Origin of the sequence: Streptomyces noursei, assembly GCF_001646665.1 — a bacterium.
In the GTDB taxonomy this organism is placed as follows: Bacteria; Actinomycetota; Actinomycetes; order Streptomycetales; family Streptomycetaceae; genus Streptomyces; species Streptomyces lavendulocolor.
In genome coordinates this window covers 111,231-290,884 of the sequence record NZ_LWBU01000373.1, presented here as the reverse complement: position 1 = coordinate 290,884, position 179,654 = coordinate 111,231, and the positions used below count along the sequence as shown (strand labels likewise).

Here is a 179,654-nt window from a genome sequence, read left to right as displayed (position 1 = left end):
GGCGCCGGGGCGGGGGGGGGGGGGCGGGGGGGGGGGGGGGGGGGGGGGCGGGGGGGGGGTCGCGCGGCGCGGGGCGGTCGTGGTCAGGACGCCCTCCCTGGTGTGGTCGGTGGGGTGCCGGCGGTGAGGACGCCGCCGGCCCGGGTCGCGGGCGCGAGGGCGAAGTACGCGTGGGTGTCGTGGCGCGCCGGCGCGCGCGGCTCGCCGTGACCGAGGCCGTGGTCGAGACCGGACCCGTGTCCGGCTCGTGCTCGTGCGGGGCGGGCATGCCGGGTGTACGCCCGCCCCGGACGGCTCCGCTACCGTCCCCGGCATGACGGGTGACGCGATCGTGGTGGGCGGCGGGGTCATCGGGCTGACGACGGCCGTCGCCCTGGCCGGGCGCGGGCTGCGGGTACGCGTGTGGACGCGTGACGCGCCGGGCGACACCACCTCCGCGGTGGCGGGGGCCCTGTGGTGGCCGTACCGCATCGAACCGGCCGAGCGCGTCGGCTCCTGGGCACTGGCGTCGCTGCGCGTGTACGAGCGGCTCGCGGCCGACCCCGGGGCGACCGGGGTGCGGATGGTGGCGGGGGTCCACGCGGACACGGACCTGGGCTCGCTGGGCGCGTGGGCGGGCGAGGTGCCCGGGATGCGGCAGCTGGCGTCGGGGGGCCTGGCGGCCCGGCTGCCGCTGGTCGACATGCCGGTCCACCTGGCGTGGCTGCGGTCCCGGCTGGAGGCGGCGGGCGGGGTCGTGGAGAGGCGGACGGTGTCGTCCCTCGCGGAGGCGGTGGCCCCGGTGGTGGTCAACTGCACCGGGCTGGGCGCCCGGGACCTCGTACCGGATCCGGGGGTGCGGCCGGTGCGCGGGCAGCTGGTCCTGGTGGAGAACCCGGGCGTCGAGGAGTGGTACACGGCCGCGGACTCCTCGGCGGCCACGACGTACTTCTTCCCCCAGCCGGGCCGGCTGGTCCTGGGCGGCACGGCGGAGGAGGACGACTGGCGCACCGGGCCGGACGCGGGGACGGCGGCCGCGATCGTCGCCCGGTGCGCGCGGATCCGCCCCGAGATCGGCGGGGCGCGGGTGCTGGGGCACCGGGTGGGTCTGCGGCCGGTGCGCCGGGACGGGGTGCGCCTGGCGGCGGAGCCGTCGCCGGGCGGCCGTGGGGTGCTGTTCCACAACTACGGTCACGGCGGCGCGGGGGTGACCGTCGCGTGGGGCTGCGCCGAGGAGGTGGCGGGCGTGGTCGCCGGGTGATCCGGCGACCCGGCTCAGCCCTGGTACTCGGTGAGGTCGATGGCGTGGACGTGCAGCGGGACGCCGTGCACCGGGTGGGTCGTCTCGCGCTCGGGCACCATGCCGAGCTTGCGCATGACGTTCTCGGCGGCGTCGTTCCCGAGCCGGGCGATGCTCACGACCCGGTCGAGGCCGCGGTCCTGGAGCGCGAACTCCAGCACGGCGTGGGCGGCCTCGGAGGCGTATCCCTGGCCCCAGAACGGACGGCCCAGGCGCCAGACGATCTCGACGGCCGGCAGCACCTCGGGCAGGTACTCGGGTACGGACAGTCCCGCGAAGCCGATCAGCTCGCCCGAGGCGAGGAGCTCGACGGCGAAGAGCCCGAAGCCCTCCTCGTCCCACTCCTCCTCCCACCGCTCGATGTCCTCCGCCGTCCCCTCCAGGTCGCGGACCGACCCGTCGCCGATCCAGCGCATCACCTCGGGGTCCGCGTCGATGTCGGCCATGGGGACGAGGTCGTCGTCGTGCCAGCGGCGCAGGAGGAGTCGGGGGGTGAGGATCTCGGTCATGGCGCCATCCTCGCCGATGACCGCCCGCCGGCGTGAATCGGCCCGTGGCAACGGGCCGGCCGCCGCCCCAGTGGGGGGTGGGGCGGCCGGTCAGCCTCTGTGGGGCGGGGCGGCCGGTGAGCCCCGGTGCGGCGGGGCGGTCGGCCGGCCCCGGTGGAGGTGGGGCGGTCGGTCAGCGGTCGGAGCCGGGGTCCCGGCCGGCGTCGGGGCCGGGCGCGGTGCCCGAGGGGCCTCCGGGGGCCTCGTCGTGGCTCGGGCCGATGCGGATCTCGAAGTCACCCGCGTACTTCTCGTGGCCCGCGATCACGGCCTCCTCCACGGCTTCCTCGGCGAGTTCGCCGCGCACGATCAGCGGGTCCTGGCGCAGGTCCCGCATGAGGGACCAGCACATGCCGATCATCACCAGGACGAAGGGCGCGGCGACGAGGATCGTCAGGTGCTGGAGGCCGGCGAGCGCGTCGCCCTTCCCCTCGCCGACGAGGAGCATCACGGCCGCCACGCCACCGGTGACCACGCCCCAGAAGACGACCACGAACCGGGCGGGTTCGAAGGTGCCCTTCTGGGAGAGCGTGCCCATCACGATCGAGGCCGCGTCGGCGCCCGAGATGAAGAAGATGCCGACCAGGATCATCACCAGCAGGCTCATCACGCCGGCGATCGGGAACTCCTGGAGCACTCCGAAGAGCTGGGCCTCGGGCGTGGTCGCGGCTCCCAGGTCGCCGCGCTCCTTCAGGTGCATGGCCGTGCCGCCGAAGACCGCGAACCAGATGAGGCTCACGGTGCTGGGGACCAGGATGACGCCCCCGACGAACTGCCGGATCGTCCGGCCCCGGCTGATGCGGGCGATGAACATGCCGACGAACGGCGTCCAGGAGATCCACCAGGCCCAGTAGAAGACCGTCCAGCTGCTCAGCCAGTCGGCGACGTCCCCGCCGCCGGTGGCGGCCTCGGTGCGGCCGGCCAGCTGCGGCAGTTCGTCGAGGTAGGAGGCGAGGGAGGTGGGGATCAGGTCGAGGACCAGGATGGTGGGGCCGGCGACGAAGACGAAGAGGGCGAGCACGAGGGCCAGCACCATGTTGGTGTTGGAGAGCCACTGGATGCCCCTCTCCACCCCGGACACGGCGGAGAACACGAAGCACACCGTCAGGACGCCGATGATGGTGACGAGCAGCCCGGTCCCGGCCTCGTCCAGCCATCCGACCTCGTTCATGCCGCTGCCGATCTGGAGCGCTCCGAGCCCGAGGGAGGTGGCGGAGCCGAACAGCGTGGCGAAGATCGCCAGGATGTCGATCACCCGTCCGGGTGCTCCGTCCGCGCGCTTCCCGCCGATGAGCGGGACGAAGACGGCACTGATCGTCTGCCGCCTGCGGCGCCGGAAGGTGCTGTACGCGATGGCCAGGCCGACCACCGCGTAGATGGCCCAGGGGTGGAGGGTCCAGTGGAAGAGGGTGGTGGCGAGTGCCGTCTGCATGGCGTCCGCCGAGTCGGCGGGGTCGGTGCCGGGCGGCGGGGTGGTGTAGTGGGCGAGGGGTTCGCTGACGCCGTAGAACATCAGACCGATGCCCATGCCGGCGCTGAACATCATGGCGACCCAGGAGACGGTGCTGAACTCGGGCTTCTCGTGCTCCTGGCCCAGCTGGATCCGGCCGTACCGGCTGACGGCGAGCCAGAGCGCGAAGACGACGAAGCCCGAGGCGGCCAGGACGAACGCCCAGCCGCCGTTGTGCATCAGGCCGTTCAGCATGGTGTCGGAGATGCTCTCCAGCGACTCCGTCGCGGTGGCGCCCCAGACCACGAAGGCCAGAGTGAGCACGGCCGTCACGCCGAAGACCACCCGGTCGGTGACGGGTGCCTTGTCCTCGTGCGGGTGACGGCCCGGCAGAGCGGCCTTCACCGGCAGCCGCATCCGTTGCCCCGGTTTGCGTTGCTCCTGAGACACGGGCGGCACCTTTCGCGATCATGGCCTGATTTCGCTCTTGATACCCCCTACCACGCGGTGCACACCTGTCCCGGTATCAACAGCCCTCGACCGGCCTCCCCTCGGCGAGGCGGTAGGCCGCCCGGGTGTCGAGGAGAAGCGGGACCAGGGCCCGCAGCGACTGGCGCAGCGGTACGAAGGCGCCGTCGGCGCCCGGCCGGGCGGCCACCCCGTGCAGCGCCAGCTCGTCCTTGACGTCCGCGTACTGGGCGGCGTCGAGGTGGTAGCCGCAGGGCGGGTCCTGGAGCGTCTCGGCGGGCTCCGGCGGGTCGTTGTCGGCGCCGCCCAGGTGCACCGGGCCCCGGTCGCGCAGCCCGGCGAGCCGGGCCCTGGCGGTGGCCGCCCCGATCGCCGCGCGCCGGTCGTCGACGTACCCGAACAGGCCGTCGAGGGCGGCCAGCTGGCTGTCGACGCGGCGCCGGTTGTTGAGGGCGGGGTCGGACTTCTCCTCGTCGGTGAGCGGGTCGACGCGGGTCTCGACGAGCAGGCCGACGGAGTGCTTGATGCCCGCGGTGTTGCGCAGGATGCGCTCCTGGCCGTCGCCCGCGACCTGCTTGACGGGCTCTCCGGTGACGGGGTCGGTCCAGATGCCGTAGACGCCGCTGTCGAAGCCGGCGCGCTCGGCCGCGGGCCGTACGTACGACTCGGAGAGGGTGTGCGCCTCGTCGTGGACGCGGGCGTATGTGTTCGGGTTGCGGGGCCAGAGCGCGAGGAGGTCCTTGTCGTAGTAGGGCGGCGTGGCGCCGTACTCGTGCAGGTCGTACACGACGTCGGGCCGGTGGTCGCGGATCACGGCGGCGAGGGCGCGTGCCTCGGCGGTGGCGAGGGTGAGGTGGTCGCGGTTGACGTCGACGCCGTCGGCGTTGCCGCGGGTGTCGGCGGCGCGGCCGTCGGGGTTGGCGGTCGGCACGACGAGGACGGTCGTGCGGGCCAGGAAGCGGAGGGTGTCGCGGTCCTTGGCGTACGCGAGGTCGCGGACGGTGGTCAGGCAGGCCTCGCGGCCGGACGGTTCGTCACCGTGCTGGCTGCAGATGAGGAGCACGGTGGTGGCGCCGGGCGCGGTGGAGATCCGCACCAGGTTCAGCGGGCGGCCCTGGCGGGTGGTGCCCGCCCGGGTCATGGAGACGCGGTCGCTCGCCCGGTCGACGGCGGCGAGGAAACGTTGCTCCTCGGCCTGACCGGTCCAGCGGGCCCCGCCACTGGCCTCGAAGCCCGTGCGGGGCGGTGCCCCGCCAGGCGACACCTGGGCGGACGCGGCCTGGGCGGGTGTGGCCTGGGCGGGTGTGGCCTGGGCGGGTGCGGTGATCAGCGGGAGGGCGAGCGCGGTGGCGGTGGTGACGGTCACCGCGAGGGCGTGGCCGCGGGCACGTCGGGCGCGGGCACGGCGGGCGCGGGGGGTCATCGGGCGCTGCCTCCGGGGATCGGCGGGATCTGGCGGGGGGCGGGGGGCGGTGCGGCCTGCTGCGGCGCCGCCGGGTGCGCGGGGCGCGGGGCGGGCGGGTGCGCGGCGCCGGTGGTGGCGCGGAGGAAGGCGGCGGTGCCGCCGACGAGGGGCAGCCGGGCCGAGGTGCGGGACAGGTCGAGGGTGAGGGTCGGCCTGGCCGCCGGGGGGTCGATGAGGTCGCGGTCGGTGCCGCCGATGATCAGGGCGAGGCGGTGGCCGGCCGGGACGACGTGGTCGGCCGAGGCGAGGTCGAGGGTGATGGTGTGGGGCTCGCCGGGGGTGAGGGGGCGGCCCCGGTGTTCGTCGGCCCAGTTGCCGAGGTCGGCCCAGCCGCGGCTGACGACGGTGAACCCGACGTCGGTGGTCTTCGCCCTCGTCTCCTTGAAGCAGGCGCTGTCGCCGGCGGTGCTCGCGCCCCAGCAGGTGCGTTCTGCGAGCGTGGTGATGCCCTCACCGGCCGACCCGTAGTCGCGGATGGTGCCGGGGCCGAGGTCGACCAGCACGGCGGAGAGGTGGGCGCTGGTGGTGTCCGGGGTGGCGGTCACGGTGACCCTGGAGGCGCCTGCGAGCCGCAGGTCCCGGGTGAGCGGGCGGGAGACGAAGCCCGCCTTGGCGGGAGTGGGGGCGTCGATGTGCGCCGCCCAGTCGAGTTCGCCGAGCGCCGGGTCGTCGGTGAACGTCTCGGTCGCGCCCGGCCGTGCCGGGGCGAGCCCGAGGGTGCCCACGCCGGGTGCCGTGCCGGTGCCGGGGCGGAGCGTGGTGGTGGCGGTGGCGCGCGGCGGCCAGACCCGGTCGGTGGTCCACCGGTCGGGGGCGCGCTCGATGTCGGCCATCGGCTCCCGGTCGATGCCGTTGTCGTAGCCGAGCAGGTGGTGGTCGAACCAGCGGTGCAGGGTGCGGACCCAGTCGGCGCGGCGGAAGTCGAAGGGGTCGACGTGGCCGGTCTGCGAGAGCCAGATCTTGCGTTCGACGCCGTGCTCGGCGAGCGCGTCCCACCACTGGCCGAAGTGCTTGGCGCGGACGTTGAGGTCCTGCTGCCCGTGCACGACGAACACGCTGGCCCTCACCTTGTGCGCGTCCTTGACGTGGTCGCGCGCGTCCCACAGCGGGGTGCGGTCGCCGGTGCGGGGTGCCCCGTCGACCAGGCGCTGCTGTACGTGGGCGCAGCGGGTGCGGGCGTCGGGGCTGTTGACGTAGTGCGAGAGCCAGTCGGGGCCGGAGTCGTACAGCGGGGCGCCCTTGGCGAAGTAGTAGTCGTACCAGGAGGAGATGGCGCCGATCGGGACGATGGTCCGCAGCCCCTCGACGCCGGTCGCGGCGACGCCGTTGGCGATCGTGCCGTCCCAGCTCTTGCCGATCATGCCGGTGTCGCCGGTGGACCAGCCGGTGGCGCGGGCGCGTTCGGAGCCGGTGCGGGTGGTGTAGCCGCGGGCGCGACCGTTGAGCCAGTCGACGACGGCCTTGGCGGACTGCACGTCGGAGCGGCCGCCGACGTCGTCGCAACCGTCCGAGCGGTTGGTTCCGGCCAGATCGACGGCTGCGAAGGCGTAGCCGCGCGGGACGAAGTAGTTGTCGTAGTACAGCGGGAACTGCACCGGGGCGCCCTGGGCGTCGTACGTCTTCTTCTGGCTCTCGTTGCCGCGTCCGCAGCAGGAGTAGTAGGGACTGGCGTCCATGATCACGGGAACCTTGCGGCCCCGCTGGGCCGCCTCGCGGGGCCGGACGATGTCGACGGCCACGCGGTCGGTCCTGCCGTCGCGGTCGCCGTCGAGGCCGGTGTCGACCCAGAGGGACTCGCGGATCGCGTCGGCGTACGAGTGGACGGGGCGCGACTCCTGGACGGGCGCGGCGGGCGCGCCGGTGGCCCCGGCGGCGCCTGGGGGCGCGGCCGGTGCGGTCACGGGACGTGGAGCGACGGGAGGTGCGGTGACGGCGGCGGCGCTCACCGGGGGTGCGGAGGCCGCCATCAGGGCGGCTGTGGCCGCCAACGCCAGGGCTCCGCTCGACAGGGGGGTTCTCCGCGCACGTATCGGCATGGGCGGAAGGTACACGGGCCGACTGCCGGAGGACAGGGGGCACTACGGGGAGGAAGGGGACACGGGGGACGGTGCGGGTGAGGGGCGTTCATGTCGGCCGAATGGCGATCGCGTGACACGTGGGGCCATGGACATGACTGAGCCGGGAGGGGCTGAATAGCCTTCAAGAGATCTTCCGTCCACACGACTTGGAGAGCTTGACGTGCACCGCAGACTGATCGTCCCGAGCGCACTCGCGGCCTCGCTGTTGCTGGCGATCCCGGCATCCGCGGCCGACTACGCCCCGGGCGCACCGGGTATCGGCGACCCCTACTACCCGGCCAGCGGCAACGGCGGGTACGACGTGTCGCACTACGACCTGCGCCTGAAGTACCAGCCGAAGACGGACCTGCTGGAGGGGACGGCGACGATCCTCGCCACCACCACGCAGAACCTGTCCCGCTTCAACCTCGACCTCGGTCTGAAGGTGAGCGAGGTGCGGGTCAACGGCAAGAAGGCACGCTTCACGGCCACCGGCGACCACGAGCTGGAGATCACCCCGGCCACGCCGCTGGAGAAGAACCGGTCGATATCGGTCGTCGTGCGGTACGCGGGCAAGCCGTCCCAGCTGAAGATCGGCGGCTGGACCGCCTGGCACCGCACCCCCGACGGCGGTGTGGCGGCGCAGGAGCCGGACTCGGCCGTCTGGTGGTTCCCGTCGAACGACCACCCGCTGGACAAGGCGACGTACGACGTCTCGGTCTCGGTGCCGGACGGGACGCAGGCCATCAGCAACGGCGTCCTGCAGTCGCAGTCGTCGCGCCTCGGCTGGACGCGGTTCAACTGGCGCTCCGACAAGCCGCAGGCCAGCTACCTCGCCACGCTGGCCGTCGGCAAGTTCGACATCACCACGGACAAGACCGACAAGGGCCTGCCCGTCCTGAACGCGTACAGCAAGGACCTCGGCGCCAACGCGGGCGCGGCGCGCGCCAGCATCGAGCGCACGGCGGAGGTCGCGGAGTGGCTGGAGGAGGTCTTCGGGCCGTACCCCTTCAACGCCCTCGGCGGTTACGTCCCCAACGTGACCAGCGGGTACGCGCTGGAGACCCAGACGCGGCCGTTCTACAGCCCCCGCCAGTTCGCCAACGGGGCCAACGTGTCGGTGGTCGTGCACGAGCTGGCGCACCAGTGGTACGGCGACAGCGTGTCCGTCGACGGGTGGAAGGACATCTGGGTCAACGAGGGCTTCGCCCGCTACAGCCAGTGGCTGTGGTCGGAGAAGGAGGGTGAGGGGACGGCGCAGGAGCTGGCGGACTACGTGTACGCGCAGCACCCGGCCGACGACCCGTTCTGGACGGTCAAGCCCGGCGACCCGGGCCCGGACAAGCAGTTCGACCTCGCCGTGTACGACCGTGGGGCGCTCGCCCTCCAGGCGCTGCGCAACGAGATCGGCGACGAGGACTTCTTCGCCGTCCTGAAGGGCTGGCCCACCGCGTACGCGTACGGCAACGCCAAGGTGGGCGACTTCGTGCGGTACGCCGAGCGCGTCTCGGGCAAGCCGCTGGCCGGGCTGTTCGACACCTGGCTGTACCAGCCGACCAGGCCGGCGGCCCCCGCCGCCGCCGCATCGCGGATCGCGCGCTCCTCGGCGGCCACGGCGAAGCCGGTGCAGCCGAAGTCGTGGCAGAAGATCGCCGCGACCAACACGATCCACGACCACGGTCACGACCACGACCACGGTCACGACCACTGATCACTGATCACTGACCACCTGTCGACCGTCCCGCCACTGGTCGTGTCGCCGTCACCGCCCGCGGCCCGGCGCCGCGGGCGGGGCCGCGGGCGCAGCGGCCGGCGGGCGGGGCGGCGGGCGGGGCGCCGCCGCTCGCCGTGCCGCCCTCCTGGCGGGCCCTACCGGCGGACCGCCGCCACCGCCACGACCAGCGAGAGCAGGCAGAGCACGAGGCACAGCGGGGAGTAGAGCAGCGCGTTCCAGCGCCGGAACTCCGGCGGGGCGCCCGAGTTCATGAGGTAGCCGGCCGTCCCCCGGACGAACATGACCAGCGCGAATCCGAACATGCCGGTGAGCCGCAGCCATTCCGGACCGACTCCCGGGACGGTGCCGTTCACCATGAGGGTCAGCACACCGGCGCCGATCAGGGCCGTACCGACCGCCATGCACTCCAGGACGCCCGGCATCCGGCCGTCGTGCGTGCCGCCGATCGTCCTGGTGAAGGTCGCCGGGTCCTTCCACGGCCAGGGGGAGAAGGCCCAGACGAAGTGCAGGAGGCCGATGGCCACCACGACGAGGCTGAGCAGGCCGGGGACCAGGGTGCGGATCATTCGTCCGCCTTTCGCTCCGGAGGGACGGTGCCGCTGTCGGGCCGAGCGTCGTTCTCACCCATATACGATGGCGTATACATCGGGTCGGCCCCATCGTACGGCCGCCCCCGAGGAGTTGAGGGGCCGGGGGTGCGGGATCGCCGCCGGCACACGGGGAGGCAGCATGAGCAGGGACACCGACTTCGTCTTCACGTTCGCACGGCCGGTCGGCGTCAGCGATGTCCTCGACGCCCTCGGTGCGGCCGGCTGGGTCCCCGACGACATGGGGAGCATCACCTACCACGTCGACCTGGAGGACGGGGACGCCCAGCAGCGGCCGATGGACGAGTTCCCGGCCGCCGTCGCGGAACTGGAGCAGGGTGTCGCCGCCGGGCACATCTCGACCATCATGCTCACCTGGAGGGACACCGGGACGGGTGGGAGCTTCTTCTTCTACCCTTCGGGTGACCGCCTGATGCTCGCCCCCATCCTGAACACCAGGACGCGTGCCGACCACCCGGACTTCCTCGACCTGGAGTGGTACATGAGCCGGCTGCTCGGCCCCCTGGCGGGAATCGGGCTGACCGGGGTGGAGACGACGGACCTGGCCTGAGTCTCCGGGCCCCCGGGCTCCCGAGGAGAACCGCGGGCCACCGGTCGACCCGGAGGCCAGAGAGCGCTCTCAAAGGGGTGGATGACGGGATACCCTGCTGGTGTACACCGCATTCCCGCGCGCCGAGGAGCTTCCCCTTGTCCCCCATGCCCGAACCGGCCCCCGGCTCCCGCCCCACCCTGGAAGCCGTCGCGGCCCGCGCCGGGGTGTCGCGGGCGACGGTGTCCCGTGTCGTGAACGGCGGCGCCGGGGTGCGGCAGGCACTGGTGGAGAAGGTGCGGGAGGCGGTGGAGGAGCTCGGCTACGTCCCGAACCACGCGGCCCGCACCCTGGTGACGCGGCGCAACGGCGCGGTGGCGGTGATCATCGCCGAGCCGGAGTTCCGGGTGTTCTCCGACCCCTTCTTCGAGCAGCAGGTGCGGGGCATCAGCCGCGAGCTGACCGCGCACGACTCGCAGCTCGTGCTGCTGTGGGTGGAGGGGCCGGGTGACTACGACCGGATCGGGCGGTATCTGGGCGGGGGGCACGTGGACGGTGCCCTCGCCTTCTCCGTGCACGACGACGACGAGCTGCCCTCCATCATCCGGCGGGCGCAGGTCCCCGCGGTGTTCGGCGGGCGGCCGGGGTGGCCGGGCGCGACGGCGGGCCCGGCCGTGCCGTACGTCGACTGCGACAACCGGGGCGGCGCCCGGGAGGCGGTGCGGCACCTGTTGTCGCTGGGGCGCGAGCGCGTGGCGCACATCGCCGGTCCGCGCGACCAGACGTCGGCGATGGACCGGATGGACGGCTACCAGGACGTCCTGCTGGACGCCGGCCCCGGACTGATCGCCCAGGGCGACTTCACCGAGGAGAGCGGTGCCCGGGCGATGGCCGAGCTGCTGGAGCAGCGCCCGGACCTGGACGCCGTGTTCGCGGCCAATGACCTGATGGCGTCCGGCGCGCTGCGGGTGCTGCGGGAGCGCGGCCTGCGCGTGCCCGAGGACGTGGCGCTGGTCGGTTTCGACGACATGACGTCCATCGCGGAGGCCACCGACCCCCCGCTGACGACGGTCCGCCAGGACATCGAGGGCATGGGGCGGCTGATGGTGCGGCTGCTGATGCGGGTCCTGAACGCGGACGAGGCCGAGCCCGGGGCGGGCAGCGCCCCGGGCTCGGTGATCACTCCTACGGAACTGGTGCGGCGGGCGTCCGCCTAGATCGTGTCCGGTCAGCCGTACGGGATGACCAGGACCGACCGGTCGGTGCCGGTCTGGAGCCGGGCCGTGCCGTTGCCGATGGCGGGCCACACCTCCAGGCGTACCGTGCCGCCCTTGAGGTCGCCCAGGGTGCCGGTCGCCGACTTCAGGCCCCGCGTCTGGGCGTACTCCTCCCAGCCGGTCACCGGGTCGGTCGCGAAGTAGTGGTACGTCTCCGTCCGCTCGAAGGTGCCGTCGCCGGTGAGGTCGTAGCTGACGCGCGCCTGCTGGCCCAGGCCGACCGTGGTGCCCGCGTCGACCTGGAGCCGGAAGGCGGTGGCGACGCCCGGCTTCAGCGTGCCGTTCACGCCCTTCGCCTCGTACACCAGCGGCTGGTACGGGGTGCCGTCGTGGTTCGCGCCGCCCGCCGAGGCGATGGTGTCGCTGCCCGCCGTCGCGCCGGTCGCCGTGGTGAGCGTCCCGCCGGTGCGGAGCTGGAAGGTGTCGCCGGTGGACGGGCCCGGGTCGCCCGGATCGCCGGGGTCGCCGCCGCTGCCGGTGCCGGTGGCCGTGGAGCGGGCGGGGACGGTGAGCCTGGCGCCGTCGGAGAACGTCACGGTGCGGGCGGTGGAGCCGTGGTTGTGGGCCGCGTAGGTCCGTACGGTGCCCTTGGTGAAGACCGCCGAGGCGGGGATGTCTCCGGTCACGGTCGCGTCGGGGGCGCCGAGCGCGTCCAGGGTGCCGATCCAGTGGTAGGTGTGCGCCTTGGACTCCCCCGCCTCGGGGGTGTACGCGGCGTGGCCGGCGTCCCACTTGGCCTTCGCGGCGGCGGGGTCGGCCAGGGACTGGAACTCCCAGAGGATGTCGCGCCATTCGACGGCCGGTCCGCCGTTCTCGCGTTCCATCTCGGCGATGTTGCGCCGGATGGCCGCCTTCTCGCCGCCCAGGTGGAGCGAACCGCCGGTCACGGGCAGGACGTTGATGCCGTGGATCTCCTCCGGGTTGGCCGTCCACCAGGTGGCGTAGGCGGCGCCGCTGCCCCACACCATGCCGGCGGTGTCGTGCCCGAAGGACGACGGGAAGACCTGCTGGTCCGCGTCGAACCAGTACTGGGCGATGGCCTCCGCCTCGGTCGTCAGCAGGTAGACCCCGAGGTCCCGCAGCGCGGTGTCCCCGGTGGCCGAGCCCCACAGGACCAGGCCGGCGCTCAGGTTCGTCGACTCGGAGGACGACTCCTGGTTGTTGCCGGCGGCGAAGCCCTGGTGGCCGGAGGCCCAGCTGTGGCCGGCGTACACGTCGAAGCCGCGCAGGAAGGGGAAGGACGTGTCGGTGCGGCTGGGGTTGGCGGCGTCCCGTACCAGGGTCTTGACCATGGTGCCCCACGCCGAGTCGGCGGCCCAGGCGGGGTCGTACTGGGCGACGATCGCGGCCGCGTAGACGTAGTACGAGTAGTGGAAGTGGTGGTCGTTGAGCTCGGTGTCGCTGCCGTACGAGGCGGGGTAGCCGGTGAGGGTCTTCCAGCTGCGGTCGTAGGAGAACTCGTTCGCCCCGCCCGCCGTGAACCAGTCCTGGAGCCGTCCCTTGAGCAGGCCGATCAGCTTGTCGCGGGTGGCGGTCTCGCCGATCTGCTCGGCGACGGGCACGAGCTGGGCGAGGCGGCCGAGGGCCTTGCCGGTCCAGTAGGTGTCCGTGGCGCCGGAGAACGGGTCGGCGGCGTTCGCGGCCTCGTTCAGGTAGCCGCGCAGCCGGGCGGCGTCGACGCCGGACGACTTCGGCAGCCCGGGCAGCACCGCGGCGGCCTTCTGGCTCGTGGTGAAGGTGGTGGCGGCGCGGACCTTCATGGTGCCGCGTGGCGAGACGTACGTGTACGGGGTCAGCGCGTCGGTGGTGTGGAGCCACTGGTGCCGGTAGAGGGCCTGGAGGGTGCCGGTCTGGGTGCCCTCCTGCGGCTGGGTGGTGAGGGTGTAGGTGGCCCTCACCGTCCCGCCGCCGTAGCTCCAGTCGACCTTGGAGCCGGTCACGAAGCTGTAGGCGTACGTACGGTAGGTGGCCAGCGCGTCCGGTGAGGGCAGCACGGCCACCGAGAAGTAGTCCTTGCCGCCGAGCCCGGCCGTCAGCGTGGAGCCGGACACCGTCCAGTCGGTGCCGGTCGGGGCGAACAGCGCGTAGTGGTGGCCGGCGACCGTGACGCCCAGGACGTTGCCCTGGTCGGCGAAGACGGTCGGCGCGGTGGCGGTGGTGACGCGCGCGTCGCCGCCGGTGCCCTTGGCGTACACGAACGGCGAGCCGTGGCCGATGGTCGTGCGCAGGGTGCGGGCCCCGTCCGACCAGTAGGGGGTGACGGTCCAGTCGGACCAGGCGTCGGCCTTGGTGTCGGGCGAGTTCAGGCCGGTGAGCCCGAGGGTGAGGTCGCGCTTGTGGGCGTACTCGTACTGTCTGCCGTCGCCCACGATCGTGGGGGCCGTCGGATAGCCGATGTCGAGGCCGGCGGCGGTCGCCTGGTAGGTGAGCGGGTGCCCGTACATGGGCGTCGACCAGGGGTTGTCGCCGTACCGCTGGAAGGCGAGGGACGACCACCAGTCGTTGGTGGGCACCGGCTTGCCCGCGGCGGCCGGGGTGACCTTGGGGGTGACGGGGGCGCCGGTGTTGGTGGTGGGGCCGGAGGTTCCGGGCGGGCGGGTGTCGGAGTAGCTGCCCGCTCCGGCGGGGACCGTGGCGGCCGCGGCGGGACCGGCGGTGGTCGCGGTGAGGCCGAGCGCGGCCATAGCGGTGGCCAGGAGCAGGGCGGCCGGGCGGGCGGCGGACCGGGGCGACGACCGGGCCGACCGGCGGAGGCGGGGGCCGCGGGTGGGGACCGCGGCGGGGTCGGAGGCGGGACGGGGGCTGGGGTCGGGGCCGGAGTGGGGGGAAGGGCGGGTGCTGGGGGATGGCATGTCGGCACCTCGGGTCGGTGGCGGGAGAGCGCTCCGAGAGCGCTCTCAGGTGCCCTGGAACGTAAAACTCCTGAAACATGGCTGTCAATACAGGTGACGCCCAGGGAAGTTGGGCGCACCCGCGGCCGTTATGCGTTCGAGTCTTGACGGGGGCGGGGTGCTCGGGGCACGCTCCAAGGCATCTTCCTGAGAGCGCTCTCAACCTCCGGTTCCCGTGTTCCGCTCTCCCCAGCACCTCGCTCCGCACCCCGCCGAAGCCAAGGGAGGCTTCCCATGACCATCGACCGAGCCGCCACCGTCCGCAGAACGACGGGCAGGAGGGCCACGGCCCGCAGGGCAGCCGTACGGCTCGGCGCGGTGGCGCTCACCGGGGCGCTCCTCGCCGCCTGCGGTTCCGGCGCCTCGGACGAGGCGTCCGACGGCACGGTCACGCTCACCGTGGACCTCTTCGGCTCCTTCGGCTACAAGGAGGCGGGGCTCTACGCCGAGTACGAGAAGCTGCACCCCGGCATCAAGATCAAGCAGACGGACACGGAGGACGAGCAGGACTACTGGAAGTCGCTCCAGACCCGGCTCGCCGGCGGCGGCGGGCTCGCCGACGTCCAGGCGATCGAGGTCGGCCGCATCGCCTCGGTGACGCAGCAGCAGGCGGACCGGTTCGAGGATCTGAAGAAGTACGGCGCTGACAAGCTGAAGGGTGAGTTCGCCGAGGCCAAGTGGTCGGCGGCGACGACGAAGGACGGCCGGGTGCTGGGCCTCGGCACGGACGTCGGGCCCGAGGCCATGTGTTACCGGACGGACCTCTTCAAGAAGGCCGGACTGCCCACCGACCGCGCCGTGCTGGCGCAGAAGTGGGCCACCTGGGACGGCTACCTGGACCTCGGCAAGCAGTACAAGGCCAAGGCGCCGGCCAAGAGCGCCTGGCTGGACAGCGTCGGCAGCCTGTACACGATCATGATCGGGCAGGAGGAGGAGCGCTACTACGACGCCTCCGGCAAGCTGATCTACGAGTCGAACCCGGCCGTCAAGACCGCCTGGGACACCGCCACCGAGGCCGCCGCCGCGGGCCTGAGCGCCAAGCTGGACCAGTGGTCGCCGCAGTGGAACCAGGCCTTCGCCGCCGGTTCGTTCGCCACCATCCCCTGCCCCGCCTGGATGCTCGGCTACATCAAGGGCCAGGCCGGTGAGACCGGCAAGGGCAAGTGGGACATCGCCAAGCTGCCCGGCGGCGCCGGCAACTGGGGCGGTTCGTACCTGAGCGTGCCCCGGGCGGCGAAGCACAAGAAGGAGGCGTACGACCTGATCCAGTGGCTCACCGCGCCGGAGCAGCAGGCCAGGCTCTTCGAGAAGCAGGGCAACTTCCCCTCCTCCACGGGAGCCATCGCCAAGGTCGCGGACGCCACGGACCCGTACTTCTCCGGCGCCCCCATCGGCAGGATCTTCGGCGACGCCGCCAAGGCCGCCCCGGTACAGGTGCTCGGCGTCCACGACAAGAACGTCGCCGACCAGATCACGAACGCGCTGAGCGAGGTCGAGCGGAAGGGGACGTCGCCGGAGAAGGCGTGGTCGAACGCGAAGAAGGGCGTCGACAACATCACCGGCTGACCGGCCCGCCCCCGCCGGCCCTCGGGGCCTCCGGCAGGCCGTTCCGGGCCGGTCGGGGCCCCGCACCGGGCCCGTCGAGGACCTCCGGGGGCCCGCGTCCTCCGCCTCCGCCTTCCTTCTTCGCCCGCCTTTTTCCTTCCTCGCCCGTCCACGCCCGTCCCGAACACCATGAAGGGCCGCACCGTGACCCTCACCGCACCGGCAGGAACGGCGGCCGCACGGCGGCGGCGCCCGTCCGCGGCGCGCCGCGCATGGCAGACCGTCTCGCCGTACGCGTACCTCGCACCGTTCTTCACGCTCTTCGCCGCCTTCGGCCTCTTCCCCCTGCTCTACACAGCGTTCGTCTCGCTCTACCGGGTCGAGCTCCAGACGCCCGGTGACATGGAGTGGCGCGGTCTCGGCAACTACGCGGCCCTCTTCACCGACGAGTTCTTCTGGATCTCGCTGCGCAACACCTTCACCATCGGTGTGCTGTCCACGGTCCCGCAGCTGGTGATGGCCCTGGGCCTGGCCCACCTGCTCAACTACAAGCTGCGGGGGCGGACGTTCTTCCGGACGGCGATGCTGCTCCCGTACGCCACGTCCGTGGCCGCCGCGACCCTGGTCTTCGCGCAGCTCTTCGGCCGTGACTTCGGGCTCGTCAACTACGCGCTGGGGCTGGTCGGCATCGACCCGGTCGACTGGCAGACGAACACGGTGGCCTCCCAGATCGCCGTGTCGACGATCGTCATCTGGCGCTGGACCGGCTACAACGCACTGATCTACCTCGCGGGCATGCAGTCCATCCCGAGCGAGCTGTACGAGGCCGCCGAGATGGACGGGGCGTCGCGCTGGCGGCAGTTCTTCCACGTCACGCTGCCGGGGCTGCGCCCGACGATCGTCTTCACCGCCGTCGTGTCGACGATCGGCGCCACCCAGCTGTTCGGTGAGCCGCTGCTGTTCGAGGGCTCGGTGTCGGGTGGTATCTCGCACCAGTACCAGACACTCGGGCTCTATATGTACGAGCAGGGCTGGGGCTTCTTCCACCTGGGGCGCGCCGCCGCCATCGCCTGGGTGATGTTCCTGCTGATCCTGGTGCTCGTCGGGGTCAACGCCCTGATCGTGCGCCGCCGTTCCCGCAAGGAGGCCGGCCGATGACCGTGCGCCGCGCCGGGCGCACCCTGCACGGCGGCCGGGTCGCGTACGCGATCCTCGTCCTGGCCGTGCTGGTGTCCGCCTTCCCGTTCTACTGGACCATCGTCGCCGCCAGCCGCTCCAACGCGGACCTGGCGAAGGTCCCGCCGTCCCTCCTCCCCGGCCCCAACCTGATGCGGAACTTCGAGGCCGTGATGGAGGAGGCGGACATCGGCAAGGCCCTGCTCAACTCCCTGATCGTCTCGGGCTCCATCACGGTCGGCACGGTCCTGTGCTGCACCCTGGCCGGGTTCGCCTTCGCCAAACTGCGCTTCCGCGGGCGGGGCGCCCTGCTCGCGATCACCGTGGGCACCATGATGATCCCGCCGCAGCTGGGCGTGATCCCGCTGTTCATGCTGATCGCGGAGCTGGAGTGGGTGAACCAGCTGCAATCGGTGATCCTGCCGGGTCTGGTGTCGGCCTTCGGCGTGTTCTTCATGCGGCAGTTCCTGGTGCAGGCGCTGCCGGACGAGCTCATCGAGGCGGCTCGGGTGGACGGCGCCTCGTCCGCGAGGATCTTCTGGTCGATCGTGGTGCCGATCGCCCGGCCGGGCATGGCCGTGCTGGGCCTGCTGACGTTCATGGCGGCCTGGAACGACTTCTTCTGGCCGATCGTCGCCCTGTCCTCGCAGAACCCGACCGTGCAGGTCGCGCTGCGCCAGCTGGGCGGCGGCTACGTCAACGACCAGTCCGTGATCATGGCGGGCACGCTGCTGGGGACGCTCCCCGTCCTGCTGGTCTTCGGCCTGCTGGGCCGACAGATCGTCGGCGGCATCATGCAGGGCGCGGTGAAGGGCTGACCGCCCGCGGCGGGCCCGGCCCCGGCATGGGGGCGGCCCGCCGCGGGCCGGCACCGGTGCGGGCGGACCCGTACCGCCGGCCGGGGCGTGGGCGTGGTCACCGCCGCTCCGCACCCGTCCCCCGCCGCCGTCCGTCCCGCCCCTCCCCGGCCTGTCCCGTCCTGTCCCGTGCCGTCTCCTCACCCGTACCTCCCTGTCCTCTCCCCCGTTCCCTGTCCCGCCCACTTCGTGTGGGTCCACTTCGTGTTGGGAGTCTCCCGCTCATGACCGAGCTCACCTTCCCGGCCCGCTTCCGCTGGGGTACGGCCACGGCCGCGTACCAGATCGAGGGCGCCGCCGACGAGGACGGCCGCACGCCGTCCATCTGGGACACCTTCAGCCGTACGCCGGGCAAGGTCCGCAACGGCGACACCGGTGACATCGCCGCCGACCACTACCACCGGATGGCCGAGGACGTCGCCCTGATGAAGGACTTGGGCGTGACCGACTACCGGTTCTCCGTCGCCTGGCCGCGCGTGCAGCCGACCGGACGGGGGCCGGCGGTGCAGAAGGGCCTCGACTTCTACCGGCGGCTCACGGACGAGCTGCTGAGCGCCGACATCCGGCCGGTTCTCACCCTGTACCACTGGGACCTGCCGCAGGAGCTGGAGGACGCGGGCGGCTGGCCGCACCGGGAGACGGCCGAACGCTTCGCGGAGTACGCCGGGCTCGTGGCGGACGCCCTGGGCGACCGGGTGCCGACCTGGACGACGCTGAACGAGCCGTGGTGCGCGGCGTTCCTGGGGTACGCCTCGGGCGTGCACGCCCCGGGGCGCACCGACGCCGCCGCGTCCCTGCGCGCCGCGCACCACCTCAACCTGGCGCACGGGCGCGCGGTCCAGGTGCTGCGCGCCGCCCTCCCCGCGTCGGCGGAGGTCTCGCTGACGCTGAACCTGCACGCGGTGCGGCCCCTCTCCGACTCGGCCGGGGACCGCGAGGCCGCCCGGCGGATCGACGCGCTGGGCAACCGGCTCTTCCTCGACCCGGTCTTCCACGGGCGCCTCCCGGCGGACCTGGTGGAGGACACGGTCGCGCTGACGGACTGGTCGTTCGTGCGCGACGGGGACCTGGAGGTGACCTCCGCCCCGGTGGACTCGCTCGGCATCAACTACTACTCCCCCACGGTCGTCGCGGCGGGCACCTCCGAGACGCCCTCCCCGTGGCCGGGCGCCGAGCGGCACGTCCGGTTCGTACCGGCGCCGGGTCCGCGCACCGCGATGGACTGGCCGGTGGACCCGGAGGGCCTGTACGGGCTGCTGACCCGGCTGCGGGACGAGCTGCCCGGAACGCCGCTGATGGTGACGGAGAACGGCGCGGCCTACGACGACTACGCCGACCCCTCGGGCGAGGTGCACGACCCGGAGCGCGTCGCCTACCTGGACGGCCACCTCGCGGCGGTGCACCGGGCCCTCGCGGACGGGGTGGACGTGCGGGGCTACTTCCTGTGGTCGCTGCTGGACAACTTCGAGTGGGCGTACGGCTACGGCAAGCGGTTCGGCATCGTGCACGTGGACTTCGCGTCGCAGCGCCGGACGCCGAAGGACAGCGCCCGCTGGTACGCGGACGTCATCGCGCGGGGCGGGTTGCGCGGCTGAGCCGCCGCTGCCGCGCCCGGTGCTCCCGGCGGGCCTCCCGCGCGAGCGGGAGGTAGCGCAGGCGCTCCGGGAGCGCGGGGACGACGGCGCGGACGACCAGGCCGAGGCGGCGCAGGGCCCGTTCCTGGTCCTCGGTCCACTCGAGGCCGATCGCCTCGCGGGCGTCGGGCGGCATCAGCCCGATGGTGAGGAAGCGGCGGAAGCGGGCGAGCGGCGGGAGGAGCACCGGCCACAGGGCGCGCAGGAGGAGCCGCAGGGGCAGTGGACCCCGGTCGGGCGGGGGCACCGGGCTGTCGGTGGCGACGAGTTCGCGTACGACGGCGGTGGCCTCGATCTCGTCGGCGAGGACCTTGCGGTAGTACGGCCAGAACTCCTCGATCGTCGCGGGCATGTCGCGGTCGCGCAGGCCGAGGATGCGGCCCACCCGCAGCCACTCGGCGTACAGCCGGCGTTCCTGCGCCTCGGTCATCGGCCGGACGAGGTAGCGGTAGGCGTGGTGGAAGACGGGGAAGCCGGTGGCGTGGACCCAGGCGTAGTTCGCGGGGGTGAGGGCGTGGTAGCCGCGCCCCCGGGTGTCGGTGCCGCGGATCGTGGCGTGGAGCCGGCGCAGCCGCCGTCCTTCCTCGGCTGCCGCCTCGCCCCCGTAGACCCAGAGCTGGAGCGAGCGCAGGGAGCGCTCGCCGCGGCCCCACGGGTCGGTGCGGAAGACGGAGTGCTCGTCGACGCCGGCGCCGACGGCGGGGTGGGCGACCTGGAGGGTGAGGGCCGCGGGCAGCATCAGCAGGCCGCGGATGTCGCCCGCGAGGGTCCAGAGCACTCCGCCGGGCGGGGGTGGCGCGGGATCGGCGGAAGGGGACGACGTGCTCATGGTCCCAGTATCCGCCGCCGACGAATTGGTGTGGTGGACGGGGGTCCGCAAGATTCCCGGCACACGATGGCTACCGGAAAGTAACCGTGGCTGATTTGATGTGCCGCGCGACCTCCGACCCCCCACTTACTCCGGGAGTTTCCGTGCCGCGATCCCCGAAGCGCGCCGCGCTGTCCGCGACCCTGTGCACCGCCCTGTCCACCGTGCTCGCCGCCGGTGCGGTGGCGGTGACCGCTCCGTCCGCCTCGGCTTCGTCCGCGGTGGCCGGGACGCCGGCGCTCAAGGTGCTGTCGTACAACGCGTTCCTCTTCAGCAAGACGCTCTACCCGAACTGGGGACAGGACCACCGGGCGAAGGAGATACCGGCGGCGTCCTTCTTCCGCGGTCAGGACGTGGTGGTGCTTCAGGAGGCGTTCGACAACTCCTCCTCCGACGCGCTCATGCGCAACGCCGCCGCCCAGTACCCGCACCAGACACCGGTGATGGGCCGGGGGAAGACCGGGTGGGACGCCACGAGCGGCGCGTACTCGGCCACGACGCCGGAGGACGGCGGTGTCACGATCCTCAGCAAGTGGCCGATCGTCCGCAAGGAGCAGTACGTCTACAAGGACGCCTGCGGTGCCGACTGGTACTCCAACAAGGGCTTCGTCTACGCCGTGCTGGACGTCGGCGGCGCGCGCGTCCATGTCGTCGGCACCCACGCCCAGTCGACGGATCCGGGCTGTGGCAGCGGCGAGGCGGCGCAGATGCGCAGCCGCCAGTTCAAGGCGATGGACGCCTTCCTCGACGCCAAGAACATCCCGGCCTCCGAGCAGGTGCTGGTGGCCGGCGACTTCAATGTGGACTCGCACACCGGTGAGTACGCCACGATGCTGGCCGACGCGGGCCTGGCGGGGGCGGACGCGCGCACCGGGCACCCGTACTCCTTCGACACCGAGCTGAACTCGATCGCCGCGGAGCGCTACCCCGACGACCCCCGTGAGGACCTGGACCACGTCCTGCACCGCGCCGGTCACGCGAGGCCGGCCGGCTGGACCAACGAGGTGATCAAGGAGCAGAGCGCGCCCTGGACGGTCTCCAGCTGGGGCAGGCAGTACACCTACACGAACCTGTCGGACCACTACCCGGTCGTCGCGTCCGCGAGGTAGTCGCAAGCCTTTCGCAGCTGGTCAGGGGCCGCTTTTCGAGAGTGGCCGCAGGGCGGTCCGGCTGTCATGGTGGTGTCCATGACGGGTCGTGGACACCACCATCACCATCATCATCACCACCACGGTGAGCGGATCGACACCGCCCTGGAGGGCTCGGCGGCGGGGCTGCGGACGCTGTGGTTCTCGTTCGCGGTGCTCGCCGCGACGACCGTCGTGCAGGCGGTCATCGCCGCGCTGTCGGGCTCGGTCGCCCTGCTCGGCGACACGGTGCACAACGCCACGGACGCCCTGACGGCGCTGCCGCTGGCGCTCGCGTTCCTGCTGGGCAGGCGGGCCGCCACGCGCCGCTACACCTATGGATACGGCCGGGCCGAGGACCTGGCGGGCGTGTTCGTGGTCCTCGTCATCGCCGCGTCGGCCGCCTTCGCGGGGTACGAGGCGGTGCGCCGGCTGCTGGACCCGCAGGAGGTGAGCCACCTGCCGGCCGTCGCGGCGGCGGGCCTGGTGGGCTTCCTGGGCAACGAGTGGGTGGCCAGGGCCCGGATCCGCACCGGCCGGGCGATCGGCTCCGCCGCGCTGGTCGCCGACGGGCTGCACGCCCGCACCGACGGCTTCACCTCACTGGCGGTCCTGCTGGGCGCGGGCGGCGCGGCGCTCGGCTGGCGGTGGGCCGACCCGCTGGTGGGACTGGCCATCACGGGCGCCATCCTGCTGGTGCTGCGGGGCGCCGCCCGGGAGGTGTGGCACCGGCTGATGGACGCCGTCGACCCGGAGCTGGTGGACCGGGCGGAGCACGTCCTCGGCCACGTCGACGGGGTGCGGGGCGTGGGCGCCGTGCGGATGCGGTGGCTGGGCCACGCCCTGCGCGCGGAGACGTCCGTCGTGGTGGACCCCGCGCTGACGGTGGTCCAGGCCCACGCGGTGGCGGTCGCGGCGGAGCACGCCCTGCTGCACGAGGTGCCCCGGCTGGCGGGGGTCACCGTCCACGTCGACCACGCGCACCCGGCCGGCGGGGATCCGCACGAGGCGCTGGCCCACCACTTCCCGGCGGCGGCTCAGGGCTCGTAGACGTACGGCGTCGTGCTGGACAGCCGCGTGAACCCGAGCCGCCTAAGGACGGGGCGGCTCCGGTCGGAGGCGTCGACCTGGAGGTACCGGTAGCCGCGTGCGGCCGCGACCCGGGCGCGGTGGGCGACCAGGGCGCGGTAGACGCCCCGGCCCCGCCACTCCGGTACGGTGCCGCCGCCCCACAGGCCGGCGAAGACGGTACCGGGCGGCAGCTCCAGGCGCGCCGAGCCCACCGGCCGGTCGCCCGCCATGGCGACGAAGGCGGCCACGGTGTGGGGCCGCTCGGTCAGTTGCTCCAGCAGACGGCGCCGCAGGTGCGTCCCGTCGGCGCCGAACGCCCGCTCGTGGACCTCCGCCACCAGCTCCACCCCGGCCCCGTCCGTCACGGGCCGGACCCGGATGCCCTCGGGGACGCTGACGGCAGCCCTCCCACCGCCGCTTCCGCTCCCGCCGCTCCCGCCGCTCTCGCCGCCGCCGGCGGCCTGGAGGCCGGCCACCCCGGTGGCCCCGGCGACCATCAGGGCCTCCTCCGGCTCGGGCACGAAGCCGGCTCCGCGCAGCCGCTCGCCGAGGTCGGCGGGGCCGTCGTGGGCGTACAGCTTCCACTCGAAGGACCGTCCCAGCGCGGTGAAGTGGCGCACCTGCCGGGCGATCGCGTCCCCGGCCCGCGCCTCGTCGAGGTCCGACCACAGCACGCCGTTCCATCCGTGGGCGGGTCCGGTCTGCCGGACGACGTCCCCCACCCGCTCCACCTCGTATTCCGGCCCGTCGGGCCGGGCGTCGCGCCGCGTCTGCCGGTCGAACAGCGCCAGTAGCGTCCGGTGTTCCATCCCGCCACCCCACCAGCCCGGCACCCCGCCGGGCAACGGGTTTGCGCGGCCGGCGCGTCCTGCGGGTGGTCGGCCCGACGGCGGCCGTCCGCCGACCTTCCGCGGCGGTGGCTCGCCGTCCGTGGCTTTCACAGCGTTGGTGGTACAGCAATACTGTTGTACATAATCAGCACACCCGTCGGAAGTGAGGCCCGCATGGCGACCGAGGCGATCGGGACCGAGGAGTCGCAGGCGACGTTGACCGTCGACGAGCTGGCCGCCCGGGCGGGTGTGACCGTGCGTACGATCCGGTTCTACGGCACCCGCGGGCTGCTTCCGCCGCCGGTGATCGGGCCGCGGAGGGTGGGGCACTACGGGGCCGAGCACCTCGCCCGGCTGGCGCTCATCGAGGAGCTCCAGCACCAGGGCATGACGCTCGCCGCGATCGAACGGTACCTGGAGCAGCTGCCGCCCGACCTGAGTGCCCACGATCTGGCCATCCACCGGGCGCTGGTGGCGACCTGGGCGCCGGACGCGCCGGAGGAGATGTCCCGGGCGGAGCTGGAGCGGCGGGCCGGCCGTGCGCTGGGCGAGGAGGACCTCGACCGGCTGGCCGCGATGGACGTGCTGGCCCGCACGGACGCTGACGGCACCTTCCGGGTCGACCCGGGCCTGTTGCGGCTGGGGGTGCGGCTGCTGGACGTGCCGATCGCGCACGAGACCATCCTGGCGTCCCGCACGGTCCTGGTGGAGCACACCCGGTCGGCGGCACAGGAGCTCACCCGGCTGTTCCGGGACGAGGTGTGGGGGCCGTACCGGGAGCGCGAGTCGGACCCGGAGCACGTGGCCGCGATGAAGTCGCTGTCCGCCCATATGCAGCCGCTGGTGGTGCAGGCACTCGTCACCGCGTTCCAGCGGTCTTTGAAGGAGGAACTGGGGGCCGCCTTCCGGGCCGAGTGACCGGCTCGCGGGCGTGGGACACCGCGGGGTGGCACGATGCGGTCATGGCCATGCTGTTCGAGCACCAGGGGCACGCGCCCACCGTCGATCCGGACGCCTACGTGGCGCCCAACGCCACGCTCTGCGGTGACGTACGGGTCGGGCCCGGCTGCCGGGTCCTGTTCGGCGCGGTCCTGACCGCCGAGGGCGGCCCCGTGGAACTGGGCGAGGGCTGCGTCGTGATGGAGAACGCGGTGCTGCGCGGCACGCGGCAGGACCCGCTGCGGCTCGGGAGGCACGTCCTCGTGGGCCCGGGCGCGTACCTCGTCGGCTGCGAGGCGGCGGACGACGTCTTCCTCGCCACCGGCACGCGGGTCTTCAACGGCGCGCGCCTCGGCGCCCGGTCCGAGGTCCGGGTCAACGGCGTCGTCCACCTGAGGACGGTGCTGGCCGAGGACACGACGGTGCCGATCGGCTGGGTCGCCGTGGGCGACCCGGCACGGCTGTTCCCCCCGGAGGACCACGGGGAGATCTGGGCGGTGCAACGGGACCTGGACTTCCCCGGGTACGTGTTCGGCCTCGACCGCCCGGCGGAGGGCACCTCCCTGATGCCGGAGGTGTCCCGCCGCTACGGCCGGGCGCTGGGGCGGCACCGGGAGGACCGTCCGGTGGACCCGGACGGCCGCCCCGGCGGGGACGTCAGTCCCTGAACGTCTCGCCCCGCCCGGCCTTCTCCACCAGCAGCGCCGGGGGCAGGAACCGGTCCCCGTACCGCTCGGCCAGCTCGTGCGCGCGTGCCACGAAGCCGGGCAGCCCGCCCTCGTAGCCGTTGATGTACTGGAGCACACCCCCGGTCCAGGCGGGGAAGCCGATGCCCATGACCGACCCGAGGTTGGCGTCGGCCACGGAGGTCAGCACGCCCTCCTCCAGGCAGCGGACGGTGTCCAGCGCCTCCGAGAAGAGCATCCGCTCCTTCATGTCCTCGAAGGGGACGGCCGCGCCGCCGGCTCCGCCGAAGTGCTCGCGCAGCCCCGGCCACAGGCCCTGCCGCGTGCCGTTCTCGTCGTAGTCGTAGAAGCCGGCGCCACCGCTGCGGCCGGTACGGCCGAACTCGTCGACCAGCCGGTCGATCACCGCGTCCGCGGGGTGCTCCTGCCAGGAGCCGCCCGCCTCCTCGACGGCGCGCCGCGTCTCGTTGCGGATCTTGCGCGGGAGGGTGAGGGTCAGCTCGTCCATGAGCGACAGCACCTTCGCCGGGTAGCCGGCCTGTGCCGCCGCCTGCTCGACGGACGCGGGCTCGACGCCCTCGCCGACCATCGCCACGCCCTCGTTGATGAAGCGGCCGATGACGCGCGAGGTGAAGAAGCCGCGCGAGTCGTTGACGACGATCGGCGTCTTGTTGATCTGGCGTACCAGGTCGAAGGCGCGCGCGAGGGCCTCGTCGCCGGACCGCTCGCCCCTGATGATCTCCACGAGCGGCATCTTGTCGACCGGCGAGAAGAAGTGGAGGCCGACGAAGTCGGCCGGGCGCTCGACGCCCTCCGCCAGGAGGGTGATCGGCAGGGTGGAGGTGTTGGAGCACAGCAGCGCGTCGGGCTCGACGATCTCCTGGATCTCCTGGAACACCTTGTGCTTGAGTGCCGTGTCCTCGAAGACGGCCTCGATGACGGCGTCGCAGCCCGCCAGGTCCGCCGGGTCGGCGGTCGGGGTGATGCGGGCCAGCACCTCGTCGCGCTTCGCCTCCGTCGTCCGGCCCCGGGACAGCGCCTTGTCGAGGAGCTTGACGGAGTACTCCTTGCCCTTCAGGGCCGCCTCGGCCGACACGTCCTTCAGGACGACGTCGATGCCGGCCTTGGCACAGGAGTACGCGATGCCCGCGCCCATCATGCCGGCACCGAGGACCGCGACCTTGCGGACCTTGCGCGGTTCGACGCCCCGGGGGCGGCTGGCGCCGGAGTTGACCGCCTGGAGGTCGAAGAAGAACGCCTGGATCATGTTCTTGGCGGTCTGTCCGGTGACCAGCTCGGTGAAGTACCGCGACTCGATGGTGAGCGCGGTCTCGAAGTCGACCTGGGAGCCCTCGACGGCGGCCGCGAGGATGTTGCGGGGTGCCGGGTAGGGCGCGCCGTTGATCTGCTTCTTCAGGTTGGCCGGGAAGGCGGGCAGGTTCGCGGCGAACTTGGGGTGCGCCGGGGTGCCGCCGGGGATCTTGTGGCCGGGGGCGTCCCATGGCTGCCGGGACTCCGGGTGGGCGTCGATGAAGGCCCGCGCCTTGGCGATCATCTCGTCCCGGGACGTGGCCACTTCGTGGACCAGGCCGTTCTCCAGGGCCCGCCGCGGCGTGTACTGCGTGCCCTGGAGGAGCACCTTGAGCAGCGCGTCGGCGATGCCCATCAGGCGCACGGTGCGGACGACACCGCCGCCGCCGGGGAGGAGGCCGAGGGTCACCTCGGGAAGGCCGATCCTGGAGCCGGGCGCGTCGAGGGCGATCCGGTAGTGGGAGGCGAGGGCGATCTCGTAACCGCCGCCCAGTGCGGCGCCGTTGAGGGCGGCGACGACCGGCTTGCCGAGGGTCTCGATGCGGCGCAGGGCGCGCTTCATCTCCATGCCGGCCTCGAAGATGCGCCGGGCGTCGGACGGGCCGGCCTTCATCATGTCCTTGAGGTCGCCGCCGGCGAAGAAGGTCTTCTTGGCGGAGGTGTAGATGAAGCCGCGGATGGAGTCCTTCTCGGCCTCGGCGCGGTCGGCGACGGCCGCGATGGAGGTCCGGAAGGCCTGGTTCATGGTGTTCGCGGACTGGTCGGGATCGTCGAGGACGAGGGTGACGACGCCGGTCTCGTCCTGTTCCCAGCGGATGGTGGTGGACTCGCTCATGGTTCTGGCTGCTCCGTAAGGCCGTACGGGAAAGGACGGGGGTCAGACGCGCTCGACGACGGTGGCGATGCCCATGCCTCCGCCGACGCAGAGCGTGGCGAGGCCGTAGCGCTTGTCCTGGCGCTCCAGTTCGTCGACGAGGGTGCCGAGGATCATCGCGCCGGTGGCGCCCAGGGGGTGTCCCATGGCGATGGCGCCGCCGTTGACGTTGACCTTGTCCAGGGACAGGCCCATGTCCTTGACGAACCGCAGCACGACCGCCGCGAACGCCTCGTTGATCTCGACCAGGTCGATGTCGTCGATGGTCAGGCCGGCCTTGGCGAGGGCCTTCTTGGAGGCGGGAGCGGGACCGGTGAGCATGATGGTCGGCTCGGAGCCGGAGACGGCCGCGGAGACGATCCGGGCGCGGGGGGTGAGCCCGTACCTCTCGCCGACCTCCTTGCTGCCGATGGCGACGAGCGCGGCGCCGTCGACGATGCCGGAGGAGTTGCCGGCGTGGTGGACGTGGTCGATCCGCTCGACCCAGTGGTACTTCTGCAGCGCCACGGCGTCGAAGCCGCCCATCTCGCCGATGGCGGCGAACGAGGGCTTGAGCGAGGCGAGCGAGTCGGCGGTGGTGCCGGGCCGCATGTGCTCGTCGTGGTCGAGGACGACCACGCCCGCGCGGTCGCGGACGGGGACGACGGACCGCTCGAAGCGGCCGTCCTTCCACGCGGCGGCGGCCCGCTCCTGGGAGAGCGCGGCGTACTCGTCGACGTCGCGCCGGGTATGACCCTCGATGGTGGCGATCAGGTCGGCGCCGATGCCCTGCGGGACGAAGTTGGTGTCCCAGTTGGTCATCGGGTCGGCGAACCAGGCGCCGCCGTCGGAGGCCATCGGGACACGGGACATCGACTCGACGCCGCCGGCGAGGACCAGGTCCTCCCAGCCGGAGCGGACCTTCATCGCCGCCATGTTGACGGCTTCGAGGCCGGAGGCACAGAAGCGGTTCTCCTGTACGCCGGCGACGGTGTCGGGCAGTCCGGCGGCGATGGCGGCGATCCTCGCGATGTCGGAGCCTTGGTCCCCCACGGGGCCGACGACCCCGAGCACGATGTCGTCCACGGCGGCCGGGTCGAGGCCGGGGAAGCGGCCGCGCAGTTCGTGGATGAGGCCGACCACGAGGTCGATCGGCTTGGTGCCGTGGAGGGCGCCATTGGCCTTCCCGCGCCCGCGCGGGGTGCGGATCGCGTCGTACACGTACGCTTCGGTGCTCACTGGTCAAGCCTTTCGGGGGTGGGGTCAGCCGAGCAGGGAACGGCCGATGATTTCCTTCATGATTTCGGTCGTGCCGCCGTAGATGGTCTGGATCCGGCCGTCGGTGAACGCTTTGGCGACCGGGTATTCGGCCATGTAGCCGTAGCCGCCGTGGAGCTGCAGGCAGCGGTCGGCGACGCGCTTCTGCAGTTCGGTGGCCCACCACTTGGCCATGGAGGCGTGCACGGCGTCCAGCCCTCCGTCGGAGTGCTCGACGATGCAGCGGTCCACGAATTCGCGTGTGACCGCGCATTCGGTGGCCATCTCCGCGATTTCGAAGCGGATGTGCTGGAGCCGGGCGAGCGGCCGCCCGAACGCCTCGCGCTCCTTGACGTACGCCGTGGTGATCTCCAGCAGGTGCTCGGCGGCGGCGATGCCGGCGACGGCGATGTTCAGCCGCTCCTGGGCGAGGTTGGTCATCAGGTGGAGGAACGCGCCGTTCAGCTCGCCGAGCAGGTTCTCCTTGGGCACGCGCACGTCGTGGAAGAACAGCTCGGCGGTGTCCTGGGCCTTCTGGCCGATCTTGTCGAGGTTGCGGCCCCGCTCGAAGCCCTCCGCGCCGCGTTCGACGACCAGGAGGGAGAGGCCGTGGGCGCCGCCCTCCGGGGTGGTCTTCGCGACGACGATCACCAGGTCGGCCAGGATGCCGTTGGAGATGAACGTCTTGGAGCCGTTGAGCAGCCAGTGGTCGCCCCGGTCCTCGGCGGTGGTGCGGATGCCCTGGAGGTCGGAGCCGGCGCCGGGTTCGGTCATGGCGATGGCGGTGATGGTCTCTCCGGTGCAGAAGCCGGGGAGCCAGCGCCGCTTCTGCTCGTCGGTGGAGAGCGAGGTGAGGTAGGGGCCGATGATGTCGTTGTGGAGGCCGACCGCCAGCCCGGGTGCGCCGGCGCGGGTGAACTCCTCGGCGAGGACGGCGCTGTGGCGGAAGTCGTCGTCGCCCCCGCCCCCGTACTCCTCGGGGACGGCGATGCCGAGCAGGCCCTGGCGGCCGGCGGCACGCCAGGCCTCGCGCGGGACGATGCCGTCCTTCTCCCACTGCGCGTAGTGCGGTACGACCTCCTTGGCGAGGAAGGTGCGGACGGTCTCGCGGAAGGCGTCGTGCTCGGGCTCGAAGATCCGGCGCTTCACCGGGTCCCCCTGTCGTTGTCGGTGCGGACGTCGTCGGTCCGGAGGCTGGGCACGCCCCAGTCGTGGGCGACCTCGTCGGTGTCGGCGCCCGGCAGGGCCGGCGGGCGGGTCACCGAGCCGGGGGTCGCGGAGAAGCGGGGCGCGGGGGCCGGCTGGGTGATCCCGCCGTGGTCGGTGAAGGTGGAGCGGGTGGCGAGGTGCGGGTGCAGGGGCGCCTCGCGGAGGGACAGGACGGGGGCGACACAGGCGTCGGACCCTTCGAAGACGGCCGTCCACTCGGCGCGGGTGCGCTCCTTGAAGCGGGCGGCGACGACGTCGCGCAGCTCGCCCCAGCGGTCGGCGTCCTCGCGGGCGGGGGCGGTGTCCCGGATGCCGAGCAGGTCGGTGAACGTGTCGTAGAACCGCTCCTCCAGGGCGCCCACCGCCATGTGCCGGCCGTCGGCGGTCTCGTAGGTGCCGTAGAAGGGGCAGCCGCCGTCCAGGAGGTTGGCGCCGCGGCGGTCCTGCCAGCCGCCGGCGGCCATCATGCCGTGGATCATCGTGGAGAGGTGCGCGGCGCCGTCGGTGATCGCCGCGTCGACGACCTGCCCGCTGCCGCCCTCCTGGCGTGCGTGGTGCAGTGCCGCGAGGACGCCGACGACCAGGTAGAGCGAGCCGCCCGCGTAGTCGCCGAGGAGGTTGGCGGGCACGGCCGGCGGCTCGTCCGCCTTGCCGATCATGGAGAGGGTGCCGGTGACGGCGATGTACGCGATGTCGTGCCCGGCGCGCGGGGCGAGCGGGCCGTCCTGGCCCCAGCCGGTCATCCGTCCGTAGACGAGCTTCGGATTGCGGGCGAGGCAGGGTGCGGGGCCGATGCCGAGCCGCTCGGCGACTCCGGGGCGGTACCCCTCGATCAGGACGTCCGCGCGCTCGGCGAGGTCCAGCACCCGCTCGGGGCCGCCGTCCGCCTTGAGGTCCACGAGCACCGAGCGCTTGTTGCGGTTGGTGAGGTCGCGGGCGGGGTCGATGCCGAGTCCGGCGCCCCCGGGGCGGTCCACCCGGACGACGTCGGCGCCTAGGTCGCCCAGGAGCATGGCGGCGAAGGGGCCGGGCCCGATGCCCGCCAGCTCGACCACGCGAACGCCGGCGAGCGGGCCGTTGCCTGTTGCTGCCATTTGACCCCCAGCACTGTGACACAACTGCTGTAACAGCAATGATGCTAAGAACGTGTTCCACTCCGCACAAGCCCTGTGGACGAGCGAGCGCTCAGAGGCGCACCGGGGCGGAGCCCGCCCCCTCCCGCACGCTAGCCTCTGCCTCCGACAACGGTGCGGACGGCGGAGGGCTGGATGGACACACGGGACGGCACGGGACGGGCGTACGACGTGGTGCTCTTCGGGGCGACCGGGTTCGTCGGGGAGCTGACCGCCCGCTATCTCGCCGCGCACGCGCCCGACACCTGCCGGTGGGCGCTGGCCGGGCGCAGCCGGGAGAAGCTGGAGGCGCTGCGCGACCGGCTGGCCGCCGAGCACCCGCGCTGCGCCGACCTGCCGCTGGTGACGGCCGACGCGTCGGACGCGGGCTCCCTGCGCGAGCTCGCCGCGTCCGCGCGGGTCGTGGCGACCACGGTCGGGCCCTACGTCTGGTACGGCGAGCCACTGGTGGCCGCCTGCGCCGAGACGGGCACGGACTACGTGGACCTCACCGGCGAGCCGGAGTTCGTGGACCTGATGTACGTGCGGTACGACGCGCGGGCCCGGGAGACGGGGGCGCGGATCGTGCACGCCTGCGGTTTCGACTCCGTCCCGCACGACCTGGGCGTGTACTTCACCGTGGCGCAGCTGCCGGAGGGCGTACCGCTCACCGTGGACGGCTTCGTCCGGTCCAACGCCTTCTTCTCCGGCGGGACGTTCGCCTCCGCGCTGACCGCCATGGGGCGCGGCCCGCAGATGCTGCGGGCGGCCCGGGAGCGCCGGCTGCACGAGCCGCGCCTGATGGGGCGTCGGGCGCGCGCCCCGCTGGGGGCGCCGCGCTTCAGCCGGGAGACCGGGGCGTGGGCGCTCCCGCTGCCCACTCTGGACGCGGGCGTCGTCGCGCGCTCGGCGGCGGCCCTCCCGCGGTACGGGCCGGACTTCCGCTACCGCCACTACGCGGCCGTGAGGACCCTGCCGATGGCGGTCGGCGGGGCGGCCGCCGTGGGCGCGCTGGTCGCCCTGGCGCAGGTGCCGCCGGCCAGGCGGTGGCTGATGGACCGTTACGAGGCGGGGCAGGGCCCGGACGAGGCGCGCCGGGCGCGCAGCTGGTTCTCGGTGCGGTTCGTCGGCGAGGGCGGCGGCCGGCGGGTGTTCACCGAGGTGTCGGGCGGTGACCCGGGTTACGACGAGACGGCGAAGATGCTCGCCGAATCGGCGCTGTCCCTGGCCTTCGATGCACTGCCGCCGACCGCCGGCCAGGTCACCACGGCGGTCGCCATGGGGGACGCGCTCCTGGAGCGGCTGGGCCGGGCCGGGATCCGCTTCCGGGTCGCCGACGCGCGCTGAGCGGAGGGCGGCCTCAGTCGCGTACGAGGCGGAACGGGTGCCCCGCCGGGTCGGCCCGGACATGCCGGCCGCGGGCGGGGTCCCCGCCATCGAGCGGGACGGCGCCCGGGCCGAGCGGCAGGTACGGGTCCGCCCGCCGGAACGCCGGCTCCTGACCGCCGTCCGGGTGCAGGGTCGCCCGGTCCGCGTCGAGCGACCAGCGGGGGTCCGGGCGGTCGGTCTCTCCCCCGAGCGGGGCGCGGTGGAAGCGTGCCAGGGCGCGCGGGTCGGGGCGGTCCGGGACCGTGCGCCGGAGCCGTCCGATCAGGCCGTCGCCTCCTTCAGGGCGCGCCTGCACAGGGAGTCGGCGTGGCGGGTGGTCTCCGGGATGCGGTAGCGGGGCGCCAGGTGGAGGGTGTGGGCGCAGGCGTTGTCGAGGGACACCCGGTGGCCGACGGAGACGAACACCGGCTTGACGCCCTCCTGGGTGCGCAGCGCCCGGCCGACCTCCTCGTCGTCAGCCACCAGGGGAGCGGACGCCCCGCGCCCGGCGGCGGGCTGCTCGTAGGAGAAGGTGAACGGGTTCTTGGCGACGCCGATCACCGGAAGTCCGGTGAGGACGCCGAGGTGGGCGGCGAGGCCGAAGCAGCGCGGGTGGGCCCGGCCGTAGCCGTCGCACACCACCAGTCCGGGGCCGTTGCGCAGCCGGTCGAGCGCGGCGAGGACGGTCGGTATCTCGCGGAAGGCGAGGAGTCCGGGCACGTACGGGAAGGACACCCGGCCGACGGCGGTGGCCTCCTCGACGACGGCGAGCGTCCTGGCGTCCAGGACGACGGCCGCCGCGGCGACCAGGTCACGGTCGTCGTCGTAGGCCACGTCGACGCCCGTGACCAGTCCGGTGCCGGGCGGCGGGCCGGGCTCGTCGAGGATGACGCGGCCGCGCAGTCCGTCCTGGACGGCCAGGGCCGCCGCCTCGTCGGACGGCCAGTCGGCGGGCTTCTCGATGATCGTCATAGTGGTGTCACCCTACGTCCGCGGCGGTGAGGGGCGGGATGCCCGGGCGGCGGGCGACCGGGGCGGGCTGCTGCCGGTGGGGCCCGATAGCCTCGCGGTCATGTTCGTACTGGAATTGACCTACACCGGGCCCCTCGACCGGGTGGACGAGCTCCTCCCGGACCACGTCGCCTGGCTCGACACCCATTACGCGTCGGGGGCGTTCATCGCCTCCGGTCGCAAGAACCCGCGTGACGGCGGCATCATCCTGGCCGTCGGCGACGACCGCGCGCGGATCGAGGCCATCACCGCGACCGATCCGTTCGTCACCGCGGGGCTGTGCGCGTACCGCGTCACCGAGTTCGTCGCGACCAGGACGGCACCGGACCTCTCCGCGTACCGCCAGAAGCTTCCCGCCGAAGGGCGCTGAGCCGGGACCCGTCCGGAGCAGGAGCCGGAGCCGGCGGGCCGTTCGGCCGGCCCGGTCCGCCGCGCGCGGGGGCAGCCGGTGCACACACGCGCCTCCAGGTCGGCCCGCGGGCCGGTGGGTCCGGCCATGCGGGCGTCGATGCACCGGATCTTCACCTCCGGCGGCGCCGCACCGGGGCGGCGGTCGGTGCCGCCCGGCTGCTCCCCCGGGTGGCGGGGCGGGCCCACCTCACCGGGGCGCCGCGGCGCGGGGGCGGTGTCAGCGCGCCAGGCGGGCGACCCGGCCCTTCTCGCCCGCCGCCCAGCAGCCGCGGCCGGCGGCGCAGTCGACCGTGTCGTACGAGCCGGTGTCGACGGTCCGCCAGGTGCGGCCGCCGTCCGTCGTCAGGTCCGTCCCGGTGGGTCCGACCGCGAGGGCGGCCGACCGGCTGTGCGGGAGCCAGGCGACGCCCGAGCGGTACGCGGCCGGCGGGGTGTCCGCCTGCCGCCAGGTCCGTCCGCCGTCCCGGCTGACGGCCGCCGCCCGCGGGGACGGCTGCCCGGTGCGGTAGTCGCCCCCCACCGCGATGCCGTGCGCGCGGTCGCGGAAGGCCAGTGCGAAGACCCCGCGCGCCGGGTCGCCCGCCGGGATCGTCGATGCGGCGACCGTCCAGTTCAGGCCCCGGTCGGAGGAGTGCAGCACGCGCGCGGTGGCGCCGCCTCCGGTGGCCAGCCACACGTCCCTGGGGCCGGACGCGGCGAGGCACTGGCCGCTCGCCGCGAACGCGGCCTCTCCGGGCAGCGCGGCGGGCATGCCGGTGTCGGGCAGCACCTTCCAGGTCCGGCCGCCGTCCCCAGTGGACAGGATCCGGTACTTGCCGTCGACCGGGTCGCTCATCGCGAGGCCGTGGCGGCTGTCGAAGAAGGTGACGCAGTCGTAGAAGGCCCGGGGGTCGGGGTTGCGGAACGTCTCCGTCCAGCTCGCTCCGCCGTCGTCGGTGCGCAGGATGCGGGAGGCGTCCCCCTCGCCGATCGCCAGCACCACGGCGCGGCGGCCGTCGAACGCCTCCACGTCCCGGAACTCCAGCCCGCCCGCCCCGGGGGGCGAGACGTCCCGCCAGGTCCTCCCGCCGTCCCGGGTGCGCAGCACCGTGCCCTTCGAACCCGCCACCCAGGCGGTGGAACGGCTCACGGCGGCGAGGCCCCGGAAACGCGCGTCGCTCCCCGTCGGCCTCGGCTCCCAGACGGGTCCCCCGCCGGCCCCGGCGGACCCGGCCCCGGCGGACCCGGCCACGGCGGACCCGGCCACGGCGGACGCGGCCGGGCGGGAGCCGGCCGGCGCCGCGCCGGCCGGTGACGCGCCGAGGGCGGCCGCCAGCACCGCCCCGCAGAGCCCCGCAGACACCGTCCGTATCGTCTTCCCCATCGACGTCATGGCGCGGGAACGTAGCCCACCCCGACGGACCCGTCCAGACCGCCCGGGTGACACAGGTCACACCCTCCCCCAGTGCACGCACCCGCCGGATTCGTCGTCCTCCCTGGTGCAAGAGACGTACCGCCGCAGCCGCGTGTGAGGGAGCAGGCCTTGTCCACCGTCATCGAGCAGGCCGTACGGGCCCGCCTGGTCGCGTCCGCGCCCCGCACCGAATCCGTCGCCGCCACCCTGCGCTACGACCCCGGGAACCCCTTCGCCGTGCAGATGGGCTTCCCCGCGCGGGCCACGCTGGAGGGCGTCGACGTGTCCTGGGAGTTCGCCCGGGAGCTGCTCGCCGCGGGCCTCGACGGACCGGCCGGACTCGGCGACGTGCGCGTGCGTCCGTACGGCTACGACCGCACCGTCGTGGAGTTCCACGCCCAGGAGGGCGTCGCGATGGTGCACGTCCGCAGCTCCGAGGTGCGCCGCTTCCTCAGGCGGACCCAGCACCTGGTGCCGGCGGGCTGCGAGCACGAGTTCCTGGACCTGGACCAGGACCTGACGGAGCTGCTGCGCGACGCCCACTGACCCCCGGCGCCCCGCCCCGATTTAATCCGTTGCCGCCCGACCGGACCGGGCGTACCTTCGTTGGCGGCCCTTGTCGTCGCCGAACGGAGTAGGACGTTGCTCGTCTGAGGTCTCGAGACACCGTGTCGCACAGCCGCGTTCCGGCGCTGTGCGCCCCGCCGTGTGCGACCTCGGCCCCGAGCCGTCCCGGTGTCTCACCCGTTGCCCCTTTTCCTCACGCAACCGGGAGACCCGTATGTCTTCTACCTTCCCCACGTTCATCACCTGCACCGACCTGTCGTTCTCGTGGCCGGACGGCACCGAGGTGCTGGACGGCTTCCAGCTCGCGGTCGGTCCGGGCAGGACCGGTCTGATCGGCCTCAACGGCTCCGGCAAGTCCACCCTGCTGAAGCTGGTCGCGGGAGAACTCACCCCCACCGGGGGCACCGTCCGCACGGCGGGTGAACTGGGCTACCTGCCGCAGAACGCCACCCTCGACACCGCGCTCCGGGTGGAACAGGCCCTCGGCATCGCCGCCACCCGCGCCGCGCTGCACGCCATCGAGGGCGGTGACGCGAGCGAGGAGCACTTTACGGTGATCGGCGACGACTGGGACGTCGAGGAACGGGCACGCGCCACGCTCGACCAGCTCGGGCTCGGCCACATCGGCCTGGACCGCACCATCGGCGAGGTGTCGGGCGGCGAGTGCGTGCTGCTGCGGCTGGCCGCGCTGCTGCTGGCGAGGCCCGAGGTCCTGCTGCTCGACGAGCCGACCAACAACCTCGACCTGCACGCCCGCCGCCGGCTGTACGCGGCCGTCTCGGCGTGGTCCGGAGTCCTGGTGGTGGTCAGTCACGACCGCGAACTGCTGGAGCTGGTGGACCAGATCGCCGACCTCCGGGACGGCGAAGTCACCTGGTACGGCGGGGCCTACTCGGCGTACGAGGAGGCGCTCGCCGCCGAACAGGACGCGGCCGAGCGCATGGTGCGGGTCGCCGAGGCCGACGTGCAGCGGCAGAAGCGCGAACTGGCCGACGCCCAGGTGAAACTGGCGCGGCGCAAGCGGTACGGCCAGAAGATGTACGAGAGCAAACGCGAGCCGAAGATCGTGATGGGTGCGCGCAAACGGGCGGCGCAGGAGTCGGCCGGAAAGCACCGCACCATGCACGCCCAGAAGCTCGCCGAGGCGAGGGAGCGGCTCGACGAGGCGGTGGAGGCGGTGCGGGACGACGACGAGATCCGCGTCGAACTGCCGTACACGACCGTTCCGCCGGGCCGGGACGTACTGCTCCTGCGCGACCTGGAACTGCGGTACGGGGGACGGGTCGGCGGGGAGTGGGAGCTGCGCGGGCCGGAGCGGGTGGCGCTGGTCGGGCGCAACGGCGCCGGAAAGACGACGCTGCTGCGGACCGTCGCCGGTGAACTGCCGCCGGTGGCCGGGGTGGTGGAGGCGCACGTACCGCTGCGCTTCCTGCCGCAGCGGCTCGACGTCCTCGACGACGGGCTGAGCGTGGTGGAGAACGTCGCCCGGTACGCGCCCGAGGCCACGAACAACCGGATCCGGGCGCGGCTCGCCCGCTTCCTGTTCCGGGGCGCACGGGCCGACCAGCCGGCCGGGACCCTCTCGGGCGGCGAGCGGTTCCGGGCGGCGCTGGCCGCGCTGCTCCTCGCGGAGCCGGCACCGCAGCTGCTGATGCTGGACGAGCCGACCAACAACCTCGACATGGCGAGCGTGCGGAAGCTGGTCGCGGCGCTCGACGCGTACGAGGGGGCGCTGATCGTGGCCAGCCACGACCTGGCGTTCCTGGAGTCGATCGGCATCACCCGGTGGCTGCTGATGGAGGACGGCGAGCTGCGTCCCACGACGGCGGACGAGGTGCTGGCCGACCGGTGACGGCCCGGGGGGGGGGACGGCGGCCGGGGAGCGCGGCCGCCGACCCGCCCGGGGCCCGGCCCCCGAATGACGGGGGGCGGACGGGGTAGGGGTGGGCGGTCACCGACTTCCGGAGGTCGCCGTGCCCAGCAGGAAAGCCCTCGTCCGCCGCCCGGGTCCGCGCCTCGCCGAGGGCCTGGTCACCCACCTGGAGCGCACGCCCGTCGACCCCGCCCTGGCCCTCGCGCAATGGGAGCGGTACGTCGGCGCGCTGCGCGCCCACGGCTGGGAGACCGTGGAGGTGGAGCCGGCCGACGAGTGCCCGGACGGGGTGTTCGTCGAGGACACGGTGGTGATGTTCCGCAACGTGGCGCTGGTCTGCCGGCCCGGCGCCCCCTCGCGCCGCCCCGAGACGGCCGCGGTGGCGGAGGCGGTGGACCGGCTGGGCTGCCCGGTCGGCCGGGTGCGGGAGCCGGGCACGCTCGACGGGGGTGACGTGCTGAAGATCGGCGACACGGTGTACGTGGGGCGGGGCGGGCGCACGAACGCCGAGGGGGTGGCGCAGCTGCGGGCGGCCTTCGAGCCGCTGGGGGCGCGGGTCGTCGCCGTGCCGGTGAGCAGGGTGCTGCACTTGAAATCGGCGGTCACGGCGCTCCCGGACGGCACGGTCGTCGGGTACGGGCCGCTGGTGGAGACGCCCTCGCTGTTCGGGCGCTTCCTGCCGGTGCCCGAAGAGGCGGGTGCGCACGTGGTGCTGCTGGGCGGGGGAAAGCTGCTCATGGCGGCGAGCGCGCCGAGATCGGCGGAGCTGTTCGCGGACCTCGGGTACGAGCCCGTCGTCGTCGACATCGGCGAGTTCGAGAAGCTCGAGGGCTGCGTGACCTGCCTCTCGGTACGCCTCCGCCACCTGGGCACATAACGGAACGTAACCCTCCGTTCAGGGCCCCGGGGTTGGCTCTCGCTTACGGGGCCCTTAACCTACGGTCTCGTAACCTACGAAGCCGTAAGTATCTCCCGTCCCCAGGAGCACCCGTATGACCCTCACCTCTCCCCACCTCGGCAGTTCGGAAGCGTGGACCGACGCCCGGCTGCTGTACGCCTTGGAGGAGGTGGTCGAGAAGGAGCTCAACCGCCATCTCAAGGTCGTCAAGGACTGGATGCCCCACGAGTACGTCCCGTGGTCGGACGGCCGGAACTTCCCGGGCCTCTTCGACGACGGTGAGGCCTGGGAGCCGCAGCAGTCCAAGGTCACCGACATCGGCAGGATCGCGCTCGTCGTGAACCTGCTGACCGAGGACAACCTGCCCAGCTACCACCACGAGATCGCCAGCCTCTTCGGGCGGGACGGCGCGTGGGGCACCTGGGTGCACCGCTGGACGGCCGAGGAGGGCCGTCACGGCATCGTGATGCGCGACTACCTGCTCGCCTCCCGCGCGGTGGACCCGGACAAGCTGGAGCAGTTCCGGATGTCCCACATGAGCGAGGGCTTCGAATCGGACAACCGCCACTCGATGCTGCACTCGGTGGCGTACGTCGCCTTCCAGGAGCTGGCGACCCGCATCTCGCACCGGAACACCGGCCACCAGTCGGGCGACCCGGTCTGCGACCGGATGCTGGCGCGCATCGCGACCGACGAGAACCTGCACATGGTCTTCTACCGGAACCTGCTGGGTGCGGCCTTCGAGCTGGCCCCGGACCTGACGATGCAGGCGGTGCGCGACGTCGTCGTGAACTTCCGCATGCCGGGTCACGGCATGCCGGGCTTCGAGCGGGCGGCCGCGCAGATGGCGATCGGCGAGATCTACAACCTGCGCATCCACCACGACGACGTGCTGCAGCCGGTGCTCCGCTTCCTGAAGGTCCTGGAGATCGAGGGCCTGGGCCCGGAGGGCCTGAAGGCGCAGGAGGAGCTGGGCCTGTACATGGGCGGGCTGGACTCGGAGGCGAGCAAGTTCGACGAGAAGCTCGCCGCACGCAAGGCCCGCATGGCGGCCCGCGGCCGCTGACCCGCACCGCCGGGCCGGCGGGCCGCGGCGGGCTGGTGGGCCGGTGGGCCGGCACCCGCGGTACGCGCAGGCCCCGCCGTGCCGGTGGGCCGCGGCGGGCCGGTGGCCCGTGGCCGCGCCGCTGGCCCCGCCGGCCCCCTTGGACGGTGAACCGGCACCCGCGGCCCGTGCCGTCCCCTTCTGGCCGTTGAGCCGGAAAGGGCCCCACCGGCCGCCGGGCCGGTGACCTCGGCGGCCCGCACCGGACCGGTGAACCGTCGCCGCGCGGGCGGGCCCGCACCGGGTCCCCGCCCCGCCGGTGGCCCGCACTCGGCCGGTGAGCCGGCACCCGCGGTACGCACCGAGCCGCCGCCGGGCCGGTCGCGCCCCGGCGGCGGGGGCGCAGGGCGCTCACGGGTGGCCGGCGGCAGCGTCGTACGCTGGGCCGCGTGAAGCCTGTGACCCGCTTTTTCCTGATCGGCGCTCCGATAGCCGTCGCCGCCGCCGTCGTGTTCGGCGGAGGCGGCGGTTCCGTACGCCCTGCCGACGCCGTCGACGCCAGCCCCGCCCCGCAGGCGTCCGCCTCGGGGAACCCGCTCAAGGCGGGCACGCCGGACGAGCAGAAGGCCCTGGAGGCGCGCATCGCCAAGATGCCGCCCGGCCTCGCCGCGCCCGGCAAGAAGGAGATCGCCGCCCGGCTGGTGGCCAGCGCGGACAACTCCACCCTCGACTGGCGCGGCGCGTACGACGACATCGAGGACATCGGCGACGGGAACGGCTACACCGCCGGTGTCATCGGCTTCTGCTCCGGCACCAACGACATGCTCCAGCTCGTCGAGCACTACACGAAGAAGAACCCCGGCAACCCGCTGGCCGCCTACCTCCCGGCGCTGCGCGCGGTCGACGGCACCGATTCGCACGAGGGCCTCGACCCCGGCTTCCCCGCCGCGTGGAAGAAGGCCGCCGAGGACCCGGCCTTCCGCAAGGCCCAGGACGAGACGCGCGACCGCATCTACTTCGACCCGGCCGTGCGGCTGGCCAAGATGGACGGGCTGTCCACGCTCGGCCAGTTCGTCTACTACGACGCGATGGTGCTGCACGGGCCGGGCCTGGACCCGGAGGGCTTCTACGGCATCCGCGCCGCGGCGATGAAGAAGGCCGAGACCGCGGCCGAGGGCGGCGACGAGAAGGCGTACCTCAACGCCTTCCTCGACGCGCGCCGGGCCGTGATGCAGGCGCAGAAGACCCAGCGGGAGCGCGACACGTCCCGCATCGACACCGCCCAGCGGGTGTTCCTGCGGGACGGGAACATGGACCTCGCGGTGCCGCTGACCTGGCAGACGTACGGGGAGACCTTCCGGATCACCACGCAGCCGGCCGGTAGTCCTTGAGGAACACCCCGGTGACCGGTGCGCCCGCCTCGCCCCGCACGATCGGGTCGTAGACGCGGGCCGCGCCGTCCACGACGTCCAGCGGCGTACGGGTGCCGGCGGCGGCGATCCTCGCCTTGCGGGGCGCCGGGTTCTCGTCGGTGATCCAGCCGGTGTCGACGCTGCACATGTGGACGCCCTGCCGGGCGAGCTCCTCGGCGCTGGTGCGGGTCAGCATGTTGAGGGCGGCCTTGGCCATGTTGGTGTGCGGGTGGCCGGCCGTCTTGTTGCGCACGGCGAACCGCCCCTCCACCGCGCTGACGTTCACGATGTAGCGGCGCGGCCGCGGGGACGCCAGCAGCAGCGGCAGCAGCCGGTCGCACAGCAGCGCGGGGGCGACGGCGTTGACGAGCTGGGCCTCCAGCAGGTCGGCGGGGTCGAGCCGGCCGAGACGGGCGGACCAGGAGTTGTCCGGCGCGGGGTCGGGCAGCAGCCCGGCCTCGTCCGTCGTGACGCCGGCGTCGCCGTCCCCGTCGAGTACGAGGGCGAGGGCTCCGGCGCCGCCGCCCGCGGCGGGGAGGGCCGGGGCGTACCCCGGGGCCGCGACGACCCCGCGCGGCAGCTCGCCGCGCTCCCCCGCCGCCAGCGCCGCGTACGACTCGGGCGGGCGGCGTATCGTCTGGGCGGCGTTGTTGACCAGGACGTCGAGGGGCCGGCCGTCGGCGAGGAGCCGTTCGCACAGGCCGAGCACCTGGCGCGGGTCGCGCAGGTCGATGGCGAGGACGGTCAGCCGGTCCAGCCACTCCCCGCTGCCTTCGGCGGCGCGGAAGCGGCGCAGGGTGTCGTGCGGGAAGCGGCTGGTGACGAGGAGTTCGGCGCCGTCGCGCAGCATCATGAGCGCCAGCTGGAACCCTATCTTCACGCGCCCTCCGGTGAGCAGCACGCGGCGCCCGCCGAGGTCGGTGGAGAGGGCGCGGCGCGCGGTGTTGTCGGCGGCGCAGCCGGGGCACAGACGGTGGTAGAACGCGTCGGCCCGACGGTAGAGCCCTTTGCAGACGTAGCAGTGGCGGGGCTTGAGGAACTCCCCCACGCTGCCCCGCCGCGCCGGCAGCGGCGCGTCCTCACGGCGGTCGAGCGCCCCGGTGGCGGTCGCGGCGCTGAGCCGGGCGTCCGCCTCGGACACGGCCCGGCGGCGGGCCTTGCGGCGCTTGTTGCGGCTCTCGCGGGCGAAGGAGGCGGCCAGTTCCTCGCCCCTCATCCGCAGGGGGTCCTCCAGCGGCATGGCCCGTAGCCGCCCCATCGTGCGGCCGAACTCGGCCAACTCGTCTTCCGTCACCGCGCTGAACTGCTGCTCCATGCGCATGTGATCCTACGTGGCGGCCGGGCGGGCGAGCACCGGGATATTCCGGCGGCTCAGCGCCCCTGCCGCCGCAGCGCGTACCGTTCCTTCTCGGACAGCCCGCCCCAGACGCCGAAGCGCTCGTCATGGGTGAGGGCGTACTCGAGGCAGGCCTCGCGACCGTCGCAGGCGGCGCAGAGGCGCTTGGCCTCACGGGTGGAGGAGCCCGGGTCCGGGAAGAAGAAGTCCGGGCCCGTCTGGGCGCACAGGGCGCTTTCCTGCCATGCGAGTTCGGCGGTGGAAGAGGTGTGGTTGATCGGCATGCCGCACACGCTGCCCCGCCGCGATAAACGGCGCGTCAATGAACGATCAACGGCACGGTGTTCGGGGGCCGTTCCGTTCGCTCCGTAAGCATGGGCTTCCTCGGCGTGATCGGCAAGGGGTTGCGCCGGCCCGGGGTGTCACCGTGCCGGCCCGTACCCGGCCGGGGTCAGGGCTGTTCCGCCGGGGTGCTGGTGACGACGGCGAAACGGGCGCCGTAGGGGTCGGTGAGCCGGGCGAAGCGGCCCACGCCGCCCATCTCGGTCGGCGCCAGGCGGACGGTGCCGCCGAGCCGCTCGGCCCGGGCGGCCGTCGTGTCGGTGTCGGGCACCTCGAAGCAGGGCATCCAGTACGGCCCTTCGTCCGCCTCGGCCGGTTCGGCGGCGAGCGGCACCACACCGCCGAACGTCGAGTCGTCACCGCCGCCCGCCGGGTTGAGGAGGATGTAGGTGCCGGTTCCGTCGGGCCAGGGGACGGCGGACGACTCCATGCCGAGCACCGCGCCGTAGAAGGCCATGGAGGCGGCCGGGTCGTGCGTGTACAGCTCGGTCCAGCAGAGGGAGTGGGGGTCGTTGACCACTTCCAGGCCCTGGAGGGTGCCGGGCTGCCAGACGGCGAAGCCGGCTCCGCCCGGGTCGGTGAAGACCGCCATGCGGCCGAGGTCGAAGACGTCCATCGGTTCGAACAGCACGGTTCCGCCGCTCTCCCGCACCGCTGCCGCCGTGGCGTCGGCGTCGGGCGTCCGGAAGTAGACCATCCAGCCCGGCGGCGCCTGGTCGGGAGGAACGGTCATGCCGCCGGCGACGGTCCTGTCGTCGAGCCGGAACATGCCGTAGCCGCCCGCCTCCGGGCCGGCGGACCGGAAGCGCCAGCCGAACAGGGTGCCGTAGAAGGACTCGGCACCCGGGAGGTCGGGTGTGCCCAGGTCGAGCCAGTTCGGGGCGCCGGTGACGTACCGGGTTGTCAGCATGGTGCCGAGTCTGGTGCCGTCCCCGGCGCGCCGCATCATGAGGGCGCCCGCCCGTATGACCGACGCGGGGTCCCGCCGCGCCGCGCCCTCGTGCGCCCGCCCCCCCCGGCCCCGCGCCGCCGGGCGCTCAGTGGGCGTGCGTACCGCCGGGGGGCGCCACCGGGTGGTGCGGGTCGTGGCCGGGGACCGTTCCGTCGGGCTTGGCCACGAGGAGGAGCCCGGCCATGCCCATGTCGGAGTGGCTCTGCACATGGCAGTGGTACATCCACGCCCCGGCGCCCACGTGCTCGCCCGCGATGATCTGGAACCCGAAGGAGTCGGCGGGGCCGGTGATCTTGTTGTCGACGACCCTGCTGGGGTCGTCGGGGCCGGTGAGCAGACCGGTGCGGTTGTCCGCCCACCGGTGACCGTGGATGTGGAACGTGTGGTAGTACTCGCCGTGCGTGATCATGATGATCTCCACCCGGTCCCCCACGGTGGCACGGAAGTCGGGGCTCCGGTGTCCGGGCATGTTGTTGATCGTCATGTCGTTGAAGACGATGGTGAACTGCTTGTCGGGCAGGATGTCGCCCTTGCGGCGCACCACGACCGGACCGTAGAGCCCCTTGCGGATGCCGCCCGTGCCGTGGTCGGTGCCCACGACGTGGTCGTGGTAGTGCCAGTAGCCCGCGCTGCCGGGGCGCCAGGTGCCGTCCTTGCGGCGGCCGGGGGCATGGGTGCGCCAGGTGTAGGTGCGGGTGGCGCCGGGCTCCACGTGGCTGCGGTTCATCCTCGTGCCGTCGCTCGCCACGTCGTAGTCCACGCCGTGGACGTGCAGGCTGGCGGGTACGTCCATGGTGTTCTCGAACTCGATGTGGAGGGTGTCCCCTTCGTTCAGTTCGATGAGCGGGCCGGGGACGGTCGCCCTGCCCTTCTCCAGGCCGTATCCCATCCGACCGTCCGCCAGCTTCTCGGCGTACAGCCTGAGATGGCGCACCTGCCCACCCGCCGGGGCGGTGGGCGGTGGGGTCTCGGCCGACACGGCGTCGGGCGCGGAGGCCACGGACAACGATGTCACGCCGGTCGCGGCGGCCGCTCCCCCCACGAGGAGCCGCCGGTTGAAGCTCCGTCTGTCCATGCCCAACTTCCCGGTGCGGTACGGAGGATGACGGGGCGAGCCGCCCCCGGACGGGCACACCGTAACCGGGTGGACCACGGTTCATCCACAGCCAGGACAAAGTTCGCCGGATTGGTACCGCGCTATTGGCGTGCCACGGAAAGAGGTCTAGCTTCGTCGTCGTTCGCTGTGACCACAGAGGGGTGGGTGAACACATGCACCGTGCACCACATCACCGGTCGAGAACCCGCCGCGGAGCGGCGGCAGCGCTCGCCGCCGGCGCCCTGGCGGCCTCCCTGCTCAGCGCTACGGCGGCCACGGCCGGACCCAACCCCGGGGAGCCGGGCCCCCGGTTACGGACGACGGCCCCCCATGCACGGACAACGTTGTCAGTCCCGTCCCCGCCCGGTGGGGCCGATGTGCGGGTGCTGGTCTTCCACGCCTCGGCGACGGCCGAGTCGCCGACGGTCGACGCCGGGATCGCGGCGGTCGAGTCGATCGGCGGGTCGGGCCCGGCCGCCCAGCGGTTCCGCACCGAGGCCACCGACGACGCCTCGGTCTTCACCGACGGCCGCCGGCTGGGCCGGTACAACGCGGTCGTGTTCCTGACCGGCGGCGGTGACGTGCTCGACCCGGAGCAGGAGGCGGGCCTGGAGGCGTACATGGAGGCCGGCGGCGGCTTCCTCGGCATCCACGACGCGGCGCGCACCGAGCCGTACTCGGACTGGTTCACCGGTCTGGTCGGCGCCCGGCCCGCCGCGAACAGCCCCACCGCCGTGCAGCGCGCGACCGTCGAGGTCGGGGACCGGCTCCATCCGGCCACCCAGCGGCTCCCGCTGAACTGGAAGCGCCCGGACAGATGGCTCAACTGGACGGTCAACCCGTCGGGCACCGTGCACACGGTCGCACGCGTCAGGGAGAGCACGTACGCGCCGGGCCCGAGCGCCAACGGCTGGGACCACCCGGTGTCCTGGTGCCGTGACTACGACGGTGGCCGCTCCTTCTACACGGGCATGGGCGGCACGGTCGACTCCTTCGCCGAGACCGACTTCCGCGACCACCTGCGCGGCGCCCTGCTCTGGACGACCCGGCTCTCCCGCGCCGACTGCAAGGCCACGATCGACGCCCACTACACCGCGGAGCGCGTGACCCGGCCCAACCAGCCGGGGCGCAACGACCAGATCGGCGAGCCGCACGGCCTGGTGGCCGCGCCCGACGGCCGCGTCCTCTACATCGGGCGCGGCGGCGCGGACTCCTCGAAGCCCGTCGTGACGGACTGGAACAGCCCGGACATCGGCAAGGGCAGGGGCGAGATCCACGTCTACGACCCGAGGACGGGGAAGGTGCAGCTCGCCGGCGAGCTGACGGTCTTCGGCAACAAGGGCGGCGGCGACGAGCTGACGAAGAACGAGGAGGGCCTCCTCGGCATCGAGCTGGACCCGGACTTCCTCACCAACGGATGGGTGTACCTGCACTACACGCCCCATGCGCGGATCGACCGGGACAGGCACACGGCGGAGCGGTACGTCTCCCGCTTCACCCTCGATCCCGCGACGAACACGCTCGACCTGGCGAGCGAGAAGGTCCTGCTCAAATGGCCGGTGCAGATCCACAGCTGCTGCCACGCGGGCGGCGGCATGGCCTGGGACTCCAAGGAGAACCTGTACATCGCCACCGGTGACAACAACTCCAGCGGCTTCAGCTCGGGGTACTCGGGCAACAACCCGGAGCCCGCCTTCAAGGGCCTGTCGTTCGCCGACGCCCGCCGCACCTCGGGCAACACCAACAACCTCAACGGCAAGATCCTCCGCATCCACCCGGAGGACGACGGGACGTACACCGTCCCGGAGGGCAACCTCTTCACCGGCAGGGAGCCGGACGAGGGGGGCGGCAAGACCCGGGGCGAGATCTACGTCATGGGCGTGCGCAACCCCGCCCGGATCTTCGTCGACCCGCGGACCGACATCCTCTACGCGGGGTGGGTGGGGCCCGACGCCGGCGCCCCGTCCACCACCTGGGGCCCGGCGAAGTACGACACGTTCGCCGCCATCACCGGACCGGGCAACCACGGCTGGCCGTACTGCATGGGCAACAACCAGCCCTACCGGGACCGCAATCTGCCCGACCCGAGCCGGCCGCTCGGCTGGTACGACTGCGCCCGGCCGAAGAACGAGTCGCCGAACAACGACGGTCTGGTGAACCTGCCGCCGGTCACGCCGAACTCGATCTGGTACTCGCCGCAGGGCGGCGGCGTCGACTACCCGCGCGACGCGAACGGCGTGCCCAGCTACCGCACGGAGGAACAGAAGCTGCTGCTGCCCTGGCTCAAGGGCGGCGGCCAGGCGACCATGAACGGGCCGGTCTACCGGTACGACGCGTCCTCCGGCAGCACGGTCAAGTGGCCGGCGTACTGGGACGGCAAGTGGTTCGTCGGCGACTTCTACGACGGGGACCAGCCGCGGCACGCCGTGCTGATGGATCCGAGGACGGTCGGCAAGGGCGGCCTGCCCGTGCACGCCGAGTCCCTGAAGAAGATCATCCCCGTGGGGGCGAACGGCATCCGGAATCTCATGGACTGGAAGTTCGCGCCGGACGGTTCGCTGTACGTCCTGGACTACGGGCGCGGTTTCTTCACCTCCGACTCCAGGTCCGCGCTGTGGCGCGTGACGTACAAGGGCGGCGGGCCGACACCCGCCGCCGACGGTCTCGCGAGGAAGGCGGGCGCGCGGTGAGACACCACTCCGCACGGCTGTGGACGGCCCTGATCGCCTCCCTGCTGATGACCCTCGGCCTGACGTCGACCGCCGCGTACGGCCGGCCCGACGACGGACCGCGGGCCCCGGCGGAGCAGGTGCTCACCTGGACGGCCGGCGACCCCATCGACCGCTACCTGACCTTCCCGTCCACCGCCGTGGCGGGTGCGACGACGATCGTCTTCGAGAACAGCGCGGCCACCGGGAACACCACCGGGATGCCCCACACCCTGACGTTCGACGTCTCGGACCCGGAGTACAACAACGACGTCCCGCTGAACATCCTCGCCAACCCCAACGACGACCGGGGCGGCCGGCACACCGCCCAGGTCACCCTCACACCCGGCCGCTACCGCTTCTACTGCACCATCCCCGGTCACGGCGCGATGCAGGGCATCCTCACCGTGACGGACGAGGGCGGCGGCGAGGACACCACCGCGCCGGAGACCGCCGCGAAGGTCGAGGGCGAGCGGAACGCCGACGGCGCGTACATCGGCCACGCCGCCGTCACGGTGTCGGCGACCGACACCGGCGGCTCGGGCGTGGACCGGATCGAGTACGCGGTGGGCCCCACCGGGGCCTGGCAGGCGTACACGGCCCCGGTCATGGTCCACCAGGTGGGCAGCCACACCGTCCGCCACCGGGCGACCGACAAGGCGGGCAACACCTCCGCCGTGAAGACGGTGGACTTCACCGTCGTGGCCCCGCCCACCGACGACAGGACCCCGCCGGACACCTCGGCGACCGTCAGCGGCGAGAAGAACGGGCAGGGCGAGTACCTGGACATGGCGACGGTCACCGTCACGGCCTCCGACACCGGCTCGGGCGTCAACACCATCGAGTACGCGATCGGCACCGGCGGCGCCTGGCAGACCTACACCGCACCGGTGATGGTCCACCAGGTGGGCACGCACACCGTCCGCTACCGCGCCACCGACCGGGCCGGGAACGTGGCGGCGGAGAAGTCGGTGCAGTTCACGGTCGTCACCCCGCCCGCCCAGGACACCACCCCGCCGGTGACGACGGCCACGGTGACCGGCAGCAAGAACTCCGACGGCGCGTTCATCACCAGCGCCACCGTGACGGTCACGGCGACCGACACCGGCGGCTCGGGCGTGGAGAAGGTGGAGTACTCCCTGGACGGCGGGCCGTACCTGGCGTACACCGCGCCGGTCGTCGTGGACCGGGTGGGTCACCACACGGTGCTGCACCGGGCCACCGACAAGGCGGGCAACACCTCGGCCGCCGGGCGGGTGGGCTTCGACGTCGCGGAGAGCGGGGGCGTGCCGGCGCCGAACTGCCCCGAGTACGACGAGCGGCTCACCGTCATCGTCGGCACGGTGGACACCGGCGTACCGAACCGGATGACACGCGGCCGGTGCACCGTCAACGAGCTGATCGAGGACGAGAAGGACTGGTCGTCGCACGCGCTGTTCCTCAAGCACGTGGACGCGGTCCTCGACCGGCTGCTCGCCGACGGGGTCGTCGACGCCCGTGAACACCGGACGATCCACCGGGCCGCCAGGGAGTCCGGCATCGGCAGGCCCGGGCAGACCACCGGCTACCGCACGCTGTTCGACGGTACGGCGGAGACCTTCGCCAAGTGGCAGCACGTCGGCGGCGGGAAGTTCTCCCTGAACGGCGACGGCTCGATGACCAGCAGCACCACAGTGCCGGGCATGGGCATGCTGTGGTTCCCGCAGCGGCGGTACGGGGACTTCTCGCTGAAGCTCCAGTGGCGCGACGACGCCCCGGGCACCGGCAACGCCAACTCCGGTGTGTTCGTCCGCTTCCCGAACGTCCACGACCATCCGGAGGAGCCGCGGCCGGAGTGGGTCGCCATCAGGTTCGGCCACGAGGTCCAGGTCCTGGACCGGCCGGACGGGGACATGTACAAGACGGGCTCGGTCTACGGGTTCGACCGGGTGGGCCTCGGCGGCGCCGGGGTGACGCCGAAGGGCACCTGGAACGACTACGAGATCCGGGTGGAGGGCCAGCACTACACGGTGTTCCGCAACGGGGTGCTGATCAACGAGTTCGACAACGACGGCGGCCAGGAGTTCTCCCCGCCGCGCGCCGGCGACCCCGGCACGGACGGGCGGCGGTACGCCACCGGTCACATCGGGCTCCAGGTCCACGGCACGACGGACGTCATCTCCTACCGCGACATCCGGATCAAGGAGCTGTGACCGGCTAGCCGGTCTTCCTGGCGCGGCTCGGCTGTACCCGCTTGGGCTCCCCCGGCATCTTCGGGTAGTCCGGCGGGTACGGCAGGTCCGCCAGGCCGTGGTCGCGCTCGTCCTTGGCGGCCAGCTCCAGCAGGCCGTCCAGCGAGAAGGCGTGGTCGTCCATGTCCGCGTGGACGTCGCCGTGGTCGGCGTAGCGCACGGGCATGGTCGCCAGGTCGAAGTCACGGGGGTCGACGTCGTCCAGCTCGTCCCACCGCAGCGGGGCGGAGACCGGGGCGTGCGGCTTGGGGCGGATGGAGTAGGCGGAGGCGATGGTCCGGTCGCGGGCCGTCTGGTTGTAGTCGACGAAGATCTTCTCGCCTCGCTCCTCCTTCCACCAGGCGGTGGTGACCCGGCCCTCCATGCGCCGCTCCAGCTCGCGGCCGACCGCGATGGCGGCGCGCCGGACGCGGGTGAAGTCCCAGCGGGGCTCGATGGGCACGAACACGTGCAGGCCCCGGCCGCCGGAGGTCTTGGGCCAGCCCCGCAGCCCCTGCTCGTCGAGGAGGGCGTGCAGCTCGTGCGCGGCGGTGACCGCCTCGGCGAAACCGGTGCCGGGCTGCGGGTCGAGGTCGATGCGCAGCTCGTCGGGGTGGTCGGTGTCGCCGCCGCGAACGGGCCAGGGGTGGAAGGTGAGCGTGCCGAGATTGGCGGCCCAGATGACGGCGCCGATCTCGGTGGGGCGGATCTCGTCGGCGAAACGGCCGCTGGGGAAGGTGATGTGGGCGGTGGGGATCCAGTCGGGGAGGTTCTTGGGCGCGCGCTTCTGGAAGAAGGACTCGCCGTCGACTCCGTCGACGAAGCGCTCCAGTGTCGTCGGACGGTCGCGCAGCGCGCGGGTGATGCCCTCGCCCACGGCGAGGAAGTAGCGCGCCACGTCCAGCTTCGTGAAGCCGCGCTCGGGGAAGTAGATCTTGTCGGGGTTGGACAGACGTACCGTCCGCCCGCCGGCCTCCAGCTCCACCGCGTTTCCCATAGGCGTCACAGTAGGGCGCCCGGATAGACCTCGCATATCGGGCATACCGCACGGCGGTCGGGCAGAATCGAGCCATGGACCTGCCGGTGATGCCCCCCGTGAAGCCGATGCTGGCCAAGTCCGTGAAGAAGATCCCGCCCGGCATGCACTACGAGGCCAAATGGGACGGCTTCCGCGCCGTCGTCCACCGGGACGGCCCCGAGCTGGTGATCGGCAGCCGCACCGGCAAGCCGCTGACCCGCTACTTCCCCGAACTGGTCGCCGGCCTGCCGCCACGGCTCCCGGAGCGCTGCGTCGTCGACGGCGAGATCGTGATCGCCCACGAGGGGCGGCTGGACTTCGACCGGCTCACCGAACGCATCCACCCCGCCGCCTCCCGCGTCACGATGCTCTCCGAACGCACCCCCGCCCGCTTCATCGCCTTCGACGTGCTGGCCCTCGGCGACCGGTCCCTGATGGACACGCCCCTCGTCGAGCGCAGGGCGGCGCTGGAGGACGCCCTGCGCGGCGCCGACGCCCCCGTCCACCTGGCGCCGTCCACCACCGACATCGACCTGGCGCACCACTGGTTCGAGCAGTACGAGGGCGCCGGGCTCGACGGCGTGATCGCCAAGCCGCTGGACCTGCCCTACCGGCCCGACGCCCGGCTGATGTACAAGATCAAGCACGAGCGGACGGCCGACGTCGTGGTGGCCGGCTACCGCTTCCACAAGAGCGGCCCCGTCGTCGGATCGCTGCTCCTCGGCCTCTACGACGACCGGGGCGCCCTCCAGCACGTCGGTGTCTGCGCCGCGTTCACCGCCAAGCGGCGCGCGGAACTCGTCGAGGAGCTGGAACCGCTGCGGCTGGAGTCGCCGGGCGACCACCCGTGGGCCGCCTGGACGGACGAGACCGCGCACGAGACCGCCCGGCTGCCCGGTGCTCCCAGCCGCTGGACCGGCAAGAAGGACCTGTCGTGGGTGGCCCTGCGGCCGGAGCTGGTGTGCGAGGTCGGGTACGACCACATGGAGGGCACCCGCTTCCGGCACACCGCCCAGTTCCGCCGGTGGCGGCCGGACCGTGCGCCGGAGAGCTGCGGCTACGGGCAGTTGGAGGAGCCCGTCACGTACGACCTCGGTGAGGTGCTGTCAGGCGGCGGGGGCGGGGTCTGAGCAGCCTCCGCCCGCGGAGACCCCGGTGGGCGCCGGAGCGGTGCCCTGCCCGGGGGACGTGCCGGGGTCGGGGGACGGGTCCGGGGAGGGCGTGCCGGCCGGGTCGGGGGACGGCGACGGGCAGGTCGGGTCCGGGGACGGGTCCGTCGGCGAAGGGGTGGGGGTGGGCGTGGGCGAAGGGGTGGGGGACGGCGACGGAGTGGGTTTCGGGGTGGGAGTCGGGGTGGGTGCCGGTGCAGGGGAGGGCGTCGGTGTGACGGGGGGCCTGGTCGGGTGCGTCGGCGGACCGGGGACGACGGGCGGACGGGCGGAGGGCTGGGGGCCCACCACGATCCCGCCGCCCCCGCCCTGGCCCCCCGGGCCGGGACGCGGGCCCGGCTCCGTTCCCCTGCCGCCGCCGCTGCCGCCACCCGCGCCGGGGGTCACCGGGAGCACGCCCGTGGTGTCCGGCACGGCGTGCGCGCCGCGCTGGTAGAAGGCCAGCCAGGCGAGGACGGTCCGCAGGTAGGCGCCCGAATGGTTGTAGGCGAGGATCGCCCGGTCCAGGTCCGCCTTGACGGTGAGGGTCCTGTCCCCCGCGCAGAGGTAGTGACCGGCGGCCAGGGCGGCGTCGTGGACGTTGCCGGGGTCCCGGCGCCCGTCGCCGTTGCCGTCCGCTCCCCAGCGGGCCCACGTCGAGGGGATGAACTGCATGGGGCCCACCGCCCGGTCGAACACCGCGTCACCGTCGTACGCGCCGCCGTCGGTGTCCGTGATGCGGGCGAACCCCCGGCCGTCGAGCACCGGGCCGAGGATCGGCTCCAGCGTGGTGCCGCGCGCGTCGACGCGCCCCCCGCGCGCCTGGCCCGACTCGACCCTGCCGATGGCGGCGAGCAGCTGCCACGGCAGCCGGCACCCCGGATCCGTACGGGCCACGGCCGCCTCGGCGCGCCGGTAGGCCACGAGGACCGTGGCGGGTATGCCGGCGTGGGCGGTGACCGGGTCGGCCGCCAGCACCCCGCCGGGCGGGGGCACGCCGGGCTTTCCGGGCGGCCGGGCGGGCGCGGTCGACGCGAGCGGGGGCAGTTCCGTGTGGTAGACGCCGTCGTCCGGCGGCCGGGGCACGGCCGTCCCGGCGCTGCCGCCCGCCGCCGGTTCCCGCGCGGCCGGCGCCGGCGGCGGTACCGAGCCCGGCCCCTGCGAGGCGGTCAGCGCGGCCATCGCGGCGAGTGCCGCCGCGGTCCCGGTGACCCCGCGGCGCGCCCTCGGCCGTTCTCGTGACCTCATGAACCCGCTCCCAGGGTGTCGATGACCGCGATGCGCCACGCGCCGTCCTTGCGTACCGCCTCGACCGCGAACATCGCGGCGCCGTACGTCGTCTCCGCCTTCTTGGCCGCGGTACGGGTGTTGCTCTGGTCCGCGTAGACCAGCACCCGTGCCCGGTCGCCGTCGATCAGTTCGACGCCGCTGTGGGTGACGGTGGTGGTGAGGACGAGTTTCTGCTGCGCCGCCCGGGACCGGACCGGGGCGAGCATCGTGCGGTGCTGCTCGACGGCCTTGCCGGTGAGGTGGGTGCGGACGGCCCGGTCGGCCGGCGCGGCGGCGGCGTAGTCGTACGAGAACAGCTCGTTGACCGCCTTGGTGACCTGGCCCTTCACCTCGCTGGTGCGGGCCATGTCGGTGAGCGCGGCGTTGCGGGCGGACGGTGTGTCGCGCAGGGCGGCCGCCTCCCCGGTGGCCCACGCGGCGAAACCGCCCAGGAGGACGGTGAGGACGCCCAGAGCGGCGGGCAGCCCGCGGCGCGGGCGGGTCCGCGGCGGTGACGTGGCACCGGTGCTGGTGGGTCCGGTGCGGTCCTCCGTGCCGGTGGTGTTGGTGGTGTCGGTGGTCTTGGGAGTGCCGGTGCGCTTTTTCGTGCCGGTGCGCTTTGTGGTGCTGGTGGTTTTGGTGGTGCTGGTGTCTTCGGCTCTGTCGGTGCCGGTGGTGCGGGCGGGGCCGTCGGGTGGTCCGGCGTGCCGGGGCGGTGCGGTGGTGCGGGGTGCCTGCGCGGTCGCCAGGCGGCGCCTGCGATTGATGAGGTGACGGGTCGTCGACATGGTGCCGGTCCTCCGGGGTCCTTCAGTCGGCGGCGGCAGCGGTGTCGCCGACCGGTGCCTGGCCGAGGGCGCTGAGCTTCCAGCCCCCGGGGGTGCGGGTGAGTTCGCCGAGCATCCGGCTCTCCTTGGCGGCCGGTCTCCCCTCGGGCGGGGTCACCGTGATCCGGAGCGCGACCATCACGCTCGCGCGTCCCGCCCTGGTGTCCAGCTCGGTGACCGCGCCGGACAGCACCTTCGCCGAGGTCACCGTCCGCGCCTGCCGGATCTGCCGCTCGAACTGCGGGCGCCCGTCGTCGAGCTGGGCCAGCAGCTCGCCCGTGGCGGAGGACCGCCAGGTGTCCAGGCCGCGGCGCAGGTCGCGGTGGTCGAGCGTGTTCATGTTCTGCACGGCCTGCTCGCCCGCGGCGAGCACCTCGTCGCGGGCGGTGGCGTACGCCGCGGACTCGTCGTGCGCCGCCGCGTACCAGGACCAGCCGCCCCAGCCGGCGCCTCCGGCGGCGAGGAGGGCCAGCGCGGCCGCGGCCGTCAGCAGCGGGTTGCCTCTCGTCGTGCGGGCCATCGGTGCGGGTGCCCCCTATCGCGATCGGATGTCGACGATCCGCCAGCGGCCCTCGTGCAGCTCGGCGGTGACCGAGAGCTGCGCGGCGACCGTGGTGGCGGGCTTGCCGGCGCGCTGCGCGACCTGGTCGAGGAAGACCAGGAGCTGCGCGCCGCGGTCGTCGAGCCGGGTCACCCCGGCGCGTACGACGTGCGTGGTGAGCGTGAGCCTCTGCTGCGCCGCCCGTTGCCCGACCTGGCCGAACAGCGCCTCGTACTGGCGGGCCGCCCGGCCCGCGAGCAGTCGTCGCGCCGCCTGGCGGGTCGTGGCGGTGTCCCCGGGGCCGTACGAGAACACCCGGGCGAGCGCCCCGCCGACCTCGTCGACGACCCGGGAGGTGGCCTCGGTGTCGGTCAGCGCCCGGTTGTGCAGGGCGGGCGCCCCGGTCAGCTGCTGGGCGCGGACCAGGAGCCCGGCCCCGCAGCCGAGCAGTGCCAGGACCAGCACCAGCGCGACGGCCGTCCGGGGCCGGGAGGTCCGGCGGCGCCCGGACGGGGCGTCGGACGCGGGCGGGGCGTCGGGCACGGCGGCGGAGGCCGGCGCGGCGTCGTCGCCGGTGGCGGGGTGGCGCGGTGCGGGAAGCGGGATCCTCACCCGGTCGGCTCCCTTCATGGTCCGGCCACCGGTACGGCGGTCAGGGCGGTGACCTTCCAGCCGTCGCCGGTGCGGGCGAGTGCGGCTTCCAGGCGTTTGCGGTCCGTGCCGCCGGGCCGGCCTCCGGCGGGCGTGGTCGTCACGCTCACGGTCGCGATGAGTCCGGCCGTGCCGGCCCGGTCGTTCAGGGCGGTGAGGGCCGCGTCGGTGACCGTGGCGCGGGTGGAGGCCCCGCCCGTGCCCTTGCGCGGGTCGGTGCCCTTCAGCCGCGTGTGGAGGTCTCCGGTGGTCGCGTCCAGCCATCCGGCCCGTACCGCGTCGGGGCGTGCGGCGTCCACGCTGCTCAGCCGGGCGACGTGTGCGCGGCCCGCCGCCAGTGCGTCGTCCCGCGCCTCGGCGTACGCCCGTGTCCCGTCGCCCGCCGCGCCGGCGTACGACCAGCCGGCCAGGCCGCAGAGCAGCGCCGCGACCGCCACCGCCACCGCGGTCCACGCGCCGGACCGGTCCCACCCGACCGGCCGGCCGGTCACCGGCCGTCCCCCAGCCCGAGCAGGTCACCCATGCCGTCGGCTGACCGTGCCACGCCGGGCGCGGCGGCCGGGGGCGGCAGCGGGCCGCCCCGGGGGGCGTTGCCGGAGCCGCGGACGTTGATGCCGCTCGACGGCGGGGAGGCGCAGCGGGCCCCGGTGTTGAGGGCGGGCGGCGCCGACAGGTCCAGGCCGTTGCGGTAGGTGGTGCCCCCGTACCCGGCCGTGCAGGGCAGCGGCGCGAAGAAGGTGACCGACATGCCGAGGTTGACGCCCCGGGGGGTCACGGCGGTCGCCCCGGCGGCGGCGACGGCGGGCATCCGCACCAGGAACTCCCGCATCCCCCGCTGCCTGGTGACCGCCACCTCCGAGGTGGTGAGCAGGTTGGCCAGCACCGCGCCGAGGGCCGGGTCGAGGTCCCGCAGCAGCCCGCCGACCTGGCCGGCCGCGTCCGGAGCCGCGGCGATCAGGGCGCGCAGGTCGGTGTCGGAGTCCTTGAGCCGCTCGGCCAGTTCCCTGGCGCCGGTGGCGAAGGAGGCGAGTGCCTCCGCCTCCTCGGCCTGGGTGCGCAGCACCGTCTCGCCGTCGGTGATGAGGCGGGAGGTGGCGGGCAGTGCCTCGTCGGCGGCGAGCACGACGTCGTTCCCGCTGTCGATGAGCGCCTGGAGGTCGTCGCCGCGTCCGCTCAGCGCCGTACCGAACTCGTCGACGACCGTGCGCAGCGACTCCAGGTCGATGGAGGCGGCCAGGTCGCCCACCCCGTCCAGGACGGAGGTCACGGGTGCGGGGATGCGGGTGTCGGAGCGTGCGATGACCGAACCGTCGCGCAGGTGGGGGCCGGTGTCGGAGGCCGGGCGGAGGTCGATGTACTGCTCGCCGACGGCGGAGAGGTTGGCGACGACGGCTTCGAGGTCGGCGGGGATGGCGGGGGCCGACTTCCTGATCCGCAGTTCGGCCTCCACCCCGTCGTCGGTGAGCCGGATGGGGCCGACGCGGCCGACGGAGACGCCCCGGTAGGTGACGTCGGAGTGGGTGAACAGCCCGCCCGTGGAGTCGAGTCGGACCCGTACGGTGTAGTGGTCGCGCAGGCCGACGAGGTGGCCGACGTCCGCGTACCGCACGCCGACGATCCCGAGGACGAGCGCGCCGATGAGGAGGAAGGCGAGGTTCTTCAGCCGGGTGGCGCGGGTGAGCATCAGTTCCTCCCGGCGGACGGCAGGGGCAGGGGCAGGGGCGGCCCGGTGCGCGGCGGGGGCCCGGTGCGGGCGGACGGCCCCGTGGCGGTGGCGGGCGGGGTGCCGTCCCCTGGTGCGCCGGGTGTGAGCGCCGGGACGATCTGCGTTCCGGGGGCGGCGGTGAGGTCCAGGTAGACGTTGAGGTAGTCGCCCTTGACGCCGCGCAGCACCTCGTCGGTGAACGGGTAGGTCAGCAGCACTTCGAGCGAGTCGGGGAGGGCCTTTCCGGAGTCGGCGAGGGCCTGGAGGGTGGGCCCGAGGGCCTTCAGGTCGGCGATCAGGTCGGCCTTGCCGCGGTCGACGGTGTCGACGGCGACGCCGGAGAGGGTGTCGAGGGCTCTGAGCATGGTGAGGAGCGAACCGCGTTGTCGCTCCAGGACCTTGAGGCCGGGACTGAGGCCGGTGAGGACCTTGTCGACGTCCCGTTCGCGGGTGGCGAGCGTGGCGGAGAGCCGGTTGACGCCGTCGAGCGCCGCGGTGATGGCGCTCTTGTTGCCGTCGAGGCTCGCGACGAGGGTGTTGAGCCGTTCGAGCAGGGAGCGGACCCGGGGTTCGTTGCCGCGCAGCGCGGTGCCCAGTTCGGTGGTGATGGTGCGCAGTTGCTGGATGCCGCCGCCGTTGAGGAGCATCGACAGGGCGCCGAAGACCTCCTCGACCTCGGGGTTGCGGTTGGTGCGGTCCAGGGGGATGCGGGCACCGTCGCCGAGGGTGCCGCGTGCCGTGCGGGGTGCGGTGAGCTGGATGTACTTCTCGCCCAGGAGGCTGGACTGTTCGAGGTGGGCGTAGGCGTTGGCGGGGAGCCGGACGTCGCCGTCGACCTTCATGGTGACGGTGGCGGTCCAGTCGCTCCGGTCGAGGGCGATGCGGGTCACGCGCCCCACGGCGACGTCGTTCACCTTGACGGCGGACTGCGGGGCGAGGCTGAGGACGTCGGCGAACTCGGCGGTGATCTCGTACGGGTGGTCGCCGAGGTCGGCGCCGCCGGGCAGCGGCAACTGTTCGATGCCGGACAGCTCCAGATCTCCGCCGGGGAGGTCGCAGCCGGCGACGGTCGCGGAGATGCCGACGACGAGGGCGAGGGCGGCCGCGAGGCCGGCGGCGGTGGTGCGGGAGGGCCGGTTCACCGCGCGCCCCCCTTCCCCGGGGTGCCGTACACGGTGCCGACCGCGGGCAGCGGGAGTGCGGGCAGGGCCTCGCGCCGCCCGGGGGTGAGGGGCACGAGGCCGCTCGGGCCGCCGGCCGCGTCCACCGCGCCCGGGACTCCGGCCGTGCCGGGGCCGTTCGCCGCCGGGGGCCCGTCCGCCGCGGCGCGGGTGCCCGCCCCGCCCGGGAGGCCGGGGCCGAAGCCGATCTCGTTGATGTTGGCGCGGCCGTTGAGGGTGCGGTGGACCGGGTCGTACGCCCTGAGGGCGTTGCCGGCGGCGAGCGGCGCGGTGTCCAGGGCCTCGGCGAGCGAGGCGCGCTGGTCGACGAGCGTGCGGGTGAGCGGGACCAGGAGGTCGACGTTCTTCTTCAGGCTCGCGCGGTTGTCCTCGATGAAGGTCTTGACCTGGGCGAGCGCGGTGCCGAGTTCCTTGAGTGCGGCCCCCAGGTTCTCCTTGTCCTCGGCGAGGAAACCGGTGACGGCGGCGAGCCGTTGTTCGGCCGTGCGGACGTCGCCGTCGTTGTCCTTCAGCATCGTGGTGAAGGACTGGAGGTGGGTGAGGGTGGCGAAGAGGTCGCCGCTGCTCCGGTCCAGGGTCTTGGCGGCCTTGCCGAACTGCTCGATGGAGTCGCCGATCGCCTTGCCGTTGCCCTTCAGGTTGGCGGCGCCGGTGTCGAGGAGCCCGGCCAGGGCGCCGTCGGCGTTGGCGCCCTTCGGCCCGAGGGCCCGGCTCAGTTCGGTGATGGACGCGTACAGCTGGTCGACCTCCAGGGGTGTGGCGTTGCGGGCGGCCGGCAGGACGGCGCCGTCCCGGATCTCCGGTCCGCCCGTGTAGGCGGGGGCGAGCTGGACGTAGCGGTCGGCGACGACGCTGGGGGCGACGATCACGGCGTGGGCGTCGGCGGGGACGCGGACGCCCTCGTCGATCAGCAGGGTCACCTCGACCTCCTTGCCCTTGGGCCGCACGGAGCCGACGGTGCCGACCCTGACCCCGAGGACGCGGAGGTCGGAGCCCTCGTACACGCCGGTGGCCCGGTCGAAGCGGGCGGTGACGCGGGTGGCCGCGGACTCGTCCAGCGCGATGACGCCGGAGACGCCGGCGAAGGCCACGACAGCGAGTCCGGTGGTGATGCCGATGGCGCGTCGGAGGTTCACCGGGCACCGCCTCCTGCCGGCTCGGGGGGCATGCACCCGGTGGCCGGGGGCGTGCCGGGGGCCAGGTAGTTCCTGGGGACGAGGCCGCAGACGTACGTGTCGAACCAGCGGCCGTTGCCGAGGGTGTTGCCGACGAGCCGGTAGTACGGTCCGGCCAGGGCGAGCGTCCGGTCGAGGCTGTCGCGGTTCTTCACCAGGACGCCGGTGACGCGGCCGAGCGCGGTCAGCGTGGGCCCGAGCTGCCGGTTGTTGTCCTGGACCAGGCCGGTGAGCTGGGTGCCGAGGTTCCTGGCGCCGGTGAGCAGCTGGTGGATGGCGTCGCGGCGGGCCTGGAGTTCGCCGAGGAGCAGGCCGCCGTCCTCCAGGAGCGTGGCGAAGCTGCTCTTCCTGCCCTCCAGGGTCCGGGTGAGCTGCCTGCTGCCCTTGAGCAGTTCGGCGAGCCGGGCGTCGCGCGAGGAGACCGACCGGGACAGCGCGGACAGGCCGGTCGCGGCGCTGCGCACGTCGGGTGGCGAGTCGGCGAAGGTGGCGGAGATGGCCCGGAAGCTCTCCGCGAGCGTCTTGGTGTCGATGGCGTCGAGGGTGTCGCCGAGCCCGGTGAGGGCCTGGGTGACGTCGTAGGGGGAGGTGGTGCGGGAGGCGGGGATGCGTTCGGCGGGGTTCTGGGCACGGCCGCCGAGGGGGTCGACGGCCAGGTACTTCTCGCCGAGCAGGGTCTTGATGGCGATGGCGGCGGTGCTGGAGTCGCCGATCCACGTGGTGTCGTCGACCTCGAAGCGGACCGTGACCCTCGCCCCGTCGAGTCCGATGGCGGTGACCTCGCCGACCTTGACCCCGGCGATGCGCACCTCGTCGCCCTCGTCGAGGCCGGCGGCCTCGGTGAACTCCGCGGTGTAGCCGGTGGTGCCGCCCGCCAGGGCGTCCACCTGGTACGCGCCGAGGGCGATCAGCACCAGGAGCAGCAGGCCCACGACGCCGACGGCGACGGGGTCGCGCTCCCGTACCGGGGTGAACGCCGGCCGCCGGGCGCCGGGGCGCCGGGTGGCGTTCCGCCCGGGAGCCGGGCGGGCGGTCCGGGGCCCGGGTGTCCGGAGCCCGGACGGCGGGAGGAGCGGGCGCGGGAGTCTCATGAGCGGCACCTCGGCTCGGTGAGCGCGATGCCGGTGGGCGGCTTCGAGCCGTCGTCGGTGGTGACGCCGGTGACCGTGGCCTCGCAGAGGTAGAGGTTGAGCCACGATCCGTACGACGCGAGGCGCCCGATGGCCTGCATCTTCGCGGGCGTGGTGCGCAGGAAGTCCTCGATCCGGTCGGTGCTGTCCGCCAGTTGCCCGGACAGGCGGCCGAGTTCGCGGATGTCGGTCTTGAGCGGGGCGCGGCCGTCCGCCAGCAGACCGGCGGTGACGCTGGTGAGCGATCCCATGGCGGTGAGGGCCTCGCCGAGGGGTTCGCGGTCGCCGGCGAATCCGGTGACGAGCTTCTGGAGGGTGACGACGAGGTCGTTGAAGCCGGCTTCGCGGTCGTTGACCGTCTTCAGCACCGTGTTGAGGTTCTTGATCACTTCTCCGATGACCTTGTCCTTGCCGGCGACGGTGGTGGTGAGCGATCCGACGTGCCGGAGCAGGGCGTCGACGGTGCCGCCCTCTCCCTGGAGGACCCGCACGATCGATCCGGCCAGGTCGTTGACCTCGTTCGGCGCCAGGCCCCGGAAGAGGGGCCGGAACCCGTTGAAGAGCTGGGTGAGGTCGAGCGCGGGAGTGGTCCGTTCGAGCGGGATGACCGCGCCGGCGGGCAGGGTCCGCCCGACGGGCCCCGTGCCCCGGTCGAGGTCCACGTAGCGCCGGCCGACCATGTTGAGGTACTTGATGGACGCGGTGGCCGAGGCGGGCAGGGCGCGGTTCCGGCGGACGGCGAAGGCGACTTCGGCGACCCGGCGGTCAGCCACCCTGACCGACTCCACCTGCCCGACCTTCACCCCGGCGATGCGGACGCTGTCGCCCTCGACGAGACCGGTGGCGTCGGTGAAGCGGGCCCGGTAGGTGACGGTGTCGCCGACGCCCTTGTCGGCCACGGAGAACGCGAGGACCGTGGTGGCGAGGACGGTCACGACGACGAAGACGAGCGACTTGACGAGCGGCCCGGCGAGGGAGCGGCGCTTCATCCGAGGGTCACCTCCGCTCCGCGGAAGACGGGTCCGGTCAGGACGGTGCTCCAGTCGGGGAGGGCCTGCGGGGCGGTTCCGAGGCCGGGGGCGAGCAGTTCGTTGACGAGCCGGTTCTCCTGCGGCGAGTTGGGCAGGCCGAGGCCGCGGTCGCCCGCGCGGGATTCGGGGGCGGGGGCGCCGGTGTACGGGACGGCGTAGCAGTGGGGGCCGCCGGTCGCGTCGTACACGGGCCGGTCCTCGCCGGGGACGTACCGGCCGAGGGAGGGGACGGTCCGGACGTCGACGTGGAGGCCCGGCTCGTCGGTGCCCTTGCCGAGCGCCTTGTCCATCGCGGGGACGAAGCCCGCGAGGGTGCGCAGGGTGCAGGGGAACGAGGAGGAGTGGCGGGCGAGGAGTTCCAGGGTGGGGCGGGAGGCGGCGGAGAGCCGGATGATGTTGCTCCGGTTGTCGCGGAGGAAGGTCGTCAGCTCCCGGGCGGAGGCGGTGGTGGAGCCGTAGAGGTCCGCCAGCCCCGCCTGCTGGTCGGCGAGGGTGCCGCTGGTGGTGGTGAAGTCGGTGAGGGCGTCGAGTACGTCGGGGGCGGCGTCGGCGTACACCCGGCTGACCTCGACGAGGTGGGCGATGTCGCGGTTGAGGGCGGGCAGGTGGGGATTGAGGCGCTCGAGGTGCGCGTCGAGGGTGACCAGGGTGTCGCCGAGCTGCCTGCCCCGCCCTTCGAGTGCCTGGGCGACGGCGGTGAGCGTCGCGGACAGCTTCTCCGGTTTGACGGCGGTGAGCAGCGGGAGCAGCCGGTCGAGGACCTGTTCCAGTTCGACGGCGTTGGACGACCGGTCCTGCGGGATGGTGTCGCCTGCGCTCAGGGAGCGGGGGGACGGGTTCTTCCCGGGCGGCACGAGGGCGACGAACCGCTCGCCGAAGAGGGTGGTGGGGAGCATCTGGGCGGTGACGTCGGCCGGGACCCGGTCGAGGTGGCGGGGGTCGAGGGCGAGGGTGAGCCGGGCGCCGGTGCCGTCGGAGCGGATGTCGCGCACCTCGCCGACGACCACGCCGCGCATCTTCACCTCCGCGCCGCGGTGCATCTCGTTGCCGGCGCTGCCGGTGAGGACGGTGACCGTGGCGTCCCGGGTGAACTCCTTGTCGTACACCGCCAGCGACAGCCGGACGAGGAGGACGGGCACGAGCAGGAACACGACACCGGCGAGGCGTCTGCGGACGGTCGTCGTTGTGGTCATCCGGCCACCTTCACGGTCGTGGTCGCGCCCCAGAGCGCGAGCGAGAGGAAGAAGTCGGTCACGCTGATCAGGACGATGGCGTTGCGTACGGAGCGGCCGACGGCGACGCCCACGCCCGCGGGGCCACCGGTGGCTCGGAAGCCGTAGTAGCAGTGGGCCAGGATCACCAGGACGCTGAAGATCAGCACCTTGAGGATGGAGAGCAGCACGTCGTCCGGTGAGAGGAACAGGGTGAAGTAGTGGTCGTAGGTGCCCGCCGACTGGCCGTTGAACAGGACGGTGACCGTGCGGGACGCCAGGTAGGAGGAGAGCAGCCCGATCGCGTAGAGCGGGACGATCGCGACGACGCCGGCGATGATGCGGGTGGTGACGAGGTAGGGCATGGACCGCACGCCCATCGCTTCGAGGGCGTCGACCTCCTCGTTGATGCGCATGGCGCCGAGTTGTGCGGTGAAGCCGGCGCCGACGGTGGCGGAGAGGGCGAGGCCGGCGACGAGGGGGGCTATCTCGCGGGTGTTGAAGTAGGCGGAGATGAAGCCGGTGAAGGCGGACGTGCCGATCTGGTTGAGCGCCGCGTGGCCCTGGAGGCCGACGACGGTGCCGGTGAACAGGGTCATGGCGATCATCACGCCGATGGTGCCGCCGATGACGCCGAGGCCGCCGCTGCCGAAGGCGACCTCGGCGAGCAGGCGTTGCACCTCCCGGGAGTAGCGGCGCAGCGTGCGCGGGATCCAGGCGATGGCCTTGGCGTAGAAGACGAGGTGGTCGCCGGAGCGGTCGAGCCAGGCGAGCGGGGAGGCCATCGTCAGGCCCCCTTCGCCGGGACGACCTGGAGGTAGATCGCGGTGAGGACCATGTTGACGAAGAAGAGGAGGAGGAAGGTGATGACGACGGACTGGTTGACCGCGTCGCCGACCCCCTTCGGACCGCCGCGCGGGTTGAGGCCCCGGTGGGCGGCGACGATGCCGGCGAGGAACCCGAAGATCAGCGCCTTGATCTCGCTGATCCACAGGTCGGGGAGCTGGGCGAGGGCGGAGAAGCTGGCGAGGTACGCGCCGGGGGTGCCGTCCTGCATGATCACGTTGAAGAAGTAGCCGCCCAGGGTGCCGACGACGGAGACCATGCCGTTGAGCAGGACGGCGACGAGCATGGTGGCGAGGACGCGCGGGACGACCAGGCGCTGGACGGGTGAGACACCCATGACCTCCATGGCGTCCAGTTCCTCCCGGATCTTGCGGGAGCCGAGGTCGGCGCAGATGGCGGAGCCGCCGGCCCCGGCGATCAGCAGGGCGACGATCAGCGGGCTGGCCTGCTGGATGACGGCGAGGACGCTGGCCCCGCCGGTGAACGACTGGGCGCCGAGCTGCTGGGTGAGCGAGCCGACCTGGAGGGCGATGACCGCGCCGAACGGGACGGAGACCAGCGCGGCGGGCAGGATGGTGACGCTCGCGACGAACCAGAACTGTTCGACGAACTCGCGGAACTGGAACGGCCGCCGGAACATGTCGCGTGCCACGGTGGCGGCGAGCGCGAACAGCCGGCCCGTCTCCCGCAGCGGCGCGAGCGCCCGCGTGGGGGGCCGGTACGGGGCGGACCCGACGCCGGCGCCCGCGTCCGCGTCGGTCCGTGTCGCCGGGCCGCGGCGCCGCCGGGCCCCCGGGTGGGCGCGGTGTGCGTCCGCGGCCGCCGGGGGGCCGCTGTGGTGCGGGGGCGGTTCCGGGTGGGGGCGGGCGTCGGTGGGTGCCTGGGCGAGGGGGTGTGCGGCGGGTTCGTGCGGGTGGCCGCCGGTGGCTCCGCGCGGGAGCGGCACGGTGGGGGCCGGGTCGGCGGCGGGCGGGAGGGTGTGTGGCGTCTGCGTGGCCGGCCCCGGGGCGGGGCCGCCGCCCGGCGCGGGCACCGGGGGCGGCGAGGGCGGCGGGGTGGTGTCCGGGCCGGTTTCCGGTGACGGGGTGGTGGTTTGCCCGGGGACGCCCGGTGACGGGGTGGGGGACGCTCCGGGACGGCCGGCGCGCGGGTGCTCGGCGGTCATGAGACGGCACCGCCGGCCGTCCCCGCCGGGGCGTAGCTCCGCAGGATCGCGTCCCTCGCGGGCTCCGGCAGGTGGGGCAGCATCGCGAGCACCCGTTCCCGGCGGCGCAGCACGGCGGCACGGGGCGGCAGGCCGGGCGACGGCTCCAGTTGGGGGGCGAGGACCCGGGGGGCGTACGAGGTGGACGTGCGCTGCTCGCGCGCCAGCGTCGCGGCGTCCTTCTCCTCCGACATGCCGATGGGGCCTTCGCGCCGGCCGCCGAGGAACTGCGCCACGACCGGCTCGTCGCTGGTGAGCAGGACCTCGCGCGGACCGAAGGTGACGAGGTTGCGCCGGAAGAGCATGCCCATGTTGTCCGGGACGGTCGCCGCGATGTCGAGGTTGTGGGTGACGATGAGCATCGTCGCGTCGATCTGCGCGTTGAGGTCGATCAGCAGTTGCGAGAGGTAGGCCGTACGGACGGGATCCAGCCCGGAATCGGGCTCGTCGCAGAGGATGATCTGCGGGTCGAGGACGAGGGCGCGCGCCAGGCCGGCGCGTTTGCGCATGCCGCCGGATATCTCCCCGGGCAGTTTCCCCTCGGCGCCGAGGAGTCCGACCATCTCCATCCGCTCCATGACGACGCGGCGGATTTCGGTCTCCTTCTTGCGGGTGTGCTCGCGCAGCGGGAAGGCGATGTTGTCGAACAGCGACATCGAGCCGAAGAGCGCCCCGTCCTGGAACATCAGGCCGAACAGTTTGCGTGTCTCGTAGATGTCGCGCTCGGGGCTGTTCACCATGTCGACGCCGTCGATGAGGACGCGTCCTCGCTCCGGTTTCAGCAGTCCGATGAGGGACTTGAGGAACACGGTCTTTCCGGTGCCCGAGGGCCCGAGCATCACACTGACCTCGCCGGCGGGCAGGGTCAGGGTGACGTCCTGCCAGACATTCTGTTTGCCGAAGGATTTGGTGAGTCCTTCGACGACCACTTCTGTTCCCACCACAACTCCCAGGTCCCGCTCTTGCTGAGGAAGTGACAAAAGTGCGCCGGGGGCCGCACGTTACGGTCACTCCGAGGACTACGACAAGCGCCGCGCACGACGTGTTCGGAGTGACCGAATGGTTTGTCACCGCATGACAAAGCGGCTCCGTCCATTTGTCGCCGTGTGCGCAGGGGCGCCCGGCCGGCTCACCTCTCGGGTTTCGGCTTCGGCGGGTCGGGGCAGAATTCCGGCTGGCCCGGGGAGCACAGCACGCCCTGGGTCATCTTCACGTGGTTCCCGCCCCCGGACAGGGCGGCCGTGAACAGCCGGTCGAGGTCCTCCGTGACCCCGCAGCCGCTGAATTCCGGAATGGTGGCCGTGCCGGTCAGCGGGCCGCCGGTGACCACGGTGTACCCGTGCGGCCGGCCCTCGGCGTCGTACCAGCCGCGGCCGGTGAGGGACAGGTCCATGGGGCGGGCGGTGCGGCATGCGGGTCCGACGTCGAGCGGGGTCCCGTTCACCTTCACGTCGCGCAGCCGCACCCACAGTTTCGCGGTTCCCTTCGTCACCTCGGAGAACTGGCCGTCGGGCGAGAAATAGCTTCCGGTGGCGATCTCCATGGGCGCGTCCAGGGTGAGTTCCGCGGTGGCGGTCGTCGGCATGAATCCGAAGGTGAGGAACGTCGAGGGCACCGGCGGCAATTGGGGTTTTCCTCCGTAGGAGAACGTGGCGTCGCTGTACATGGTGAAGACGAGTCCGTCGTCGCGGGGGCACTGGTAGGTCTGGGTGGCCTTGGCCATGCCGACCTTCATCAGCCCCGGGTCCTTGATGTACATGGCCGAGCCGAGTTTCAGGACGTTGGCGAAGCCGGCGATCCAGCCGTGGCTCGGGACCGGGTCCTGGGTGGTGGGGGGCAGTTCCACGCACTCGTCGGCCGGACCGGCCCGGCGGCCCGGGTCCTCTCCGGCGGCCGGCGGGCGCGCCGGTCCCGGGGGCGTGGCGCCGCCCCGGCCGCCCGGCGGCGCGGGTTCGTCCACGCCCGGCGGCGGTTCGTCAACGGCCGGCGGCCGCTCGTCCGCGCCGGGCACCGCGAGGACCGCGACTCGGCCGATGGCCAGGTCCTGGCCGGTCTCCGGCTCGCAGGTGACGGAGAGGCCGGGCGGTGCGGTCGGGGTGTTGTCGGCCCTGCGCAGGAGCAGGTCCAGGGTGACGGGGCCGGTGGAGAAGGTGAGGTCGCCGCCCGACGAGGCGGTCACCGCGGGCACGGCGCCCGCGCCCTCGACGGTGTGCGGCCCGGTGGCCGGCAGGGCCCGGTCCGGGGCGGTCAGCTGGGTCCACGGCAGGTCCGCGGAGTCGGTGCCCTGCGTCACCCGCCCGGCGAGGCGCACCGCTCCGTGCGCCGTCGTCGCGCCGGTGGCGGCGAGCCGGGCGACCGCCTCCGCGGGCAGTTCGACGGCGACCCGCACGTCCGCGGGCCGCACCGGCCGGCCGGCCGCGACCTGCCGCGGCAGGGCTGCCGCGACCCTCACGCGCGCCGGGTGCGTGCCGCCCGGCAGGGCGCACCGGTAGCCGAAGTCCGCCCGCACGGGCCGTACGCCCTCGTCCACCGCGATCACGGCGCCGGTCCCGGTGCCGGGGACGAGCCCCGCCACGAGGACCACGGCCCCGATCGACGCGGTCCGCGCCCAGGTCCGCCGGGCCCGGTTCCCGCCACTCGCGCTGCTGCCCATCGCTCCCCCCACGTCGCCCGCTGCTGTCGGTCCGGCGCCGGCGCGGGACCGCCGCGTGGCCGTGCGGCCGGTGTCCGCCGGCCGCACGACCCGCTTCCGGTGCGCCCGCGCGGTGCTTACGGGCTGGTGACCGTGATGATCGGCGTCACCTGGTACTTGGCGCCGAACTTGGCCTTGTCACCGGTCTTGATCAGTCCGGCGCACGAGCCGGAGGCGCTGGTCACCGTGAGCGCGGGGGTGGCGTCGGGCACGATCTCCAGCACACCGGAGGCGTTGGTGTAGGTGCCGGTGTTGGCGGACCCTTCGATGGTCGCGTTGCAGGTGCCCAGGAGGCTGGTGCCGGTGAGGGTGACCTTGATCCCGGTGAGCGTGCCCTTGGTGACACCGGAGCCGTAGGACACCCCGTTGAGCTTCATCGGCTGGACGGACTGCGAGACCCACTTCGATCCCAGCGGGCCGTTGCACTTGGTGGTGGAGGTGCCGAACGTGGCGCTGCCGATGGTGGCCAGACCGGCGCCGCTCGCGTACACGCCGTCGACGGCCGTCCCGCTCGCGGCGTAGACGGAACAGGTGATGGTGGCGCCGGTGGTGACGTTGGTGAGGACGGCGTTGGCGGCGGCGACGTTCGTGGCGGTGAAGGCGTCGTTGGCGGCCGGGTTGCTGACGGTCCACTGGGCCTGGGGGGCGGCCGAGGCGGTCGTCGCGGAGACTCCCGCGGCGGCCAGTAATGCGGCGGCGGAAATGGCGGAGATTCTGGTAATGCGTCGCACGGGCTGTTCCCTCCTGAGGGATGGGGCGTACCTGATGACCGCTTCTCCACCTCGTGTATGCGGCTCGTACACGCGGGGAAATGCGGTGGCGGCTCAATTCACGGAACGCGGGGCCTGATAAGGAAGGCCACCAGGTCGAGCACCTTGCGCGAATGACGCTACGAGCGAGTAACCGGCCGCGCAATACTCGCCCGTAAGTTTTCCCCGACACTCTTACCGGCGGGTATTTTCTTGTCGCCGGGGCAACAGATCACGGGGGTTTCTTGTCCGGGAGTGAGCACTCCCGCCCCTTCGCCGCCGCCCCGGCCGTCCCGGCGGCGGGCCGACGGTCGGGCTTCGGCCAGATACGCGCGGCGCGCCCGCGGCCATGGTCGCAACTGATGCGCGGTGCACGGGGCTTGGTCTATGTTCAGCACCCACGAAGTGCTCAACCCCGTCCTGTGGGAGCGCTTCCCCCCACGCGCCCCCGCACCACCTCCCCACCGGCCCGCCGGAGAAGGAGGGGCAACCGCCATGCCCCGGTCCACCACCCAGCCGTCGGACGCGGGCGAGCCACTGGGGCCGCTCCCCCAGGAGTTCGCCGCCATCATCCGGCCCGAACTGCCCAGTCTCATCCAGGAGATCGGCATCGAGGTCACGCGCGCCTACCCCGAGTACGCCCGTCTCCTCAACGGCCCCTACGGCCAGGCGATCCGCCTCGGCGTGGAGCAGAACATCTCCGCCTTCGTCGAGCAGGTCGCCTCTCCCTCGGCCCCCACGACGCTGCGGGACGAGATGTGCCGACGGTTCGGCCGGTTCGAGGCGTACGAGGGGCGCAGCATGGAGACCTTGCAGGGCGCCTACCGCCTGGGCGCCCGGGTGGCGCTGCGCCGCGCGAAGAAGGTGGGCCGGCGCTACAACCTCTCCCCCTCCCTGATGCTCAGCTTCGCCGACGCCCTCTTCGCGTACGTCGACGAGCTGGAGTCCCTGTCCCGCGAGGGCTACGTGCAGGTGCGGGCGGAGACGGTGGAGGAGACCGAGGCGTTACGCAGGCGGCTGCTGCACCTCGTCCTCGCCGGGCCGCCCGTGCCGCGCGCGGCCGTCGCCGAGCTGGCCGAGCAGACCGGCTGGCCGCTGCCCGACCGCGTCACGCTCGTCGCCCTGCGCCCGCCGGCCCGGCTCTCACGGTCGGGGAAACTCGACAACGATGTCCTGGTCGACCTGAGCGATCCCCAGCCGCACCTGCTCCTTCCCGGGCCGCTGGACGAGGCGCGAAGACGGGATCTCGAAGCGGCGCTGCCCTCGACCCGCGGCGCGGTCGGCCTGACCGTCCCGACCGCCTCCGCCGCCGACTCGCTCCGCTGGGCCCGGCGCGTGCTGGAGCTGATCGACGCGGGGGTCGTCGAGGACGCCCCGCTCACCCTGGCGACGGACCATCTGATCACCCTCTGGCTGCTGGCCGACCCCGCCCTGGTGGACCAGCTCGCCGAGCGGGAGCTCGCCCCGCTCGCCGGGCTCACCCCCACCCGCCGCGACCGGCTCATCGAGACCCTGCGCATCTGGCTGGACACCCGGGGCACCGCCGCCCAGATGGGCGAGCTGCTCGACGTCCACCCGCAGACCGTGCGCTACCGGATGCGGAACCTGGAGGCGCGTTTCGGCGGACGGCTCGCCGACCCCCGTTCGCGCTTCGCCACCGAGGCGGTGCTGCGGGCGCTGCACCTGCGCGCCGCGGAGACGGGCGGCCGGCGCGGCGGCAGCTGAACTCCCGCGGCGGAACCGGGCTTTCCGTTCCTGATCATCCGGCGCGCCGAGAGGACCGGCTCCGCTCCCCCAACCGAAAAAGTACGGTCCGCGGGGCAAACGGTTGCAGCACAGATACAAACCCTTGGGGAAAACGCGAACCTCATGCTGTACCCATGGAGGGAGCACAGCAAACAGACGACTGCCACAAGCAGGCTTGAGCACTGAAGGACTCCACGTGACCGCGTCGCCCCTCGTCCCCGTCCCGATCCCCGACCGGGTCGCCGCCCTCATCGGGTCGTGCATGCCGATCGGCATCCTTCAGGCGGAGGTCGACGCCGAGTGCGCCGCCCGCGAGGTGTACCGGTTCCGTGCGCCGCTGTGTGCCGAGGACCAGGCGGACCGGGAGCACGCGCTGGCGGCGCTGGCCCGGGCGAACAAGGTGCTGGGCGCGTACAACCCGGGCCTGCTGCTGCGGCCGGGGGCGTCCTGGCGCTGACGGGGCCGGTCCAGGGGCGTCCCGCCGGTCCGGCCCGGGCCGGCGGGGCGCCCCTCTCATGTGCCGGCCCGCGCGAGGGTCTGAGGGGTGAGGCCGGCGCGGGCGCCGACGACCTCGACGCCCAGCAGCCGGCCCGCCGCGTCGAAGTCCAGGATCAGGTCGGTCTCCCCGCCGGGGCCGGGCACGGTGACCTGCCGGACGGCGGAGCCGGCCTCGACGTGTGCGACGAGCCGCACGTAGGCGGTGTCGTTCTCCGGGTCGTGCGTGATGTGCACGGTGCGGTCCTCCCTCACGCCCGGTCCGGCGTGTCGTCGTCCCCGTCCACGTACACCCACGCACCGCCGGCCTTCTCGAAGCGGCTGTGCTCGCGCATCGTGCCGGCCTCGCCCCGGTGGGTGTAGTGGGCGGCGAAGGTGACCGTGCCGGCGGTGTGGAAGAAGGTGCCGTCCGTGGCGCCGAGGATCTCCAGGCCGGTCCAGCGCATGTCGGGGTCGAAGTCGACGCCGCCGGGGCGGGTGGCGGGCGCCCAGGTGCGCAGCAGGTAGGGCTCGTCGTGGACGGCGAAGGCGCTGTAGCGGGAGCGCATCAGCAGTTCCGCAGTCGGGGCGAGGGCTTCACCGGTGTGAAACCGGCCACAACAGGCCGCATAGGAAGCGGGCAGTCCGCATGGGCAGGGGTCCTCGGCACGGACCCCGGGCGCGGACCGCGGACGGCCCGCGGGGCGTGCGTCGCGGGAGGTGGGACGGGGGGTGGGGCGGCGGGCGGAGGTGCGTCGGGACATGCGTCCCATTCTGCCGGTCGGCTCCGGGTGCGTGCGGTGGTGTCCGGACGGTGACGGACGGTAGTGAGATCAGGGCACTTCGACCGCGTACCGTCACATGTACCGAGGTTGACGAGTGATGGAGGGGATCATGCAGCCGTTCGCGTGCAGCTACGCGCGTCCGCAGAAGGCTTCGGAGGACGTCGGCACTCTCTATGTGTACGACCCGGCGCTCCAGCTGAACGTCCTGCCCGACGGGCGCCCGGCGATCAGCGACCGCGCGGTACTGCTGGCCGCCGGCACGACGACGTCCACCGCCGGTTCCCAGACGCACTTCGACGACTGAGCGACCCGGTCGGCACGCGCTGATGACCGTTCTGATCCTGACGTGCCCTCAGGACGTCACGGCGGACCTGGTGGTGGCCGAGCTGCACGAGCGGGGAGTGCCGCTGGTGCGCCTGGACCCCGCCGATCTGCCCGGTGGGGCCGACCTGTCGGCCGAGTACGTCCACGGGGACTTCCACTGCTACCTGTCCGCGCAGGGGCGCATGGTCAGCTCCCGGGCCCTGCGCTCCGTCTGGGTGCGCAGGCCCGGCGAGCCGGCGGCCCACGCGCCGGACACGTCGGCGTGGTTGAGCGCCGAGACGGCGCAGGCGCTGTACGGGATGCTGTACTCCACGACCGCGCGGTGGATGAACCACCCGCGGCAGGCGGCGCAGGCCCGGTACAAGCCCTGGCAGCTGCGGGTCGCGCACCACAGCGGGTTCGCGGTGCCGCCCACGCTCGTCACCACCTTCCCGCGGGTGGCGGAGGAGTTCACGGCGCGGTACGGCCGGGTCGTCGTCAAGTCCCTGTCGGGGCCGCCGCGTACCGACCCGCCGGTCGCCCTGCCCACCACCCTGGTGGAGCCGGGCACGGACTTCGCCGGGGTGGCGGCCGGGCCGACGCTGTTCCAGAGTTACGTGGCCAAGCGGGCCGACGTCCGGCTCACCTGTGTCGGCGGGCGGCTGTTCGCCGCCCGCAAGACGTCCGCCGACGGGCAGGTCGACGGGCGCTACGGGGACACGGGGCACTCCTGGGAGCCGGTGGAAGTGCCCGACCGGATCGCCCGGCCGGTGCGGGAGTTCATGGACCTGGCGGGACTGGCGTACGCCGCGTTCGACTTCGCCGAGGACGCCGAGGGCGTGTGGTGGTTCCTGGAGTGCAATCAGGGCGGACAGTTCGGCTTCGTGGAGCTGGAGACGGGCCAGCCGATCGCGGGGGCGGTCGCCTCCTGGCTGGGGGCGGCGCCGGTGGGGCACGGCTGACCGGGGCGGGCTGGAACCGGCCATTTGTGCCCGGGAGGGGCGCACGGTGGTTCCGGGGCCGGTGGGGGCGGCCCTAAGCTCCTGCGTCCGACGGGACGTTACCGCGGGTAAGAGGTGGGTGGGGCATGCACCGTACGGGTACGACGCGACGCACCTTCATGGCGGGCGCCACCGCCGTCCCCGGAGCAGGGGGGGGGGGCGTCCTGCCGGCCGCCCCCGCCGCGGCGGCCCCCGCCGCGCCGGGTCCCTCCGTCGCGGTCCTCGGCGGCGGCGTCGCCGGGCTGACGGCCGCGCACGAGCTGGCCGAACGGGGTTTCCGGGTCACCGTCTACGAGCGCCGCGCGCTCGGCGGCAAGGCGCGCAGCATGGACGTGCCGGGCAGCGCGCGGGGCGGGCGCAGACCGCTGCCCGCCGAGCACGGGTTCCGCTTCATCCCGGGCATCTACCACAACCTGCCGGACACGATGCGGCGCATCCCCTTCCCCGGCAACGCGCGCGGGGTCTTCGACAACCTGGTCGCGCCCGGCGAGATGATGTTCGCCCGCACGGGCCGCGAGGACCTGCGGATGCCCATCCCGTGGCCGGGCCACCGGCCGGAGCGGCTCACGCTGGACGAGATCCGCCGGGCCCTCACCGCGCTCGTCGAGACGGCCACCGGACTGCCCCTCCACGAGGGCGCGTACTTCGTCAACCGCGCGCTCGTCTTCCTGACCAGCTGCGACGAGCGGCGGGACACGGTCTGGGAGCGCACGCCCTGGTGGGACTTCACCCGGGCGGCGCGGATGTCGGAGACGTACCAGCGGATCCTGGCCATCGGCGTCACCCGCAACATCGTGGCGACCAAGGCGGAGGAGGCGAGCACCCGGACGGTCGGCACGCTCGGCGAGGCGTTCGTCTTCAACGCGCTGGGCCGCGGCGCGGACGGCCCGCCGGACCGGATCCTCAACGCGCCCACCAACGAGGCGTGGATCGACCCATGGGAGGCCCATCTGCGCGCCCTGGGCGTCGAGTTCCGGATCGGCTGGACCCTGCGCGAGGTGCTGTACGGAGCCGGCCGGGTGACCGGCACGCTGGTCGAGGACCCCGCGGGGGCCCGTACCACCGTCACCGCCGACCACTACGTCTGCGCGCTCCCGGTCGAGCACGCGCGGCGCACCTGGGGCGCGGCGCTGCGGGCGGCGGACCCGCGGCTGGCCCGGTGCGACGGGCTGCGGACCGACTGGATGACGGGCATCCAGTTCTACCTCACCGAGCGGCCGCCGATGGTGCGCGGCCACGTCAACTGCATCGACTCGCCCTGGTCGTTGACGGCGATCGCGCAGGCCGGGCACTGGCCGGGGCGGGACTTCGCCGCCGAGTACGGCGACGGCGCGGCAGTGGAGTGCCTGTCGGTGGACATCTCGGAGTGGGACAGGCCGGGGATCCTGTACGGCAGGACCGCCAAGCAGTGCACCCGCGAGCAGGTGGCCCGCGAGGTGTGGGCGCAGCTCAAGGCGGCCCTCAACGACACGGGCCGCACCGTGCTCAAGGACGGCGCACTGCACTCGTGGTTCCTGGACCCGGGCGTCGACGGCCTCGGCACGCCGAACCCCACCAACGAGGACGAGCTGCTGATCCACCCGGCCGGCACGTTCCACCTCCGCCCGCCGGCGGCCACCGCGGTCCCGAACTTCTTCCTCGCGGGCGACTACGTGTCGGTCGACATCGACCTCGCGACGATGGAGGGCGCGAACGCCGCCGCCCGGCAGGCGGTCAACGCCCTGCTGGACCGCACCGGTTCGGCCGCGCCGCGCTGCACGGTGAAGCCGCTGTTCCGGGCCCCGGAGATCGAGGCGCTCAAGCGGCACGACCGCACGCGCCTGCGGCTGGGGCTGCCCAACGCCCTGGACGTCGGCTGAGACTCTCAGGGCCTCGCCGTACCCAAGTCCCCCACGACCCGGGCAAGCGCCCGGACGGGGGCGAACTCGGTGTCGCTGCGCCAGACCAGGCCCCAACGCAGGCCTGGCCAGTCGTGGATGGGCAGATAGACGATGTCGGGGCGGGCGTGGTACCGGGTGACGTGGGCGCCCAGGCTGTGGATGACGTCCCCGGCGCCGACCTGGGTGAACATGTCGTCCAGGCTCTTGATGACCGGGCTGTGGCGTTCGATCGGGCGGCCGCTGGGGGTGTGGAAGGGCGTGAAGGCGTCCGCCCAGTAATCGGGTCCGGCCGGGCCCTGCCAGATGCCGAAATCGCCGAAGACCTCGAGGGAGACCGATGGCCGCACGGCCAGTTCGTGGTCGTGGGCGACGAGTGCCACCGCGTGCTCGGTGTAGATGACCGGCCCCACCGTGAGGTCGGGCTCCTCCACGGGCAGCCAGGCGACCAGGACGTCGATTTCTCCCCGCCGCAGCGGGCCGAACGCGTCGACGAACGGGTTGTGCCGTATGCGCAGGGCCCATTGCGGGTGGCGGGCGCGGAACGCCTCCCAGTAGGGCCGTAGATCGTGGGCGTTGCTGGGCAGCATGCCCACGCGTACCACCTCGGTCGTGCCCCGCGCGGCGAGCCTCGCCCGCTCCACGCTCTCCCGCAACCCCCGGTAGACCGGCAGCAGGTCCACGCGCAGTTGCTCGCCCAGCGGAGTCAGTCGCACGTTTCGGCTGTTGCGCTCGAACAGCCGCGCCCCGACGCCTCGTTCCTGCTTCTTGAGGGCCTGGCTGACCCGGGCCTGCGACACGTGCAGCCGTTGGGCCGTCCTGCCGAAATGAAGCTCTTCCGCAAGCGTCAGGAAGATCTCGATGTCCCTCAGCTCCACCCGTCCCGTCCCGTCCCCCTCGGTGCCATGACGACGCACCACGATCCATAAGCGGCCGGTTATCCGGCCTTTCGTGATCTCCCGTTGATCCCCCTCCAGCCAGGCGAAATGCTGAAGCGCAGGCCGGACGACCACTCGGCGATCAAAGTAAACACAAGGGGGCGGCGACATGTCACAGGCCATCAGGCAGACCGTGAGCTGGGACGGGCGGGGGAACTGGGCTCTGAGCGGCGGCGCGGACGGTGGGCTTTCGCAAGCGGGGCTGCACCGGATGCGCGAGGTGCTTGCCGGTTACGTCGAGTCCGGGGCGGTTCCCGGACTGGTCGCCCTGGTCGGCAGGGGCGACCAGGTGCACGTCGAGGCGTTGGGCACCCTGCATGCGGCTCATCGATCGGCTCGTCGATCGGATGCTCGATCGGACGGCCCTTCGGGCGGCGGACCGGACGGCGCACTCCACGGTGCATCGGAGGGCGCTCCGGTTGGCGCGCCCATGCGTCGGGACACCCTCTTCCGTATGGCCTCACTGACCAAGCCGGTCACGGCCGCGGCGGTGATGATCCTGGTCGAGGAGTGCCGGCTGCGCCTGGACGACCCGGTCGAGACCTGGCTGCCCGAGCTCGCGAACCGGCGGGTGCTGACGCGGATCGACGCCTCGTTGGACGACACCGTGCCCGCCCGGCGCTCGATCACCGTGCGCGATCTGCTGACCCTGACCTTCGGTTTCGGTCTGGTGCCGGCTCCGCCGGACACGTACCCCATCCAGGTCGCCGTCCGGGAGCGGGGCGTCATCGGCGACGGGACCGCGAACTGGCCGACGGTCGGACCGGACGAGTGGATCGAGCAACTGGCCGCCCTTCCGCTGATGTACCAGCCCGGCGAACGGTGGCAGTACCACGTCGGCTCCGACGTGCTCGGGGTCCTGGTCTCGAGAGTGGCGGGCCGATCCTTCGGGGAGTTCCTGCGCGAGCGGCTGTTCGAGCCACTGGGGATGGTGGACACCGGGTTCCACGTGCCCGCCGACCGGATGCACCGGCTTTCCACCAGCTATGCCCACGACCCGGAGACCGGCGAGCTCACGATCTGGGACGAGGCCGCCGGCGGTAAGTACAGCCGGCCGCCGGTGTTCGAGGCCGGTGGTGACGGTCTGGTCTCCACCGTCGACGACTACCACGCGTTCCACCGGATGCTGCTGAACAAGGGGAGGCACGGAGGCGAGCGCGTCCTCTCCCGCGCCTCGGTCGAGCTGATGACCATGGACCACCTGACGCCGGAGCAGAAAGTCGAGAAGGACCGGTTCGGCGACCTCTTCGGACGGCACGGCGGTTACGGCTTCGGCATGGCGGTGCGCACTCATCGCCGTGACCTCGCGTCCGTGAACCAGTTCGGGTGGGACGGCGGCCTGGGCACGACGGCGTACACCGACCCGGCCGAACGGCTCACCGGGATTCTGCTGACGCAGACGGCCATGGACTGCGCGGACACCCCCCGACTCCACCAGGACTTCTGGACCACCGTCTACCGGACACTCGACGACTGACCACGGGCGGGTGCCGGTCGGTGAACGAATGTTCGTCATACTTTCCGGGAGGACGGCTCAGGGGCCGGCGGTGTACGACTCGGACGGTGTGCCGTCCGCTCGGGGTTCGCGCCGTCCCGCTCCGGCCGGACGCGCCGACTCGACCGGGCGGGAACACCGGATGTACTAGACGAGACGTATCGTCTCGTACGAACGGGTTGGTGGTCAACCGCTGCCGGGCCGCCCCCGCGCCGCCGAGTAGCGTGACGGCATGAAGCTGACGATTCTGGGTGGCGGCGGATTCCGGGTGCCACTGGTGTACCGGGCGCTGCTGGCCGACCACGCGGAGGGCCGGGTCACCCGGGTGACGCTGCACGACGTGGACGCGGACCGGCTGGCGGCGATCGGCGGGGTGCTGGCCGAGCAGGCCCGCGCCGTGCCGGCCGCGCCCGCGGTGAGCGCGACCACCGACCTGGACGAGGCCCTGCGCGGAGCGGACTTCGTCTTCTCGGCCGTCCGCGTCGGCGGACTGGCCGGGCGCGCCGCCGACGAGCGCGTGGCACTCGCCGAGGGCGTGCTCGGCCAGGAGACCGTCGGGGCCGGCGGCATCGCGTACGGGCTGCGCACCGTGCCCGTGGCACTGGACATCGCCCGCCGCGTCGCACGGGTCGCGCCGGACGCCTGGGTCATCAACTTCACCAACCCGGCCGGGCTCGTCACCGAGGCCATGTCCCGGGTCCTGGGCGACCGGGTGATCGGCATCTGCGACTCGCCGGTGGGCCTGGGCCGGCGCGTGGCGCGCGTGCTGGGCGCCGACCCCGGCGACGCCTGGTTCGACTACGTGGGCCTCAACCACCTCGGCTGGCTGCGCGGCGTGCGGGTCGCCGGACGGGACGAGCTGCCCCGGCTGCTCGCGGACACCGAGGCGCTCGGCTCCTTCGAGGAGGGCAGGCTCTTCGGCGCCGACTGGATCCGGTCCCTGGGCGCGATCCCCAACGAGTACCTGCACTACTACTACTTCAACCGCGAGGCGGTACGGGCCTACCGGGAGGCCGGGCGGACCCGCGGGGCGTACCTGCGCGACCAGCAGGCCGCGTTCTACGGCGCGCCGTCCCTCGACAGCTGGCACGCCACCCTCGCCGAGCGCGAGGCCACCTACATGGCGGCCAACCGGGAGGCGGCCGGCGCCGGCGACCGGGCCGAGCAGGACCTGGAGCCGGGCGGCTACGAGCAGGTCGCCCTGGCACTGATGCGGGCCGTCGCCCGCGACGAGCGCGCCACGCTCATCCTGAACGTCCGCAACCGCACCACCCTGTCCGTGCTGGACGCCGACGCGGTGGTCGAGGTGCCCTGCCTCGTCGACGCCAACGGCGCCCATCCGGTGTCGGTGGCACCGCTCCCCCACCACGCGGTCGGGCTGGTGGCGGCGGTCAAGGCGGCCGAGCGCGAGGTGCTGGCGGCGGCGGAGAGCGGGTCCCGCGAGACGGCCGTGAAGGCCTTCGCCCTGCACCCGCTGGTCGACTCGGTGTCGGTGGCGCGACGGCTCCTGGACGCGTACGCGCGAGAGCACCCGGAGCTCGGCCATCTGGCGTGACGATGGCCAACAGCGGTGTCTTTACGGTGCGTTGGGCACACCGTACGCTCCCGCCCCATGGTTGCCCAACGCCTTGCACGAGCCGCCGCGCTGATCGGCGCGGCCTGCCTACTCACCACCGCGCCGGTGGGCTCCGGACCGGCCACCGCCGGGGAACGCCCACCGGTCACCGAGTCCGCCACCGTCGTCCCCGTGCAGACCACGGGCCCCGCGGACAAGCGCTTCAACCTGGTCCTGCTCGGCGACGGCTACACCGCCGGCCAGCTGCCCGAGTTCCGCGCGGACGTCGAGGAGCACCTCAACGTGCTCTGGAGCATCGAGCCGTTCGCCTCCTACCGCTCGTACGTCAACGTGTGGGCCGTCGAGGTGCCCTCCCCCGAGTCCGGGGTGGACTGCGACCCCGGCCTGGACGCGCCGCGCCGGAACACCCCACTGGGGATGGGGTTCTGGGGCGGCTGCGACCCGGGCAGCGTGCAGCGGCTGCTCACCGTGGACAGCGGCGCGGCGAACGCACTCGCCGACCTCGTGCCCGGCTCGACGAGCGGCAACCGGCAGATCGTCGCCCTCGCCAACAGCGACACCTACGGCGGCGCGGGCGGCACGTACGCGACCGCGTCCGGGGGCAACGCCCTGTCGTCCCTGATCACCCCGCACGAGATCGGCCACTCGCTGGGCGGGCTCCAGGACGAGTACGACTACTACGGGCGCGGGGTGCCCGGCGGCACGTACGAGGGCGGCGAGCCGTCGTCGGCCCACCACACCGTGCTCACCGAGCGGCAGATGAGGGACCAGCGGGCCAAGTGGTGGCGCTGGCTCGGCGAGGAGAGCGAGGCGGGCGGCGTCATCGGACGCCACGAGGGCGGGCTGTACGGCACCAAGGGCGTGTGGCGGCCCAGCCGGCACTCGATCATGAAGACGCTCGGGTACGCCTTCGACCAGGTCGGCCGTGAGGTGATGGTCCGGGCGATCTCGTCGAAGGTGAACCTGGTGCAGGGGCACACCCCGCACACCGCGCCGATCGGCGCCGACCGGACGGTGTGGGTGGAGACCCTGCACCCGACGGGCGGCGCGCTGGACGTCACCTGGCGGCTCGACGGGCGCCCCGTGCGGTCGGCGGCCGGTGCTCGCACGGTCGACCTGCGGCGGCTGGACGTGGCCCCCGGCCGGCACACCCTGACCGCGACGGTCACCGACCCCACCCCGTTCGTGCGGGACCCGGCGGTGCGCGGGTCGGCGGCGCTGACCCGCACGGTCACCTGGACGGTGGACACCGCGGTCACCACCCGGCCGGTCCCGGTGGCCGCGGACTTCACCGGGCACACCCCCACCGCGGCGCCCGTCGGGGCCCGTTCCGTCGTGTACGCCGACACCACGCACCCGGACGACCGCACCCTCGCCGTCCAGTGGCGGCTGGACGGCCGCCGGGTGGACGGCGTGGGCGACGACCGCGACCTGGACCTGTCGGCGCTGCGGCTGCGCCCCGGCCGGCCGCACACGCTGACCGCCCGGATCGCGGGCACCGACCGCGAGCTGCGCTGGACGGTCGACGCGACGCCGGCCACCGCCGCGTACGAGCTGTCGCCGCCGCTGCGCACGGTCCACCGCCCGGGCCGCCCGGTGGAGTACGTCTACGACGGCCCGTTCACCATGCGGCTGACCGCCCGCGACGACCGGCCCGGGCACGTCGTCAGCCAGTTCCGGGTGAACGGCGACGGCTGGTACACCTACTACGGCTGGCCGACGGACGCCGGCGCGCCGTTCCGGTTCACCCCGGGCGGCACGGAGATCGACGGACTGGTGTACGGCAAGCTGGGCACCCCGCGCGTGGTGCCGTGGGACGACGCGACGCCCGAGTACGGCACGCACACGGTGGAGTACCGGACGGTCGACTCCGCGGGGAACACCGGCCCGGCGCGGAAGTTCCTCGTCACGCTGGTGCCCCCGGCGGCCCGTTAGGGCTTGCGGGCCACGCCGGCGTACCCGGGGATCGGGGCGTCACCGGCGACCGGTACGACCTCGCCGAGTTCCGGGTGCCAGTCCGCCGTGAGCGAGACCCCGGGCTCGGCGAGCTCCAGCCCCTCGAAGAAGCGGGCGAACTCCTCCCGGGTGCGCGGCCGCAGCGTGAGGCCGCGCCCCCGGTACATCGCCCGGGCCCTGGCGGCGCCCTCGGGGTCGAAGTCGCCGGTGACGTGCGACAGGACGAGGTAACTGCCGGACGGCAGCCGCTCCACGAGCCGCCGGAGCAACTCGTAGGCACCGTCCTCGTCGTCGACGAAGTGCAGCAGGGCGAGCAGGGACAGGGCGATGGGCCGGGTGAAGTCGAGCACCTTGCCCGCCCGTTCGAGGATGCTCTCCGGGTCGCGCGCGTCGGCCTGGATGTACTCGGTGGCGCCCTCGGGCGTGGAGCGCAGCAGCGCCTCGGCGTGGGCGAGGACGATGGGGTCGTTGTCGCAGTAGACGACCCGGGACTCCGGCGCGACCTGCTGGGCGATCTGGTGCAGGTTGGGCTCGGTGGGGATGCCGCTGCCGATGTCCAGGTACTGGCGGACGCCCTGGGCGCCGAGCCAGCGGGTGGCCCGGTGCATGAACGCGCGGTTGACCCGCGCCATGTCACGCCCGCGGGAGTCGATGGTCAGGAGCTGCTTGGCCATCTCCTCGTCGACCGGATAGTTGTCCTTGCCGCCCAGGAACCAGTCGTACATGCGGGCCGGGTGCGGCTTGCTGGTGTCGATCCGGGTCATCTGGCGCTCCCCCTGGTGGCGTGGACGGTGTGGACGGATGCGAGGCAACCGTAAACGTTTCGACGGGTGTTGACGGGTGTTCACGGATCCGGACGGGCGGACGGGTCAGGTCGCGGCCGGTCGATGGGCCGGTCGGGCGGTCCGGGCCGGGCGGGCGGTCGGTCGGGCGGTCCGGGCCGGGCGGGCGGTCGGGCGGTCCGGGCCGGGCGGGCGGTGGGCCGGTCGGGCGGGTGTGGCGTCAGGTGAGGAGGAAGTCCGCCTTGCCCGACTTCGCCCCCTGGATGAATGCGGCGATCTCCCCGTGCGTGTAGATGAGCGCGGGGCCGTCGGGGTCGGCGGACTGCCGGACCGCGACCCGGCCGTCGGCGAGCTTCATGGCCTCGACGCAGTTGCCGCCGTTGCCGCCGCTCCACGGCTTGTGCCACCCCTCGGCCCCGAGCTCGGCGGCGGGCATGCCGTTGTATATGCGCTCTGCGCTATCCATTCACAGCTCCTTGCGGAAATCCCGGAGGATTTCCTTCGTACGTTGTGCTGTGGCGGCCTGCGCCGCCATGCGGTCCATGACCTCGAGGTGCGAGGCCACCTCGGGGCGCGCGTCGAGGTACACCGCGCCGGTCAGGTACTCGCTGTAGACCATGTCCGGGAGTTCCGGCACGGCGAAGCGGAAGAGCACGAACGGCCCGTAGGTGCCGGGATGGTGGCCGGTGGCGAACTCGGCGACCTGGAGGGTGACGTTCGGCAGCTCGGCGGCCTCCAGCAGCCGGTCGATCTGCGCCCGCATCACGGCGGGGCCGCCGCCCACGGGACGGCGCAGCACCGTCTCATCCATGATCACCCAGAATTTCGGGGCGTCGGGGCGGGTGAGCAGGGCCTGCCGCTCCATCCGGAGGGCCACGTGGCGCTCGATGTCGTCGTCGCCGACCTGGCCGACGGCGCCGCCGCGCAGGATGGCCCGCGCGTAGTCCTCGGTCTGGAGGAGACCGGGCACGAACTGCGGCTCGTAGGCCCGGATGACGCTGGCGGCGCCCTCCAGGCTGACGTACATGCTGAACCAGCCCGGCAGGACGTCGTGGAAGCGCTGCCACCAGCCGGGCTTGTTGGCGTCCTCGGCCAGCCGGACGAAGCCCTCCGCCTCGCCGGCGGGCACCCCGTACGCCTGCAGCAGGAGCTGCACGTAAGGGATCTTCAGCGCGACTTCCGCGGTCTCCATCCTGCGGATCGTGGCCGGGGCCACGCGGAGCACCTTGGCGGCCTCCTCCCGCTTCAGGCCCGCCCGCTCCCGCAGATCCTGCAGACGCTTGCCGAGTACGACCTGTCCCACGGTGGGGGCGGACCGCGGCTCGCTCACTTAAGACCTCCCCACGCGCTTTTTTGATGAGTGTGCCATGCGCACGGCAGAGAGCACACCACACTCTGCATTTTTCAGAGTGCCACTTGCCAAGTGTGCGTGTCGGGAGGAAAGTATTCCGGTGAACCAGTTGGTGAACCAGTTCACGCGGCTGCCGCGCTCTGCCACGGGAGAGGCGATGTACGGCGCCGCTCCCCCATGTGAGGAATCGGTCGTGGCTCCTGGTAACGCGCTCACCCCCCCGCTCAGAGCCCCGCGCCCCGCGATCTCCGCCGACGTCCGCCGCTTCTCCTTCGAACTTCCCGCGCGCGCGGAATCCGTCGCCAGGGCCCGGCACCTCGTCGAGGAACGGCTGGTGCTGTGGGAGGTGGACGGCACCGTGTGCGACGCCGTGACACTGGTGGTCTCCGAACTCGTCACCAACGCCGTCGTGCACACCGTGAGCCACCGGGTGGTCTGCGAACTCCGCGACTGCGGCGAGCAGTTGCGCGTCTCCGTCCAGGACGAGGGCTGCCCGGCCGCCGCGCCCCGGCTGCGCCGCGGCTGCGCCGAGGAGGGCGGGCGCGGACTGCTCCTCGTGGACGCCGTCAGCAGCGCGTGGGGCGCGCACCACGCGCGGCACGGAGCCGGGCGTGTCGTCTGGGCCGAACTGGGGCACGGCGGCGCGGCGGGGCCGTGCTGAGGACGATGGCCACGCTGCTCTCGGCGCGTGGCCGGCGGCAGCCGGCGGCCCGGACCGCCGGACCCGGGGGCGAGATCCTGCTGGCACTGCCGCCGTCGCTGCCCGCCACCCTGGGCTGCGACGCCGTGGGCGTGCCCGCGCGGTACGGCTTCCGGCTGCTGTCCCGCCTGCCCGGCGACGGGTGCGTGTTCGCCGACACCGACTGGTGGTGGTGGATCGTCCCCGCCGGCTCGGACGCCGACCTGCGGTGGCCGCTGCCCGCCTGTTACGCGGCGGGCGGGTACGTCCCCGACCGGCGGCCCCGCCTGATCCACCGGCCCGGCACGACGTCGCCGTACACCCCGCCCATCCCGCTGTACCTCATGATCTGCCAGCTCACCGGGGTCGCCCCGGCGTGGAACGTCCCGGGCGTCGGCACCCGGCTCTGACCCCTCCGACCGCCGTGGCCCCGGCCACGGCGGCCGGCTCGCGCGGCCCCGGCTGGGGGGCGGGGCCGCGCGGGCCGCGGGTGCGCGGCGGGGCCCTTCGCGTGTCGCTTGCCCTTGCGGGCGCGTACGGCTCGTGACGGCGACGTCACCGGGGGTGCGCGCTGCGCGGGTGGGTGGGGGCGCGGCCCCTCCGGGCTCACCTCCTCGCGGTCGGCGGGGCACCCTGCCGCGATCCCTTGCCGCTCCTCGCCGCCGACCGCTGCGGGGGCGACCCTGCACGGCCGCGCCCGGCCGCCGGGCGGCTGCGGGACGCGAGCGAGGGCCGGGGGGCGTCGGCCGGCGGGTATCGCGGTGCTCCGACGGGGAGGCGCCCCTGGCCGGCTTCGGGTAGGTCAGGGACCCGGGTGAGGGATACACGCAGGTGGGGAGGGGGATCGCGGGGGTGGCCCGAGGGGTGCGCGGGGGTGACAAGGGTTTTCCCCGTATCGGGGCCGTCGCGGGTTTCCCTACTGTCTGCCGCACCGGCGGTTCCCCTCCACCTGGATGTCAGGTGCATGTAACACACGGGTTCCGCCGGTGACGGTCCCGCCCCAGGGGCCGTCGCGTCGGCGGCGGCGCAACGGGCGTACCCGGCCCGGGGACCACGGACTGCCACCCCCACGGCACGTCCGCGTTCCCCAAGCGCCCGCCGCCCGTCGCGCCCTGCACCGTCAGCCGCTCCGGGAGTCGCCGGAGCTGCCTTGAAAGGGAACACCTTGAACGGTTCCAGGCGGAGACTCATATCCGTCGTGGCGGCGAGCGCCACGATCCTCGGCGTGACCGCCACCTCCGCGGTGGCCCTCGCCACGGAGGCCACCCCCACCCCGAAGCCGGCTGCCCCGGCCTCGCAGGCCATGACCCCGGCCGCGCTGCCGAGCGCGCCGGTGGACAAGGTCATCGTCACCTACAAGTCCCGTACCGCCGAGGCCACGTCGAACGCCGCCGCCAAGAGCGACGCCGCGGCGAAGGCCACCGAGACGGGCGAGAAGCTCAGCTTCGAACGCCGCCTGGCGAGTGGTGCCGCGCTGGTCGACCTCGGCGCGGACACGACCAAGCAGGACGTCACGGAGGTCATGGACGCCTTCCGCGCCGACCCGCAGGTCGCCTCCGTCGAGGCCGACATCCGCGCCTACGCGATGGCCGTCACGCCCAACGACACCGAGTACGCCAAGCAGTGGGACCTCTTCGAGCCCACCGGCGGCATGAACGTGCCCGGCGCCTGGGACAAGACCACCGGCAGCGGCGTCACCGTCGCCGTCATCGACACCGGTGCCGCCGCCCACAGCGACCTGACCGGCAACACGGTCGCGGGCTACGACTTCATCTCCAGCTCGGCCGACGCCCGCGACGGCAACGGCCGTGACGCGGACCCCAAGGACGAGGGCGACTGGAACGCCACCGACGGCGAGTGCGGCACCGGCTCCCGGGCGAGCAACTCCTCGTGGCACGGCACCCACGTCGCCGGCACCATCGCGGCCACCACGCACAACGCCAAGGGCGTCGCGGGCATCGCGTACGGGGCGAAGGTCCAGCACGTCCGTGTGCTCGGCAAGTGCGGCGGCTCGTCCTCCGACATCGCCGACGCGATCACCTGGGCCTCCGGCGGCTCCGTCCCGGGCATCCCGGCGAACCCGAACCCGGCCAAGGTCATCAACATGAGCCTCGGCGGCGCCAGCTCGACCTGCCCGACCGTCTACAAGAACGCCATCGACGGGGCGGTCGCGCGGGGGGCGACCGTCGTCGTCGCGGCGGGCAACAGCAACGCCAACGCGTCCGGCTTCACGCCCGCCAACTGCGCCGGCGTCATCAACGTGGCGTCCACCAGCCGTGAGGGCAACCGTTCGTACTACTCGAACTACGGCTCCATCGTCGACGTCTCGGCCCCGGGCGGTGAGACCCGCCGCGCCACCGACACGCCCGGCACCGTCACCACCCCCGAGAACGGCATCCTCTCCACGCTGAACTCCGGCACGACCACCCAGTCGCTGGAGAACTACAAGCCGTACCAGGGCACTTCGATGGCCGCCCCGCACATCGCCGGGCTCGCCGCGCTGCTCAAGTCGGCCAAGTCGACCCTGACGCCCGCCGAGATCGAGTCCGCGATCAAGACGAACGCCCGTCCGCTGCCCGGCACCTGCACCGGCGGCTGCGGCACCGGCATCGCGGACGCCACCAAGACCGTGAACGCCGTGACCGGTACCACCACCCCCGGTACCGGAGCGGCGTTCACCAACGCGACGAACGTCACCATCTCGGACAACGCCACCGTGACGTCGTCCATCGCCGTCACCGGCCGCACCGGCAACGCCCCCGCCGCCCTCAAGGTCGACGTGGACATCAAGCACACCTGGCGCGGTGACCTGGTCGTCGACCTGGTCGCCCCGGACGGCACCGCGTACCGGCTGAAGAACTCCAGCAGCAACGATTCGGCCGACAACGTCCTCGCCTCGTACACCGTCGACGCCTCCGCCGAGACCGCGAACGGCACCTGGAAGCTGCAGGTCCGGGACGTGGCCTCGGGTGACACCGGCTACATCGACTCGTGGGGACTGACCTTCTGATCGACCGCTAGGACCCACGTCTTCACAGGTCAGGGGCGTGCTCGTGGCAATCCGCCACGAGCACGCCCGCTTGTGTGTTCGTCCACATACCGGACAGGACACCTGGACTCCCGTGGCCGAGTTCGTATGCTGCGCTCGCGAGACAGATCACGGGCAGGGGGTCCGTGGGGACGGTCCGCGCGCCGGAGGGTGGTGGTCGCAGGTGAGGTCGACGCCGTACGCCCCCGCGCCCTACGCCCCGACGCCGTACGCTCCCGGGCGGACCGGCCGGGCCGCGCCCGTCGGACGGGCCGAGCTGCTCGCCCGGCTCGAACACGTGCTGCTCGGCCGGGGCCGCGCCCTGCTCACCGGGCCGCCCGGGGTCGGCAAGACCGAGGTCGCCCAGGCCGCCGCCGACCAGGCCGCGGCACGCGGCGAGACCGTGGTGTGGCTCGCCCCGCAGCCCGCCGACCACGACATGCCCGGCGCCGCCGCGGCCGCGCTGATCGCCTCGGTGCCCGCCTTCGCCCTGGACGGTCTGCCCGGCCCCCAGCGGGACGCCGTGGCGGTGCTCTGCCGGGAGTCGGCCGCCCTGGAGAGCGGCTGGGACCCGATCGCGCTGCGGCTGGCCGTCGCGAGCGTCCTGCGCACCCTGGCCGAGCAGTCCCCCGTCCTGCTGGTCGTCGACGACGCCCAGCGGATCGACGCCGACAGCGCCGACCTGCTCCGCTTCGCGCTCCATCTGGCGCCGCCCACCCTGCGGGTCGTCGCCGTCGAGACGCCCGCCCCGTACGCGGGCGGCGGGGCCGACAGCGGCGGGGCGCCCATGCCGCTGTGGGTGGCCTCCGAGGCCGACGTCCTGCTCGTGCCGCCGCTCCAGGCCGACGAGATGGCCGAGTTGCTGGTGCACCACCGGCTGCCGTCCCGGCTCGCGGGGCGCATCCACCGGGCCAGCGGCGGCAACCCGCGCCTCGCGCTCGCCGTCGGCCGGTCGCTGGCCGACTCCCGCACCCCGGTCCACCACGCGGAGGCGCTGCCGCTGTCCGGCCGGGCCCGGGACGTGGCACGCAGGATGCTGGCGCCCGCCTCCGCACCCGTACGGGCCACCCTGCTGCTGGCCGCCCTGGCGCTGCGCCCCACCACCGCTCTGCTGCGCCGCGCGGGCCGCCCCACGGCGGAGGCCGAGCTGGCCGCCGCGGAGCGCGCCGGGCTGATATCGCTCACCGAGGACGGGACGGTCGCGTTCACGGCCGGGCTGCTGCCCTCCACGCTCGTGCACGACACCTGCTGGACCGAGCGCAGCCGCGGGCACGCCGCGCTCGCCGCCGTGGCCGACGACCCGGTGGAGGCGGTACGGCACCGGGCGCTGGCCAACGACGTCCCGGACGAGGACCTGGCCGCGGAGGTCGCCGAGGCGGCCGACACGGCGCGGCGGCGGGGCAACAGCGCGCTCGCCGCCGAACTGGCGCTGCTCGCCGCCGAGACCACCCCCGCGGGCCTCGGGCGCCGCCGGCTGGAGCGGCTGGTGGACGCCGCCGAGGAGGCCGCGCGGGCCGCCCGGGCGGACCTCGCGGTGCGCGCCGCCGCGGACCTGCTGGCCCGCGACGCGACACCCGCCGACCGGGTGCGGGCGCGGCTCGCGGTCCTGGACACGGCCGGGCAGGGCCTGACGGACCTGGACGAGATCTACGTGCACGCCATGGAGGACTCCGAGGGCGAACCGGCGCTGCGGGCCGCCGTGCAGCTGCGGCTGGCGGTGAAGTACGTCCTCGCGGACGGCGATCCGGTGCGGTCGCGGACCGCGGCGGTGGAGTCGGCGGCCCTCGCCATGTCGGTGGGCGACCGGCACACCGCCGCCCAGGCGCTGACCCAGCAGGCGCGGATGGACCGGGTGCTCGGCTCGCCGGACGCGGAGCGGACGCTGGCCGAGGCGCGGGCGCTGGAGATGACCGACCGGCCGCTGGGCGTGCGCAACACCGCCCAGATCCTGACGATCCGGCACGCCCTGTTCGACGACCGGCTCACCGAGGCCCGCGACCAGCTGTACGCGCTGCTCCCGCTGGTCGAGCGGCGCGGGCCGGTCGAGGACGCGATCGAGCTGTTCCGTACGCTCGCCGAGGTCGAGGCCCGGCGCGGCCAGTGCGCGGCCGCCCTGGCGCACGCCGGCCGGTCGCTCGCCCTGACGCTGGAGGCCGGCCTGTCCCCCGGCCCCGCCTGGTACGCGCTGGCGCTCGCCGAGACCGCGGGCGGCAGCTTCGCCCGGGCGGCCGGGTACGCGCGGCGCAGCGTCCGGGCGTCCGAGGAGGAGGGCGACCACGTCTTCCTGTCGCGCAGCCTCTACGCGCTGGGCAGGGTCCAGCTGGTCACCGGGGACGTGGCGGGCGCGCTGGAGACGCTGCGCCGGGTGCGGGACAACGAGGCGGCCCAGTGCGCGGTCGACCCCTCGATGCTGCGCTGGCAGGAGGAACTGGCGGAGGCGCTCCTCGCCGGTGACGCCCTGGAGGAGGCGCAGGCGCTCCTCGCCGACGTGGGCCCGGTCGCGGAACGGCTCGGCCGGACCACGGTCCTGCTGGGGTGCGACCGGGTGTACGCGCTGTGCCTGGCGGCGGGCGGGCGGACCGACGAGGCTGCCGACCTGCTGGTCGAGACGGCCGACCGGTTCGCCGGGCACGGGCTGGTCCTGGAGCAGGGCCGCTGCCTGATCGCGCTGGCGCGGGTGGAGCGGCGGCGGCGCAGACGGTCGGCCGCGCAGGCGGCGATGCAGGCGGCGGCGGCCGTCTTCGAGCGGGCGGGCGCGGAGCCGTGGCTCGGGCTGACGGCGGAGAGCCCGTCGCCGGCCGACGCCGCGGCGGCCCCCGCCGCCGGGAGCGCCCTGTCCCGGCTGACGGAGGCCGAGCTGCGGCTCGCCCGGCTCGTCGGGGAGGGCGCGAGCAACCAGGAGGCCGCCGCCCGGCTGTACCTGAGCGTGAAGACGGTGGAGGCGCGGCTGACCCGCATCTACCAGAAGCTCGACGTCCGCTCCCGCGCCCAGCTGGCGACCGCCCTCAACGGGCCGGCGGCGCCCTCGCGCTGATGTCGGGGGCGGGGCGGGGAGCCCCGAGGCGGTGGCCGCCTGCCGGGCCGGCCGGACCGGCATACGCTGTAAACAGCGCAGTCGTTTCCGATGTCGGGAGGCGTCATGACATTCGTACAGATCATCGACTGCAAGACGGACCGGGTCGAGGAGATGAACCGGCTCCTGGACAGCTGGGCCGAGGCCACCCGGGGCAGGCGGACGGCGACCCACGCCATGATGGGCCGGGACCGTTCGGACTCCTCGCACGTACTGGAGATCGTCGAGTTCCCGTCGTACGAGGAGGCGATGGAGAACTCGAAACTGCCCGAGACGGACCGCATCTTCCGTGAGATGACGGCCCTGTGCGACGGCGAACCCACGTTCACGGACCTCGACGTCCTCCGGGACGAGCAGCTCAACAAGCTGGTCGTGCGCAGGTTCGTCGACGAAGTGATCAACGGGGCCGACATCGCCGTCGTCGACGAGCTGTGCACCCCGGGTTACCGGGAGCACGACCCGTCCCAGCCGTCGTACGACATGGACCTGGAGGCCGCCAAGGCGGCGACCCGTGAGGTCATGGAGGCGTTCCGGCCGACGTGCACCGTCGAGGGGCTGGTCGCCGAGGGCGACACGGTCTGCCTGCGGATGTCGTTCAAGGGCCGGCACGTCGCCACCTATCAGGGCCTGGAGGCCACCGGCCGGGAGGTGTCCGGAACCGGTCAGGCGACCTTCCGCTGCGAGGGCGGCAGGATCGCGGAGAGCTGGTGGAACGTGGACGACATGGGCATGCTGCGGCAACTGGGCGTCGTACCGGAGCACTGACGCCGGACCCATGGACGGCCCCGCCGCGACGGGAGCCGGCCCGGCGGGCGCATGCGGTCACACGCCGGGGACGGGGACGGGGCCGTCGGCGACCGGTGTGCCGAAGTCGGGGGTGCCGTCCGGTTTCCAGCGCAGCGGCTGGACGCGGGTGTGGCGGTTGGGGTCGTCGAGCGGGTCGCCGGTGATGTCCTTGTAGGGGCGGGCGTGGTAGACGAGGACGTCGGTGCGGCCGTCCTCGGCGACGGTGAACGAGTTGTGCCCCGGCCCGTACTGTCCGGTGGTGTCGCTGCTGGTGAAGACCGGTCGGGGCGACTTGGTCCAGGAGCGGGGGTCGAGCAGGTCGCTGCCGGCGTCGGCGGTGAGCAGACCCAGGCAGTAGTTGCTGTCGGTGGCACTGGCCGAGTACGTCAGGAAGACGCGGCCACCGCGCCGGATGAAGGCGGCGCCCTCGTTCACCTTGAAGCCGGCGCACTCCCAGTCGTACTCGGGTGCGGTGAGCCGGACCTGCGGGCCGGTGAGCGTCAGGGGGCCGGCCATCCGGGACAGGAAGACCGCGGTGTTGGCGTCGGTGCCGGGCTCGTGCTGCGCCCAGGCCAGGTAGCGGGAACCGCGGTGGGTGAAGGTGGTGGCGTCGAGCGAGAAGGTGTCCCAGGCGGTGACGATCCGCCCCTTCTCGGTCCAGGTGCCCCGGAACGGGTCCCGGGCGGGGTTCTCCAGCACCCACATGCGGATCTTCCATATGTCGTCCGCGGGGGCGGCGGCGAAGTAGATGTACCAGCTGCCGTCGATGTGGTGGATCTCCGGCGCCCAGATGTGCGCGCCCATGTCGCCGCTGTCGTGCTTGCGCCACACGACCGCCTCCTCGGCGGTGGCCAGCCCGCGGAGGGTGCGGGAGCGGCGCAGGACGATCCGGTCGTACTCGGGGGCGGTGGCGGTGAAGTAGTAGGCGCGGTCGGTGTGGCGGAGGATGTGCGGGTCGGCGCGGTGGCGTACGAGGGGGTTGGCCGCGGCGGGCGGTGCGGCGGCGGCCGCCGGGGCGGATCCGGTCACCTGGGGCAGGGCGCCGAGCGCGCCCACGGCCAGGGCGCCCTGGAGGAGCAGCCGACGGGTGGGGGGTGTGGGGTCGTGACGCATACGGTGTGCCCTTTCCGTCCCGGTGCCGGACCCAACGGCCGCGCATGGCACGGCTGTTCGGGATTCCGAACGGCATCTGTGGTACCGAACGGCGAAACGGTAAGGGTGTGCTGCGGGAAGGTCAACGGGGCTGCGTGATCGCGTCCGCGCGGGCCGTGGCCGCCCGCGGGTTCGGCATCATGGACCCATGCGGACCCGACCTGTGCTCGTCTACGACGGTGACTGCGGCTTCTGCTCGGCCTGCGTGGCGTTCGTCGAGCGCCGGCTGCGCCCCGACTGCGTGGTCGTGCCGTGGCAGTCGGCGGACCTGCCCGCACTGGGGGTGACCCCGGAGCGGGCCGGCCACGAGGTGCTGTGGGTGACCCCGCCCGGCCGGGTGTACGGCGGTGCCGAGGCGGTGGCGAAGATCCTCCTGCGCACGGGCGGGGTCTGGGCCCCTCCGGGGGCGCTCCTCCTGCTGCCGCCGGTGCGGTGGGCCGCCCACGGGGTCTACCGGCTGGTGGCGGACAACCGCCACCGGCTGCCCGGCGGCACGGGGTCCTGCGCCGTCCCCGCGCGGCGCCCGCACGGCTCCTGACCACCGACGGGCCGGGCCCGGGCACACCGGCGACCCGCGCGGGACCGGACGTACCGGGCGGTCAGGAGGGACCGGACGGTCCGGCGGCCCGGGCGGGCACCGGCGGGCGTGGCGTCAGGACATCAGTACGGCGGCCGTCAGGAGGCCGCCGTCCGGACGTCGGGTCGTCAGGTGGTCAGCAGGGAGTCGTCCTCCGGGCGCGCGCCGGGGAGCCGGTGGCGGGCCGCGACCAGGGCGGTGTCCACGTCGTTGGTCCCGGTGGCGACGCACAGGGTGCGGGCGAGTTCGGCCATGCGTTCCCGCACCTCCGGGCTGCCCTCCTCGGCGTGCAGCAGTCGCAGGGTCTCGTACTGCTCGACCAGGTTGTTCAGGACGGCGGGGTGAGCCATCAGCACGGCCGGTCTCCCTTCTGACGCCAAGCGCCGGTTGTCCGCGTGGGGCCCTGTTACCCGGTGATCCGTTCCGCATGCCCGGTCGTCCTGGGCTAGCTTCACCTCCATGACCAGCGCCGCCGCCCCCGCCTTCGCCGACACGCTGACCTCGTCCGACTCCCCCGTCATCCTCGACGGCGGGCTCGCCGGCCGGCTGGAGGCCGCCGGGCACGACCTGGGCGACGAGCTCTGGTCGGCGCGGCTGCTCGCCGACCGGCCCGAGGCGGTCGTGGCGGCGCACCTCGCCTACTACGAGGCCGGGGCGAGCGTGGCGACGACGGCGAGCTACCAGGCGACGTTCGAGGGCTTCGCGCGCCGCGGCATCGGGCACGACCGGGCGGCCGGACTCCTCGCGCTCGCCGTGGAGCTGGCACGGGAGGCCGCCCGGCGGGCCGAGGCGAAGGCGCCCGGACGGCCGCTGTGGGTGGCCGCCTCCGCAGGCCCGTACGGCGCGATGCTCGCCGACGGGTCGGAGTACCGGGGCCGGTACGGGCTGGACGTCGCCGAACTGGAACGGTTCCATCGCCCGCGGCTGGAGGTGCTGGCCGCCGCCCGCCCGGACGCTCTCGCGCTGGAGACCGTGCCGGACGCGGACGAGGCCCGGGCGCTGGTGCGCGCCGTGCGCGGGCTCGGCGTCCCGGCGTGGCTGTCGTACGCCGTCGCCGGGGACAGGACGCGGGCCGGCGACCCGCTGGAGGAGGCCTTCGCCGTCGCCGCCGAGTCGGACGAGATCGTCGCCGTCGGGGTGAACTGCTGTGCGCCCGAGGACGTGGGCCACGCGGTCGAGGTGGCGGCGCGCGTCACGGGCAAGCCCGTGGTGGCGTACCCGAACAGCGGCGAGGTGTGGGACCCCGGGGCCCGGGCCTGGCGGGGCCGCCCGACGTTCTCGGCCGACCTGGCCGCCGGCTGGTGGCGGGCCGGCGCGCGGCTGATCGGCGGCTGCTGCCGCGTCGGCCCGGACGCGATCGCCGGACTGGCCGCCCGGACGCGCTGACCGCCGCCCGCCCGGCCGGGTCGCCGCCGGCCGGGGGCCGTGCCCGTGAACCCGGGGCCCGTCAGGCGGGGGCCCGGGTCAGGGCGCGGTCGGCGGCCTGGAAGGTGCGGCGGTAGGCCAGCGGGGAGACGCCGATCGCGGCGTGGAGGTGCTGGCGCAGGGAGGCTGCCGTCGCGAAGCCGACCTCGCCCGCGATGCGGTCCACCGGCAGGTCGGTGGACTCCAGCAGGTGCCGGGCCCGGGCGACGCGCTGCTGGATCAGCCACCGGCCGGGGCTCGTCCCCACCTCCTCGCCGAAGCGGCGCGCGAAGGTGCGCGCGCTCATCCGGGCGTGCTGGGCGAGGTCGGCGAGCGTGAGCGGCAGGTGCAGGTTCTCCAGCGCCCAGTGCCGGGTGGCGCCCGTCCCGTTCTCCGACGTCTCGGGCACGGGCTGCTCGATGTACTGGGCCTGGCCGCCCTCGCGCCAGGGCGGTACCACGCAGGCGCGGGCCACCTGGTTGGCCACCGCGCTGCCGTGGTCCTCGCGCACGAGGTGCAGGCAGACGTCCACGCCCGAGCCGGCCCCGGCCGAGGTGACGACGTCGCCGGTGTCGACGAACAGGACGTCGGGGTCGAGCGCCACGTGCGGGAAGAGCCGCCGGAAGAGCGGGACCAGCCCCCAGTGCGTGGTGGCGGTCCGGCCGTCGAGCAGGCCCGCCGCCGCCAGGACGAAGGCGCCCGTGCAGATGGACACGATCCGGGTGCCCGGGCGGATCAGGGCGAGCGCGTCGGCGACCGGCCGGGGCAGCTCCCGCGCGGTGGCGAGCGTCATGTCGAAGGGCGGGACGACCACGGTGCCGGCGGTGGCCAGCACCTCGGGGCCGTGCTCCACCGTGATCGAGAAGTCCGAGCCGGTGCGGACGGGCCCGCCGTCGGGAGAGCAGGTGAGCACCTCGTAGCGGCCGTCGGCGGAACCGAAGACCCGGTTGGGGATGCCGAGTTCGAAGGGATAGACGCCGTCGAGGGCGAGGACGACCACACGATGCATGGCACGATCTTATCGGATATTGGCAATCTTGCCATTTCTCCGGCGGTCCGGCCCCGGCAGGGTGGAGCACATGACGACGACGAAGACCATGCGCGCGATCAGCCAGGACGTCCACGGCGGACCCGAGGTGCTCAAGGAGGTGGAGCTGCCGCGCCCGGAGCCCGGGCCGTCCCAGGTGCTGGTGCGCGTCCGCGCGGCGGGGGTCAACCCGACCGACTGGAAGCACCGCGGCGGCCGGGGCTTCCTCGGCGACCCGCCGTACGTCCTGGGCTGGGACGTCTCCGGGGTGGTGGAGGCGGTCGGCATGGGCGTGACCCTGTTCCGGCCCGGCGACGAGGTGTTCGGGATGCTGCCCTACCCGCACGGCGCCGGCTCCCACGCCGAGTACGTCACCGGTCCCGCGCGGGCCTTCGCCCGCAAGCCGGCCGGCATCGACCACGTCCAGGCCGGCGCCCTGCCGCTGGCCGCGCTCACCGCCTACCAGGCCCTGGTCGACACGGCCCGGGTGGAGGCCGGGCAGCGGGTGCTCGTCCACGCGGCGGCCGGCGGCGTGGGACACCTGGCCGTGCAGATCGCCAAGGCGCGCGGGGCGTACGTCATCGGTACGGCCAGCGCGGGGAAGCACGCGTTCCTGCGGGACCTCGGGGCCGACGAGGTGATCGACTACCGGGAGGCGGACTTCGCCGAGGAGGTCGCCGACGTCGACGTCGTCCTCGACACCATCGGCGACGACGACTACCGGACGCGCTCGCTGCGCACCCTCCGCCGGGGCGGCCTGCTGGTGTCCATCCTGCCCATGGGCGGGGAGGAACTGGCCGCGCGGGCGCGCGAGCACGGCGTACGCACCGAGCTGCTGCTCGTCGAGGCCGACCACGCGGGCATGAACGCCATCGCCCGGCTCGTCGAGGAGGGCCGGCTCCGCGCGGCGGTCGAGGGCACCTTCCCGCTCGCGGACGCCGCCAGGGCGCACGAGCGGGGCGAGACGGGCCGGACGGCCGGGAAGCTGGTCCTCACCGTCGGTTGACGCCCTCGCCGCGGCGCCGCCGCGCGAACTCCCGGGGGACGAGGGGACGGCGGGACGGGCGTGACACCCGCCCCGCCGGCGGCGTTGTGAGGGGCATGGATCAGACGAACGGCGCAGGGAAGCGGAAGCCGCACCGGACGGGCCTGCCGGGGGCCCCGGCGGCCGGCGGGACCACGGACACACGAGCGGGCGGCACGAGGACCGCCGACGCACGGGCGGGAGCGGGACCGGCCGCGGGCACCCCGGCGGGCGGCACGAGGACCGCCGACACACGGGCGGGAGCGGGGCCGGCTTCGGGGGTCCCCACCGTGGGCGTGGTCGTCGCGCGGACGGGCCGGCTGGCGCGGCTGGGGGATCCGCTGGCGTACGTCATGGACCTGCTGGGGCCCGCACTGCGCGGGCGGTTGCGCCTGGTGGGCCGGGACAGCGGCTCCACCGGCGAGGGGGCGCGGCGGGCCGTGCGGGAGCTGGTGGAGGCGGAGCGGGCGCGGATCGTGGTGACGCTGGCGGGCACGGAGGTGCTGCCGGCCGTCGCCGACGCGTGCGAGGAGGCGGGCGTCCCGTGCCTGTCGAGCACCTTCCCCTGGCAGGTGTACTACTACGGCGGCGCGCGGCGGCGGTGGACGTACCACTTCTGCTGGGGGCTCGACGACATCGCGGAGACCTTCGCCGACCTGTGGGAGGCGGCCGGCGGCGCGGGGCGGACGGTCGGGTGTCTGTGGAACGACGGCCCGCAGGGCACCTGGTCGCGGCACGGGAGGCACGGCTTCCTGCCGGCGGCACGGGCGCGCGGCCACCGCCTGGTGGACCCGGCCGGGTACCGGGAGCCGGCCGCGGCCCTGGACGCCCACGCGGCGGCGTTCGCGGAGGCGGGCGTGGACGTCGTCACGAGCGCGGCGACCGGCGCGGACCTGGGCGTGTTCCGCCGGGCGGCCGCCGCGCGGGGCCTGCCGCTCCGGCTGATCACCTGCTCCCGCTGGCTGGCGTACCCGCCGGCCGTCACGGCCCCGGCCGAGGAGCCGCCCCAGGCGGACGTGGCGACGCTGGTCTACTGGACCCCGGACCACCCGTACCGCTCGTCCCTGGACGGTACGAGCGCCGCCGAGCTGGCCGAACGGTACGAGCGGGCCACCGGCGGCCAGTGGCTCCAGCCCCTGGGCCTGGCGTACGCCCTCGTCGAGGTGGCCGCGCACGCCCTGGACACCGCCGACGACCCGACGGTCCCCGAGTCGGTCGCGGCCGCGCTCGGGTCGACCCGCCTGGAGACGATGGCGGGCCCGCTGGACTGGACGTCCGGCCCCGAACCGCACATCGCCACGGTGCGGCTGGCCGGCGGGCAGTGGCAGCGCGGCCGGCGGCACCCCTACGAGCTGGTGGTCGTGGACGGCCGGGGCGTGGACGGCCTGCCGGTCGGCGGCGAACTCCGGTTGCCGGACGGGGCCTTGTAGCCGGCACGCCGCCGCGCCCACTTCCACTCCGTTGTCAACTTCGGGTTGACACGGCTCTTCATGTCAACCTACGGTTGACACATGACGAAACCAGTCGGCATGACGCATCCCGTCCGCCTCGACGACCTCATCGAGGCCATCAAGAAGGCCCACAGCGACGCGCTCGACCAGCTCTCCGACGCCGTGATCGCCGCGGACCACCTCGGCGAGCTGGCCGACCACCTGATCGGCCACTTCGTGGACCAGGCGAGGCGCTCCGGCGCCTCCTGGACCGACATCGGCAAGAGCATGGGCGTCACCCGGCAGGCGGCGCAGAAGCGCTTCGTACCGAAGGCCGGCGAGTCCTCCGACCTCGACCCCTCCCAGGGCTTCGGCCGCTTCACCCCGCGCGCCCGCAACGTCGTGATGGCCGCGCAGAACGAGGCCCGCGCGGCCGGGAACGACGAGATCGGCACCGAGCACCTGGTGCTGGGGCTGCTGCACGAGCCGGAGGGCATCGCGGCGAAGGCGGTCGTCGCGCAGGGGGTGCTCCTGGACACGGTCCGCCAGGAGGCCACCGCCGCCCTGCCGCCGGGCGTGGACACCGCCCCGGACCTCGTGCCCTTCGACGCCCGGGCGAAGAAGGTCCTGGAGCTGACCTTCCGCGAGGCCCTGCGGCTGGGCCACAACTACGTGGGGACGGAGCACCTCCTGCTCGCCCTGCTGGAGTTCGAGGACGGCGAGGGTCTCCTCACCGGCCTCGGCATCACCAAGGCGGCCACCGAGACCCAGGTGGCCCGCGCCCTGGCCGCGGCGGTCGCCGCACCGGCCGCACCGGCCGCACCGGCCGCACCGGCCGCGGGGGCGGCCGGGACCGACCGGACCGATCAGGAGTAGCAGGTCCGCACCGCCGACACCGTCCGCACGGCCGGCACCGTCCGCACCGCCGGCACCGTCCGCACCGCCGGCACCGTCCGCACCGCCGGCACCGTCCGCACCGCCGGCACCGTCCGCACCGCCGGCACCGTCCGCACCGCCGGCACGGTCAGCGCCGCCCACTACGGCACCGCGGCGCGCACCCGACCGGACCGGGCACAGGATGTCGGGTCCGGGAGGGTGGGCCCCTCCTAGCGTGAGTGACGAAAGGGAAGGGAGTCCGGAGTGCTGGAGGGGCTCAACCAGGCCATGGAGCACATCGAGCGCCATCTCGACCAGCGGATCGAGACGGCCGACCTGGCGCGGATCGCGGTGACGTCGGAGTACCACTTCCGGCGCCTGTTCTCCGCGCTGGCGGGGATGCCGCTGTCGGAGTACGTCCGGCGCAGGCGGCTGACGGTCGCCGGCGCCGAGGTGCTGGACGGGGAGCGGACCCTGCTGGAGGTGGCGGTGCGCTACGGGTACACCTCGGGAGAGGCGTTCGCCCGGGCGTTCCGCGCCATGCACGGCGTCGGTCCGGGAGAGGCCAGGCGCAACGGCGCGCCTCTGCGGTCCCAGCCACGGATGTCCTTCCGCCTCGTCGTCGAAGGGAGTGGCAGCATGCAGTACAAGGTCGTGGAGAAGGACGCGTTCCGGGTGGTGGGCAGGAAGGCGCGGGTCCCGCTCGTGCACGAGGGGATGAACCCGGCGATCGCCGCCTTCATCAGGGGGCTCGGCCGGGAGACCCTGGAGCGCATCGAGAGCCTGTCCGACCAGGAGCCCCGGGGCATCGTCTCGGTCAGTGACGACCTGCACGAGAGCCGGGCCGAGGGCACCGAACTGGACTACTACCACGGCGCGGTGAGCGGCGCCGAGGTGCCCGAGGACATGGACGCGCTCGCCGTGCCCGCCGGCACGTGGGCCGTCTTCGAGAGCTCCGGGCCGTTCCCGCAGACGCTCCAGCACCTGTGGCGGGACGTGTTCACGCAGTGGTTCCCGTCCAACCCCTACCGGAGCCGGCCGGGGCCCGAGATCCTGCGCACCCGGCTGTCGCCGGACGGGGCGCGGGCGGACGCGGAGCTGTGGATCCCGGTGGAGCGGACGGCGGTCTGACCGAGGACGCGCGGCCACCGCCGGCCGCCCCTCTCCCGCCGCCGGAGAGGGGCGGCGGGCCGGTGGCCCGGACTCCGCACGGGCGGCGGGCGGACCGGAGCCTATGCTCCTGCCATGGAGGCACTCGCCGTACGGTTGTCGGGACTTGACGCGCTCGCCGAGGGGGCGATCCGCGTCGTCGCGTTCTACGACACACTCATGCGCCGGCGGGTGGACCTGCCGGCGCTCGCCAGGGCCTCGGCGGGGCTGGCCGAGTGCGTGGCCGGGATCCGGCTGCACGGCACGGGCCGGACGATCCGCATGGCGCCCGACGGCAAGGACGCGGCCGTCCCGGCGTCCGCCGCGTCCACCACCGCGCCGGTCACCCTCGACGACGAGGAGATCGGCACCGTGTGGCTGGAGCGGTCCGGCCCGCCCGTGCCGCTCGACGAAGTGCTGCTGGAGCGGCTCGCCATCGCCGTCGCGGCCGCGGTCGAGCGGTACGCCCCCGCCGGCTCCACCATGGCCGACCCCGCCCTGGTCGAGCTGGCGGTCAGCGGCGACAGCGACGAGGCGGCCCGGGCCCGCGCGCTGCGGCTCCTGGGGTTCCCCGCCGACCGGCCGGTGCGCGTCGTGGCCGTGCGTTCGGCGCTCCCCCTCGACCGGGTGGGCGGTCTGCTCTGCCCGGCCCGTCCGGTGAAGGCGGCATTCGTCGGCGACGTGGGCGTCGTCCTCGCCGCCACCGTCGACTGCGCAGGGCTGCCGGCGGGCGTCCGCGCGGGCATCGGCGCCGCCGACGGCCCCGACCGGTCCTGGCGGCAGGCCCGTACCGCACTGCGCTTCACCACCTCGCGCCGGCCGGTCGTCCCCTACGACACGCTGGGCGCCCTGGCGCTGCTGGCACGGGTGCCCGACGACGCGCTGCGGGACAACGCCGACGTGGTCGCCGTCGCCCGGATCGCGCAGAGCCCGGAGGACCTCGACACCCTGGACGCCTACTGCGCCACCGGCTCACTGCGCCGGGCCGCCGACCTCCTGCACCTGCACCACAGCAGCGTGGCCCGCCGGCTGGAACAGATCGCGAAGGTCCTCGGAATCGACCTGACCGAGCCGGCGGGTCTGACCCGAGCCGCCCTCGCGCTCACCGCCTGGCGGCTCCTCGGCGACTGAACCGTGCGGCGGACCGCACGACGGAACGTTTCACCACTCCGGTACGGCCCGGTTGCGGCCGGAAGCCATGGGGGGCGCGGGGGCGCAGGCAGGGGGGCGCGTACGCAGGGCCGCGCTACCGCTCGACACGCGTACACGTGCGCCAATCCCCCCTCACTTTGCGTGACAGATATTCACTACGCGTGACGACGCCTGGCGGGGTCGCCCGCCCGTACGGACGGCCGCCCGCCGCGCGGACCACCGTACGAAAGGGACCTCAGTTCATGGCAGTCAAGACACGCCCCGCCCCCGCCGAGCCCGAGATCCACACCCAGGAGCGCATCCAGCTCAGCCTCAGCACCCGGGCGGCGCGGAACCTCGCGACCACCACCAAGTCGCAGCCCCAGATGCAGGAGATCAGCTCCCGCTGGCTGCTGCGCAAGCTGCCCTGGGTCCATGTGCCGGGCGGCACCTACCGGGTCAACCGCCGCCTGTCCTACGCCGTCGGCGACGGCCGGGTGACCTTCGTGCAGACCGGCTCCAAGGTGCAGGTCGTCCCGGCCGAGCTGGGTGAACTGCCGCTGCTGCGCGGGTTCTCCGACCCCACCGCGCTGGCGGCGCTCGCGGACAGGTTCGTCCAGAAGGAGTTCGAGCCCGGCCAGGTCATCGTGGAGGCGGGCCGCAAGGCGGACCAGGTCTTCCTCCTCGCGCACGGCAAGGTCGAGAAGATCGGCAAGGGCAAGTACGACGACGCCGAGACCCGGCTCGGCATGCTGGCCGACGGCGACTCGTTCGGCGGCCGCATGCTGGCCGGCGACCCCGCCGCCACCTGGGAGTTCACCGTCCGCGCCACCACCAGGACCACCGCGCTGGTGCTCACCCAGGCCGCGTACAAGCAGGTGGCGGGGCAGTACGAGACGCTGCGCGACCACGTCCGGGGGCTCACGTCCAACGGGCACAAGCCGACGAACAAGTACGGCGAGGTCGAGATCAGCTTCCTCTCCGGCCACGAGGGCGAACCGGACCTGCCCACCACCTTCGTCGACTACGAACTCGACCCGCGCGAGTACGAACTGAGCGTCGCCCAGACGGTACTGAAAGTCCACAGCCGCGTGGCGGACCTCTACAACCAGCCGATGAACCAGACGGAACAGCAGCTCAAGCTCACCATCCAGGCGCTGCGCGAGCGCCAGGAGCACGAGCTCGTCAACAACCCCGACTTCGGGCTGCTCCACAACACCGACTACAACCAGCGCATCCAGGCCCACTCCGGCGCGCCCACCCCGGACGACCTCGACGACCTGATCAGCATGCGCCGCAACACGCAGTACCTGTTCGCGCACCCGCGCACGATCGCCGCGTTCGGCAAGGAGTGCAACAAGCGCGGCCTGTACATCGGCAGCGTCGACGTCGGCGGCCACCAGATCCCCGCCTGGCGCGGCATCCCCATCCTGCCGTGCGGGAAGATCCCGATCACCGAGCACCACACGTCGTCGATCATCGCCATGCGGACCGGCGAGGACAACGAGGGCGTCATCGGCCTGTACCAGACCGGCCTGCCCGACGAGTACGAGCCCGGCCTCAACGTCCGCTTCATGGGCATCGACGAGAAGGCGATCATCTCCTACCTCGTCAGCACCTACTACTCGGCCGCGGTCCTGGTTCCGGACGCCGTCGGCATCCTGGAGAACGTCGAGGTACGTCCCCGTGCCGAGTAGCAGCCGCCCCACCGCGCCCGACGTGCGGTGCTCGACGGCGAAGGAGGGCTAGACGGTGTCACTGCTGTCCCGGATGTCCGCGCCCACGGCCGGCCATGAACTCGCGGGACTGGTGGGCACCCTGCTCTCCGGAGCGGCGGGACCCGCGAAGCTGAACGCCCCGCCGGTCCCGACGGTGCCGACCGGGCCGACCGGGCTGGGAACGGCCGCCGCCCGGCTGTTCACCCGCCGCACCGTGCCGGGCCCCGCCGCGGCCGCGCCCCCCGCGCCGCGCACCCCCGCACGGCCCCGCACGTCCACGGCCGCCTCCACGGCCCCGCCCGCGTCCACGGCCGCGTCCGCGGCGGCGGGGACCGGCGCGCCGGCCAGGCCCCGGCTCTACTGCCCGCCCGCCGTACGCGACGACCCCGCACTGGGAGAGGTGGTCAACGAACGGCTGGTGGCCTGGGCCGAGGAGATCGGGATCTACCCCGGCCGCCTCGACATGGTCCGCTCGGCCGGCTTCGGCCGGCTGATGATGCTGGCCCACCCCGAGACGGACGACCCCGACCGGCTGCTGGCGGCCGCCCGGTGCGCCCTCGCCGAGTGGGCCGTCGACGACCACTACGTCGACGGGGAGGCGGAGGAGGCCCGCCACGACCTGCTCGGCCGGCGGCTGGCGATCGCCCACTCGGTGATCGACCAGGCGCAACTGCCGGCGCGTTACGCGCCCCAGCTGGAGCGCGTCGTCCGGCAGGACCCGGTCGCCATGGCCCTGCGCTCCGCGCTGTCCGGCCTGCACGACCACGCCACCACCACCCAGGTGCGCCGACTCCGCCACGAGCTGGCCATCATGTTCGTGGCGTACGGCCAGGAGGGCGTCTGGCACACCAAGGGCCACCGGCCGCCGGTCTGGGAGTATCTGATGCACCGGCACGAGAACAGCTTCATCCCGTGCATGGTGCTGGTCGACGCCGTCGCGGGCTACGAGGTGCCGATGGCCGAGTTCTCCGATCCGCGGGTGCGCCGGGCGTTCAACCTGGCGGGCACCGCGACCGTGCTGATGAACGACCTGTACTCGATGGGCAAGGAAGACCCCACGGACTTCAGCCTGCCGATGCTGATCGCCGCCGAGGAGCAGTGCCCGATGGAGGTGGCCGTCGAGCTCAGCGTCGAGATCCACGACGAGCTCATGCACACGTTCGAGGCCGAGGCGGCCGCACTCTCCACCACCGGCTCCCCGGAGCTGCGCCGGTTCCTGGCCGGCACCTGGGCGTGGGTGGGCGGCAACCGCGAGTGGCACGCGGGCAGTGCCCGTTACAACGACGCGAACGCCGCCTGACCCCCCGCCCCGACCCCCCACACACATCCCAAGGAGTCCCCCAGCATGACCACGACCACCCCGGCAACCCCCTCCCACGAGGTGCTGCGCACCGACTTCCAGCGGTCCGTCGCCGCGTACTGGAACACCAACCAGCAGGACCCGGTCAACCTGCGGCTCGGCGAGGTCGACGGCCTCTACCACCACCACTACGGACTCGGCGACTACGACCCGGCCGTCCTGGAGGGTCCCGAGGACACCCGCCAGGAGCGCATCGTCCGGGAACTGCACCGCCTGGAGACCGCGCAGGCCGACGTCCTGCTCGACCACCTGGGCCCCGTCACCGCCGAGGACCGGCTGCTCGACGCCGGCTCCGGGCGCGGCGGCACCAGCATCATGGCCAACCAGCGCTTCGGCTGCCACGTCGACGGAGTGTCGATCTCCGAGTACCAGGTCGGTTTCGCCAACACCCAGGCCGAGGAGCGCGGCGTCTCCGACCGCGTGAGGTTCCACTTCCGCAACATGCTGGACACCCGCCTGGAGAGCGGTTCCCGCCGGGCCGCGTGGACCAACGAGACGACGATGTACGTGGACCTCTTCGAGCTGTACGCCGAGATGTCCCGGGTCCTGCGCCGGGGTGGCCGCTACGTCTGCATCACCGGCTGCTACAACGACCTCACGGGCGGTCGTTCCAAGGCCGTCAGCCGTATCGACGAGCACTACACCTGCAACATCCACCCGCGCAGCGAGTACTTCAAGGCCATGGCGGCCAACGGCCTGGTGCCGATCGGCGTCGTGGACCTCACGGCCCGGACGATCCCGTACTGGGAGCTGCGCGCCCGGTCGGCGCTGGCCACGGGCATCGAGGAGCCCTTCCTGACCGCCTACAAGGAGGGCAGCTTCCACTACCTGCTGATCGCGGCGGACCGGGTCTGACGCCCCGGACGGGTCCGGCACGGGTGTGGGAGCGCTCCGAGGCGTACCGTGGGCTGGTAGGCAGCCTGCCGTCGCGCACCCGGAAGGGACGGTGCCTCCCATGCCCCAGGACATGCCCGAGGAATCGCTGCTGCGGGGTCACGAGTCCGGTGCCCACGCCCACGGCCCGTGCCGCGGGGACATCGGACGCCGGGTCGCCGCGCGCCGGGAGCAGCTCGGTCTGAGCCGCGAGGAGGTGGCCGTCCGGGCGGGTTCGGCGCCGGGGTACATCCAGTACCTGGAGGAGCAGCCGGCGACACCGGGGATCGGCTTCCTGCTGCGGCTGGCGGACGCCCTGGAGACCAGTGTCGTGGAGCTGACCGGCGGCACCGCCGACCTGCCGCCCGGCACGGCCCACGCCCCGCTGCACCCCGAGTTCACCGACCTCGATCTCGACGAGTGCCGCACCCTGCTCGGCACGCACGGCGTGGGGCACGTGGCGGTGACGACGCCCGACGGCCCGGCGATCCTCCCGGTGAACTACCTGGTCGCCGACGGCGAGGTCGCCTTCCGGGTGACGCCGGGCACGCTGGCGCCACCGGCCGGGGACGAACGCGTCGCCTTCGAGGTGGACCACATCGACGACGCGCTGTGCCGCGGCTGGAGCGTCCTGGTCGTCGGCGCGCCCCACCCGGTCACCGACCCGGCGGCCGTGCGCGAGCTGGACCGGCAGGCGTACGGGACGCCGTGGGCCGGCGGTGACCGGGCCGGCTGGGTGGCCGTGACGCCGGTCCGGGTCAGCGGGCGGCGGATCGACGTGCCGTACGCCCACGCGTGACGTACCGGCGGGCCCTCACCGCCGGTCCGGCGCGTCCCCGGCGCCCTCGTCGGGGAGCCGCAGCTCGCACACCTCCCCCGGCTGGACCGGGACGGGCGCGCCACCGGCCAGCTCGATGCCGATCGGCTCGCTGCCCGAGCCGGGCACGGCGATGCGCAGGCTGCCGGGCGTCATGCGCAGCCGTACGCCCCAGTGGCCCCGGTAGCGGAGGGTGAAGTCGTACTCGGACAGCTCGGGCAGCGGCACCGGGTCGAGGCGCAGGACCCCGTCGCGGGCCTCCAGGCCGGTCAGGCCACGCTGGACGAGGTCGAGGGTGCCCGCCATTGCGCCCAGGTGGATACCCTCCCCGGTGGTGCCGCCCTGGATGTCGGCGATGTCCCCTTCGAGCGCCTCCTGGCAGAACCGCCACGCCTCGGAGCGCCGCACCCGGGCGAGGACCCAGCCGTGCACCAGGCCGCTGAGCGTCGAGCCGTGGCTGGTGCGGCGCAGGTAGTAGTCGACGGTCCGGTGCCAGGTCGCGTCGTCCAGGTCGTGGCCCAGCCGGCGCAGCAGCGCCCGCAGCTCGGCGGGCGGGAAGAGATAGCCGAGCATGAGGACGTCGGCCTGCTTGGACGCCTGGTAGCGGTTGACGGAGTCGCCCTCCGCCTCAAGGATGCGGTCGAGCCGGCGGATGTCGCCGTACCGCCGCCGCCAGCCCTCCCAGTCGAGTTCCGCCAGGTCGCCGAAGCCCTCGAACTGGCTGATGACGCCGCGGTGGAACGGGACGTGCAGCCGGCGGGAGACGTCCTCCCACAGTTCCAGCTCGGTGTGGTCGAGCTCCGTGCGCTCGGCCAGCTCCCGCCGGCGCGGTTCCGGCAGGTCGCGCACGACCTCCAGGGTGCGGGCGAGCACCCAGGCGGCCGTGACGTTGGTGTACGCGTTGTCGTCGAGGCCCGGCCGGGCGGCGTCCGGGTAGGCGTCGTGGTACTCGTCGGGGCCGAGGACGCCCCGGATGCGGTAGCGGCCGAGGTCCGGGTCCCAGGCGGAGCGGCAGGCCCAGAAGCGGGCGATCTGGAGCAGCATCTCCGCGCCCTTGGTGTGCAGGAACTCGGTGTCGCCGCTGGCCTCGCAGTACTGCCACACGTTGTAGGCGATGGCCGAGCCGACGTGGTGCTGGAGGTGGGAGTGGTCGGGCAGCCAGCGTCCCGAGCGGGGGTTGAGGTGGAGGAGCTGGGTCTCCTCGCGGCCGTCGCTGCCGCTCTGCCAGGGGTACATGGCGCCGGTGCAGCCCGCGTCGCGGGCGGCGAAGCGGGCGCGTTCCAGCCGCCGGTGGCGGTAGGTGAGCAGGGCCCGGGACACCTCGGGGAAGTGCAGGTTGAGGTAGGGCAGGACGAAGAGCTCGTCCCAGAAGATGTGGCCGCGGTAGGCCTCGCCGTGCAGGCCGCGGGCGGGCACGCCGACGTCGAGGTCGGCGGTGTGCGGGGAGAGGGTCTGCAGGACGTGGAACAGGTGCAGGCGCAGGATGCGGCCCGCCTGGTTCGGCACCTCCAGGGCGGCCCGCCGCCACAGCTGCCGCCAGGCGGCGCGGTGGGACAGCAGCAGCGCGTCGAAGCCGGGCGCGCGGCGCACCCGGTCGGCGGCGGCGTGCACGGGGTCGCTGATCGCCGCGTCCCGCGAGGTGTGCAGGGCGACGGTCTTGTCGACGACGACCGGGCTCCCGGGCCTGAGCGCCAGCCGGAGGCGCTGGGCGGCGCGGCGGTCGGTGTGGTGGGCCGTGGGCCGGGCGTCCGCGGCGCCGGTGGTGACCGTGCGGGCGGCCATGCCGACGCGGATGTCGGAGGTGCGGGTGCGGCAGCGCAGCCACACCGTGTCGGCGGCGGCGTCGCCGGTGTGCACATGGGTGAGGTGGCGGGAGGCGAGCTGCCGGTAGCGGGCGACGCCGCCGTTGGTGACGTCGCCGTCGAGCGCGGCCTCGACGTCCAGCGTGCCGGCCCAGTTCTCGGCGGTGAACTCGGTGCGCAGGGCCGCGAGGTGCGGGGAGGCCATGTGGACGACGCGGGTCTGGCGCACGGCGAGGCGGCGGCCGGCGTCGTCCTCGTAGCGGACGAGGCGTTCGAGGGTGCCGGCCCGCAGGTCGAGGGTCTGGCGGTGGTCGGTCAGTTCGTCGCTGTCGGGCCCGAGCCAGGCACCGGTGGTCTCGGAGTCGTCGATGCGGTAGCGCAGCGGCAGCCAGTTCGGCAGGTTGACCATGTCCTCGTTCTCGACCGCGCGGCCGGCCACGTCGGAGGTGAGGCGGTTGTAGCAGCCCGCCACGTACGTCCCGGGGTAGTGGACGGCGTCGGCGGAGCACTCGGGGGCGGCGCCGCGGGTGGCGAAGTAGCCGTTGCCCAGGGTGCACAGCGATTCGCGCAGGCTCTCCCGGGCGGGCTCGTACCCCTCGTACTCCCAGGTCCAGGACGTCACGACGGCACCCCGGCGCCGGGTGCGGCGAGCAGGTCCGCCGGATCGCGCACGACGACGTCGGCGCCGGCCGCGCGCAGGGCGTCCGCCGTGCCGGGGCCGGCCGTGCGGTCGACGCCCACGACCAGGCCGAAGCCGCCGCGCCGTCCGGCCTCGACCCCCGCGAGGGCGTCCTCGACGACCGCGCACCCGGCGGGCGGGACGGCGAGGCGCCGGGCGGCCTCCAGGAAGAGCGCCGGGTCGGGCTTGCCGGGGAGCCCCAGCCGGGCGGCCGCCACGCCGTCGACGCACACGTCGAAGAGGTCCAGCACCCCGGCGGCGGCGAGGACCTCGCGGGCGTGGCGGGAGGCGGAGACGGCGGCCAGCGGGATGCCCGCGTCCCGCAGGGCGGTGAGGAGCCGCACGGTACCGGGGTACGCGCGTACGCCCCGCTCGGCGAGCAGCGCGGTGAACAGCCGTTCCTTCTCGGCGGCCACGGCCTCGACCTCTGCGGGTGCCGGGCGGCCCGGCCCGCGGGCGGTGAGGAAGGCCGCCGCGCCGTCGCGGCGGGACCTGCCGTCGACGTACCGGAGGTAGTCGCCGGTGGCGTCGAAGGGCTCGGGGTCGGCGCCGCCGGCCCGGGCGCGCAGGTGGGCGTCGAAGGCCGCCTTCCAGGCCGCGGCGTGCAACCGGGCCGTGTCGGTGATCACACCGTCGGTGTCGCACACCACCGCGCGCATGGCGCTCAGCCGGTGGGCGGGGGCCTGTGCGGTCATGGGCGGTCCTCCTGGTCGCGCTCCCGGACCTGGCGGGTTCCCGGCTACGGGCGGGGTACGCGGCGGCGCCCGCTTCCGTCACCCGGAAGTGGAACCTCTCCCGTCTCTTGATCCTCTTCCCTGCCGAAGCGCGCGCAGTCAGCCGGACAGGACGAGAGAAGAGGGGGGCCACACCGATGGCGCACCTGCCGTACGGCCCGTGGCCGCCCCTCGCGGAGAGGGACCCATGTTCAGCAAGGCACTCGCGCCGGAGTACCAGGGGGCGCTCAGCGCGCTGTCGGTGAATTCCTCGCTCACGGACGTACTGGCCGCGGCCACCGAGCAGCTGGCCGCCGCCCGGCGGGCGGGGGACGCCCACGAGACGGCGCGCGCCGCGCTCGCCGTGGCGGAGGCGCACCGGAGGCTCGGCGACGTCGAGGCGGCCGACCGGGCGTGGAAGTCGAGCTACCGTACGGCCCGGTCCGCCGGGGACGTACCGGCCATGGCGTGGGCGCTGTGGAGCGGGGGCACCCTGGCCCGGCAGCGGGGCGCGCTCCCGCTCGCCTTCCGTCTGCTGCGGTACGCCGCCGACCTGGGCAAACGGGGCGGTGACGTCGTCGCGCACGGCTATTCGCTGGCCGGGCTCGCGGAGACCGGCCGGATCCAGGGCGACTACGAGGCGGTGGGGGCGCTCCACGACGAGCTGCTGGCGGAGGCGCGCCGGCGGGGCGAGGCGCGGCACACCGTGTGGGCGCTGGAGGGCATCGCGCAGATGCACCGCAACAGCGGCCGGTACGACACGGCGTACGAGCTGTTCGAGGAGGCCGCCGGGATAGCGGCCGCCGCGGACGACCGGCGCGGTCACGCCTGGGCGCTGCGCGGGCTCGCCGACGTCGTGTCCGTGCGCGACGGGGACGCGGCCCGCGCGCTGGAGCTGCTCGGCCGGGCGGAGGCGACCTGCCGCGAGATGGACCTGTCGGGCGCGCTGGCCTACAACCACAAGATGCGGGCGAACGTGCTGTACCGGGCGGGGCGGTACGCGGAGGCGCTGACGACCTACGAGCAGGCGCTGGGCGAGTTCCGGGCGATGGACGAGCCGCGGGGCGAGGCCCTGTCGCGCCTGGGCTGCGTCAAGGCCCGGGCCCGACTCGGCGCGGATCCGGGGCGGACCGCCGCGGAACTGGCGGAGCTGCGGGGCATCCTGGACGGCATGGGCCTGCGTCACGCCCGTGCCATGGTCGACAAGGCCCTCGCCGAGCTCGGCCTGTCCTTCGAGGAGTCCCGCTGATGACACGCCCCCAGAACCGGTCCGTGACGCCGCCCGCGGCCGGCGAGGCGCAGGGCCCGCCGGCGACCGCCGCCGCGGGCGGCCCGGCGGGGCCGGAGCACGCGCGCAGGCGCGACGACCTGCGGGCGCCGGGCGGCACCGTGCACGCGGCTGTGGCCGCGGACGCCGCGACGGGAGCCGGCCGGGACCACCCGGCGGTGGACGACCCGGCCCCGGAGCACCCGGTGCCGGAGCACCCGGTGCCGGACCAACCGGTGCCGGACCAACCGGTGCCGGACGGCGGGGCCCTGGACGGGGCTCCAGGCGGGGCGCCGGGCGGGGACGGAGGTGCCGTGGCGGCGGTGCTCGACCGGTGCCGGGGCATGGTGGAACCGGTGCTGCGGGAACGCGTCGCCGGGATGCACGCGTGGCCGGCGGAGATGGCCGGGTACGCCTTCGGGTGGTGGGAGCACGGGGGCGAACCGCGTGCCGGATCCTCCGGAAAGGGCGTGCGCACGGCGCTGGCGGTCCTGTGCGCCGAGGCGGCGGGGGCACCGGCCGAGGCCGCCGTGGACGGTGCCGTGGCGGTGGAGCTGGTGCACACGTTCACCCTGCTCCACGACGACATCATGGACGGCGACGAGACCCGCAGGCAGCGCCCGGCGGCGTGGAAGGCGTACGGGACGGGACCCGCGGTCCTGGCCGGCGACGCGCTGTTCGCGCTGGCCTTCGAGGTGCTCGCGGGCTCGCCCGGACCGCACGGAGGGGCGGCCGTGCGGCGCCTGTCGGCGGACCTGGGGGACGTGGTGGACGGCCAGGCCGAGGACCTGCTGTTCGAGGGGCGGCCGTGGACCGGCCCCGGTGCGGTCCCGGTGGACGCGTACCTGCGGATGGCCGAGCACAAGACGGGCGCCCTGCTGGGCTGTGCGGCGGCGCTGGGAGCCGTGCTGGCGGGCGCGCCGGGGGCGACGGTGGACGCGCTGACCACGGCGGGGCGGCAGCTGGGCGTGGCCTTCCAGGCGGTCGACGACGTGCTGGGGCTGTGGGGCGACCCGGCGACGACGGGCAAGCCGGTCCACGGCGACCTGCGGCGCCGCAAGAAGACCCTGCCGGTGCTGGCCGCCCTGGCGGCCGGGACACCGGCGTCGGGGCGGCTGGCGGCGCTCCTCTCCGGGCCGGGCCCGCTGGACGGGGACGCGCTGCGGCGGGCGGCCGGGCTGGTCGAGGAGGCGGGGGGCCGGGAGTCGGCCCTGGCGGAGGCCCGCGTCCGCCTGGACCGGGCGCGGGCGTGCCTGCGCGGTGTCCCGCTGGCCCCGGAGCCGGCCGGCCGGCTCCTCGCGCTGCTGCCGTACGTGGTGGGCCGCTCCGTGTGACCCGGGGCGGGCGGGCCGCCGCCGCCGGAGGCGGTCGAGGGCGGGGCGGCGGCCCGCCCCGTACTCGGTGACCGGACCCGTTATGAGGCATTGTCAGGGAATCTGCACACCGAATGTACAGGCGTCACAGGGCCTCCCGCCGGCGGTCATGAACCCGGCCCGGCCATCCGGCCGTTGGTACCGGAATGTACCGTTCCGAAATGCCGGCGGCCGGAGTGGCGGAAAGGGCGGGGCCGCCCGTGTGAAGAAGCTGCCACCAAGCCATGAACCCGTCTGCACATGAAGACGATCGACCACCGCGGAAAAGGCTTTGCGGGCCCGTGACGGATTGGCTGAGCAATACACGCCCGTGCTTTGATCCTTCGCACTGCGCCGGTCGCACAAAGGCCCGCTCCGCAGTCATTTCGAGTTATTCGCGCGAAGGGAACAACATGAACCCGCAGATCCAGACCCAGGAGATCTCCGACGCCGACCTGGACGCCGTCTCCGGTGGCCTGCACAGCGCCGTCGCCGGCGGTGCCGTCGCCAGCGCGACGGCCACCCTCGACTCGGTCGCCCCGGTCTCCACCGTCGCCACCACGGCCGTCGGCGCGGTCGAGTCCTTCGCGGGCCTCAACACCTCGGCCGTCACCGGCCTGGTCGCCGGCCTCTGAGACGGTACGGGTGAGCCCCGGAACCCCATGAGTTCCGGGGCTCGTCGCCCTGTTCGCTTCCGACCCGGACCTGTGCAGTCGAGGTAAGAGTTACGTGCAGTTCCGCCAAAAGGCCCTTTCCAAACTGCAATCGCCCGAGGAAATCGACCTGCCGGTGCGTCTCGCCCGGCCGCAGGGTCTTCTCGTGCTGGCCGTCACCGTCGTCGCCATGGCGGCCGCCGCCGTCTGGGCCGTCACCGGCTCGGTGTCCACCACGCTCACCGCGCCCGGGATCCTCACCCACGGCAAGGGCGGTTACGTCCTCCAGAGCCCCGTCGCCGGCCAGGTCACCGCCGTGCTCGCCGAGGAGGGCGACCACCTCGCCGCCGGCGCGCCGCTGCTGAAGGTCCGCACCGCCCAGGGGCCGGCGGTCGTCCGCGCCGTCGCCGCGGGCCGGGTGACCACCCTCGTCGCGACCATCGGCTCCGTGGTCACCACCGGCGCCGACGTGGCCGCCGTCGAACGCGTCGACGACGAGACCGCCCCCCTCACGGCCACGCTGTACGTCCCCGCCGACCGCGGCGCGCACGTGCCCGTGGGCGCCGCCGTCGACCTGACCGTCCAGTCGGTGCCGACCGCGTCGTACGGCGTCCTGCGCGGCCGGGTCGAGGCCGTCGGACGCACCGCGCAGACCCGCCGCCACATCACCGCGTACCTCGGCAGCAGCCAGCTCGGCGACCAGTTCTCGCGCTCCGGCCAGCCCGTGGCGGTCACGGTCCGGCTGGAGCGGTCCTCCTCGACCCGCAGCGGGTACGCCTGGTCGACGCCGGACGGACCCGCCCACGCCCTCGACTCCATGACCCCGGTGAGCGCCACCGTGCACCTGGCCACGCAGCACCCCGCCGATTGGCTGCTGCCGTGAGCGCGCCGGGCGGCCGCCGCCGCGCCCCCGCACGGACCGCGCCGAGGAGGAAACGGCCCCGGACCGTCCGCACCCCCACCGTGCTGCAGATGGAGGCCGTCGAGTGCGGGGCCGCCTGCCTCGCCATGGTGCTCGCCCACCACGGACGGCACGTGCCGCTGGAGGAGCTGCGCATCGCGTGCGGCGTCTCCCGCGACGGCTCGCGCGCCGCCAACATCCTGAAGGCGGCGCGCGGCTACGGCCTGGAGGCCAAGGGCATGCAGATGGAGCCGGAGGCGCTGGCGGAAGTGCCCGCCCCGGCCATCCTCTTCTGGGAGTTCAACCACTACGTCGTCCACGACGGCCCGGGGCGCCGGTTCGGCCGCCGGGGCGTATGGGTCAACGACCCCGGCAAGGGGCGCCGCCTCGTCCCGCCGGAGGAGTTCGACACCAGCTTCACCGGGGTCGCCCTGGTCTTCGAGCCCGGCCCCCGCTTCCGCAGGGGCGGCCGCAGACCCGGGTTCCTCGGCGCCGTGCCCGCGCGGCTGCGGGGCACGACGGGAACCCTCCTCGCGGCACTGCTCGCCAGCCTGCTGCTCGTCGCGGTGGGCGCGGCCGTGCCCGCGCTGAGCCGTACGTACATCGACATGTTCCTGATCGGCCGCCAGACCTCGGTCCTCGGGCCGCTGTTCGCGGCGATGGCGGTGACGGTCGCCCTGACCGCCGTGCTGACCGGGCTGCAGCAGGCCAACCTGCTGCGCGGACGTCTCATCTCCTCCACCCTCGGCAGCGCCCGCTTCCTGCGGCACCTGATGCGGCTGCCGGTCACGTTCTTCTCGCAGCGCAGCCCCGCGGACCTGGTGCAGCGGCTCCAGTCCAACGACGCGGTGGCCGAGACCCTGGCCCGGGACCTCGCCGCGGCCGGGGTCGACGGCGTCGTGGTCGTCCTCTACGCGCTGCTGCTGTGGACGTACGACCCGCAACTGACCGTCGTGGGCGTGCTCATGGCGCTGCTCAACGTCGTCGCGATGCGGACGGTCATCCGGTTGCGGTCCACGCACACCCAGAAGCTGCGGGCGGACAGCGCCCGGCTGACGAACACCTCCTACACGGGCCTCCAGCTGATCGAGACGATGAAGGCGACCGGCGGCGAGAACGGCTACTTCCGCCGCTGGGCCGGCCAGCACGCCACCACCCTGGAGGTGCAGCAGCGCCTCGGGGTGCCCAGCGCCGCCCTGGCCGTCGTCGCCCCCACCCTGGCCACCCTCAACAGCGCGCTGATCCTGTGGATCGGCGGCCTGCGGGCGGTGGAGGGCCACCTCTCCATCGGCCTGCTCGTCGCCTTCCAGGCACTCGTCACCCGCTTCACCGCGCCCCTCACCCGGCTGAACGGCGTGGCCGGCCGCATCCAGGACTTCGCCGCCGACGTGGCCAGGCTCAAGGACGTGGAGAACTTCCCCGTGGACGCCCTCTACGCGCGCGTGGAGCCGGACACCGGCACCCGCCGCCTCAAGGGCCATGTGGAGCTGGAGGACGTCACCTTCGGCTACAGCCCGCTGGACGCCCCGCTGCTGAGCGGCTTCTCCCTCACGGTGCGTCCCGGCCGGCAGGTCGCGCTGGTCGGCGGCTCCGGGAGCGGCAAGTCGACCGTGTCCCGGCTGCTCGCCGGCCTCTACACCCCCTGGGAGGGGACGATCCGCATCGACGGCCGACGCCTGGAGGACATCCCGCGCGGGGCGCTGGCCGCCTCGGTGTCGTTCGTCGACCAGGACGTGTTCCTCTTCGAGGGGACCGTCCGGGACAACGTCGCCCTGTGGGACCCCTCCATACCGGACGACGCCGTCACCGCCGCCCTCAGGGACGCCGCCGTGTACGACGACGTCGCCCGCCGCCCCGGGGGCATCCACAGCCGCGTCGAACAGGACGGCCGCAACTTCTCGGGCGGCCAGCGCCAGCGCCTGGAGATCGCCCGCGCGCTGGTCCGGCGGCCGAGCGTACTGGTGCTGGACGAGGTGACGAGCGCCCTCGACGCCCGCACCGAGCAGGTCATCATCGACAACCTGCGCCGCCGCGGCTGCGCGTGCGTGGTCATCGCCCACCGGCTGTCCACCGTCCGCGACAGCGACGAGATCGTGGTGCTCGACCACGGCACGGTCGTCGAACGGGGCCGCCACGAGGACCTGCTCGCCGCGCGCGGCGCGTACGCCGAGCTGGTCGAGGAGCGCTGACGTGTCCGTACACCCGCGGTCCGCGCAGCCGGCCACGCACACCGCACCCGTGCACACGGAGCCCGCGCAGGCACCACCCGCGCACCCCGGGACGGGTACCGATCCGGTGGTCCACGCGCTGGGCGCGCTGGGCGGTCCCGTCGCGGGGGCGGGCCTGCGGCACGTGCCGCTGGAGGGACCGCACGTGCTGTGGCTGGTCGTCGCGGGCGGACTCGACCTGTTCGCGGTCGACGCCGCGCAGCAGGGGCACTGGCACTTCCTCGGCCGCCTGGAGGCCGGCAGCCTGCTTCTCGGCCCGGTCCAGGGACCGCAGCACACGCTGGTGGGCCGCCCGACGCAGGACTGCGTGCTGCGCCGGATCGCGCTGCGCGAGCTGTACGCCGGGCCCGACCCGTACGGCGCACACGAACCGTACGGTGCACGCGAACCGTACGAGGCACACGACCAGTACGGCGAACACGACCCGTACGGTGCACACGAACCGTACGGCGGGGCGAGCCCTCTGGAGGAGGCCTTCGCGCTGGGCACCGCGCGCAGTCTGGGCGTGCTGTTCGAGGCGCCGCTCGACGAGGGCCGCGCGCCGGGCGACGGGGCCCCCGCCGCAGACGACATGCTGTGGATGCCGGTCCCGCCCGGCAGCGTCCGGTACGGCGCCGCGTACGCGGCCGTGTACGGCGGGGACGGGGCGGGCGACCTGCTGGTCGACGCGGCGCTGTGGCAGCGGATGGTGAACCAGCAGTACCGGCTGCTGTCCGCCGTGGACCGCTGGATCGAGCGGCTGGAGCGCGCCCACGAGGACCGCGCGGCGGCCGGCCTCAAGGCCGGTGAGGCGGTCCGCGCACGGGCCGACCAGGCGCTGCTGGCGTCGATCGGCCGGCCCGGACGCGGGGCACGGAAGAAGGCGTCCGCGGCGTCGGACGACGCCACGTTCGCGGTGTGCCGGCACGTCGCCCGCGCGGCCGGGATCACGCTGGCCGAGCCGTCGGCGGGCGGGGCTGCCGACGAGCGGACCGGCGCCGTGGAGCGCATCGCGGTCGCCTCCCGGGTCCGTACCCGCGCGGTGCGGCTGGAGGGGCGCTGGTGGCGCACGGACTCCGGGCCGCTGGTGGGGCACTGGGCGAAGTCGGGCGCGCCGGTGGCCCTGCTGTGGCGGCGCGGCCGGTACGAGGCGGTCAACCCGGCGTCGGGGCTGCGGCTGCGGGTCGACGAGGGGAGGGCGGCCGAGCTGGAGCCGCGGGCGGTGATGTTCTACCGGCCGCTGCCGGAGCGGCCGCTGACGCCGGCGCGGCTGCTGCGCTTCGGTCTGCGGGGCGCCGGGGGCGACCTCCGCAACCTGGCGCTCGCGGGGCTGGTGACCGTGGGGCTGGGGGCGCTGGTGCCGGTCGCCACCGGCACGATCCTCGGCGTCTACGTACCGACCGCGCAGACGGGCCCGATCGCGCAGCTGGCGCTGGCCGTGATGGTGGCGGCCGTGGTGTCGGCGGCGTTCATGCTGCTGCAGAACCTGACGGTGCTGCGGATGGAGGGGCGCATCGAGAGCGTCCTCCAGCCTGCCGTGTGGGACCGGCTGCTGCGGCTGCCGACGGCGTTCTTCGCCGCCCGTTCCACCGGGGAGCTGGCGAGCGCCGCCATGGGGATCAGCGCGATCCGGCGCGTCCTGGCCGGCGTCGGGCCGGTGGCCGTGCAGGCGGGCACGGTCGGTGCGGTCAACCTGGTGCTGCTGCTCTGCTACAGCGTCCCGCTGGCGCTGGCGGCCCTGGCCATGCTGCTGGTCGTCGCGGTCGTCTTCCTCGGGCTCGGGCTGTGGCAGGTGCGCTGGCAGCGGCGGCTGGTCGAGCTGAACAACAAGCTGAACAACCAGGCCTTCCAGACCCTGCGGGGGCTGCCGAAACTGCGGGTCGCGGCGGCGGAGAGCTTCGCGTACGCGGCGTGGGCACGGGAGTTCGCCCGCTCCCGCGAACTGCAGCGGAAGGCCGGCGGGATCCGCAACGTCACCACCGTCCTGGACGCGGTGCACCTCCCGCTCTGCTCGCTCATCATGTTCATGCTGCTGGCGGGCCCGGCGCGGGGCAGCATGACGGCCGGCGAGTTCCTGACGTTCAGCACGTCGGTGACGATGCTGCTGGCGTCCGTCACGCAGATCACCGGCGCCCTGGTCTCGGCCGCCGCGGCGCTGCCCCTGTACGAGCAGGTCAAGCCGATCCTGGAGGAGGCCCCGGAGGTCCGCGGCTCCACCACGGCGCCCGGTGTCCTGTCGGGCGCCGTGGAGGCCCGCAACCTCTCCTTCCGGTACTCCGACGACGCGCCCCTGGTCCTGGACGACGTGTCGCTCGACATCCGCCCGGGCGAGTTCGTCGCGGTGGTCGGCCCGAGCGGCTGCGGCAAGTCGACGCTCCTGCGCCTGCTGATCGGCTTCGACCGGCCGGTGTCGGGCAGCGTCCTGTACGACGGGCAGGACCTGACCGCCCTCGACCAGGCGGCGGTGCGCCGCCAGTGCGGTGTCGTCCTGCAGAACGCCCAGCCCCTGACCGGCTCGATCCTGGACTGCATCAGCGGTGCCGAATCGTTCTCGCAGGAGGAGGTGTGGGCGGCGGCCGAGATGGCCGGCCTGGCGGAGGACATCCGGCGGATGCCGATGGGCCTGCACACGATGATCGCCGGCGGCGGGGCGATCTCCGGCGGCCAGCGGCAGCGGCTGATGATCGCCCAGGCCCTGGTGCGCCGCCCCCGGATCCTGTTCCTGGACGAGGCGACGAGCGCGCTGGACAACGCGGCGCAGCGCACCGTCATGGACTCCACTCGCCGGCTCGACGCCACCCGGCTGGTGATCGCCCACCGCCTGTCGACGGTCCTGGACGCCGACCGGGTGATCGTCATGTCGGCGGGCCGCGTCGTCGAGCAGGGTCCGCCCGCCGCGCTCCTGGGCGACCCCCACGGCCACCTGTACGACCTGGTGCGCCGCCAAATGCGCTGACCGGGCCCCCCTCGAAAGGGTGGGATCGACCCTCGGGGGCGCGCCGTTCCCCGCGAATCCGGGAACGGCTCCCTGCGAACCCCGCCCGGACGGACCGGGCGGCGCGTCCACGGAGGATCACATGCTCAGGAAGGCCTTCGCCTGCACGGCCCTCGTCGCCGCTGCCATGGCCCTCGGCACCGTCCCCGCCGCCGCCCACGGCGGCAACGACAAGGACGACGACCACGGCAGCTTCCACGCCTTCGAGTGGGACAAGGGCAAGTTCGCCGCCCTCGAATCGGCCGGCGGCTCCAAGATCGCCGCCGGCGGCTGGAACAAGGGCGGCGCCATCGGCGCCGAGTGGTAAACGGCCCACCCCCGTCGCACGACGGCCGCCGGGACGACAACGTGGTCGTCCCGGCGGCCGCCGCCGTGCGGGCCCGCCGGCGTTTCCCGAGCCCGGGCCCGGAAAACAGAAAAACCCCAGATGGACTGGGGTTTTCAGTGGTGTCCGAGGGGGGACTTGAACCCCCACGCCCGATAAAGGGCACTAGCACCTCAAGCTAGCGCGTCTGCCATTCCGCCACCCGGACAAGGTGTCTGTCGTTTCGCGGGGTGTTCCCCGCGGCGACATGGATAACTCTACCAGGGGTTCGAGGTGCCCTTCACCCGTATATCCCGTGGTCAGGCGGCCGGGGCGGGCCGTCGGGGACGCCGCGCGGCGACACATACGCAGCGTCTCGCCGGGTGCACGCACCGTAGGGATAGCGTGCGGAGGGTGAGCTTTGCGCCGGAGTACCGGAGGCCCCGCACCCTGTCGGCGCTCCGGGAGCATCTGAGGGACACGTTCTGGTTCGCGCCGACCGCGGGGCTGGCGGGTGCGATCGTGCTCTGGATCGCGGCCGCGACGGTCGACGAGGCGATCGTCGACCACCTGCGGGACCGGCGGGCGTACGCGGAGATCGGTGACCTCGCCGCGATTGCCGAGGACGCCAAGACGATCGTGGTCGCGGTCAGCTCGGCCATGATGACCTTCATCGGTGTCGTCTTCAGCATCTCGCTGGTGGCCGTGCAGATGGCCAGCGGGCAGCTGACGCCCCGGGTGGTGCGGATCTTCGTCCGGAGCCGGATCAGCAAGCTGACGCTGACGGTCTTCCTGTCGACGTTCCTGTTCTCGCTGCTCGTCCTGACGTCGTACGAGAGCGCGACGGACCCGGCGCGCGTGACGTCGGTGCCCCTGGTGCAGTCGGTGGTCACGCTGCTGCTGGTGCTGCTGAGCCTGCTGCTGTTCATCGCGTACGTGACGACGACGCTGCGGCTGATGCAGGTGGGGCCGGTGGTGGACCTGATCACCAGGGAGGCGCTGCGGACGCTGGGGCGGCAGCCGGCCGGTGCGGCGGAGGTGGTGGCGCTGCCGCCGGAGTCCGGCCGGGTGGCGCACCGGGGCCGGGCCGGGGTGCTGCGGGACGTGGACGTGGCGCGCCTGGTGCGGCTGGCACGGCGGCAGGACGTGGTGCTGCGGCTGATCCCACGCATCGGGGACTACGTGGTGCCCGGTACTCCGGTGCTGGCCGTGCACGGTGGCCGTGCGCCGCTCCCGGCGGCGCTGCGTTCCGCGGTGTGGGTGGGGGTGGAGCGGACGTCCCACCAGGACGTGTCGTTCGGGCTGCGGCAGCTGGTCGACATCGCGCTGCGGGCCATGTCGTCGGCGGTGAACGACCCGACGACGGCCGTCCAGTGCCTCGACCGGATCGTGCAGTACCTGGCGGCCGTGGCGCCCCGGCCCCTGGGGACCGTGCGGCACCGTGACCGGCGGGGAGCGGTACGGCTGGTCCGGGACGTGCCGGGCTGGGGCGACCTGGTGGACCTCGCCTTCGCCGAGCTGAGGGCCTGCTCGGTGCCGAGCGCCCAGGTGACGCGGCGGATGCTGGCGGCCATCGACGACCTGCTCCTGCTGACCCCGGCGGAACGGCGGGAGCCGCTGCTGCGGCACCGGGCGCTCCTCCGGGGGGCGGGGGGGCGGGGGGTGCCGCAGCCCGCCGACCGGGCGTTCGCGCTGCGGCCCGACCGGCAGGGCATCGGGTAGGTCCTCGGCGTGGGTCCGCTCAGCAGTCCTTCTCGCGCAGCGAGTGGAGGTGCGAGGCGGCCTTGCGGGCGAAGGTGAGGGACTCGGCCGGGTTGTCGTGCTCGGCCTGCCAGTGGTGGTCGCGCCGGCCGCCGTGGGTGCGGCCGACGGCCGAGATGAAGCGCTGGTAGTCGATGTCGCCGTCGCCCACGTCCACCATCCGGTAGCCGTCCCGGGCGGTGTCGTCGCGTTCGCCGTCCTTGACGTGGAAGAGCGGGTAGCGGTCGGGCTGCTCCAGTACGTAGGCGAGGGGGTCGAAGGGGGCGGGCGTGCCGTCGGGACGCCTGCCGAACCGGAACCGGCCGGCATACGCCCAGTAGATGTCCATCTCCAGGTAGACGAGGTCGGGGTCGGTCTCGGCGAGCAGGACGTCGTAGAGGCGGACGTCGGGCCGGTCGGTGGCGAAGGAGAACTCCTCGGCGTGGTTGTGCTGGTAGAACTTCATGCCGCGCTTCCTCGCCTCGGCGCCGTAGTGGTTGAACTCCTCGGCGCAGCGCTTCCAGCCGTCCACGGTGGCGCCGTAGCGCCAGGGGCCGGAGGCGGTGCCGATGTGTTTCAGGCCGAGGGCCTGGGCGTCGTCGAGGACCTTGGTGAGGTTCTGGGCGAAGGTGTACGCGCCGGGGTCGTCGGAGTAGTAGCCGACGTGGCTGCCGATGGCGCGCAGGCCGTGGTCGCGGGTGAGGCGCCTGAGCTGGGCGAGGGTGAGGGGGCCGGCGGAGCCCTGGGAGTAGCCGGCGTACTCGACCTCGTCGTAGCCGAAGCGCCGCAGCTCCTCGAAGACCCTGGCGAAGCCGAGGGTGGAGACCTTGTCGCGCAGGGAGTACAGCTGTATGCCGAGGCGCCCCGGGGGCAGGACGGGGCGTCCCCGGCCGGCGGCCGACGCGGTGCCTGGGACGGGCGCGGTGCCGGCGGCCGACGCGGTGGTCGCGCCGCCGAGCAGGGCGGCGGCGGTGGCGCCGGCGGCGACCCCGAGCATGTTCCGTCTGCTGAGTGTGCGCGCGAGTTCGGGGTCGGTGGTCCTGGGCGTGAGCGGCATGTGGATAACTCCTCGTTGTCGGTGGCTTCTGCTTCACTGGAGGTCGCTGGGGATCAGTGCAGACCGGCGAGTGCGAGCAGCAGCGCTTTCACATCGGTGGCCGCGACGCGGCCCGGGAGTGCGCGGGGGGTGGAGCACACGATGAGCGGACCTTCGTCGTCGCTCGGGGGGAGGCGGCCGTGGCTGCCGCGGACGGGTGAGGGGTCGAGGGGGACGACCGCCATGCGGTAGCGCATGCCGAGCTTCTTGCGGGCGAGTGCCGTGGCCGCCTTGACGCGGACGTAGGGGTCGAGGGGGTCCATGAACAGCTCGACGGGGTCGTAGCCGGGCTTGCGGTGGATCTCGACGAGCCGGGCGAAGTCGGGCGCGCGTGCGTCGTCGAGCCAGTAGTAGTAGGTGAACCAGGCGTCGGGCGCGGCGAGGGCGACGAGTTCTCCCGAGCGGGGGTGGTCCAGTCCGTGGGCCTTCTTGCCCTCGTCGTCGAGGAGCGTGTCGATGCCGGGCAGGTCGGCGAGGGCGGCGCGGGCGGCGGCCAGGTTCTCCGGGTTCTCCGGGTGTCGTACGTAGACGTGGGCGATCTGGTGGTCGGCGACGGCGAACGCCCGGGACGCGGTGGGGTCCAGGTACTCCATGCCGTCCTGGGTGTGGACCTCGAGCAGACCGGCGCGGCGCAGGGCGCGGTTGATGTCGACGTGCCGGTCCACCCGGGTGATGCCGTACTCGGAGAGGGCGACGACGGTGCGGCCTTCCGCTTCGGCGTCGTCGAGGAGGGGGGCCATGACGGAGTCGAGCTCGGTGGCGGCACGGTGGGAGCGGGGGTCGTCGGGGCCGTAGCGCTGGAGGTCGTAGTCGAGGTGCGGCAGGTAGCTCAGGGCGAGGTCGGGGCCGCGGGTGCGCAGGACGTGGCGGGTGGCGTCGACGATCCACCGGCTGGAGGCGATGCCGGCGCCGGGGCCCCAGAAGTGGAAGAGGGGGAAGGTGCCGAGCGTGCCGGTGAGTTCGTCGTGCAGGGCCGGGGGCCGGGTGTAGCAGTCGGGTTCCTTGCGGCCGTCGGCGTAGTAGACGGGGCGGGGGGTGACGGTGATGTCGGTGTCGGCGCCCATGGCGTACCACCAGCAGATGTTGGCGACGGTGTAGCCGGGGTGGGCGCGGCGGGCGGCGTCCCAGAGTTTGTCGCCGCCGACCAGTCCGTTGTGCTGGCGCCACAGCAGGACGTCGCCGAGCTCGCGGAAGTACCAGCCGTTGCCGACGATGCCGTGTCCGGAGGGGAGGGCGCCGGTGAGGAACGTGGACTGGGCGGCGCAGGTGACGGCGGGCAGGACGGTGCCGAGCGGGGCGTGGGAGCCGGACCGCGCCAGGCTCCTGAGGCGGGGCATGTGCTCCAGGAGCCGGGGGGTGAGACCGACGACGTCCAGGACCAGGAGGGGCGTGGGCCGGTTCATGGGAGTTCCTTGAGGCCGAGGTCGGTGAGGAGGTCGCGGGCGAGGGTGAGTTCGGCGGCGATGCCGTCGGCGAGCCGGCCCCGGGTGCGGGGGCGCAGGCCGGGCGGGAGCGCCTGCCAGGTGTAGGTCTCCACTTCGAGGTGGCGGGTGTGCGGGGCGGGGCCGCCGACGAGCCGGTGCAGGGCGTCGCGGAGGACGGGGAGGGTGGAGGTGAGGGGCGCGGCGGGCGGGCGGTGCAGGGGGACGTGGAAGTGGGACCGCCAGGGGCCGCCGTCGGGGAGCACGTCGCCGTGGAGGGCGTCGGGGAGGTCGTCGGTGCCGCGCAGGCCGGCGGCGGTGCTGGTGCGGGTCTGGTGCAGGAAGCGGGGTTCGGCGAAGGCGGCGAGGGCGGCGCGGACTTCGGGGAGGTGGGGGTGTTCGGCGTGGAGGGCGGCGGACAGCTGGACCTTGGGGATGGGGACGCCGGCGGCCACCAGGGCGTCGACGGCGGTGCGGGGGTCCTCGAAGGAGGTGGCGAGGTGACAGGTGTCGACGCAGACGCCGATGCGGGGGCTGGACACCTCGGTGAGCGGGCCGATCGCGTCGGCGGTGGTCTCGATGGTGCAGCCGGGTTCGGGTTCGAGGCCGATGCGGATGGACCGGCCGGTGAGGTCCTCGAGGGCGTCCAGGCGCTCGGCGAGGGTGGTGAGCGCGGTGCGCGCGCGGGCGGCCGCGGCGGTGTCGAAGGGGGTTCGCCAGGCGAGCGGGAGGGTGGAGACCGACCCCTCGGTGACGTCCGCGGGGAGGAGGGCGGCGAGGAGACGGGCCAGGTCGGTGGTGTGGGCCAGCCGCTCGGGGCGGGTCCAGTCGGGCTGGTAGACGCGGTGTTTGACCTCGCCGGTGCCGAAGCCCTCGTAGGGGAAGCCGTTGAGGGTGACGACCTCCAGTCCCCGGCGGTCGAGTTCGGCCTTCAGGCCGCGCAGGGCGGCGGGGTCGGTGGTGAGGGCGTGCGCGGCGGCCCTGGCGAGCCAGAGGCCGATGCCGAGGCGGTCGCGGCCGAGGCGTCTGCGGACCGGTTCGCAGTGGTCGCGGAGCTGGGCGAGGACTCCGTCGAGCGTTTCGGCGGGGTGGACGTTGGTGCAGTAGGCGAGGTGGAGGGTGGAGCCGTCCGGGTGGCGGAAGCGCATCGCCGGCCCTCATTCCCCGCCGCGGAGGACGGAGTTGCCCTCGTGGAGGGCGGCCGGGGAGGGGAGGTCGAGGTGGAGCCGTCCGCTGAGGCCGTAGAAGGCGACGGGGTTGCGCCACAGGACCTGGTCGACGTCGTCGTCGGTGAAGCCGGCGGCGAGCATGGCGTCGCCGACCCGGCGGGTCTTGAGGGGGTCGCTCCTCCCCCAGTCGGCGGCCGAGTTGACCAGGACGCGTTCCGTCCCGTGGCTCCGCAGGACGGCGACCATGCGGTCCTCGTCCATCTTGGTGTCGGGGTAGATGGAGAAGCCGAGCCAGGCGCCGCTGTCGGCGGCTTCCTTCACGGTGGTCTCGTTGAGGTGGTCGAGCAGCACCCGCTCCGGCGGGAGGTGGGACTCGCGGACGACGTCGACGGTGCGGCGCAGCCCGGCGAGCTTGTCGCGGTGGGGGGTGTGGACCAGGGCGGGCAGGCCGTGGTCGACGGCGAGCTGGAGCTGGGCGGCGAGGGCGGTGTCCTCCGCGGGGGTCATGGAGTCGTAGCCGATCTCGCCGACGGCGACCACGGAGTCCTTGACGAGGTAGCGGGGCAGGGCGTCGAGGACGGGGGTGCAGCGGGGGTCGTTGGCCTCCTTGGGGTTGAGGGCCAGCGTGCAGTGGTGGGCGATGCCGTACTGGGCGGCGCGGAAGGGTTCCCAGCCGAGGAGGGAGTCGAAGTAGTCGAAGAAGCTGGCGGGCGCGGTGCGGGGCTGGCCGAGCCAGAAGGAGGGTTCGACGAGGGCGCGGACCCCGGCGTCGTACATGGCCTGGTAGTCGTCCGTGGTGCGGGAGGTCATGTGGATGTGCGGGTCGAAGATGCGCATCAGGACTCCTCCGGGGGGACGGTCAGGGCGAGGACGCGGTGGAGGTCGGCGGGGACGGGGCGCCCGGCGGCGGTGCGTTCGTCGGCGTGGTCGCGGAGCATCCGGGCCAGTTCGGTGTCGTGGCGGGCCCGCCGGGGCAGGTCGGCGACGGTGTCGACGGGGACGCCCGTGAAGAGGCACTTGAGGACGGCGTGGCGCCAGGCGTGCGGGGGGAGGTGGGTGGCCGCGTAGGGGCCGACGGCCGCGGCGAGCAGCCGGGTGTCGTGGGTGCGCAGGGCGTCCTCGACGAGGGGCAGGGCCTCGGGGCCCGGGACGAGCGCGGGGAGGGCGAGCAGGACGGCGCGGCGCTCGGCGGCGGTGCCGTGCCGGTAGAGGCGGGTGAGCGTGTCCGGGTCGGCGCGGGCGGTGCGGAGGAGGAGGGTGCGTACGAAGTCCGCGTGCCGGGGTCCGCAGTGGCGGCCGGCGGCGGCGAACCGCAGTTCCCAGGAGGCCGACACGTAGGGGCTCGTCGGCTCGGGCGGTGCGGCGGCGGCCTGCGCGGCCTCGGCGAGGGCGTCGTGCAGCCAGGCTTCGGCCGCTTCGTGGAGGTGGTCGTCCGGGTCCTCGCGGGTGGCTGTCACGGTGCCGTTGCTCCCTTCGGGCCGGCCGGGTGGCGGAGGAAGTCGATCGACGCGCGGGCGAGTTCGGGGCCCGCGTGGGAGTGGCGGGGCAGTTCGACGACCGTCAGGCCCTGGTATCCGGTGGCGGCCAGGGCCTCCAGGACGGGCGGGAAGTCGATCTCGCCGTCGCCGAACGGCAGGTGTTCGTGGATGCCGCGGCGCATGTCCTCGATCTGTACGTGGCGGAGCCAGGGCGCCGCGTCGCGGACGCAGTCGGCGGGGGCGGCCGGCTCCAGGCACTGGCAGTGTCCGATGTCGAGGGTGAGGCCGAGGAGGTCGGGGCCGGGGTCGCCGAGGTGGCGGCGCAGGTGGTGGAAGTCGGCGAGGGTGGCGAGGAGGTGGCCGGGTTCGGGTTCGACGGCGAGCGGGACACCGGCGGCGGCCGCGTTGTCGAGGACGGGTGCGAGTGATTCCCCGAGCCGTTTCCAGGCGGTGGTGGTGTCGGTGGGCGGGGTGTCGTGGGGGGTGGTGCCGCTGAAGCAGTGCACCGCGTGCGCGCCGAGGTCCGCGGCGACCTGGACGGCGCGTCGCAGGAGGCGGGTGCGGGCGGCCCGGCCGTCGGGGTCGGGGTCGAGGAGGGAGGGGCCGTGTTTGCGGCGCGGGTCGAGGACGTAGCGGGCGCCGGTCTCGACGGTGACGCCCAGGCCGAGGTCGCCGAGGCGGCGGGCGACCCGGGAGGTGCGGGCGGCCAGGTCGGGGGCGAGGGGGTCGAGGTGCATGTGGTCGAGGGTCAGGCCGACGCCGTCGTAGCCGAGGTCGGCGAGGAGGACGAGGGCGTCCTCCAGGCGGAGGTCGGTGAGGCCGTTGGTGCCGTAACCGAAGCGCAGGGCGGGGGCGGCGGGGGTGGTCCGGGGAACGGTGGTGGTTTCGGGGGCCGCCGTTCGGGGGGCGGGGCCGGGGGTGGCGCCGGGACGGGGGGCGGTCATGTGGGGCTCACCTTCCGGGCGAGGGCGCGGGCGAGCGGGGCGAGGCCCATGAGGGCCGGCCCGGTGACCGTGGCTCCGCTGCGGGCGGCGAGCGCGGCCTGGAGGGGGATCATGGCGCGGATGCCGCCGCCGACGGCGCGCCGGGTGAGGGGTGGTGAGGGGTTCAGTGCCGCGTGGAGCAGGGGGACGGCGGCGGTGCGGAAGTAGGCGGCCGCGGTGAGGGTCGCGGTGCGGCGGTGGCCGGTGCCGGCCGTGGCCGGGGCGCGGGACGCCAGGGCGCCGAGGAGGGCGGTGGCCGCGAGCGCCCCGAGGGGGGCGGCCGTCGAGCCGCCGTGGGCCTCGTGGCGGGAGACGGCGGTCACCGCGTAGGTGTGCGCGCCGAGCAGGGCGGCGGACGGCAGGGCGGCCGTCGCCGGGGCGCGGTGGGCGGTCCCGCGCCGGGCGGCGGGTGGCGGGGCCGGGGGGCGCCGGCGCGGCCGGTGGCGGGTGGTGGCGGTGGTGGTGGCCGGCCCAGGGGGCGTACCGCGGGCGGTGGTGGGCCTGCGGGCCGGGGGGCGGGGTGGTGCGCCGGCCGCGGGGGGCCGCGCGGGGGTGCGGGGGTTGGCCGCCGTGGCGGTCGCGCCGAGGAGGAGGTCGAGGGCGCGGGCCGTGGCCATGGCGGCGGGGGCGGCGCGGGTGTGCTTCAGGCGCAGGTCGTAGGCCCAGACGGTGGCGGCCAGGGCGGTCGCGACCGTGAGGGGGCCGCGGCCGGCGCGGGCGGCGAGGGCGAGGCCGGTGGCCGTCAGGGCCGCCGACGCGGCCAGGGCGGCGCGGGGGGTGACGCGGCCCGAGGGGATGGGGCGGTGCGGGCGGTCGACGGCGTCCTCGTCGCGGTCGGCCCAGTCGTTGAGGGCCATGCCCGCCTCGTACAGGCAGAGGGAGGAGCCGATGGCGAGCGCGGTGCGCCGGTTGGGGCGCAGGCCCGCGGCCGAGGCGCCCGCGAGCGCGTCGCCGGGGACCGTGAACAGGGCGGACACCCGCAGGAGTTCGGCCCAGGCCCGTCGGCGTGCCCCGCGCGGCCGGCCGCCGGGGCCGGTCACCGGGCGTCCCGGAGCCGGGCGGCGAAGGCGAGGAGCGCGGCGTACTGGTCGGCGAGGGCCGCCGGTCCGCCGTCGGGGTCCTTGAAGTAGAAGCCGAGCCCGGGCAGCGGCCCGGACAGGCCGGCCTCGTGGGCGCGGGCGACGAGCCGGGCGAGGTCCAGGACGAGAGGCGCGGCCAGGGCCGAGTCGCAGCCCTGCCAGATGGTCTGGAGGACCATCCGGGAGCCGAGGAACCCGTCGAAGGCGATGTGGTCCCAGGCGGTCTTCCAGTCGCCGAGGGCCGGTACGTCGTCGATGTGGACCTCGCCCTGCGGGGTGTGGCCGAGCGTGTCGGTGAGGACCCGTTCCTTGCCCGCGTTCTTCGCGGCCGCCGCGGCCGGGTCGGCCAGGGCCGCTCCGTCGCCGCCGCCCAGGAGGTTGGTGCCCGACCAGGCCCGTACGGACAGGGCGCGCTGCACGAACATCGGGGCGAGCACGGAGCGCAGGAGGGTCTGGCCGGTCTTGCCGTCGCGGCCCGCGTGGGGCAGCCCGCGGGCGGCGAAGGCCTCGGTGAGGGCGGTGGTGCGCAGCCCGGTGGAGGGGGTGAAGTTGACGTAGGGGCAGCCGGCGCGCAGCGCGGCGGCCGCGTAGAGGGAGCTGGGCGCGGGGCGGGGGTCGTCCGGGCCGGGGGCGGATTCGGTGGAGGCGACGTTGATCACGACGGTGCGGGACAGGTGGTGGCGGCGGGTGAAGCCGGTGATGTCGGAGGTGAAGGACGCGATGAGCGCGTCGTCGGTGCGGGTGTCTCCGGCCGAGGGGCCGCCGGGGCGGATCTCGGCGTCCGCGGCGGTGAGTTCACCGCGTACGGCGTCGGCGAGGCCGTGCGGGAGGACCCCCGCCGCGGTGAGTTCCTCCGCCCGCTTGGGCAGGGGGCACGCCGCCGTGTCGTGTCCGCCGAAGACGAGGGAGGTCAGGGCGGGCAGGCCGGACGCGGCGAACGGCGGGGTCTCGGTGACCATGCCCGTCGGGGGCCGCAGTCCGGCGGCGACGGCCGCGCACCCCGCGACGGCGGTGGTGGCGACGGAGCCTCGGGCGCCGACGAACCAGACGCCGACGTCTCCGGCACGACGTTCTTCGAGCATGGCCTGCCTCCCTGGGTGTGGTGCGTCGAAGACGGCGGGCGGGGGGTACGGCGCCTCCCCGCCCGCCGCCGGCCTGTGCGGGCGCCACCCCCTACGGGGACGGGGGCAGCTCCTCGAGCTGGATGTCGCGGAACGACACGTGGTCGTCGGCACCGTGGTTCTGGATGCCGATGTGGCCGTCCCTGAGGCTGCGGGCCGGGTCGGTGTTGGTGAAGTCGTTGATCTTCACACCGTTGAGGAACACCTGGAGCCGCTCGCCCTGGACCTTGATCTCGTAGTGGTTCCACTGGCCCGGCGGCCGCAGGACCCGGTCGCGGGCCTTGAGGTTCGCCGACTTGAAGCCGTAGACCGCGCCGGTCGTGCGGTCGGCGGCGTCCGTGGCGTCGATCTGGATCTCGTAGCCCTTGTTCACGGCGGACCAGGGGTCGTCGGACGCCGGGAAGCCGACGAAGACGCCGGAGTTGTCGTCGCCCGTCATCTTCCAGTCGAGCTTCAGCGAGTAGGACGACAGTTCCTTCGCCCGGTACCAGAGCATCCCCATGCCGCCCTCGGTGCGCAGTTCACCGTCCACGACGGTGAACCTCCCCGGTCCGGCCTGCTTCCAGCCGTCCAGGGTGTGTCCGTTGAACAGGGGCCGGTGGCCGGTCCGCGGGGAGCAGTCGGCCTTCACCTGTCCGGTGGCGTACCGCAGGCCGCCGAGGAGGTGCTGCCGGAAGGCGGGTTCGGTGTACGACGCGGCGGTGTGGCCGCCGCCGGTGTAGAAGGCGCGCCCGCCCTCGTAGCTGCGGCACCAGGCGATGGGGTGGTCGCCCTTCATGGTGCCGCCCTCGTAGGTGGTCTCGTCGAGGGTGGCGAGGATCCGTGCCTGTCCGCGCGGGTTGGTGCGGTAGTCGTACCACTCGTCGGTGCGTTCCCAGCCGGCGGCGGGGAGGTGTGCCGTGGCGGGGTGCTGGTGGTCCTCGGCGCGGATGGTCGCGGACTGGACGTGCGGGTGGGAGGCGAAGCGGGCGCCGACGAGGCCGCCGTAGAACTCCCAGTCGTACTCGGTGTCGGCGGCGGCGTGGACGCCGACGTATCCGCCGCCGGTGGCGACGTAGTGCTCGAACGCCTTCTGCTGCGCGTCGTCGAGGACGTCACCGGTGGTGGACAGGAACACCACCGCGTCGTACCGGGCGAGGTTGCTGGTGGTGAACTGGGCGGCGGTCTCCGTGGCGTCGACCGTGATGTTGCTGGACGCGCCCAGTTCCTTCAGGGCGGTGATCCCGGCCGGGATGGAGTCGTGCCGGAAGCCGGCGGTCCTGGAGAAGACCAGGACCCGTTTGGCGGTCCGGTCGGGAGGCGTGTTCGACAGCTCGAAGTCGTCGATGTCGTACAGGGCTCCCGTGCCGCCCTTGAAGACCAGGAAGAGCTGTGTGGTCCGCTTGGGTACGGCCCTCAGCGGCACGTCCACGTCCTGGAAGGTCTCCCACCCGCCGGTCACGGGGACGGGGGCGGAGCCCAGCAGCGGGCCGGTCGCCGAGCCGGTGCGTACCTCCAGGAAGCCGCCCGCTCCGCCCGAGGAGATCCGGGCGGTCAGCTTGGTGGACCCGGTCAGGTTGTAGGGCGTGAAGGAGATCCAGTCGCCGTCCTCGATGTCGCCGACGGTCCTGCCGCCGTGCGCGGTGGCCTTGTCGTGGGTGCGGGTGCCGGACTGTGCCGAGAAGTGCTCGGCCTGCCGGTGCCGGGGCTGGAGCTGGGCCTGGTCGTGGCTGGTCAGCGCGGCCTGCCCGCCCCCTCCCCCGTCGGTGTACTCGGCGTCGAACACTCCGAAGATGTTGGCGTTGGGGTCGTGGCCGCCGTCGGCCGATGTCCTGATGGTGCCGGTGCAGCCGTTGGCGGAGGTGACGGGGTGGCCGTGGCTGTCGTGGCCGAGGATGTACGTGACCTTGACCTTGGCGCAGTCGACGGTGCCGTCCTCGGGGTCGGTGACGGTCACCTTGAACGGGATCTCGTCGCCGAAGCCGAACAGCGCGCCGTCGGCCGGGAGGTCGAGCGTCACCCTGGGGGCCGTGTTGCCGACGACGACGCGCACGCTGGCCGAGCCGGTGCGGCCCGAGGCGTCGCGTGCGGTGACGGTCGCGGTGTAGGTGCCGTTCCTGCGGTAGGTGTACGTCGGGTTCGCGGCCGTCGATGTCCCCGTGCCGTCGCCGAAGTCCCAGCTGTACGTCAGCGGGTCGCCGTCGGCGTCCGTGGTGCCCGCCGACGAGAAGGCGACCCGCAGCGGTGCCGTGCCGGACGTCCTGTTCGCCGACGCCTCGGCGACCGGCGAGCGGCCTCCGGTGGCGTTCTCGATCCGGTAGAGGCCGGAGTTCTCGTCGCCGCCGAACCAGGCGGTGCCGTAGTCGAGGACGTACAGCGCGCCGTCGGGGCCGAACGCCATGTCCATCACCTGCGTCCCGGTCCAGGGCACGGGGCTGACGGATTGCACGGTCCCGTCCGGGCCGTGCTCGATGCGCTTGATCCAGCGGCGGCCGAACTCACCGGCGAAGAAGTCCCCGTCGAAGCTCTCCGGGAACTTCACCGGCGAGGGGTTTGCGGCGTCGTACCGGTACACCGGGCCGCCCATCGGCGACTCCGAGCCGGTGCCGAACTCGGGCAGCGACCCGCCGTCGTAGGGGATCCACGCGGGTTCGGCCGGCGGGAGGTCGACGAGGCCGGTGTTGTGCGGCGAGTCGTTCTTCGGCGCCGCGCAGTCGAAGGTGGCTCCGGACACCTTGGTGGCGAAGTCGTAGTCCACGTACGGGTCGTTGTCGCCCGTGCAGAAGGGCCAGCCGAAGTTGCCGGGCCGGGTCACGCGGGCGAACTCGACCTGGCCGGCCGGGCCGCGCGCGGGGTCGGCGGCGCCCGCGTCGGGTCCGTAGTCGCCGACGTACAGCACGCCGGTCCGCTGGTCGACGCTGAAGCGGAACGGGTTGCGGAAGCCCATCGCGTAGATCTCGGGCCGGGTCCTGGCCGTGCCGGGGGCGAAGAGGTTGCCGTCCGGGACGGTGTACGAGCCGTCGTCGGCGACCTTGATGCGGAGGATCTTCCCGCGCAGGTCGTTGGTGTTGCCCGAGGTGCGGCGGGCGTCGAAGGCCGGGTTGCGGGTGGGCCGCTCGTCGATGGGGGTGAAGCCGTCGGAGGCGAACGGGTTGGAGTCGTCGCCCGTCGACAGATAGAGGTTGCCCTGCGCGTCGAAGTCGATGTCGCCGCCGACGTGGCAGCAGATGCCGCGCGTCGCGGGGATGTCGAGAACCTTCTTCTCACTGGTGTTGTCGAGGGTGCCGTCCGGCTTCAGCGTGAAGCGGGAGAGCCGGTTGACGCCGTCGTACGGGGCGAAGTCCGCGGCCGCGCCGTCGTTGGGGGCGTCACCGGCCGGGGTGTCGAGCGGGGGCGCGTAGTACAGGAAAATGGCGCGGTTCCGGGCGAAGCCGGGGTCGAGGGCGACGCCCTGGAGCCCCTCCTCGTCGTGGGAGTAGACCGGGACGGTGCCGATGACCTCGGTGTTGCCGGCGGCGTCGGTGCGCCGCAGTTCGCCGTTGCGCGAGGTGTGCAGCACGCTGCGGTCGGGCATCACGGCCAGCGACATGGGTTCGCCGACCTCCTCGCCGCCCTTGGCGAGGGTGACCTGCTGGAACTGCTCCTCGGCCGCCGCGGGGGCGGGGGTGTCGGCCGCCAGGACGGGCGGCGTGCCGAGGGCGAACGACGTCACGGCGATCAGGCCGCCGGTGAGGAGAGCGAGCGCTCTGCGCGCTCCTGGCCGTTTTCTGTGCACGAATGTCCTCCGGAAAGGGCCGGGGTGCGGGCTGGTGCCCCGGCCGGGCGGCTCCCGGGTGGTGGTCCTGGCTCCGGGTCGTGGTCCTTGCTCCGGGTGGTGCTTCCGGCTCGGGATGGTCCTTGCTCCGGGTGGTGCTTCCGGCTCGGGGCGGTTACGTGCCGGGGTGCCGCGCCGGGTCGTCCGGGGTCCGTCGTGCGCCGTCACGACCGGTCGCCGGCGGGGATCACGGCCGGACCCGCCAGGGGTGTCCTGTACACCTCAGGGCGGCACGGGAGGGACGTTAGCCGGGTTGTCCGCGCACCGAAAGCCCTTGTGCGCAAGGTCGGTGACACCTTCTCCCACCGGTGGACAAAGGCGTCACCGGGCAGCCCGGACCGCCCGGTGGCACGGACCGCCACCGGGCCTTCCCCACCCCTCCCACCTGGTTCTTCTCGCTCAGCCCGAGCCGCCGAACGCGGCGTCGAAGGAGGCCGCGGGCGGGTCGAAGTCGTACCGCTTCAGCGTGGCAAGCGCTTCCGGGGCGCCCGTCAGCCGGTCCATGCCCGCGTCCTCCCACTCCACGGACACCGGCCCGTCGTACCTGATCGAGCGCAGCATCCGGAAGACGTCCTCCCACGGCACGTCACCGTGCCCGGCCGACACGAAGTCCCAGCCGCGCCGCGGGTCGCCCCACGGCAGGTGGGAGCCGAGCCGGCCGTTGCGCCCGTCGAGCCGCCGACGCGCCTCCTTGCAGTCGACGTGGTAGATCCGGTCCCGGAAGTCGTACAGGAAACCCACCGGGTCCAGGTCCTGCCACACGAAGTGACTCGGGTCGAAGTTGAGCCCGAAGGCCGGGCGCCGGTCCACCGCCTCCAGGGCCCGCTGTGTGGTCCAGTAGTCGTAGGCGATCTCGCTGGGGTGGACCTCGTGGGCGAACCGCACCCCTTCGGCGTCGAACACGTCCAGGATCGGGTTCCAGCGCTCGGCGAAGTCCTCGTACCCGCGCTCGACCATCCGCTCCGGCACCGGCGGGAACATCGCCACCAGGTGCCAGATGGACGACCCGGTGAACCCGACGACCGTGCGTACGCCGAAGGCGGCCGCCGCCCGCGCGGTGTCCGCCAGTTCCCGCGCCGCCCGCCGCCGTACGCCCTCGGGGTCGCCGTCGCCCCAGATCCGGCCCGGCACGATCGCCCGGTGGCGCTCGTCGATGGGATCGTCGCAGACGGCCTGGCCGACCAGGTGGTTGGAGACCGCCCAGCACTCCAGGCCGTACTTGTCGAGCAGCGCCCGCCGCCCGTGCAGGTAGGCGGGGTCGGCCAGCGCCTTGTCGACCTCGAAGTGGTCGCCCCAGCAGGCGAGTTCGAGACCGTCGTAGCCGAAGTCGCGGGCCAGGCGGCAGACCTCCTCCAGCGGCAGGTCGGCCCACTGGCCGGTGAAGAGGGTGAAGGGACGGGGCACGGCGGACCTCCTACAGCGGTACGGGGGTGTAGACGGCGTTCTTCTCGGCGCTCTCCTCCACGGCGGCGAGCACCCGCTGCACCCGCAGCCCGTCCGCGAAGGACGGCACCGGCTCGGCGCCCGAGGCGATGGCGTGGACCAGGTCGCGCGCCTGGTGGGCGAAGGTGTGCTCGTAGCCGAGGGCGTGCCCCGGCGGCCACCACGCCTCCAGGTAGGGGTGGTCCGGCTCGGTGACGAGGATGCGCCGGAAACCGGCCGACCGCGCGGGCTCACCCCCGTCGTAGAACGACAGCTCGTTGAGCCGTTCCAGGTCGAAGGCGAGCGAGCCCCGTGCGCCGTTGATCTCCAGCCGCAGCGCGTTCTTGCGGCCTGCCGCCATCCGGGTGGCCTCGAACGACACGAGCGCCCCCGACGCCAGCCGGCCGGTGAACAGCGCCGCGTCGTCCACCGTCACCGTCCCGCGCCCGGCGCCCCCCGACGCCGAGAGACCGGCCGGCGCGCCGGCGGGCAGCGGGCGCTCGCGCACGAAGGTCTCGGTCAGCGCCGACACCCCCACGATCGGCTCCCCCGCCAGGTACTGCGCCAGGTCCACGATGTGCGCGCCCAGGTCGCCGAGGGCCCCGGACCCGGCGTGCTCGCGCTCCAGCCGCCAGGTGAGCGGGAAGTCCGGGTCGACCAGCCAGTCCTGGAGGTAGGTCAGCCGTACGTGGCGCAGGGCGCCCAGCCGCCCGTCGGCGACCAGCTCCCGCGCGTACGCCATGGCGGGCACCCGCCGGTAGTTGAAGCCGACCATGGCGGCCTGCCCCCGGTCTCGGGCCCGCGCGGCGGCCGCGGCCATGGCCTCCGCCTCGGCGACGGTGTTGGCCAGGGGCTTCTCGCACAGCACGTGCTTGCCCGCCTCCAGCGCGGCGACGGCGATCTCGGCGTGGCTGTCGCCCGGGGTGCAGACGTCCACCACGTCGACGTCGTCGCGTGCGACGAGGTCCCGCCAGTCGGTCTCGGTGGCCGCCCACCCGTGTCTGTCCGCCGCGGCCCGCACGGCGGTGGCGTCGCGTCCGCAGACGGCGGCGAGCACCGGCCGCAGCGGCAGGTCGAAGACCCGGCCCACGGTGCGCCACCCCTGGGAGTGGGCGGCGCCCATGAACGCGTACCCGACCATGCCGATCCCCAGGGTCCGCCCTGCGGCGCGGCCGTCGGTCCGTACCTTCCCGGCCATACGGTTCCTCCTCGTCGGTTGCTCGGTGCGGGGCGGGCGCAGCGGATCAGCTGAAGCCCGTCGGCAGGTACTCGTCGACGTTGTCCTTGGTCACCACGGCCGAGTACAGGGTGATCGAGGCGGGGATCTCCAGCTCCGACATGCCGCCGACGCCCTTCTTCTGGCCCAGCGCGCGGGCCAGGTCGATGGCGGATGCGGCCATGGTCGGCGGGTAGAGGACGGTCGCCCTGAGCACGCTGTCACCGGCCTTGATGGCGTCCATCGCCGACTTGGCGCCCGCCCCGCCGACCATCAGGAAGTCGTCGCGGCCCGCCTGCTGGATGGCGCGCAGGGCGCCCACGCCCTGGTCGTCGTCGTGGTTCCACAGGGCGTCGAACTGCTGCTGGGCCTGGAGGAGCTGGGCCATCTTGGCCTGCCCGGACTCGACGGTGAACTCGGCCGCCTGCCGTGCCACCTTCCTGATGTTGGGGTAGTTCTTCAGGGCGTCGTCGAAGCCCTGGGTGCGCTGCTTGGTCAGCTCCAGGTTGTCGAGCCCGGCCAGCTCCACGACCTTGGCGTCCGGCTTGTCCTTGAGCTGTTCGCCGATGTACCGGCCGGCGTTGAGTCCCATGCCGTAGTTGTCGCCGCCGATCCAGCAGCGGTACGCCTGCGGGGAGGCGAAGACCCGGTCGAGGTTGATGACGGGGATGCCGGCCTTCATCGCCTGGAGGCCGACCTGGGTGAGGGCCTTGCCGTCGGCCGGCAGGATCACCAGGACGTCGACCTTCTTGTTGATCAGGGTCTGGATCTGGCCGATCTGCGCGGCGGTGTCGTTCGACCCCTCGGTGATCTCCAGGGTGACCTCGGAGTACTTCTCCGCCCGCCGCTTGGCGTTCTGGTTGATCGCGTTGAGCCAGCCGTGGTCGGCCTGCGGACCGGCGAACCCGATGGTGACGGGCGTGCCGGGCTTGTCGTCGGCGGCGGGGGCGTTGTCGGCGGCGGGGGCGGAGTTCTTGGGCTCGTTGCTGGTGCAGGCGGTCAGCAGGGCGCCGGCGGAGACGGCGGCGGTGCCGAACAGCAGTCCTCTGCGGCTGGTTTGCGGCATGACGGATCAACCCTTCCGGTGTGCGGCGGTGCGGCGGTGCGGGCAGGGGGGCAGTGGGGCAGTGGGGCGCGGGGTGTCAGACCTCGCCGGAGCCGCGGGCGGTGCGGCGCTGGACCAGGACGGCGGCGACGATGATCGCGCCCTTGGCGATCTGCTGGACGTCGCTCTGGAGGTTGTTCAGGGCGAAGATGTTGGTGATGGTGGTGAAGACGAGGACACCGAGCACCGAGCCGACGATGGTGCCGCGGCCGCCGCTGAGGAGGGTGCCTCCGATGATCGCGGCGGCGATCGCGTCGAGCTCGTACAGGTTGCCGTTGGTGTTCTGGCCCGACCCGGCGAGCACGATCAGCAGGAAGGCCGCGATGCCGCAGCACAGGCCCGACAGCAGGTAGAGGTAGAGGCGCTGGCGGCGCACGTCGATCCCGGCGAGCCGCGCCGCCTCCGCGTTGCCGCCGACGGCGACGGTGCGCCGGCCGAAGGTGGTGCGGTTCAGCACCAGCCAGCCGGCGGCGGTGACGGCGGCGAAGACCAGGACGAGCGGCGGGACGCCGAGCACGTACGCGTCCGGGACGCCGAGGTCCAGGACGGACTGGACGGTGACGATCTGGGTGCGGCCGTCGGTGATCTGCAGGGCGAGGCCGCGCGCCGAGGCGAGCATGGCCAGCGTCGCGATGAAGGGCACCATCCCCCCGTACGCGATGAGGACGCCGTTCACCAGGCCGCAGCCCAGCCCCACCACCACGGCGGTGAAGAGGATCCCGGCGAAGCCGTACTCCTGGGTGGCGACGGTGGTCGCCCAGACGGACGCGAGGGCGACGATCGCGCCGACCGACAGGTCGATGCCCCCGCTGGTGATGACGAACGTCATGCCGACGGTGACGACGCCGATCACGGACGCCTGGGTGAGCACCAGTTGGAGGTTGGAGGTGTCGAGGAACTGGTCGGGCCTGGTGATGCCGCCGACCGCCGTCAGCACGGCGAGGACGCCGAGGAGGGAGAGGTTGCGGACGTCGGCCCGCAGCCCCAGGGGCGGCCGGCCACCGGCTTTGCCGACGGGTGGTTCGGCGGTCGTGACCGGAGCGGGCTGCGTCATGACGTCGGGCTCCCTTCCATCACAAGGTCGAGTACGCGGTGTTCGTCGAGCTCCCGGGCGGGCGCCGTGTGCACCACCCGGCCCTCCCGGAGCACCAGCACCCGGTCGGCGAGGCCCAGCACTTCGGGCACCTCGCTGGAGACCAGCAGGACGGCGAGCCCGTCGTCGGCGAGGCGGCGGATCACGGCGTACAGCTCGGCGCGGGCACCGACGTCCACGCCGCGGGTCGGTTCGTCGAGGAGGAGGACGCGGCAGCCGCGCAGCAGCCAGCGGGCGAGGACCGCCTTCTGCTGGTTGCCGCCGGAGAGGGTGCGGATCCGGGCGTCGGGGTTGTCGGGGCGCAGCGACAGCTCCCGGGTGGCGGTCCGGGCGGCGGCGCGTTCCGCGGCCCGGTCGATCCAGCCGCCGCGGGAGAAGCGGGACAGGGACGACACGGAGACGTTGCGCGTCACGGATTCGAGCATCAGCAGGCCCTGCGCCTTGCGTTCCTCGGGGGCGAGCCCCAGGCCGGCGCGGACGGCGGCGCGGACGCTGCCCGGTCGCAGCGGGCGGCCGTCGACGAGGACACGGCCGGCGGTGGGGCGGCGGGCGCCGTAGACGGTCTCCAGGATCTCGGAGCGTCCGGAGCCGACGAGCCCGGCGAGGCCGACGATCTCGCCCGGCCACACCTCCAGGTCGACCGGGGCGAACTCCCCCTCCCGGGCCAGCCCTTCGGCCCTCAGGACGGGCGTCCGGGTGCGGGGCGGCGGGGCCGGGGGGCGGTCGGGGAAGACGTACGCGACGTTCCGGCCGGTCATCATGGCAACGATGTCGCGTGTGGGGGTGCCGTCGGCGGACAGCCCGCCGGCGACGGCCCGCCCGTCCTTGAGCACGGTCACGCGGTCGCCGATGCGCCGGATCTCCTCCAGGCGGTGGGAGATGTAGACGACGGCGACGCCGTCGGCGGTGAGGTCCGAGACGATCCGGAAGAGGTTGGCGGTCTCGTCCGGGTCGAGGGCGGCGGACGGCTCGTCCATGACGATGAGGCGTACGTCGTGGGAGAGCGCGCGGGCCATGGAGACGATCTGCCGCTGGGCGGCGGACAGGTCGCCCACCGCCCGCGCCGGGTCGATCTCCGGGTGGCCGAGGCGGTGCAGCAGGGCGGCGGTGGTGGCGCGGGCGCTGCCGGAGCGCACGACGAACCCGGCGGTGGTGGGCTCGTGGCCGAGGAAGACGTTCTCGGCGACGGACAGGCCCTCCACCAGGTCGAGTTCCTGGTAGATGGTCGCGATGCCCAGGCGCATGGCGGCGACGGGGGACTTGAGCGCGACCCGCTCGCCGCGCCAGGTGATGGTGCCGCCGTCGGGTTGGTGGGCGCCGGCGAGGACCTTGATGAGGGTGGACTTCCCGGCGCCGTTCTGGCCGAGGAGGCAGTGCACTTCGCCGGGGCGGACCTCCAGGTCGACGCCGTCGAGGGCGCGCACGCCGGGGAACGACTTGGTGATGCCGGACATGGTGAGCAGGGGTGGTTCCGGTGTTGCCATGACGAATCCCCTCGGCGGGCGGGTGCGGTGCCGGTGAGCGGGCAGGGCGAGTGACCAGGCGTGCGGGTGGGCGGTGCGGTGCGTACGGGGTGGTGCGGGGTGATGCGTGGCCGTACGGGGTGGTGCGTGGCCGTACGGGGTCGGCGTGACCGTGCGGGTACGGGTGCGCGGGCCGTTCGGGGTGCGGGTGCCGTTGCGGACGGGGGTACGGGTCAGGCCGGTGAGAACAGGTGGTCGCTGATGAGCCGGGCGGCACCGGTGACCCCGGCGGCGGCGCCCAACTCCCCCAGGACGATGGGCAGGTTCCCGGTGGCCAGGGGCAGGGACGTGCGGTAGACCTGGGTGCGGACGGCGGCGAGCAGGTTGTGCCCGAGGCCGGTCACCCCGCCGCCGATCACCACCAGGCCGGGGTTGAAGAAGCTGACGAGCCCGGCGATGACCTGGCCGACGTGGTTGCCCCCCTCGCGGATCAGGGACAGCGAGGTGGCGTCCCCGGCGGCGGCCCCGGCGGCGACGTCCACGGCGGTGAGCCGCCCGGCCGCCTCCAGACGCCTGGCCAGTTCGTCGGACCGGCCGGCGCGCGCCGCGTCCTCGGCGTCACGCGCGAGCGCCGCACCGCTGAAGTGGGCTTCCAGGCAGCCCCTGTTGCCGCAGGCGCAGGGACGGCCCTCGGGCACGACCTGGATGTGGCCGATGTCGCCGGCGCTGCCCGTCGTACCGCGGTAGACCTCGCCCCCGACGACGATCCCGCAGCCGATGCCGGTACCGATCTTGACGCAGAGGTAGTCGCGAGCGGAGCGGGCGACGCCCGCGTGCTGCTCCCCCATCGCCATCAGGTTCACGTCGTTGTCGACCATGACCGGGCAGCCCAGCTCCTGGCTGAGCGCCTCGCGGACGGGGAACCCGTCCCAGCCGGGCATGATCGGCGGGGCGACCGGTACGCCCTCGGGGAAGCGGACCGGGCCGGGCACGCCGATCCCCGCGCCGTCGAAGCCCTCGGCGAGGCCGGACGCCTTGAGTTTGGCCGCCATGGCGAGCACCTGCTCGAACACGGCGACGGGGCCCTCGCGGACGTCCATCGGCTGGTTGAGGTGCCCCAGCACTTCCAGTTCGGCGTTGGTGACGGCGACGTCGATGGAGGTGGCGCCGATGTCCACGCCCAGGAAGCGGAGGCCGGGCGCCAGGCGGATGTTGTGCGACCGCCGTCCGCCGCGCGACGCGGCGAGGCCGTCGGCCACCACGAGCCCGGTCTCCAGGAGCCGGTCCACCTCGACGGCCAGCTTGGACCGGGACAGGTCCACCTGATCGCCGAGCTGCGCCCGGGAGTTGGGCCCGCCGTCGCGCAACAGCCGCAGCAGCCGGGCCTGGTGCGCGTTGGCGGGTCGAGCCGTCATACGTCTCACGCGCCCCTCCCCGCCGTCGTGTCGGCCTCGGTGTGCTGCTTTCGAGGGGGAACGTAGCAGCGCTTTGCCGAGGGGGGAAGAAGTTGCGCGGCAATCCACGCCAACTTTCTCCACAGCCAGGACAAAGGCGGTGCGGGGTGCCCTACGGCCGCCGCGGCCGCCGCCACGCAGAGGGCCGGGGTCAGGGGACGCGGACGACCTGACCGGCGTACGAGAGGTTCCCGCCGAAGCCGAACAGCAGCGCGGGCGCCCCGGACGTGACCTCGCCGCGCTCGACCAGCTTGCTGAGCGCCATCGGGATGGAGGCGGCCGAGGTGTTGCCGGACTCGGTGACGTCGCGGGCGATCACCGCGTTCACCGCGCCGATCCGCCGGGCGACGGGCTCGATGATGCGCAGGTTCGCCTGGTGCAGCACCACCGCCGCCAGGTCCTCGGGCGCGACGCCCGCCCGCTCGCAGACCTTGCGGGCGATGGGCGGCAGCTGCGTGGTGGCCCAGCGGTAGACCGTCTGGCCCTCCTGGGCGAACCGCGGCGGGGTGCCCTCGATGCGGACGGCGTGGCCCATCTCGGGGACCGAGCCCCACAGCACGGGGCCGATGCCGGCCTCGCCGGGCGCCGCCTCGACGACCGCGGCGCCCGCGCCGTCGCCGACGAGGACGCAGGTGGTGCGGTCCGTCCAGTCGGTGATCCCGGTCATCTTGTCGGCGCCGATCACCAGGGCGCGGGTCGCCGACCCCGCCCGTACGGCGTGGTCGGCGGTGGCCAGCGCGTGGGTGAACCCGGCGCACACGACGTTGAGGTCCATGGTGGCGGGCGCGCCCATGCCGAGCCGCGCGGCCACCCGGGCCGCGGTGTTCGGGGAGCGGTCGATCGCCGTGGACGTGGCGACCAGGACCAGGTCGACGTCGGCCGGGGTGAGCCCGGCGGCGGCCAGCGCCTTGGCGCCGGCGTGGGCGGCCATCTCGTCGACGGGCTCGTCGGGGCCCGCCACGTGACGGGTCCTGATCCCGACCCTGCTGGTGATCCACTCGTCGCTGGTGTCGACCAGCGCGGCCAGGTCGGCGTTGGTCAGGATCTTCGCGGGCTGGTAGTGCCCGAGCGCGGCGATACGAGTGCCCGTCATGCTCGGGACCCCCTTGGTGTGCGAAGTGACTGATGGGACGTGGCGCAGAGCGCGGTGGTGCGGGGTGCTGCGGTTCCGGCTGGTCCGGTTGGGTGGGGTGGGTGGGTTGGTTCGGCCGGTCCGATTGGTTCGATTGGTTCGATCGGTTCGGCCGCGTCGGCTGCGTACAGGAGTTCCTCAGTCTCCTCAGCGACTGATGAGTAACCGGTCAGGTGAACCGACAGGATTTGCGCCCGCCTGTTGGAGAGTCCGCAACATCCCCCCTCCGATCAGCCGCTTTCCCGGAAGAAGGGGGGCGTGCCGCCCGGCCGGCCCGGGACCCGCGGGAGCCCGGCCACACCCGTGGAGGACAATGAGACCGTCGAGGTCACCGCACCGCACGCCGCAGCAAGGGCCGTTTCGGCTGCCACCACGTTCAGAACCGGGGCTGATCACCATGGGACGGGTCACCGAGCGCCGCCGCGTCGTCCGCATCCGGGACGGGGCCGTCTCGACCCGCCCGGACACCCTGGTCGCCGAGGAGCCGCTGGAGATCCGGCTGGGCGGCAGGCCCCTCGCCATCACCATGCGCACGCCGGGCGACGACTTCGCCCTGGCGGCCGGCTTCCTGGTCAGCGAGGGTGTCCTCGGTTCGGCGCGGGACGTGCGGAACATCGTGTACTGCGCGGGGGCGAAGGACGACGGGACGAACACCTACAACGTGGTGGACGTGCAGCTGGCGCCCGGCGTGCCCGTGCCGGACATCACGCTGGAGCGGAACGTCTACACCACCTCCTCGTGCGGGCTGTGCGGCAAGGCCAGCCTCGACGCCGTCCGCACCACCGCGCGGTTCCCGATCGCCGACACTCCCCCGCTGCGCGTCGAGCCGGAGCTCCTCGCCGCCCTGCCCGACCGGCTGCGGGCGGCGCAGCGGGTCTTCGACCGCACCGGCGGGCTGCACGCGGCCGCGCTGTTCTCGGAGGACGGCGACCTGCTGGACGTGCGGGAGGACGTGGGCCGGCACAACGCGGTGGACAAGCTGGTGGGCCGCGCGCTGCGGGAGGACCTGCTGCCGCTGGACCGGGCGATCCTGCTGGTGTCGGGGCGGGCGTCGTTCGAGCTGGCGCAGAAGGCGGTGATGGCGGGTATCCCGGTGCTGGCCGCGGTCTCGGCGCCGTCGTCGCTCGCCGTCGACCTGGCCGCCGAGACGGGTCTCACCCTGGTCGGCTTCCTGCGCGGCCGGAACATGAACGTGTACGCGGGTGAGGACCGTATCGCGCTGAAGGCGGCGCCCCGGGCCTGACGCCCGGGCCGGCGGGCGCAGGCTCGGCGGGCGCAGGCTCGGCGGGCGCGAGGAGGCGCCCCGCCGTCCCCCTACTTCCTCGGCGCGTCGATCATCTGGAGCGCCAGCGTGGCCGGGGGTTCCGCGACGCCCGGCCCGCCGGCCTCCACCCACGCCAGGATGTCGTCGAGGCAGTCGTCGTCGAGCGCCCAGCCGATCCACGCGGCACGGGCGCCGCGCCGCCGGGCGTCTGTCGACGGCTGCACGACCACCACGTTCGCCTGGCCGCAGGGCCCCAGGCAGTCGCTGGTCCGGACGGCGAGCCGGCCGCCGGAGGACGCGGCCGCCTCCTGCAACCGGGCCAGCTGGCCGGCGTGGTCGGTACCGGGGTGCTTGCGGGCGTCGCCGCAGCAGCAGCCGCGGCAGACCACCAGGGAGCAGGGGCGGGCGGCGCCGGGGCGCATCCAGGTGCGGTTCACCGGGCGGCGTCCGGGGCGTCGAGTGCGGGCATGCCCACACGGTACCGAGCCGGGTGATCATCACCGGGCGGCGGGGTGCGCGAGCGTGCGGCGGCCACCGGCGCCCCGGCCGTCGGGTGCTGCCGCCCCAGGAGCGTCCGGGCCCCTGCGCCGCCACCGGTCCGACAGGCCCTCGGGCCACCGCGAGGCGTACGGCACGCCTGCCGGCGCACGGTGTTCCGGGCCGCCGCGTACGCGGCCGATGAGTTCGGGGGGCCGCTCCGGTCTGCCCTGGTGTGACTCGGATCATCGCTGACATCTCGGTCTCTCTCGACGGCTTCGTCACCGGGCCCGGTCCCGGCCCGGACAGCGGTCTGGGCATCGGCGGCGAGGCCCTGCACACCTGGGCGTTCTCCGACGACCCCGACGACCGGCGCGTCCTGCGCGAGGGGACCGCCCGGTCGGGCGCCGTCGTCCTCGGCCGCCGCCTGTTCGACGTGGTCGACGGGCCGAACGGCTGGGACGGCACGACCGGCTACGGCGCCGGCGAGGTCGGCAGACCCGCTTTCGTCGTCGTGACCGGCGCACCGCCGAAGACGGTGCGGACGGCCGACCTCGACTGGACGTTCGTCACCACCGGCCTCGCCGACGCCGTGGCCGTCGCCCGCGAGCGGGCCGAGGCGGCGTCGGCGGCCGCCGGGCGGGATCTCGACGTCGTCCTCATGGGCGGCGGCGCCACGATCCGTTCGGCGCTGGAGGCCGGGTTGGTCGACGGGCTGTCGTTGCACCTCGCTCCCGTCGTGCTGGGCGCCGGGACGCCGCTGTTCACCGGCGGAGCACCGCGCACGCTGGTGCAGCGCGAGGTGCTGGCGACGTCGACGGCGACGCACCTGACGTACGACGTCCGCCGGTGATCCGACGGGCTCGGCCCACGCCCACGGGGCCGCCCCGGGAGCCGTGGCGACAACGGCGCGTGAGCGGGGCGTACAGATTCCGTGGAGATTCCGGCCGGCACTACTTACCCGGCAGTCAGTAGTGCGCGGACGCCTGCCACCGTGGCCGGGCATTTGGCGTCTGACCAGTGGTGATGCCGTACGCACGGGGTTGACGAAGGCCCTCCCGCGCGGGTGCGGACTGGGGTACCGTCACCCTCCGCCGTGCGGAGCACCCCCCAAGGAGCAGGCCATTGCGCGAGTTCACTGTCCCACCCGTGGTGACGGCTCCCCTGGTCGGCGGACTTGCCGATTCCGTGTTCGAGCACGCCCTGGAGGATCCGGACCGGGTCGCGCTGGGGCGCAAGGACGCGGACGGCCGGTGGACCGACGTGACGGCGGCGGAGTTCCGCGACGAGGTGCTGGCGCTCGCCAAGGGGCTGCTCGCGGACGGGGTGCGGTTCGGGGACCGGGTCGCCATCATGGCGCGCACGCGCTACGAGTGGACGCTGTTCGACTTCGCCCTCTGGACGGTCGGCGCGCAGTCCGTGCCGGTCTATCCCACGTCCTCCGCCGACCAGGTCCACTGGATGCTGCACGACGCCGAGGTGACCGCGTGCGTGGTCGAGCACGAGGACCACGCCATGACCATCGGCTCGGTGGTCGACCGGCTCCCCCGGCTGCAGCGGCTGTGGCAGCTGGACGCCGGGGCGGTCGGTGAGCTGGTGGCGGCCGGGGAGCGGATCGACGAGGAGGTGGTGCAGCGGCACCGGCGGGCGGTCACGCCCGAGTCGGTCGCCACGGTGATCTACACCTCCGGGACGACGGGCCGCCCCAAGGGGTGCGTGCTGACGCACGCCAACTTCATGTTCGAGGCGGAGACGCTGGTCGGCCGCTGGGAGCGGGTGTTCCGCTCCAAGCCCGGCGACGAGGCGTCGACGCTGCTGTTCCTGCCGCTGGCCCACGTCTTCGGGCGGATGGTGGAGGTCGCGGCGATCCGCAAGCGGGTCAAGCTGGGGCACCAGCCGCAGCTGGCGGCGGGCCCGCTGCTGGCCGACCTCGCGGCGTTCCGGCCGACGTTCGTGCTGGCGGTCCCGTACATCTTCGAGAAGGTCTTCCAGGCGGCACGGCGCCGGGCGGAGGCGGAGGGGAAGGCGGGCCCCTTCGACAAGGCCGTCGACGTGGCGGTGCGGTACGCGGAGGCGCTGGAGGCGAAGGCATTCGGCCAGGGCCCCGGCCCGTCGGCGGCGCTGCGGGTGCAGCACCAGTTCTTCGACAAGGTCGTGTACGGGAAGGTGCGTGACGCCCTGGGCGGCCGCGTGCGGCACGCGATGTCGGGCGGGTCCGCGATGGCCCGGCGCCTCGGGCTGTTCTTCGAGGGCGCGGGAGTCACCGTGTACGAGGGCTACGGACTGACCGAGTCGGCGTCCGCGGCCACCGCCAACCCCCCGGAGCGGACCAAGTACGGCACGGTGGGCCCGCCCATTCCCGGGACCACGGTGCACATCGCCGAGGACGGCGAGGTGTGGCTGCGCGGCCCGCACCTGTTCTCCGGATACCTGGGCAACCCGGAGGCGACCGCCGCCGTGCTCCGCGACGGCTGGCTGGCCACCGGCGACCTGGGCGCGCTCGACGCGGACGGCTACCTGATCATCACCGGCCGCAAGAAGGAGATGCTGGTGACCTCGGGCGGCAAGAGCGTGCCGCCGTCCGGCCTGGAGGAGCGGGTGCGGTCCCACCCGCTGGTGGCGCAGTGCATCGTGGTGGGCAACGACCGCCCGTACATCGCGGCCCTGGTGACCCTCGACCAGGAGGCGGTCGACCACTGGCTGGCCATGCAGAACCGGCCGCCCCTGCCGCCCGCCGAGCTGGTGCGCGACCCGGCGCTGGAGGCGGAGATACGGCGGGCCGTGGTGGCGGCGAACACCCTGGTGTCGCAGGCCGAGTCGATCCGAACGTTCCGTATCCTCGCGCACCCCTTCACGGAGGAGCACGGGCTGCTGACACCGTCGCTGAAGCTGAAGCGGAGGGCGATCGAGGTCGCGTACGCGGCGGAGGTCGAGGCGCTGTACCGCTGACCCGGGGGCGCGGTGCCCGGTTTCCGGAAACAGGTCTTCCGGGAACAGGTGGAGAAAGGTGATCGTTGCACCTGGGAGTAACAGACGACGACGTAAGGAATCGACCGCTCGTGAGCAAGGTCCCCTCCATCACCCTCAACAACGGCGTCTCCATGCCGCAGCTCGGCTTCGGTGTCTGGCAGGTGCCCGACGACGAGGCGGCGAAGGCGGTGGGCACGGCCATCGAGGCCGGATACCGCAGCATCGACACCGCAGCCATCTACGAGAACGAGAAGGGCACCGGCGAGGCCATCGCCGCCTCCGGCCTCCCCCGCGAGGAGCTCTTCGTCACCACCAAGCTGTGGAACAGCGAGCAGGGCCACGACGCGACGCTGCGCGCGTTCGACGAGTCGCTGGCCCGGCTCGGCCTCGACTACGTGGACCTCTACCTGATCCACTGGCCGGTGCCCTCGAAGGACCTGTACGCCGACACGTACAAGGCGTTCGAGAAGATCTACGCGGACGGCCGCGCCAAGGCCATCGGGGTCTCGAACTTCCTGCCCGAGCACCTGGAGCGCCTCCTCGGCGAGACCTCCGTGGTCCCGGTGCTCAACCAGATCGAGCTCCACCCCCAGTTCCAGCAGGCGGAGGCCCGCGCGTTCCACGCCCGGCACGACATCCTGACCGAGGCCTGGTCGCCGCTGGGCCAGGGCAGGGGCCTGCTGGAGGTGCCGACCATCGTGGCGGTCGCCCGCAAGCACGGGCGCACCCCCGCCCAGGTGGTGCTGCGCTGGCACCTCCAGCTGGGCAACGTGGTGATCCCGAAGTCCGTGACCCCGTCCCGGATCCAGGAGAACATCGACGTCTTCGACTTCGAGCTGGACGCCGACGACCTCGCGGCCTTCGCCGCCCTGGACGAGGGCCGGCGCCTGGGCCCCGACCCGCTCACCTTCGGCGGCTGACCGCCACCGCGTGAAGCGGGGGCCGAGCGGACCGTGTCCGCGCGGCCCCCGTTGCCGTCCGGGCCGATCCCGGCCGGACCAAGCGGTCGGGACCCGGTCGCCGACGGGGCCAACCCGAAACGATTGTCATTCGCCCTTGCGGCTAAGGTGTCGCCTCATGAACCGAGCCGCACCGGCGGGGGAGCGTCCACCCGGCGCGATACCGCCGTCCGTCGCCGTCACCGGAGCCGTATCGCTGCTGCTGGTCGCCGTGCTCGCGGCGCCCCTGCTGGACCACCCGGGGTTCCGGGCCTGGCAGACCGTCTGCGTGGCGCTCACCGTGCAGGCGCTTCCGTTCCTGCTGTTCGGCACCGTCGTGTCCGGGGCCGTCAACGCCTTCGTCCCCGCCCGGGTGTTCAGCCGGGTCCTCCCGCGCAACCCCGCGCTCGCCGTGCCCGTCGCCGGGGCGGCGGGCGTGGTGCTGCCCGGTTGCGAGTGCGCCTCCGTACCGGTCGCCGGGAGCCTCATCAGGCGCGGGGTCACGCCGGCCGCGGCGTTCGCGTTCCTGCTCTCCGCGCCGGCGGTCAACCCCGTCGTGCTGGTGTCCACCGCGGTCGCCTTCCCCGGCCAGCCGGCCATGGTGGCCGCCCGGCTGGTGGCCTCCCTGGCGACGGCGGCCACCATGGGCTGGCTCTGGCTGAAGTGGGGGCGGGCCGAGTGGCTGAGGATGCCCGCGCGGCACACCGGCCACCGGGCGGGGCACAGCCGCTGGGAGGAGTTCCGGACCGGGTTCCAGCACGACTTCCTGCACGCCGGCGGCTTCCTCGTGGTCGGCGCCATGGCGGCGGCCTGCTTCAACGTGCTCGTGCCGCGTTCCGTGCTCGACGTCTTCGCCGACTCCCCCTGGCTGTCGGTGCTCTTCCTCGCCGCGCTCGCCGTCGTGCTCGCCGTCTGCTCGGAGGCGGACGCGTTCGTCGCCGCCTCCCTCACCGGCTTCTCCCCCACCGCACGGCTGACCTTCATGGTCGTGGGGCCCATGGTGGACGTGAAGCTGATCGCCCTTCAGGCGGGCACCTTCGGCCGGGCCTTCGCGGTGCGCTTCTCGGCCGCCACCGCGGTCGTCGCCGTGGCGGCCGCGTGCCTGACGGGCTGGTGGCTGCTGTGAGGCGGCACGTCCAGGCGGCCCTGCTGCTGCTCACCGGCTCCGCCGTCCTGCACATCTCGGTGCTGAGCCAGGTCTACCTGCGGTACGTGAAGGAGGGCCTGCGCCCGTTCCTCGTCGCGTCCGCCGTACTGCTCCTCCTCCTGGGCGTGGTCGGCGCCGTGCGGGACGGGCTGCCCTTCGCACCCCGCCGTACGGCCGGTGAGGAGACGGACGACGAGCGGACGGCCGACGGACAGGCGGCGGACGACGAGCGGACGGCCGACGAGCACCAGCACGCCCATGGACACGGACGTGGACACGGGCACGGGCACGACAGCGGGCCCCGCGTCGCCTGGCTCCTCTTCCTGCCCGTCCTCGCCCTGCTGCTGTACGCGCCTCCCGCGCTCGGCTCGTACACGGCGGCACGCGAGACCGACAACGCGGTCGCCCGGGTGGCGGAGTTCGACCCGCTGCCGGAGGCCGACCCGGCCCCGCTCGCCCTGTCCGGGTTCATCGCCCGGGTCCAGCAGGACCGGGACCGGAGCCTCGCCGGCCGCACGGTCCTGATGACCGGCTTCGTCACGCCCGCGAAGGACCGGGCCGGCACGTGGTACCTGACCCGGCTCGTCGTCAGCTGCTGCGCGGCCGACTCCCGGTCGCTGCGCGTCCGCGTGCACGGCGCACCCGCGCCCCCGGCCGACACCTGGGTGACCGTGACGGGCACGTGGCACCCCGGGGGCGGCGGTGCGCTGGGGACGGCGACGGCCCCGGTGGCGATCGACGCCCGGACGGTTCGGCGGGTCGAGGAGCCGGTCAACCCGTACCAGGACACCACGCCCCTGCTGCCGTGACGCCCGTGGTCGCTCAGCCGCGGCGGGCCGTGTGGACCGTGCGGGCGGTCAGCATGTACAGGTCCGGCCGGTGGTGCAGGCCCCGCGGCTCGTCCGGGTCCAGCAGCCGGTCGAGCGCGGCCCGGTCGTCGGCGGCGAGACGGTCGCCCAGCACCTCCCGGTGCCGGGCGAACCCGGCCACGATCTGCTCGCGCACCGCGTCCGTGACGGGCGCCGGCACGTCGTGGAGGAACGACCGGGTGCCGCTCGGCACCAGCCCGGCGCCCGACATCAGCGCCCGCCAGTCGTCGGTGTCCTCCGTGGCCCCGGGCAGCCCCGCCCGCATCTCGGCGAACCACGCGGCGTGGGCGGCGTCCATCCGGGCCTCCAGGCCCGGCCGCCCGATGCCCGCGTCCCGCGGCAGCCGCCGCACCGGCAGCCCGCCCTCGACGACCGCCAGCAGCCCGCCCGGGCGCAGCAGCGCGGCCAGGTCGGCGACGGCGGCCCGCTGGTCGCCCAGGTGGTGGAGGAAGTCGGCCGTCCACACGAGGTCGGCGCCGCCCAGTGCGGCGATCCCGTCCGGGAGGTCGGCCCGGCGGGTGGTGACGCGCTCGCCGAGGCCGGCGGCCCGGGCGCGCTCGCGGGTGCGCTCCAGCAGCTCCGGCGTGGCGTCGACGGCGACCACCTCGGCGTACGGGAACGCCTCGGCGAGCAGGCACGTCAGCACGCCCGGTCCGCTGCCGACGTCGAGGACCCGGCGCACCCCGGCCGCCGGCACCAGCTCGCCGAGCCAGGCGGCGGCCTGCCGGTAGAGGGCGCTCTGCAGCTGCGCGCCGTTCTCCAGCAGCGGCAGCATGGCGGACCAGTCCATGTGGGTGTCGTCGTGGTGGTGGTGACCGTGGTGGTGGTGACCGTGATGGTGTGCGCTCATGCCGCCAGGGTGGCCGCCGGGACGCGGACACGGCGAGCGTTGTTGCCGTTTCCGCAAAAAGCAGTCGTGGCGCGCGGCTACCGGCCTGCGCCGGCGTACCGGTCGGCGAGCGCCCGGGCCGTCGCGGCCAGCCGGGCGCGCAGCTCCGGCGGGCCGAGGACCTCGGCGTCGGCGCCGAGGGCGAGGAACTGGTCGTGTGCCCCTTCCATCGACTCGACCGGCACCCGGGCGCGCGTCCAGCCGTCCGGGTCAGGGGTCCCGGCGGCGGCCGCGGCCCGGGCGGCGGCGCCCGTGAGCCGGGTGACCCCGCGGGGCGAGAGGCGGACCAGGGCCTCGTCCCGGTGCAGGCGGGCGTGGAAGTCCCGCTGGTGGGCCCGCCAGTGGGCGGCCAGGTCGAAGCCGTCGGGCACGGCGAACCCGTCCTCCGTGACGGTGAGCCGCAGGATGCGGTCGACCCGGTACGTGCGCGGCCCCGAACCGCCGGGGCGCGCCGCCACGACGTACCAGCGGCCCGCCTTGAGGACCAGCCCGTACGGCTCCAGGCGGCGGTCGACGTCGGTCGGCTCGGTCCAGCGGCGGTAGCGGACGTCGAGGACCCGGCCGCGCCACACCGCGTCCGCGACGGCGGGCAGGAACGGCACGTCGTCGTCCTCCGCGTACCAGCCCGGTGCGTCCAGGTGGAACCGGCGGCCCATCCGGTCGGCCTGCTCCCGCAGTCCGGGCGGCAGGGCGGCACGCAGCTTGAGCCGGGCGCCCTCGACGGCGGGGCCGAGCCCGAGGTCGGCGGCCGGCCCGGGCAGCCCGGTGAGGAACAGGGCCCCGGCCTCGCCCGCGGAGAGGCCGGTCAGGCGGGTGCGGTAGCCGGCGAGGAGTTCGTAGCCGCCGCGGTGACCGGCGTCGCCGTACAGCGGGACGCCCGCCGTGTGCAGGGCCTCGACGTCCCGGTAGACGGTCCGGACCGAGACCTCCAGCTCGGCGGCGAGCTGGGCGGCGGTCATCCTCCCCCGGGTCTGGAGCAGGAGCAGGATGGTCAGGAGCCGGCCGGACTTCACTGACACAGGATGTCAGTGGAGTGCTCGTACGGTCCATCCATGGCTTTCGCAGAGAAACTGCTGTCCGTGGCGCCGCCCGTCGAGGTGGCCGGCCGCCGGGTCAAGCGCTACCACGTCACCGCCGACCCGTCCGGCATCGCCCCCGAGGTCGCGGCGGCGGCCTACGCGCTCCTGCCGGAGCTGCTGCCCGAGCCGGACGGGACCACTCCGCCGGCCTCGTTCTCCGTCCTGCACCGGGGCGGTGACAGCGGCGCCTATCTCAACACGTACAGCTGGGTGTGGGACAACGTCCTGCACTGTTCCATCGCCGTGGCCGGGCAGCCGGGTCTCGGCTGCCCGGACCGGGACCCGAAGCGTTTCGTGCGCCTGGAGCGGCCGTGGATCGGCTGCGTGTGGGAACTGCCGCCGCTGGCGCACGAACGGGACGCCTGGGTCCGGCACATGCTCGCGCCGGACCGTCCCGACCTCGACGCCTACGTGGCCGACTCGCTGCGGTCACCGCGGACCGGCGGCACGCGCGCGTGACGGGCGCGCACGCGTGACGGCGCCCCGACGGCGGGCGGTCCGGCGCGCGCCCCGCGGCGGTCAGCCGGCGCCGTGGGAGGGTGCGATCTCCTCGACGCGGGCGGCGAGCGTGAAGTCCTTCTCCGTGATCGCGCCGCCCGCGTCGTGGGTGTTCACGGTCAGGCCGACGGTGTTGTAGCCGAGGGTGAGGTCGGAGTGGTGGTTCAGCTCCTCCTGGATCTGGGCGACGTGCACGACCATGGCGGTGGCGGCGAAGTGCGTGCCCAGGCGGTAGGTGCGGGCGATCCTGTCGCCCTCCTGGGACCAGCCGGGCAGTTCGCGCAGCCGGTCCTCGATCTCCTTCTGCGACAGCGGCTCAGTGGGCATGTCCCGTGCTCCCTCCGGATCGGTGCGGGCGATGACGACGTGACCGTGACGATACGGTCCGGCGGCCCGGCCGCGCGGTCAACACGTGTACTACCGTCTGCGGTATGACAACTGTCGCGACGCGTACGGGAGTAGGCCCGCTGCTGCGGGACTGGCGTGAGCGGCGGCGGCTGAGCCAGCTGGAGCTGGCGCTGCGCGCGGACTCGTCCGCCCGGCACATCTCGTTCGTCGAGACGGGCCGGTCCCGCCCGAGCGAGGAGATGGTGCTGCGGCTGGCCGAGCACCTGGAGGTGCCGGTCCGCGAGCGCAACGCCCTGCTGCTGGCGGCCGGTTACGCCCCGCGGTACGCGGAGACGCCCCTGGACGACCCGTCGCTGGGGAGCCTGCGGGCGGGCCTCGACCGGCTGCTGGCCGGTTACGAGCCGTACCCGGCCCTCGTCGTGGACGGCTCGTACACGGTAGTGGCCGCGAACCGGGGCCTGATGGCCCTGCTGGGCGGGCTGCCCGGGCACCTGCTGGTCCCACCGCTGAACGCCATGCGGATCACCCTGCACCCGGAGGGCCTGGCGCCCAGGATCCGCAACCTGCGGGAGTGGCGCGGCCACCTGCTGGCCCAGATGGAGCGGCAGTTGGCACTGGCGCGCTCGGAGCCGCTGCGGCGGGTGTACGAGGAGGTCGCGGCGTACCCGCTGCCGGGGCCGGCGGGAGGCAGTGCCGAGGACCGGGAGGATCCGCAGCCGTACCCCTACTTCGCCCTGCCGCTGCGCATCGAGCACGACGGGCACGTGCTGTCGTTCGTGTCGTCGATCTCGACGTTCAACACACCGATGGACGTGACGGTCGCCGAGCTGGCCATCGAGACGCTCCTCCCGGCCGACCCGGCCACCGTCACCTACCTCCGGTCGCTCGAGGGCGCGCCCTGAGGCCACCGGCCGCGGCGGGACCCCGGCACCGCCCGGACGGCCGTCCAGCTCCTCCTAGCGGCCGACCGCGCGGAGCGCCGACCACTGGAGGCCGGCGAAGGCGGCGACGGTGCCCGCCTGCGCGGGGATCCACAGGGTCCCGGCCGTGCTGGGGGTCAGCCAGGCGACGAGGGCGACGGCGCTGAGCGCGACCCAGGCGAGGTTGATGTCGACGACGAGCTTGACGCCCGTCGCGGGCGGCTGCGGCCGGGAGGCCAGGTGGGCGACCCCGGCGGCGTACACGGTGAGCAGGACGCCGGTCCAGAGCAGCAGCGTCGCGTCCACCCCGAGGAGCCGCCCGAGGGCTTCGGGGGCGAGGGCGTAGGCCAGCCCGTTGGCCCCGGTGACGACGGCGTCCAGGGCGAGGAAACGGCGCAGCATGGTGCGCGGCTCGGTGGTGCGGGAAATGCCGGCGAGCAGGGCCTGGGACATGCGGATCAGCTCCATCGTCATGGGTCGTGTCGGGGACCCGGGTCCCGGCCGGAGTGCGCCGGCCGGGCCCGTGACCGCAACCTTGCCGGTGCCGCGGAACGGGGTCGATTACCGCCGAAGTAATGCGGTGGCGGGACCGGCCAGGACCTCGTCGAGGCGTACGGCGTCCACCGGGCGCCCGCTGCGCCGGCCGGCGGCAGGGGCCGGCGTCCGCCGGGGGCGTCAGCCGGCGATCAGGTCGTGGACGCGCCGCTCGGTCCAGCGGCCCGCCGCGCCCGGGCAGGAGGCGAGGTACCCGGCGACGGTGTCCGCGTCCCAGGCGCCCGCCGCGAGGAGGCCGGCGGCGAGGTGCCGGAGGTAGCCGGCGGAGGGGCTGTTCCAGGGGACGTCGTGCAGGCGCCAGGGGGCCGTGAAGGTGAGCAGGGGCAGTCCGTCGAGGGTGCCGGGGCGCACGAGGGTCTCGTAGCGTCCGTCGCCCAGCACGGCACGGCCGTCGCGCAGGGCGCCGGTCAGGTCGAGGTCGGTGTCCGGGCCGGGGTCGCGGTACATCTCCTGGGCGGCGATGTCGCAGAACTGCTCCGTGGTGATCCGGTGCGCCCGGGCCAGCACCCGGCCGTCGGCGTACGGGTCGTAGAAGGCGCGGCCGCCGGTCCACACCGCGGACTCGGTGGCGAAGTACAGGACCCCCGCCAGCTCCACCGGGACGGAGGCGGTCGGCAGCCGGCGGTCGCGGCAGCCCGGGTAGGAGCGGGCCCCGTCCGGGGGCGTACCGCCGACGATGTAGTAGGCCAGCCGGTCGACGTGCGTGTTGGAGCCGTAGGACGTGTACCAGACCTCCGTCGTCATGCGTCGAACGTAACGGGCGTGGCGCGTGAAGCTGCGCTGTTGACCCGCTTAAGAAAGTCTCGATGGACGCCGTGGGCGCGGGTCGGCAGATTGGTGCGCGTTCACGATCACCACCCGCACCTTCCCGCCTGGAGCCGCACTGATGAAGGCACTCGTCAAGCACAAGGCCGAGCCCGGTCTGTGGCTCATGGACGTACCCGAGCCCGAGACCGGCCCCGGCGACGTGCTGATCCGGGTGCTGCGCACCGGCATCTGCGGCACCGACCTGCACATCCGCTCCTGGGACGGCTGGGCGCGGCAGACGGTGTCGGCGCCGCTGGTGCTGGGCCACGAGTTCGTGGGCGAGGTGGCGCACGTGGGCTCCGACGTCACGGACATCGCGGTGGGCGACCTGGTCAGCGGTGAGGGCCACCTGGTGTGTGGCAAGTGCCGCAACTGTCTGGCGGGCCGCCGTCATCTGTGCCGGTCGACGATCGGTCTGGGCGTCGGGAGGGACGGGGCGTTCGCCGAGTACGTGGCGCTGCCGGCGTCCAACGTGTGGGTGCACCGCACGAAGGTGGACCTGGACGTGGCGGCGATCTTCGACCCGTTCGGCAACGCGGTGCACACCGCGCTGTCCTTCCCGCTCGTCGGCGAGGACGTGCTGATCACCGGCGCCGGCCCGATCGGGATCATGGCGGCGGCGGTCGCCCGGCACGCGGGCGCCCGCAACGTCGTGATCACCGACGTGAGCGAGTCGCGGCTGGAGCTGGCCCGCAAGGTGGGCGCGACGCTCGCCGTGAACGTCGCGGAGACCGGCATCGACGAGGCGCAGCGGCAGCTCGGCCTGCGCGAGGGTTTCGACATCGGCCTGGAGATGTCGGGGCGGCCCGAGGCGATGCGGGACATGGTCGCCAACATGACGCACGGCGGCCGGATCGCGATGCTGGGCCTGCCCGCCGAGGAGTTCGCCGTCGACTGGTCGAAGATCGTCACCTCGATGATCACCGTCAAGGGCATCTACGGCCGCGAGATGTTCGAGACGTGGTACGCGATGACCGTCCTGCTGGAGGGCGGTCTCGACCTCAGCCCGGTGATCACCGGCAGCTACGGCTACCAGGACTTCGACGCCGCCTTCGACGAGGCGGCCACGGCCCGCAGCGGCAAGATCATCCTCGACTGGACCGTCTGACCCACCCCCAAGGAGTTCTCTGATGTACGCGTCCGTCCGCGACGAGCTGCGCGCCACCCTCGACGAGATCCGCGACGCGGGTCTCTACAAGCCGGAGCGGGTCATCGGCACCCCGCAGAGCGCCACCGTGTCCGTCCCCTCCGGTGACGTGCTGAACTTCTGCGCCAACAACTACCTGGGCCTCGCCGACCACCCCGAGGTCGTCGCCGCCGCCAAGGAGGCGCTGGACCGCTGGGGCTACGGCATGGCGTCCGTGCGCTTCATCTGCGGCACGCAGGACGTGCACAAGGAGCTGGAGCAGCGGCTGTCGGCGTTCCTGGGGCAGGAGGACACGATCCTCTACTCGTCCTGCTTCGACGCGAACGGCGGCGTCTTCGAGACCCTGCTCGGCGCCGAGGACGCGGTGATCTCCGACGCCCTGAACCACGCCTCCATCATCGACGGCATCCGGCTGTCCAAGGCGCGCCGCCACCGGTACGCCAACCGTGACATGGCCGACCTGGAGAAGCAGCTCAAGGAGACGCAGGACGCCCGGCGGCGCCTCATCGTCACCGACGGCGTGTTCTCGATGGACGGGTACGTCGCGCCGCTGCCCGAGATCTGCGACCTCGCCGACCGGTACGACGCCATGGTGATGGTGGACGACTCCCACGCGGTCGGGTTCGTCGGCGCCGGCGGGCGCGGTACGCCCGAGCTGCACGGCGTCATGGACCGGGTCGACATCATCACCGGCACGCTCGGCAAGGCGCTGGGCGGCGCGTCCGGCGGCTACGTGGCGGCGCGTGCGGAGATCGTGGAGCTGCTGCGCCAGCGCTCGCGCCCGTACCTCTTCTCGAACTCCCTCGCACCGGTGATCGCCGCCGCGTCGCTGAAGGTCCTCGACCTGCTGGAGTCGGCCGGTGACCTCCGGGAGAAGCTCGCGGCCAACACCAAGCTGTTCCGCACGAGCATGACCGAGGCGGGCTTCGAGATCCTGCCCGGCGACCACGCGATCGCGCCCGTGATGATCGGCGACGCGGCCGAGGCCGGGCGGATGGCGGAGCTGCTGCTGGAGCGGGGCGTGTACGTGATCGGCTTCTCGTACCCCGTGGTGCCCATGGGGCAGGCCCGCATCCGGGTGCAGCTGTCGGCGGCGCACTCGACGCGGGACGTGGAGCGGGCGGTGGCGGCGTTCGTCGACGCCCGGGCGGCGATGGCCGGCTGACGGGAGCCGGACGCCGGCGTACGGCTGGGCGCGGCGCGGCGCGGCGGCCCGCGTGCGCGGCCCGGCTGCGGAGTACGGCCGGTCGGGCGCCGGAGCGCGGCCCGGCGGGGCGCGCGGCCGGGCGGTGAGGGCCGGACGACGGCTGAGCGACAATGGCAGGGTGATCGACCCCCGGCGGCTGCGCATCCTGCGGGCCGCGGCGGACCACCGTACGGTGACCGCCGCGGCCGCCGCGCTGTACCTGACCCCGTCCGCCGTCTCCCAGCAGCTCGCCGCGCTGGAGCAGGAGACCGGCCATGTGCTGCTGACCCGCAGCGGCAAGGGCGTGCGGCTCACGGCGGCCGGCGAGATCCTGCTGGAGCACGCCAATGAGGTGCTCGCGCAGCTGGAGCGGGCGGAGGCGGAGCTCGCGGCCTACGCGGGCGGAAGAGCGGGCGAGGTGACGGTCGCCGCGTTCGCGACCGGCATCGCCGAGGTGCTGGCGCCCGCGATCGGCCGGCTGGCCGGGACGCACCCCGGTATCCGGGTGCGCGTGCGGGATGCGGAGGGCGACGAGTCGCTGCCGCTGGTCCTGGACGGCGAGGCCGACGTGGCGCTGGCGGTGGAGTACCGGGGCGCGCCCCGCGAGGGCGACCGGCGGCTGGCGCGCGTACCGCTGTACGCCGAGCCGTTCGACGCGGTGCTGCACGCGGGGCATCCGCTGGGGCTGGAGCCGGAGGTGGCGCTGGCATCGCTGGCGGACGCCGACTGGATCGCGCCGTACCCCGGCAACCCGTGCCACGACATGGTGCTGCTCGCCTGCGAGCTGGCCGGCTTCGACCCCCGGCTGGTGCACTCCTCGGACGACTTCCGCGCCGTGGTGGCCCTGGCCGGCGCGGGCGCCGGTGTGGCCCTGGTGCCGCGTTCGGCGCTGCGGGGCATCGAGCTGAAGGACGTGGTGGTCCGCCCGGTCGCGGGCCCGGCGGCGTTCCGCCGCGTTTTCGCCGCGGTGCGGCGCGGCGCCGAGGAACACCCCCTGATCCGGCCGGTCCTGGACGCCCTTGCGGCGGCCGCCCGGGGCCTCTCGGCGCCGGGCGTCTGAGGGCACGGGCGGGGGCGGGCCCCCTTCCGCTCGGGCGCCGCGCTTCGTACAACGGCCGACGGCCGCGCCCACGCCGTGGTTCGGTCAGCCCGGGCCGGGCACCCACCCGCGAGGAAGCCCCGACGGCGTGTGCCGGGGCCACCGTACGCCGGCGTGTTCCGACGCCGCGGCCCGGAACGCCTCCGCCAGAACCCCTCCCGGATACGTCCCGAAGACCGGGTACGGCCCGGTTAGGACGTGGTGTTGCGGGCGATGTCCCCCGCCCCGGGTGCCGCTCCCTCAGCGGATGCGGAACACCGGTCCGCGGGGCGTGAACGGGAGCGTCGCGGCGTCCGGGACGAGGAAGGCGTGCTCCCGGCGTACCCGGAGCGGGTCGCAGCAGCCGTCCGTGATGATCAGGACCGGTGCCCCGGGCGGGAAGTCGGCGGCGCGCTGGAGGAGGTCCACGCCCGGCTGGAGGACCGTTCCGCCGCGGCCCCGGACCCGTACCCGCCCGGCGATCTCCGTCGGCGCCAGGTAGCCGGCGTCGTACGCGGCCGCGTCGCAGAACACCACCCGCGCCGCCGGTACGTCCCTGGCCTCGGCGTACGAGGCGATGGCGCCGAGGGCCTTGCCCAGCAGCCGCCGGTCCATGGAGCCGGAGGTGTCGAGGACGACGCCGAAGGTGCACCGGGCGACCTCCTCGGGCGGGAAGTACCGGCCGGCGCGAGGGATGTCCGGCGTGGACGCCTGGCGGCGGGCCGGGCGCGCGTAGCTGCGCACCGCCTCCGGGCGGGGCACGAACTCGTCGAACCAGCGCGCCAGTCGGGCGTCCCACGGCACCGGCGGGTGCGCCAGCGCCCGGATCTCCTCGACCAGCCCGGCGGGCAGCAGACCGCGCTCCCCGCTCGTGTGCAGGTCGAGCCCCTGCACCAGGCCCCGCCGGTAGAACTCGTCCAGATCGACGGGGTCGCGCGGGTGCCGCGCCAGCGGCTCGCCCAGGATGTCCCCCACGCCCTTGCCCCGCAGCGTCGCCAGGCGCCGCATCCGGCGGGCGTCGGTGACGATCCGGTCGTACACCTCCTCGGCCGACAGCCCCTTCAGGTCCGGGTCGTGCAGCAGCCCCTCGGGCATGGTGCCGACGCCCATCTCCAGCAGCCAGCCGTTGATGACGAAGTCGGCCGCGACGTTGAAGAGGTACGGGTCGCGGGCACCGCGCCGGTCGCCGTGGCGGAGCGCGGCGTGCAGCATCTCGTGGGCCAGCACGAACCGCCACTCCTCGTCCTCGTACCGGCGCAGCGGGTTCAGGTAGATCTCGCCGAGCGTGGCGTCGACGGCGGCGATCGAGACACCGTGGGCGCGGGCGAACCCGGCGTCGGCCACCAGCGTCATCCCGGACGCGATGCCGCCGAGCAGCGGGTAGGAGGAGACGAACCAGCTCAGTGCCCGGTCCCACGGCTCCTTGGGCCTGACCTCGCCGGTCTGCGCGTCGCGCCGGCCGCCGGCGACGTCCATCGTCTCGGAGACGGTACGGGTGAGGGCTTGCGCGAACGCCAGTTGCCAGTCCGGGACGGCATGCCACCGCGACCAGGCGACCAGGATCTGGTCCGGCTCGTCGCCCGCCGTGCCGCGGTGCTCGTGGCCGGCGGGGATGCCGGTCTTGCGCCAGCGCGAGGCCAACTGCTCCTCGTCGCCGTCCGGGTAGGCCACCGGATGGTCCTCGGGGGCGCGGCCCACGTGCAGCGTGAGCATGAAACGGTTCACCACGGCGCAGCGGGCGGCCAGGTCGTACGCGTCGGGCTGCGGTCGGCGCGTGTCCTGGTGGGCGGGAACGTGGCCGAACCCCAGGTGCAGCAGGCAGTGGGCGAGGGCCCAGGCCCACTCGGCGGGCTCGGCCCGCCGGTCGGGGTGGACGTGGACGCGGCCGTTGGAGTCGACGGCGGCGAGCCCTTGGCGGGGGCTCCGTTCGCAGTCGCGGGAGCGGCACACGTCGGCGTCGAGCGCGGCGAGGGCCGGGTGGCGTCTGACCAGGGCCAGCCCCGCGAGGAACGCCTCGGCGGCCGGGTCGTCGCGCCTGCTCCTCGTCCGCGCCGCCGGGCTCACCGGCGGGCCTCCACCAGCCGGGGCATGTCGCGGGCGGCCTCGACGAGGAACCACGCGGGCAGCACGGGCCGGCCGTTCTCGTCGTCCCGGATGACGGTCTGGGCGACCTCGACGGATATCTCGGCGAGCTGGACGAGCAGCGACTTGGCCCGGTGCGCCGCCTGCCGGAGCGCGGGCGGTATCTGGTCCTTGGACGCGGGCAGTTCCCGGACCAGCCGCCCCCGGAACGCCTCGGCCAGGTAGTAGAGCAGGTCCCGGTCCTCGACGCGCTTGGGCCAGGAGGCGTCGCCCTTGATGATGGCCTCGATGCCGTACGTGTGCCGGACGATCTTGACGTATCCGCAGAAGGACACGGCGTGCGCGGGGGTGAGGGTGCCGTGCGCCACGATCTTCAGCGTCTCCTCGTCGAGCGCGGACCCGAAGGAGTGCAGCGCGTCCGAGAGCATGTGCCAGGAGCGGGGCGTGGAGAACGGCTCCTCCGTCTTGGGCGGCTGCGACCAGAGGTGGCCGGGGCGGTCGGTGAGGTAGTCGGTCACCCACGGGTGGATGCCGTTCTCCCCCGCCCACACCAGCCAGTCGGTGACGGAGGCGCGCAGGTGGACGTGCGTGAGCCGGTTGACGAGCGCGGAGGCGATGGGCCGTGCCAGGGCGTTGTCGGTGGCGCGGTTGCCGGCGCCGATGACGACGGAACCCGCGGGCAGCTCGTAGGTGCCGATGCGCCGGTCGAGGATCAGCGAGTAGAACGCCTTCTGCACGTCGGGCGTGGCGGCGTTCAGCTCGTCGAGGAACAGGCAGTACGGCTCGTCGCGGGCGATGGCCTCCGGCGGGCAGAACACGGACCTGCCGTCGCGGATCTGCGGCACGCCGATGAGGTCCTCGGGAGCGAGCTGGGTGCCGAGCAGGCTGACGCACTCCAGGCCCAGGGACTCCGCGAAGTGCCGTACCAGGGACGACTTGCCGATGCCGGGCGCGCCCCACAGGAAGACGGGGCGGACGGTCGCGAGGCCGAGCAGCAGCTCGGGGATCCGGGCGGGCGTGACGGTGACGGCGGCCTGCAGGGCGGACTCCTGGGTGGGGCGGGGGTCCGGTGCGGCGGCGCGCCCGGACCGTTCGACGCCCGGACGGACGCCGGGCCCGCCCAGTGTGGGCGCCCGCCCCCGCCCGGCGCAGCCGATTTTCCGGCGGGCCGGGCGCGCGGGCCGGGTGCGCGGGCCAGCCACGCGGACCCGGCCTGCACGCGCCGGACCGGCACCCGGGCCCGCCCGCCCGCGAGGCCCGGGCCCGCCGGGGGTCAGGCCCGGTTCTTGCGGGCGGACATCCAGGCGTAGACCAGCACGCCCGCGAAGAGGAACAGCACGCCCTGGTAGACCGCCGCGTATCCGGAGCCGGCGACCAGCCACATGGAGAAGGCGAAGGCGACGGCCGCGAGGACGGCGTCCCGGACGAGGCGGGGGCGGTCGACCCGGTCGGCGCGGCCGGAGGCCAGGAAGTAGATCTGTGCGGCCGTCGACAGCAGGTAGGGCACCGTGGCGGTGAAGGTGGTGACGAGGACCAGGATCTCGAAGACGCCCTCGGAGCCGGCCGTGTAGTTGTAGACGGTCAGCAGGGAGGCGAGCACGACGGTGACCAGGACGCCGTAGGTGGGGACGCCGCGCCGCTTGTGGGTGAACATCTGCGGGAACAGGCCGTCCTTGGCCGCCGCGTACGGGGTCTGGGCGCTGAGCAGGGTCCAGCCGTTCAGGGCGCCGACCATGGAGACCAGGGCCATGCAGGCCACGGCGGTGCCGCCCCAGGAGCCGCCGAACATGCTGTTGACGGCGGCGGAGAAGGGCGCGCTGGACTCGACGAGCCGGTCGTGGGCGACGAGCCCGAAGACGGACAGGGTGCCCAGCAGGTAGATGACGGCCGCGCCGAGGGTGCCGAGGATGGTGGCGCGGCCGACGTTGCGCCGCGGGTCGCGGACCTCGCCGGCGCTGACCGCCGCGGACTCCACGCCCAGGTAGCTGAAGAGCAGGATGGCGGCGGACGCCGACACCGCGCCGACGGCGCCGGTGTCGCTCGCCTGGAAGGGCCCGAGGTTCGCGGAGTCGAAGAAGAACAGGCCGCCGATCGCCACCAGGAGGAGCGGCACGAACTTCAGGACGGTGGCGACGAGCTGCACGGCGCCGACGTACCGCGTGCCGGCGAGGTTCGCGAGGGCGGGCAGCCACTGGAGGGCGAGCGCGGCGGCGATGGTCGCGGCCGTGGAGTCCTGGACCGGGAGGAGGACGTCGAGGTAGCCGACGGCGGCGACGGCGAGGGCCGCGTTGGAGACCCAGGTGGTGATCCAGTACGACCAGGCCGAGAGGAAGCCGGCGAAGTCGCCGAACGCCTCGCGGGCGTAGACGTAGGGGCCGCCGGTGAGGGGGTGGCGCCGGGCGAGGCGGCCGAAGACGAGCGCGAGGGCGATGGCGCCCGCCGTGAGGACGGCGAAGGCGACGAGGCTGATGGTGCCGTAGGGGGCGACGGAGGCGGGCAGCAGGAAGATCCCGCCGCCGATGATGTTGCCCATGACCAGGGCGGTCGCGACGGGCAGGCCGAAGCTGCGGGCGTGCTTGGACCGCTCGTCGGGGGTGGGGTCGGTGATGAGGGGGGTGGTGCTCATGGGGGGTGGTGCGCCTTTCGCCGTACAAACCTGAACATGGTCAGGTACGGCGAACGCTGCACCAAATCACCCGTGTTTGTCCGGCACGACGCGGTCGGCTGCCGGAAAAGCTTCTTCCGCTTGCGGCCGTGGCGGTATTTCCTGCACGGGAACCTGCGGGCCCTGGCTCTCCCTCAGCCAGCGCCGCAGCACCCGGTGGACCTCCTCGGCGCCCACCGGGCGGGAACCGTCCGCGGCCGGCGGGGAGAGCGTGCGGGGGGACAGCAGGAACGCCTCCGACTGCTCGCCGCCGAGCCCGCCGTGGGAGCCGATCTGCTCCTCGAAGGCGTGCACGGTGCCGGTCTCCGGGTCGTACACGGAATTGACCATGATGTCGGCGGCGTGCGGGAAGGAGTCGGTGCGCCGGACGGCGTCCGCCGCGCCGGGGCCGAAGACCGCGAGCGGCCCGTCGTCGGTGAGGTCGTCGACCGGGACCTCCGCACCGGCGGGGCCGAGGACCACCGAGCCGTGCCGCTCGCTGCGGACGAGCAGGAAGCCGATGCCCGGGTGGTCGGCGAGGGTGCGCAGCAGGGCGGGGTGGCGGCGGTCGATCTCCTCGCGGGACATGCGGTAGCGCACGTCGGGGAACGAGACGAGGCCCAGGTTCCCGGAGGCCAGCACGATCGGCTCGGACGTGCGGGGCGGGCGCTCCTCGCGGCCCTCCTCCACGGGCAGGTGCACCGCGCTGCGCAGGGCGCCGCGCGCCTCGGCGCCGCTCGGGGTGTGCTGGGCGCGGCGGGGAACGGGCAGTCCGCAGCCGGCCCGGACCAGGTCCCGCAGCGTCAGCCCGTACGCCGACTCGAAGGTCTCGCCGGGGCTCTGGCCGTGGTCGGAGAGGAGCACGATGCGGTAGGGGCGCGGGGCGTGGTCGGCCACCTTGGCGATCAGGGCCAGGGAGCGGTCGAGGCGCTCCAGCACCTTCAGGGCGTCCCGGCTGTGCGGCCCGGAGTGGTGGGCGACCTCGTCGTACGCGACGAGGTCGGCGTACACGGCGGCGCGGCCGGCCAGCATGTCGCCCATCACGGCGGCGACGACCACGTCCCGTTCGACGACGGTCGCGAAGGCCCGGATGAAGGGGTACAGCCCACCGCGGCCGACCCGGGGCGTCTCGCCCCTGATCCGCGAGCGGGTGGACTGACCGATCTCCCGGGCGACCTCGGCGACGAAGGAGATGGCGGTGCGGACGGCGTTGGCGGGGTCGCGGAAGTAGGCGACGTACCCGGCGCGGGAGCGGTTGCGGCGGCCCCGGCGGGCCGAGACGGACAGGACCAGGGCGAGCTGGTCGGCGCCGCCGCTGAACAGGTTGCCGCGGCTCGCGCCGTCCAGGGTGAGCAGCCCGCCGTCGCCGGTGCGCGCGATGGCGCGGCGCTGGAGTTCGACGGCGCTGGCGGGCCGGTTGCTGACCATGAGCCGGCCGGTGTCCTTCTCGTACCAGCGGAAGGCGGGCACGTCGTGGTTGGAGCCGTGCAGGATGCCGAGCTGGCTGGCGCCGGTCTGGCTGGACCAGTCGGTGCGCCAGGAGGTGAGGCGGTGGGTGGAGGCGAGCCATCCGGCGACGGTGGGCATCACCCCGTCGGCGACGGCCTGCCGCAGCACCTGGTGCCCGACGCCGTCGAGCTGGATGAACACCGTGCCGGGCGGGCTCGCGGGGCCCAGCGCGGGCGGTGCGGAGCGGCTGCGGCCGGCGAGCCGGTACAGGCGGCGCCGGTAGGCGTTGTCGTCGCGCACGGCGAGGGCGGTGGAGGTGGCCGACGCGACGGCCGACATCACGGCGGCCACCGCCACGGCGTTCTCCGGAGCGGCCTCGCCGCGCCCGTCGGGGATGAGCCACAGCGCGAGGAGCAGCAGCGAGCCGTTGAGGAAGAAGGCGAGGAGTCCGAGGACCAGGGCGGGGACGAGCAGCAGGGCGCGGACCGCCAGCGGCCACACCAGGGCGCTGAGCAGGCCGAAGGCCCCAGCGCCCCAGGCGGCGGTGACCGCGGTCCGGGTGATGCTGTCGCCGTCGTCGGACTGGAGCTGGAAGTCGGGCAGGATCCCGGCGAGCGCGAGCAGAGTGAGGGTGGAGACCGCCCACACCACGACGACCCGCAGCAGGGCACCGCCCGCCGTACGCCACCGTGCCTGGACCACGCCGTTCGCTCCCGCCCCGCTCAGCAGCCGTCGTAGCCCGCGGTCGGCATGGAGAGCCGGCGGTGCACACGGGCCTTCATCCCGGCGTCGTACGCCGGTTCGTCCAGGCCGGCCGTCTCCAGCCGTACGCCGCGGCGGGCGCACTCGGCGGTGAAGTCCCGCGCGGAGGTCAGCGCCCGGTCGAGGACCCGTTCGTTGGGCACGACGAACAGGTCGACCGCGCCGGCCTCGACGTCGGCCCAGAGGGTCCGGTGGTCGGGCCGCATGCCGTAGGAGAGCAGTTGCCGGCTGACGACGTAGCCCATGCCGGCCGCCCAGCGCTCGCACATGGCGTGCTGGCTGCGGGTGTCGACCAGGAAGGGGTCGCTGTCGAGCTCCTCGAGCGGCGTCAGACTGGCGATCGCCGCCACGCGTACGTCGTCCATGCCGCCGACCCTACTCCGATCACCCCCGGGCGAGGAGGCGCGCATTTACGCTCGTAAGAGCTCGTACGGGCACGGCGGGAGCGAGGAGGGCGGGCGGTGGCGGTCGAGGTCACGTGGTGGGGTCATGCGACGTGTACGGTCCAGGACTCGGGGGTGCGGGTGCTGACCGATCCGTTGTTCGTGCGCCGGCTCGCGCATCTGCGGCGGCGGCGGGGCGCGGTGCCGCCCCCGGCCGCCGCGCGGGCGGAGGTGGTGCTCATCTCGCACCTGCACTCCGATCACCTGCATCTGCCGTCGCTGGCCCGGCTCGCTCCGGGTACGCGCCTGGTGGTGCCGGCCGGGGCGGGCCGTGCGGTGCCGGGTCTGCGGCGGCTTGCCGCGGCGGGCGGGCTGCGGGTGACCGAGGTGGCCGCCGGGGACGAGGTGAAGGTGGAGGAGCTGGTGGTACGGGCGGTGCCGGCGCGCCACGACGGGCGGCGGCTGCCGGTGGGGCCGCACCGCTCCCCCGCGCTCGGGTACGTGATCGCCGGCGAGGCGCGTACGTACTTCGCGGGGGACACCGGGCTGTTCGACGGGATGGCGCGGGCGGTGGGCGAGGTGGACGTGGCGCTGCTGCCGGTCGGCGGATGGGGGCCGTTCCTGGGGCACGGGCACCTGGACGCGGGCCGGGCGGCGCGGGCGCTGGCCGAGCTGGCGCCGCGGGCGGCCGTTCCGGTGCACTACGGCACGTACTGGCCGATCGGGCTGGACGGGGTGCGGCCGCACGAGTTCCACGCGCCGGGCGACGAGTTCGTGCGGCACGCGGCGCGGCTGGCGCCGGGGGTGGCGGTGCACCGGCTGGGGCACGGTGAGAGCGTGCGGCCGGAGGTGTCCGGGTGATCGATGCCGTGGTGGGTCAGGTGTCGGAGTCGACCCAGCACGCGGTCGGCTATCCGGCGCTGTTCCTGCTGGTGGCCCTGGGGGCGCTGGTGCCGGTGATTCCGACCGGGGCGATCGTCAGTTCGGCGGCGGTGGTGGCGTTCCACCAGACGTCGCCGGGGGCGCTGCTGGTGGTGTTCGTGCTGGCGGCGGGGGCGGCGTTCGTGGGGGACGTGGCGCTGTACTGGCTGGGGCGGCGCGGGGTGCACTCGAAGAACGGTTCGCGGTGGCTGGAGGCGCTGCGCGCGCGGGCGGCCCCGGACCGGCTGGAGCAGGCGCGGGCCAAGGTGGAGGAGCACCGGGTGTCGGTGCTGGTGCTGTCCCGGCTCGTTCCGGCGGGGCGGATACCCGTGATGCTGGCGTGCCTGCTGGCCCGGATGCCGCTGCGCCGTTTCGTGCGCGGCAACCTTCCGGCGTGCCTGGCGTGGGCGCTGACGTACCAGTTGATCGGTGTCCTGGGCGGCTCGCTGTTCGCCTCCCCCTGGCAGGGCGTCCTGGCGGCGGTGGTGCTGACGGTGCTGGTGGGGGCGGTGCCGTCGGTGTGGCGGCGGTGGCGGACCTGAAGGGCCGGCGGGGCGCCCCGGAGCCGGGCCGAGCCGCTAAAGAAGGCGTGAGCCGCCGACCGGGAGGTCCCACAGGCGCTCGCGGGGCAGGCCCGCCTCCTGCCAGGCGGCGCGGACGCGGGTGAGGGGTTCCATGACGGGTTCGGAGGAGAGGACGAACGTGGCCCAGTGCATGGGGGCCATGTTGCGGGCGCCGAGGTCCAGGAAGGCCTGCACGGCCTCCTCAGGGTCGGTGTGGACGTCGCGCAGCCACCAGCGGGGGGCGTAGGCGCCGATGGGGAGCAGGGCGATGTCGATGCCGGGATGGCGGCGGCCGATCTCCGTGAACCAGTGTCCGTAGCCGGTGTCGCCCGCGAAGTAGACGCGGTGTCCGTGGGGGTCGGCGAGCACCCAGCCGCCCCACAGGGAGCGGCAGGTGTCGGTGAGGGTCCGCTTGGACCAGTGGTGGGACGGTACGAAGTGGAAGCGGACGCCGCGCAGTTCGGCGCTCTCCCACCAGTCGAGTTCGGTGACGCGGGTGAAGCGGCGGCGCCGGAACCAGCGGCCGAGCCCGGCGGGGACGAAGACCGGGGTGTGGCGCGGCAGCCTCCTGATGGTGGGGGCGTCGAGGTGGTCGTAGTGGTTGTGGCTGATGACGACGGCGTCGACGGGCGGCAGTTCCTCCCAACGGACGCCGACGGGGGTGATGCGGGCGGGCGTGCCGAGGATGCGGCGGGACCAGACGGGGTCGGTGAGGACGGTGAGCCCGCCGGTCCGGACGATCCAGCTGGCGTGGCCGGCCCAGGTGACGGCGACGGATCCGGGGCGCACGGGGGGCAGCGGTCGCGGGGCGTACGGCAGGTGCGGGACGTCCCGGAGCCCTTCGGCGTTCGGGCGCACCGCCCCCTCGCGGGCGAGCCTCGCCATGGCGCGTACGCCGGGGAGCGGGGCGGTCAGCCGGTCGGCGAAGGAGCGCGGCCAGGTGCGGGGTGCGGCGGCCGGGTGCGGGTCGTCGCCCATGGGGTGTCCGGCGGGCGCGGTGGGGCCGCCGTCGGGGGCGGGCTGCTCGGTGGGTGCCGTCCGTTCCGTCATCTGCCAGCTCCGTTCACCGTGGTTCCCGCAGTTCGTGCAACGCGGAACCGAACCTTTCCAGCGCTTCCGCCACGGGCGGCGCGTCCAGCGGGTCCGCCGCTGTGAGGGACTCCGTGCGCTCCTCGGGGGTTGCTCCGAGGAGGGGCCAGGTCGACAGGCGCACCCTGAGGGCGCCGAGTTCGTCGCCGAACCGGTGGCCGCCGGGGACGGGCACGCCGAGGCGGTCCGTCAGGTACTCCTCCAGCTCCATGGAGTCGGTCACGCCGCGCCCGGCGAGGGGGGCGCGGAGCGGGCCGAGGTCGGCGTACAGGTGCCGTCCGGCCCGGGGCGGCAGGGCGAGCGCCCCGGCGGTCAGTACGGCGTGGTGCGCGGCGGCCGCCACGCGGGCGTGCAGGGCGGCGCCGGCCGCCGCGCGGGCGGTCACGGCGGCGGGTTCGCCCAGCGCGTGGGCGGCGGCCGCGGCGACGGGGGCGGCGACCTGCGCGCCGAGGGCGGTGAGCCGGTCCAGGGTGCGGGCGCGGCGGTCCGGGCGGGGCCCCGCGGGCGGGAAGCGGGCGATGGCGGCCGGCCAGGCGGCGGGGGTGAGGGCGCCGGCGAGGTCGCACAGGACGGTGACGTCGTCGGGGCACATCTCGGCGGGGCTGACGAGGACGGTGTCGTGCGGCTCGTGCACGGTGTCGCGCCAGGTCTCGTCGCTGATGATGTGCAGGCCCTCGGCGACGGCGGCCTCGCACGCCTCGCGCACCACCTCGGGCGGGGCGACCGTGGCGGTGGGGTCGTCGGCCACGGAGAGCAGCAGGACCGCCGGGTGGCCGCCCTCGGCGCGGACCCGCCGTACGGTCTCCAGCAGGGCGAACGGGTCGGGCACGCCTCCGCACTCGGCGGGGGTCGGTACGTGGTACGCGGGCCGGCCCAGCAGCCTGGCCTGCGGGGTCCACCAGGCGGGGCAGGGCCGCGGCATGAGGACGTCGCCGCCGTGGGCGGCCATGAGGGCGGACAGCAGCGGCTGGGCGCCGGGCGCGGCGGCGATGTCGTCGGGGTCGCAGCGCAGGCCGCGCCGCCCCCAGTAGCCGCAGGCCGCGCCGCGCAGGGCCTCGCCGCCTCCGGGCGGTTCGGGTTCGGTGCGGCCGGCGGCGGCCGCGAGGACCGAGGCGAGCTCGGGCGGCACGGGCAGGCCGGTGTCGGGGGCGGGCGGTCCGTAGCGGACGGGGCCGCGCCCCTTGGTGTCCGGCTGCCGCATGCCCTCACCTCCGCCGCTGGTGCGCCGCCGCTGGTGGTCCCGGGACATCTGCCCAGCCCTATAGCCCTTTATACGGAGGTTCCACGCAAATCGCCGCTCCGGAGCGGCCCGCCCCGGTCCCCCGGGGCCCGCCCCTCGGCCGGCTCCCGACCCGTGCCCGGTCCCCCGGGGCCCGCCGCGAGCCCGTGGCGCGCCGCGCCGTCACCGGTGTCCCGCGCCGGGTGCGAGACGGGCCAGCTCCTCCTCCAGGCCGCGGCCCCGGGTGCGGACGACCTGCCCGGCGACGTCCGCGAGCTTGCGGTTGGTGAGCTGCGAGACGTGCCGCAGCACCGCGTACGCCCGGTCGGCGTCGCAGCCCAGGACGTGCATGACGATCCCGCCGGCCCGGTCGATGTCGGGCCGGGTGCGCAGCGCCGCGGCGAGCTGGCCGGCCTCGGCGAGGGCGGCGCGGTACCGCCGGTCCCGGGCGAGGCCCACCGTGACCTCCTCGCCGAGGAGGGCGAGGCTCCCGTGGGCGGCGTGGTCCAGGGAGCCCGGCCGGTAGCCGTACAGGTCGAGGGTGAGGTCCGTGCCGGCCCGGCGGAAGGGGAGCGTGACCCCGGCCCGTACGCCGGTTCCGAGCGCCGCCGCCCGGTAGTCGGGCCAGCGCCGGTCGGTGAGGAGGTCCGCGGTGCCGACCGGGGCGCCGGTGTCGAGCGCGGTGCGGATGGGTCCGTCGCCCGCGTCGAACTGGACGGCCACGAGGGCCGCGAGGTCGGGGTGGGTGGCGCTGACGCGGCGTTCGCCGGAGGCGTCCCGGCGGCCGTCGCCGAGCGTGGCGACGGCGCCGCAGCAGGCGGGTACGGAGCGCACGCACTCCTCGGCCAGCCGGTGCAGCTTGCGTACGGTGGAGGCGGGTTCGGGGCCTTCGTACTCCTGGTCGGGAAACATGGCGCGCCCTCCTCTCCCGCTGCGGCTGCCCCCGGACGGGCGGCGGGAAACGGCCGTACCTCCGGGCCGCGGGGCCCGGTTACGGTGCTGGAATGACGCTGACGGACGACTTCGGCGAGGACCTCGCGGATTTCGCACGGCGGGTCGCCGAGCTGCGCGCCGCCCGCGCCCTGCCCCCCGACGAGCGGCGGGGTGTGCTGGACGCGGCGCTCTTCGAGCTCCAGCACGCGGCGGATTCGCTCTGGCCGCGCTACGAGCGGCTGGCGGCCCGGGCGCCGGACGGCACGTCGGCCGACCGGCACGAGCGGCAGTTGCTGCGGACGCTGTTCCAGCGGCTGCCGGTCCCGGTGGCGCTGGTCGACCGGGGCACCGTGGTGCGCCGGATGAACGTCGCCGCGACGGCGCTGACGGGGGTCCGCGCCGGTTACGCGGCGGGCCGTCCGCTGGCCGGGCTGCTGGCCTCGGGCGACCGTGTCCCGTTCCGTACGCAGGCGGCGGCCGCGGCGCGCGGTGAGGGCGCCCGCAGCCTGACGGTACGGCTCCAGCAGCGGCCGGACGAGCCGGTGCGTGCGTCGCTGGTCGCGCTGGCGCTGCCGGGAGAGCCGCAGGCGACGGTGCTGGTGGTGCTCCAGCCGGGCGCGGCGGGGGCGGCGGGGGCGGCGGGCGGGGCGGTGCCCGCGGCGGCCGGGCACGCGGGGCGCCGGCCGGTGCCGCCGGACCTCGCGGGGGTCACGGAGCGGGCCGGGGCGATGGACCTGGTGGACGCGATGGCGTGCGCGCTGCTGTCGAGCCCGCCCGGTGACCCGGACGCGGCGCTGGCGGCGGCCGCGCGGGTGCTGCACGGCCGGTTCGCGGACTGGGTGGTGGCCGACGCAGTGGCCGGCACGGCGGCGGGCCCGGCGGGGGCGCCGCCGTCGCGCCGGGCGGTGGTGCTGGGGCCGGCGCGGGAGGCGGACGGGCCGCTGTGGAGGGCCCTGGCGGGGCAGCACCCGGCGGCGTGCCCGCTGGTGGTGGAGGTGGCGCGGAGCGGTTCGGCCTCGTTGCAGGTGCGGCCCGAGGACATCCTCGCGTTCGGCGAGGACGCCTCGGGCGCGTCGGTCCTGGCGCGGGCCGGTGTCGGCTCGCTGCTGTGCGTGCCCCTCGTGCGGGAGGACGGCGGCGTGCTGGGCGTGCTGACGCTCTTCCGCACGGGCGGGCGGCGGGCGTTCTCGATGGCCGAGGGGAGGGCCGCCGATGTGATGTCCCGCCACATCGCCCTGGCTATGCGGCGACGTCCCGCATGATGTCCTCCCGCATCTGGCTGCAGCAGCGGCTGATCAGCCGGGACACGTGCATCTGGGAGATGCCGAGGTCCTCGGCGATGCGGCTCTGCGTCATGTCGCGGAAGAACCTCATGTAGAGGATCTTCTGCTCGCGTTCGGGCAGGCTGCGCAGGCGCGGCTTGACCGCTTCGCGGTCGATGACCACGTCGAGGGCCGGGTCGGGCCCGCCGAGGGCGTCGACGAGCGTGTACCCGTCCTCGGTGCCGGGCAGCTCGGCGTCCAGGGAGAGGGCGGTGAAGCTGTCCAGGGCCTCCAGCCCGGCCATCGCCTCCTCCTCGGTCATCCCGGCCTTCTGGGCGATCTCGGACACGGTGGGAGCGCGGCCTCCGACCGTGTGCGAGAGCTCCTGGTAGGCGGCGCGGACGCGGCCCCGCAGGTCCTGGACCCGGCGCGGTACGTGAAGGGTCCACATGTGGTCGCGGAAGTGGCGCTTGATCTCGCCGGTGATGGTGGGGACGGCGAAGCTCTCGAACGCCGCTCCGCGCTCGGGGTCGTACCGGTCCACGGCCTTGACCAGACCGAGGGCGGCGACCTGCTTGAGGTCCTCCAGCGACTCGCCCCGGTTGCGGAACCGGCCGGCGAGCCGGTCCGCCATGGGGAGCCACGCCCGGACGATGTCCTGGCGGACCGCTTCCCGTTCCTCGCCCTCCGGCAGCGTGGCCAGGCGCTGGAACGCCTCGGCGGTGTCGGGGGCGTCGTCGTGCGGATGCTTCGTGTGGGCAAGGGTTCGCATTGCTTTTCAGCTCCCTGAACGGTGCTGACGGTTGGCTGTCACCCCGAGGAGAGCTCCTTTCTCCGGGCAGGGGACACGCCCGGAACGGATCGCCGCTCCTACGGACGTGCCTCCGGTCCGAAGCACGAGATGCGCATGCCCGGGGCCAACCCCGGCAAACTCCTCATTCCATGCTGGCCGCCTTTCGGCGTTTCCGCTCCTCGGGGACGCGGTACCCGGGCCCGTGCCGCCGGGGCGCGCCATTTTCTACCGGCGAGTAACTACCGTGTGCCAGGCCAGGAGGACCGCAGATGAGCATGGATGTCGCCGATCGGATTCTCGCGCGGCTGCGCGACTGGGACGTCGAGTACGTGTTCGGCTATCCGGGTGACGGGATCAACGGGCTGATCGCCGCCTGGGGCCGCGCCGAGAACCAGCCACGCTTCATCCAGGCCCGCCACGAGGAGATGGCCGCCCTCCAGGCGGTCGGCTACGCCAAGTTCGCGCACCGGCTCGGGGTGTGCGTGGCGACCTCGGGGCCGGGCGCGATCCACCTGCTGAACGGCCTGTACGACGCGAAGCTCGACCACGTGCCGGTGGTGGCGATCGTGGGGCAGACGCACCGCAGCGCCATGGGCGGTTCGTACCAGCAGGAGGTGGACCTCCACTCGCTCTTCAAGGACGTCGCCTCCGACTTCATCGCCACGGTGAACGTCCCCGAACAGCTCCCCAACGTCCTGGACCGGGCGATCCGCACGGCGTACGCGCGCCGCTGCCCGACCGTGGTGATCGTGCCGGGGGACGTGCAGGAGCTGGAGTACACCCCGCCCACCCACGAGTTCAAGATGGTGCCCTCCAGCCTCGACCGGAGCGCCTGGACGGCGGTGCCCTCCGGCGACGCGCTGGAACGGGCCGCCGAGGTGCTCAACTCCGGCGAGAAACCGGCCGTCCTCATCGGCCAGGGCGCGGCGGGCGCCCGCGCGGAGGTCGAGGAGGTCGCCGAACTGCTGGGGGCCGGCGTGGCCAAGGCGCTGCTCGGCAAGGACGCCCTGTCCGACGAACTGCCGTACGTCACCGGCTCCATCGGGCTGCTGGGCACCCGCCCGTCCTGGGAGCTGATGCAGGGCTGCGACACCCTGCTCACGATCGGTTCCAGCTTCCCCTACAGCCAGTTCCTCCCCGAGTACGGGCAGGCGAGGGCGGTGCAGATCGACCTCGACCCGCACATGGCGGGCATGCGCTACCCGTACGAGGTGAACCTGATCGGCGACTCCCGCGCCACGCTGCGCCGGCTGATCCCGCTGCTGCGGCGCAACCGGCGGCGCGGCTGGCGGGAGCAGATCGAGAAGTCGGTGCGGCGCTGGGAGGAGGTCATGGACCGGCGGGCGGGCGTGTCGGCCGACCCGCTGAACCCGGAGCACGTGGCACGGGCCCTGTCGCCGCTGCTGCCGGACCGGGCCGTGGTGACCGCCGACTCCGGGTCCGTCGCCAACTGGTACGCCCGGCACATCACGATGCGCGGCGACATGCGTGGCTCGCTGTCCGGGACGCTGGCGACGATGGGATGCGCCGTGCCGTACGCGATCGGCGCCAAGTTCGCGCACCCCGACCGGCCGGTGGTGGCCCTGGCCGGGGACGGCGCGATGCAGATGAACGGGCTGGCCGAGCTGATCACAGCCGCCAAGTACCGGCACCAGTGGGAGGATCCGCGGCTGGTCATCGGCGTCTGGAACAACCGGGACCTCAACCAGGTGACCTGGGAGCTGCGCGCCATGGGCGACGCCCCGTCGTTCCTGCCGTCCCAGGAGCTGCCGGACGTGCCGTACGCGCTGTTCGCCGAGTCCATCGGGCTGACCGGTCTGCGGGTGGAGAAGCCGGACGAGGTGGAGAGCGCCTGGCGCATGGCGCTGGCGGCGGACGGGCCGGCGGTCGTCGAGTTCGTCACCGACCCGTCCGTACCGCCGATCCCGCCGCACGCGACCTGGCAGCAGCTGGAGTCGACCGTCGCGGCACTCGCCAAGGGCGACGCCGCGCGTGCCTCCGTCGTGAAGCAGGGGCTGAAGGCGAAGGTGCAGGAGTTCCTGCCGGGCCGGAGGTCATGAGGCGCCGGCGCCGAAGCCGCCGGCCGCAGGCGGTTCCGGCGCCGCGGAACGCGGACGGGTCCCGGGCGCGTACCGCCGTCCGCGCCCGGGACCTCTTCCCCTGTCACCCCTGGCCGCTCGGGCCGCCGCCGCGAGTCCCCCGCTCCTCCGGTCCCCAAACCCGGGTTTGCCCCGGCCCCTCCGGGTACCCGCCCGGCGACCGCACCCGCAAGATCGTGGAGGGCGCCATGCAGCGAGGCAGCGACCGGCTCAGCCGCCGCCAGGACGACGAGATGAAGCACCAGCTCAAGGGGCTGCTCAGGTCCGGGCACCCGACGAGGACCGAGGAGTGGCACGACCCGGAGCCGGTTGCCGAGGACGACCCGGAACTGGCACCGCCCCGGGCCCACACCGACCCGTTCGAGGCGCTGCGCCTGGAACTGGGGCGGCATCTGGCCCGTACGCCGTTCCCCGCGCACCGCGGCGACCTGTTGCGGATGCTGCGGGAACGGCACGCGCCCGACCCGCTCGTGGAGCGGGTGGCGGAGCTGCCCGGCGATCACACCTACCGCAGCGTGCAGGACGTGGCGGTGGCACTGGAGCGGCCGCCGCATCCGGCGTAGAGCGGCATGAAGGGACCGGGTCCGGGTACTCCGGGCGCATCGGACGAAGGGGACGACGGACGGGGACGGACAGCGGGAGGCGGTCGCTCACGGCGGGACGGCCGCCACCGGTGCGGCCCGCCGTGAGCGGCCGGCCCGGCCCGACCGCACGGCCCACCGCGTGTTCCCGCAGGACGCGGCCCATAGGACAGCCAGAAAGGAACCACTGTGCAGATCGCGTTTCTCGTGGCGCCCGAAGGCGTCGAACAGGTAGAGCTCACCGACCCGTGGCAGGCGGTGAAGGACGCCGGTGACACCCCGGTGCTCGTCTCGACCGAGCCGGGTGAGATCCAGGCGCTCAACCACCTCGACAAGGCGGACACCTTCCCCGTCGACCGGACCGTGGCCGACACCTCGGCCGGCGACTACGGCGGCCTGGTGCTGCCCGGCGGTGTCGCCAACCCGGACTTCCTGCGCATGGACGAGAAGGCCGTCGCGTTCGTACGGGACTTCTTCGAGGCGGGCAAGCCGGTCGCGGCGATCTGTCACGGTCCGTGGACGCTGGTGGAGGCCGACGTGCTGCGCGGCCGTACGCTCACCTCGTGGCCGAGCCTGCGGACCGACATCCGCAACGCCGGCGGCGAGTGGGTGGACGAGCAGGTGAAGGTGTGCGGGGCCCGGCCCAGCACCCTGATCACCAGTCGCAAGCCGGACGACCTCAAGGCGTTCTGCGAGGCGTTCACGGCGGAGTTCGCCAAGGCTTCGGGCGGCTGACCGGTCAGGACGCCCGAACCCCGAACGGCTCCTCGTCCCGCGCGGCGGACGAGGAGCCTCGTCGTGTTCGGGCGGAGTCCCGCCGGGTCACGCGGAGCCCCGCCGGGTCACGCCCGGCGCCCGACCATCGCCAGCAGCTTCGTCTGCTCGTCGGCGTCCGGCGGGGGTGTGACCCGCGGGGCGAACAGGCCGCTCCCGGCGAGGCTGTCGGCGTACGGGGACACCTCCCGCACCGTGAAGTCGACCAGGTCCTCCGGCAGCCGTTCGTCCGCGCCGATCGCCCGGGACAGGTCCCAGGCGTGCACCACCAGGTCGGAGACCATCTGCGAACAGTAGGCGGTGGCCTGGGTCGGCCCGGACGAGAGGTGCACGGTACGGTCCAGGGCGCCCTTCTCCAGGAAGGCGTCGCGGGACTCCGCGGCGGCCCGGTCCCACGCCCCGACCGGGTCGTCACCGAGCACGTCGCCCTCGAAGGCGTCACCGATCCGGTCGAGGGTCTTCCGCTCGCGCACCAGCGGCGCCACCCACAACTGCTCGGCGGTGAGGTGGTTGACCAGGTCACGGACCGACCAGTCGGTGCAGGGCGTCGGGGCGTCCCACTGGTCCGCACGGACGGCGTGCACCCGCGCGCCGAACAGGTCGAGCGCCTCGCCGTGCCGGGCGAGGAGCGTGCTGGGCACATGGGGGTTCGGCACCTCGGGTCACCTCCGTCGATCCGCTGCTGTCACCCGGTCCACTCTTCCCGGCTCCCGGCGCGGGCGCCACGCGAGTGACCTGTGTGGCCCACGGGGCCTCGGGTACCCGTCCCGGGCCCTGATTCCGGCCTCCGGGAGGGAGCCATGCAACTCGCCTTTCTGACCAGCCTCTTCGACCGCCCGGCACCGTGGGCCAGTGTCTATCTGGACACGTCACGGGTCGACGAGTCCGCGCGGGAACGGCTGGAGCTCCAGGCCAGGGACGCCTGCCGCACCCTGGCCGCCCAGGGCTGCGATCCCGCCACCGAGCGGGCCGTGCACGACGCGCTGACCGCCTGGCCGCGGCCGGCGGGCGAGGCCGGGCGCGCGGTGTTCGCGGCGCACGGCGAGGTCGTCCTCGACCCGCCGCTGACCCGCCGCCCCCTGGCCCCCGCCGACGTGACCTGGGCCGCGCTGCCCCGGCTGGCCCCGCTGCTGGACCTCGCCGCCCAGGAACCGGTCTGCCTGGTCGCGTACATCGACCGCACCGGCGCCGACCTGGAGCTGCGCAGCCCCCTGGGCGGCACTCCGGCCGGGCACGTGGAGGGACGCGACTGGCCCGTGCACCGCACCGGTTCGGCCGACTGGTCGGAGCGGCACTTCCAGCTGAGCGTGGAGAACACCTGGGAGGAGAACGCGGAACGGATCGCGCAGGCCCTCGCCGAGTGCGAGGAGGAGACCGGCGCGGACGTGATCGTGCTCGCCGGTGACGTCCGCGAGCGGCACTCGGTGCACGAGCGGCTGCCCGCGGAGGTCCGCCCGCTGGCCGTGGAGAGCGAGCACGGCGGCCGCGCGCCCGGTTCCGGTGTCCGGCTGCTCGACGAGGACGTGGAGGCCGCCCGTCAGGACCACCTGCGGCGGCTGGCCGAGCGGGAGCTGGACCGGTTCCGCGCCGCCCGCTCCCCCGCCGGCGCGCCGCCGTCCGCCGCCGAGGGCGTGCCCGCGCTCGTGGAGGCGGCCCGCGAGCACCGGATCGAGGAACTGCTCATCCGCCCCGAGGGCCCCGACGCGCACCGCGAGGTGTGGGTGGGTGCCGAGCCGGACCAGATCGCGGTGCGCCGCAGCGACACGCACTACCTGGGCGAGCGTGAACCGCTGCCCGCCCGTGCCGACGACGCGCTGCTCCGTTCGGCGGTCATGACCGGCGCCGAGGTGCTGCGGGTCCGGCCCGAGGACGAGGCCGACCTGCCGGTCGGCGGCCTGGGCGCGCTGCTGCGCTGGCCGTACGCCGACAAGGAGCGCGAGCGCGCGGCGGAGCCGGCCTGACCGGCGGGCGGCCCCGGCGCGCCCCGGCCCCGCGACCGTCGCGGCGGGCCGCGGCGGGGGCCGGGACGCCGGTGCGAGGCGTGGGCGGGTGGCCGGAGGGGTACGCGCCGGGCATGTTCTCTTCCTCCGGCGCGCAGCCGGCCGAGACCGTACGCGACCGGGTGACCGCCCGGCTCAGCGCCTGGGACCGCGAGGTCTTCCACCGCGTCGCCACCCGGCACTGGCCGGGCGGCGACCGGGTCCTGCCCCGGCTCAGCCGGGGGGCGAACCACGGGCTGCTGTGGTTCGGCACGGCGGCCGGCATGGCCGTCCTCGGGCGGGACAACCGCTCGCGCCGCGCCGCGATCCGGGGCGTGGCGTCCCTGGCCGTGGCGTCGGCGGTCATCAACACGGTCGGCAAGCGGTCCGTGCGGCGCGCCCGGCCGGTGCTCGACGCCGTGCCGGTGGTGCGGCAGCTGAAGAAGCAGCCGTTCACCACGTCGTTCCCGTCGGGCCACTCGGCCTCGGCCGCCGCCTTCGCCACGGGCGTCCTGATGGAGTCCCGGGGCTGGGGCGCGGCCGTGGCCCCGGTCGCCGCGGCCGTGGCGCTGTCCCGCGTGTACACGGGCGTGCACTATCCGGGTGACGTGCTGGCGGGCGCCGCGCTCGGCGTCGGCGCCGCCTTCGCCGTACGGGGTGTCGTGCCCACCCGGTCGCAGTTGCCCGCCCCGGGCCGTCCGCACACCGACGCGCCCGCGCTGCCCGGCGGTGCCGAGCTGGTGGTGGTCGCCAACCGGGCCTCCGGCACCGGGGACACCACCGCGCTGGTGCGGGACGCGCTGCCGGACGCGGAGGTGCTGGAGTGCGACCCGGACGGGATACCGCGGGCGCTGGAGGAGGCGGCCGCCTCCGGGCGGTGCCGGGCACTGGGCGTCCTGGGCGGTGACGGCACGGTCAACCGGGCCGCGGCGGTGGCCGCGCGGTACGGCCTGCCCCTCGCCGTGTTCCCGGGCGGCACGCTCAACCACTTCGCGTACGACCTGGGCATCGAGTCGGTGCAGGACACCGCCCGCGCGCTGGCCGCGGGTGACGCGGTCCGCGTCGACCTGGGCCGGTTCACGCCCGGGCCGGACGGCGCGGCGCACGGGTACTTCGTGAACACCTTCAGCCTGGGCGTCTACCCCGAGCTGGTCCGGCTGCGGGAGCACTGGTCGCCGCGGATCGGCGGCTGGCCCGCCGGTGTGCTCGCCTCGCTGCGGGTGCTGCGCGGTGAGCACCCGCTGGAGGCGGTGGTGCACGGGCGGCGGCGGCCGCTGTGGCTGCTGTTCGCCGGGAACTGCGTCTACCGGCGCATGGGGCCCACACCGGGGCGACGGCACGACCTGGCGGACGGCATGCTGGACGTGCGGGTGGTGCACGCCGGCCGGCTGCCGGGGCTGCGCCTGCTGGCCGCCGCGTTCGCCGGGCCGCTCAGCCGGTCGCCGGTGCACGCCGCCGGGAAGCTGCGGCGGGTGCGGGTGTCGGGTCTGGCGCCGGGGACGCCGCTGGCGTACGACGGCGAGGTGACGGACGCGCCGCCGGAGCTGTTCATCGACAAGCGGGACGAGGCGCTGACGGTCTACCGCCCGGCCGCCGCTCCCTGACCGCCGGCCGGCGGTGTCCGGCCGGCCGGCGGTGTCACCTGCCGAGCGTCCCGGCGTCGCCCATCACGATGACCGGGTGCTTCGCCGGGTCGAGGGCGAGCAGCAGTTGCCGCATGTCGTCCCGCTGGAGCGAGACGCAGGCCCGGGTGGGGCCGCCGTGGTCGACGTGGATCCACACGCCGCCCCCCTTGGCCGCGCCGAGCGGGCGGACCTTGTTCAGCGGGGACGTGCCCGGCAGGCGGTTGTAGTCGATGGCCACCACGTGGTCGAAGGAGCCCTCCAGCGGTTCGCCGAGGAACCCCGTCCCGGACATGTTGAACTCCTCGCTCTGGTCGTAGGGCAGCCGGGTTCCCGGGTCGGGCAGCCGCCCCCCGGCGTCGCCCAGGGGGAACACCCCGATGGGTGAGCGCAGGTCGCCGGCGCGGTGGTGGGCCGTCCAGCCGCGCAGCGCGTTGTGCGCGGGCCACGGCTGGCTGACGGCCTTCCATCCGGCCGCCGGGTCGCGCTCGAAGAGCACGGCCGTCGACTGGTGGGAGTGCGGTCCGTCGCCCTTGACGACGAGGGCCTGGGTGCTGCTGGCCGGGATGCTCGAACGGGTGGCGGGGCCGAGGCCGGGGATCTGGGCGGGCGGGGCCGGCCGGGGCGCTCCCTGGACGGGGGACGCAGAGGACGGCTCCTTCGCGGGGCCGGTGGCCGTGCGGGGGGCGGAACACGCCGTGAGCAGCAGTCCGGCGCACAGCGCGCCGGTGAGCACATGGCGTCCTGCTCTGTTGACGACGGGCATGTCGGAGCCTTTCCCTCATCGCCGGGGCCGTGCGGCGCGGACTGCGACCACGAGGGTGATGATCTGCTGATCCGGCCGCGCGGGCCCGTCGGCGAGGGGGCGACGCGCACGAAGTTCGCCCGGTCGTACGGGTGGGCGGCGCGGTCTCAGAGGAGGGGCCCGAGCGGCCCGAGGTCGAGGTTGAGGTCCTCCGGCTCGAGGCCGAACCGGGTGCGCAGGAGGTCCATGCGGTCCTCCAGCAGCATCAGCGTCATGCCGATGCGCTCCTCCTGCTCCTCGGTGAGGTCGCCGCCCTCGACCCGCCGCAGGGCCTGCCGCTCCATCAGCTGCCGCAGCAGTTCCACGACGGTGAGGACGAGCCGGGCGAGGTCGCGTTCGACGGTGTCGGGGTCGAGTTCCACCTTGCGGCGCTGCGCGGTCACGGGCGCACCTCCCCGGCCGGTCCCCACGGCGAGGGGACGTCCTCGCTCACCGAGCTGATGAGGGCCTTGAGGTCGACGCGGACGAGGTCGACGTCGGCGATCCGGAGGGTGAGGTCGCCGGTGAGGACCACGCCGCCCGCGAGGAGCCGGTCCAGCAGGTCGACGAGGGCGATGCGGCGCTCGGCCAGGGGCTCCGGCGAGGCGGCCCGCACGGGGGCGGTCACCGGCCGGCCTCCTGGGCGGCGGGCGCCGCGGTCGTCGCGTGCGCCTCGTGCGCCTCGTGCGCCTCGTGCGCCTCGTGCGCCTCGTGCGCTTCTTCGTCGGCGATGCCGGCGAAGGAGTACGGGGCCCAGGGCCCGGTGAGTTCCACGCGTACGCCCGGTTCGGACGCCGCCTCGACCAGCTCGACGAACTCCTCGCTGCGCTCCCGGTCCACCAGGTAGGCGGCGTTGAGGACGTTGACGCCCGGGACGCCGGAGAGGCGGGCGTCCTGGGGGCGGTGGACGGTGCCGGCCTCGGCGTGCCGCGACAGTTCGCCGTGCAGCCGGCGGCACAGGGCGTCGGCGCGCTCCCAGTCGCCCTCGCGGCTGCGGCGGGCGTGCAGGCGGCGCCGCAGGTAGTCCCGGCCGCTGCTGCCGCTCCCGGCCGCCGCCGGTTCGGCCTCCTCCTCGGCCGCGGGCTCCGCGTACACCTTGACGCCCCACTCGACGCGGCCGTCGAGCCGTTCCAGGGCCCGTACGAAACGGTCGTGGCCGTCCTCCACGAGGCGCCGCACCCCGCTGTCGTCGCGGCAGACGGTGGCGAGCCGCAGCGGGAGGGGGCAGGTCACGGTGGAGAGGGCGGCGATCACGGCGTCGTGCGCCCGCGCGGTGTCGGCCAGCCAGTCGAGGTCCTCCAGCCGGGCGCGCAGCGGTGCCTCGTCGAAGTCCTCGGGCGCCACGGCGCCGGTGACGGCGACCAGGTCGCCGTGGCGCAGCAGCCGGGGCGGCTCGCCGCCGATGCCGCGGGCTCCTTCGGGCAGGACGCCGTCGAACGGTCGCGTGACGGCGTACACGTAACGCAGCCGGTCGGTGGTGCTCATGCGGTGCGCTCCTCCAGTTGGGCGATGCGGCGCTGCAGTTCCTCGTTCTCGCGCGCGAGTTCGCTGCTCCGGGCGCGGGAGGAGAGCGCCGGGTCGCTCTCCCACCAGTCGATGCCCATCTCCTTGGCGCGGTCGACGGACGCGACGACGAGCCGCAGCTTGATGGTCAGCAGCTCGATGTCCAGCAGGTTGATCTTGATGTCGCCGGCGATGACGACGCCCTTGTCGAGGACGCGTTCCAGGATGTCGG

Annotated in this window: 158 protein-coding genes and 1 tRNA gene (1 of these 159 only partly in view); 73 read left to right on the top strand and 86 right to left on the bottom strand. The window is 73.9% G+C overall.

The genetic code is table 11. The features are described from left to right. Nucleotides 1–313: 313 nt before the first annotated feature. A complete protein-coding gene (locus A4V12_RS29395; protein ID WP_064072461.1) occupies nucleotides 314–1,240 on the top strand; it encodes an NAD(P)/FAD-dependent oxidoreductase in 927 nt (308 codons plus the stop codon). A gap of 14 nt (nucleotides 1,241–1,254) precedes the next feature. On the opposite strand, the gene A4V12_RS29390 is transcribed toward A4V12_RS29395, so the two are convergent. The 4 genes from A4V12_RS29390 to A4V12_RS29375 form a co-directional block, all read right to left on the bottom strand. Continuing rightward, nucleotides 1,255–1,788 carry a GNAT family N-acetyltransferase gene (locus tag A4V12_RS29390; RefSeq protein WP_064072460.1) on the bottom strand — a complete coding sequence of 178 codons (534 nt, stop codon included), beginning with the start codon at nucleotides 1,786–1,788 and terminating at the stop codon, nucleotides 1,255–1,257. 172 nt (nucleotides 1,789–1,960) lie between these two features. Further along, on the bottom strand, nucleotides 1,961–3,694 hold the full coding sequence (locus A4V12_RS29385; protein ID WP_064072459.1) for a BCCT family transporter: 1,734 nt from the start codon (nucleotides 3,692–3,694) through the stop codon (nucleotides 1,961–1,963). A gap of 109 nt (nucleotides 3,695–3,803) precedes the next feature. Then, a complete protein-coding gene (locus A4V12_RS29380; RefSeq protein WP_064072458.1) occupies nucleotides 3,804–5,168 on the bottom strand; it encodes a M14 family metallopeptidase in 1,365 nt (454 codons plus the stop codon). Next, nucleotides 5,165–7,246, bottom strand: a complete 2,082-nt coding sequence (locus tag A4V12_RS29375; RefSeq protein ID WP_064072457.1) for a Xaa-Pro dipeptidyl-peptidase — start codon at nucleotides 7,244–7,246, stop codon at nucleotides 5,165–5,167. Before A4V12_RS29375 ends, A4V12_RS29380 begins: the two co-directional genes overlap by 4 nt. A gap of 202 nt (nucleotides 7,247–7,448) precedes the next feature. Here A4V12_RS29375 and A4V12_RS29370 point away from each other — a divergent pair, with 202 nt between their 5' ends. Beyond that, entirely contained in the window at nucleotides 7,449–8,978 is a 1,530-nt protein-coding gene (locus A4V12_RS29370) for a M1 family metallopeptidase (protein WP_064072456.1), read from the top strand. Between the two features lie 158 nt (nucleotides 8,979–9,136). Here A4V12_RS29370 and A4V12_RS29365 read toward each other — a convergent pair whose 3' ends face one another. Beyond that, nucleotides 9,137–9,568, bottom strand: a complete 432-nt coding sequence (locus tag A4V12_RS29365; RefSeq protein WP_064072455.1) for a DUF3995 domain-containing protein — start codon at nucleotides 9,566–9,568, stop codon at nucleotides 9,137–9,139. A gap of 163 nt (nucleotides 9,569–9,731) precedes the next feature. Here A4V12_RS29365 and A4V12_RS29360 point away from each other — a divergent pair, with 163 nt between their 5' ends. Then, entirely contained in the window at nucleotides 9,732–10,160 is a 429-nt protein-coding gene (locus A4V12_RS29360; protein ID WP_064072454.1) for a hypothetical protein, read from the top strand. Between the two features lie 146 nt (nucleotides 10,161–10,306). Further along, entirely contained in the window at nucleotides 10,307–11,356 is a 1,050-nt protein-coding gene (locus A4V12_RS29355) for a LacI family DNA-binding transcriptional regulator (protein ID WP_064072453.1), read from the top strand. 11 nt (nucleotides 11,357–11,367) lie between these two features. On the opposite strand, the gene A4V12_RS29350 is transcribed toward A4V12_RS29355, so the two are convergent. After that, nucleotides 11,368–14,100, bottom strand: coding sequence for a glycosyl hydrolase (locus A4V12_RS29350; RefSeq protein ID WP_064072500.1), 2,733 nt, complete (start codon nucleotides 14,098–14,100; stop codon nucleotides 11,368–11,370). A gap of 441 nt (nucleotides 14,101–14,541) precedes the next feature. On the opposite strand from A4V12_RS29350, the gene A4V12_RS29345 reads away from it, so the two are divergent. The 4 genes from A4V12_RS29345 (at nucleotide 14,542) to A4V12_RS29330 (ending at nucleotide 19,480) form a co-directional block, all read left to right on the top strand. Further along, a complete protein-coding gene (locus tag A4V12_RS29345; RefSeq protein WP_064072452.1) occupies nucleotides 14,542–15,873 on the top strand; it encodes an ABC transporter substrate-binding protein in 1,332 nt (443 codons plus the stop codon). A gap of 168 nt (nucleotides 15,874–16,041) precedes the next feature. Then, on the top strand, nucleotides 16,042–17,010 hold the full coding sequence (locus A4V12_RS29340; RefSeq protein ID WP_064072451.1) for a carbohydrate ABC transporter permease: 969 nt from the start codon (nucleotides 16,042–16,044) through the stop codon (nucleotides 17,008–17,010). Continuing rightward, complete coding sequence (locus A4V12_RS29335; RefSeq protein ID WP_064072450.1) at nucleotides 17,007–17,846, top strand: carbohydrate ABC transporter permease; 840 nt, start codon at nucleotides 17,007–17,009, stop codon at nucleotides 17,844–17,846. The genes A4V12_RS29340 and A4V12_RS29335 overlap by 4 nt, the downstream gene beginning before the upstream one ends. 263 nt (nucleotides 17,847–18,109) lie before the next feature. Then, a complete protein-coding gene (locus tag A4V12_RS29330) occupies nucleotides 18,110–19,480 on the top strand; it encodes a GH1 family beta-glucosidase (protein WP_064072449.1) in 1,371 nt (456 codons plus the stop codon). On the opposite strand, the gene A4V12_RS29325 is transcribed toward A4V12_RS29330, so the two are convergent. Beyond that, complete coding sequence (locus tag A4V12_RS29325) at nucleotides 19,452–20,348, bottom strand: oxygenase MpaB family protein (RefSeq protein ID WP_064072448.1); 897 nt, start codon at nucleotides 20,346–20,348, stop codon at nucleotides 19,452–19,454. The two genes, A4V12_RS29330 and A4V12_RS29325, sit on opposite strands and share 29 nt — an antisense overlap. A 143-nt stretch (nucleotides 20,349–20,491) precedes the next feature. Between A4V12_RS29325 and sph the strand changes: the two genes are divergently transcribed. Beyond that, the gene (gene sph, locus A4V12_RS29320; protein ID WP_064072447.1) at nucleotides 20,492–21,496 is read left to right on the top strand and encodes a sphingomyelin phosphodiesterase; all 1,005 of its coding nucleotides are present in this window, start codon (nucleotides 20,492–20,494) and stop codon (nucleotides 21,494–21,496) included. A gap of 78 nt (nucleotides 21,497–21,574) precedes the next feature. Beyond that, entirely contained in the window at nucleotides 21,575–22,564 is a 990-nt protein-coding gene (locus tag A4V12_RS29315; RefSeq protein ID WP_079137435.1) for a cation diffusion facilitator family transporter, read from the top strand. Here the strand turns inward: A4V12_RS29315 and A4V12_RS29310 are convergent. Continuing rightward, nucleotides 22,552–23,394: a GNAT family N-acetyltransferase gene (locus tag A4V12_RS29310; protein ID WP_064072445.1), complete on the bottom strand. Its 843-nt coding sequence runs from the start codon at nucleotides 23,392–23,394 to the stop codon at nucleotides 22,552–22,554. The two genes, A4V12_RS29315 and A4V12_RS29310, sit on opposite strands and share 13 nt — an antisense overlap. Nucleotides 23,395–23,589: 195 nt before the next feature. Between A4V12_RS29310 and A4V12_RS29305 the strand changes: the two genes are divergently transcribed. Both A4V12_RS29305 and A4V12_RS29300 read left to right on the top strand, forming a co-directional pair. After that, the gene (locus tag A4V12_RS29305) at nucleotides 23,590–24,333 is read left to right on the top strand and encodes a MerR family transcriptional regulator (RefSeq protein ID WP_064072444.1); all 744 of its coding nucleotides are present in this window, start codon (nucleotides 23,590–23,592) and stop codon (nucleotides 24,331–24,333) included. A 44-nt stretch (nucleotides 24,334–24,377) separates the two neighbouring features. After that, on the top strand, nucleotides 24,378–25,022 hold the full coding sequence (locus A4V12_RS29300) for a gamma carbonic anhydrase family protein (protein WP_234372368.1): 645 nt from the start codon (nucleotides 24,378–24,380) through the stop codon (nucleotides 25,020–25,022). Here the strand turns inward: A4V12_RS29300 and A4V12_RS29295 are convergent. The 4 genes from A4V12_RS29295 to A4V12_RS29280 are packed head-to-tail and all read right to left on the bottom strand — an operon-like array spanning nucleotide 25,012 to nucleotide 30,764. Next, entirely contained in the window at nucleotides 25,012–27,186 is a 2,175-nt protein-coding gene (locus tag A4V12_RS29295; RefSeq protein WP_064072443.1) for a 3-hydroxyacyl-CoA dehydrogenase NAD-binding domain-containing protein, read from the bottom strand. The two genes, A4V12_RS29300 and A4V12_RS29295, sit on opposite strands and share 11 nt — an antisense overlap. Before the next feature lie 42 nt (nucleotides 27,187–27,228). After that, on the bottom strand, nucleotides 27,229–28,443 hold the full coding sequence (locus A4V12_RS29290; protein ID WP_064072442.1) for an acetyl-CoA C-acetyltransferase: 1,215 nt from the start codon (nucleotides 28,441–28,443) through the stop codon (nucleotides 27,229–27,231). Between the two features lie 24 nt (nucleotides 28,444–28,467). Then, nucleotides 28,468–29,610, bottom strand: coding sequence for an acyl-CoA dehydrogenase family protein (locus tag A4V12_RS29285; RefSeq protein WP_064072441.1), 1,143 nt, complete (start codon nucleotides 29,608–29,610; stop codon nucleotides 28,468–28,470). Further along, on the bottom strand, nucleotides 29,607–30,764 hold the full coding sequence (locus A4V12_RS29280; protein ID WP_064072440.1) for a CaiB/BaiF CoA transferase family protein: 1,158 nt from the start codon (nucleotides 30,762–30,764) through the stop codon (nucleotides 29,607–29,609). The genes A4V12_RS29285 and A4V12_RS29280 overlap by 4 nt, the downstream gene beginning before the upstream one ends. 174 nt (nucleotides 30,765–30,938) lie before the next feature. Here A4V12_RS29280 and A4V12_RS29275 point away from each other — a divergent pair, with 174 nt between their 5' ends. Then, the gene (locus tag A4V12_RS29275; protein ID WP_064072439.1) at nucleotides 30,939–32,129 is read left to right on the top strand and encodes a saccharopine dehydrogenase family protein; all 1,191 of its coding nucleotides are present in this window, start codon (nucleotides 30,939–30,941) and stop codon (nucleotides 32,127–32,129) included. Between the two features lie 13 nt (nucleotides 32,130–32,142). Here the strand turns inward: A4V12_RS29275 and A4V12_RS29270 are convergent, their stop codons facing one another. Together A4V12_RS29270 and A4V12_RS29265 are read right to left on the bottom strand one after the other, a co-directional pair. Continuing rightward, nucleotides 32,143–32,466 (bottom strand): VOC family protein, encoded by a 324-nt coding sequence (locus tag A4V12_RS29270; RefSeq protein WP_423549619.1) that lies wholly within the window; start codon nucleotides 32,464–32,466, stop codon nucleotides 32,143–32,145. Further along, entirely contained in the window at nucleotides 32,433–33,122 is a 690-nt protein-coding gene (locus A4V12_RS29265; protein ID WP_064072438.1) for an endonuclease V, read from the bottom strand. The genes A4V12_RS29270 and A4V12_RS29265 overlap by 34 nt, the downstream gene beginning before the upstream one ends. Nucleotides 33,123–33,222: 100 nt before the next feature. Between A4V12_RS29265 and A4V12_RS29260 the strand changes: the two genes are divergently transcribed. Beyond that, nucleotides 33,223–33,531 (top strand): YciI family protein, encoded by a 309-nt coding sequence (locus A4V12_RS29260; protein ID WP_064072497.1) that lies wholly within the window; start codon nucleotides 33,223–33,225, stop codon nucleotides 33,529–33,531. A gap of 258 nt (nucleotides 33,532–33,789) precedes the next feature. Here A4V12_RS29260 and A4V12_RS29255 read toward each other — a convergent pair whose 3' ends face one another. Further along, on the bottom strand, nucleotides 33,790–34,944 hold the full coding sequence (locus tag A4V12_RS29255) for a WD40/YVTN/BNR-like repeat-containing protein (protein ID WP_079137421.1): 1,155 nt from the start codon (nucleotides 34,942–34,944) through the stop codon (nucleotides 33,790–33,792). A 150-nt stretch (nucleotides 34,945–35,094) separates the two neighbouring features. Here A4V12_RS29255 and A4V12_RS29250 point away from each other — a divergent pair, with 150 nt between their 5' ends. The 5 genes from A4V12_RS29250 (at nucleotide 35,095) to A4V12_RS29230 (ending at nucleotide 40,739) form a co-directional block, all read left to right on the top strand. Further along, nucleotides 35,095–35,511, top strand: coding sequence for an SsgA family sporulation/cell division regulator (locus A4V12_RS29250; protein ID WP_064072437.1), 417 nt, complete (start codon nucleotides 35,095–35,097; stop codon nucleotides 35,509–35,511). 235 nt (nucleotides 35,512–35,746) lie between these two features. After that, on the top strand, nucleotides 35,747–37,384 hold the full coding sequence (locus tag A4V12_RS29245) for an ABC-F family ATP-binding cassette domain-containing protein (RefSeq protein ID WP_199831411.1): 1,638 nt from the start codon (nucleotides 35,747–35,749) through the stop codon (nucleotides 37,382–37,384). A 121-nt stretch (nucleotides 37,385–37,505) separates the two neighbouring features. Next, nucleotides 37,506–38,282, top strand: coding sequence for a dimethylargininase (gene ddaH / locus A4V12_RS29240; RefSeq protein ID WP_064072436.1), 777 nt, complete (start codon nucleotides 37,506–37,508; stop codon nucleotides 38,280–38,282). A 115-nt stretch (nucleotides 38,283–38,397) separates the two neighbouring features. Next, on the top strand, nucleotides 38,398–39,369 hold the full coding sequence (locus A4V12_RS29235; protein ID WP_064072435.1) for an acyl-ACP desaturase: 972 nt from the start codon (nucleotides 38,398–38,400) through the stop codon (nucleotides 39,367–39,369). Nucleotides 39,370–39,806: 437 nt separating this feature from the next. Then, nucleotides 39,807–40,739 carry a chitosanase gene (locus A4V12_RS29230; protein WP_064072434.1) on the top strand — a complete coding sequence of 311 codons (933 nt, stop codon included), beginning with the start codon at nucleotides 39,807–39,809 and terminating at the stop codon, nucleotides 40,737–40,739. Here the strand turns inward: A4V12_RS29230 and A4V12_RS29225 are convergent. The 4 genes from A4V12_RS29225 to A4V12_RS29210 all read right to left on the bottom strand — a co-directional run bounded on the left by A4V12_RS29225 (nucleotide 40,711) and on the right by A4V12_RS29210 (nucleotide 44,465). Beyond that, nucleotides 40,711–42,075: an SDR family NAD(P)-dependent oxidoreductase gene (locus A4V12_RS29225; protein ID WP_064072433.1), complete on the bottom strand. Its 1,365-nt coding sequence runs from the start codon at nucleotides 42,073–42,075 to the stop codon at nucleotides 40,711–40,713. The two genes, A4V12_RS29230 and A4V12_RS29225, sit on opposite strands and share 29 nt — an antisense overlap. Nucleotides 42,076–42,131: 56 nt before the next feature. Beyond that, nucleotides 42,132–42,380, bottom strand: coding sequence for a WhiB family transcriptional regulator (locus A4V12_RS29220; RefSeq protein ID WP_064072432.1), 249 nt, complete (start codon nucleotides 42,378–42,380; stop codon nucleotides 42,132–42,134). A gap of 167 nt (nucleotides 42,381–42,547) precedes the next feature. Further along, nucleotides 42,548–43,348: a VOC family protein gene (locus A4V12_RS29215; RefSeq protein WP_064072494.1), complete on the bottom strand. Its 801-nt coding sequence runs from the start codon at nucleotides 43,346–43,348 to the stop codon at nucleotides 42,548–42,550. A gap of 127 nt (nucleotides 43,349–43,475) precedes the next feature. Beyond that, nucleotides 43,476–44,465 carry a multicopper oxidase domain-containing protein gene (locus tag A4V12_RS29210; protein WP_064072431.1) on the bottom strand — a complete coding sequence of 330 codons (990 nt, stop codon included), beginning with the start codon at nucleotides 44,463–44,465 and terminating at the stop codon, nucleotides 43,476–43,478. Between the two features lie 194 nt (nucleotides 44,466–44,659). On the opposite strand from A4V12_RS29210, the gene A4V12_RS29205 reads away from it, so the two are divergent. Beyond that, complete coding sequence (locus A4V12_RS29205; protein WP_064072430.1) at nucleotides 44,660–47,176, top strand: ThuA domain-containing protein; 2,517 nt, start codon at nucleotides 44,660–44,662, stop codon at nucleotides 47,174–47,176. Nucleotides 47,177–47,223: 47 nt separating this feature from the next. Further along, entirely contained in the window at nucleotides 47,224–49,386 is a 2,163-nt protein-coding gene (locus A4V12_RS29200; protein WP_079137433.1) for an OmpL47-type beta-barrel domain-containing protein, read from the top strand. A 4-nt stretch (nucleotides 49,387–49,390) separates the two neighbouring features. Here the strand turns inward: A4V12_RS29200 and ligD are convergent, their stop codons facing one another. Then, nucleotides 49,391–50,401, bottom strand: a complete 1,011-nt coding sequence (ligD, locus tag A4V12_RS29195; protein ID WP_199831410.1) for a non-homologous end-joining DNA ligase — start codon at nucleotides 50,399–50,401, stop codon at nucleotides 49,391–49,393. A gap of 74 nt (nucleotides 50,402–50,475) precedes the next feature. On the opposite strand from ligD, the gene A4V12_RS29190 reads away from it, so the two are divergent. Further along, nucleotides 50,476–51,552 (top strand): ATP-dependent DNA ligase, encoded by a 1,077-nt coding sequence (locus tag A4V12_RS29190; RefSeq protein ID WP_064072429.1) that lies wholly within the window; start codon nucleotides 50,476–50,478, stop codon nucleotides 51,550–51,552. On the opposite strand, the gene A4V12_RS29185 is transcribed toward A4V12_RS29190, so the two are convergent. The 16 genes from A4V12_RS29185 to A4V12_RS39585 form a co-directional block, all read right to left on the bottom strand. Further along, a complete protein-coding gene (locus A4V12_RS29185; RefSeq protein ID WP_064072428.1) occupies nucleotides 51,529–52,818 on the bottom strand; it encodes a lytic transglycosylase domain-containing protein in 1,290 nt (429 codons plus the stop codon). The genes A4V12_RS29190 and A4V12_RS29185 overlap by 24 nt on opposite strands. Further along, on the bottom strand, nucleotides 52,815–53,627 hold the full coding sequence (locus A4V12_RS29180) for a nuclear transport factor 2 family protein (protein ID WP_064072427.1): 813 nt from the start codon (nucleotides 53,625–53,627) through the stop codon (nucleotides 52,815–52,817). The genes A4V12_RS29185 and A4V12_RS29180 overlap by 4 nt, the downstream gene beginning before the upstream one ends. Before the next feature lie 22 nt (nucleotides 53,628–53,649). Further along, nucleotides 53,650–54,186, bottom strand: coding sequence for a hypothetical protein (locus A4V12_RS29175; protein WP_064072426.1), 537 nt, complete (start codon nucleotides 54,184–54,186; stop codon nucleotides 53,650–53,652). A 15-nt stretch (nucleotides 54,187–54,201) separates the two neighbouring features. Beyond that, nucleotides 54,202–54,819: a hypothetical protein gene (locus A4V12_RS29170; protein WP_234372367.1), complete on the bottom strand. Its 618-nt coding sequence runs from the start codon at nucleotides 54,817–54,819 to the stop codon at nucleotides 54,202–54,204. Between the two features lie 14 nt (nucleotides 54,820–54,833). Beyond that, nucleotides 54,834–55,349, bottom strand: coding sequence for a hypothetical protein (locus A4V12_RS29165; protein ID WP_064072424.1), 516 nt, complete (start codon nucleotides 55,347–55,349; stop codon nucleotides 54,834–54,836). Next, nucleotides 55,346–56,542: an MCE family protein gene (locus A4V12_RS29160; RefSeq protein WP_064072423.1), complete on the bottom strand. Its 1,197-nt coding sequence runs from the start codon at nucleotides 56,540–56,542 to the stop codon at nucleotides 55,346–55,348. Before A4V12_RS29160 ends, A4V12_RS29165 begins: the two co-directional genes overlap by 4 nt. After that, nucleotides 56,542–57,705, bottom strand: a complete 1,164-nt coding sequence (locus A4V12_RS29155; RefSeq protein ID WP_064072422.1) for an MCE family protein — start codon at nucleotides 57,703–57,705, stop codon at nucleotides 56,542–56,544. Before A4V12_RS29155 ends, A4V12_RS29160 begins: the two co-directional genes overlap by 1 nt. Further along, nucleotides 57,702–58,880 carry an MCE family protein gene (locus A4V12_RS29150; RefSeq protein ID WP_064072421.1) on the bottom strand — a complete coding sequence of 393 codons (1,179 nt, stop codon included), beginning with the start codon at nucleotides 58,878–58,880 and terminating at the stop codon, nucleotides 57,702–57,704. Before A4V12_RS29150 ends, A4V12_RS29155 begins: the two co-directional genes overlap by 4 nt. Next, a complete protein-coding gene (locus tag A4V12_RS29145; protein ID WP_079137420.1) occupies nucleotides 58,877–60,010 on the bottom strand; it encodes an MCE family protein in 1,134 nt (377 codons plus the stop codon). Before A4V12_RS29145 ends, A4V12_RS29150 begins: the two co-directional genes overlap by 4 nt. Continuing rightward, nucleotides 60,007–61,038, bottom strand: a complete 1,032-nt coding sequence (locus tag A4V12_RS29140) for an MCE family protein (protein WP_064072420.1) — start codon at nucleotides 61,036–61,038, stop codon at nucleotides 60,007–60,009. The genes A4V12_RS29145 and A4V12_RS29140 overlap by 4 nt, the downstream gene beginning before the upstream one ends. Next, complete coding sequence (locus A4V12_RS29135) at nucleotides 61,035–62,273, bottom strand: MCE family protein (RefSeq protein ID WP_064072419.1); 1,239 nt, start codon at nucleotides 62,271–62,273, stop codon at nucleotides 61,035–61,037. The genes A4V12_RS29140 and A4V12_RS29135 overlap by 4 nt, the downstream gene beginning before the upstream one ends. Next, nucleotides 62,270–63,076 (bottom strand): MlaE family ABC transporter permease, encoded by an 807-nt coding sequence (locus A4V12_RS29130; RefSeq protein ID WP_064072418.1) that lies wholly within the window; start codon nucleotides 63,074–63,076, stop codon nucleotides 62,270–62,272. The genes A4V12_RS29135 and A4V12_RS29130 overlap by 4 nt, the downstream gene beginning before the upstream one ends. A 2-nt stretch (nucleotides 63,077–63,078) precedes the next feature. Further along, nucleotides 63,079–64,083 carry an MlaE family ABC transporter permease gene (locus A4V12_RS29125; RefSeq protein WP_423564064.1) on the bottom strand — a complete coding sequence of 335 codons (1,005 nt, stop codon included), beginning with the start codon at nucleotides 64,081–64,083 and terminating at the stop codon, nucleotides 63,079–63,081. A 215-nt stretch (nucleotides 64,084–64,298) separates the two neighbouring features. Then, entirely contained in the window at nucleotides 64,299–65,282 is a 984-nt protein-coding gene (locus A4V12_RS29120) for an ABC transporter ATP-binding protein (protein ID WP_064072490.1), read from the bottom strand. A gap of 188 nt (nucleotides 65,283–65,470) precedes the next feature. Further along, nucleotides 65,471–66,994: a DUF6801 domain-containing protein gene (locus A4V12_RS29115; protein ID WP_159028951.1), complete on the bottom strand. Its 1,524-nt coding sequence runs from the start codon at nucleotides 66,992–66,994 to the stop codon at nucleotides 65,471–65,473. A 116-nt stretch (nucleotides 66,995–67,110) separates the two neighbouring features. Beyond that, complete coding sequence (locus A4V12_RS39585; RefSeq protein WP_064072416.1) at nucleotides 67,111–67,764, bottom strand: hypothetical protein; 654 nt, start codon at nucleotides 67,762–67,764, stop codon at nucleotides 67,111–67,113. A gap of 513 nt (nucleotides 67,765–68,277) precedes the next feature. Between A4V12_RS39585 and A4V12_RS29105 the strand changes: the two genes are divergently transcribed. Together A4V12_RS29105 and A4V12_RS29100 are read left to right on the top strand one after the other, a co-directional pair. Then, the gene (locus A4V12_RS29105; protein ID WP_064072415.1) at nucleotides 68,278–69,507 is read left to right on the top strand and encodes a helix-turn-helix domain-containing protein; all 1,230 of its coding nucleotides are present in this window, start codon (nucleotides 68,278–68,280) and stop codon (nucleotides 69,505–69,507) included. Nucleotides 69,508–69,724: 217 nt separating this feature from the next. Beyond that, on the top strand, nucleotides 69,725–69,985 hold the full coding sequence (locus A4V12_RS29100; protein WP_064072414.1) for a hypothetical protein: 261 nt from the start codon (nucleotides 69,725–69,727) through the stop codon (nucleotides 69,983–69,985). A gap of 56 nt (nucleotides 69,986–70,041) precedes the next feature. Here the strand turns inward: A4V12_RS29100 and A4V12_RS29095 are convergent, their stop codons facing one another. Then, nucleotides 70,042–70,260 carry a DUF2283 domain-containing protein gene (locus tag A4V12_RS29095; RefSeq protein ID WP_064072489.1) on the bottom strand — a complete coding sequence of 73 codons (219 nt, stop codon included), beginning with the start codon at nucleotides 70,258–70,260 and terminating at the stop codon, nucleotides 70,042–70,044. Between the two features lie 14 nt (nucleotides 70,261–70,274). Next, entirely contained in the window at nucleotides 70,275–70,766 is a 492-nt protein-coding gene (locus A4V12_RS29090) for a YchJ family protein (RefSeq protein WP_079137419.1), read from the bottom strand. Between the two features lie 130 nt (nucleotides 70,767–70,896). Here A4V12_RS29090 and tgmA point away from each other — a divergent pair, with 130 nt between their 5' ends. The 3 genes from tgmA (at nucleotide 70,897) to A4V12_RS29075 (ending at nucleotide 73,950) form a co-directional block, all read left to right on the top strand. Continuing rightward, nucleotides 70,897–71,091, top strand: coding sequence for a putative ATP-grasp-modified RiPP (gene tgmA, locus A4V12_RS29085; protein ID WP_064072488.1), 195 nt, complete (start codon nucleotides 70,897–70,899; stop codon nucleotides 71,089–71,091). A 22-nt stretch (nucleotides 71,092–71,113) separates the two neighbouring features. After that, nucleotides 71,114–72,052, top strand: a complete 939-nt coding sequence (tgmB, locus tag A4V12_RS29080) for an ATP-grasp ribosomal peptide maturase (protein ID WP_064072412.1) — start codon at nucleotides 71,114–71,116, stop codon at nucleotides 72,050–72,052. 125 nt (nucleotides 72,053–72,177) lie between these two features. Then, complete coding sequence (locus A4V12_RS29075) at nucleotides 72,178–73,950, top strand: hydroxysqualene dehydroxylase (protein WP_064072411.1); 1,773 nt, start codon at nucleotides 72,178–72,180, stop codon at nucleotides 73,948–73,950. Between the two features lie 5 nt (nucleotides 73,951–73,955). Here the strand turns inward: A4V12_RS29075 and A4V12_RS29070 are convergent, their stop codons facing one another. Next, nucleotides 73,956–74,888, bottom strand: coding sequence for a LysR family transcriptional regulator (locus A4V12_RS29070; RefSeq protein ID WP_234372366.1), 933 nt, complete (start codon nucleotides 74,886–74,888; stop codon nucleotides 73,956–73,958). A gap of 127 nt (nucleotides 74,889–75,015) precedes the next feature. On the opposite strand from A4V12_RS29070, the gene A4V12_RS29065 reads away from it, so the two are divergent. The 3 genes from A4V12_RS29065 to A4V12_RS29055 all read left to right on the top strand — a co-directional run bounded on the left by A4V12_RS29065 (nucleotide 75,016) and on the right by A4V12_RS29055 (nucleotide 79,912). Then, nucleotides 75,016–76,383, top strand: coding sequence for a serine hydrolase domain-containing protein (locus tag A4V12_RS29065; protein WP_079137418.1), 1,368 nt, complete (start codon nucleotides 75,016–75,018; stop codon nucleotides 76,381–76,383). 250 nt (nucleotides 76,384–76,633) lie between these two features. Continuing rightward, the gene (locus A4V12_RS29060) at nucleotides 76,634–77,956 is read left to right on the top strand and encodes a 6-phospho-beta-glucosidase (protein WP_064072408.1); all 1,323 of its coding nucleotides are present in this window, start codon (nucleotides 76,634–76,636) and stop codon (nucleotides 77,954–77,956) included. Nucleotides 77,957–78,013: 57 nt separating this feature from the next. Next, entirely contained in the window at nucleotides 78,014–79,912 is a 1,899-nt protein-coding gene (locus A4V12_RS29055; RefSeq protein ID WP_064072407.1) for a M64 family metallopeptidase, read from the top strand. Here the strand turns inward: A4V12_RS29055 and A4V12_RS29050 are convergent. From A4V12_RS29050 to A4V12_RS29040, 3 genes are all read right to left on the bottom strand, one after another. Further along, nucleotides 79,909–80,697 carry an SAM-dependent methyltransferase gene (locus A4V12_RS29050; RefSeq protein WP_064072406.1) on the bottom strand — a complete coding sequence of 263 codons (789 nt, stop codon included), beginning with the start codon at nucleotides 80,695–80,697 and terminating at the stop codon, nucleotides 79,909–79,911. The two genes, A4V12_RS29055 and A4V12_RS29050, sit on opposite strands and share 4 nt — an antisense overlap. Before the next feature lie 238 nt (nucleotides 80,698–80,935). Beyond that, nucleotides 80,936–81,181: a DUF397 domain-containing protein gene (locus tag A4V12_RS29045; RefSeq protein WP_064072405.1), complete on the bottom strand. Its 246-nt coding sequence runs from the start codon at nucleotides 81,179–81,181 to the stop codon at nucleotides 80,936–80,938. Next, the gene (locus A4V12_RS29040; protein WP_064072404.1) at nucleotides 81,182–82,045 is read right to left on the bottom strand and encodes a helix-turn-helix domain-containing protein; all 864 of its coding nucleotides are present in this window, start codon (nucleotides 82,043–82,045) and stop codon (nucleotides 81,182–81,184) included. Between the two features lie 214 nt (nucleotides 82,046–82,259). Here A4V12_RS29040 and A4V12_RS29035 point away from each other — a divergent pair, with 214 nt between their 5' ends. The 5 genes from A4V12_RS29035 to A4V12_RS29015 all read left to right on the top strand — a co-directional run bounded on the left by A4V12_RS29035 (nucleotide 82,260) and on the right by A4V12_RS29015 (nucleotide 89,611). After that, nucleotides 82,260–82,727, top strand: coding sequence for an ATP-binding protein (locus tag A4V12_RS29035; RefSeq protein WP_064072403.1), 468 nt, complete (start codon nucleotides 82,260–82,262; stop codon nucleotides 82,725–82,727). Nucleotides 82,728–82,732: 5 nt separating this feature from the next. Then, nucleotides 82,733–83,155, top strand: coding sequence for a hypothetical protein (locus A4V12_RS29030; protein ID WP_064072402.1), 423 nt, complete (start codon nucleotides 82,733–82,735; stop codon nucleotides 83,153–83,155). Between the two features lie 788 nt (nucleotides 83,156–83,943). Continuing rightward, nucleotides 83,944–85,755, top strand: coding sequence for a S8 family peptidase (locus A4V12_RS29025; protein ID WP_199831415.1), 1,812 nt, complete (start codon nucleotides 83,944–83,946; stop codon nucleotides 85,753–85,755). 202 nt (nucleotides 85,756–85,957) lie between these two features. Next, the gene (locus A4V12_RS29020) at nucleotides 85,958–88,807 is read left to right on the top strand and encodes a helix-turn-helix transcriptional regulator (RefSeq protein WP_079137417.1); all 2,850 of its coding nucleotides are present in this window, start codon (nucleotides 85,958–85,960) and stop codon (nucleotides 88,805–88,807) included. Between the two features lie 105 nt (nucleotides 88,808–88,912). After that, a complete protein-coding gene (locus tag A4V12_RS29015) occupies nucleotides 88,913–89,611 on the top strand; it encodes an ester cyclase (protein ID WP_064072401.1) in 699 nt (232 codons plus the stop codon). A 57-nt stretch (nucleotides 89,612–89,668) separates the two neighbouring features. Here A4V12_RS29015 and A4V12_RS29010 read toward each other — a convergent pair whose 3' ends face one another. Beyond that, nucleotides 89,669–90,745 carry a glycoside hydrolase family 43 protein gene (locus A4V12_RS29010; protein WP_064072400.1) on the bottom strand — a complete coding sequence of 359 codons (1,077 nt, stop codon included), beginning with the start codon at nucleotides 90,743–90,745 and terminating at the stop codon, nucleotides 89,669–89,671. Nucleotides 90,746–90,932: 187 nt separating this feature from the next. On the opposite strand from A4V12_RS29010, the gene A4V12_RS29005 reads away from it, so the two are divergent. Further along, complete coding sequence (locus A4V12_RS29005) at nucleotides 90,933–91,322, top strand: thiol-disulfide oxidoreductase DCC family protein (protein WP_064072399.1); 390 nt, start codon at nucleotides 90,933–90,935, stop codon at nucleotides 91,320–91,322. Between the two features lie 167 nt (nucleotides 91,323–91,489). On the opposite strand, the gene A4V12_RS29000 is transcribed toward A4V12_RS29005, so the two are convergent. Beyond that, nucleotides 91,490–91,717 (bottom strand): DUF5133 domain-containing protein, encoded by a 228-nt coding sequence (locus A4V12_RS29000; protein ID WP_064072398.1) that lies wholly within the window; start codon nucleotides 91,715–91,717, stop codon nucleotides 91,490–91,492. Nucleotides 91,718–91,820: 103 nt separating this feature from the next. Between A4V12_RS29000 and mmuM the strand changes: the two genes are divergently transcribed. Beyond that, a complete protein-coding gene (gene mmuM / locus A4V12_RS28995) occupies nucleotides 91,821–92,747 on the top strand; it encodes a homocysteine S-methyltransferase (protein ID WP_064072397.1) in 927 nt (308 codons plus the stop codon). A gap of 61 nt (nucleotides 92,748–92,808) precedes the next feature. Here the strand turns inward: mmuM and A4V12_RS28990 are convergent, their stop codons facing one another. After that, on the bottom strand, nucleotides 92,809–93,774 hold the full coding sequence (locus A4V12_RS28990; RefSeq protein ID WP_064072396.1) for a GlxA family transcriptional regulator: 966 nt from the start codon (nucleotides 93,772–93,774) through the stop codon (nucleotides 92,809–92,811). A 70-nt stretch (nucleotides 93,775–93,844) separates the two neighbouring features. On the opposite strand from A4V12_RS28990, the gene A4V12_RS28985 reads away from it, so the two are divergent. The 3 genes from A4V12_RS28985 to A4V12_RS28975 all read left to right on the top strand — a co-directional run bounded on the left by A4V12_RS28985 (nucleotide 93,845) and on the right by A4V12_RS28975 (nucleotide 97,122). After that, entirely contained in the window at nucleotides 93,845–94,798 is a 954-nt protein-coding gene (locus A4V12_RS28985) for an NADP-dependent oxidoreductase (protein WP_064072395.1), read from the top strand. Nucleotides 94,799–95,106: 308 nt separating this feature from the next. Continuing rightward, a complete protein-coding gene (locus A4V12_RS28980; RefSeq protein ID WP_064072394.1) occupies nucleotides 95,107–96,246 on the top strand; it encodes an ABC transporter substrate-binding protein in 1,140 nt (379 codons plus the stop codon). A gap of 81 nt (nucleotides 96,247–96,327) precedes the next feature. Next, nucleotides 96,328–97,122 (top strand): Clp protease N-terminal domain-containing protein, encoded by a 795-nt coding sequence (locus A4V12_RS28975; RefSeq protein ID WP_064072393.1) that lies wholly within the window; start codon nucleotides 96,328–96,330, stop codon nucleotides 97,120–97,122. On the opposite strand, the gene A4V12_RS37740 is transcribed toward A4V12_RS28975, so the two are convergent. Further along, nucleotides 97,113–97,259, bottom strand: a complete 147-nt coding sequence (locus A4V12_RS37740) for a hypothetical protein (protein WP_159028950.1) — start codon at nucleotides 97,257–97,259, stop codon at nucleotides 97,113–97,115. The genes A4V12_RS28975 and A4V12_RS37740 overlap by 10 nt on opposite strands. A 127-nt stretch (nucleotides 97,260–97,386) precedes the next feature. Between A4V12_RS37740 and A4V12_RS28970 the strand changes: the two genes are divergently transcribed. The 6 genes from A4V12_RS28970 to A4V12_RS28945 all read left to right on the top strand — a co-directional run bounded on the left by A4V12_RS28970 (nucleotide 97,387) and on the right by A4V12_RS28945 (nucleotide 104,152). Then, nucleotides 97,387–98,253: an AraC family transcriptional regulator gene (locus tag A4V12_RS28970; RefSeq protein ID WP_064072392.1), complete on the top strand. Its 867-nt coding sequence runs from the start codon at nucleotides 97,387–97,389 to the stop codon at nucleotides 98,251–98,253. Between the two features lie 114 nt (nucleotides 98,254–98,367). Beyond that, nucleotides 98,368–99,402, top strand: a complete 1,035-nt coding sequence (locus tag A4V12_RS28965) for a PucR family transcriptional regulator (protein WP_064072391.1) — start codon at nucleotides 98,368–98,370, stop codon at nucleotides 99,400–99,402. A gap of 263 nt (nucleotides 99,403–99,665) precedes the next feature. Beyond that, nucleotides 99,666–101,099, top strand: coding sequence for a family 2B encapsulin nanocompartment shell protein (locus tag A4V12_RS28960; RefSeq protein WP_064072390.1), 1,434 nt, complete (start codon nucleotides 99,666–99,668; stop codon nucleotides 101,097–101,099). A 55-nt stretch (nucleotides 101,100–101,154) separates the two neighbouring features. Continuing rightward, nucleotides 101,155–102,420, top strand: coding sequence for a family 2 encapsulin nanocompartment cargo protein terpene cyclase (locus tag A4V12_RS28955; protein ID WP_064072389.1), 1,266 nt, complete (start codon nucleotides 101,155–101,157; stop codon nucleotides 102,418–102,420). A gap of 45 nt (nucleotides 102,421–102,465) precedes the next feature. Further along, a complete protein-coding gene (locus A4V12_RS28950; protein WP_064072388.1) occupies nucleotides 102,466–103,335 on the top strand; it encodes a geranyl diphosphate 2-C-methyltransferase in 870 nt (289 codons plus the stop codon). 100 nt (nucleotides 103,336–103,435) lie between these two features. Beyond that, complete coding sequence (locus A4V12_RS28945) at nucleotides 103,436–104,152, top strand: helix-turn-helix domain-containing protein (RefSeq protein ID WP_234372365.1); 717 nt, start codon at nucleotides 103,436–103,438, stop codon at nucleotides 104,150–104,152. A 15-nt stretch (nucleotides 104,153–104,167) separates the two neighbouring features. Here the strand turns inward: A4V12_RS28945 and A4V12_RS28940 are convergent, their stop codons facing one another. Both A4V12_RS28940 and A4V12_RS28935 read right to left on the bottom strand, forming a co-directional pair. Then, nucleotides 104,168–106,594 (bottom strand): glycoside hydrolase family 65 protein, encoded by a 2,427-nt coding sequence (locus tag A4V12_RS28940; RefSeq protein ID WP_064072387.1) that lies wholly within the window; start codon nucleotides 106,592–106,594, stop codon nucleotides 104,168–104,170. After that, on the bottom strand, nucleotides 106,591–107,346 hold the full coding sequence (locus tag A4V12_RS28935; protein ID WP_064072386.1) for an HAD family hydrolase: 756 nt from the start codon (nucleotides 107,344–107,346) through the stop codon (nucleotides 106,591–106,593). Before A4V12_RS28935 ends, A4V12_RS28940 begins: the two co-directional genes overlap by 4 nt. Before the next feature lie 226 nt (nucleotides 107,347–107,572). On the opposite strand from A4V12_RS28935, the gene A4V12_RS28930 reads away from it, so the two are divergent. From A4V12_RS28930 to A4V12_RS28900, 7 genes are all read left to right on the top strand, one after another. After that, on the top strand, nucleotides 107,573–108,613 hold the full coding sequence (locus tag A4V12_RS28930; protein WP_064072385.1) for a tetratricopeptide repeat protein: 1,041 nt from the start codon (nucleotides 107,573–107,575) through the stop codon (nucleotides 108,611–108,613). Nucleotides 108,614–108,975: 362 nt separating this feature from the next. Next, nucleotides 108,976–109,965, top strand: a complete 990-nt coding sequence (locus tag A4V12_RS28925) for a polyprenyl synthetase family protein (protein WP_064072484.1) — start codon at nucleotides 108,976–108,978, stop codon at nucleotides 109,963–109,965. A gap of 431 nt (nucleotides 109,966–110,396) precedes the next feature. Further along, a complete protein-coding gene (locus A4V12_RS28920) occupies nucleotides 110,397–110,618 on the top strand; it encodes a hypothetical protein (RefSeq protein ID WP_064072384.1) in 222 nt (73 codons plus the stop codon). 94 nt (nucleotides 110,619–110,712) lie between these two features. After that, entirely contained in the window at nucleotides 110,713–111,519 is an 807-nt protein-coding gene (locus tag A4V12_RS28915) for an HlyD family efflux transporter periplasmic adaptor subunit (protein ID WP_064072383.1), read from the top strand. A gap of 80 nt (nucleotides 111,520–111,599) precedes the next feature. Continuing rightward, a complete protein-coding gene (locus A4V12_RS28910; protein WP_423564019.1) occupies nucleotides 111,600–113,726 on the top strand; it encodes an NHLP family bacteriocin export ABC transporter peptidase/permease/ATPase subunit in 2,127 nt (708 codons plus the stop codon). A 49-nt stretch (nucleotides 113,727–113,775) separates the two neighbouring features. Continuing rightward, nucleotides 113,776–116,700, top strand: a complete 2,925-nt coding sequence (locus tag A4V12_RS28905; protein ID WP_064072482.1) for an NHLP bacteriocin export ABC transporter permease/ATPase subunit — start codon at nucleotides 113,776–113,778, stop codon at nucleotides 116,698–116,700. Nucleotides 116,701–116,821: 121 nt separating this feature from the next. After that, nucleotides 116,822–117,046 (top strand): hypothetical protein, encoded by a 225-nt coding sequence (locus A4V12_RS28900; protein ID WP_064072382.1) that lies wholly within the window; start codon nucleotides 116,822–116,824, stop codon nucleotides 117,044–117,046. A 138-nt stretch (nucleotides 117,047–117,184) separates the two neighbouring features. Here the strand turns inward: A4V12_RS28900 and A4V12_RS28895 are convergent. Beyond that, nucleotides 117,185–117,272: transfer RNA gene (locus tag A4V12_RS28895), tRNA-Leu, on the bottom strand. Between the two features lie 185 nt (nucleotides 117,273–117,457). Between A4V12_RS28895 and A4V12_RS28890 the strand changes: the two genes are divergently transcribed. After that, nucleotides 117,458–118,765 carry a DUF2254 domain-containing protein gene (locus tag A4V12_RS28890; RefSeq protein WP_064072381.1) on the top strand — a complete coding sequence of 436 codons (1,308 nt, stop codon included), beginning with the start codon at nucleotides 117,458–117,460 and terminating at the stop codon, nucleotides 118,763–118,765. Between the two features lie 19 nt (nucleotides 118,766–118,784). Here the strand turns inward: A4V12_RS28890 and A4V12_RS28885 are convergent, their stop codons facing one another. From A4V12_RS28885 to A4V12_RS28810, 16 genes are all read right to left on the bottom strand, one after another. Beyond that, complete coding sequence (locus A4V12_RS28885; protein ID WP_064072380.1) at nucleotides 118,785–119,840, bottom strand: sugar phosphate isomerase/epimerase family protein; 1,056 nt, start codon at nucleotides 119,838–119,840, stop codon at nucleotides 118,785–118,787. Nucleotides 119,841–119,893: 53 nt separating this feature from the next. Then, the gene (locus A4V12_RS28880; protein ID WP_064072379.1) at nucleotides 119,894–121,282 is read right to left on the bottom strand and encodes a nucleotide pyrophosphatase/phosphodiesterase family protein; all 1,389 of its coding nucleotides are present in this window, start codon (nucleotides 121,280–121,282) and stop codon (nucleotides 119,894–119,896) included. After that, the gene (gene eboE, locus A4V12_RS28875; protein WP_064072378.1) at nucleotides 121,279–122,448 is read right to left on the bottom strand and encodes a metabolite traffic protein EboE; all 1,170 of its coding nucleotides are present in this window, start codon (nucleotides 122,446–122,448) and stop codon (nucleotides 121,279–121,281) included. Before eboE ends, A4V12_RS28880 begins: the two co-directional genes overlap by 4 nt. A 9-nt stretch (nucleotides 122,449–122,457) precedes the next feature. Further along, nucleotides 122,458–123,306, bottom strand: coding sequence for a TatD family hydrolase (locus A4V12_RS28870; RefSeq protein WP_064072377.1), 849 nt, complete (start codon nucleotides 123,304–123,306; stop codon nucleotides 122,458–122,460). Then, the gene (locus A4V12_RS28865; RefSeq protein ID WP_064072376.1) at nucleotides 123,306–123,926 is read right to left on the bottom strand and encodes an EboA domain-containing protein; all 621 of its coding nucleotides are present in this window, start codon (nucleotides 123,924–123,926) and stop codon (nucleotides 123,306–123,308) included. The genes A4V12_RS28870 and A4V12_RS28865 overlap by 1 nt, the downstream gene beginning before the upstream one ends. Next, nucleotides 123,923–124,891 carry a sugar phosphate isomerase/epimerase family protein gene (locus A4V12_RS28860; RefSeq protein WP_079137413.1) on the bottom strand — a complete coding sequence of 323 codons (969 nt, stop codon included), beginning with the start codon at nucleotides 124,889–124,891 and terminating at the stop codon, nucleotides 123,923–123,925. The genes A4V12_RS28865 and A4V12_RS28860 overlap by 4 nt, the downstream gene beginning before the upstream one ends. After that, on the bottom strand, nucleotides 124,888–125,970 hold the full coding sequence (locus tag A4V12_RS28855; RefSeq protein WP_064072375.1) for an SCO3242 family prenyltransferase: 1,083 nt from the start codon (nucleotides 125,968–125,970) through the stop codon (nucleotides 124,888–124,890). Before A4V12_RS28855 ends, A4V12_RS28860 begins: the two co-directional genes overlap by 4 nt. Beyond that, a complete protein-coding gene (locus A4V12_RS28850) occupies nucleotides 125,967–127,091 on the bottom strand; it encodes an inositol-3-phosphate synthase (protein ID WP_064072374.1) in 1,125 nt (374 codons plus the stop codon). The genes A4V12_RS28855 and A4V12_RS28850 overlap by 4 nt, the downstream gene beginning before the upstream one ends. 91 nt (nucleotides 127,092–127,182) lie before the next feature. Continuing rightward, nucleotides 127,183–130,884 (bottom strand): ThuA domain-containing protein, encoded by a 3,702-nt coding sequence (locus tag A4V12_RS28845; protein WP_064072373.1) that lies wholly within the window; start codon nucleotides 130,882–130,884, stop codon nucleotides 127,183–127,185. A gap of 438 nt (nucleotides 130,885–131,322) precedes the next feature. Continuing rightward, on the bottom strand, nucleotides 131,323–132,327 hold the full coding sequence (locus A4V12_RS28840) for a sugar phosphate isomerase/epimerase family protein (RefSeq protein WP_064072372.1): 1,005 nt from the start codon (nucleotides 132,325–132,327) through the stop codon (nucleotides 131,323–131,325). Nucleotides 132,328–132,337: 10 nt separating this feature from the next. After that, entirely contained in the window at nucleotides 132,338–133,543 is a 1,206-nt protein-coding gene (locus A4V12_RS28835; protein ID WP_064072371.1) for a Gfo/Idh/MocA family protein, read from the bottom strand. Between the two features lie 46 nt (nucleotides 133,544–133,589). After that, entirely contained in the window at nucleotides 133,590–134,627 is a 1,038-nt protein-coding gene (locus tag A4V12_RS28830) for a substrate-binding domain-containing protein (protein WP_064072370.1), read from the bottom strand. Between the two features lie 76 nt (nucleotides 134,628–134,703). Continuing rightward, on the bottom strand, nucleotides 134,704–135,720 hold the full coding sequence (locus tag A4V12_RS28825; RefSeq protein WP_064072369.1) for an ABC transporter permease: 1,017 nt from the start codon (nucleotides 135,718–135,720) through the stop codon (nucleotides 134,704–134,706). Next, entirely contained in the window at nucleotides 135,717–137,243 is a 1,527-nt protein-coding gene (locus tag A4V12_RS28820) for a sugar ABC transporter ATP-binding protein (RefSeq protein ID WP_064072368.1), read from the bottom strand. The genes A4V12_RS28825 and A4V12_RS28820 overlap by 4 nt, the downstream gene beginning before the upstream one ends. 212 nt (nucleotides 137,244–137,455) lie before the next feature. Then, complete coding sequence (locus A4V12_RS28815) at nucleotides 137,456–138,637, bottom strand: ROK family transcriptional regulator (protein WP_064072367.1); 1,182 nt, start codon at nucleotides 138,635–138,637, stop codon at nucleotides 137,456–137,458. 190 nt (nucleotides 138,638–138,827) lie between these two features. Further along, nucleotides 138,828–139,769, bottom strand: coding sequence for a beta-ketoacyl-ACP synthase III (locus tag A4V12_RS28810; RefSeq protein WP_064072366.1), 942 nt, complete (start codon nucleotides 139,767–139,769; stop codon nucleotides 138,828–138,830). A gap of 436 nt (nucleotides 139,770–140,205) precedes the next feature. On the opposite strand from A4V12_RS28810, the gene fdhD reads away from it, so the two are divergent. Next, a complete protein-coding gene (fdhD, locus tag A4V12_RS28805) occupies nucleotides 140,206–141,051 on the top strand; it encodes a formate dehydrogenase accessory sulfurtransferase FdhD (RefSeq protein ID WP_064072365.1) in 846 nt (281 codons plus the stop codon). 71 nt (nucleotides 141,052–141,122) lie between these two features. Here fdhD and A4V12_RS28800 read toward each other — a convergent pair whose 3' ends face one another. Continuing rightward, nucleotides 141,123–141,494, bottom strand: a complete 372-nt coding sequence (locus tag A4V12_RS28800) for a hypothetical protein (protein ID WP_064072480.1) — start codon at nucleotides 141,492–141,494, stop codon at nucleotides 141,123–141,125. 290 nt (nucleotides 141,495–141,784) lie between these two features. Here A4V12_RS28800 and A4V12_RS28795 point away from each other — a divergent pair, with 290 nt between their 5' ends. The 5 genes from A4V12_RS28795 to A4V12_RS28775 all read left to right on the top strand — a co-directional run bounded on the left by A4V12_RS28795 (nucleotide 141,785) and on the right by A4V12_RS28775 (nucleotide 147,413). Further along, on the top strand, nucleotides 141,785–142,402 hold the full coding sequence (locus tag A4V12_RS28795) for a dihydrofolate reductase family protein (protein WP_064072364.1): 618 nt from the start codon (nucleotides 141,785–141,787) through the stop codon (nucleotides 142,400–142,402). 272 nt (nucleotides 142,403–142,674) lie between these two features. Next, nucleotides 142,675–144,498: an AMP-dependent synthetase/ligase gene (locus A4V12_RS28790; protein ID WP_234372364.1), complete on the top strand. Its 1,824-nt coding sequence runs from the start codon at nucleotides 142,675–142,677 to the stop codon at nucleotides 144,496–144,498. A gap of 110 nt (nucleotides 144,499–144,608) precedes the next feature. Then, nucleotides 144,609–145,439 (top strand): aldo/keto reductase, encoded by an 831-nt coding sequence (locus tag A4V12_RS28785; protein WP_064072362.1) that lies wholly within the window; start codon nucleotides 144,609–144,611, stop codon nucleotides 145,437–145,439. A 157-nt stretch (nucleotides 145,440–145,596) separates the two neighbouring features. Continuing rightward, nucleotides 145,597–146,583, top strand: coding sequence for a permease (locus tag A4V12_RS28780; RefSeq protein ID WP_064072361.1), 987 nt, complete (start codon nucleotides 145,597–145,599; stop codon nucleotides 146,581–146,583). Continuing rightward, complete coding sequence (locus A4V12_RS28775) at nucleotides 146,580–147,413, top strand: TIGR03943 family putative permease subunit (protein ID WP_064072360.1); 834 nt, start codon at nucleotides 146,580–146,582, stop codon at nucleotides 147,411–147,413. Before A4V12_RS28780 ends, A4V12_RS28775 begins: the two co-directional genes overlap by 4 nt. 13 nt (nucleotides 147,414–147,426) lie before the next feature. On the opposite strand, the gene A4V12_RS28770 is transcribed toward A4V12_RS28775, so the two are convergent. Both A4V12_RS28770 and A4V12_RS28765 read right to left on the bottom strand, forming a co-directional pair. Continuing rightward, nucleotides 147,427–148,323 (bottom strand): class I SAM-dependent methyltransferase, encoded by an 897-nt coding sequence (locus A4V12_RS28770; RefSeq protein WP_064072359.1) that lies wholly within the window; start codon nucleotides 148,321–148,323, stop codon nucleotides 147,427–147,429. Nucleotides 148,324–148,400: 77 nt separating this feature from the next. Further along, the gene (locus tag A4V12_RS28765; protein WP_064072358.1) at nucleotides 148,401–149,375 is read right to left on the bottom strand and encodes a helix-turn-helix transcriptional regulator; all 975 of its coding nucleotides are present in this window, start codon (nucleotides 149,373–149,375) and stop codon (nucleotides 148,401–148,403) included. 39 nt (nucleotides 149,376–149,414) lie between these two features. Between A4V12_RS28765 and A4V12_RS28760 the strand changes: the two genes are divergently transcribed. Then, the gene (locus A4V12_RS28760; RefSeq protein ID WP_064072357.1) at nucleotides 149,415–149,900 is read left to right on the top strand and encodes a hypothetical protein; all 486 of its coding nucleotides are present in this window, start codon (nucleotides 149,415–149,417) and stop codon (nucleotides 149,898–149,900) included. Nucleotides 149,901–149,960: 60 nt separating this feature from the next. On the opposite strand, the gene A4V12_RS28755 is transcribed toward A4V12_RS28760, so the two are convergent. Beyond that, complete coding sequence (locus A4V12_RS28755; protein WP_064072356.1) at nucleotides 149,961–150,266, bottom strand: 4a-hydroxytetrahydrobiopterin dehydratase; 306 nt, start codon at nucleotides 150,264–150,266, stop codon at nucleotides 149,961–149,963. Nucleotides 150,267–150,370: 104 nt separating this feature from the next. On the opposite strand from A4V12_RS28755, the gene A4V12_RS28750 reads away from it, so the two are divergent. Then, nucleotides 150,371–151,189: a helix-turn-helix domain-containing protein gene (locus A4V12_RS28750; RefSeq protein ID WP_064072355.1), complete on the top strand. Its 819-nt coding sequence runs from the start codon at nucleotides 150,371–150,373 to the stop codon at nucleotides 151,187–151,189. A gap of 54 nt (nucleotides 151,190–151,243) precedes the next feature. On the opposite strand, the gene A4V12_RS28745 is transcribed toward A4V12_RS28750, so the two are convergent. Together A4V12_RS28745 and A4V12_RS28740 are read right to left on the bottom strand one after the other, a co-directional pair. Next, nucleotides 151,244–151,660 (bottom strand): hypothetical protein, encoded by a 417-nt coding sequence (locus A4V12_RS28745; RefSeq protein WP_064072479.1) that lies wholly within the window; start codon nucleotides 151,658–151,660, stop codon nucleotides 151,244–151,246. Between the two features lie 222 nt (nucleotides 151,661–151,882). Further along, the gene (locus A4V12_RS28740) at nucleotides 151,883–152,506 is read right to left on the bottom strand and encodes a hypothetical protein (protein WP_064072354.1); all 624 of its coding nucleotides are present in this window, start codon (nucleotides 152,504–152,506) and stop codon (nucleotides 151,883–151,885) included. A gap of 142 nt (nucleotides 152,507–152,648) precedes the next feature. Here A4V12_RS28740 and tdh point away from each other — a divergent pair, with 142 nt between their 5' ends. The 3 genes from tdh (at nucleotide 152,649) to A4V12_RS28725 (ending at nucleotide 155,962) form a co-directional block, all read left to right on the top strand. Further along, nucleotides 152,649–153,677, top strand: a complete 1,029-nt coding sequence (gene tdh / locus A4V12_RS28735; protein ID WP_064072353.1) for an L-threonine 3-dehydrogenase — start codon at nucleotides 152,649–152,651, stop codon at nucleotides 153,675–153,677. A gap of 22 nt (nucleotides 153,678–153,699) precedes the next feature. Then, entirely contained in the window at nucleotides 153,700–154,881 is a 1,182-nt protein-coding gene (locus A4V12_RS28730) for a glycine C-acetyltransferase (RefSeq protein WP_064072352.1), read from the top strand. Between the two features lie 160 nt (nucleotides 154,882–155,041). After that, the gene (locus A4V12_RS28725) at nucleotides 155,042–155,962 is read left to right on the top strand and encodes a LysR family transcriptional regulator (RefSeq protein WP_064072351.1); all 921 of its coding nucleotides are present in this window, start codon (nucleotides 155,042–155,044) and stop codon (nucleotides 155,960–155,962) included. A gap of 279 nt (nucleotides 155,963–156,241) precedes the next feature. On the opposite strand, the gene A4V12_RS28720 is transcribed toward A4V12_RS28725, so the two are convergent. From A4V12_RS28720 to A4V12_RS28700, 5 genes are all read right to left on the bottom strand, one after another. Further along, nucleotides 156,242–158,044 carry a vWA domain-containing protein gene (locus A4V12_RS28720; protein WP_064072350.1) on the bottom strand — a complete coding sequence of 601 codons (1,803 nt, stop codon included), beginning with the start codon at nucleotides 158,042–158,044 and terminating at the stop codon, nucleotides 156,242–156,244. Then, the gene (locus tag A4V12_RS28715; RefSeq protein ID WP_064072478.1) at nucleotides 158,041–159,102 is read right to left on the bottom strand and encodes an ATP-binding protein; all 1,062 of its coding nucleotides are present in this window, start codon (nucleotides 159,100–159,102) and stop codon (nucleotides 158,041–158,043) included. The genes A4V12_RS28720 and A4V12_RS28715 overlap by 4 nt, the downstream gene beginning before the upstream one ends. Nucleotides 159,103–159,335: 233 nt before the next feature. Continuing rightward, nucleotides 159,336–160,688 (bottom strand): amino acid permease, encoded by a 1,353-nt coding sequence (locus A4V12_RS28710; protein WP_064072349.1) that lies wholly within the window; start codon nucleotides 160,686–160,688, stop codon nucleotides 159,336–159,338. A 66-nt stretch (nucleotides 160,689–160,754) separates the two neighbouring features. After that, entirely contained in the window at nucleotides 160,755–162,857 is a 2,103-nt protein-coding gene (locus tag A4V12_RS28705) for a phage holin family protein (protein ID WP_064072348.1), read from the bottom strand. Nucleotides 162,858–162,877: 20 nt separating this feature from the next. After that, the gene (locus A4V12_RS28700; protein WP_107415535.1) at nucleotides 162,878–163,282 is read right to left on the bottom strand and encodes a hypothetical protein; all 405 of its coding nucleotides are present in this window, start codon (nucleotides 163,280–163,282) and stop codon (nucleotides 162,878–162,880) included. A 96-nt stretch (nucleotides 163,283–163,378) separates the two neighbouring features. On the opposite strand from A4V12_RS28700, the gene A4V12_RS28695 reads away from it, so the two are divergent. Continuing rightward, nucleotides 163,379–164,161 carry an MBL fold metallo-hydrolase gene (locus A4V12_RS28695; protein WP_064072346.1) on the top strand — a complete coding sequence of 261 codons (783 nt, stop codon included), beginning with the start codon at nucleotides 163,379–163,381 and terminating at the stop codon, nucleotides 164,159–164,161. Continuing rightward, nucleotides 164,158–164,763: a DedA family protein gene (locus A4V12_RS28690; protein ID WP_064072345.1), complete on the top strand. Its 606-nt coding sequence runs from the start codon at nucleotides 164,158–164,160 to the stop codon at nucleotides 164,761–164,763. Before A4V12_RS28695 ends, A4V12_RS28690 begins: the two co-directional genes overlap by 4 nt. Nucleotides 164,764–164,799: 36 nt before the next feature. Here the strand turns inward: A4V12_RS28690 and A4V12_RS28685 are convergent, their stop codons facing one another. The 3 genes from A4V12_RS28685 to A4V12_RS28675 form a co-directional block, all read right to left on the bottom strand. Then, entirely contained in the window at nucleotides 164,800–165,834 is a 1,035-nt protein-coding gene (locus A4V12_RS28685) for an MBL fold metallo-hydrolase (RefSeq protein WP_064072344.1), read from the bottom strand. 13 nt (nucleotides 165,835–165,847) lie between these two features. Further along, complete coding sequence (locus A4V12_RS28680; RefSeq protein ID WP_064072477.1) at nucleotides 165,848–167,074, bottom strand: aminotransferase class I/II-fold pyridoxal phosphate-dependent enzyme; 1,227 nt, start codon at nucleotides 167,072–167,074, stop codon at nucleotides 165,848–165,850. A gap of 201 nt (nucleotides 167,075–167,275) precedes the next feature. Then, complete coding sequence (locus A4V12_RS28675) at nucleotides 167,276–168,004, bottom strand: ANTAR domain-containing response regulator (protein WP_064072343.1); 729 nt, start codon at nucleotides 168,002–168,004, stop codon at nucleotides 167,276–167,278. 92 nt (nucleotides 168,005–168,096) lie between these two features. Between A4V12_RS28675 and A4V12_RS28670 the strand changes: the two genes are divergently transcribed. Further along, nucleotides 168,097–169,287 carry a PAS domain-containing protein gene (locus A4V12_RS28670; RefSeq protein WP_064072342.1) on the top strand — a complete coding sequence of 397 codons (1,191 nt, stop codon included), beginning with the start codon at nucleotides 168,097–168,099 and terminating at the stop codon, nucleotides 169,285–169,287. Here the strand turns inward: A4V12_RS28670 and A4V12_RS28665 are convergent. After that, nucleotides 169,265–170,059, bottom strand: a complete 795-nt coding sequence (locus A4V12_RS28665; RefSeq protein WP_064072341.1) for an RNA polymerase sigma factor SigF — start codon at nucleotides 170,057–170,059, stop codon at nucleotides 169,265–169,267. The two genes, A4V12_RS28670 and A4V12_RS28665, sit on opposite strands and share 23 nt — an antisense overlap. A 290-nt stretch (nucleotides 170,060–170,349) precedes the next feature. Between A4V12_RS28665 and A4V12_RS28660 the strand changes: the two genes are divergently transcribed. The 3 genes from A4V12_RS28660 to A4V12_RS28650 all read left to right on the top strand — a co-directional run bounded on the left by A4V12_RS28660 (nucleotide 170,350) and on the right by A4V12_RS28650 (nucleotide 173,495). After that, nucleotides 170,350–172,140 (top strand): thiamine pyrophosphate-requiring protein, encoded by a 1,791-nt coding sequence (locus A4V12_RS28660; protein ID WP_064072340.1) that lies wholly within the window; start codon nucleotides 170,350–170,352, stop codon nucleotides 172,138–172,140. Nucleotides 172,141–172,367: 227 nt separating this feature from the next. Beyond that, a complete protein-coding gene (locus A4V12_RS28655) occupies nucleotides 172,368–172,742 on the top strand; it encodes a DUF2795 domain-containing protein (protein ID WP_064072339.1) in 375 nt (124 codons plus the stop codon). Nucleotides 172,743–172,949: 207 nt separating this feature from the next. After that, nucleotides 172,950–173,495 carry a type 1 glutamine amidotransferase domain-containing protein gene (locus A4V12_RS28650; RefSeq protein WP_064072338.1) on the top strand — a complete coding sequence of 182 codons (546 nt, stop codon included), beginning with the start codon at nucleotides 172,950–172,952 and terminating at the stop codon, nucleotides 173,493–173,495. 107 nt (nucleotides 173,496–173,602) lie between these two features. Here the strand turns inward: A4V12_RS28650 and A4V12_RS28645 are convergent, their stop codons facing one another. Then, entirely contained in the window at nucleotides 173,603–174,190 is a 588-nt protein-coding gene (locus tag A4V12_RS28645) for a TIGR03086 family metal-binding protein (protein WP_064072337.1), read from the bottom strand. A gap of 144 nt (nucleotides 174,191–174,334) precedes the next feature. Between A4V12_RS28645 and A4V12_RS28640 the strand changes: the two genes are divergently transcribed. After that, on the top strand, nucleotides 174,335–175,495 hold the full coding sequence (locus A4V12_RS28640; protein WP_064072336.1) for a Vms1/Ankzf1 family peptidyl-tRNA hydrolase: 1,161 nt from the start codon (nucleotides 174,335–174,337) through the stop codon (nucleotides 175,493–175,495). Between the two features lie 113 nt (nucleotides 175,496–175,608). Further along, nucleotides 175,609–177,117 carry a bifunctional phosphatase PAP2/diacylglycerol kinase family protein gene (locus A4V12_RS28635; protein WP_079137429.1) on the top strand — a complete coding sequence of 503 codons (1,509 nt, stop codon included), beginning with the start codon at nucleotides 175,609–175,611 and terminating at the stop codon, nucleotides 177,115–177,117. Nucleotides 177,118–177,151: 34 nt separating this feature from the next. Here the strand turns inward: A4V12_RS28635 and A4V12_RS28630 are convergent, their stop codons facing one another. The 5 genes from A4V12_RS28630 to A4V12_RS28610 all read right to left on the bottom strand — a co-directional run. Next, nucleotides 177,152–177,901, bottom strand: a complete 750-nt coding sequence (locus tag A4V12_RS28630) for a hypothetical protein (protein WP_064072335.1) — start codon at nucleotides 177,899–177,901, stop codon at nucleotides 177,152–177,154. 146 nt (nucleotides 177,902–178,047) lie between these two features. Next, entirely contained in the window at nucleotides 178,048–178,323 is a 276-nt protein-coding gene (locus A4V12_RS28625; RefSeq protein WP_064072334.1) for a gas vesicle protein K, read from the bottom strand. Continuing rightward, nucleotides 178,320–178,547 (bottom strand): gas vesicle protein, encoded by a 228-nt coding sequence (locus A4V12_RS28620; protein ID WP_199831409.1) that lies wholly within the window; start codon nucleotides 178,545–178,547, stop codon nucleotides 178,320–178,322. Before A4V12_RS28620 ends, A4V12_RS28625 begins: the two co-directional genes overlap by 4 nt. Beyond that, nucleotides 178,544–179,404, bottom strand: a complete 861-nt coding sequence (locus A4V12_RS28615; protein WP_079137411.1) for a GvpL/GvpF family gas vesicle protein — start codon at nucleotides 179,402–179,404, stop codon at nucleotides 178,544–178,546. Before A4V12_RS28615 ends, A4V12_RS28620 begins: the two co-directional genes overlap by 4 nt. After that, nucleotides 179,401–179,654, bottom strand: the 3' portion of a protein-coding gene (locus tag A4V12_RS28610) for a gas vesicle protein (protein WP_064072333.1). It continues 67 nt past the right edge of the window; the window shows 254 of its 321 coding nt (coding positions 68–321); its start codon lies beyond the right edge, outside the window — the gene reads right to left on this strand; it ends in the stop codon at nucleotides 179,401–179,403. The genes A4V12_RS28615 and A4V12_RS28610 overlap by 4 nt, the downstream gene beginning before the upstream one ends.

Bases quoted from the DNA above. Each gene is read 5' to 3' on its own strand.
- mmuM (WP_064072397.1), top strand. From the start codon at position 91,821: ATGACCAGCGCCGCCGCCCCCGCCTTCGCCGACACGCTGACCTCGTCC.
- A4V12_RS28885 (WP_064072380.1), bottom strand. From the start codon at position 119,840: ATGCCGCTCACGCCCAGGACCACCGACCCCGAACTCGCGCGCACACTC.
- A4V12_RS29325 (WP_064072448.1), bottom strand. From the start codon at position 20,348: ATGAGCACGTCGTCCCCTTCCGCCGATCCCGCGCCACCCCCGCCCGGC.
- A4V12_RS28675 (WP_064072343.1), bottom strand. From the start codon at position 168,004: ATGTTTCCCGACCAGGAGTACGAAGGCCCCGAACCCGCCTCCACCGTA.
- A4V12_RS28920 (WP_064072384.1), top strand. From the start codon at position 110,397: ATGAACCCGCAGATCCAGACCCAGGAGATCTCCGACGCCGACCTGGAC.
- A4V12_RS28815 (WP_064072367.1), bottom strand. From the start codon at position 138,637: ATGACGGCTCGACCCGCCAACGCGCACCAGGCCCGGCTGCTGCGGCTG.
- A4V12_RS29330 (WP_064072449.1), top strand. From the start codon at position 18,110: ATGACCGAGCTCACCTTCCCGGCCCGCTTCCGCTGGGGTACGGCCACG.
- A4V12_RS28860 (WP_079137413.1), bottom strand. From the start codon at position 124,891: ATGACCGCCCCCCGTCCCGGCGCCACCCCCGGCCCCGCCCCCCGAACG.
- A4V12_RS29305 (WP_064072444.1), top strand. From the start codon at position 23,590: ATGGCGACCGAGGCGATCGGGACCGAGGAGTCGCAGGCGACGTTGACC.
- A4V12_RS28685 (WP_064072344.1), bottom strand. From the start codon at position 165,834: ATGACGGAACGGACGGCACCCACCGAGCAGCCCGCCCCCGACGGCGGC.
- A4V12_RS29235 (WP_064072435.1), top strand. From the start codon at position 38,398: ATGACCCTCACCTCTCCCCACCTCGGCAGTTCGGAAGCGTGGACCGAC.
- A4V12_RS28660 (WP_064072340.1), top strand. From the start codon at position 170,350: ATGAGCATGGATGTCGCCGATCGGATTCTCGCGCGGCTGCGCGACTGG.
- A4V12_RS29280 (WP_064072440.1), bottom strand. From the start codon at position 30,764: ATGGCAGCAACAGGCAACGGCCCGCTCGCCGGCGTTCGCGTGGTCGAG.
- A4V12_RS28925 (WP_064072484.1), top strand. From the start codon at position 108,976: ATGGTGGAACCGGTGCTGCGGGAACGCGTCGCCGGGATGCACGCGTGG.
- A4V12_RS29395 (WP_064072461.1), top strand. From the start codon at position 314: ATGACGGGTGACGCGATCGTGGTGGGCGGCGGGGTCATCGGGCTGACG.
- A4V12_RS29065 (WP_079137418.1), top strand. From the start codon at position 75,016: ATGTCACAGGCCATCAGGCAGACCGTGAGCTGGGACGGGCGGGGGAAC.
- A4V12_RS29385 (WP_064072459.1), bottom strand. From the start codon at position 3,694: ATGCGGCTGCCGGTGAAGGCCGCTCTGCCGGGCCGTCACCCGCACGAG.
- A4V12_RS29140 (WP_064072420.1), bottom strand. From the start codon at position 61,038: ATGAAGCGCCGCTCCCTCGCCGGGCCGCTCGTCAAGTCGCTCGTCTTC.
- A4V12_RS28665 (WP_064072341.1), bottom strand. From the start codon at position 170,059: ATGCGAACCCTTGCCCACACGAAGCATCCGCACGACGACGCCCCCGAC.
- fdhD (WP_064072365.1), top strand. From the start codon at position 140,206: ATGGGACGGGTCACCGAGCGCCGCCGCGTCGTCCGCATCCGGGACGGG.
- A4V12_RS28850 (WP_064072374.1), bottom strand. From the start codon at position 127,091: ATGCTCGAAGAACGTCGTGCCGGAGACGTCGGCGTCTGGTTCGTCGGC.
- A4V12_RS28900 (WP_064072382.1), top strand. From the start codon at position 116,822: ATGCTCAGGAAGGCCTTCGCCTGCACGGCCCTCGTCGCCGCTGCCATG.
- A4V12_RS29010 (WP_064072400.1), bottom strand. From the start codon at position 90,745: ATGCGTCACGACCCCACACCCCCCACCCGTCGGCTGCTCCTCCAGGGC.
- A4V12_RS29260 (WP_064072497.1), top strand. From the start codon at position 33,223: ATGTTCGTACTGGAATTGACCTACACCGGGCCCCTCGACCGGGTGGAC.
- A4V12_RS29075 (WP_064072411.1), top strand. From the start codon at position 72,178: ATGCACCGTACGGGTACGACGCGACGCACCTTCATGGCGGGCGCCACC.
- A4V12_RS29375 (WP_064072457.1), bottom strand. From the start codon at position 7,246: ATGCCGATACGTGCGCGGAGAACCCCCCTGTCGAGCGGAGCCCTGGCG.
- tdh (WP_064072353.1), top strand. From the start codon at position 152,649: ATGAAGGCACTCGTCAAGCACAAGGCCGAGCCCGGTCTGTGGCTCATG.
- tgmA (WP_064072488.1), top strand. From the start codon at position 70,897: ATGCAGCCGTTCGCGTGCAGCTACGCGCGTCCGCAGAAGGCTTCGGAG.
- A4V12_RS28960 (WP_064072390.1), top strand. From the start codon at position 99,666: ATGGCAGTCAAGACACGCCCCGCCCCCGCCGAGCCCGAGATCCACACC.
- A4V12_RS28700 (WP_107415535.1), bottom strand. From the start codon at position 163,282: ATGGACGACGTACGCGTGGCGGCGATCGCCAGTCTGACGCCGCTCGAG.
- A4V12_RS29345 (WP_064072452.1), top strand. From the start codon at position 14,542: ATGACCATCGACCGAGCCGCCACCGTCCGCAGAACGACGGGCAGGAGG.
- A4V12_RS28985 (WP_064072395.1), top strand. From the start codon at position 93,845: ATGACGACGACGAAGACCATGCGCGCGATCAGCCAGGACGTCCACGGC.
- A4V12_RS29045 (WP_064072405.1), bottom strand. From the start codon at position 81,181: ATGGATAGCGCAGAGCGCATATACAACGGCATGCCCGCCGCCGAGCTC.
- A4V12_RS29360 (WP_064072454.1), top strand. From the start codon at position 9,732: ATGAGCAGGGACACCGACTTCGTCTTCACGTTCGCACGGCCGGTCGGC.
- A4V12_RS29200 (WP_079137433.1), top strand. From the start codon at position 47,224: ATGACCCTCGGCCTGACGTCGACCGCCGCGTACGGCCGGCCCGACGAC.
- A4V12_RS29185 (WP_064072428.1), bottom strand. From the start codon at position 52,818: ATGAGGTCACGAGAACGGCCGAGGGCGCGCCGCGGGGTCACCGGGACC.
- A4V12_RS28770 (WP_064072359.1), bottom strand. From the start codon at position 148,323: ATGAGCGCACACCATCACGGTCACCACCACCACGGTCACCACCACCAC.
- A4V12_RS29365 (WP_064072455.1), bottom strand. From the start codon at position 9,568: ATGATCCGCACCCTGGTCCCCGGCCTGCTCAGCCTCGTCGTGGTGGCC.
- A4V12_RS28825 (WP_064072369.1), bottom strand. From the start codon at position 135,720: ATGACGCAGCCCGCTCCGGTCACGACCGCCGAACCACCCGTCGGCAAA.
- A4V12_RS29340 (WP_064072451.1), top strand. From the start codon at position 16,042: ATGAAGGGCCGCACCGTGACCCTCACCGCACCGGCAGGAACGGCGGCC.
- A4V12_RS29380 (WP_064072458.1), bottom strand. From the start codon at position 5,168: ATGACCCCCCGCGCCCGCCGTGCCCGCGCCCGACGTGCCCGCGGCCAC.
- A4V12_RS29060 (WP_064072408.1), top strand. From the start codon at position 76,634: ATGAAGCTGACGATTCTGGGTGGCGGCGGATTCCGGGTGCCACTGGTG.
- A4V12_RS29005 (WP_064072399.1), top strand. From the start codon at position 90,933: ATGCGGACCCGACCTGTGCTCGTCTACGACGGTGACTGCGGCTTCTGC.
- A4V12_RS29350 (WP_064072500.1), bottom strand. From the start codon at position 14,100: ATGGCCGCGCTCGGCCTCACCGCGACCACCGCCGGTCCCGCCGCGGCC.
- A4V12_RS29190 (WP_064072429.1), top strand. From the start codon at position 50,476: ATGGACCTGCCGGTGATGCCCCCCGTGAAGCCGATGCTGGCCAAGTCC.
- A4V12_RS29105 (WP_064072415.1), top strand. From the start codon at position 68,278: ATGCCCCGGTCCACCACCCAGCCGTCGGACGCGGGCGAGCCACTGGGG.
- A4V12_RS29050 (WP_064072406.1), bottom strand. From the start codon at position 80,697: ATGACCCGGATCGACACCAGCAAGCCGCACCCGGCCCGCATGTACGAC.
- A4V12_RS28635 (WP_079137429.1), top strand. From the start codon at position 175,609: ATGTTCTCTTCCTCCGGCGCGCAGCCGGCCGAGACCGTACGCGACCGG.
- A4V12_RS29175 (WP_064072426.1), bottom strand. From the start codon at position 54,186: ATGGCCCGCACGACGAGAGGCAACCCGCTGCTGACGGCCGCGGCCGCG.
- A4V12_RS29145 (WP_079137420.1), bottom strand. From the start codon at position 60,010: ATGAGACTCCCGCGCCCGCTCCTCCCGCCGTCCGGGCTCCGGACACCC.
- A4V12_RS28950 (WP_064072388.1), top strand. From the start codon at position 102,466: ATGACCACGACCACCCCGGCAACCCCCTCCCACGAGGTGCTGCGCACC.
- A4V12_RS28830 (WP_064072370.1), bottom strand. From the start codon at position 134,627: ATGCCGCAAACCAGCCGCAGAGGACTGCTGTTCGGCACCGCCGCCGTC.
- A4V12_RS28740 (WP_064072354.1), bottom strand. From the start codon at position 152,506: ATGACGACGGAGGTCTGGTACACGTCCTACGGCTCCAACACGCACGTC.
- A4V12_RS28990 (WP_064072396.1), bottom strand. From the start codon at position 93,774: ATGCATCGTGTGGTCGTCCTCGCCCTCGACGGCGTCTATCCCTTCGAA.
- A4V12_RS29225 (WP_064072433.1), bottom strand. From the start codon at position 42,075: ATGGAGCAGCAGTTCAGCGCGGTGACGGAAGACGAGTTGGCCGAGTTC.
- A4V12_RS28945 (WP_234372365.1), top strand. From the start codon at position 103,436: ATGCCCCAGGACATGCCCGAGGAATCGCTGCTGCGGGGTCACGAGTCC.
- A4V12_RS29115 (WP_159028951.1), bottom strand. From the start codon at position 66,994: ATGGGCAGCAGCGCGAGTGGCGGGAACCGGGCCCGGCGGACCTGGGCG.
- A4V12_RS29015 (WP_064072401.1), top strand. From the start codon at position 88,913: ATGACATTCGTACAGATCATCGACTGCAAGACGGACCGGGTCGAGGAG.
- A4V12_RS28835 (WP_064072371.1), bottom strand. From the start codon at position 133,543: ATGGCCGGGAAGGTACGGACCGACGGCCGCGCCGCAGGGCGGACCCTG.
- A4V12_RS28630 (WP_064072335.1), bottom strand. From the start codon at position 177,901: ATGCCCGTCGTCAACAGAGCAGGACGCCATGTGCTCACCGGCGCGCTG.
- A4V12_RS29090 (WP_079137419.1), bottom strand. From the start codon at position 70,766: ATGTCCCGACGCACCTCCGCCCGCCGCCCCACCCCCCGTCCCACCTCC.
- A4V12_RS29210 (WP_064072431.1), bottom strand. From the start codon at position 44,465: ATGGACAGACGGAGCTTCAACCGGCGGCTCCTCGTGGGGGGAGCGGCC.
- A4V12_RS28975 (WP_064072393.1), top strand. From the start codon at position 96,328: ATGACGAAACCAGTCGGCATGACGCATCCCGTCCGCCTCGACGACCTC.
- A4V12_RS28710 (WP_064072349.1), bottom strand. From the start codon at position 160,688: ATGAGCACCACCCCCCTCATCACCGACCCCACCCCCGACGAGCGGTCC.
- A4V12_RS29055 (WP_064072407.1), top strand. From the start codon at position 78,014: ATGGTTGCCCAACGCCTTGCACGAGCCGCCGCGCTGATCGGCGCGGCC.
- A4V12_RS29130 (WP_064072418.1), bottom strand. From the start codon at position 63,076: ATGGCCTCCCCGCTCGCCTGGCTCGACCGCTCCGGCGACCACCTCGTC.
- A4V12_RS29295 (WP_064072443.1), bottom strand. From the start codon at position 27,186: ATGAGCGAGTCCACCACCATCCGCTGGGAACAGGACGAGACCGGCGTC.
- A4V12_RS29355 (WP_064072453.1), top strand. From the start codon at position 10,307: ATGCCCGAACCGGCCCCCGGCTCCCGCCCCACCCTGGAAGCCGTCGCG.
- A4V12_RS28800 (WP_064072480.1), bottom strand. From the start codon at position 141,494: ATGCGCCCCGGCGCCGCCCGCCCCTGCTCCCTGGTGGTCTGCCGCGGC.
- A4V12_RS29205 (WP_064072430.1), top strand. From the start codon at position 44,660: ATGCACCGTGCACCACATCACCGGTCGAGAACCCGCCGCGGAGCGGCG.
- A4V12_RS28820 (WP_064072368.1), bottom strand. From the start codon at position 137,243: ATGGCAACACCGGAACCACCCCTGCTCACCATGTCCGGCATCACCAAG.
- A4V12_RS28930 (WP_064072385.1), top strand. From the start codon at position 107,573: ATGTTCAGCAAGGCACTCGCGCCGGAGTACCAGGGGGCGCTCAGCGCG.
- A4V12_RS28730 (WP_064072352.1), top strand. From the start codon at position 153,700: ATGTACGCGTCCGTCCGCGACGAGCTGCGCGCCACCCTCGACGAGATC.
- A4V12_RS29315 (WP_079137435.1), top strand. From the start codon at position 21,575: ATGACGGGTCGTGGACACCACCATCACCATCATCATCACCACCACGGT.
- A4V12_RS28750 (WP_064072355.1), top strand. From the start codon at position 150,371: ATGACAACTGTCGCGACGCGTACGGGAGTAGGCCCGCTGCTGCGGGAC.
- A4V12_RS28615 (WP_079137411.1), bottom strand. From the start codon at position 179,404: ATGAGCACCACCGACCGGCTGCGTTACGTGTACGCCGTCACGCGACCG.
- A4V12_RS29215 (WP_064072494.1), bottom strand. From the start codon at position 43,348: ATGCTGACAACCCGGTACGTCACCGGCGCCCCGAACTGGCTCGACCTG.
- A4V12_RS29255 (WP_079137421.1), bottom strand. From the start codon at position 34,944: ATGACGTCGATGGGGAAGACGATACGGACGGTGTCTGCGGGGCTCTGC.
- A4V12_RS29310 (WP_064072445.1), bottom strand. From the start codon at position 23,394: ATGGAACACCGGACGCTACTGGCGCTGTTCGACCGGCAGACGCGGCGC.
- A4V12_RS29135 (WP_064072419.1), bottom strand. From the start codon at position 62,273: ATGACCACAACGACGACCGTCCGCAGACGCCTCGCCGGTGTCGTGTTC.
- A4V12_RS29275 (WP_064072439.1), top strand. From the start codon at position 30,939: ATGGACACACGGGACGGCACGGGACGGGCGTACGACGTGGTGCTCTTC.
- A4V12_RS29300 (WP_234372368.1), top strand. From the start codon at position 24,378: ATGGCCATGCTGTTCGAGCACCAGGGGCACGCGCCCACCGTCGATCCG.
- A4V12_RS29245 (WP_199831411.1), top strand. From the start codon at position 35,747: ATGTCTTCTACCTTCCCCACGTTCATCACCTGCACCGACCTGTCGTTC.
- A4V12_RS29390 (WP_064072460.1), bottom strand. From the start codon at position 1,788: ATGACCGAGATCCTCACCCCCCGACTCCTCCTGCGCCGCTGGCACGAC.
- A4V12_RS28965 (WP_064072391.1), top strand. From the start codon at position 98,368: ATGGAGGCACTCGCCGTACGGTTGTCGGGACTTGACGCGCTCGCCGAG.
- A4V12_RS29030 (WP_064072402.1), top strand. From the start codon at position 82,733: ATGGCCACGCTGCTCTCGGCGCGTGGCCGGCGGCAGCCGGCGGCCCGG.
- A4V12_RS28760 (WP_064072357.1), top strand. From the start codon at position 149,415: ATGGCTTTCGCAGAGAAACTGCTGTCCGTGGCGCCGCCCGTCGAGGTG.
- A4V12_RS29265 (WP_064072438.1), bottom strand. From the start codon at position 33,122: ATGACGATCATCGAGAAGCCCGCCGACTGGCCGTCCGACGAGGCGGCG.
- A4V12_RS28680 (WP_064072477.1), bottom strand. From the start codon at position 167,074: ATGCGGCAGCCGGACACCAAGGGGCGCGGCCCCGTCCGCTACGGACCG.
- A4V12_RS28670 (WP_064072342.1), top strand. From the start codon at position 168,097: ATGACGCTGACGGACGACTTCGGCGAGGACCTCGCGGATTTCGCACGG.
- A4V12_RS29335 (WP_064072450.1), top strand. From the start codon at position 17,007: ATGACCGTGCGCCGCGCCGGGCGCACCCTGCACGGCGGCCGGGTCGCG.
- A4V12_RS29160 (WP_064072423.1), bottom strand. From the start codon at position 56,542: ATGCTCACCCGCGCCACCCGGCTGAAGAACCTCGCCTTCCTCCTCATC.
- ligD (WP_199831410.1), bottom strand. From the start codon at position 50,401: ATGGGAAACGCGGTGGAGCTGGAGGCCGGCGGGCGGACGGTACGTCTG.
- A4V12_RS29220 (WP_064072432.1), bottom strand. From the start codon at position 42,380: ATGCCGATCAACCACACCTCTTCCACCGCCGAACTCGCATGGCAGGAA.
- A4V12_RS28745 (WP_064072479.1), bottom strand. From the start codon at position 151,660: ATGTCCCAGGCCCTGCTCGCCGGCATTTCCCGCACCACCGAGCCGCGC.
- A4V12_RS28755 (WP_064072356.1), bottom strand. From the start codon at position 150,266: ATGCCCACTGAGCCGCTGTCGCAGAAGGAGATCGAGGACCGGCTGCGC.
- A4V12_RS28880 (WP_064072379.1), bottom strand. From the start codon at position 121,282: ATGAACCGGCCCACGCCCCTCCTGGTCCTGGACGTCGTCGGTCTCACC.
- A4V12_RS28870 (WP_064072377.1), bottom strand. From the start codon at position 123,306: ATGCGCATCTTCGACCCGCACATCCACATGACCTCCCGCACCACGGAC.
- A4V12_RS28810 (WP_064072366.1), bottom strand. From the start codon at position 139,769: ATGACGGGCACTCGTATCGCCGCGCTCGGGCACTACCAGCCCGCGAAG.
- tgmB (WP_064072412.1), top strand. From the start codon at position 71,114: ATGACCGTTCTGATCCTGACGTGCCCTCAGGACGTCACGGCGGACCTG.
- A4V12_RS29180 (WP_064072427.1), bottom strand. From the start codon at position 53,627: ATGTCGACGACCCGTCACCTCATCAATCGCAGGCGCCGCCTGGCGACC.
- eboE (WP_064072378.1), bottom strand. From the start codon at position 122,448: ATGCGCTTCCGCCACCCGGACGGCTCCACCCTCCACCTCGCCTACTGC.
- A4V12_RS28935 (WP_064072386.1), bottom strand. From the start codon at position 107,346: ATGACCGCACAGGCCCCCGCCCACCGGCTGAGCGCCATGCGCGCGGTG.
- A4V12_RS28780 (WP_064072361.1), top strand. From the start codon at position 145,597: ATGAACCGAGCCGCACCGGCGGGGGAGCGTCCACCCGGCGCGATACCG.
- A4V12_RS28640 (WP_064072336.1), top strand. From the start codon at position 174,335: ATGCAACTCGCCTTTCTGACCAGCCTCTTCGACCGCCCGGCACCGTGG.
- A4V12_RS28655 (WP_064072339.1), top strand. From the start codon at position 172,368: ATGCAGCGAGGCAGCGACCGGCTCAGCCGCCGCCAGGACGACGAGATG.